Annotated in this window: 145 protein-coding genes, 2 rRNA genes, 8 pseudogenes, 3 CRISPR repeat arrays and 2 riboswitches (1 of these 160 cut by a window edge); of the genes and pseudogenes, 117 read left to right on the top strand and 38 right to left on the bottom strand. The window is 50.3% G+C overall.

The window, feature by feature from the left end; all coding sequences use genetic code 11:
- Both CWI35_RS08965 and rrf read left to right on the top strand, forming a co-directional pair.
- Positions 1–515 (top strand): 23S ribosomal RNA (locus tag CWI35_RS08965); it begins 2,415 nt to the left of the window's first position.
- A gap of 241 nt (positions 516–756) precedes the next feature.
- Positions 757–873: ribosomal RNA gene (gene rrf, locus CWI35_RS08960) — 5S ribosomal RNA — on the top strand.
- A 254-nt stretch (positions 874–1,127) separates the two neighbouring features.
- Here rrf and CWI35_RS08955 read toward each other — a convergent pair.
- Entirely contained in the window at positions 1,128–1,577 is a 450-nt protein-coding gene (locus CWI35_RS08955; protein WP_011229765.1) for an Hsp20/alpha crystallin family protein, read from the bottom strand.
- Between the two features lie 148 nt (positions 1,578–1,725).
- Positions 1,726–1,827, top strand: a riboswitch (purine riboswitch).
- A gap of 110 nt (positions 1,828–1,937) precedes the next feature.
- On the opposite strand from CWI35_RS08955, the gene purE reads away from it, so the two are divergent.
- The 12 genes from purE (at position 1,938) to purD (ending at position 14,798) form a co-directional block, all read left to right on the top strand.
- Positions 1,938–2,426 (top strand): 5-(carboxyamino)imidazole ribonucleotide mutase, encoded by a 489-nt coding sequence (purE, locus tag CWI35_RS08950; RefSeq protein ID WP_011229766.1) that lies wholly within the window; start codon positions 1,938–1,940, stop codon positions 2,424–2,426.
- Positions 2,419–3,567 (top strand): 5-(carboxyamino)imidazole ribonucleotide synthase, encoded by a 1,149-nt coding sequence (gene purK / locus CWI35_RS08945; protein ID WP_011229767.1) that lies wholly within the window; start codon positions 2,419–2,421, stop codon positions 3,565–3,567. Before purE ends, purK begins: the two co-directional genes overlap by 8 nt.
- The gene (purB, locus tag CWI35_RS08940; RefSeq protein ID WP_013144127.1) at positions 3,564–4,859 is read left to right on the top strand and encodes an adenylosuccinate lyase; all 1,296 of its coding nucleotides are present in this window, start codon (positions 3,564–3,566) and stop codon (positions 4,857–4,859) included. The genes purK and purB overlap by 4 nt, the downstream gene beginning before the upstream one ends.
- Before the next feature lie 60 nt (positions 4,860–4,919).
- Positions 4,920–5,663: a phosphoribosylaminoimidazolesuccinocarboxamide synthase gene (gene purC, locus CWI35_RS08935; protein WP_014194762.1), complete on the top strand. Its 744-nt coding sequence runs from the start codon at positions 4,920–4,922 to the stop codon at positions 5,661–5,663.
- Entirely contained in the window at positions 5,651–5,905 is a 255-nt protein-coding gene (gene purS / locus CWI35_RS08930; protein WP_014194763.1) for a phosphoribosylformylglycinamidine synthase subunit PurS, read from the top strand. The genes purC and purS overlap by 13 nt, the downstream gene beginning before the upstream one ends.
- Positions 5,902–6,588 carry a phosphoribosylformylglycinamidine synthase subunit PurQ gene (purQ, locus tag CWI35_RS08925; protein ID WP_014194764.1) on the top strand — a complete coding sequence of 229 codons (687 nt, stop codon included), beginning with the start codon at positions 5,902–5,904 and terminating at the stop codon, positions 6,586–6,588. The genes purS and purQ overlap by 4 nt, the downstream gene beginning before the upstream one ends.
- On the top strand, positions 6,572–8,800 hold the full coding sequence (purL, locus tag CWI35_RS08920) for a phosphoribosylformylglycinamidine synthase subunit PurL (RefSeq protein ID WP_119877671.1): 2,229 nt from the start codon (positions 6,572–6,574) through the stop codon (positions 8,798–8,800). The genes purQ and purL overlap by 17 nt, the downstream gene beginning before the upstream one ends.
- A complete protein-coding gene (purF, locus tag CWI35_RS08915) occupies positions 8,776–10,188 on the top strand; it encodes an amidophosphoribosyltransferase (RefSeq protein WP_011229773.1) in 1,413 nt (470 codons plus the stop codon). Before purL ends, purF begins: the two co-directional genes overlap by 25 nt.
- Positions 10,189–10,311: 123 nt before the next feature.
- On the top strand, positions 10,312–11,352 hold the full coding sequence (gene purM, locus CWI35_RS08910) for a phosphoribosylformylglycinamidine cyclo-ligase (RefSeq protein ID WP_021321602.1): 1,041 nt from the start codon (positions 10,312–10,314) through the stop codon (positions 11,350–11,352).
- Positions 11,349–11,981 (top strand): phosphoribosylglycinamide formyltransferase, encoded by a 633-nt coding sequence (gene purN, locus CWI35_RS08905; RefSeq protein ID WP_021321601.1) that lies wholly within the window; start codon positions 11,349–11,351, stop codon positions 11,979–11,981. The genes purM and purN overlap by 4 nt, the downstream gene beginning before the upstream one ends.
- Positions 11,944–13,482, top strand: a complete 1,539-nt coding sequence (gene purH / locus CWI35_RS08900) for a bifunctional phosphoribosylaminoimidazolecarboxamide formyltransferase/IMP cyclohydrolase (protein ID WP_119877670.1) — start codon at positions 11,944–11,946, stop codon at positions 13,480–13,482. Before purN ends, purH begins: the two co-directional genes overlap by 38 nt.
- A 23-nt stretch (positions 13,483–13,505) precedes the next feature.
- The gene (gene purD, locus CWI35_RS08895) at positions 13,506–14,798 is read left to right on the top strand and encodes a phosphoribosylamine--glycine ligase (protein ID WP_011229777.1); all 1,293 of its coding nucleotides are present in this window, start codon (positions 13,506–13,508) and stop codon (positions 14,796–14,798) included.
- Here purD and CWI35_RS18760 read toward each other — a convergent pair.
- The 3 genes from CWI35_RS18760 to CWI35_RS08890 form a co-directional block, all read right to left on the bottom strand.
- Positions 14,752–14,856 (bottom strand): EYxxD motif small membrane protein, encoded by a 105-nt coding sequence (locus CWI35_RS18760; protein ID WP_325048220.1) that lies wholly within the window; start codon positions 14,854–14,856, stop codon positions 14,752–14,754. The genes purD and CWI35_RS18760 overlap by 47 nt on opposite strands.
- A 90-nt stretch (positions 14,857–14,946) precedes the next feature.
- Positions 14,947–15,111 carry a hypothetical protein gene (locus CWI35_RS18270; RefSeq protein ID WP_011229778.1) on the bottom strand — a complete coding sequence of 55 codons (165 nt, stop codon included), beginning with the start codon at positions 15,109–15,111 and terminating at the stop codon, positions 14,947–14,949.
- Positions 15,108–15,353, bottom strand: coding sequence for a YgaP family membrane protein (locus tag CWI35_RS08890; protein ID WP_011229779.1), 246 nt, complete (start codon positions 15,351–15,353; stop codon positions 15,108–15,110). The genes CWI35_RS18270 and CWI35_RS08890 overlap by 4 nt, the downstream gene beginning before the upstream one ends.
- Before the next feature lie 95 nt (positions 15,354–15,448).
- Here CWI35_RS08890 and CWI35_RS08885 point away from each other — a divergent pair, with 95 nt between their 5' ends.
- The 8 genes from CWI35_RS08885 (at position 15,449) to CWI35_RS08850 (ending at position 25,681) form a co-directional block, all read left to right on the top strand.
- The gene (locus CWI35_RS08885) at positions 15,449–17,194 is read left to right on the top strand and encodes an adenine deaminase C-terminal domain-containing protein (protein WP_069303976.1); all 1,746 of its coding nucleotides are present in this window, start codon (positions 15,449–15,451) and stop codon (positions 17,192–17,194) included.
- A gap of 27 nt (positions 17,195–17,221) precedes the next feature.
- On the top strand, positions 17,222–18,241 hold the full coding sequence (locus tag CWI35_RS08880) for a DUF3048 domain-containing protein (protein WP_014194771.1): 1,020 nt from the start codon (positions 17,222–17,224) through the stop codon (positions 18,239–18,241).
- Between the two features lie 92 nt (positions 18,242–18,333).
- Positions 18,334–18,669, top strand: a complete 336-nt coding sequence (locus tag CWI35_RS08875) for a YerC/YecD family TrpR-related protein (protein ID WP_014194772.1) — start codon at positions 18,334–18,336, stop codon at positions 18,667–18,669.
- A 97-nt stretch (positions 18,670–18,766) separates the two neighbouring features.
- The gene (locus CWI35_RS08870; protein ID WP_014194773.1) at positions 18,767–19,486 is read left to right on the top strand and encodes a heptaprenylglyceryl phosphate synthase; all 720 of its coding nucleotides are present in this window, start codon (positions 18,767–18,769) and stop codon (positions 19,484–19,486) included.
- 28 nt (positions 19,487–19,514) lie between these two features.
- Complete coding sequence (gene pcrA, locus CWI35_RS08865; protein ID WP_011229784.1) at positions 19,515–21,689, top strand: DNA helicase PcrA; 2,175 nt, start codon at positions 19,515–19,517, stop codon at positions 21,687–21,689.
- A 20-nt stretch (positions 21,690–21,709) separates the two neighbouring features.
- Positions 21,710–23,722, top strand: a complete 2,013-nt coding sequence (ligA, locus tag CWI35_RS08860; RefSeq protein ID WP_014194775.1) for an NAD-dependent DNA ligase LigA — start codon at positions 21,710–21,712, stop codon at positions 23,720–23,722.
- The gene (locus tag CWI35_RS08855; protein WP_023633361.1) at positions 23,719–24,942 is read left to right on the top strand and encodes a CamS family sex pheromone protein; all 1,224 of its coding nucleotides are present in this window, start codon (positions 23,719–23,721) and stop codon (positions 24,940–24,942) included. The genes ligA and CWI35_RS08855 overlap by 4 nt, the downstream gene beginning before the upstream one ends.
- A gap of 175 nt (positions 24,943–25,117) precedes the next feature.
- The gene (locus CWI35_RS08850; protein ID WP_023633360.1) at positions 25,118–25,681 is read left to right on the top strand and encodes an LOG family protein; all 564 of its coding nucleotides are present in this window, start codon (positions 25,118–25,120) and stop codon (positions 25,679–25,681) included.
- 22 nt (positions 25,682–25,703) lie between these two features.
- On the opposite strand, the gene CWI35_RS08845 is transcribed toward CWI35_RS08850, so the two are convergent.
- The 3 genes from CWI35_RS08845 to CWI35_RS08835 form a co-directional block, all read right to left on the bottom strand.
- Positions 25,704–27,146: a flavin monoamine oxidase family protein gene (locus CWI35_RS08845; protein ID WP_020279425.1), complete on the bottom strand. Its 1,443-nt coding sequence runs from the start codon at positions 27,144–27,146 to the stop codon at positions 25,704–25,706.
- A 134-nt stretch (positions 27,147–27,280) separates the two neighbouring features.
- On the bottom strand, positions 27,281–28,054 hold the full coding sequence (locus tag CWI35_RS08840; protein WP_020279426.1) for a VOC family protein: 774 nt from the start codon (positions 28,052–28,054) through the stop codon (positions 27,281–27,283).
- A 29-nt stretch (positions 28,055–28,083) separates the two neighbouring features.
- Positions 28,084–28,590 carry a hypothetical protein gene (locus CWI35_RS08835; protein WP_011229789.1) on the bottom strand — a complete coding sequence of 169 codons (507 nt, stop codon included), beginning with the start codon at positions 28,588–28,590 and terminating at the stop codon, positions 28,084–28,086.
- A 271-nt stretch (positions 28,591–28,861) separates the two neighbouring features.
- Here CWI35_RS08835 and CWI35_RS08830 point away from each other — a divergent pair, with 271 nt between their 5' ends.
- The 12 genes from CWI35_RS08830 (at position 28,862) to ccmA (ending at position 40,800) form a co-directional block, all read left to right on the top strand.
- Entirely contained in the window at positions 28,862–30,229 is a 1,368-nt protein-coding gene (locus CWI35_RS08830; protein WP_015374689.1) for an ISLre2-like element ISGsp3 family transposase, read from the top strand.
- Positions 30,230–30,467: 238 nt separating this feature from the next.
- Entirely contained in the window at positions 30,468–30,758 is a 291-nt protein-coding gene (gene gatC / locus CWI35_RS08825) for an Asp-tRNA(Asn)/Glu-tRNA(Gln) amidotransferase subunit GatC (RefSeq protein ID WP_011229790.1), read from the top strand.
- 12 nt (positions 30,759–30,770) lie between these two features.
- Positions 30,771–32,228, top strand: coding sequence for an Asp-tRNA(Asn)/Glu-tRNA(Gln) amidotransferase subunit GatA (gene gatA / locus CWI35_RS08820; RefSeq protein WP_011229791.1), 1,458 nt, complete (start codon positions 30,771–30,773; stop codon positions 32,226–32,228).
- A 13-nt stretch (positions 32,229–32,241) separates the two neighbouring features.
- On the top strand, positions 32,242–33,672 hold the full coding sequence (gene gatB, locus CWI35_RS08815; RefSeq protein ID WP_011229792.1) for an Asp-tRNA(Asn)/Glu-tRNA(Gln) amidotransferase subunit GatB: 1,431 nt from the start codon (positions 32,242–32,244) through the stop codon (positions 33,670–33,672).
- 175 nt (positions 33,673–33,847) lie between these two features.
- Positions 33,848–35,152 (top strand): homocysteine synthase, encoded by a 1,305-nt coding sequence (locus CWI35_RS08810; RefSeq protein WP_023633356.1) that lies wholly within the window; start codon positions 33,848–33,850, stop codon positions 35,150–35,152.
- Positions 35,153–35,670: 518 nt separating this feature from the next.
- Positions 35,671–36,750, top strand: coding sequence for an ISL3 family transposase (locus CWI35_RS08800; RefSeq protein WP_011229794.1), 1,080 nt, complete (start codon positions 35,671–35,673; stop codon positions 36,748–36,750).
- A 213-nt stretch (positions 36,751–36,963) separates the two neighbouring features.
- Complete coding sequence (locus tag CWI35_RS08795; protein WP_011229795.1) at positions 36,964–37,134, top strand: gallidermin/nisin family lantibiotic; 171 nt, start codon at positions 36,964–36,966, stop codon at positions 37,132–37,134.
- A gap of 188 nt (positions 37,135–37,322) precedes the next feature.
- Positions 37,323–37,712: a hypothetical protein gene (locus CWI35_RS08790; protein WP_011229796.1), complete on the top strand. Its 390-nt coding sequence runs from the start codon at positions 37,323–37,325 to the stop codon at positions 37,710–37,712.
- Between the two features lie 117 nt (positions 37,713–37,829).
- Positions 37,830–38,711 (top strand): NADH dehydrogenase, encoded by an 882-nt coding sequence (locus CWI35_RS08785; protein ID WP_011229797.1) that lies wholly within the window; start codon positions 37,830–37,832, stop codon positions 38,709–38,711.
- Positions 38,695–39,435, top strand: a complete 741-nt coding sequence (locus tag CWI35_RS08780) for a hypothetical protein (RefSeq protein WP_014194784.1) — start codon at positions 38,695–38,697, stop codon at positions 39,433–39,435. Before CWI35_RS08785 ends, CWI35_RS08780 begins: the two co-directional genes overlap by 17 nt.
- Positions 39,432–40,133, top strand: coding sequence for a hypothetical protein (locus CWI35_RS08775; protein ID WP_011229799.1), 702 nt, complete (start codon positions 39,432–39,434; stop codon positions 40,131–40,133). Before CWI35_RS08780 ends, CWI35_RS08775 begins: the two co-directional genes overlap by 4 nt.
- Positions 40,134–40,146: 13 nt before the next feature.
- Positions 40,147–40,800: a heme ABC exporter ATP-binding protein CcmA gene (gene ccmA / locus CWI35_RS08770; RefSeq protein ID WP_011229800.1), complete on the top strand. Its 654-nt coding sequence runs from the start codon at positions 40,147–40,149 to the stop codon at positions 40,798–40,800.
- Between the two features lie 413 nt (positions 40,801–41,213).
- Here ccmA and CWI35_RS08765 read toward each other — a convergent pair whose 3' ends face one another.
- The gene (locus tag CWI35_RS08765) at positions 41,214–42,575 is read right to left on the bottom strand and encodes an IS4-like element ISGka3 family transposase (RefSeq protein ID WP_011229802.1); all 1,362 of its coding nucleotides are present in this window, start codon (positions 42,573–42,575) and stop codon (positions 41,214–41,216) included.
- A gap of 266 nt (positions 42,576–42,841) precedes the next feature.
- Between CWI35_RS08765 and CWI35_RS08755 the strand changes: the two genes are divergently transcribed.
- The 10 genes and pseudogenes from CWI35_RS08755 to CWI35_RS08700 all read left to right on the top strand — a co-directional run bounded on the left by CWI35_RS08755 (position 42,842) and on the right by CWI35_RS08700 (position 55,685).
- Positions 42,842–44,206: an ISLre2 family transposase gene (locus CWI35_RS08755; RefSeq protein ID WP_011229531.1), complete on the top strand. Its 1,365-nt coding sequence runs from the start codon at positions 42,842–42,844 to the stop codon at positions 44,204–44,206.
- A gap of 403 nt (positions 44,207–44,609) precedes the next feature.
- A complete protein-coding gene (locus tag CWI35_RS08750; protein ID WP_011229803.1) occupies positions 44,610–44,762 on the top strand; it encodes a gallidermin/nisin family lantibiotic in 153 nt (50 codons plus the stop codon).
- Positions 44,763–45,293: 531 nt separating this feature from the next.
- Positions 45,294–45,662, top strand: coding sequence for a helix-turn-helix domain-containing protein (locus tag CWI35_RS08745; RefSeq protein WP_011229806.1), 369 nt, complete (start codon positions 45,294–45,296; stop codon positions 45,660–45,662).
- 133 nt (positions 45,663–45,795) lie between these two features.
- Positions 45,796–46,167, top strand: a complete 372-nt coding sequence (locus CWI35_RS18580) for a winged helix-turn-helix domain-containing protein (RefSeq protein ID WP_223812567.1) — start codon at positions 45,796–45,798, stop codon at positions 46,165–46,167.
- Positions 46,050–46,436, top strand: a pseudogene (locus CWI35_RS18575) (IS630 family transposase); the annotation flags it as partial. The gene CWI35_RS18580 and the pseudogene CWI35_RS18575, both read left to right, overlap by 118 nt.
- A 392-nt stretch (positions 46,437–46,828) precedes the next feature.
- Positions 46,829–49,969, top strand: coding sequence for a lantibiotic dehydratase (locus CWI35_RS08725; RefSeq protein ID WP_014194788.1), 3,141 nt, complete (start codon positions 46,829–46,831; stop codon positions 49,967–49,969).
- 165 nt (positions 49,970–50,134) lie between these two features.
- Positions 50,135–51,964, top strand: coding sequence for an ABC transporter ATP-binding protein (locus CWI35_RS08720; RefSeq protein ID WP_063193647.1), 1,830 nt, complete (start codon positions 50,135–50,137; stop codon positions 51,962–51,964).
- Entirely contained in the window at positions 51,945–53,240 is a 1,296-nt protein-coding gene (locus tag CWI35_RS08715; protein WP_014194793.1) for a lanthionine synthetase C family protein, read from the top strand. Before CWI35_RS08720 ends, CWI35_RS08715 begins: the two co-directional genes overlap by 20 nt.
- A 341-nt stretch (positions 53,241–53,581) precedes the next feature.
- Positions 53,582–54,280 (top strand): response regulator transcription factor, encoded by a 699-nt coding sequence (locus tag CWI35_RS08705; protein WP_004888808.1) that lies wholly within the window; start codon positions 53,582–53,584, stop codon positions 54,278–54,280.
- Positions 54,267–55,685 carry a HAMP domain-containing sensor histidine kinase gene (locus CWI35_RS08700; RefSeq protein WP_014194795.1) on the top strand — a complete coding sequence of 473 codons (1,419 nt, stop codon included), beginning with the start codon at positions 54,267–54,269 and terminating at the stop codon, positions 55,683–55,685. Before CWI35_RS08705 ends, CWI35_RS08700 begins: the two co-directional genes overlap by 14 nt.
- Positions 55,686–55,778: 93 nt before the next feature.
- On the opposite strand, the gene CWI35_RS08695 is transcribed toward CWI35_RS08700, so the two are convergent.
- The 8 genes from CWI35_RS08695 to CWI35_RS08660 form a co-directional block, all read right to left on the bottom strand.
- Positions 55,779–56,213 (bottom strand): NisI/SpaI family lantibiotic immunity lipoprotein, encoded by a 435-nt coding sequence (locus tag CWI35_RS08695; RefSeq protein WP_025039376.1) that lies wholly within the window; start codon positions 56,211–56,213, stop codon positions 55,779–55,781.
- Positions 56,214–56,267: 54 nt separating this feature from the next.
- On the bottom strand, positions 56,268–57,056 hold the full coding sequence (locus CWI35_RS08690; protein WP_004888811.1) for a lantibiotic immunity ABC transporter MutG family permease subunit: 789 nt from the start codon (positions 57,054–57,056) through the stop codon (positions 56,268–56,270).
- Position 57,057: 1 nt separating this feature from the next.
- Complete coding sequence (locus CWI35_RS08685) at positions 57,058–57,804, bottom strand: lantibiotic immunity ABC transporter MutE/EpiE family permease subunit (RefSeq protein WP_008881432.1); 747 nt, start codon at positions 57,802–57,804, stop codon at positions 57,058–57,060.
- Positions 57,805–57,822: 18 nt separating this feature from the next.
- Entirely contained in the window at positions 57,823–58,512 is a 690-nt protein-coding gene (locus tag CWI35_RS08680; protein WP_008881431.1) for a lantibiotic protection ABC transporter ATP-binding protein, read from the bottom strand.
- Between the two features lie 602 nt (positions 58,513–59,114).
- Positions 59,115–59,744, bottom strand: coding sequence for an ABC transporter permease (locus CWI35_RS08675; RefSeq protein ID WP_011229818.1), 630 nt, complete (start codon positions 59,742–59,744; stop codon positions 59,115–59,117).
- Positions 59,745–59,998: 254 nt separating this feature from the next.
- Positions 59,999–61,126 (bottom strand): betaine/proline/choline family ABC transporter ATP-binding protein, encoded by a 1,128-nt coding sequence (locus CWI35_RS08670; protein ID WP_011229819.1) that lies wholly within the window; start codon positions 61,124–61,126, stop codon positions 59,999–60,001.
- A gap of 16 nt (positions 61,127–61,142) precedes the next feature.
- The gene (locus tag CWI35_RS08665) at positions 61,143–62,045 is read right to left on the bottom strand and encodes a glycine betaine ABC transporter substrate-binding protein (RefSeq protein ID WP_014194799.1); all 903 of its coding nucleotides are present in this window, start codon (positions 62,043–62,045) and stop codon (positions 61,143–61,145) included.
- Between the two features lie 474 nt (positions 62,046–62,519).
- Entirely contained in the window at positions 62,520–63,167 is a 648-nt protein-coding gene (locus CWI35_RS08660) for a coiled-coil protein (RefSeq protein WP_020279669.1), read from the bottom strand.
- A gap of 144 nt (positions 63,168–63,311) precedes the next feature.
- Between CWI35_RS08660 and CWI35_RS08655 the strand changes: the two genes are divergently transcribed.
- From CWI35_RS08655 to CWI35_RS18830, 30 genes and pseudogenes are all read left to right on the top strand, one after another.
- Positions 63,312–64,802: a TIGR02677 family protein gene (locus CWI35_RS08655; protein ID WP_119877668.1), complete on the top strand. Its 1,491-nt coding sequence runs from the start codon at positions 63,312–63,314 to the stop codon at positions 64,800–64,802.
- A 2-nt stretch (positions 64,803–64,804) separates the two neighbouring features.
- Complete coding sequence (locus CWI35_RS08650) at positions 64,805–66,001, top strand: TIGR02678 family protein (protein WP_062898334.1); 1,197 nt, start codon at positions 64,805–64,807, stop codon at positions 65,999–66,001.
- A complete protein-coding gene (locus tag CWI35_RS08645) occupies positions 65,961–70,082 on the top strand; it encodes a TIGR02680 family protein (RefSeq protein WP_119877667.1) in 4,122 nt (1,373 codons plus the stop codon). Before CWI35_RS08650 ends, CWI35_RS08645 begins: the two co-directional genes overlap by 41 nt.
- On the top strand, positions 70,079–71,299 hold the full coding sequence (locus CWI35_RS08640) for a TIGR02679 family protein (RefSeq protein WP_011229825.1): 1,221 nt from the start codon (positions 70,079–70,081) through the stop codon (positions 71,297–71,299). Before CWI35_RS08645 ends, CWI35_RS08640 begins: the two co-directional genes overlap by 4 nt.
- A gap of 142 nt (positions 71,300–71,441) precedes the next feature.
- Positions 71,442–72,368 carry an Rpn family recombination-promoting nuclease/putative transposase gene (locus CWI35_RS08635; RefSeq protein WP_119877666.1) on the top strand — a complete coding sequence of 309 codons (927 nt, stop codon included), beginning with the start codon at positions 71,442–71,444 and terminating at the stop codon, positions 72,366–72,368.
- A gap of 200 nt (positions 72,369–72,568) precedes the next feature.
- A CRISPR array of direct repeats spans positions 72,569–74,263; the repeat unit is 30 nt; unit sequence GTTTTTATCGTACCTATGAGGGATTGAAAC.
- Positions 74,264–74,265: 2 nt separating this feature from the next.
- Positions 74,266–74,337, top strand: coding sequence for a polymorphic toxin type 50 domain-containing protein (locus CWI35_RS18840; protein WP_119877665.1), 72 nt, complete (start codon positions 74,266–74,268; stop codon positions 74,335–74,337).
- The gene (locus CWI35_RS08625; protein WP_119877664.1) at positions 74,337–74,534 is read left to right on the top strand and encodes a hypothetical protein; all 198 of its coding nucleotides are present in this window, start codon (positions 74,337–74,339) and stop codon (positions 74,532–74,534) included. Before CWI35_RS18840 ends, CWI35_RS08625 begins: the two co-directional genes overlap by 1 nt.
- A gap of 73 nt (positions 74,535–74,607) precedes the next feature.
- Complete coding sequence (locus CWI35_RS18440; RefSeq protein ID WP_020279734.1) at positions 74,608–75,138, top strand: helix-turn-helix domain-containing protein; 531 nt, start codon at positions 74,608–74,610, stop codon at positions 75,136–75,138.
- Positions 75,135–75,674 carry an IS630 family transposase gene (locus tag CWI35_RS18435; protein ID WP_240432097.1) on the top strand — a complete coding sequence of 180 codons (540 nt, stop codon included), beginning with the start codon at positions 75,135–75,137 and terminating at the stop codon, positions 75,672–75,674. Before CWI35_RS18440 ends, CWI35_RS18435 begins: the two co-directional genes overlap by 4 nt.
- A gap of 109 nt (positions 75,675–75,783) precedes the next feature.
- Positions 75,784–77,742: a TIGR02556 family CRISPR-associated protein gene (locus CWI35_RS08615; RefSeq protein WP_240432164.1), complete on the top strand. Its 1,959-nt coding sequence runs from the start codon at positions 75,784–75,786 to the stop codon at positions 77,740–77,742.
- 4 nt (positions 77,743–77,746) lie between these two features.
- On the top strand, positions 77,747–78,706 hold the full coding sequence (cas7b, locus tag CWI35_RS08610) for a type I-B CRISPR-associated protein Cas7/Csh2 (protein ID WP_020279821.1): 960 nt from the start codon (positions 77,747–77,749) through the stop codon (positions 78,704–78,706).
- A 12-nt stretch (positions 78,707–78,718) separates the two neighbouring features.
- Complete coding sequence (cas5b, locus tag CWI35_RS08605; RefSeq protein WP_025039280.1) at positions 78,719–79,462, top strand: type I-B CRISPR-associated protein Cas5b; 744 nt, start codon at positions 78,719–78,721, stop codon at positions 79,460–79,462.
- A gap of 1 nt (position 79,463) precedes the next feature.
- On the top strand, positions 79,464–81,794 hold the full coding sequence (locus CWI35_RS08600) for a CRISPR-associated helicase/endonuclease Cas3 (RefSeq protein ID WP_025039281.1): 2,331 nt from the start codon (positions 79,464–79,466) through the stop codon (positions 81,792–81,794).
- Between the two features lie 9 nt (positions 81,795–81,803).
- Positions 81,804–82,313 carry a CRISPR-associated protein Cas4 gene (gene cas4 / locus CWI35_RS08595; protein WP_020279825.1) on the top strand — a complete coding sequence of 170 codons (510 nt, stop codon included), beginning with the start codon at positions 81,804–81,806 and terminating at the stop codon, positions 82,311–82,313.
- Positions 82,314–82,315: 2 nt separating this feature from the next.
- Positions 82,316–83,317, top strand: coding sequence for a type I-B CRISPR-associated endonuclease Cas1b (gene cas1b / locus CWI35_RS08590; protein ID WP_020279826.1), 1,002 nt, complete (start codon positions 82,316–82,318; stop codon positions 83,315–83,317).
- Between the two features lie 10 nt (positions 83,318–83,327).
- The gene (gene cas2 / locus CWI35_RS08585) at positions 83,328–83,591 is read left to right on the top strand and encodes a CRISPR-associated endonuclease Cas2 (RefSeq protein WP_013522869.1); all 264 of its coding nucleotides are present in this window, start codon (positions 83,328–83,330) and stop codon (positions 83,589–83,591) included.
- 40 nt (positions 83,592–83,631) lie between these two features.
- Complete coding sequence (gene cas6 / locus CWI35_RS08580) at positions 83,632–84,378, top strand: CRISPR-associated endoribonuclease Cas6 (protein ID WP_025039282.1); 747 nt, start codon at positions 83,632–83,634, stop codon at positions 84,376–84,378.
- 184 nt (positions 84,379–84,562) lie between these two features.
- Positions 84,563–86,112: direct repeats of the CRISPR family, unit length 30 nt; unit sequence GTTTTTATCGTACCTATGAGGGATTGAAAC.
- Between the two features lie 482 nt (positions 86,113–86,594).
- The gene (locus tag CWI35_RS08575) at positions 86,595–87,218 is read left to right on the top strand and encodes an IS607 family transposase (RefSeq protein ID WP_025039250.1); all 624 of its coding nucleotides are present in this window, start codon (positions 86,595–86,597) and stop codon (positions 87,216–87,218) included.
- A pseudogene (locus tag CWI35_RS08570) lies at positions 87,196–88,335 on the top strand (RNA-guided endonuclease InsQ/TnpB family protein). The gene CWI35_RS08575 and the pseudogene CWI35_RS08570 overlap by 23 nt, the downstream one beginning before the upstream one ends.
- A gap of 383 nt (positions 88,336–88,718) precedes the next feature.
- On the top strand, positions 88,719–89,918 hold the full coding sequence (locus CWI35_RS08565; RefSeq protein WP_025039251.1) for a putative CRISPR-associated protein: 1,200 nt from the start codon (positions 88,719–88,721) through the stop codon (positions 89,916–89,918).
- Positions 89,915–91,246, top strand: a complete 1,332-nt coding sequence (gene csx2 / locus CWI35_RS08560) for a TIGR02221 family CRISPR-associated protein (RefSeq protein WP_240432163.1) — start codon at positions 89,915–89,917, stop codon at positions 91,244–91,246. Before CWI35_RS08565 ends, csx2 begins: the two co-directional genes overlap by 4 nt.
- 10 nt (positions 91,247–91,256) lie before the next feature.
- On the top strand, positions 91,257–92,165 hold the full coding sequence (locus CWI35_RS08555) for an RAMP superfamily CRISPR-associated protein (protein ID WP_020279859.1): 909 nt from the start codon (positions 91,257–91,259) through the stop codon (positions 92,163–92,165).
- Positions 92,162–93,802 carry a type III-B CRISPR-associated protein Cas10/Cmr2 gene (gene cas10 / locus CWI35_RS08550; protein ID WP_119877663.1) on the top strand — a complete coding sequence of 547 codons (1,641 nt, stop codon included), beginning with the start codon at positions 92,162–92,164 and terminating at the stop codon, positions 93,800–93,802. Before CWI35_RS08555 ends, cas10 begins: the two co-directional genes overlap by 4 nt.
- A complete protein-coding gene (locus CWI35_RS08545) occupies positions 93,799–94,929 on the top strand; it encodes a type III-B CRISPR module-associated Cmr3 family protein (RefSeq protein WP_025039254.1) in 1,131 nt (376 codons plus the stop codon). The genes cas10 and CWI35_RS08545 overlap by 4 nt, the downstream gene beginning before the upstream one ends.
- Entirely contained in the window at positions 94,929–95,816 is an 888-nt protein-coding gene (gene cmr4 / locus CWI35_RS08540; RefSeq protein WP_025039255.1) for a type III-B CRISPR module RAMP protein Cmr4, read from the top strand. Before CWI35_RS08545 ends, cmr4 begins: the two co-directional genes overlap by 1 nt.
- Positions 95,817–95,830: 14 nt before the next feature.
- A complete protein-coding gene (gene cmr5 / locus CWI35_RS08535; protein ID WP_025039256.1) occupies positions 95,831–96,235 on the top strand; it encodes a type III-B CRISPR module-associated protein Cmr5 in 405 nt (134 codons plus the stop codon).
- A 12-nt stretch (positions 96,236–96,247) separates the two neighbouring features.
- Positions 96,248–97,390, top strand: coding sequence for a type III-B CRISPR module RAMP protein Cmr6 (cmr6, locus tag CWI35_RS08530; RefSeq protein ID WP_020279790.1), 1,143 nt, complete (start codon positions 96,248–96,250; stop codon positions 97,388–97,390).
- Between the two features lie 218 nt (positions 97,391–97,608).
- A pseudogene (locus CWI35_RS18835) lies at positions 97,609–97,746 on the top strand (IS701 family transposase); the annotation flags it as partial.
- Positions 97,747–97,955: 209 nt separating this feature from the next.
- Positions 97,956–98,840 carry an Rpn family recombination-promoting nuclease/putative transposase gene (locus CWI35_RS08525; RefSeq protein WP_020279792.1) on the top strand — a complete coding sequence of 295 codons (885 nt, stop codon included), beginning with the start codon at positions 97,956–97,958 and terminating at the stop codon, positions 98,838–98,840.
- 56 nt (positions 98,841–98,896) lie between these two features.
- Positions 98,897–98,956 (top strand): annotated as a pseudogene (locus CWI35_RS18830) (hypothetical protein); the annotation flags it as partial.
- A gap of 429 nt (positions 98,957–99,385) precedes the next feature.
- A CRISPR array of direct repeats spans positions 99,386–100,884; the repeat unit is 30 nt; unit sequence GTTTTTATCGTACCTATGAGGGATTGAAAC.
- A gap of 75 nt (positions 100,885–100,959) precedes the next feature.
- Here the strand turns inward: CWI35_RS18830 and CWI35_RS08510 are convergent.
- The gene (locus CWI35_RS08510; RefSeq protein ID WP_223812571.1) at positions 100,960–101,226 is read right to left on the bottom strand and encodes a hypothetical protein; all 267 of its coding nucleotides are present in this window, start codon (positions 101,224–101,226) and stop codon (positions 100,960–100,962) included.
- Positions 101,227–101,320: 94 nt separating this feature from the next.
- Between CWI35_RS08510 and CWI35_RS08505 the strand changes: the two genes are divergently transcribed.
- Complete coding sequence (locus CWI35_RS08505; protein ID WP_119877662.1) at positions 101,321–102,376, top strand: DmpA family aminopeptidase; 1,056 nt, start codon at positions 101,321–101,323, stop codon at positions 102,374–102,376.
- A gap of 82 nt (positions 102,377–102,458) precedes the next feature.
- Here the strand turns inward: CWI35_RS08505 and CWI35_RS08500 are convergent, their stop codons facing one another.
- From CWI35_RS08500 to CWI35_RS08490, 3 genes are all read right to left on the bottom strand, one after another.
- Entirely contained in the window at positions 102,459–103,691 is a 1,233-nt protein-coding gene (locus CWI35_RS08500) for an MFS transporter (RefSeq protein WP_014194810.1), read from the bottom strand.
- A 199-nt stretch (positions 103,692–103,890) separates the two neighbouring features.
- Entirely contained in the window at positions 103,891–104,544 is a 654-nt protein-coding gene (locus CWI35_RS08495) for a PspA/IM30 family protein (RefSeq protein ID WP_119877661.1), read from the bottom strand.
- Positions 104,504–105,028 carry a hypothetical protein gene (locus CWI35_RS08490; protein WP_119877660.1) on the bottom strand — a complete coding sequence of 175 codons (525 nt, stop codon included), beginning with the start codon at positions 105,026–105,028 and terminating at the stop codon, positions 104,504–104,506. Before CWI35_RS08490 ends, CWI35_RS08495 begins: the two co-directional genes overlap by 41 nt.
- Positions 105,029–105,227: 199 nt before the next feature.
- On the opposite strand from CWI35_RS08490, the gene CWI35_RS08485 reads away from it, so the two are divergent.
- On the top strand, positions 105,228–105,551 hold the full coding sequence (locus CWI35_RS08485) for a hypothetical protein (protein ID WP_011229832.1): 324 nt from the start codon (positions 105,228–105,230) through the stop codon (positions 105,549–105,551).
- Between the two features lie 384 nt (positions 105,552–105,935).
- On the opposite strand, the gene CWI35_RS08480 is transcribed toward CWI35_RS08485, so the two are convergent.
- From CWI35_RS08480 to CWI35_RS08470, 3 genes are all read right to left on the bottom strand, one after another.
- Positions 105,936–108,245 (bottom strand): YhgE/Pip domain-containing protein, encoded by a 2,310-nt coding sequence (locus tag CWI35_RS08480; RefSeq protein WP_119877659.1) that lies wholly within the window; start codon positions 108,243–108,245, stop codon positions 105,936–105,938.
- A 649-nt stretch (positions 108,246–108,894) separates the two neighbouring features.
- Positions 108,895–110,268, bottom strand: coding sequence for a sensor histidine kinase (locus CWI35_RS08475; protein ID WP_068895536.1), 1,374 nt, complete (start codon positions 110,266–110,268; stop codon positions 108,895–108,897).
- A complete protein-coding gene (locus CWI35_RS08470; RefSeq protein ID WP_119877658.1) occupies positions 110,249–110,920 on the bottom strand; it encodes a response regulator transcription factor in 672 nt (223 codons plus the stop codon). Before CWI35_RS08470 ends, CWI35_RS08475 begins: the two co-directional genes overlap by 20 nt.
- Before the next feature lie 173 nt (positions 110,921–111,093).
- On the opposite strand from CWI35_RS08470, the gene CWI35_RS08465 reads away from it, so the two are divergent.
- Together CWI35_RS08465 and CWI35_RS08460 are read left to right on the top strand one after the other, a co-directional pair.
- Entirely contained in the window at positions 111,094–112,299 is a 1,206-nt protein-coding gene (locus CWI35_RS08465) for a S1C family serine protease (protein ID WP_023633340.1), read from the top strand.
- Between the two features lie 71 nt (positions 112,300–112,370).
- Entirely contained in the window at positions 112,371–112,661 is a 291-nt protein-coding gene (locus CWI35_RS08460; RefSeq protein ID WP_119877657.1) for a zinc ribbon domain-containing protein, read from the top strand.
- A gap of 154 nt (positions 112,662–112,815) precedes the next feature.
- On the opposite strand, the gene CWI35_RS08455 is transcribed toward CWI35_RS08460, so the two are convergent.
- Entirely contained in the window at positions 112,816–114,063 is a 1,248-nt protein-coding gene (locus CWI35_RS08455) for an RNA-guided endonuclease InsQ/TnpB family protein (protein WP_119877656.1), read from the bottom strand.
- Between the two features lie 499 nt (positions 114,064–114,562).
- Between CWI35_RS08455 and CWI35_RS18570 the strand changes: the two genes are divergently transcribed.
- From CWI35_RS18570 to CWI35_RS08445, 3 genes are all read left to right on the top strand, one after another.
- Positions 114,563–115,309: a hypothetical protein gene (locus CWI35_RS18570; protein WP_240432162.1), complete on the top strand. Its 747-nt coding sequence runs from the start codon at positions 114,563–114,565 to the stop codon at positions 115,307–115,309.
- A 125-nt stretch (positions 115,310–115,434) separates the two neighbouring features.
- Complete coding sequence (locus tag CWI35_RS18565; RefSeq protein WP_223812544.1) at positions 115,435–115,950, top strand: hypothetical protein; 516 nt, start codon at positions 115,435–115,437, stop codon at positions 115,948–115,950.
- Positions 115,947–116,336, top strand: coding sequence for an Mpo1-like protein (locus CWI35_RS08445; RefSeq protein ID WP_011229842.1), 390 nt, complete (start codon positions 115,947–115,949; stop codon positions 116,334–116,336). The genes CWI35_RS18565 and CWI35_RS08445 overlap by 4 nt, the downstream gene beginning before the upstream one ends.
- Positions 116,337–116,472: 136 nt before the next feature.
- On the opposite strand, the gene CWI35_RS08440 is transcribed toward CWI35_RS08445, so the two are convergent.
- On the bottom strand, positions 116,473–117,339 hold the full coding sequence (locus CWI35_RS08440) for an Rpn family recombination-promoting nuclease/putative transposase (RefSeq protein WP_119877655.1): 867 nt from the start codon (positions 117,337–117,339) through the stop codon (positions 116,473–116,475).
- A gap of 213 nt (positions 117,340–117,552) precedes the next feature.
- Here CWI35_RS08440 and CWI35_RS08435 point away from each other — a divergent pair, with 213 nt between their 5' ends.
- The 19 genes and pseudogenes from CWI35_RS08435 (at position 117,553) to CWI35_RS08345 (ending at position 139,603) form a co-directional block, all read left to right on the top strand.
- Positions 117,553–118,092 carry an NfeD family membrane protein gene (locus tag CWI35_RS08435; protein WP_023633337.1) on the top strand — a complete coding sequence of 180 codons (540 nt, stop codon included), beginning with the start codon at positions 117,553–117,555 and terminating at the stop codon, positions 118,090–118,092.
- Positions 118,093–118,113: 21 nt separating this feature from the next.
- Positions 118,114–119,631: a flotillin lipid rafts scaffold protein FloT gene (locus CWI35_RS08430; protein ID WP_011229845.1), complete on the top strand. Its 1,518-nt coding sequence runs from the start codon at positions 118,114–118,116 to the stop codon at positions 119,629–119,631.
- A gap of 142 nt (positions 119,632–119,773) precedes the next feature.
- The gene (locus tag CWI35_RS08425; RefSeq protein ID WP_011229846.1) at positions 119,774–120,694 is read left to right on the top strand and encodes a diacylglycerol kinase; all 921 of its coding nucleotides are present in this window, start codon (positions 119,774–119,776) and stop codon (positions 120,692–120,694) included.
- A 77-nt stretch (positions 120,695–120,771) separates the two neighbouring features.
- The gene (gene rlmD / locus CWI35_RS08420; RefSeq protein ID WP_119877654.1) at positions 120,772–122,145 is read left to right on the top strand and encodes a 23S rRNA (uracil(1939)-C(5))-methyltransferase RlmD; all 1,374 of its coding nucleotides are present in this window, start codon (positions 120,772–120,774) and stop codon (positions 122,143–122,145) included.
- 337 nt (positions 122,146–122,482) lie between these two features.
- Positions 122,483–123,940, top strand: coding sequence for a type I restriction-modification system subunit M (locus tag CWI35_RS08415; protein WP_014194831.1), 1,458 nt, complete (start codon positions 122,483–122,485; stop codon positions 123,938–123,940).
- Positions 123,941–123,951: 11 nt separating this feature from the next.
- Positions 123,952–125,118, top strand: coding sequence for a restriction endonuclease subunit S (locus CWI35_RS08410; RefSeq protein WP_020279715.1), 1,167 nt, complete (start codon positions 123,952–123,954; stop codon positions 125,116–125,118).
- Positions 125,119–125,160: 42 nt separating this feature from the next.
- Positions 125,161–128,502 (top strand): DEAD/DEAH box helicase family protein, encoded by a 3,342-nt coding sequence (locus CWI35_RS08405; RefSeq protein ID WP_119878011.1) that lies wholly within the window; start codon positions 125,161–125,163, stop codon positions 128,500–128,502.
- 279 nt (positions 128,503–128,781) lie between these two features.
- Positions 128,782–129,375 (top strand): annotated as a pseudogene (locus CWI35_RS08395) (Rpn family recombination-promoting nuclease/putative transposase); the annotation flags it as partial.
- A 199-nt stretch (positions 129,376–129,574) separates the two neighbouring features.
- A pseudogene (locus CWI35_RS08390) lies at positions 129,575–130,272 on the top strand (IS66 family transposase).
- A 298-nt stretch (positions 130,273–130,570) separates the two neighbouring features.
- On the top strand, positions 130,571–131,134 hold the full coding sequence (locus CWI35_RS18560; RefSeq protein ID WP_011229674.1) for a DUF6431 domain-containing protein: 564 nt from the start codon (positions 130,571–130,573) through the stop codon (positions 131,132–131,134).
- Between the two features lie 142 nt (positions 131,135–131,276).
- Positions 131,277–131,582: pseudogene (locus CWI35_RS08380) on the top strand (helix-turn-helix domain-containing protein); the annotation flags it as partial.
- A gap of 74 nt (positions 131,583–131,656) precedes the next feature.
- A complete protein-coding gene (locus CWI35_RS08375; RefSeq protein ID WP_011229672.1) occupies positions 131,657–131,983 on the top strand; it encodes a transposase in 327 nt (108 codons plus the stop codon).
- Complete coding sequence (locus CWI35_RS08370) at positions 131,980–132,852, top strand: IS3 family transposase (protein ID WP_044743016.1); 873 nt, start codon at positions 131,980–131,982, stop codon at positions 132,850–132,852. The genes CWI35_RS08375 and CWI35_RS08370 overlap by 4 nt, the downstream gene beginning before the upstream one ends.
- 170 nt (positions 132,853–133,022) lie before the next feature.
- Positions 133,023–133,967 (top strand): annotated as a pseudogene (locus CWI35_RS08365) (DDE-type integrase/transposase/recombinase); the annotation flags it as partial.
- Positions 133,960–134,760 carry an ExeA family protein gene (locus tag CWI35_RS08360; RefSeq protein ID WP_011229854.1) on the top strand — a complete coding sequence of 267 codons (801 nt, stop codon included), beginning with the start codon at positions 133,960–133,962 and terminating at the stop codon, positions 134,758–134,760. The pseudogene CWI35_RS08365 and the gene CWI35_RS08360, both read left to right, overlap by 8 nt.
- Before the next feature lie 299 nt (positions 134,761–135,059).
- Positions 135,060–135,428 (top strand): ArsR/SmtB family transcription factor, encoded by a 369-nt coding sequence (locus CWI35_RS08355; protein WP_011229855.1) that lies wholly within the window; start codon positions 135,060–135,062, stop codon positions 135,426–135,428.
- Entirely contained in the window at positions 135,421–137,559 is a 2,139-nt protein-coding gene (locus CWI35_RS08350; protein ID WP_011229856.1) for a heavy metal translocating P-type ATPase, read from the top strand. The genes CWI35_RS08355 and CWI35_RS08350 overlap by 8 nt, the downstream gene beginning before the upstream one ends.
- 43 nt (positions 137,560–137,602) lie before the next feature.
- On the top strand, positions 137,603–137,767 hold the full coding sequence (locus tag CWI35_RS18265; RefSeq protein WP_014194840.1) for a hypothetical protein: 165 nt from the start codon (positions 137,603–137,605) through the stop codon (positions 137,765–137,767).
- Positions 137,768–138,133: 366 nt separating this feature from the next.
- Entirely contained in the window at positions 138,134–139,603 is a 1,470-nt protein-coding gene (locus tag CWI35_RS08345) for an alanine/glycine:cation symporter family protein (protein WP_014194841.1), read from the top strand.
- Between the two features lie 253 nt (positions 139,604–139,856).
- On the opposite strand, the gene CWI35_RS08335 is transcribed toward CWI35_RS08345, so the two are convergent.
- On the bottom strand, positions 139,857–140,732 hold the full coding sequence (locus tag CWI35_RS08335) for an SDR family oxidoreductase (protein ID WP_011229859.1): 876 nt from the start codon (positions 140,730–140,732) through the stop codon (positions 139,857–139,859).
- Positions 140,733–140,815: 83 nt separating this feature from the next.
- Positions 140,816–141,232: an Rrf2 family transcriptional regulator gene (locus CWI35_RS08330; RefSeq protein ID WP_011229860.1), complete on the bottom strand. Its 417-nt coding sequence runs from the start codon at positions 141,230–141,232 to the stop codon at positions 140,816–140,818.
- 235 nt (positions 141,233–141,467) lie between these two features.
- On the opposite strand from CWI35_RS08330, the gene rlmD (CWI35_RS08325) reads away from it, so the two are divergent.
- Positions 141,468–142,856 carry a 23S rRNA (uracil(1939)-C(5))-methyltransferase RlmD gene (rlmD, locus tag CWI35_RS08325; protein ID WP_011229861.1) on the top strand — a complete coding sequence of 463 codons (1,389 nt, stop codon included), beginning with the start codon at positions 141,468–141,470 and terminating at the stop codon, positions 142,854–142,856.
- Between the two features lie 172 nt (positions 142,857–143,028).
- On the opposite strand, the gene CWI35_RS08320 is transcribed toward rlmD (CWI35_RS08325), so the two are convergent.
- On the bottom strand, positions 143,029–143,793 hold the full coding sequence (locus tag CWI35_RS08320; protein ID WP_014194845.1) for a sporulation protein: 765 nt from the start codon (positions 143,791–143,793) through the stop codon (positions 143,029–143,031).
- Positions 143,794–144,022: 229 nt separating this feature from the next.
- Positions 144,023–145,204: a Gfo/Idh/MocA family protein gene (locus tag CWI35_RS08315; RefSeq protein ID WP_011229863.1), complete on the bottom strand. Its 1,182-nt coding sequence runs from the start codon at positions 145,202–145,204 to the stop codon at positions 144,023–144,025.
- Between the two features lie 290 nt (positions 145,205–145,494).
- Here CWI35_RS08315 and CWI35_RS08310 point away from each other — a divergent pair, with 290 nt between their 5' ends.
- From CWI35_RS08310 to CWI35_RS08235, 16 genes are all read left to right on the top strand, one after another.
- Entirely contained in the window at positions 145,495–146,538 is a 1,044-nt protein-coding gene (locus tag CWI35_RS08310) for a nucleotidyltransferase family protein (RefSeq protein ID WP_011229864.1), read from the top strand.
- Positions 146,535–147,722, top strand: a complete 1,188-nt coding sequence (locus tag CWI35_RS08305; RefSeq protein WP_011229865.1) for a glycosyltransferase family 4 protein — start codon at positions 146,535–146,537, stop codon at positions 147,720–147,722. The genes CWI35_RS08310 and CWI35_RS08305 overlap by 4 nt, the downstream gene beginning before the upstream one ends.
- Entirely contained in the window at positions 147,703–148,818 is a 1,116-nt protein-coding gene (locus tag CWI35_RS08300; protein WP_011229866.1) for a hypothetical protein, read from the top strand. Before CWI35_RS08305 ends, CWI35_RS08300 begins: the two co-directional genes overlap by 20 nt.
- A complete protein-coding gene (locus CWI35_RS08295; RefSeq protein WP_119877653.1) occupies positions 148,769–150,178 on the top strand; it encodes a phosphomannomutase/phosphoglucomutase in 1,410 nt (469 codons plus the stop codon). Before CWI35_RS08300 ends, CWI35_RS08295 begins: the two co-directional genes overlap by 50 nt.
- A gap of 215 nt (positions 150,179–150,393) precedes the next feature.
- Positions 150,394–152,046, top strand: a complete 1,653-nt coding sequence (locus CWI35_RS08290; RefSeq protein ID WP_119877652.1) for a helix-turn-helix domain-containing protein — start codon at positions 150,394–150,396, stop codon at positions 152,044–152,046.
- Between the two features lie 244 nt (positions 152,047–152,290).
- Positions 152,291–152,695: an ATP-binding protein gene (locus CWI35_RS08285; RefSeq protein ID WP_031212548.1), complete on the top strand. Its 405-nt coding sequence runs from the start codon at positions 152,291–152,293 to the stop codon at positions 152,693–152,695.
- 17 nt (positions 152,696–152,712) lie between these two features.
- A complete protein-coding gene (locus CWI35_RS08280) occupies positions 152,713–153,045 on the top strand; it encodes an STAS domain-containing protein (RefSeq protein ID WP_011229870.1) in 333 nt (110 codons plus the stop codon).
- A 6-nt stretch (positions 153,046–153,051) separates the two neighbouring features.
- Positions 153,052–154,578, top strand: a complete 1,527-nt coding sequence (locus tag CWI35_RS08275) for a PP2C family protein-serine/threonine phosphatase (protein ID WP_119877651.1) — start codon at positions 153,052–153,054, stop codon at positions 154,576–154,578.
- 285 nt (positions 154,579–154,863) lie between these two features.
- Complete coding sequence (locus CWI35_RS08270) at positions 154,864–155,277, top strand: RDD family protein (protein ID WP_011229872.1); 414 nt, start codon at positions 154,864–154,866, stop codon at positions 155,275–155,277.
- Positions 155,278–155,934: 657 nt separating this feature from the next.
- Positions 155,935–157,188, top strand: a complete 1,254-nt coding sequence (locus CWI35_RS08265; protein WP_119877650.1) for a methyl-accepting chemotaxis protein — start codon at positions 155,935–155,937, stop codon at positions 157,186–157,188.
- A 135-nt stretch (positions 157,189–157,323) separates the two neighbouring features.
- A riboswitch (TPP riboswitch) is annotated at positions 157,324–157,437 on the top strand.
- Between the two features lie 171 nt (positions 157,438–157,608).
- The gene (gene thiC / locus CWI35_RS08260) at positions 157,609–159,297 is read left to right on the top strand and encodes a phosphomethylpyrimidine synthase ThiC (protein ID WP_011229874.1); all 1,689 of its coding nucleotides are present in this window, start codon (positions 157,609–157,611) and stop codon (positions 159,295–159,297) included.
- 229 nt (positions 159,298–159,526) lie between these two features.
- The gene (locus tag CWI35_RS08255) at positions 159,527–160,645 is read left to right on the top strand and encodes an RNA-guided endonuclease InsQ/TnpB family protein (protein ID WP_011229875.1); all 1,119 of its coding nucleotides are present in this window, start codon (positions 159,527–159,529) and stop codon (positions 160,643–160,645) included.
- Positions 160,646–161,254: 609 nt separating this feature from the next.
- Positions 161,255–162,433, top strand: a complete 1,179-nt coding sequence (locus CWI35_RS08250; protein ID WP_119877649.1) for an aminotransferase class I/II-fold pyridoxal phosphate-dependent enzyme — start codon at positions 161,255–161,257, stop codon at positions 162,431–162,433.
- Positions 162,430–164,085, top strand: a complete 1,656-nt coding sequence (locus tag CWI35_RS08245) for a thiamine pyrophosphate-binding protein (RefSeq protein WP_011229877.1) — start codon at positions 162,430–162,432, stop codon at positions 164,083–164,085. The genes CWI35_RS08250 and CWI35_RS08245 overlap by 4 nt, the downstream gene beginning before the upstream one ends.
- A gap of 70 nt (positions 164,086–164,155) precedes the next feature.
- Positions 164,156–165,637: an aldehyde dehydrogenase family protein gene (locus CWI35_RS08240; RefSeq protein WP_068896326.1), complete on the top strand. Its 1,482-nt coding sequence runs from the start codon at positions 164,156–164,158 to the stop codon at positions 165,635–165,637.
- A 184-nt stretch (positions 165,638–165,821) separates the two neighbouring features.
- Positions 165,822–166,979: a saccharopine dehydrogenase family protein gene (locus CWI35_RS08235; RefSeq protein ID WP_011229879.1), complete on the top strand. Its 1,158-nt coding sequence runs from the start codon at positions 165,822–165,824 to the stop codon at positions 166,977–166,979.
- A gap of 112 nt (positions 166,980–167,091) precedes the next feature.
- On the opposite strand, the gene CWI35_RS08230 is transcribed toward CWI35_RS08235, so the two are convergent.
- The 9 genes from CWI35_RS08230 to CWI35_RS08190 are packed head-to-tail and all read right to left on the bottom strand — an operon-like array spanning position 167,092 to position 176,469.
- Positions 167,092–168,189: an MFS transporter gene (locus tag CWI35_RS08230; RefSeq protein ID WP_276121803.1), complete on the bottom strand. Its 1,098-nt coding sequence runs from the start codon at positions 168,187–168,189 to the stop codon at positions 167,092–167,094.
- 52 nt (positions 168,190–168,241) lie between these two features.
- Positions 168,242–168,718 (bottom strand): (2Fe-2S)-binding protein, encoded by a 477-nt coding sequence (locus CWI35_RS08225; RefSeq protein ID WP_011229881.1) that lies wholly within the window; start codon positions 168,716–168,718, stop codon positions 168,242–168,244.
- A 21-nt stretch (positions 168,719–168,739) separates the two neighbouring features.
- Entirely contained in the window at positions 168,740–169,582 is an 843-nt protein-coding gene (locus CWI35_RS08220) for an FAD binding domain-containing protein (protein WP_011229882.1), read from the bottom strand.
- Positions 169,569–171,896, bottom strand: a complete 2,328-nt coding sequence (locus CWI35_RS08215) for a xanthine dehydrogenase family protein molybdopterin-binding subunit (protein WP_119877647.1) — start codon at positions 171,894–171,896, stop codon at positions 169,569–169,571. Before CWI35_RS08215 ends, CWI35_RS08220 begins: the two co-directional genes overlap by 14 nt.
- On the bottom strand, positions 171,883–172,521 hold the full coding sequence (gene pucB / locus CWI35_RS08210; RefSeq protein ID WP_023633775.1) for a xanthine dehydrogenase accessory protein PucB: 639 nt from the start codon (positions 172,519–172,521) through the stop codon (positions 171,883–171,885). The genes CWI35_RS08215 and pucB overlap by 14 nt, the downstream gene beginning before the upstream one ends.
- Complete coding sequence (locus CWI35_RS08205; protein WP_014194860.1) at positions 172,518–173,546, bottom strand: XdhC family protein; 1,029 nt, start codon at positions 173,544–173,546, stop codon at positions 172,518–172,520. The genes pucB and CWI35_RS08205 overlap by 4 nt, the downstream gene beginning before the upstream one ends.
- Positions 173,547–173,548: 2 nt before the next feature.
- The gene (locus CWI35_RS08200) at positions 173,549–173,992 is read right to left on the bottom strand and encodes a hypothetical protein (protein WP_014194861.1); all 444 of its coding nucleotides are present in this window, start codon (positions 173,990–173,992) and stop codon (positions 173,549–173,551) included.
- Positions 173,985–176,240 carry a molybdopterin oxidoreductase family protein gene (locus tag CWI35_RS08195; RefSeq protein ID WP_023633774.1) on the bottom strand — a complete coding sequence of 752 codons (2,256 nt, stop codon included), beginning with the start codon at positions 176,238–176,240 and terminating at the stop codon, positions 173,985–173,987. The genes CWI35_RS08200 and CWI35_RS08195 overlap by 8 nt, the downstream gene beginning before the upstream one ends.
- Before the next feature lie 4 nt (positions 176,241–176,244).
- Positions 176,245–176,469, bottom strand: a complete 225-nt coding sequence (locus tag CWI35_RS08190; protein ID WP_014194863.1) for a hypothetical protein — start codon at positions 176,467–176,469, stop codon at positions 176,245–176,247.
- Between the last annotated feature and the right edge of the window lie 69 nt (positions 176,470–176,538).

Raw genomic sequence — 176,538 nt, 5'->3', positions numbered from 1 at the left:
TTAGTGATCCGGTGGTTCCGCATGGAAGGGCCATCGCTCAACGGATAAAAGCTACCCCGGGGATAACAGGCTGATCTCCCCCAAGAGTCCACATCGACGGGGAGGTTTGGCACCTCGATGTCGGCTCATCGCATCCTGGGGCTGTAGTCGGTCCCAAGGGTTGGGCTGTTCGCCCATTAAAGCGGTACGCGAGCTGGGTTCAGAACGTCGTGAGACAGTTCGGTCCCTATCCGTCGCGGGCGGAGGAAATTTGAGAGGAGCTGTCCTTAGTACGAGAGGACCGGGATGGACGCACCGCTGGTGTACCAGTTGTCCCGCCAGGGGCACCGCTGGGTAGCTATGTGCGGACGGGATAAGCGCTGAAAGCATCTAAGCGTGAAGCCCCCCTCAAGATGAGATTTCCCACCGCGCAAAGCGGGTAAGATCCCTCGAAGATGACGAGGTCGATAGGTCCGAGGTGGAAGCGTGGCGACACGTGGAGCTGACGGATACTAATCGATCGAGGGCTTAACCAAGAAAAGCGCAGGCGAGCGGGTCGCCGCGACGGGCAAATGTTCTTCGCCTGCAGGGATTTCCGATCCCGAAGGCGAAGGTTATTTGACCCCGAGCGGCGGCGAGCCGGAGCTGGACAGCGCGAAAAGCGCAGGCGAGCGGCTTCTTCCTGAGCACGGTTATCTAGTTTTGAGGGAATGAACTTCCTTCTTGACATTGTTTGTTTTTCAAGTATAATAAATGATGTCAAAATCCAACCGCTTGCCTAGTGGCTATGGCGGAGGGGAAACACCCGTTCCCATCCCGAACACGGAAGTTAAGCCCTCCAGCGCCGATGGTAGTTGGGGCCAGCGCCCCTGCAAGAGTAGGTCGCTGCTAGGCAGGCAAAAAAATGAGGGAGCTGAATGGTTCTCTCATTATTTTTGCCTAATGGGAAATGAGTCATTTTGAATGACGCCATTTTCAATCCTCTCCCCCAAAATGTAAAGCGTGATCATCGTTTCCTAGACCCCCTTTTTCATAAAAGCGATAGGAAACGGAAACTCGCGTAAGGGTGTCCTGTACGGCATGGACACCCTCTTTTTTTACTTTTTTTGGAAAGGCAGGTATCTTCTTTTTTTGCACTCGTGGGGAGATTATTCGCTTTTTTTGATGACAATTTTCTTTTTCGGCTCGTCAGGGATAAGTCGATGCAGGTGGATGAACAACAGGCCGTTATGGTATGTTGCTTCGATGCGGTCCTCTTTGACGGCGAACGGCAGTGGGATTGTTTTTTGGAATTGGCCTTGGAAAAGGCCTTCTTCTACTAGCTCAAACCCTTTGAAGTTTAGATTAATGGTTGCCTTCACTTCCAACGTTTTGTATGATACATACACTTCTGCATCTTCGATTTTTTCGAGCCCCGGGAGGCTGATGACAACGAGCAGCTCGTTGTCTTTTTTGTAAATGTTCATGCCGGATGATGGTTTGTTTGAGTTTGATGACGGCAGCAACGGCTGGATGCTTCCCCAAAAATCATTTTGGAAAAATTGCTGCCAATGTTTTGTCCAATCGGAAAACGGCATAAATGGATTTTCGTTGGTCATAACGTCTCCCTCCTCCGCTCCTTCATCATATGCCGTCTTCTTCGTTTGGTGATTCAAAAAACACGAACATTTGCTTTGGTGAAATACTAAATGTTCGATTTTTTCCTTGACACGCCGAAAAAAAACCTGCTACTATAAAGGTAACTTCATAGTGTATGAGAAGATCCCTCATATAATTTTGGGAATATGGCCCAAAAGTTTCTACCCAATCACCGTAAATGATTGGACTATGAGGGAAAGGATCGGTTTTGGCTTTTTTTCGATCAGCAACTGTCAAAGCCCAGAACGATGCTTTCCCTCGTTTATGAACGGGAACGCATGTTCTGGGTTTTGTTGTGCTAGCAAAAGGAGTGAAACGGTATGAGCCCGCTCGTTGGGGTGATCATGGGAAGCCATTCGGATTGGGAAACGATGAAACATGCTTGCGCTATTTTGGCGGAATTGGGTGTTCCGTTTGAGAAAAAAGTCGTATCGGCGCACCGGACGCCGGATGAGATGTTTCGGTATGCGGAGACAGCCGAGGAGCGCGGCATCCGCGTGATCATTGCCGGCGCTGGCGGAGCGGCTCACTTGCCGGGGATGATCGCGGCGAAAACGACGCTGCCGGTGATTGGGGTGCCCGTGCAGTCAAAAGCATTGAATGGACTTGATTCGTTATTGTCGATTGTGCAAATGCCAGGCGGGGTGCCGGTGGCGACGGTGGCGATCGGCAAGGCGGGGGCGACCAACGCCGGACTGCTCGCCGCATCGATTCTTGGACTGCTTGAGCCACGCTATATGGAGGCGCTCAAAGCGCGGCGGGAAGCGATTCGCAAACAAATCGTAGAAAGCAGTGATCAATTTGACTAAGCAACGGATCGTTCCTGGGCAGACGATCGGCATCATCGGCGGGGGGCAGCTCGGGCGGATGATGGCTTTGGCGGCGCGCGAGATGGGTTTTCGCATCGCCGTGCTCGACCCAACGCCTGACTCCCCGTGCGGGCAAGTGGCCGATGTGGAGATTACGGCGCCTTATCATGATTTGGACGCCATCGCTGAACTGGCCCGCGTGAGCGATGTCATTACGTACGAATTTGAAAATATCGATGCGCGAGCGCTTGAGTGGCTGGAGGCAAACGCCTATGTCCCGCAAGGAAGCCGACTGCTTGCGGTGACGCAAGACCGGGCGCTGGAGAAAGCGGCGATCGTTGATGCCAGCTTGCCGGTGGCGCCCTATGTCGAAGTGAATGGAGCGGAGGAACTTGAACAGGCCGTTCAGACGATCGGTTTCCCGTGCGTCTTGAAAACGCGGCGCGGCGGCTACGACGGCAAAGGACAATATGTGCTGCGCGGCGAAGGCGATCTAGCCAAAGCGGCTGATTTGCTTGGGCTTGGCCCATGCATTTTGGAAGGCTGGGTGCCGTTTGTGAAGGAAATGTCGGTCATTGTCGCCCGCAACCTCGATGGTGAGACGGCTGTTTTTCCAGTGGCGGAAAATATTCATATCGAGAACATTTTGCATCAAACGATTGTTCCGGCTCGAATTCCGGAAAGCGTGCAAGAGCGGGCCATTCGCTACGCGGAAGTGTTGGCCGCATCGTTTTCGCTCGTTGGGACGCTGGCGGTGGAAATGTTTTTGACTGCGGACGGGGATATTTATATTAATGAGCTGGCCCCTAGACCGCACAACTCCGGACATTATACAATCAATGCATGCGCGACGTCGCAGTTTGCCCAGCACATCCGCGCCGTCTGCAACTGGCCGCTCGGATCGACCGAATTGTTGAAGCCGGCGGTGATGGTCAATATTTTAGGCGAGCACGTCGAGCCGGTCATTCGGCATATCGGTGCGTTCGACGGGGGGACCTACGTCCATCTGTACGGCAAACACGAAGCGAAGCCGAAGCGGAAAATGGGGCATGTGACGGTGCTGGCAGACGATGTCGAGGCGGCGTTGGCGAGAATCGAATCGTGGCAAATTTGGCATGATCGGAGGCTGGAACGAGGATGATTGAACGTTACACAAGACCGGAAATGGGAGCGATTTGGACCGAGGAAAACCGCTTTAAGGCATGGCTTGAGGTGGAACTGCTCGCGTGCGAGGCGTGGGCCGAGCTTGGCGTCATCCCAAAAGAAGATGTCCGCCGCCTGCGTGAAAACGCGTCGTTTGACGTCAACCGCATTAAGGAAATCGAAGAAGAAACGCGCCACGATGTCGTCGCCTTCACCCGCGCCGTTTCTGAGACGCTTGGGGAAGAACGAAAATGGGTGCATTATGGTCTCACGTCGACCGATGTCGTCGATACGGCGCTCGGCTACTTGTTAAAGCAGGCGAACGCGATTTTGCGGCGTGATTTGGAAAACTTCATTCAAGTGCTGAAAGAGAAAGCGCGCGAACATAAATACACGGTCATGATGGGGCGCACGCACGGCGTTCATGCCGAACCGACGACGTTCGGGCTGAAGCTGGCGCTTTGGTATGCCGAGATGGTGCGAAATTTGGAGCGGTTTGAACAAGCTGCCAAGATGGTGGAAGTAGGGAAAATTTCCGGCGCAGTCGGCACGTACGCCAACGTGGATCCGTTTGTGGAGCAGTATGTGTGTGAAAAACTCGGCTTGACGCCGGCGCCGATTTCGACGCAGACGCTGCAGCGCGACCGCCACGCTTACTATATGGCGACATTGGCCTTAATTGCGACATCGATTGAAAAATTTGCCGTCGAGATTCGCGGCTTGCAAAAAAGCGAAGTCCGCGAAGTCGAAGAGTTTTTTGCCAAAGGACAAAAAGGCTCATCAGCGATGCCGCATAAGCGCAATCCGATCGGTTCGGAAAACATGACCGGCATGGCGCGCGTCATTCGCGGCTATATGGTGACAGCGTACGAAAACGTGCCGCTTTGGCATGAACGCGACATTTCCCATTCGTCGGCCGAGCGCATCATTTTGCCGGATGCGACGATTGCGTTGAATTATATGTTGAACCGATTCGCGAATATCGTGAAACATTTGCTTGTGTACCCGGAAAACATGAAAAAAAATATGGAGCGCACGTTCGGGCTCATTTATTCACAGCGAGTCTTGCTTGCTTTGATCGACAAGGGGATGACGCGCGAGGAGGCGTACGATTTGGTGCAGCCGAAAGCGATGGAAGCGTGGGAGAGACAAGTGCCGTTCCGCTCGCTTCTTGAAGCGGATGAGCGGATCATGAGCCGGCTGACGAAAGAGGAGCTCGATGATTGTTTTGATTATCGCCATCACTTGAAACATGTCGATACGATTTTTGCCCGCTTAGGGTTGGAGTGAGCGGCTGCCGGCTGGTCGAAGCCGGCCGGCTATACAAAAGATTTTCAATCTTCTGGACAAATGGAGGCGTTGATCGTGCCGACGAAACAACAGCTGTTATATGAAGGGAAAGCGAAAAAAATTTACGCGACTGACGAGCCAGATGTGCTTTGGGTCGAGTACAAAGACAGCGCAACGGCGTTTAACGGCGAAAAAAAGGCGACGATCGCCGGCAAAGGGCGGCTCAATAACGAGATTTCCAGCTTGTTGTTTTTGAAGCTGCGCGAAGCAGGCATTGCCAATCATTTTATTGAAAAGCTGTCGCCAACGGAACAATTGGTCCGGCGCGTGACGATCATCCCGCTTGAAGTCGTTGTCCGCAATGTGGTAGCGGGAAGTTTAGCCAAGCGGATCGGTCTAGAGGAAGGGACGCCGCTTGAGGCGCCGCTTGTTGAGTTTTATTACAAAAACGACGACCTTGGCGACCCGTTGTTGTTGGAAGATCATATCTTCATTTTAAAACTCGCCAGCCGCGAGGAAGTCGCCGCGCTGAAGCAGGCCGCGCTTGCGGTGAATGACGTGCTGCGCCTCCATTTTGCCGAGCGGAACGTGCGGTTGATTGATTTTAAGCTTGAGTTCGGCCGTACAGCAGACGGAGCCATCCTCTTGGCGGATGAGATTTCACCGGACACGTGCCGGTTATGGGACGCAAAGACGAACGAAAAGCTCGACAAAGACGTGTTCCGCCGCGACTTGGGCAGTTTGACGGACGCATACGAAGTCATTTTACAACGGTTAGGGGGAGAATCGGCATGTACAAAGTAAAAGTGTATGTCACGTTGCGAGAGAGTGTGTTGGATCCGCAAGGGACCGCTGTAAAAGGGGCGCTGCACAGCTTATCGTATACGGAAGTGAAAGATGTACGAATCGGGAAGTTTATGGAGCTCGTGATTGAAGAGAGCGACCGCGACATCAACGAGCTCGTTCGCGAGATGTGTGAAAAACTGCTTGCCAACCCGGTGATTGAAGACTACCGCTATGAAATCGAGGAGGCCGTCGCCCGATGAAGTTTGCCGTCGTTGTCTTTCCGGGATCGAATTGCGATGTCGATATGTATCATGCGATCGCCGATGAACTTGGCGAAGAGGTCGAATACGTTTGGCATGACGAGGACGATCTAGACCGTTTTGACGCCATTTTGCTTCCAGGCGGGTTTTCGTACGGCGATTACTTGCGTTCCGGAGCCATTGCCCGTTTCTCCAAGGTGATGGCTGCCGTAAAAAAAGCCGCCGAAGCGGGAAAACCGGTGCTTGGGGTGTGCAACGGGTTTCAAATTTTGCTCGAAGCCGGCTTGCTTCCTGGGGCGATGCGCCGCAATCAAGGGTTGAAATTCATCTGCCGGCCGGTCCAGCTGACGGTGGAAAATCATGAAACGATGTTTACGTCTGCCTACGAAAAAGGCGAAGTCATTACAATTCCAATCGCCCATGGTGAAGGGAATTATTATTGCGATGAACAGACGCTCGAGCGCCTTGTCGAGAACCGGCAAATCGTGTTCCGTTACCATGGAGAAAATCCGAACGGCAGCTTGGCGGATATTGCCGGCATCGTCAATGAACAGGGCAATGTGCTCGGCATGATGCCGCATCCGGAGCGGGCGGTCGACGCCTTGCTCGGCAGCGCGGACGGATTGAAACTATTCCGATCGATCGTCAACTATTGGAGGGAGACGCATGTCGTTACTGCTTGAGCCGAGCGCGGCGATGATCAAAGAACAAAAGTTGTACCGTGAGATGGGGTTAACAGATGAAGAGTTTGCGCGCATTGAAGCGATTTTGGGGAGACTGCCGAACTACACGGAAACCGGCATTTTTGCCGTCATGTGGTCGGAGCATTGCAGCTACAAAAACTCGAAGCCGGTGCTGAAAAAATTCCCGACTGATGGTCCGCACGTGCTGCAAGGGCCGGGTGAGGGTGCGGGCATTGTCGATATTGGCGACGGGCTGGCGGTGGCGTTTAAAATCGAAAGCCATAATCACCCGTCAGCGATCGAGCCGTACCAAGGAGCGGCGACCGGGGTCGGCGGCATCATCCGCGACGTCTTTTCAATGGGAGCGCGGCCGATTGCGCTGCTGAACTCGCTTCGATTTGGCGAATTGACGTCGCCGCGCGTCAAATATTTGTTCGAGCAGGTCGTCGCCGGCATTGCCGGGTACGGCAACTGCGTCGGCATCCCGACCGTCGGCGGCGAGGTGCAGTTCGACCCGGCGTATGAAGGCAACCCATTGGTCAACGCCATGTGCGTCGGGATCATCCGCCATGAGGACATTCAGCGCGGCGTGGCGACCGGGGTCGGCAACACGGTCATGTACGTCGGGGCGAAAACGGGCCGCGACGGCATCCACGGGGCGACGTTTGCTTCGGAAGAGTTGAGCGAACAGTCGGAAGCAAAGCGTCCCGCCGTGCAAGTCGGCGACCCGTTTATGGAAAAACTGCTGCTTGAGGCGTGTCTTGAAGCAGTCAAGTCCGATGCGTTAGTCGGCATTCAAGATATGGGGGCGGCAGGACTCACGAGTTCATCCGCCGAGATGGCAAGCAAAGGTGGATTTGGCATTGAAATGAATTTGGATCTCGTCCCGCAGCGTGAGGCAGGCATGACGCCGTACGAAATGATGCTGTCCGAATCGCAGGAACGGATGCTGCTTGTTGTCAAGCAAGGTTGTGAAGACGAAATCGCCGCGATTTTTGCCAAATACGGCCTCGAGGCCAAAGCAATCGGCAAAGTGACCGATGACAAAATGCTCCGCCTCTTGTTCCGAGGCGAGGTGGTGGCGGAAATTCCGGTGGACGCCTTGGCGAAAGACGCGCCGGTGTATCATAAACCGTCTGCCGAGCCGGCTTATTACCGCGAGTTTCAAGCGATGCCGCCGTATATTCCGCACATCGAAGACTACAATCAAACATTGCTCGGGCTGCTCGCCCAGCCGACGATTGCGAGCAAAGAATGGGTGTACGACCAGTACGACTATATGGTGCGGACGAATACGGTCGTCGCCCCGGGATCGGACGCGGCGGTCGTGCGCATCCGCGGCATGAACAAGGCGCTCGCGCTGACGACGGATTGCAACTCGCGCTACTTGTATTTGGATCCGGAAACGGGCGGGAAAATCGCGGTCGCCGAGGCGGCGCGCAATGTCATCTGCTCCGGAGCAAAGCCGCTCGCCATTACGGACTGCCTCAACTTTGGCAGCCCGGAAAAGCCGGAGATTTTCTGGCAGCTCGAAAAAGCGGTCGACGGGATGAGCGAAGCGTGCCGGGCGCTCGGGACGCCGGTGGTGAGCGGCAACGTCTCGCTGTACAATGAAACGAACGGCGAGGCCGTGTACCCAACCCCGGTCGTTGGCATGGTCGGTCTCATTGACGATCTTTCCCATATTACGACTCAGTCGTTTAAACAAGCGGGCGACCTCATTTACGTGATCGGCGAGGCGAAGCCGGAGTTTGGCGGCAGCGAGTTGCAAAAATGGCTGGAAGGCCGCATTTTTGGAAAAGCACCGGAGATTGACTTAGAGGTGGAAGCAAGCCGCCAGCGCCAGCTGCTTGCGGCGATCCGCGCGGGGGTGGTGGCGTCAGCGCATGATATTGCCGAAGGAGGATTAGCCGTTGCGCTTGCTGAGTGTGTCATGGGTGCCTCGGGGCTTGGCGCCAAGGTGACGATCGGCGGTGACCTCGTCAGTGAACTGTTCAGCGAAACGCAATCACGCTTTGTTGTCTCGGTGAAAAAAGAGCAAAAAGAGGCGTTTGAGCAACTGGTTGAAGCGAAACAAATCGGCGAAGTGACAGACGACGGCGCATTCGTGGTGAACGGGGAGCACGGTGAGACGCTCATTCACCTTTCCGTTGCCAAGATGCGAAACGTCTGGAAAGGGGCTATTCCATGCTTGCTGAAATCAAAGGATTGAACGAGGAGTGCGGCATTTTCGGCATTTGGGGGCATGAAGACGCCGCCCGGCTCACATACTACGGGCTTCACAGCCTGCAGCACCGTGGGCAGGAAGGGGCCGGCATCGTTGTCGCGCATAACGGGAGCTTATCCAGTCATAAAGGGCTGGGGCTGGTGACCGATGTGTTTCAAAGCGGTACGCTCGATGCGCTCAAAGGGGCGGCGGCCATCGGTCATGTCCGCTATTCGACGGCGGGCGGGGGCGGCTATGAAAACGTTCAGCCGCTCTTGTTCCGCTCGCAAACCGGCGCGATGGCGCTCGCCCATAACGGCAACTTGACAAACGCCATCGAGTTGAAGCTCGCGCTTGAAGGGCAAGGAAGTATTTTTCAGACGACATCGGATACGGAAGTGTTCGCCCATCTCATCCGCCGCAGCCAAGCGCCGACGTTTGTCGAGCAAATGAAAGAGGCGCTCAGTCAGATCGAAGGGGCGTTTGCGTTTTTGTTGCTGACGGAAAAGGCGCTCTATGCGGCGCTTGATCCGCACGGGTTTCGGCCGCTGTCGCTCGGCCGGCTCGGTTCGGCGTATGTCGTGGCGTCGGAAACGTGTGCGTTTGACGTCATCGGCGCCACATACGAGCGGGAAGTGGCGCCTGGGGAATTGCTCATCATCAGCCGCGAAGGGGTGCGTTCAGAACGGTTCGCTCCTAGGCAGCCGCGGTCGATTTGCAGCATGGAGTACATTTATTTCGCTCGTCCGGACAGCCATGTCGACGGCATCAATGTCCATAAGGCCCGAAAAAACTTAGGAAAGCGGCTGGCCTTGGAAGCGCCGGCAGAGGCCGACATCGTCACCGGCGTGCCGGACTCAAGCATCTCTGTTGCCATCGGCTACGCTGAGGCGAGCGGCATTCCATACGAATTGGGGTTGATTAAAAACCGATATGTCGGGCGGACGTTCATCCAGCCGTCGCAGGCGTTGCGCGAGCAAGGAGTGAAAATGAAGCTGTCGCCGGTGCGCGGGGTTGTGGCCGGCAAACGGGTTGTGATGGTGGATGATTCGATCGTGCGCGGGACGACGAGCCGGCGCATCGTCGCGATGCTCCGTGAAGCCGGGGCGGTTGAAGTGCACGTGCGCATCAGCGCGCCGCCGATCACCCATCCTTGCTTTTACGGCATTGATACGTCGTCAAAGGAAGAATTGATCGCGGCGAATCGCACTGTTGAAGAGATTCGGCGCTTGATTGGCGCTGATTCCCTCGCCTTTATCAGCCAGGAAGGGATGCTTGAGGCCATCGGGCGTCCGGACGTCTCGCCGCAGCGTGGGCAATGTTTGGCGTGTTTCACTGGCCAATATCCGACCCGCCTCGGTCAAGCGGCGCGGCCATGTCTGACGATGAAATGATGGAGGAAGTATAACCGGTGCAGCTGACGAATGTGGTGGCGCGTTTCCGCGAGAGAAACGCTGCGCAACAAGAGCGTCGCCTGGCGTCCTGAGCGTGATGGGCGGCGAAAAGGAGGAGTTGACGTGGCAAAGGCATACAAACAAGCAGGGGTCGACATCGAGGCTGGTTATCAGGCCGTCGCCCTCATGAAAGAGCACGTGCAAAAAACGATGCGTCCCGAAGTGCTGGGCGGGATCGGCGGGTTTGGCGGCTTGTTTGATCTATCCGCGCTTGGTTACCGCCAGCCGGTGCTCATCTCCGGCACGGACGGTGTCGGAACGAAGTTGAAACTAGCGTTTTTGCTTGACCGGCATGATACGATCGGCATCGACTGTGTCGCTATGTGTGTCAACGATATTATTGTCCAAGGGGCGGAGCCGCTCTTTTTCCTCGACTATATCGCTTGCGGCAAGGCGGTGCCGGAGAAAATCGCCGCCATCGTCAAAGGGGTGGCCGACGGCTGCGTCGAAGCCGGCTGCGCCTTGATCGGCGGGGAGACCGCGGAAATGCCAGGAATGTATGATGAAGATGAGTATGATTTGGCTGGGTTTGCGGTCGGCGTTGCGGAAAAAGAGCGACTCATAACCGGAGAGACGATCCAAGCGGGCGATGCGCTTGTCGGCCTGCCATCAAGCGGCCTTCACAGCAACGGCTATTCGCTTGTGCGCCGCATCGTGTTTGAACAAGCGAAATTGTCGCTTGATGAGATTTACGAGCCGCTTGATGTTCCACTCGGCGAGGAGTTATTGAAGCCGACGCGCATTTATGCGAAACTGTTGCGCTCCGTGCGCGAGCGGTTTACGATCAAAGGGATGGCGCATATTACCGGCGGCGGGTTGATCGAAAACATTCCGCGCATGCTGCCGCCAGGAATCGGCGCGCGCATTCAGCTCGGTTCATGGCCGATTTTGCCGATTTTTGACTTTTTGCGTGAAAAGGGCAGCCTTGAGGAAGAAGAAATGTTTTCCGTCTTTAATATGGGCATCGGCCTTGTGCTCGCTGTCAGTCCGGAAACGGCGGCTCCTCTTGTTGAGTGGCTTTCGGAACGAGGCGAACCGGCGTACATCATCGGCGAAGTGGCCGAAGGAGCGGGCGTGTCGTTTGCTGGAGGGGGCCGGGCATGAAGCGGCTGGCGGTGTTCGCTTCAGGAAGCGGCACGAACTTTCAAGCGATCGTGGACGCGGCCAAACGCGGCGATTTGCCGGCTCGTGTGGCGCTTTTGGTCTGCGACCGCCCTGGTGCGAAAGTCATTGAACGAGCGGCGCGCGAAAACGTGCCGGCGTTTGTGTTTTCCCCAAAAGACTACCCGTCCAAAGCGGCGTTTGAGAGCGAGATTTTGCGTGAGCTAAAGGGGCGCCAAATCGACTGGATTGCGTTGGCCGGCTATATGCGTTTGATCGGGCCGACGCTGCTTTCGGCTTATGAGGGGAAGATCGTCAACATCCATCCGTCGCTGTTGCCCGCGTTTCCGGGCAAAGATGCGATCGGCCAAGCGTATCGGGCTGGTGTATCGGAAACGGGCGTTACCGTTCATTACGTCGATGAGGGAATGGATACCGGGCCGGTCATCGCCCAGCGCGTTGTTCCGATCGTGCCGGGCGAGCCGATCGAGGCGCTTGAGGCGCGCATCCATCAAGTCGAACACGAGCTGTACCCGACGGTGTTGCGCATGCTGCTAGGGGAAAAGGAACAACAGGAAGAAAGGATCGAGAACGATGGCAGTGAAACGAGCATTGATCAGCGTGTCCAATAAGGAAGGCGTCATTCCGTTTGCGAAGCAGCTGGCTGAACTTGGCATTGATATCATTTCGACCGGTGGGACGAAACGGGCGCTTGAAGAGGCCGGCGTTCCGGTCATTTCGATCTCCGATGTCACCGGGTTTCCGGAAATTTTGGACGGGCGCGTCAAAACGCTGCATCCAGCCATCCATGGCGGCATTTTGGCGGTGCGCAGCGATGAGCGCCACCAAGCAGCGCTCGCAGAGCATGGCATTCGCCCGATCGATTTGGTCGTCGTCAACTTGTACCCGTTCCAGCAAACGATCGCCAAACCGGACGTGACGCTGGCCGAGGCGATTGAAAACATCGATATCGGCGGCCCGACGATGGTGCGGGCGGCGGCGAAAAACTATGCCGATGTCGCGATTGTCGTCGATCCAGCCGACTATCCGATGGTGATTGAAGAACTGAAAACGACCGGTTCGATCCAAGCAAAAACGCGGCAACAACTGGCGGCGAAAGCGTTCCGCCATACGGCGGCGTATGACGCGATGATTGCGGAGTATTTGACAAACCTCACCGGAGAGAACTATCCGGAAACGCTCACGGTCACGTATACGAAAAAACAATCATTGCGCTATGGCGAGAATCCGCATCAATCGGCAGCGTTTTATGCCAAGCCGCTCGGTGCGGCGTTCTCGATTGCCAACGCGGCACAGCTGCATGGCAAAGAGTTGTCGTACAACAACATTAACGACGCCAATGCGGCGATCAACCTCATTCGCGAATTTCAAGAGCCGGCTGTGGCCGCCATCAAACATATGAACCCGTGCGGCGTCGGGGTCGGTGCCACGCTTCTTGAGGCATTTACGAAAGCGTACGAGGCCGATCCGGTCTCGATTTTCGGCGGCATTATTGCGGTCAACCGTGAAGTGGACAAAGAAACAGCCGAACGGATGCACGACATCTTTTTGGAAATCGTCATCGCCCCATCGTTCAGCGACGAGGCGCTCGCCATTTTGACGAAAAAGAAAAACATCCGTCTGTTGGCGCTTGATTTTGCCGCGCCGGACGTTAAGGAAAAAACGCTCGTTTCCGTCAATGGCGGCTTGCTTGTGCAAGAGGCCGATAAGTATACGCTTGAAGACGCCGAATGGAACGTCGTCACGAAACGCGAGCCGACCGAGGCGGAGCGCGAACAGCTTCGATTTGCTTGGAAGGTTGTCAAACATGTGAAATCGAATGCGATTGTACTCGCCAAAAACGGGATGACAGTCGGCGTTGGCGCCGGGCAAATGAACCGGGTCGGCGCGGCCAAAATTGCGATCGAACAAGCCGGGGAACAGGCGGTTGGCGCCGTGTTGGCCTCCGATGCGTTCTTCCCGATGGACGATACGGTCGAGGCGGCGGCGAAAGCCGGCATTACCGCTATCATTCAGCCGGGCGGCTCGATTCGCGACGCGGATTCGATCCGCAAAGCGGATGAATACGGCATAGCCATGGTCTTCACCGGCGTGCGCCACTTTAAACATTAAGCGTGGCAAAGGAGAGGGAGACGATGAATGTACTGGTCATCGGACGAGGCGGGCGCGAGCACGCCATCGCCTGGAAAGCGGCGCAAAGCCCGCTTGTTGGCAAGCTGTATGTAGCGCCGGGAAACCCGGGCATCGCGGACGTGGCGGAACTGGTCCATATTGATGAGCTCGATATTGAGGCATTGGTGCAGTTTGCGAAACAACAGGCGATCGATTTGACGATCGTCGGGCCGGAAGCGCCGCTTGCTTCCGGCATTGTTGACCGTTTTATGGCCGAGGGGCTTCGCATTTTCGGCCCAAGCCAGAGGGCGGCGCTCATCGAAGGAAGCAAGGCGTTTGCCAAAGAGCTGATGAAGAAATACGGCATCCCAACGGCGGACCATGCGGCCTTTACGTCGTACGAAGAGGCGAAAGCTTATATTGAACAAAAAGGCGCGCCGATCGTCATTAAAGCGGACGGATTGGCCGCCGGAAAAGGCGTCACCGTCGCCCAAACGGTGGAAGAAGCGCTTGCCGCGGCGAAGGCAGCGCTTGTCGACGGACAATTCGGCACAGCCGGCAGTCAAGTTGTCATTGAGGAGTATTTAGAAGGGGAAGAATTTTCGTTTATGGCGTTCGTTAACGGCGAGAAGGTGTATCCGCTCGCCATCGCCCAAGACCATAAGCGGGCGTATGACGGAGACGAAGGACCGAACACCGGCGGCATGGGAGCCTACTCGCCGGTGCCGCAAATTTCGGATGAGATGATGGATGCCGCGCTAGAGGCCATTTTGCGGCCGGCGGCGAAAGCGTTGGCGGCGGAAGGACGGCCGTTTCTTGGCGTGCTGTACGCTGGATTGATGGCCACGGCAAATGGGCCGAAAGTGATCGAATTCAACGCCCGCTTCGGCGATCCGGAAGCGCAAGTCGTGCTGCCGCGTCTGAAGACCGATTTGGTGGAAGCGGTACTAGCGGTGATGGATGGAAAAGAGTTGGAGCTTGAATGGACGGACGAGGCGGTGCTTGGCGTCGTGCTGGCAGCTAAAGGTTACCCCGGGGCTTACGAGCGCGGGGCCGAAATCCGCGGGTTGGACCGAATTTCCCCTGATGCGTTGTTGTTCCATGCTGGCACCAAACGAGAAGGCGGCGCATGGTACACCAATGGCGGACGCGTTCTCCTGTTAGCGGCCAAAGGGGAGACGCTCGCAAAAGCGAAGGAAAAAGCGTACGAGCAGTTGGCGGCGATCGACTGCGACGGCTTATTTTACCGGCGCGACATCGGCCGGCGCGCTATCGAACGCGCCTCCGCCGCATATACACGTATGAAAGGGCGATAATGCCGCCGATTAACGCGGCCAATACGAACGACATATCGGTCATATACTCGAGCAGCATGGTGGTTCACTCCTTTGTAGTCGAAGGTGTCCCAAGTATGGGACACCTTTTTTGATGATGTTTGGCTAGTCCATAATGCCAAGCCGCAGATCATTTTGCTTTCTTCTCTTTCGTTGACAGTTGGCACTCTTCATTGGCCGTTTCGATACATAGCAACACGTATCGCTCACGATGCGAAAAATGTTGCCGAATGACGGTGGAATGGAAGACATCGGCAAAAGCGGTGCGCAACGTCGGACGGATGTCCTCCCTCATGTCGGATTGACGACCGCTTCCTTTTCCTCTTCAAACAGCTGCCGGCGCTGCATATTGTCAAACAGGGCGGTCATCGGACAAAAACGGGTGATCCCTTCTCCGACTTTCATCGCCCCAAGCAAAGCGGCCCACAAATAGGATGTGCACCATGGCCGCCGGGCGAGGCGGGCGGTGGCCCAGGCGATGACAGTCAGGCCAACCGTGATGCGAATGAATGCGTTCACAATGCCGATATTCGCCATCGGTCTGTCCCCTCCTTATATTTTTATTGTGAAAGTCGCTTTTGTGCGTTAAAATGGTTGTATGGAACGATTAGGAAACAAGGGACGGGGTGTCAATGGGCGAACAACGTTACCGATGGAAAGGCAGCGAACTGCGTGCACAAGCAGCGGTGATTGATGGCAAACAATCGCCGACGAAAGTATTGGTGAACGCCACATATTTGCATTCGTATTTTCGTGAATGGGTAAAAGGAAACATATGGATCCATGGCGACCGCATCGTGTATGCCGGGGAGCGTCTTCCCGATCGTGTCGACGAGGCGTGTGAGATCGTCGACTGCCGTGGGTACGTGCTCGTTCCCGGCTACATTGAGCCGCATGTTCATCCATTTCAATTATATAATCCCCATTCGTTTGCTCGTTATGCAGCGGCGCACGGAACAACAACGCTCATCAACGATAACTTGTTTTTGCTTTTGCAGCTCGATGATGAAGAGGCGCTTTTATTTTTACAAGAAATGAATGCGCTTCCAACGTCGATGTATTGGTGGTGCCGGTTTGATGGGCAAACGGAGCTCGAGCGCGAAGAGGAACAAGTGTCCAATGCTCGGATCAAGCGCTGGCTTGACCAAGAGGCGGTGCTTCAAGGCGGTGAGTTGACCTCATGGCCAAAAGTGGCGAGCGGCGATGACATCATCTTGTATTGGATGCAAGAAGCGCATCGGCGGCGCCGCAAAATTGAAGGGCATTTTCCGGGGGCGTCGGAAAAGACGCTTGTCAAAATGGCGCTCTTTGGCGCAGATGGCGATCATGAGGCAATGACGGGAAAGGAAGTGCGCATGCGCCTTTGGCACGGCTATACCGTCGCGCTTCGGCATTCCTCGATTCGCCCGGATTTGCCGGTGCTGCTTGAAGAGATGAAAGCGCTTGGCATCCGGCATTATGATAAATGCTTGTTGACGACGGATGGCTCGCCGCCGGCGTTTTATGAGAATGGGGTGATCGATTGGCTGATCCGCATCGCGATCGAGCATGGCGTGCCGGTGATCGATGCCTATGCGATGGCGACGATCAACGCTGCCCGCCACTACGGCATCGAGCATCTTCACGGCAGCATTGCCACCGGCCGCATCGCTCATATCAACTTTTTGCGCTCGGCTCACGATCCGACGCCGGCGCAAGTGCTCGCCAAAGGCGAATGGGTGAAGCGCGATGGAGAAGCGCCGCCTCTCTGGCCGGCGCCGGAATGGTCTCGGTTTGGCATTCGGCCGCTTTCGTTGTCATGGGAGCTTGAATGGGATGATTTGCAATTTTCGATGCCGATGGGGCTGCGCATGGAAAACGCCGTCATTTTAAAACCGTATTCCGTGTCGATCGATACGTCGCGCGACCGTTTAGGGCATGACCATGATGAGTGTTTTCTGGCCTTGTTTGACCGAAACGGCCGCTGGCGCGTCAATACGATGTTAAAAGGTTTTTCATCGGTGCTTGGCGGGCTGGCGAGTTCTTACTCGAACACCGGGGATTTGATTTTGATCGGCAAGCATAAGGAAGATATGATGCTCGCCTTCCGGCGGATGAAGGAGATCGGCGGCGGCATTGTGCTCGCTGAGGACGGAGAGATTTTGTTTGAGCTCTCGCTTCCTTTAGGCGGCATGATGTCCTCCTTGGAGGTGGATGAATTGATCAACGAAGAAAAAACGTTCGTCCGTTTGTTGCGCGAGCGTGGATATCCGTTCGAAGACCCGGTGTATTCGTTGCTCTTTTTGCAATCGACCCACCTGCCGTATGTGCGCGTCACCCAACGCGGCATTTATGATGTGATGCACAAAACGGTACTCTTTCCTTCGATAATGCGGTAAAATAAAAAAGAAAAGGTTGTGTGTCCATTGAAACATTGGCTGTTCGTCATCAGCTGCGCGGCATTGTTGTTAGGGGGCTGCACGACCAAAAGCGAGCCGAAGCAGGCTGAACCAGCCAAACCGGCTCCTCGGCAGGAGCAGCCGTCCAAGCCTCGGGCGGAGGAACAACAAACGTTCCCGCTGACGGGGCTGCCGGCGAAAGGGAACATCCATCAGCGGGTCGTCGGCGTGATGATCAACAACCACCCGAAGGCGCGGCCGCAATCGGGGCTTCGTGCGGCGGACATCGTGTATGAGGTGCTTGCCGAGGGCGATATCACCCGTTTATTGGCGTTGTACCAAAGCGAATTGCCGGAGCGGGTCGGACCGGTGCGAAGCGCGCGTGATTACTATATTGACTTGAGTGAAGGCTACCATGCACTGTATGTATGTCACGGCTGGAGTCCGGAGGCGAAAGCGCGTCTTGAGGGAGGCGGAATCGACTATTTGAACGGATTGTTTTACGACGGCACATTGTTTCAGCGCGTCCCGTTCCGCAAGGCGCCGCACAACTCATACATTTCATTCGCCAACATCGAAAAAGGAGCGAAACAAAACGGGTATGCTTGGACGGACCACGTTGCCCCGCTATCGTTTCGCACCGATGAGCCGAGCGGCCAAAAGGTCGAGACGGTTCACATCGCCTATTCGCATCGCGCCTATGCCCAGGTTGAATACCAATATGTTTCGGAACAAAAGGGGTATTACCGGTACAGCGGCGGCGAGCAAACGATCGATTATGATACGCATAAGCCGGTTGTCGTGCAAAACGTCATGATTATCGCTGCCCGGCATCGAGTCATCGATAGCCACGGACGGCGCGACATCGACCTCGCCTCTGGTGGCAAGGGGTACTTGCTGCAGGGCGGCGTCATGCAGCTGATCGAATGGAAAAACGTCGACGGCCGGCTGCTGCCGTACCATAACGGGGCTCCGATCGGATTCGTGCCGGGAAAAACGTGGATCAATATCGTGCCGGAACTGGCGATCGTCCAGTGGAAATCATAACCGCCTTGTCTGTTGCAAGGCAAAGGGGCGGTGGATTCGCAGATTGGTTGGCTACAACATTTTTCCCGCCAAAACGCAAGGAGGAAGCAACTATGCAAATTGACAAACTGCGCGGCAGAGAGTTGGATCAACTGTTTAAAGCGATTTTATCGCTGCGCGATTTAGAAGAGTGTTACCGTTTTTTTGATGATTTATGCACCGTGAATGAAATCCAGGCGCTCGCCCAGCGGCTCGAGGTCGCCCGCATGCTGCGCGAAGGATATACGTATCACAAAATCGAAACGGAAACCGGAGCGAGCACGGCGACGATTTCGCGCGTCAAGCGCTGCCTCAACTACGGCAATGATGCTTACGCCATGGCGCTCGATCGCATTAAAGAGGAGCAACAGCAAGAAGAGAAAGAAGCCGACGAAGCGGTCACAGACTGACGCGGCAAGGAGATTCCTTCCATTTGCAAAGGAACTCCTTTTCTTTTTGCGGATTTGTTATAATGGAACAATGGAGACGGAGTGGAGGGTTGCCGCTATGGAGGAGATTCGCGCTTGGCGCCATGTGTTTAAACTCGACCCGAATAAACCGATTGATGACGAGCGCCTTGAGCGCCTTTGCGAGTCGGGAACGGATGCCGTCATCGTCGGCGGAACCGACGGGGTGACCATCGACAACGTGCTTGATTTATTGGCTCGCATCCGCCGTTTTTCGGTGCCATGCGCGCTCGAAGTCACCGACGTCGAAGCGCTGACGCCGGGATTTGACGTATATTTGGTTCCGATCGTGTTAAACAGCCGGCAGGCGGAGTGGATCATCGGCCGTCATCACGAGGCGGTGAAACAATACGGTGATATGATGAACTGGGATGAGATTGCCGCAGAGGGCTATTGCATTTTAAATCCGGAATGCAAGGCCGCCAAGCTGACGAGAGCCGATACGGAGCTTGACGTCGACGATATTGTGGCCTATGCCCGTTTGGCTGAGCATTTGTACAAGCTGCCGATTTTTTACCTTGAGTATAGCGGAGTTTATGGAGATCCGTCTGTCGTGGAAAAAGTGAAACAAGCGCTTGATCAGACGCAGCTGTTTTACGGCGGCGGCATCACAACTCCTGAGCAGGCGGAGCATATGGCGCGCTATGCCGATACGGTGGTCGTCGGCAACGCGATTTACGACGCGTTCGAACAGGCGTTGGCGACGGTGGCGGCGGTGAAGCAGATGGCTGGTCAACGCAGCGGCGATGACGGAAAATAGAACATATGTTTTGTTGGTGGTGGACATGATGAATTTTTTATCGGAAAAGCTGCTTGCGCATTTAAACAAAGAGCAGCAAGAAGCCGTTAAAACGACAGAAGGCCCATTGCTCATCATGGCGGGAGCGGGCAGCGGAAAAACGCGCGTGCTGACGCACCGGATCGCCTATTTGATGGCGGAAAAACAGGTGGCGCCGTGGAATATTTTAGCCATTACGTTTACGAACAAAGCGGCGCGTGAAATGAAGGAGCGGGTGCAGGCGCTCTTAGGCGGGGCGGCGGAAGACGTGTGGATTTCGACGTTCCATTCGATGTGCGTCCGCATGTTGCGCCGCGACATTGACCGCATCGGCATCAATCGCAATTTTTCCATCCTTGACCCGACGGATCAGCTTTCGGTCATCAAAGCGATTTTGAAAGACAAAAATATCGATCCGAAAAAATTTGAGCCGCGGACGATTTTAGCGACGATCAGCGGGGCGAAAAACGATTTGCTCACGCCCGAGCAATTCGCAAAGCGGGCATCGACGTACTACGAAAAGATCGTCGGCGACGTGTATCAAGAGTATCAACAGCGCCTTCTCCGCAATCATTCACTCGATTTCGACGATTTGATCATGACGACGATCCACTTGTTTGACCGCGTGCCGGATGTGCTTCAATATTACCAGTATAAGTTCCAGTACATCCATATCGATGAGTACCAGGATACGAACCGCGCTCAATATACGCTGGTGAAAAAGCTCGCAGACCGGTTTCAAAATATTTGCGCCGTCGGCGATGCCGACCAGTCGATTTACCGGTGGCGCGGGGCGGACATTCGCAATATTTTATCGTTTGAGCGCGACTACCCGAACGCGAAAGTCATTTTGCTTGAACAAAACTACCGCTCGACGAAACGCATTTTGCAGGCGGCAAATGAAGTCATTGCGCATAACGTCAATCGAAAACCAAAGCGGTTGTGGACGGAAAACCCGGAAGGGAAGCCAATCGTCTATTATGAAGCGATGAACGAAGTGGACGAAGCGCAATTTGTCGCCCGCCGCATTCAAGAGGCGGTTGAGAGCGGGGAGCGCCGCTACCGCGATTTTGCCGTGCTTTATCGGACGAACGCCCAGTCGCGCGTCATCGAGGAAATGTTTTTAAAAGCGAACATTCCGTACCAAATCGTCGGCGGCTTAAAGTTCTATGACCGGAAAGAAATTAAAGACATTCTCGCTTACTTGCGCGTCATCGCCAACCCCGATGACGATTTGAGCTTGCTTCGCATCATCAACGTGCCAAAGCGTGGCATCGGCGCCTCTACGATCGACAAACTTGTCCGCTATGCGGCCGAGCATGAGCTGTCCTTGTTTGAAGCGCTCGGCGAGCTGGAGATGATCGGCTTCAGCGCGAAGACGGCCGGGGCGCTCGCCGCGTTTCGCGGACAGCTTGAGCAATGGACGCAGCTGCAAGAATACGTTCCGGTGACGGAACTTGTGGAGGAAGTGCTCGACCAATCGGGCTACCGCGAGATGCTCAAGGCGGAACGGACGATTGAAGCGCAAAGCCGGCTTGAGAACTTGGACGAGTTTTTGTCGGTGACGAAGCATTTCGAAAATGTAAGCGACGATAAATCGCTCGTCGCCTTTTTAACCGACTTGGCGCTCATTTCTGATTTGGACGAGCTGAATGGGACAGATCAGGCGGCCGAGGGCGATGCCGTCGTCTTCATGACGCTGCACGCCGCCAAAGGGCTTGAGTTTCCGGTCGTGTTTTTGATTGGCATGGAAGAAGGCATTTTTCCGCATCTTCGTTCACTGGAGAATGAGGATGAAATGGAAGAAGAGCGGCGGCTGGCGTATGTCGGCATCACTCGGGCCGAGGAAGAGCTCGTATTGACGAACGCGCAAATGCGGACGCTGTTTGGCAACATCCAAATGAACCGGCCGTCGCGCTTTTTAGATGAGATTCCCGCGCATTTGCTGGAGACGGTCTCGCGTGGGAAACCGTCTGTTTCCCGTTCAGCGTCCGCTCGCTTGCAGGCAGGCGGCGCCATCAGGGTGTGGAAAGTCGGAGACCGGGCGAACCATCGGAAATGGGGAATCGGTACGGTTGTCAGTGTCCGTGGCGAAGGTGACGACCAAGAACTCGATATCGCCTTCCCGAGCCCGATCGGCATTAAACGTCTGCTCGCTAAATTTGCGCCGATTGAGAAAGTATAGAAAGGAGAACGGGTGAACGTATGGACCGCCAACAAGCCGAACGGCGCGCGGCCGAGCTGCGCGAACTGCTGCACCGCTATGGCTACGAATATTATGTGCTCGACCGGCCGTCCGTCCCGGACGCCGAGTATGACCGGCTCATGCAAGAGTTGATGGCCATCGAGGAACAGTATCCGGAATTGAAAACGAGCGACTCGCCGACCCAGCGCATCGGCGGCCCTCCGCTTGAGGCGTTTCGCAAAGTGACGCATGTTGTTCCCATGATGAGTCTCGCGAACGCGTTTGACGAAGGGGATTTGCGCGATTTTGACCGCCGCGTCCGCCAAGAGGTCGGCGAAGCAGCGTACGTGTGCGAGTTGAAAATCGATGGTCTCGCTGTCTCCGTCCGCTATGAAGATGGTTATTTCGTCCAAGGGGCGACGCGCGGCGACGGAACGACCGGCGAGGACATTACGGAAAATTTGAGAACGATCCGTTCACTGCCGCTTCGGCTGAAGGAGCCGGTGTCGCTGGAGGCGCGCGGCGAGGCGTTCATGCCGAAAGCGTCGTTTTTGCGCTTGAATGAGGAGCGAAAAGCCCGAGGCGAGGAGCTGTTTGCCAACCCGCGCAACGCTGCGGCTGGCTCGCTCCGCCAGCTCGATCCGAAAGTGGCGGCGTCGCGCCAGCTCGATTTGTTCGTTTATGGTTTGGCCAATGCTGAAGAGCTTGGCATTGAGTCGCACAGCGAGGCGCTTGACTACTTACAGGCGCTTGGGTTTAAAGTGAATCCCGAGCGGCGGCGCTGCGCCAACATCGATGAGGTGATCGCCTTCGTCAACGAGTGGCACGAAAAACGGCCGCAGCTGCCGTACGAGATCGACGGCATCGTCATTAAAGTCGACTCGTTCGCCCAACAGCGGGAGCTTGGTGCGACGGCAAAAAGCCCGCGCTGGGCGATCGCCTACAAATTCCCAGCCGAGGAAGTGGTGACGACGCTCATCGGCATTGAGGTGAACGTCGGCCGCACGGGCGTCGTCACTCCGACAGCGATCTTAGAGCCGGTCCGCGTCGCCGGCACGACCGTGCAGCGCGCCACTCTTCATAATGAAGATTTTATACGGGAAAAAGACATTCGCATCGGCGATGCGGTCATCATTAAAAAAGCGGGCGACATCATCCCGGAAGTGGTCGGCGTCGTCGTCGACCGGCGCGACGGGGATGAAACGCCGTTTGTGATGCCGACGCATTGTCCGGAATGCGAAAGCGAGCTCGTCCGCCTAGATGGAGAAGTGGCGCTCCGTTGCTTAAACCCGAAATGCCCGGCCCAGCTGCGCGAACGGCTCATCCATTTTGCCTCAAGAGCAGCGATGAACATTGAAGGGTTGGGCGAAAAAGTCGTCACCCAACTGTTTAACGCTGGCCTCGTCCACGATGTCGCCGATTTGTACCGGCTGACGAAAGAACAGCTCATCGGTTTGGAACGGATGGGCGAAAAGTCAGCAACCAACTTGCTTGCAGCGATTGAGGCATCGAAGCAAAACTCGCTCGAGCGGTTGCTGTTCGGTCTTGGCATCCGCTACGTCGGAGCGAAAGCCGCCCAACTTTTGGCTGAGCATTTTGAAACGATGGAGCGGCTGGAAAAAGCGACGAAAGAGGAATTGATGGCCGTGCCGGAAATTGGCGAGAAAATGGCGGACTCGATCATCGCCTTCTTTTCCCAGCCAGAAGCGGCCGAGCTGCTCCATGAGCTGCGGCTTTACGGCGTCAACATGGCATACAAAGGGCTGAAGCGGGCGGCTGAAGCGCCTGCTGACTCCGCCTTCGCCGGCAAAACGGTCGTCTTGACCGGCAAACTCGCGTCGATGTCGCGCAATGAGGCAAAAGAAGAGATTGAACGGCTCGGCGGGCGCGTCACCGGCAGCGTCAGCCGCAGCACCGACATCGTCATCGCCGGTGAGGACGCCGGATCGAAGCTGGAGAAAGCCCAGCAGCTTGGCATTGAGATTTGGGACGAATCACGATTTTTGCAAGAGATCAGCAGGGGGAAACGATGAAACGAATCTCACCACTTCGCAGTTTGGTTGCCTGCCGTTGGACGAATCGGGCCCGAAAGCGGTTGGCCGCTGTCGGCCTCGCTTCGATTTGTTTGTTGTCTGCGTGTGCGCCGAAGTTTGACAAAGGTGAGGAAGTCGTGCAAGACAAAGGCAGCAAACAGCAAGAAGCCGTCATCCCGAAATACAACATTGCCGACTCGTATTACCGCGTCATCCTTCCGTTCAAACCGTCCGGGGCCCGTGGGGAGGTCGTCAATGATTTAAATACGCGCCTTGATGTCGACGAATTTGAGACGGGGCTCATGCGCTTGGCCACTGAGCAGTTTCCGTCGGATGAGTACTTGTTCCAAGAGGGGCAATATTTAGACAGCGAGACGGTTGGAAAATGGCTCGCTCGCAAGAAGACGACTCGCCAGCTGAAGGAAGAGAAAATGAAGCCGGAAGACAACATCGGCTTAAACCCACCGATCAGCGACACGGGAACAAACGAACAAAAAAACAAACAAAGCCCGATTTATTTGGCGAGCATTTTGGAACATGATTATTTGGTGAAGATCGACAACGACAAAGTGAAGCTCGGCGGCATCGCTATCGGCCTGGCGTTAAACTCCGTCCACTATTATTCGACCGAGCAAGGCTATCCGCGGGAGGTCAAAATCAAAGACGATGTCATCGAACGGGAAGGAAAGCGGATCGCCGCCGAGGTGCTGAAGCGGCTGCGGAGCATGAAAGGGCTTGGGAACGTGCCGATTACGATCGCCCTGTACAAACAAGCGCCCCGTTCATCTGTTGTTCCAGGCCACTTTTTCGCCGTCGCCCATGTCGATGAAGGAAGCAGCACCATCGATGATTGGGAGGCGGTGAACGAGGAATATTATTTATTCCCGTCTGATGAGGCGGAAGAAAACCACCGCGACGACTGGCTGAAATTCAATAATTTTAAATCAGACGTTGAGGACTTTTTCCCGAACTACACGGGCATCGTCGGCAGAGGGCTGTATGTCAACGACCAGCTTCAGAAGTTAACGATCAACATTACGATGCCGTTTTACGGCAAAGCGGAAGTGATCGGCTTTACCCAATACGTGACCGGCTTGGTGATGGAAAAATTCCCGGACTACATCACCGTCAACGTCTACATCGCCTCGGCCGGCCAGCCGGAAAGCCTCATCGTGCGCCAGGCGAAAGCAGACGAGCCGTTTGTGCATATTTATCAATGACAACGTGCCACATCCCCTCTGGACGAGCCAGAGGGGATGTGTTTTTTGCGATGTTGCGGTTCGAAAAGGCTGGTGTAAACGGATTCGGTGGCAGCCTGTCGGTGTGATTTGCCGGATGGGGGACAGACTGATAAAATAATGAAGACCTAGATGCGAGTAAAGGTGTGTCACGATCATGAAAGCCATCTGTGTGTTTTGCGGATCAAGTTATGGACAAAGCGTAAAATACAAGGAAGCGGCGAAAGAGCTCGGAACGTTTTTAGCCCGAAGCGGCATGACGCTCATTTATGGCGGCGGAAAACGCGGCTTGATGGGGGAAGTCGCGGAGGCGGCGCTTCGGCATCAAGGGCGCGTGGTTGGGGTCATTCCGCAATTTTTGAAGGACCGGGAAGTGGCGCATAATCGATTGAGCGAACTGTTGGTCGTCGATACGATGCATACGCGCAAAGCGAAAATGTATGAGTCGGCCGACGGGTTTATCGCCCTGCCAGGAGGGTACGGGACGTATGAAGAGCTGTTTGAAGTGCTCTCATGGTCGCGCGTCGGCCTCCACCAAAAACCGATCGGCCTGCTCAACGTGGACGGGTTTTTCGACCCCCTTCTTCATTTGCTTCGGCATACAGTCGAAAACGGATTTGCCGCGCCGGAAGATCTCGATCTGATTGTCAGTGCTGAGGATGTTTCGACGCTGTATGAGCGGATGAAGACGTTCCGCCATCATCGCTGTTCTGGAACATGAAGGAACGGGTTGCCGCTTCCTGCTAAGCTGGCAAATTGTTCACTTCATAAGCGGCTCGGATGCCGGATTCAATGGCGCCTTGAATCCATCCGTGGTGGGTGGAAGCGTGTTCCCCGGCAAAATGCACCCTTCCTTCGGGAGCGGCGATATACGGCGACAGCTCCGTCACTTGATTCGGCTTCATCATCGTGAAGGCGCCGCCGGAGTACGGATAGCGAACCCAGCTATGGCTTGTTCCGGTTTCAAATTCACGGTACACTTGTTCGCCATGGAGGACAGCTAAGTTTTTGAGCGTGTATTCAAGCCGCTCTTCATCGCTTAAGCTGTCCCACGGGATCGTGTCGTCTTCCCACGTATAGCTGGCCAATACGACGCCAGGCCCTGCCGTGCCGATGCCTTGGCTCGGATATTGAGTGTATCGAATCGGCAAGTCCGAGACCGTTTTGCCGCCGAACATCCCTTCTTTTTCCCAAAATCGTGTTTTAAATTGGATGCCGGTTTTCGTCGAGCCGACGTAATGCAGTTCGCGGATCGCTTTCCATTTATTTTCGGAAAACGAATGGCGTGGCTCCATTTCGATAAACTGCAAAATCGAAAACGGGATGGTGACGATCACGCGATCTGCGGTGATTTGAAACGGCTGGAGAATTTTTGTATGGGTGGCGTGGATGGTGACGCCGTTTTCGTGCTGGACGATTTTTTGCACTTTATGGCTAAAGAAAATCTCGTCCTTCAGCTGCGGCAAAAAAGCTTTGGGAAGCCGATCGTTGCCGCCGACAATTTCATAAAAGCGAATATTCGGCGTAAACAGCACCATCAGTTCGCGCAGCATCTCAAGAAACGAAAGTTCAGGGAATCCTTCTAACGAGAGAACGGCTTTGATCATATCGATGGCTCCCACGGACAACGGTAGACCGAATGGGTTGTAGCGCAAATAGGCGTCCAGCGAGTAGCGGTCGAGCTGTTCAATGACAATCGGCCAATGTTTTTCCGGATTTTGTTCGATGAATTGAATGACCGGACGAATCGCCATCTGCAATAATTGGGAAGCGGTTTTGCCTCGTTCATGCGGGGCGACCGGAAAGCCAAAGAGGTCGGGATGCCGCTCATATTCACCAAGGCGCGCTTTCACGCCGCGAAAATACAGAATGTCGCGCGGAGTGCTGTTGATAAACGGGTGAAGCGGCAAGTTGAATTTTTTGATGTATTCCAATGTCAATTGATGGGTGTGCGGGATGCGCATGGCGCCAGCTTCAAGATACTGGTCGTCGCGAAAGTTGGAGCGGAGCGTGTAGATTCGGCCGCCGACCCGCTCGGACGCTTCAAGAATCGTGATGCGATGGCCGGCTTGCTTCAGCAATGACGCTGCGACAAGTCCGGCCATTCCGGCGCCGATAATGACGATGTTTTGAGGGGTGGATGTTTTCGTCAACCCATTTCGGATGATCGCAATCATCGTTTCCATTGGGAGTTTCGGAAACACATAAGGATGTGCCACGTTTGAATCCCCCTTTGCCGTTTTCACCGCGCGAGGATGAAGGTGCGGTTATTCCATCTTATTCCGCGGCAAAGGGGAGTATGTGAGAATAGGAATGCCCGTCACGGCCTGGAAACGATATACGTCCCGCCATCGATTTCGATGCGGCGCTGCTCCTGCATGCCCACAAGCCGGCACAAAAAAGGGCGCGTTGACGGTCGATGGTCGGCTTCATAAAAACAAAGGGCGATGCCGCCGACGGCTAGTTCAGCGTACGCCCCTGCCTCATCGCGCCCAAAGCGAGGGACAGGAAGGCCAAACAGCCGCCGATACGCGTCGATGGCGCGGCGAAGGTCAAGCGTATAGACGCCGATGGACGACAAAGAAGAAGCCCCGATTCGATGGTGCATGAGCGGCGCCAGCTCGTTCATCCGCACGTCATCACCGTCGCCCCATTGGATGAAAAACGGATAGCGAAATGCACCGTCTGTGTCGTCTTCGATAAACAGCATCGACCATGTCAGCCGCTTGCCGTCATCGCGCTCGCGGCTGCCGGGGAGCGGACCGATTGGGGTAAACCCGTTTCGTTTGAGATGTGCCGCCACCGCTCCGATGTTGTTCGTGCGGAAGGCAAATTGGGAGAAGCCGTTTCCTTCTTGGCGGTCGGCGACAAGCTGGTCGATGAGCGGATTTCCGCATGTTTTCGCCGTCTGCTCATCGGCGATGCCGATCCACTCAATGTAGCGCAAATGCTCGAAGCAGCATAATGCGTTATACGTTCCCCATGACGGATGGCGGCCGCCGTGGATGGCTGTAAACCCCCATTGTTCAAACGCCGTTTTCGCTTGCTCCGGTCGTTCGGTTAAGTGGACGAGATGGTCAAACGCGACATTCATGGCGGCGACCTCCTCCTAGATGGAATCGATCAGCGGAACAACATTTCTTTCAGCTTGTAAATGATTCGTTCGTTGTCGACGGTGCGGTGGGCGATAAAATTCAAGTCCAGCTTGATGTCTTCGATTTGGGCAGCCAATTGTTCGTAACGGGAGTCCATTTTTTGTTCGAGGCGGTCCACCGTTTGTTTCAATGAGGCAAATTCCTGGTGAAGCTGGTGGACGTCAGCGGCGAGAGCTTCCAGTTTGGCGTCTGTTTCGTCTTGGCGGTGGAGAAGAGCGGCCACGATGCCGTTCAATTCCTTTTGCCCGGCGCGAAGCGAATCTTGTTCTTGACGCAGACGCTGTTGTTCCAAACGGATTTCCTGCTGCTCTTTTCGGATTTCTTGTTGTTCTTTTCGAATTTCTTCTTGTTCCTGGCGAATGGCGATTTGTTCCCGCTCGAGCCGCTCTTGGCCTTCCACGAGCTTTTGCAGCGTCCCGTCCATCGCGTTCAAGCGGTCAAGCACTTGGGCGAGCAAAGCGTCACTCATCGTCATTATTCCCCCTTTTTTGTCCGTTATGGCCATTATAGTACATATGTTCGTTTTCGTCAACGGGCAACTAGGCAAAAGAGGGCGTGTGAGTAAAATATTTGTGGGTGACATTCCGAAATGATCCCCGACGAGGGTTGCGAACTTTTGTTCGCGACGCTCGTCGGGGCCACCAAGCGAAGCGCGGTAGAAAAAAGCAAATGTCATGCAAAAAGGACTCTCTCCCTGCTATGATGGTGATTGTCAACATCAACCGAAAACAGGAGGGAGAGAGTCCATGAAACATCTTACCACAGAATGGCCTTTATTAAAAGAGCTGGAGGAACAATTAGTCAGAACTCTTCAAAAGGTGTTCGCTGTCTTGTTGGCGGCCCTTTTGGAGGAGATTGATCAACAACTGGCGGAAGCGCGGGACAAGCGCCGGTATCAGCTGAAAGACAAACGGCCGACTACGATCCAAACGCTGTTTGGAGAAGTGACGTTTCGACGGAACTACTACTATGACCGGCAAACGGGGAACTATACCTTCTTGCTGGATGCCGAATTAGGCTTTGATGGGGCCCGATCGATCAGTCCTTGCCTCGAGGAAACGGCGGTCGAGTTGGCCGTAGAGTGCTCTTCCTACCGCAAAGCGGCCCGTACGTTGGAGTCGATCGTGGGGTATGCGGTCATGAGCCACGAGGCGATTCGCCAACTGGTGCTGGAGGCCCCTGTCTCGCTGCACCGCCCTGTTTCCCAACGGCACGGCCGGGTGCTGTTTGTGGAGGCGGATGGACTGTTTATTTCCCGCCAGGGGAAAGGGAAACGGGCGAAAGAAGAGAAAATCCTGGCGGTTCACGAGGGATGGAAACGAAACGGTTCGCAGCTCGAGCTCGTGAACCGGCGCCACTACCTCCATGAAGGGGAGGGAGACGTGTGGGAACGGTTCGAAGAGTGGCTGATGAACGAATATGCCTATGATCCGTGCCGGGACCTGTTGATCATCAACGGCGACGCGGCGTCGTGGATCACGGCCTGCCGGGAGTATTTTGGGAAGCGGGCGTGCTTTCAGCTGGATCGATTTCATGTGGCGCGGGAGCTGCGTCAGTGTCTGTCCGGCCATCCGCGTTGGCGGGAGGTGCGGAAGAAGCTGGCGAAACAAGACGAAGAGGGGCTTCTCGTGGAGCTGAACAGCGCGGTCGGCACGTTGGAGGACGAAGCGAAAGAGAAGCAGATGGCTGCCATGATCCGCCGGATCGAGTCGATGCCGGGATGCATCCGGGACTATCGGGAGTGGCTGTCGGAGCAAGGGGTGGAGACGACCGGCATGCGTCCGATGGGCCACGCCGAGAGCGTGATGAGCCGGTTTGCGCATCGGGTGAAATCCCGCCGCAGCTGGAAAGACCAAGGGCTTCGGGCGTTTCTGAGGGCGATGGCGGCCCGAATCGACGGGATTTGGCGGAGAAATGGGCAGTTGGTGGAGGAAGAAGAGACCCGAACGGCGGCCTCGGCCTCAACAAAGTCCAAGCGGATCGAACAGGCCAAACGGAAGGCCGGACGGTTATGGGCAGATGTGGTGCGTCAGAATCTACCGTGTCTGCAGCGGTCATCCGGGACACCGATCCATCAAGCGTTGTCGGCGCTCCGGGATGGTGGTTGGGTGTAAAAAAATGGAATATCGTATCATCGCCTCAAGATGAGGGATGAGAGTCCGAAAGCGCTTACGATATTAATTCCTGAAAATGGTTCGCTAACTAGTGATTGACAACGCCCGTAGTGAACCGAAAAAATGTTCTCCACAAAGTCTTGACTGACTCAAAGAGGGCCAGACGGTTGCTTTATTTCCTAAACGTTTGGTATCATCATAGTATTGTGGAAGGTCGACCATGTCGGAGGTGAATACAATGTCGCGAATTTCGATTGAACAAGTGAAACATGTCGCCGATTTGGCGCGGTTGGCGATTACGGATGAAGAGGCCGAGATGTTTACGAAACAGCTCGATGCGATTATTACGTTTGCCGAGCAGCTGAATGAATTGGATACGGAGAACGTTCCGCCGACTTCGCACGTGCTTGATATGAGAAACGTGATGCGCGAGGATATTCCAGAACCGGGGCTGCCGCGCGAAGAAGTGTTGAAAAACGCGCCAGATCAGCAAGACGGCCAGTTCCGTGTGCCGGCCATTTTAGAGTAAGGAGGGGGATTTATGTCGCTTTTTGACCATTCCGTGTCAGAATTACATACGTTGCTGAAGAAAAAAGAAGTGTCGATTTCCGATTTAGTCGACGAATCGTACCGCCGCATCGATGAAGTGGAAGAGAAAGTGCAAGCGTTTTTAACATTAAATGAAGAACAGGCGCGGGCGAAAGCGAAAGAGTTGGATAACCAGCTCGCCAAAGGCGAAGAAACGAACCCGCTGTTCGGCTTGCCGATCGGTATTAAAGACAATATCGTCACAAAAGGGCTGCGTACGACATGCGCCAGCAAAATTTTGTACAACTTTGACCCGATTTACGACGCCACTGTCATGGAGCGGTTGAATGCCGCAGGGACGATCACGATCGGGAAGTTGAACATGGACGAGTTCGCCATGGGCTCGTCGACGGAAAACTCCGGGTTTCAGCTGACGCGCAACCCGTGGGACTTAGAGCGCGTTCCGGGCGGCTCAAGCGGCGGTTCGGCGGCGGCGGTGGCGGCCGGCGAAGTGCCGTTTGCGCTCGGCTCGGATACGGGCGGTTCGATCCGCCAGCCGGCAGCGTTTTGCGGGGTTGTTGGCTTGAAGCCGACGTACGGACGCGTCTCGCGCTTCGGGCTTGTTGCGTTTGCGTCGTCGCTGGACCAAATCGGCCCGATTACGCGCACGGTCGAAGACAACGCGTATGTATTGCAAGCGATCGCGGGCGTCGACCCGATGGATTCGACTTCAGCGAACATTCCAGTGCCGAACTATGTGGAGGCGTTAACGGGCGATATCAAAGGGTTGAAAATCGCTGTGCCGAAAGAATATTTAGGTGAAGGCGTCGATGAAGGCGTGCGCCAGTCAGTGCTTGCGGCGCTTGCCGTGCTTGAGAAGCTTGGCGCGGCGTGGGAAGAAGTGTCGCTGCCGCATTCAAAATACGCCTTGGCGACGTACTATTTGCTCGCTTCGTCCGAGGCATCAGCGAACTTGGCTCGCTTTGACGGCGTCCGCTACGGCTATCGGACGGACAACGCGAAAAACTTGATCGATATGTATAAACTGACGCGAAGCGAAGGGTTTGGGGCGGAGGTCAAGCGCCGCATTATGCTCGGGACGTTCGCGTTAAGCTCGGGCTATTACGATGCGTATTACAAAAAAGCGCAAAAAGTTCGGACGTTGATCAAGCGCGACTTCGAAAACGTATTTGAACGATATGACGTCATCATCGGCCCGACAACGCCGACGCCGGCGTTTAAAATCGGCGAGAAAACGAGTGATCCGCTGACGATGTACATGAACGACATTTTAACGATTCCAGTCAACCTTGCGGGTGTACCGGCGATTTCTGTGCCGTGCGGCTTTGTCGATGGCTTGCCGGTCGGCTTGCAAATTATCGGCAAGCACTTTGATGAAAGCACCGTCTACCGCGTCGCCCACGCTTTTGAACAAGCGACCGACTACCATAAGCAAAAACCGGTGTTGTAAGGGGGGTTAGGTGATGAACTTTGAAACGGTCATCGGACTTGAGGTGCACGTCGAGCTGAAAACGAAATCGAAAATTTTCTCCAGCAGCCCGAACGCGTTCGGCGCGCCCCCGAACACGCAAACGAACGTCATTGACTTAGGGTATCCAGGCGTGCTGCCGGTGTTGAACCGACAGGCGGTCGAGTTTGCGATGAAAGCGGCGATGGCGTTAAACTGCGAAATCGCGACCGAGACGAAATTCGACCGCAAAAACTACTTTTATCCGGACAACCCGAAAGCGTACCAAATTTCGCAATACGATCAGCCGCTTGGCCGAAATGGCTGGATTGAAATTGAAGTAAACGGAAAAAAGAAAAAAATCGGCATCACCCGCATCCATCTCGAAGAAGACGCCGGCAAGCTGACGCATACGGGCGACGGCTATTCGCTCGTGGATTTTAACCGTCAAGGGACGCCGCTCATTGAGATCGTCTCCGAGCCAGACATCCGCTCGCCGGAAGAAGCGTACGCCTACTTGGAAAAATTAAAAGCGATCATCCAATATACCGGCGTTTCCGACTGCAAAATGGAAGAAGGGTCGCTTCGCTGCGACGCCAATATTTCGCTTCGCCCGCTCGGTTCGGACAAGTTCGGCACAAAAACGGAATTGAAAAACCTCAACTCGTTCAACTTCGTCCGCATGGGGTTGGAATACGAAGCGAAGCGGCAGGAGAAAATTTTGCTTTCAGGCGGCGTCATCCGCCAAGAAACGCGGCGCTTTGACGAAGCGACGAAAACGACCGTCCTCATGCGCGTCAAAGAAGGATCGGAAGACTACCGCTACTTCCCGGAGCCGGACTTGGTCATGCTCTATATTGACGACGAATGGAAAGAGCGTGTCCGCGCCTCGATTCCGGAGCTGCCTGACGCCCGCCGGAAGCGGTATATCGAGGAGTGGGGCTTGCCGGAATACGACGCCAAAGTGCTGACGCTGACCAAAGAAATGGCGGATTTCTTCGAAGCAACGGTCGCAAACGGCGCCGATCCGAAACTGGCGTCGAACTGGCTCATGGTCGAAGTATCCGGGTACTTAAACGCCGAGCAAAAAGAGCTCCATGACATCGCCTTGACGCCGGAAAGCTTGGCTGGAATGATCAAACTCATCCAAAACGGCACGATTTCGTCGAAAATCGCCAAAAAAGTGTTCAAAGAACTCGTCGAACACGGCGGCGATCCAGAGAAAATCGTCAAAGAAAAAGGGCTCGTGCAAATTTCCGACGAAGGAGCGCTGCGCAAAATCGTGCTCGAAGTGCTCGACGCCAACCCGCAGTCGGTCGAAGACTATAAAAACGGTAAAGACCGCGCGCTTGGCTTCCTCGTCGGCCAAGTGATGAAAGCGACGAAAGGGCAAGCGAACCCGCCGCTTGTCAATAAGCTGTTAGTAGAGGAAATTGGAAAACGATAATGAAACAATAGGAGGCCTGCCCACCGGCAGGCTCTGTTTTCAATAAAAATTTTTGCACTATTAAAAAAATACAATTGACAAACGTTGTGATCGAATGATAGATTTTTTATAAGAAAAAACCAATTGATTTAGTAGGATATGAAATCTCGAAGGGTCAAAGAGGGGAGAGGAAACGATGAGCAATGAACAAACCTTCCGCCCGGAGACGCTCGCCATCCACGCCGGGCAAAAACCGGATGCGGAAACGGGCGCGCGGGCGGTGCCGATTTACCAAACAAGCTCATATGTGTTCCGCGACAGCGAGCACGCGGCCAATTTGTTTGGTTTGAAAGAGGAAGGTTTTATTTACACGCGCATTATGAACCCGACAAACGATGTCTTGGAAAAACGGATCGCGGCGCTTGAAGGCGGCATTGGAGCGCTTGCGCTGTCATCGGGGCAGGCGGCGGTGTTTTATTCGATCATCAACATCGCCTCGGCGGGCGATGAAATCGTCTCGTCGTCGTCCATTTACGGCGGAACGTACAACTTGTTCGCCCATACGCTGCGCAAGTTTGGCATTACGGTGAAGTTTGTCGATCCGTCCGATCCGGAAAACTTTGAGCGGGCGATCACCGACAAAACGAAAGCGTTGTTTGCGGAAACGATCGGCAACCCGAAAAACGATGTGCTCGACATCGAAGCGGTGGCCGACATCGCCCATCGCCACGCCATTCCGCTCATTGTCGACAACACGGTGGCCAGTCCATACTTATTGCGGCCGATTGAATTCGGCGCCGATATCGTCGTCCACTCAGCGACGAAGTTCATCGGCGGGCACGGCAATTCGATCGGCGGTGTGATTGTGGACAGCGGCAAGTTTGACTGGAAAGGGAGCGGCAAGTTTCCGGAGTTCACCGAGCCAGACCCAAGCTACCACGGTTTGGTGTATGTGGACGCCGTCGGCGAAGCGGCGTACATCACGAAAGCGCGCATCCAGCTCTTGCGCGACTTAGGGGCAGCGCTGTCGCCGTTTAATGCGTTTTTGCTTTTGCAAGGATTAGAGACGCTTCACTTGCGGATGCAGCGTCATAGCGAAAATGCGCTCGCTGTTGCTAAGTTTTTGGAAGAGGAAGAAGCCGTCGAATCCGTCAGCTATCCAGGGCTTCCAAGCCATCCGTCACATGAACTCGCGAAAAAGTATTTGCCAAACGGGCAAGGTGCGATCGTTACGTTTGAAATCAAAGGCGGCGTCGAAGCCGGGAAAAAATTGATCGACTCGGTGAAGCTGTTCTCGCATTTGGCCAACATCGGCGATTCGAAATCGCTCATCATCCACCCAGCCAGCACGACGCACGAGCAGCTGACCCCGGAAGAACAGCTGTCCGCCGGCGTCACCCCAGGCCTTGTGCGCCTGTCTGTCGGCACCGAAGCGATCGACGATATTTTGGACGACTTGCGCCAAGCCATTCGCCAAAGCCAGACGGTGGGGGTGAAGTAGAAGTAGCGAAGCGGATATAGGAAACATTTAGAAAATATAAAGAGTGTCCTAAGCGAAAAAACAGGGCGCTCTTTTTTGATTTGCGGAGCAAACCGTTCTTCTCCTTCCCATTGTTCACGGCTTTCACTTTTGCGCAATTCCGGCACGCAAAGCAGCATCCTGAGAGCTGGCTGGCAACGATCGTGCGGAGGCCAGCGAATACACGACGGGCAGCGGGCATCACCCCCGCTTCCTTGATAGAAACCGCATCGCCTTGGCCCGAGATCTTTCTTACGCGTATGATAGCATTTAAGTTGCATATAGTGATGCTAGTTGAACGCAGCGTTCCACTAGCATCACGGGTCAATGATTTTGTATAAGCATGGATAAAATCTTCTGTTCGAAATTTTTGGCTCTTCACCACAAGTTGTACTTGAGATTTTAAGATAGGTATGCATAGAGAAAATAGAGGGTACAAAAAATGCGAATTTTCCTGTATGGTAAAGGTGACCAAGCCAACCCATTGGAGGAAAATTCGCATGTACGCTCAGTTTATCAAAGAACTCATCGATTTACCAGATGTTTTGATTCAAAAGGTGCGAAAAGAAGAAGAACGTTGGATTTTCGAACTTTCTCCCACCGAACAATGCCCGTTATGTCCTGTCTGCTTGAAGCGTACGATCAAAATGACAGGCAAAAAGAAGCAATGGATGCATGGGTATGCTCAACGGATCGGCATCTTTTGGGTGGAACTCCCTGTGGAGCGTAGACGTTGTGGCACGTGTGGCATGACATTCAGCACTTCTTATCCCGGAATTTCCCCTCGAAGTGTAGCGACGGATGCGTTTCAGCAATGGGCAGCGCAATGTTGCATCGGAACCTCCATTCAGGCGGTGGCTCGAATGCTCCAGCTTCCTTACACGACCGTTGAACGTTGGTTTTATACCCATGCCCCTTCCTTCCTATCGAATGACATCCAACCAAAGGCAGTTTGTGTCGATGAGTTTGCGTTTCGAAAAGGACATGACTACGGAGTGGCGGTCATGGATGCCGAAACGGGAGAAGTGTATGCCATTGAAGCAGGAAAGAACGAGGAAGCCATTGGACGTGCGTTGGCTCATGTGTCTGATTCTGTTCAGTATGTCGTGAGCGATTTGGCTCCAGCGATGAAAAAAGCCATTCAAGGGATGTGTCCGGAAGCGAAGCATGTGGTCGATGATTTTCATGTGATTCAGTTGTTTACAGAAGCGTTGGATCGATGCCGCAAATCCTTAGGAAAAGAGGGCAAGAAACATGGGCATGTTCGGTATGTTTGCCGCTTCTTGACCCAGTGCCCCGAGAAACTCACCGAGGAGGAACGCCAAACGGTGCAGAAGTGGCAGAACGCTTGGATTCATCGATACTTGTTTTGTCCTTGTTCCGCTGTTCGTGCCATCGCAAAAGCACTTGTCAAACGAACAGATGAAATCATTTCATGCATATTGTCTCCTTATTCGAATGGGAAGATGGAGGGAACGAATAACAAGATCAAGCTGATGAAACGTCGGGGATACGGATACCGAAATATCCAGCGTTTTGCACTGCGGGTTCGGCTAGAAACAGCTAACATACTTTCATGACAGGTGCAAGTACATCTTTTGGTGATGAACCAAATATATACCGGCACATTAGAAAAACCTTAGAATTTCAATCTATTCTAAATGTGAAAAAGGAGTTTTTCAGCTTGCTCATTAACTGCTTGGTGAAAAAAGATGGAATCTATGATGTCTTTATACATCTTTCATCAAGTAGTTAATGATAGATATCAACATATGGAAAGGAGGGAATGAAGAATGGCAAAGTTGGATGATTTCGATTTGGACATTGTTGTCAAAAAACAGGACAACATTGTACAACCTAATATTACAAGTAAATCTCTTTGTACCCCGGGTTGCATCACAGGAATCTTGATGTGCTTAACGCAAAATTCTTGTGTATCTTGTAACTCTTGCATTCGATGCTAATAACTTATAATTATTAATTGGAATATGGAAGAGTTGGAAAATTCTAGGATGATTGATCACAAGACAGCTTTCCAAGGAAAATAAAAGGGATTTAGTGCTTGGATCCACCCTTGATCGACACTCGTCAAGGGAGAAAAGGAGGACGATCCTGCGTTTTCAAAATTTATTAGGGGAGAGGGGATCGAATCATGAAGGAAAAACTTAAAATGGTTACTACTTTGCTTGCTTTTATCTCATTCATTGTGGTAGGGGGAGTCAGCGCCGCATCTTATGTTACGTATGCTGGGGTTCTCCCTCGTTTTCAAGGCGATACGGAATTAGCAAGCGCCAATAAAGCGACAAACAGTAAAAGTAAAGTGGAAAATTCGGTTGTGGGCGCCGATTATAAAGCAAACATGTGGATTCAGCAAGGTTCCACGAAAGTGTCGCCAACCGCGCTGAATGTAACCGATAATGACACGCGTTATTTCACTGTCGACCAAAGTGCTGTTGGCAAAAAAGTTTCATTAATGGCGGAAAATGCATCCTTCACTTACGTTACAGTTGACATCGCAGGCAAATTTTATCCCGACAATTGATCGATTTATAGGTATGTTCAGTCAACTTGGACAAGAAAGAGGTTTTCTTGGTCGGGGCGGTCTTCTTCAATATCACAAAGAAGACCGTCCTTAACAGAAGAATTAGGAGATGATAGTATGTATATAGAATTGATCAAACTTTTGAAAAATAGGAACTTTTACATCAGCGCAGCCTGCCTGTTGCTGCTTGTCATCGGCGCCGTCGTGTTGGGGGTGAAAGATTATCGTGAAAATGTGCAGTTGCTTGAACGAATTTACCACGACAATCCAAATGTTTTCGCCTTGGCATCGCCTCACCTTGAATGGGTTGGTCTAGGAGGCTTCCGCTTTAACGTATTTTCATCTCTATATTACTTCCTTTTTCCATTATTGTTGTCGATTCCATTGGTGGATTCGATTGATCGTGAGCGAAAGAGCGGAAATGTTCATTATCAATTGACACGGATGGGAAGAAGCGCTTATTACTGGGGGAAATTTTTGTTTTCTTATATCAGCGCGTTTTTCTTGTTTCTCCTTCCTCTTCTTTTTGGCGTCGTGCTCGTCAACCTTTTGACCAACCATTGGGATTATTCGAGCTTTTCCCAGGCATATCGGCAATTGGTCAATGGCACGTTGCCGTTGCCGGACAATTCGTTTGAAGGGGAAAAGAAAAGCCTTTTTTCTCCTTTATTGGAGATCTCCCCTTATTGGTATGTTCTCGCGTATTATATCATTGGCGGATTGTTTGCCAGCGGCTACGTCTGCCTTGGGTTAGGATTTTCCTTGTTGTTGAAAAATCGGTATTTGATTACTTTGATGCCACAAATCATTTATATGGTTTGTTGGGCGGCGCTGACTATCACCAACCAATTGGCTTGGGATCCGTTTAATTTCTTAATCCCTTCACAACCAGTGGAAGGATTGTCCTATTGGAAAATCGTCATCGTGTTTGTCCTCCAATTGTTGATTGCGGTAGCGGTATTTTCATATGGAGTGAAGAAAAGTGAAGATGTTCTCTAGACAGAACGTTTTTTTTGTTTGGCAAGATTTGCTGTTGCATCGAACCGTCATCAAAATGATTTTGGGCGTCATGGCTTTGTTGATGGTGGCGGGCATCTTGCCGCTAGGAATGGTGGTGGTGGGGAAGTGGCACAGCCTCAAAGATTTTATCTTGCTTTATCGGTATGAATTTTTTCATCTCCCTGCTTTTTTGTTTCTTTTAGGTTCCGCGCTTCAAACCAATGCGTGGGTGGTGCTAAGAAGATACCGCACGCGGAGGCAAATCGGTCTTCATAAAGCGTTGCTGGTCGTCGTTCTGGCGGGGGGCGTGTCTCTTTGGGTTGCCGCAGTAGGCGGATTATGTACAATGTTTGTGAAATACGTCATCTATCCTAATATGCCAAACGCCCATGCGGCTTTTTTGTACGTGCCGCATAGTGGGGATAAAAGCTCGTTTCTCTATTTTCTTGTCATGTACTTTTTCGTCACCGCGATATACGGATTGTTGTTTGTCGCATTCATTGATTTTGGGGGGAACCGCTTTTTCGCCTTCGCTGCCGTCATCATACTGGCTGTATTGGATATGTTCACTGTGCACATGCTCCCTTATTTGTTTTACATAAGTGAACAGACGGCTCCCGTTTGGACAATCTTAGTTCTCATTGCGATGATGCTGGTGCTGGTCTATACCATTTGCCTTTCGTCAAGCCAAAAAAACTACTATGTTCAGGATGATCTTTTATGAAACCGATGCATTTGGAGTTTACCCTGATCAAAATGGATGTCAAAAGAATTGTCATCACCTGCCTCCTGTTCCCACTGTTGGGCACTTTGATGTCCAGCTGGTCAGAGGCGTTTTCTTCCCAATGCCTATCGGAGTTGTTCTCCCGCTTATTCGGAGCGGTGACGATCTCGAATTGGATGTATTGGCTGATGATTTGCTTCGGCTATGTGGTGTTGCTCCAAATCGTTTGGAAAAAGCGGGATAAATATTTTGAACATAAACTGTTCATTTTGTTGAGGGATACGACGTCGTACACGATGGCTAGGCTGCTGGCAGGTGTTCTATTTACATTGGTGTATGTCTTGTCGGTGTTTTTGATCGCTGGCGGCTTCGGTCTCTTTGTGTCGCATATGGCGTTTTCGTTTGACCGTTCGCTCGTGCTCATGTTCGTGGGCATCGCCGTGAATTTGTATTGGCACGCCAGCGTGTGGATGTTGTTGAACGTGTATGCAACCCATCACTTGGCGAATGTTGTCATTCTCGCTTTGTTTTTTGTGGGTGTCAAGATGCCAACGCCTTTTATTCCTTTGTACTACAGCATGGCGGATCTCGTGCGGAGCAGCTCGATGTTCTGGTCGGCGTTGATGGTGGAGCTCTTGTCGATCGTTGCGTTCGGGTATTGGACGATCAAGAGAGTGAAGAACGCGGATTATATGTAGGAGGTTTTCAATTATGAAGGCGATCGTCTTATCCAATGTTTCCAAAACGATAAAAGCAAGGGAAGTTTTGCGCAATATCAACTTAGAGTTGGAAAGAGGAAAGATTTATGGATTTGTCGGGCCGAACGGGTCGGGAAAAACGATGTTATTCCGAGTCATCAGCGGACTTGTGAAGCCGTCCAGCGGCACGGTGGCGGTATTTGGCCAGACGTTGCACCAAGATGTATCATTTCCGAGCGATATTTCTGTTTTGTTGGAAAAACCAGGTTTCCTTGAACAATACTCAGGATTCGATAATTTGCATTTTTTAGCCATGATTCAGAACAAAATCGGCGAACGTGAGGTAAAAGAGGCGATCGAGCGAGTGGGGTTGAATCCGCATGATAAAAGGCCGGTGAAAGCGTACTCTCTTGGAATGAGACAAAGACTGGCCATCGCACAATGCATCATGGAGAAACCGCAGCTGATGTTGCTCGATGAACCGATGAATGCTTTGGATGAAAAATCGGTGGACCAAGTGTACCAAATTATTCGGGAGGAAAACAAAAGAGGCTGCACCATTTTGTTGACGTCTCACAACAAGGTGGACATTCAGTCATTATGCCATGAAGTATATTCGATGAATGAAGGGGTGATTACGGGTATGACCCATATTACGGCAGAATGACTGTCATGTGTGTAATGTCGAAATTCGCGAGGGGGTGGCCATCTTGAACAACCAACTGTGCGAAGGTGCCGCTTCCGTGTTCATGGGACAATCAAAAGTGAACCAATAGCTTCCTGCATCTGAGGAGGATGCTGGGAGCTTCAGTGCAGCAGCTCTTCTTCGTTGCGCCACTCCCCCATCCTACTCTTGAACAGGAGAGCCGCCATGGAAATGCCAAGATGTTGTGTGTTTTGCTTGGGTCAACAACTCTTTGAGGCAATCCCCATAGCCATCAAGTGAAGCCTTGGAGCGAGTAGCTCCAAGGCTTCACTCTTCATCTTTGGAGGCTGTGACCGTGAGAATATATAAAGATAGGCATGCCAAATACACCTTCCCGATAGAAGGTTTTTTTCATGGTATGAGGCGGGAATTTCTTACGACACCGGCATGATGACCAAACTCTCGATAATGTCTAAAGCGCTCTTTTTTGTATAACGCCTTGATTTTTTTCCGTGTTGAGCGATGATGTCACACAGTTTTAAAAGAAGTTGGACAGCTAACGCCTCCGAACACCATAAGGCTTGAAATAAATCCATACCGAACTCCTTGATCATACTCATCGCCTTATATTCGCTCAATTCCTTTTTCTGTTTTCGATAGAGCCATTCCCGCATTTTAAACATGACAGTGGAGCTGATCAATAAGGCAATCAATGTTCCATACAGGTGGCACTGAAAGCGAGCCCCTTTCATCGGTTTGAATCGATGAATGTGAAACAGGGATTTCCATGTCTTAAATACCACCTCAATCTGCCAGCGAAGAGAATACAGCGTATGAATTTCGTGCAAAGAGGTATAAATCGCTGGAATATTGGTGATATATACATATATTGGGTGGGGGCGTCGCGTCACGTACGCGGCCCCTTTTTGTTTCGCCTTCTGTTTCCATTGTCCTTCCTTCTGTCGCTCCTGTTCTTCTGTCAGCCGATACACAATGAGCCGCGGTTGATGAACTTTCTTTCCACTGACATACGCATGTTCCAGTTCCATGGTTTCTCCCGGTTGCAGCACCGCAAGGAAATCCTCTGGTTCCCATTTTCGAAATCGGTCCCCTTCTTTTTGGTAAATCCCTACATTGTGTTTGAGCCGTGAAATATAAAAGGCCCCGGCGTCATGAATGGCTTGCAATCCCTCAAGCGAAAAATAGCCTAAGTCTTTCAAACAAAGGTCTCCCTCTTGGATGGTCGATAGAAGGGACGCTCCGTAGGCGGCGTCGTGATGACGGGCATCTTCGACGTCCACATGGAGAACCTTCCCTTCTAGCCATTCATATTCTAGCTGAATTTTCACCCCAGGCCCCGTACATCCCTCGTAAATCCCCTGGATTTCAGGAGGCAGTTGAAACGACGTGGAATCGAGAATGCGAATCCGGAGAAACAGCGAATGTCTTGGACATAAGCGACGGGCCTCCTGAGTCTGATGAATGAGCAGTTTTTCAAACACCGCTTTGAGGAAACTCACCGCTTTTTCATGAAACCGTTGATTGAGCCCTTCCGCACTCAGAGAGGTGTTTTGCTTGAGAGCTAGAGCACTGCAAAGCTGCACCAATGATTTTTGACCGCCTCCTTCCTGGAGAAATGTGCAAAGTGCCACGAAATCATGGGCGCGTAACTTCCCCTTTCGTTGAATAAATTGATGATCTCGGGCCATATGTTCAAGTTCTTCGCACGATAACACGCTTCTTAATCCGTCTAAAAAACAATGCCATTCTTCTTGGAGAGATAAGGACGTCTTCAAAAAAACCACCCTTTCTAAGACATTATGAGGTCTTCAAAAGGATGGTCCAATGAGGCATATATTTATTCCTGTTTTCTTGTGTGAGTAAAATATTTGTGGGTGACATTCCGAAATGATCCCCGACGAGGGTTGCGAACTTTTGTTCGCGACGCTCGTCGGGGCCACCAAGCGAAGCGCGGTAGAAAAAGCAAATGTCGTGAAAAAAGGACTCTCTCCCTGCTATGATGGTGATGACCAACATCCATAAAACAGGAGGGAGAGAGTCCATGAAACATCTTACCACAGAATGGCCTTTATTAAAAGAGCTGGAGGAGCAATTAGTAAGAACTCTTCAAAAGGTGTTCGCTGTCTTGTTGGCGGCCCTTTTGGAGGAGATTGATCAACAACTGGCGGAAGCGCGGGACAAGCGGCGGTATCAGCTGAAAGATAAACGGCCGACCACGATCCAAACGCTGTTTGGAGAAGTGACGTTTCGACGGAACTACTACTATGATCGGCAGGCGGGGGCGTATACCTTCTTGCTGGATGCCGAACTGGGCTTTGATGGAGCGCAGTCGATCAGCCCTTGCCTCGAGGAAACGGCGGTCGAGTTGGCCGTAGAGTGCTCTTCCTACCGCAAAGCGGCTCGCACACTCGAGTCGATCGTGGGGTATGCGGTCATGAGCCACGAGGCGATTCGCCAACTGGTGCTGGAGGCCTCTGTCTCGCTGCACCACCCTGTTTCCAAACGGCACGGCCGAGTGCTGTTTGTGGAGGCGGATGGGCTGTTCATTTCCCGCCAGGGGAAAGGGAAACGGGCGAAAGAAGAGAAAATCCTGGCGATTCACGAGGGATGGAAACGAAATGGTTCGCAGCTCGAGCTCGTGAACCGGCGCCACTACCTCCATGAAGGGGAGGGAGACGTGTGGGAACGGTTTGAAGAGTGGCTGATGAACGAATATGCCTATGATCCGTGCCGGGACCTTTTGATCATCAACGGCGACGCGGCATCCTGGATCACGGCCTGCCGGGAGTATTTTGGGAAGCGGGCGTGCTTTCAGCTGGATCGATTTCATGTGGCGCGGGAGCTGCGTCAGTGTCTGTCCGGCCATCCGCGTTGGCGGGAGGTGCGGAAGAAGCTGGCGAAACAAGACGAAGAAGGACTTTTGGTCGAGCTGAACAGCGCGGTCGGCACGTTGGAGGACGAAGGCAAAGAACAACAGCTGGCCGCCTTGATTCGCCGGATCGAGTCGATGCCGGGATGCATCCGGGACTACCGGGAGTGGCTGTCGGAGCAAGGGGTGGAGACGACCGGCATGCGTCCGATGGGCCACGCCGAGAGCGTGATGAGCCGGTTTGCGCATCGGGTGAAATCCCGCCGCAGCTGGAAAGACCAAGGGCTTCGGGCGTTTCTGAGGGCGATGGCGGCCCGAATCGACGGGATCGGGTGGAGAAAGGGACGGTGGGAGGAGCAAGAGCCCCAGTCGGCCGTCTCGGCCTCAACAAAGTCCAAGCGGATCGAACAGGCCAAACGGAAGGCAGGACGGTTGTGGGCGGATGTGATGCGACAAAACATCCCGTATCTTCAGCAGTCATCCGGGACGCCGATCCATCAAGCGTTGTCGGCGCTCCGGGATGGTGGTTGGGTGTAAAAAAATGGAATATCGTATCATCGCCTCAAGATAAGGGATGAGAGTCCGAAAGCGCTTACGATATTAATTCCTGAAAATGGTTCGCTAACTAGTGATTGACAACGCCCGTAGTGAACCGAAAAAATGTTCTCCACAAAGTCTTGACTGACTCTGTTTTCTTAACTTGATGGCTATGGAGGCAATCCCATATTATAATCACAATAAATTAAAGAAAATTATAAAAAATATATACCAATACATTAGAAAAATCTTAGAATTTCGATCTATTCTAAATGTGAAAAAGGAGCTTTTTAGCTTTACATTAACTGCTTGGTGAAAAAAGATGGAATCTATGATGTCTTTATACATCTTTCATCAAGTAGTTAATGATAAATATCAACATATGGAAAGGAGGGAATGAAGAATGGCGAAGTTGGATGATTTCGATTTGGACATTGTTGTCAAAAAACAGGACAACATTGTACAACCTAATATTACAAGTAAATCTCTTTTGTACCCCGGGTTGCATCACAGGCATCTTAATGTGCTTAACGCAAAATTCTTGTGTATCTTGTAACTCTTGCATTCGATGCTAATAACTTATAATTCTCAACATCCATATTGAACCATGGAAGAGTTGGAAAATTCCAAGAGAATTGATCACAAGACAACTTTCCAAAGAAAATAAAGGGGATTTAACGCTTGGATTCACCCTTGATCGACACTCGTCAAGGGAGAAAAGGAGTCAGTATAAGGGCAAGGGCGGGAAGAAGCCCTTGTCCATTATTCGCTTCGCCGAATTTGGCAGGTCTTTAGCTCAGCGAGCTTGGGAGGACAAAAAAGCTAAGCCGCTTCTTGTTGGAGAAACTCTTGCGTCAAAGGGACGGGGATTTGTCCGTCGGACCATCATATGCGGAAGATCGGCGAGTTTTAGGATGACGCCGGAACCCAGCCCTTGAGTGCGCTGTGCATGTGCAGGAAGTTGAAATACACCACAAGCTGAAAATGCTATATACATGCTCATTGAAAAGTTAACCTTCGCATAAGTGGTGCCCACTCCGGTTATACTGCTCCTAAGGAAAAGCATGGAAAAGGAGCGGAATCAGACATGAAACGGCTGAAAATCACCCATGATCACGGATGGACGCCTCGGAAACTCCGCAAGCAGGAACGGAAGATCAAAAACGCTCATCTCCGCCAACGTGTGATGGCAGTCCGCCTTGTCATGGAAGGCTATTTGGGCAGAGAGGTTGCTTCCATGGTCAATGTGTGCCGCCCAACCGTTTCCCATTATGTGTCGCTTTTTAACGAAGGCGGCCTTGAACTCCTGCTTCATCGGGATTTTGCCCCTGGTAGCCGTTTCTCACCGAAGAACAGCAGGAAGAGATCAAACACACCTCGTGTTGACCACGACACCTGTGGAGCTGGGCTGGGACATCGCTTCGGCGTGGAATACGAACATCCTTCAATCCTATAAGGCTGGTGAAAAACAAGTTTTTTGCTCAAACCAGCGGTATTTGATCAGCAAGGAGAACAGATCTGACAAAGTTTCTCTAATTGAAAAAGAGTTGGGATGAGTTGCCTTTTTCATTAATTCACCGGCCTTCTATGTGTACCACCATTACAGCATATCCATTTCCCGCGAAGCATTACGAAAGCTCTTGCATCGAAAAGGGCTTTCTTGGACCCGGACGACCTACACGTTGGCGAAAGGAGATCCGGACCGGCAAAAAAACTTCGAGAAACAAATGGACCTGATAAAAAAACTTAATGGATTCGGATTTCATCCTGTTGTACATCGAATGAAACGCATATCCGGTCGTATCATGTGTTGCGTACGACATTGTCAGAGGTTGGCCGTCAAAAGCAAGTGCCTACGTTCGGCCATCATGCTCACATATCGCTGTTTGGCGCGGTCAACGTCCACGATGGCGAAACGGTTCTTCATCAAGCAGGGGCAGCCAATGCCACAACGTTTTTAGATTTCCTGCGAGTTCTCAAAGAGCGTTACTCGGACCGACTCGTCGTCTTGGTGCTGGATAACGCTCGAATTCATCACACCAAAATGGTGAGAGAATTTTTGCGGGAAGAAGGATAGTGTTTTCACTTCATTTACTTTCCTCCGTATTCACCGCAACGGAACCCGATCGAACGCTTGTGGAAATGGCTGAAAGATACTGTCATTGCCAATGTGTTTCACAAAGATCGAAACGATATCGCCCAAGCCGTTTTTGCATGTTTCTCAATTTAAAAAATATCGCTGGAAAGCGGTATTTTCAGTTAAAACACCGGCTCTCTAGAATATCAAGTGAAGCTTGTGCTTAAGAACCCACTATATAAATGAAGAAATTGTAATAAATATCATAATTACTACTAGCAACCTAATAAGTGTTGAGGTGAGCGCAACATCATCAACTAAAGAATACGAATTCAGTCAATGTCAAAAAATCGAGAAACATTTTATCCGGCTGTAGGACAGTTAACATTCGGAAGAAATCACTCAAATCATGAATACAGGTCCCTCCATACCTACTTTGCAACGTGGTTCAGGACAAATTCAGCACTGTAATTGGGTGCAGATCTTGTAAAAAGAGTCACGCAATTTACGGAAGATTGAGAATCATTGAGTTGGAGGCTTGATTTATGAAAGATCTTATCTTTAAAAACATCGATACGTTTATGATTCGAACACCGGTTTTATCAGTAGACAACTATTTAAGATTTTTTGATCAAAAATTGACTGAGGGAGAAATGAAAGAGCGTCTGTTGGAAATTTGTCATAACCCTGTATTTAGAGAGAGTATCTTAGTAGCGAGTAAAAGTTTATATAATAAAATGATTGATTTTTGCAACGGCAAGGAAATAAAAAAATACGATTATTTTATCAAAGCCATTTATAAGTATTTGATAAGAATTAGCACGAGACCAACGCCATTTGGTCTTTTTGCAGGAGTAGACTTTGGTGAATACACGGATGAAAATACATCAATAAGATATGGAACGAATAAATATAAGAAATTTGCTAGGCCAGATTTAGAATGGCTGATGAAGATTGTAAAGAAATTGGAACAAGAACAATATGAGCAATTATGGTTCACGGTGAATGACAGTATATTTTTAAAAGGAGAACGGGCATATTTACTACATTCGACACGAAAAGACGATGACAAGCGAGTCAATGAAATCAGCGTCAGAGTCACCCTTCCTTTTAAAATCACGTGTGAATTAGCTCGTCACTTGATCCATTACCAAACATTAAAAAAAGAATTAATAAAACAATTTCCAAATACGAGTGAGGAAAAAATTGAACGTTTTCTCAAGCAACTAATAGAAAACGAATTTTTAATTTCCAATCTCCGCCCACCATTAACAGTAATGGATCAGCTTGATTATCTGATAAAGCGATTGAAAGAAAGCCATATAGAAGAGTGGAGTAACGAATTAATTGATATTCAACAAAAGATTCGCACATATACCATGACTCCGTTAGGAGAAGGGGAGCAAATATATAAAGAGTTACATAAAAAAATGAAAAAGTTAGCCGATACCAAAAATGTGTTACAAGTTGATATGAAGTTAAACTTACAAGAAAAGAAACTGAACAAGCAAGTGATAAAAGATGTAAATGAACTAATGCACATACTTCTACCTTTTTCGATGACCTATCAACAAACAGATTCTCCACTTTCGAGGTACAAGCAAGAATTTATCGAAAAATATGGGGTGGACAGAGAAGTTCCTTTACTAGAAATGCTTGATAATGATCTTGGTATAGGAGCACCTATGGATTATACAAACCCGAAAAACGCAAGACTCGCTGTAGGTGTACCCCATCAATTGATTGATGAGCAGTTAAGAGAATATTTTCTTCATAAATATATCGAGGCGGTTAAAGACAAAAAAAGTATAACAATAACAGAAGACGAGATAAAAGAATTGGGTCTAGATGATTATGATTACCAAAGCATCCCGGATTCATTAGACATTAACGTCATTATAAAATGTGACTCGGAACAAGATCTTGAGCACAATCATTTCAAATACTATATTGGTCCTAATTTAGGATCGACCCATGCGGGGAAAAGTTTTGGAAGGTTTTCTTATATGATGGAAGGGGAAGAGAAACTCTTCGAAACGTTAAATAAAGAAATGTTGAACTTGAATAATGATAGTGGCGAGTATGTAACTTGTGAGCTTGTTTATTTGCCAAATGAAACGAGACATGCCAATGTGACAAGAAATATTCATAACAGCGAATACGAACTTGCGTTGTTTACTAACAACAGCAAAGATGAATATCATCGATTGAGCTTAAATGATATTTTGATCGGCATAGAGAACGATATGTTTTATGCCAAAAGCAAAACACTAAATAAAAAGTTGATTATTACTATGAATAATATGTTGAATACCCAAAATGCCCCGAATGCGATTCGTTTTTTGTATGATATAAGCTTAGATGGCAAAAAAATTTGGTGTAATTTCCCTTGGGATACAATCTTTCAAGACTATGCTTACATACCGGCAATTGAATACAAAAATTTCGTCATAGCACCGCGAAAATGGGTGATCAATAAGATTATTAAAACAAACGACAAAATTAGTTTTACGGAATTTGAAAAACGCTTTAAAAAATTTTGTTCTGATTACGATGTGCCGAAATATGTTTATTTGACTTTTGCAGATAATCGGATTTTGTTGAATACAGAGGATGAAAATTGTTTAAGAATTCTTCATCACGAATTTAACAATAGATACGGAAACATTATTCTAAGTTCTTATGAAGAGGCTGATCTTCATTTAGTTAAAGATGATGCCGAAAAAGAGTATGTTTGTGAATTGGTCATTCCGCTAGTGAAAGTAAAACAAGAAAATCGTCAATGGTATGCCAAAGCGAAAAAATCAAATCATATCCCAAGTTTTTCAGATATAAGAGTCAAGTTGCCTTTTGAAAATTGGCTTTATTTAAAATTGTACGGGGTCCATTCTAGAGCGGATGATTTCATCGCCTTTTATCTTTCAGAATATTGTCGCGAAAAATTGGCTAAAGGAGAAATTGAAAAGTATTTCTTTATACGGTATGCCGACCCGGAGCAACATATAAGATTAAGGCTGAATGCCAGTGAAGAGAAACTTCTGCAGATTTATCCGGATATGAAACAATGGCTGCGAACGTTAATCGACAAAAGAGTGGTGAGTCGTTTTTCCATCGACTGCTATGAAAGAGAAATTGAGCGTTATGGTGGAACAGAATTGATCGATCTTGCAGAAAACTTATTTTTCTTCGATAGCATAGTAGTAGAGGACATATTAAAGTTAAAACGTTTGAAACATATTCAATTTAGCGATGAAGTGATCGGAATGGTTTCCATCATTCATTATATGGAACAGTTCGGCCTAAATTATGAAAGTCAATTGGATTTCTTGCAACAGCAAGTCAACAAACAAGACTATCGTGAAGATTTTCAAAAGAATCGATCTGTTTACATGAAAGTTTGTAATACGGATAATGATTGGCAAGGGTTAAGAGACACTGATGAGGGGATGTTATTATTAAACGTTTTGAACCAAAGAAACAGAAGCATAAAAGAGTATGCAAGCAAGATCCAGGACGGTCTCGAAGCTTCTTCTGAATTATCTATTTTAGACAGTGTGATTCATTTACACTGTAACAGGCTATTCGGCATTGATCGAGAATTTGAAAAGAAAATCCGTACATTAGTTGCCCATACGTTATATGCATTAAAGTATATTAAAGCTCATGGATTAGTGTTAAAAAATTAAAGATGTTATCCATTTGTCCAAGCATTGGGGAGACGATATATAATGGACCCACGACTTGGACTTTTTTCAACAAAAGCTCGACAAGCTCTCTTTTGTGTATTCAGGTGAAAAAACTTTTATGACGGGAAGAAGATCTCATTTTAGCATGCGGGGATTGAAAATGTTATGAATATAAAAGAGTATGATGATCACGTTACTATCAAAGATATTGTGAAATCAATAAGGATAGTTCCCAAGACGCTTGTTCTTATAAAGAACGTCGACAAACAAAGTTTTTTTATCATTATTTTCTTAAGCTTATTAATGGGAGGCGCACCGATTGTTACATTGCTCGGTTCGCAAAACTTGTTGAATGCAATCGGGTCCCAAAATATTCATATTATTATATCGGCATTGATCTTTTATATTTCTGCTGTTTTACTCAGCGAGATCATCAGCAGTTTCATGGAATATTACCAAAATAAGTTTCAAACTCTCATCAACTACAAACTTAATTTGCAAATCATGGACAAGTGTACAAGATTGTCTTTACAGCATTTTGAGGATGCCGAAGTTTATGATATGTTGCAAAGAGTACAGAATGAAACGCCGTATAAACCATTTGAAGTGTTTTTATCCATATTAGGTGCAATATCGGCGATTGTAACCTTTTTTTCATCGATGATGATTCTGATCCATTGGAAACCGTGGGTGTTGATTATATTAATCTTCATACCACTCGTTTTTTCTTTTTATTTTTTCAAGATTGGCCAAAGAGAGTTTAATGTTAGTTGGTTGCGTGCACCGGAAAAAAGGAAATCATGGTATTTGTCTTACCTAATGACAAGAGACAACACGTTCAAAGAAGTCAAAATATATAACTTGGCAGGCTATATTTTGAACAAATTTAAAGAAATCAACAAAACGTTCGTCGAGCAGGATATCCATCTTTTTAAAAGAAGAACGGTTTTTACATTTATTTTTGAGCTCGTTGAACAAATATGTATCAATACCGTACTTGTTATCATCATCATTTCGGCGTTGGCAGGTGAAATCCTTATAGGTCACGTCGTAGGGCTTATTCAGGCCTTGAACTTAATTTCTAGCAACTCTAAGAAAATATTGAATATCATCCATTCCCTGTATAAAAACAATTTATATATCAACCAACTGTTTGAATTTTTGGGGTTAGACGAAGAAGTATTGGACAAAGGAGATCGATTCGTATCAGGGATAGACAAAATCGAAAATATTAAGATAAGAAATTTAACGTTTCGTTATCCAACGAATCCAAAAGTAGTATTGAAAAATATTAACCTCGACATCAACAAAGGGGAAAGAATAGCCATCGTCGGTGCAAATGGATCAGGAAAAAGCACCCTTATAAAACTTTTATTGAAATTGTATGAACACGATGAGGATAGCATTTTTTATAATGGTGTGTCCATCAATGATTTGGATACGGAACAATTGAGAAAAAACATTGCCGTGTTGTTCCAAGATTTTGTGAAGTATGAATTGAAATTAAGGGAAAACGTGGGGTTTGGCGATATTACGCGCATTGATCGTGACGGAGAATTAAAACAAGCCATGGAGAGGGCGAGAGTAAATTTTATCGAGGATTTAGATACTCAGCTTGGTTTATGGTTTGTCGACGGTGTTCAGCTTTCGGGAGGACAGTGGCAAAAAGTAGCGATTGCTAGGGCGTTATTTCGGGATGCATCCGTATATATATTGGATGAACCTAGCTCGGCACTGGATCCCATTTCCGAGAAAGAAGTCATTGATATGTTTATCAATATGACAAAAGATAAAATTGGTATCTTTATCTCACATCGTCTATCAACAGCTAAGCTTGCCGATAAAATCGTAGTAATGAATGATGGTGAAATTGTCGGTATAGGTACGCATTGGGAATTGTTAGCTACGAATGAGTTATACAGAAGAATGTATGAATTGGAAGCTTTGAAAAACGAGGAGGAGTATGAGCATCTCAATGAAAGCGCTGGTTTGTAATCTTGCGAAAAAATTGTCGGATTATGAGAATATGAAGCGAATCGTCAATCACCCAAGTAATTATATTAAAATTGGAAACAAGACGATAAATCCGTTTAATGAGTTAAGTTTAAGCCATGGGTTACCAGCCTTATGTGCGCTGTACGGCGAATTGGGCGAACAATATCCGGATGAAGGTTGGGATTTATTAGGGCATCAATACATCAAAAAAATCGGTGAACAAATGAATCAACACGGCTTCCCTTCTTTATCCATGTTTACCGGATTGGCAGGGATCGGCCTTGCTGCAGTATGTTTATCCAAGGGAGGAAAAAGGTATCAAAACTTTATCTCAACGATTAATCAAGCCATCGAAGAAAGAATCGGAGAAATGATCGAGTATTTGAAACAGAAACCGTATCCGAATATGGACGATTACGATGCTATTTCGGGAGTAGCGGGTATAGCGAGCTACTGCCTATTATTTCCGCAAGAGATGAAAAAAAGTATTACGTTAATCTTAAAATACATTATAGATTTATCTCAAGATAAACAAATGGAGGATATCAACGTTCCTGGCTGGTATATTCCCCCAAAGAATGCTTTTTCAGACACTGAAAGGAGAAAATGGCCATCGGGTTTCTTTAACATTGGGTTGTCTCACGGTATACCTGCTTTACTCATTGTCTTGTGCAATGCTAAAAAACTGAATATTTACGTAGATGGGCAAGATGAATGCATTCAAAGAATAGCTGATTTTCTTATGAAGTTTCAAATTAAAGATGAAAATGGCTCTTATTGGGGGACTCATGTTTCTCTAGAGGAATACAAAAATGGCTCTGTCCTAAACAAAGATACAAGGGATGCCTGGTGTTATGGCACGCCTGGTGTTGCTTATTCGTTACTTATAGCAGGTAAAACTCTAAATAATCAATCATACATTGATTGTGCTGTCAGCGGAATGAAACTGGCAAGCAAACGGCTTTACAACATTTTTTCTCCTTCCTTCTGTCATGGTTTATCGGGAGTTGCGTATATATGCAACAGATTTTATGAAGAAACGAATATCAGCGATTTTAAGGAAGCCGCCTGCAAATTAGTCGATGATATAATAAAATTTTATAATGAGGAATTCCCTTTTGGCTTTAAAAATATTGAGGAGAGCGAAGGAAGCACGAAATATTATGATTATGTGGGACTAATCGATGGAACAGCGGGAATTTTATTGACGATATTAGCTATACAAAACTCGAAAAAAACGCCTTGGGATTGTGCATTTTTATTATCTGAAGTTTAAATGTTGTTTATATACAATGGAAAAGCCGACTGATCGATGGTTAGAGGCAAGCCGCAGAGGGGGCTCCATCATACCTTGGCGTACCGATCGGTCGAACAACTCCCTAAAAAGGGTGTTGTTCGATCAACCGGTCATCGATCAAATATGTTGGAAAAGGTTCATAGACAAGAGGTGTCTTTCACCCGGGCGTCACTCAAGACGTGCGCATTTTTTAGTAAAAAGCAACAAAGAGTAAAGCTTCACATTGCACCTATGAACAACGCAACGGTGTTATGAGATTACCCCATGATATGGGGATGGAATAGGTTAAAATGCGATTCAACTGTATGGGGGATCAAAAGATGAATAACAAGAAAATTTTGGTCGTTGATGATGATGAAGATATTTGCTGCACCATTAAACAATATTTGGAGCTTCATCATTATCAGGTAGAAACGGTCCACAGCGGTGTAGAAGCGTTGAAGATGATAAACGACGATTTTGATTTGATTGTGTTGGATATCATGATGGAAGGAATTGACGGAATGGAGCTGTGTACAATCATTCGTGATCGGGTTGATTACCCTATTGTATTTGTTAGTGCTAAAACGCTGGAGGAAGATAAGGTTCAAGCTCTGGCGATCGGTGGGGATGACTACATCACCAAGCCGTTCAGCTTAAAGGAGTTAAAGGCGAGAATTGATTCTCATTTAAGAAGGGAAGAACGGATTCGTTCAAACGAGAGATATCTTTTGAGTTCTAAAAATATTACGATTGATCTTTTGGCTAATGAAGTCTTTTGTAAAGGAAAGAAATTACCGTTAACAAAAAAAGAATATGAGATTGTGAAGTTGTTGATGCTCAATAAAAAGGTCGTTTTCTCCAAAGAAAGAATCTTTGAACGAGTATGGGGGATTGACTCCGACAGCCAGTTAGACACGGTTACAGAAAGCATCAAAAATATTCGAAAAAAAATCAAGGACGTCGATCCAGAAACCTCTTATATTCAAACATTATATGGGCTCGGCTATAAATGGGATGTGAGCAATGAAAAACGATAAAACAATCAAACGAGATTTTTACTTGTTGGTTGTGAAGGTAGTGTTGGCAACAGTGATCTCTTCGGCCGTTACCTATTTATGCGTAATCTATTTGATTATGACATTAACCACGAACGATGTGGTGAAACCGACCAATTATTTCGTGAAGGATTTGGATTTGATTGAAAAAAAGGTGAAAGAAAACGAAGAGGCGATTTTCAAGGGGAGATTAATTCCCATTCATCGTTACAGTGAAAAGATACAGGGAGAAGTTGTAGACATCAGCGGTAAGCATCTGTATGGTGATCGAGAAATTATAGACGATCAAGTAGATATTAGTCAATCGATCAACCGTGAGATTGTAAAAGGAAGCTATGTGTATCGGTTCATTCCCCTGAAGCATGATAACGCCATTCAGGCGGTATATGTGTTGAAAGCGCCTTTTGGGTTCATCATTAACAATCAAAATCGCTTGGAAGCCGTGTTGATTTATGCTGTGATGTTTATTTCTCCGTTGATCTTTTTTATTGTCTATTTGATTTTCTTTACATCTAGGCTGTACAAATCATTGTTTCATAATGTCAAATTGTTGCTCCAGGCTTCTGATCACATTGCAAGCGGGAATTTTGATTTTCAAGTCTCGGGGTTGAAAAGAAAAGAGTTTATCAAGATCCAGGATTCCTTTAATACCATGATCAGTGCACTGAAAGAAATGGTGGAACGTTTAGCAAAGACCGATGACGAACGAAAAATGATGGTATCATCGATCGCACATGATATCAGAACCCCGTTAACGGTCATCCAAGGACAAATTGATTTGATTCAAGATTTGAGAAAGTTGGACCACTTTGATGTCACTCCCCATTTAGAGATTATTCGCAAAAACTGTGGGAAGATGACCATGTTGACAGATAATTTGTCGTTGCTCTATAAAGTGGAGAATGACCACTTCTCATTGAATGGAAAAGAAGTGGATGTAAGGCAAATCCTTGAGGAGAAAAAACTAGAGATCTCAACAATGGTTTACCATCAAAAATCGATAAACATTTGCTTTGATGTGAATTTGCAAAAATCATCTTACATACTTGATGAAGCGATGTTAATGAGAGTGTTGGACAATATTTTATACAACAGCCTGAGGTTTACAAAAAGCGGAGAAATTAAGTTGGAAGTACATGATGAAAAAGAGGGGAATGAGTGTAAAATCTATTTTCGCTGTTCAGATACAGGAACGGGATTTAAAGAAAACGATACGTCTTTGTTGTTCCAGCCTTTTTACCAGGATAAGCAGTATAAAAATCATGTTGGATTAGGACTGTATATTGCTAAAAGAATTGTGAATCATCATGGCGGTGAAATTTGGGCCTACAACAATGAAAAAGGTGGAGCGACGGTTGAATTTTATATTAAGGAGCTATCTGATTAATCATCCAATCTTATGGGCTTTCCGCCGTTATCGAGAGTGGAGAATGCAGCTAGGGAGGAATTTCTCTTTCCCTAGCTGACAGTCTCTAAGCCTTTATTTTCTTTTAGCAATCAAAAATTGGTGGTTCACCGTAACAGCTACTTCTTCATCTGGGTTTACGCCTTTGATGCTGTATACCCAGCCAAAGTTCAAGTGAGTTCGTTTTTCATCCGTTTGATCGGGAATGACTTCGATCTTTCGCAGCTCTTTTTTACTCAAGATTTGATGATGCTCATTGATGGTAATCGTCTCCGCTACTTTCCCGATCGGTTTGTTCAATTGATTCCGATCGACTTTTGCTGCTTGAATCATGTACGTTCGGCCTTGATAGTGAATTTCTTGCAAATTTTCTTTGTTCAACTCGTATTTTGGTAATTTCCGATCGATCTCCATATTTTGTGTGGCTGTCTTTTTTAAGTTACTGACAAGTGAACAACCTGCTATAAAGAGGATTCCAATCAACATGAGGAGTAAGATAGAGTTTTTCATCGTTACTCTGAAACCTCCTTTTTTACCATCCCATTGAGAGGAAGCAGTGAACTTTCATTCATGTGGTTGATTTCCTTCCCAACGATGAAACCAGATCGAACCGATGATGGTGACGATGATGAAGCTTAGAAGGGCATAGGCTATTCCTTCCCATAATGATAGCGAAAAGGAACTTAATAACTGCGCCCCCAAGGTTTGCTTTACTTCGGGCATCATAAGAATCGGAAATTGTGAGAGACGAACAGCCCAAGCCCAAGGAATATAGCTCCATACGTGATCACCTAAGGAAGTTGCGCCAATCAGGGCAGAAATGAGAAATCCGCCGCTTCCTACTGCGATCGAGGCTCCCATTCCAAAGGCAAAGCTGATGAACAGATGCAAAGAAAAAAGGATGAGTGAGCCCACGATGGAGAGCATGGCTCCTTGCAAAAATAACTGATAATGAATGTGCGCCACTTTGAGTACGTATTTCATTCCAAAGAGCATGAGAATCGTCGCTAGCAAGATGTCCGCGCATGCAATAAAGATGAGCAGCGTGAGTTTGCCAACATACCATTGAACTTTGGATACAGGACCGGTCAAGATGTTCATGAAACTTCCTGCTTTTTCTTCTTGATAGGACATCAGCCCAGTCAGTAGGGAGATAATGATCGGTAAGGAAACGGCCATTACTTCAAAAAATCCTTGATAGATTTTCATCTGCCAAAACGTAGAGGTACGGTAGTGCGAAAAATACCATACCATAAAGAGAGAATAAATGATTGGCGTGATGATGACCATCATCCGAATCGCTGTGCGTTTTGTTTTTATCCATTCGGATGACAGAAGGCGAAGAAACGACATGTCAATACACTTCCTTTCGCGCAAACCAAACGGCGGTTAAAAAAGATAACAATAGAAACATGACAAGGGCGATCGCCAGGCCTATTGGAATGACAGAAGGATCCAATAGCGGACTCCCTTTTTCCAAAGGAACACCGTTCGGATGAACCCCGACGATCGGGCACATCATCCTCATTCCCCAGCTCCATGGGATGAACAGCCAATACGGTTGTGCGGCCATGACTACCCCTAAGGCGAGGCCAATGACACTGACAATGATCGAGACTACCATCCCGAACCGCTCGGCCACAAATAATCCGATCGGGATATAGGCTAAAGAGGTCAACCAAATGACCAAGCTGGCGAATACGGCGACCGTAGCTGATGAGAGGCTGTTGGGAAAAAGCCATTTCAATAAAACAAGTAAGATGATCAGCTCTATTGTTGAGAGCAACATGTAATAGGCGATGACGGTGATTTTGCTCCACCATAGACGCACGATGCTAATGTCGTGACAACGCAACACTTTATCGTTTCCTGACTTTTTCTCCCTTACCGTTGACAAGGAAGCGATCAAGGCTGTTCCAATCGGAACAAAAATCAATGGCCACCAATTAAATACGGCATATTCAAAATAATTGTGTGTGGAATTTATAGTTGGCATGGTGATGATGGCGTACAGGACAAAGAAAAGCGGAGCGATGAATACAAGTTTTTTCGCAAACGTCCGCTTATATTTTAAACGTTCTGACTCGAACATATTGAGCATGATTTCCATCCTCCTTCATTACTCGTTCACTACATCGACAAAGAGTTTTTCGAGATCTTGGCTTTCGTCTATTTTCCCTTCGTACCTGAGTTTTCCGTTTTGGATAATGCCAATATAATCGGCTAATTGCTTAACTTCGGACAAAATATGGCTCGATAGAATGACGGTGATCCCGTTTTCGGTAAACGATTGAATGAGTTTTCGCAAGTCCTGTATGCCTAATGGGTCCAAGCCGTTTGTTGGTTCGTCGAGAATGAGCAGCTTTGGATGGTTTAAAAGCGCTTTGGCAATTCCTAATCGCTGTTTCATTCCGAGGGAAAATTGAGATGCTTTCTTTTTCCCTGTATTTTCTAAGCCGACGATGTTCAAAACTTCTTGGATCCGCGACTCAGGCAAATGAAGCAATTTAGCGTGAACAAGCAAGTTTTCATGAGCCGTTAGATTGCCGTAAAGAGCAGGGGATTCGATCAGCACACCGATATCTTTTAAGTCTTTTCTGCTCCAAGGATGGCCGTTGATCATGATTTCCCCTTTCGTAGGACGCAAAAGCCCTGTCAGCATTTTTAAAAGGGTTGACTTTCCGGCTCCATTTGGTCCGAGCAATCCATAAACCGTCTGTTTCTTGACTTTAATGGATACATCATCTACGACGAGTTGTTTCCCAAACGCTTTGCTTACATGATGGGTCTCTAACATATACTCTCCCATGTTCATTCTCCTCCTATATATAGAAAATTGGGTGGTGATGTTGCTTTTAGCTGGCATTAGCGAAAGGAGCGATGGCGATATCCGTGCTGTGTTTCATATTAATGGCTCAATGTAATGTTTTTATAAGAAAATGAGCACATGGATGATGTTTTTTACAGATTGGGCTTCGTACCTTGGTTTATCGTTTGCTGTTGCCGTGATCAGCGTTCTTCATTGATCAGTGAATGAAAATGATTGGAAATATCGATGGATTTGAGCGGTTAAGCTGATGTCACATGTGGTGAGGAAACAGAATGGTCAAGGGGGATGTTGTAGTTCGTACATAGGGAGTGGGAGGCGGTTGACTAATGAACAAAACATATCATTTGTGGGGTGGGAATCACCCAACCCACAATGATTTTCAAATCTTATTTATGGCAGCAAAAACTGGACTGAACTTCCTCCGTTTTGTATCCTTACTCAAATAATCATTGACAAGCATTCATTTTGATTAATACGAACGTCAGGGGTTATATCTATATAAATATTCTCGCCCGCTCCGGGGCGAGTAAGCAGGGGAGAGTGGTGTTCAAATTCTTGTTGGGGTGGCGCCAAAGGGCTGATTACAGCCCCTTGGGCGTCACTTTCTTTTCCACTTTGCGCAGCAGCCAGTCAAACACAATCGCCAACATGGCGGCTGGGATGGCGCCGGCTAAAATTAAGTTTTTGTCGGCGATGCGCAGACCGCGGTCGATCAAGTCGCCAAGCCCGCCGGCGCCGATAAACGTCGCTAAGGCGGCGACGCCGATCGTCAGCACCGTCGCGGTGCGCACGCCGGCCATAATGACGGGAAGCGAGAGGGGAAGCTCGACCATCCATAAAATTTGCCGCGATGTCATCCCCATCCCTCGTCCGGCGTCAACGAGCGTCGGGTCAACGCCGAGAATGCCCGTGTACGTGTTACGCAAAATCGGCAATAGGGCATAAAGCGTCAAGGCGATAATCGCCGGCAGTTTGCCGATGCCGAAAATCGGCAGCATAAATCCAAGCAACGCCAAGCTCGGAATCGTTTGGATGATGGCGGCAATGCCGATAATCGGCTCGGCGAGTTTGCGATACCGCGTCAACACCACACCGAGCGGCACGGCTATGACGATCGCAATGCTCATAGCGATGGCGGATAAGAGCACATGTTCTTGAAAGGCGATCCAAATATCATTCTTTCGTTCGATAAACGTCTGCAATAATTCCATCGTATCCCTCCTTGGCGGAAAAGCGGCAGCGGGTGGCTGCCGCTTGGTCATGGGCTGAGACCGAAAACTTGAAAAGGTTTTGGTTCACTAGCGGAACGAATCCCATCGGCAAGCCCGCTTGGAGCGGCCTTGTCTTTTCAAAATGAGACGTGTGATTCAGGCGGGGCGACGGCCGCGGCAACGTTTCTGGCTAGATGACAAGAAACGGGGCGGCATCGTTTTTTCAAGCCCCCATTCGCCCGTCTTCGTTGGCATTAGGCATGTTGCTGGAACGTCCACTCCGCGAGTGCGCGCATCATGCTCGAGCGCGTGATCCCGCCGACGAGCCGGTCGCCGTCCAACACCGGAATGATGCGCACATCCGGGTCTTGGAACAGGGCGGCGACGTTGGTGACGTCCGCTTCTTTCGACAACGTCGTCACATCGTAGTCGGCGATGTCGGCGACTAATAAATGTTCTTCTTGGTAGCGCTGTTCGATTTGTTTTAAGGTGACGATGCCGAGAAAGACCTGCTTTTTATCGACGACGACCAAACTGTCGACCTTTTTCGCTTTCATCAATCGGAACGCTTCGGCCAAGCCGCGCCGCGGCGAGATCGTCGCGACGTCAGCCGACATTAAATCCTCCGCCGTCGGCACGGCCGTATGGCGGATCCGCAGCCGGTCTTCACCAATAAACTCGCGGACAAAGGAGTTCGCCGGCCGCCGAAGCATTTGGTCCGGCGTCGCAAACTGGACGATTTCCCCGTCTTTCATGAGCGCAATCCGATCGGCGATTTTAATGGCTTCATCCATATCATGGGTGACAAAGACGATCGTTTTGTGAATCTCCTCTTGCAAGCGGACGATGTCATCTTGCAGCTGTTCGCGGCTGATCGGGTCAAGAGCGCTGAACGGCTCATCCATCAAAATGATATCCGGTTCTGCGGCCAACGCGCGAACGACGCCGACGCGCTGCTGTTGCCCGCCGCTGAGCTCCGACGGATAGCGATGCTTGAATGTCGCTGGATCCAATCCGACGAGCTCAAGCAATTCGTCAACCCGTTTTTCATAGGCGTGTTTTTCCCACTTTTTTAGTTTCGGCACAAGTGCGATGTTTTCTGCGATCGTCATATGCGGAAACAGCCCGATTTGCTGGATGACGTAGCCGATGTTGCGCCGCAGCTCAACCGGGTCAAGCTGGGAAATGTCTTGCCCATCGATGTACACTTTGCCTGATGTCGGCTCGATCAAGCGGTTGATCATCCGCATTGTCGTCGTTTTCCCGCAGCCGCTCGGCCCGATGAGGGCGACAAGCTCGCCTTTGCGAATTTCAAGATTGATATTTTTTAAGGCGACAAAGCCGTCCTCATACTGTTTCGTGACGTTTTCAAATCGAATCATCCAAATTCCTCGCTTTCTAGTCGATCAGTCCTTCCGCTTTTAAGAAGTCAATCGCCACTTCACGCGGCCGTTTTCCTTCCAAGTTCACTTCGCCGTTTAGTTCCATCATTTTTTCATCGGTCAAAATGTTGGCCAACTTGTTCAGTTTTTCTTCGAGATCCGGGTTGGCATCCAACACTTCCTGGCGGATGATCGGCACGGCGTGGTACGGCGGGAAGTACTGTTTGTCATCTTTCAATACGACCAAATCATATTTTTTTATCCGGGCATCGGTCGTGTAGGCGGTGATGACGTCAATCTCTCCATTTTTCGCTGCTTCGTATTGCAAGTCTGGGTCGATCGTCACTTTTTTCTTGAACTGAAACCCGTACGTATCAACAAGCCCGTCATAGCCGTCGCTTCGCTCAAAAAACTCGGCGTCCGACCCGAAGGTGAGGGAGGACGAGTGTTTGGCCAAATCGGAGTACGTTTTTACCCCGAGCTTTTCCGCCAAGTCTCTGCGCATGGCCAAGGCGTAGGTGTTGTTAAACCCGAGTGGTTTGAGCCAAGCGATGTTGTATTTTTCCTTATATAATTTCTTTGTTTCGTTGTAAATTTGTTCGGGCGTCTTTTTAGGATCGTACGGCTGTTTTAAAATGTTCAAATACCCTGTCCCCGTGTACTCGACATACATGTCGACATCGCCATTTTCAATGGCCTGCTGGAGCATAAACGCGCCGCCTAGACTGTCCTTCACTTCCACGTCCAAATCGGTGTTGGCCTTCACATACTCCGCCAGTAAATGCGTCAAAATAACTTGCTCGGTAAACTTCTTCCCACTGATAACAATTTTTCCTTTCGCATCACTCGTTCCGCTGCAGGCCGCTAGTCCAAATACAAGCCCGACAGCGAGCAAAGTCATCATCCATTTTCGCAACACAATTCCTCCTTCTTTTTCAGCTGATATCATACAAATGAACGGGGATAAAAAAAGCAGCAAAAGGACGCAGAGGGAGGTGAAAAAGCGTCACAAACAAAGGATACCGTAATTTGGGTGCGGCTGGCAAATTTGGTATCGGCCGATATGTTTGCTTCTCGCTTGCTCTCGCGGCGATGAGCGTTCTCTCCTCCTTGATCCTGAAAAATGCTCGGGAATGCTTGCGAATCCTCCTAGATGCTCCGAATTCGAGATGTTTGCATAAGCCTCGTGTTCATCCATCGATGCGCCAGCCAGGCATGACCCGCGCCGTTCATCGAGAGTGCGGGGTGATGCTACCACTTGCCGCGAGAAGGCCGGCGCCTTGGCAAATGGTCAAGGTGAAGGCTAATCGATAAACACTCGAACAAAAAAGGCAGCTCACGGCTGCCTAGTGAAAAGGGAATAGGTGTTGAACATTTCTCTGAGGGGAACGTGTTACGCATGAACAAGGCGATGAAGGGCGCTTTCCGTTTTGAAGACGCGGGCGTTTAAAACAGAGAGTCCCGCTTCATGTTCGGCGAGGGCAGGCAGCACTTTGTCTTCAAGGATGGATGTGATACGGGTGAGGTCGCCTTTCATATGATGAAGGTCGTGCGCCATCGCCTCGTATTTGGCGGTCAGCACTTCTTGCCCATGGCGGAGCGCTTCAACGATCGCCTTCGTTTCGTTCGTGCGCTCATCAAGCAGGTCGATTCGCCGTGCAAGCGTGTTCGTCTGTTCGTTCAGTTGGGCGACTTGGTGTTCGACGGTGCCCATGCGTTCGTTCAGTTGGGCGACTTGGTGTTCGACGGTGCCCATGCGTTCGCTCAGTTGGGCGACTTGGTGTTCGAGGTTGCTTGTCCGCTCGTTCAGCTGAGTGAATTGTTGCTCAAGGGCGCTCGTCCGCTCATTGAGCTGGGCCATTTGCGCTTCGAGAGCGCCCGTTCGTTCATTAAGGTTGGCCGCCAGCACTTCAAGGGCACCCGTTCTTTCATTGAGATTGGCCACTTGTCCCTCCAAGGCGCCAACCCGCTGCTCGAGCGACTCGACCGCCGTGCGCGTCGCTTTCACTTCATGCAAAATTTCCCGCAGCAACGCTTCCATTCGTTTCACCTCCTTTTCCCCTCTATTTTACAAAAAACGCGCGCCGATGGCGAGAAAAAATAGGAAAACGGTTTTTGCTAGAAAAAGAGCGGAGAAAATCGTTACAATAAACATAGGAAAAAACCGAAGCAAAGGTGGACGGAGATGGACGCCACGTGGTTGAAGCCCATTGTCGAAACAAAATATTTATCGACGGAAAACGCGCACCGCTACCGGGCGATTTTGCGCTATTTCTACATTCAGCACGAGCGGATGCGGCAATATTTGTTTCCGGAAGAAGTGTACGCCTTTTTAAAGCAGCACGAGGAGTTTGCCGATTACACTGAGGAAGAGCTGCAGCAAGACCTCGACCAGCTCGTCAAATGGAACAACTTGATCGCCCGTCAAGAGACTTCTCACGTGCGGACGATTGAAGAGTTTAAGAAAAAGCGGTTCCGCTATCAATGCAGCCCGTACACGGTCGAAATCGAACGGATGATCCGCACGCTCGAGCAGCTTGGGGATTCATTTGGGGGGTCGCTCGAGAGAACGCGGTTTGACCGTTTGTATGCCTCTCTTTCTCGCATGGAAACGATCATCGCCTCTGATTTTCAAGAGCAGCCGGATGAAATGCATCAAGTATGGGAAGAGACGTTCGATTATTTCAAAAAAATCATCCAAAATTCCGCCGACTATATCGCTTATTTGCACGGTGAAAATTTGGAAGAGCGGATGACATCGGAGTCGTTTCTCGTTTATAAAGAGCAGTTTACTGCTTATTTGCGCGATTTTATCGTCGCCTTGCAAAAAACGTCGATGCAGATTGAGCAATTGCTTGAAGACTTGCCGGAAGACGGGGTTCGGCAGTTCATCGAGCATGTCGTCGACTATGAGAGGTCCATCCCTCGCTTTGCCGATGCGCTGCCGCCGCGCGCTGTCCAGATTGAAGAAAAATGGGAGACGTGGCGCAGCCTGTGCGAATGGTTTTTAGGCCGCGATGGGCGCGAGAGCGAGCTTTCGTTTTTGCAATACCAGACGAATGAGGCGATTCGCCGCCTGACGCGCGTCGTGCAACGGCTTGGCGAGCGGCATCACCATTTTCGCAGCCGCAAAGGCGACTACTTGCATTTGGCCCGTTGGTTTTCCCGCCTTGAATCGATTGAAGAGGCGCACTGCCTGTCAGCGGTCGTGTTCGGTTGCTTCCATACGAAACATCTCGTCGCCGATTTCGGGGCGACAGACAACATATACCGCGACGTATGGGACGAGCCGCCAGCCGAGTGGGTGACGAAACCGCGCGTCCGCCATTATGGGGAAAAGAAAAAGCCGCAGGCGATTGAAGACAAAGAACGGGAGAAAGAAGAAGCGCGTCTTCGCTATTTGGAAGAAAAAGCGCGCGAGGAAGCCGAGCTGAAGCAATTTGTGACCGACGGGAAAATCGTGCTTGCCGACCTTCCTGAGGTGACCCCATACGTACGGAAAACGCTGCTCGGCTGGATCGCCAAAGCGATGGGGCGCGAGGGGCAAGCAATGAAGACGGAAAACGGGTGGGTTGTCAACGTGGTGAACAAAGAGGGGACGATTTGCCTTCTCGCAGAAGATGGAGAACTCGTGATGCCGAACTACGAAATTCATGTGCTTTCGCGAGGTGAGTGAGGATGGAAACGGCGTTTGACGACAAGGCGAAAGAGGCGCTCGCCGCGCTGTTCGAACAATTTTGGATCATTCGCGACAAAGAGCCGGATTTGTATCAGCTCGTCCGTGAGCGCGAACATGTGTTGAAAAAGTATGTGGAAGAGAAGTTTGGCTATCGGCTCATCGTTCACCGCTATTTTGCCAAGCTCGAGAAAATTCCCGCCGAACCGGAGCCGTGGATGGGCATCGAGTCGTTTCAAGAGCCGCTTGACTATGCGTTGTTTTGCTGTTTGATGGCGTATTTGGAAGGAAAAGCAGTGGAAGAAAAGTTTTTGCTTTCTGACGTATGTGAAGAAATCCGCGCCATGTACCCGGGTGATCTACCGGTCGATTGGACGAACTATTCGCATCGGCGCGCGCTCATCCGCGTGTTGAAAACGGCGGAACAAATCGGACTCGTCCGCCGGATGGATGGGGAGATTGAGGCGTTCGCCCAGCATGTGGAGGAAGAGGCGTTGTACGAAGTGCCAGTGTTGGCTCGTTATTTTATGCGCACGTATCCGAAAGATTTGTTGCAATATGAATCGATCGACGAATTGCTCGCCGAGGAGTGGAAAGCATCACCGCAAGATTATCGGCGCCATCGCCTGTATCGAAAGCTGTTTTTATCCCCGGCGGTGCACCGGACGGAAGGGGACGAGCAAGACTTTTACTACTTGCGCAACTTCCGCCATCGGCTGCGGGATGATATCGAAGCGCATACGCCGTTTCGGTATGAATTGTACAAAAACGCCGCCATGTTGACGCTTCCCGAACGGCAGGCGCCGTACACCGTATTTCCTGATCAGAAAGGAACGTCGGAGGTCATCCTTCATTTTGCCGCCTTGGTGCGCGAGCGGCTTGGGGAATATCCGCCGGATGAATACGGCCGCATACGATTGACGCCTGAACAATTTTCCGCCTGGCTTGCCGATTGCCGGCGCCGCTACGGGGCTGGGTGGGGGAAAACGTACCGCGACATGTCGGCTGCCGAGCTTGTCCGCGTAGTGCTTGCGGCGCTCAACGAATGGCGCATGGCCGATGTGGAGCACGACACCGGAATGATCGTCCTTTATCCCCTCCTCGGGCGGATGTCGGGACGGTATCCGGATGATTTTGACGCGAAAGAGGGAGGAGAACATGGCGAATCCATGGGTGCTTCATCGTGCGGGGCTGATTAATTTTTGGTATTACGACGAGCAGTATTTTCATTTCGCTGACGGTAAGCTGCTCTTGCGGGGAAGCAACGGGGCGGGCAAGTCGGTGACGATGCAAAGCTTGATCCCGGTGCTTTTAGACGGCAAGAAGACGCCCGATCGCCTCGATCCGTTCGGTTCACGGGCGCGGCGCATGGAAGACTACTTGCTTGGGGAAAAAGATGTCGTCAATCGCGATGAGCGGACCGGGTATTTGTTTTTGGAATATAAACGGAAAGAATCCGACCAATACGTCACAACGGGCATCGGCCTGCGCGCGAAGCGGCAAAAAAGCCTCGATTTCTGGGGGTTTGTCCTCTTTGACAACCGCCGCATCGGCTATGACCTTCAGTTGTATAAACAAGAAAAAACAGGTGAAAAAATCCCGCTGACCAAGCGGGAGCTGGCCACAGCGCTCGGCGCGGGCGGGACGGTCGTCGAGACGCAAAAAGACTATATGGAGCTCGTCAATAAGCATGTGTTTCGCTTTGAATCGCTTGAGGCGTTTCAAGAATTGATCGAGCTGCTCATTCAACTGCGCAGCCCGAAGCTGTCCAAAGACTTTAAGCCGACCGTGATTTATGAAATTTTGGAAAGCTCGCTGCCTCCGTTGACCGACGACGAGCTCCGCCATTTATCGGACACGATCGAAAACATGGACCAGGCGAAGCAGCAGCTTGAGCAGCTCGAACGCGACGAGCGGGCGTTGAAGCGTCTTTGCGATCAATACCGCCTTTACAACGAATATATGATCGCCGAAAAGGCGACAGAATACGTAAAAGCGGTCAAGCAAGCTGAACAGCTCGCTGCTGCACAACACCGCCTTCACGATGAAGAAGAGCAGGCGCGAAAGACGCTTGATGAGCTTGATGAGTCCATCACCCGCCTCCGCCGTGAAGAAGACGTGCTGCGTTCACGTGAAATCGACTTGGCTGGCCACGAAGTGTTCCAGCAAGCGGAGAAGTATGAACAGTTGAAATCGGAGAGGGAGCGTCTGCAGGAGCGGTGGGAGCGGCACGAGCAGACGATCGCGGAAAAAGAACGGCTGGAACGCCAACATCGCCGCCGCCTCGATGAATCGGAAGCGCGGCTGGATGACCTTGAACGGAAACTTGAAGACGAGTTGGCGCAGCTGCGAGCGGATGCGGAAGAAGGAGCCTTTTCTTTGCATGAAACGAACGAAGACGATTTTCACCGCCATCGCCAAAAGCAACAAGAGTTTTCGTTTGCCGCTTGGAAACAGGAAGCTGACCGCCATATCGAGCAGCTCGAGGAGTTGGCGCGCCTTTGGCGCAGGCATGACGATGTGAAACGACGCTATGAAGAAGCGAGCACCGAAGCGGGCGAGCGGCGGCGGGAAATGGACGAATGGCGTCATCAGCAACAGAAATGGGAAGAGCTGCTCGAGCAGGAGAAAGAGCGGTTTGAACAAGCCGTGCTTGCCTGGGTCGAGCAAGGAGGAATCGACGTTTCCGAAACGGACATTCAGGCGTTTTTGCGACAAATGGGCGCCCTCTATGAGCTGTATTCGCTCGATGATCTGAAGCGCCCGTTCGTTCAAGCGTATTACGATGCCGTCGGTAAGAAAAAGGATGAGAAATGGCGGCTCGAACATGACATCCGTCTGTTGGAAGAGAAACGGGCAGAACGTGAGGCCGAACTGCGTCAATGGCGGGAACAACGCGACCCTGAACCCGAACGGGATGAACAAACGACAGCCGCCCGCTTGGCATTGGAACGGGAAGGGATTCCGTTTGTCCCGTTTTATGCCGCGGTCGAATTTGTCGACGATGTGCCTGACGATGTGCGCGAGCGGATCGAATCGGCGCTTTCGCACGCTGGGTTGCTTGACGCCCTCATTGCGGCCCGCGATGTCGACGTCGACTGCGACCGTGTGCTCATCCCGAAACCGGTTCATATGGTGCATACGTTGGCCGATTATTTGCGCCCAGATGCGGATGCCCCTGTGTCGGCGGAGCGGATTGACGAAGTGCTCCGAAGCATCGTGATCACCGATGCGGAACAAAAAGGCGGCATGACGATCGACGAAACAGGACGCTATTCGCTCGGCCTTGTCCGTGGCCATGCGCCGCGGAGAGCGCGGGCGATGTTCATCGGCCGTGCGGCGCGGGAGCGGTGGCGGCTTGAGAACATCGCGGCGCTGGAAGCCGAGATCGCCGCTGTGGGACAAGAGATCGACCGTCTACGTCGTGAGCATCAGGCGGTGGGAGCGGCCATCCAAGCGCTTGCCGACTGGTTTGTGTCCTTCCCATCGGACCGCGATGTGCGCACCGCGTTTGAGGAAGGGCAAGAAGCCCGCCGCCAAGCCGAAAGCAAAGAACGGGAATGGAAGCGGCAAGAAGAAAAAGCCGCCCTCCTCGCGCGCGAATGGAAACAAATCAAACAACAGCTCCATGACGAGTCGGCCGAGCTTGATTTGGCTTTTACCTTGGACGGCTGCGAACAAGCCCAGCTCGCCATGAAATCGTACGTCCGCCATTTGCACGAACTCGAAGTGCTTTACCGCGAAACGCGCCATACCGAGGCCATGATCGCCCAACAGCGCGAGCGGCTCGCGGCGCTGGAAACGGAGATCGACGAAGCGAAAGGCGAACGAAATCGGATTCGGGATGAAAAAGAGCGGATCTCCTTGGAGATCGTTGAGATGGAACGGACGCTCGCCCAAATGGGAGCGGATGACATTCGCGCGGAAATCGCCCGCATCCAAGAACGATTGGCGTTTTTGCGCCAAGAAATTCCGCGCCTTGTCAACGAACGGGCGCGCACGGAACAGCGCCTCATGCGCTTAGTCGAAGAGCGGGAAAAAGGAGCGCAGCGGGAAGAGTTCGCCTGCCAGCTGGCCGCCATGTGGGAGCGGTCGTTTGCCGATGAAGCGGCGCTTGGGCTCGTGGATCTTGATCGTTCACGTTCGCTTTTGGAGCAGGCCAGAGAAGCGAAACAACGGTATGAAACAGTGTTAAAAGAGACGCGTTCCTCGCTTTTGGCGCGGCTGAACACCGTCTTCTTCCAAGAGTCGTCCAACTTGACCGAATACCGGGCGACGTTCGAGCGGCTGGCGGAACAAAAGGAGTCCGAATGGATCGCCGCCGCCCCAGACGACGAGATGGCGATGAAAGCGGCCGATTGGCGGGAAAAACAAGAACGGCATGTCATTTATCTCGACTACAAAGGCCAGCGTGCCACGCCGTTTGCCGTGCTCGCCGAGGTGGAGCGCGACATCGCCTTGCAGCACGAGTATATGAAGGAGCAAGACCGCGAGCTGTATGAGGACGTCATTTTAAAATCAGTCGGCCGCATTTTGCGCAGCCGCATCCAGCGCGCCGAGCGGTGGGTGAGCGATATGAACAAACTGATGGGAGGTCTCGACACGTCATCAGGGCTCGTGCTGTCCATTCAATGGAAGCCGAAAACGGCGGAGACGGAAGCGGAGCTGGATACGAAAGAGTTGGTCCGTCTGTTGCGGATCGATTCGCGGCTGTTGAAAGAGGAAGATTTGCAGCGGGTGACGAACCATTTCCGCTCGAAAATCGCCCGCGCCCGCGAATTGCTTGAGGAGCGCGGCCAAGGCAACACACTCCATCAAATTATTAAAGAAGTGCTCGACTATCGGAAATGGTTTGCCTTCACCTTGTACTATGAAAAAACAAATGAGCCGAAACGCGAGCTGACGAACCACCGTTTTTACCAATTCAGCGGCGGGGAAAAGGCGATGGCGATGTACATTCCCCTTTTCGCCGCGGCGTATTCGCGCTACCAAGAAGCGGGCGATGACGCCCCGTACATCATCTCGCTCGACGAGGCGTTCGCCGGCGTTGACGAAAACAACATCCGCAATCTGTTCGGCCTTGTCGAACAGCTTGGCTTTAACTATATCATGAACTCGCAGGCGCTTTGGGGCGACTACGACACCGTGCCCGCTTTGTCCATTTGCGAACTCGTCCGCCCGCGCAATGCATCGTTTGTCACCGTTATTCATTACCGTTGGAACGGGCGTGTCAAACAGCTCATGGTTGATGACAAAGAATGGGAGATGATCAAAACGTGAGCACCGTCAAAGAAGCGGCCGCCTTTTTCCGCTCCGAACAGGGCTTTAAGCGGCTGTTTGTCGAAATGAAACGCAAGTACGAGTCGCTCGGCCGCGTCGGCGGCGCGGTTTCGTTGCAGTCGTTCTCCAAGGAAGAGCGGGAGTCGATCGCCGCCTTTTTCGGCAAAGACGTCTCCCGCGTCTTTCTCTCCGACTTTGAAAAACAGCTCGGACAGACAAGGTTTGCGGGTGTTGGACTCGTCGAACTGCTCGAACATTATTTCGGCGTCCCGCTTATGTCGAACAAAGAACGGCGCCAGGCAGAGGCGGAAGAGCGGGAGCGTTTTTTCGCGCGCCTTGCAGAGGAACATCATTGGTTCGCGGCCGTCCGCGGCCAACGCTTCGTCCAAACGGCGTACGAAGCCGACCGCGGCGGCCTTGAGGCCGCCGTCCGCCTTGTCGGCGCCGCCCTCTGCCGCCTCCCGCTCTCTTCATATATGCGCCTCCCGCTCTTTGCCCAGCAAGTGGCCAGCGACCCGCACGCGTTCGATTTGTCCACTCTTCCTGGGAGATTGTTGTTGTCCGCCTTGCAAGCGACGACACCAGGCCAGTGGGATGTGGCGTCCGTAGAGAGTGTCAATGAACTGTTGCAGTCCGTCGGCCTGCTCCGCGAAGATATTTTGAACTTTGTCACATGCGCCAACATCCTTGCTGAAACCGAGGGCGGCCCGCATCCCGTCTTCTCCGCCGCCTCGGAGACGAACACGGCGCTGAACATGCCGCTTAGGGACGTTTTGTCGCTTGTTGGCGCCCATCCCGCCCGCGGCAAGACGGTGTACATTGTGGAAAACGCCGGTGTTTTTTCGACGTTGCTTGACACCCGCGCCCCGCTTGTCAGCACGAACGGGCAAATGAATTTGGCGACGATGAAGCTGCTCGATTTGCTCGCGGCCTCTGGCGCCAAGCTGTATTATTCCGGCGACTTCGATCCGGAAGGATTGGCCATGGCAGAGCGGCTGCTTGAACGGTATGGACAGGCCGTCACGCTCTGGCGCTTTTCCTTGGACGATTATGCGGCCGCCAACCCAGTCGTTGAACTCACACCCGAGCGCCTCGCCAAACTCGCATCCGTCACATCGGAACCATTGCGGCCGGTGAAAGAAGCCATCGGGCGAAAGAAAAAAGCCGGGTATCAAGAGGCGATCATTGGGAGGTTGACAGGGGATATCAACGGGTAGTCCATTCACGAGCTAGAGGAAGGACAAGGGAAGGAGCCCAAAGCGATCGGGCCTCCTTCCTAAAAAGTTACATTCATGAGAAGGAATTGCGTCGCGTAGAGCGAATACATATCGTGAATTCCATGTCGCAAGGAGGGGAAACGTGGCCAAACAGCGAATCGATCACGACCGGTTGTTCAAAGAGCTGCTGTCGACGTTTTTCGAAGAGTTTTTGCTTCTTTTCTTTCCCAACGTGTACGAGCACATCGACGTTCGCCACCTTTCTTTCCTCACAGAAGAACTGTTTACCGACGTGACGGCCGGAGAGAAGCACCGCGTCGATTTGTTGGTGGAAACGAAGATGAAAGGGGAAGACGGGCTCGTCATCGTCCATGTCGAACACCAAAGCTACGCACAGCGGACCTTCCCCGAGCGAATGTTCCTCTACTTCAGCCGCTTGTTTCAAAAATACCGCCGCCGCATTCTTCCGATCGCCATCTTCAGCTATGATGAACACCACGATGAACCTTCCTCATTGGTCGTCCAGTTTCCGTTTTTGACGGTTCTCGATTTTCGTTACTTGACGGTGGAGCTGCGCAAACTGCCGTGGCGCGCGTACATCCGCCAGGACAACCCCGTCGCCGCTGCCTTGTTAAGCAAAATGGGGTATAATGAAGAGGAGAAAGTCGACGTGAAAAAGGAATTTTTGCGCATGCTTGTCCGTCTCGAACTGGATGAAGCGAAACAGCGGCTGTTGTTCGGTTTTTTTGAGACGTATTTGCGGCGATCCGAAGAGGAGGAAGCAAAACGGCGAAACGAGGTGAGCCAAATGGAAACGAAGGAAGCAAAGCGTGTGATGGAGCTCATCGTCTCATACGAACAGCGGGGGCTGGAAAAGGGAATCCAACAAGGAATCGAACAGGGGATAAAGCAAGGGATGAAGCAAGGGATGAAGCAAGGACGCCAAGAAGGGATCGAGGAAGGGAAGCTCGACGTGGTGAAGAGAATGCTGGCGAAAGGATACGATGTCGACACGATCCACGAACTGACCGGACTGCCGGTTGAGAAGATCGAACGGGTGAAGGGGTAAGCAGAGCAGACTCTTCGCCGTCGAGCCTCACATTGTCGTCGACCCCCAATCGTGCAAAAATCCCGGGGGATCGACGACAATGTTTTTTGCGCAAAAATCCTACAGCCATCACGGCTGAACCATATTGACAGAATTTTTGGAATGTGGTATTCTGGAAACAACCCAAAGGGAAAAAGCTTGATTTGATGCGCATGGTTTGGGTTTTTATCGTACCTATGAGGGATTGAAACCTCGATATTGTGCTTTGTTATGCCAGCACTTGCAAGGTTTTTATCGTACCTATGAGGGATTGAAACTCGACAAAAATCATCCGGGATACCCAGCAAATTCAGGTTTTTATCGTACCTATGAGGGATTGAAACTGGTTAGAGTATTATCGTTGAGAAGGAGCAATCAAGGTTTTTATCGTACCTATGAGGGATTGAAACAATGTATAAAACTGGCTAGTTGCGGCTGCTGTACCACGTTTTTATCGTACCTATGAGGGATTGAAACAGTAAATAAAGCATATAATGTAAGTAAGAAACAAAGTTTTTATCGTACCTATGAGGGATTGAAACAAGATATGAAACGCAAAGCGGCCGAAAAAGCAAAAGAGTTTTTATCGTACCTATGAGGGATTGAAACGGGAACATCCGCGGCAAGAAGGCGAAGATCGGCTGGTTTTTATCGTACCTATGAGGGATTGAAACCGCCAAGAACAGAGAGGATCAATTTATTTCGAGTGAGTTTTTATCGTACCTATGAGGGATTGAAACTAATGTCTTCACCTTGCATTGATCGGCTGATAAGTTCGCGTTTTTATCGTACCTATGAGGGATTGAAACTGTTTGTAGCGCGTCAATTAGATATTTTCCGTTTAAAGTTTTTATCGTACCTATGAGGGATTGAAACAATGTTGGGTACTGTTCGATAATTACAGTATTTTCTGTTTTTATCGTACCTATGAGGGATTGAAACTAATGTCTTCACCTTGCATTGATCGGCTGATAAGTTCGCGTTTTTATCGTACCTATGAGGGATTGAAACTGAAGGGGACGATGTTTTTGAGTTTACAGACGGTTTGTTTTTATCGTACCTATGAGGGATTGAAACTTCATGAGCGGTGAGGATACATCCATACTCATTCCAGGGTTTTTATCGTACCTATGAGGGATTGAAACAATCGGTCGGGAGCTGATCCCACGAATGAAAAAACCAGTTTTTATCGTACCTATGAGGGATTGAAACCCGTTCGGCTTCACGATGATTTGCGCAGGCTTCCTGGGTTTTTATCGTACCTATGAGGGATTGAAACTCAAGGAGCAGGCCGAAAAAACCGAGGAAGAGCTCGGTTTTTATCGTACCTATGAGGGATTGAAACAGCTTTCTTTCTGTCTCCACCATCTGTTGAGCGTACAGTTTTTATCGTACCTATGAGGGATTGAAACCACTGTGAATCTTCGGAAACACTTTTAGCTCCCGCTGTTTTTATCGTACCTATGAGGGATTGAAACTTCCATGATTCAAAATGCAGGCATCGGCTATATCTGTTTTTATCGTACCTATGAGGGATTGAAACCTCGTTGGGAGTAGGCTCTAATCCTCAAACACCTCATTCGTTTTTATCGTACCTATGAGGGATTGAAACTCCGAACGTGCAGCGATCGCAAACAAACTGAATGCCGGTTTTTATCGTACCTATGAGGGATTGAAACAACAATAAGGAGCGATGACTATGCCGTTGCCGAAACAGTTTTTATCGTACCTATGAGGGATTGAAACCACTCCAGCGCTCCTACGGGCTTTTCCCCGCTCCCGTTTTTATCGTACCTATGAGGGATTGAAACAGAAATAGAATGGGTGATTCCATGCCGCCCATAAAAGTTTTTATCGTACCTATGAGGGATTGAAACCAATTAGTTTCAGAATACACTACTCTAAAACCGGTACTCATATTGTTCCAACAATAAAGAAAGGTGAGGAATGATGAAGCTGTGGGAATATGTCGGTAAAAGGGTAAGAATTATATACAAAGACGGAGATGTGCTAGAGGGATTTGTCCGTGATTACTGCGATGGAGAGGATAGTGAGGATGGGATTGACAGCTTGGTAATTACAAACCAAGAGGCAAAAGAACTGGGGATTGTTTATGGGGTTCTATATACATGCTCATTGAAAAGTTAACCTTCGCATAAGCGGTGCCCACTCCGGTTATACTGCTCCTAATGAAAAACATGGAAAAGGAGCGGAATTCTGCATGAAACGTCTCAAAATCACCGACAACCATGGATGGACGCCCCGGAAACTCCGCAAGCAGGAACGGAAGATCAAAAACGCCCATCTCCGCCAACGTGTGATGGCCGTCCGCCTGGTCATGGAAGGCTATTTGGGCAAAGACGTGGCCTCCATGGTCAACGTGTGCCGACAAACTGTTTCCCATTATGTGTCGCTGTTCAACGAAGGCGGCCTTGAACTCCTGCTTCATCGGGATTTCGCCCCCGGGCGGGAGCCGTTTCTCACCGAAGAACAGCAGGAAAAGATCAAACAGCTTGTGTTGACCACTACTCCCGCGGAACTGGGCTGGGACGTCGCTTCGGCGTGGAACACCAAACTCCTGCAATCCTATGTCGCAAAGCAATTCGGTGTTTCCATTTCCCGCGAAGCGCTGCGAAAACTCCTGCACCGCAAAGGGCTGTCGTGGACACGACCGACGTACACACTGGCGAAAGGAAATCTGGATGAGCAAAAACAATTTGAAAAACAAATGGATCTGATAAAAAAAACTTGATCACCAAGGAGACAGAAGATGCTGTTCTTCTGTACATCGATGAAACCCATATCCGCTCTTACCATGTCTTGCGGTCCACATGGTCGGAAGTCGGCCGCCAAAAACAAGTGCCGACGTTTGGCCATCATGCCCACGTATCGCTGTTTGGCGCGGTCAACGTCCATGATGGTGAAACGGTGCTTCATCAAACGACCGCTGCCAATGCCGCGACGTTCTTGGATTTCTTGAGAATGCTCAAAGAGCGCTATTTAGACCGTCTCATGGTTTTGGTGTTGGATAACGCCCGCATTCACCATGCCAAAATGGTCAAGGAGTTTTTGCGGGAAGAAGGACAGTGTTTTCACTTTATTTACCTTCCTCCGTATTCTCCGCAACTGAACCCGATCGAACGCTTGTGGAAATGGCTGAAAGACACCGTGATCGCCAATGTGTTTCACAAAAATCGAAACGATATCGTCCAGGCCATTGCTCGGTTTGTCAACTACATCCACGAACGTCCGGAGGAAGTGCTGCAACGCTTAGGGTGTGCAGGATGAGAAGTTAACTCTTTATGTTGCATGTATATAGAAAACGAAATAAAATCTATTGAAATTATTGGTTAAAAGCGCTGAATCACATTTAGGTGGTTGAGTTTTTATCGTACCTATGAGGGATGAAACCTTGATAAACGTACATAAAATGCTTTCATATAGTTTTGTTTTTATCGTACCTATAAGGGATGAAACCTGCGCCAACGTCATAAAACGTTCGGCGTTTTTTTATGAGAGTTACATGTTTTGCGGTAGCATCGTAATTCTGAATTTTATAAAAACAGTCTCGATTTTTATACCATTTTTTTGTCTATATGGTATAATTAGATTAGTCCAAACGATGCGGAGGGGTGATAGATTGATCGAAGCAATCGCCCGAATCGGAAAGATGGTGCTCGAGAAGCAAGGAGAAGTGTCGGTCATTGATCAGCTGGTTGAGAATCCAGGTTATCCTTCTTGTGTGCTCATTTCATTGCGTGTGGATGGTGAGGGAAACGCTGTCTGGGAAGGATGCGAGGTTGAGGAATGCGGAAGTGATTATAAGAAATATTTGTTTCGTTCCGGATCAACGCGCGGAATCAATTATTCTCCGACAGCGAGAATTACGACGATCGAAAATACATATGATCAAAAAGTTCTCGGATGGTTTCGCAAAGTGAATCGGGTGATGGATGACCCGTTTCTCCGTTCTATCGAGCATGTGCTTGTGCAGCAACAAGAAGCGATTTTGCACGAAATGAAAGACAAGCTTTCGCTTTCTGGCGAACGTGCCATCGTCTCATTGAAAATCAATGGTGCTTATTTGTACGGTTGGACGCCATTTCAGGACGCTTTTTTGTATTTGGTGAATGAAAAAGATATGGAATTGGCAGCCCGCCATCAAGTGTGCGCGATTTGCGGAGAACGCAAGGAAACGGTGATTGGTAAGTTATCCGTCTTTCGTTTTTATACGTTGGACAAACCGGGGTTTATTACCGGGGGGTTCGATGAGGCAAAGGCATGGCGAAATTATCCTGTCTGTTTGTCCTGCAAATCCCATATTGAGGAAGGAAGAAAATTTATTGAATCGTATTTGCAGTATCGGTTTTATGGGTTTTCTTATTTGGCGATTCCCAAGCTGCTGATTCCTGCCGGTCGTGATGTATTGGATGAGCTGTTGGAGTATTTGGTGAATGGGAAAAAGGATATCCGCATCCATCAAGACCAAGCGGAATCGTTTATGACTACGGAAGAAGATTTGCTTGGAACGTTGCAGGATTATGACAATTCTCTTTCGCTGCAGTTGTTGTTTTTGCAGAGAATTCAAAGTGCGGAGCGGATTTTGTTGCTGATTGAGGATGTATTGCCGTCGCGAATCAGCGAACTGTTCCGAGCGAAAAAGGCGACGGAAACATTGTTGTACAGGGAAGGTAATCATCCCTTCCATTTTGGCTTTATTCGCACGTTTTTTCCTATCGGTGTCTATGATAAATATTTTTTGCAAGTGGTGGAATGCGTATTTCAAAAGAAAGCGTTGCCGCTTTCGTTTTTTGCTTCTTTTTTTATGGAGCAGTTGCGGGCTGATTTTCACGATTATGAAACCGGTGATGGGTTCTTTGCCGCTAAGACGCGTCAAGCCATTGCGGTCATGGTTTTCTTGGAGCAGGCTGGAGTATTGATAAGGAAAGGGGATCGGGTGGTGGAAGGAAAATTTGCCCGTTTGTTCGAAGCATATGGAGGACAACTGGATTCAAAGGAGAAACAAGCGGTTTTTCTGCTTGGGGCATTGACGCAAATGCTGCTGGACATCCAGCAGAAACAACGCGGCAGCAAGCCATTCTTGCAACAACTCATGGGGCTCAAAATGGATCAGCGGGCCATCAAAGGGCTGCTTCCGAAAGTGATTGGAAAGCTGGAAGAATATGAGTCTTACTACGGCGGGCATCGCCAGCTCGCTGAAGAAATTTCCCGTTTATTTTTGTCCTCTTCCCCAAGGTGGAAATTGTCGGTGGATGAACTGAATTTTTATTTTGCATGTGGGATGAACCTAACATCGCAAGTCAAAGAAATCATCTGGAGTAAGGAGGAACAGTAATATTATGGTGAAACAGCGTTCAGAACTGCTCTTTTTGTACGATGTGCAGTGGGCGAATCCGAATGGCGATCCGTTGGATGGCAATAAGCCGCGCATTGATGAGGAAACAGGGAAAAACATCGTCACCGATGTGCGCTTAAAACGGACGATTCGCGACTACTTGTATGAGTATCGCGGGCAAGAAATTTTCGTCCGTGAAATTGCGCAAGATGATGAGTATATTCAAGATGCGAAGGCAAGAGCGGAAGATTTTTTGGTTCGAGACGGGGGGAAATTAGAAAAATCAAAATTAACCTTAAGTGAAATGAAAAAAATCATCAATGATGAGGTGTTGCGTCAATGCATTGATGTAAGGCTGTTCGGCGTCACTTTGCCGATTGAAAAAAGCTCAAGGGAAAAAGGATCGATTACTCACACAGGGCCTGTCCAGTTTAAAATGGGGCAGTCGCTCCATCGTGTCAAGCTGGAATATATCAAAGGAACCGGCGCGTTTGCCTCGGGCGGGCAAATGACGCAGAAGACGTTTCGTGAAGAATATGTGCTTCCGTATTCTCTTATTGCGTTCTATGGGGTGGTCAATGAGACCGCGGCCCGTTCGACGAGACTGACAGAAGAAGATGTAGAGCTGCTGGTTGAAGCGATGTGGGAGGGGACGAAAAATTTAATTTCCCGCTCGAAAGTCGGCCATGTCCCAAGGCTGCTTTTGCGTGTCGTTTATCAAGAGCCTCACTTCCATATCGGCGAACTGGATCAATACATTTCCCTGCATACGGAAAAGGCGGAAGAGGAAATTCGCGATGTCCGAGATTATGTGCTGGATGTATCTCCGCTCATTAAGGTATTGGTTAGGGAAAAGGAAAAGATTGCGAAGATTGAGCTGCGGCAAGATGAAAGGCTTGTGTGCAGCGAACAGCTCGCTGACCGATTGCGTCAAGAAGGCATTGTTGTGGATATTCGATCATAAGGAATGAGCGCGATGAATGTGCTTGTATTTGATATTCGGGCCGATTTCGGGCATTTTCGCCAGCTGTACTCGACTTCTTCTCCGCTCACATATTCTTTCATTCCGCCGACCGCGCTTTTTGGGTTGCTCGGCGCGATCACAGGGGCGGGAAAAGAGGAAAACGAGTATTTGCGAGTGTTCAACCATGAGACGACCAATGTGGCCGTACGCCTCATGGGTCCAGTGCGGAAGACAAGAGTGGGCATCAACTATGTAAATACGAAAGGGAACATATGGGTGCCAAAACAGCGGCGTGAAGGAGCGCGGACGCAAATTCGTGTGGAGTTTTTGCGTTTTCCTCATTTCCGTTGTTATGTTTCGCTCAAGGACGAGGAACGGTTTTCGCAGCTTGTGGATCTTGTTCGCCAGCACAAAAGCGTATACACGCCATGCCTTGGTTTGAGCGAATGTTTGGCGAATGTCCAGTTTGTCGCGATGGAAGAGTTTCGCTTCGTCAAAGTGGATGGAGAGGATCACGTGCCGATTTGTTCGGTGATTCCTGGAAACGGGATGCGAGCGTTGAAAGTGGAGCCAGGCAAAGAGTATCGCAAAGAGCGGGTGGCTTGGAAGATGAATGCGGAACGGGTTGTTTCCCAGTACGAAGAGGTGGTGTTTGAGGCGGGAGGACAGCCCATTCTCGCCTCTGTCCCGCACTATTGGGAGAATGAACACGGGGAGCGGATCGTCTTTTTCTATTCCGATGGAAGGGGAGAGTAAGATGTATTCCCATCCTCACTATTTATTATCTGAACATTTGCGGGGGGTGGAGCAGCTTTCCTCCCTCTTTTTGTCTGAAAAGTCCATTCGCTTAGCCGATCCAGTGCTATTGGGTAAGATGAACCGTTGGATCGCACTTTTTCACGATCTTGGCAAGGGCCATGCCTTCTTCCAGCAATACATCCAATCGCCTGATGCGTTTCAAGGTCCGCCAGCGCTCAAAAGCCACGCTCTTTTATCGGCAGTCCTATTAGCGATGTTCCTTAAGGAGAAGGGGATTGACGAGTTTTGGCGGTTGTTGGCCTTTCTTGTCGTGAAGCGTCACCATGGGAACTTAGATGACTGGCTCGAAGAGTTGAAACGGATGGGGGAGGAGACGAAGGCGCTGCTTAGGCGTCAAGTTGAAGCCGTCGATTATGCAGCATTGGCGGAACAAATGGCGCTTGCTGGCTTAGGGAAAGAGGGGATCTGGACAAAAGAAACCTGGTCGGCATGGCTCGATGAATTTTTCACCGAGGCCCGGTCCTTGCGCCGTTTCATCATGTCATGGAACCGGGAAAACAAGTCCCTCGCTCCGTATGTACGAGTATTGTTTCTTTTTTCTTTGCTGATTGATGCGGACAAGTCGGAGGCAGGGATCGTCCAAAAGCAGTCATGGTCATTTTCCGCGCGCAAAGAGATCCCCGCGGATCTCATTTTGCGCTACAAACAGAGACAATCATGGGAAACAACAGCGCTCAATCAGCTAAGGGAGCGGGCGTTCCGTGAGGTGGATGAAACGCCGATCGACCTAAGCCAACACTTTTACCGACTCAATTTGCCGACAGGGATGGGGAAAACGCTGGCAAGCCTCCATTTTGCGTTGCGCTTGCGTGAAACCATTGAGCGGCAACAAGGGATCAAGCCGCGCATCATCTATACCTTGCCGTTTCTTAGCGTCATTGACCAAACGGCGAATGTACTTAAAGAGATATTTTCTTGCAATGGAGTCGGGGAAGATCACCAACTGTGGCTCGCGCACCATCACCTCGCTGACATTCGCTATACGACCAAGCAAGATGATGAACGATATGATGCGGATTATGAAGCTGCTAAGCTATTGATCGAAGGTTGGCATTCGGAATTGATCGTGACGACCTTTGTGCAATTATTTGAAACGATCTTTTCCAATCGCAATGCCTCGTTGCGCAAATTTCATCGGCTGGCCAATTCCATTATTTTGATTGATGAAGTGCAGGCCGTGCCTCATCGATATTGGCTGGCCATTCGTCAGTTGTTTGAGGCCATGGCGGAAGAACTTGGCTGTTATTTCCTGTTCAGTTCGGCCACGGATCCGAAATGGTTCCCTGAAGCGATTTCACTTGTGAATGAACAGGCCTATTTCCAGCCGCTTTCCCGTGTGGCACTGTATCCCGATATCGACAAACCGATGACGATCGAGGAGTTTGTCCGCCGCATTGAGTGGGACGAAGAGAAAACGTATTTGTTTATCTTGAATACGATTGAAAGCGCTAAAACCTTTTACAAGACGCTTTTAGACGAAGGCATCGATGAAGCGGAGGTTGCGTTTTTATCCACTCATATTCCACCTAAAGAGCGTCTGCGGAGGGTGAAGGCCGCGAAAAATGGCGAATATCGAATTGTCGTCAGCACTCAGCTGATTGAAGCGGGCGTCGATATTGATTTTGACGTGGTGTACCGCGACTTCGCGCCGCTTGATTCCATTCAACAGGCTGCCGGGCGGTGCAATCGCCACGGGCATCGAACCGGGGAAGTGCACGTTGTGCGCTTGACAGACAACAGGCGGTTATATGCAAGCTATATTTACGATGCCATTCGGTTGGATATTACCCAAACGTTGTTAAAAGGAAATAAGGAAGTGCATGAAGGGCAGTTTTTGCGGCTGATTACATCTTATTTTGAAACATTGGCAGCCCGGATGAGCAATGCGGAATCGGAGCGGTTGTTAAAAGGGATGATGACGCTGTATTTTGATGGCGAGGAAACGATTGACCGAATCCCTGTGTCTCATTTTCGTTTGATTGAAGGGGATGGAGAAAAAATGAATGTCTTTATTGAATTAGATGAAGAGGCTGTTGATGTATTTCGCGAATATGAGGCCATTTTGCGCCTGCATGACCGTTGGGAGCGCCGAAAACGGTTTGCGTCGTTAAAGAGCCGCTTTTCCCAATATGTGATTGCCATTCCTGCGAAAGTGGACCATCAGCCCCCGATTGTCCATGGCATTGGGTATGTAGGGAGAGACTCCCTGAACGATTTTTACGACGAGAAACTCGGTTATCGAACGAAAAGCGAAGGCTTGATCTGGTAGGTGAAGTCAATGGAATATGAAATGCCTGTCACCGGAACGGATATTTGGTATTATTACATTTGCCCGCGCGAAGTTTGGCTTATGAAACATCAAATTGCCCCCGATCAAGAGGATGAGGCGTTAGAACTTGGACGATTTCTTTCTGAAACATATTATCAACGGGATAAAAAGGAACTGTCGATCGGCCATATTGTCATTGACCGCATTCGTCAAGAAGAAGGAGAGCTGATCATTGGGGAAGTCAAAAAATCATCGAGCTATTCCCAAAGCGCCCGAATGCAGCTGCTATACTATTTGGATACGTTAAAGAGAGCGGGAATTGAGGCGAAAGGGGAACTGTTGTTTCCGAAAGAGCGGAAGAAAGAACGGATCGAATGGACGGAAAAAGCGCGGAGCGAGCTGGAACGCGCCGTGGCAGACATCCGCCGCATCGCGCGAATGCCCGTCCCACCGCCGCCAAAAAAGATCTCATTCTGCGGTAAATGCGCCTATCGTGAATATTGTTGGGCGGAGGAATAAGAATGAAAAAGACGTTGTATATTTTCCAAAATGGTGAACTGCGCCGTAAAGATAATAGTTTATACTTTGAAACGGAAGAGCGGAAACGGTACATTCCGGTTGAAAACACAAATGATATTTATATTTTCGGCGAAGTGGATGTGTCCAAGCGATTTTTGGAATTTGCGGCGCAAAAAGAGATCATCGTTCATTACTTTAACCATTACGGGTACTACGTTGGTTCTTTTTATCCGCGGGAACACTTGAATTCAGGTCATGTCGTGTTGAAGCAGGCAGAACATTATCTCGATCCTCGAAAACGGTTGGAACTTGCCCGTCTGTTTGTCCAAGGCTCCATCCGTCAAATGGAGCGGGTGCTAAAATATTACCGCCCTCGCCTTTCCGAACCAGAGGAATTGGAAAAGGCGCTGCAATCGATTGAACAAGAAGAGGCGAAGCTTGATCAGGCGGAAACGGTGGAGCAGTTAATGGCGGTAGAAGGTCATATTCGCGAGGTATACTATGCATCGTTTGATTCCATCATTCGCCATCCGGACTTTGTGTTCGAGAAACGGACAAAGCGTCCTCCGCATAACCGTTTAAATGCGCTGATCAGCTTCGGCAATTCGATTGTGTATACAATGTGCCTCAGTGAGATTTATAAGACATACCTAGACCCGCGCATCGGGTTTTTGCACAGTACGAACTTTCGCCGTTTCTCCTTGAACTTGGACATCGCGGAAATTTTCAAACCGATCATTGTAGATCGCTTGATCTTTGCATTAGTAAATAAGAAAATGCTGTCCAGTAAACATTTTGAGAAGTTGACAAACGGCATTATGCTGAATGAAGAAGGAAGAAAACTGTTCGTCAGTGAACTCGAGAAAAAAATGCAGACGACCGTCCAGCATCGCCATCTTGGCAAGTCTGTATCCTATCGCCGTCTGATTCGACTTGAACTGTATAAAATTCAAAAGCACATTCTTGGCGAAAAAACGTACGAGCCATATGCGGCTCGCTGGTAGGTGGGATCGTTTGTTCGTGATTCTTGTGTATGATTTCAATGAAAAGCGTGTAGCCAAGGCGTTGAAGATTGCCCGCAAATATCTCCACTGGGTGCAAAACTCTGTATTCGAAGGGGAAATTACGTCAGCCAATTACGAAAAGTTAAAGATGGAATTGCGCCAACTTATGGATCCCGATGAGGATTCAGTTATTTTTTACACGTTTCGCACCCAAAAGTATTCGAAAAGAGAAGAGATGGGATTGAAAAAGGGTGGGGACGAATTCATTTTATAAGAACAAAGGACGGCACTCAACAAGGAAGGCAGGATAACATATGAGATTGACAATCACGATGAGCGGGCGGCAAGGGCCTGTTTCCTTGCCGCTCCATTACCAGCATTTGTTGCAAGGGATGTTGTATCGTTCGTTAGAAAATGAGCAGTTAGCTGCATTTTTGCATGACAAAGGATTCCGTCACGGGAAACGGTCATTTAAACTCTTCACGTTTAGCCGTTTATTTGGAACGCACCAAGTGGATCGGGGAAAAAAAGCGATTCGGTTTTTGGATGATTTCCAATGGCATATCGACACCGTTCTCCCAGAGCTGACTCAGCAACTTGGACAGCGATTTTTGTTGCAGAGAGAGATTGAGCTTTACGGACAGCTGATCGAAGTGAAAAGTGTCAAAATGGAGAACATCGACATACGCGAAAACGAAATTGACATTGTCATGCTCTCTCCATTGACCGTATATAGCACATATGAAACGTTCGACGGAAGAAAGAAAACGCAATTTTTTGACCCCGATGATGAGGTGTTCCCCCACCTGATTGAATTGAATTTCCGTCATAAATATGAAGCGTACTACGGCGTTCCGCCGACGGAAAGACTGTTGATCGAGCCGGTTCACGTTCATCATCGTCATCGTGTGGTGACAATGTTCAAGAATATGTATATTACAGGGTGGCTTGGCTATTACCGCCTCTGTTCTTCACCAGAACAGCTGACATTTTTATATCATGTCGGCCTAGGCAGCCGAAATTCACAAGGATTCGGCATGTTTCGCCTTAAAAGCGAATAAACGGGTCAAGAGATTGTCGTCGACCTCCAATCGTGCTAAAACCCCGGGGGATCGACGACAATGGTTTTTAGCGCCTCAAGCCTACAGCCATCAAGGTTGAAAGCCGTTGACAGAATTTTTGAAACGTGGTATGCTGAAAACAGCTCCAAACCGAAAAGCTTGATGGAACAAGCATTTTTGGGGGGTTTTTATCGTACCTATGAGGGATTGAAACTCGTCGTACAAATACATCGTCGCAAACCTCACTTCGTTTTTATCGTACCTATGAGGGATTGAAACAATGAGTTCGATGAGTGGATCGAACGCGTGAATGAGTTTTTATCGTACCTATGAGGGATTGAAACGCACCGCATCGTCGTCGATCAATACGGCGGCGATGTCGTTTTTATCGTACCTATGAGGGATTGAAACCCATTTCATCCAGAACAGCAACCGCCTTTTCGCGAATGTTTTTATCGTACCTATGAGGGATTGAAACGGTGCTTCTACTTCGAAATCCGCAACCGAAGTCGCAGTTTTTATCGTACCTATGAGGGATTGAAACCAGAAGGTGAAGCGTCCAACGATCACCGTTTCAATCGTTTTTATCGTACCTATGAGGGATTGAAACCTCCTCGACGAGTGGCAGAAGCGCACCCTTTTGTAGTTTTTATCGTACCTATGAGGGATTGAAACTCAACAAACCAAAGACGTGGCTATGCTCCAAGAGCGTTTTTATCGTACCTATGAGGGATTGAAACCCGGAAGAGATCAAGGAGTTGGCGGATGACATCCTAGAGTTTTTATCGTACCTATGAGGGATTGAAACTAAAGCGTCTGGAAACCGTTTTTTCGGGCTTTTACCGGTTTTTATCGTACCTATGAGGGATTGAAACACAAGAATTTCCGATGGTTTGTTATGACTGTAACACGTTTTTATCGTACCTATGAGGGATTGAAACCATGATGCTATGATGCATGACATCGAAGCGAAAGTGTTTTTATCGTACCTATGAGGGATTGAAACAATGCGTTTGGTGATGTTGACGGCATCCCAAACCGTTTTTATCGTACCTATGAGGGATTGAAACAGACGGGGTGGCGTTTTATTATGCTCAAAATCGAGGGTTTTTATCGTACCTATGAGGGATTGAAACGGTCTCAATTTCAATAGGTTGTATAGCTCTTCTCGAGGTTTTTATCGTACCTATGAGGGATTGAAACTCAGTTCATCCAGGCTTACATTAAACGCCTGGCTGGTTTTTATCGTACCTATGAGGGATTGAAACTCGCCGGGGTGTTCACCGGCGACTGGAAAACGGCTTTTGGTTTTTATCGTACCTATGAGGGATTGAAACTCAAGAGGAATTGCCTAGACTGTTGGAACGACTGGTTTTTATCGTACCTATGAGGGATTGAAACCTCGGAATGGAAGGTATATTCCCGGTTATCACTTTTGTTTTTATCGTACCTATGAGGGATTGAAACATCTGGAAAAAATAAAACAGTTACAAAATGAAATCATCGTTTTTATCGTACCTATGAGGGATTGAAACCGGAAACAAGCGGAGGGACAGATTGGGAAGATAATGAGTTTTTATCGTACCTATGAGGGATTGAAACAGCCGCTCATAAAGAGTTTGCTTCGGATACTTGTCCGTTTTTATCGTACCTATGAGGGATTGAAACGAAACAGATCCCGATGTGTCGACGAACACGCATACGGTTTTTATCGTACTTATGAGGGATTGAAACTTTTCGCTTGCGGCGGTCAAGCCAATCTATGATGTTTTTATCGTATCCACAAGGAACTGAACCCTCTCCATCTTCGCGCGCAGGTGTGATGGGGGGCTCGTTGTTATCGCAGAGTTAGTTTAGACCACATCTCTCATGTGCTTCGTTTGCGGAGATGAAGCGTTGTGCGCAACGGATGGGCGCCTGCGGAACAGGCAGCACAGCATTCTAAGTTGGGCAAAGGCATTTCTAGTCTCACAGGTTGCCTTTCCAAGAGGCGGGAGAAAAAATAAGATGGCGGCGATTTATGTCGGCGGCATCTTTCGATCGAGGGAATCCCTTTTGAGCAGGGGATTCTTTTTTTGTGTTTCGTCCTCCGACGTTGTTTTGTGTCACTCCTTAAGAGGGGGGTGAAACAGTTAATAAATTTCTATAATTTTTTATAAAACTCTCTACAAAAATAATAAATTTTATGGTGTTATTTATGTAGGGAGTTGATTGTTGTGAAGTATTATAGTATTGGCGAATTTGCAAAACTTATCGGAAAAAGTCAGCAAACTTTGCGAAATTGGGATAAAAATAATGTTTTAAAGCCTGCTTATGTTGCACCGTCAGGATTTCGCTATTATTCAGAAGAACAGCTTCATCAAATACTTGGGATCAAAAAGGCAACTCCTCCTAAAAAAGTCGTTGGTTATTGTCGAGTATCGAGTCGGAAACAAAAAGATGAGTTGGAACGGCAAGTTGAAGCAGTACGCACGTATATGATTGCAAAAGGGTATTCGTTTGAAATCATCGAAGATATTGGAAGTGGAATCAACTACACGAAAAAGGGATTAAGCCGCCTAATCGACATGGTTTGTAATCATGAAGTGGAAAAAATTGTTGTTTTGTATAAAGACCGATTCGTTCGTTTTGGGTTTGAACTGATTGAACAAATCTGTCAACGTTATGGGACAGAAATTGAAATCATTGACCAAACAGAAAAAACAGAAGAACAAGAGCTGGTCGAGGATTTAGTCCAAATTATTACCGTTTTCAGTTGTAAACTTCAAGGGAAAAGAGCCAACCGAGTCAAGAAGATGATAAGGGAGTGGCTTGAGGATGATTCGGTCCATCAAAGTTAGGCTAGAGCCAAACAACAAGCAAAAGACCGCATTATTTGGCTCCGCTGGTGTGGCTCGTTGGGCATACAATTGGGCGCTTGAACAACAAGAAGCCAACTACAAAAAGGGCGGCACATTCATCAAGGATGGGGAGTTGCGAAAAAGGCTGACGGCTTTAAAACAAAACGATCCAAATTATCAATGGCTATATCAGTATTCCAACAACATCACCAAACAAGCCATTAAGGATGCTTGCGAGGCATACAAGAAGTTCTTTAAGGGGCAAGCAAGAAAGCCGAGGTTTAAAAGCAAAAAGAGAAGCAAACCGTCCTTCTATCACGACACAGCCAAAATCAAGTTTCGCGATACGCATGTATATCTCGAAAAAGTCGGCTGGGTGCGCCTATCCGAATGAGGAAAAATTCCAACGAATACAAAGTATAAAAACCCTCGGATCACGTTTGACGGTGTGCATTGGTATGTATCCGTAGGATATGATATCCAAAAGCCGCCTATCGCATTAAACAGCCATACGCTAGGAATTGATGTGGGAATACAAAATCTGGCCGTTTGTTCAGACGGTCGGGCATTCCAAAACATAAACAAAACGAAAGAAATCAAAAAACTAGAAAAGCGTTTGCGTCGGTTGCAACGCCAATGCTCAAGAAAGTATGAAATGAATAAAATTCAAGAGAAAGGTGGTGCAGTCCGTTACGTCAAAACACGCAACATTGCAAAACTCGAGAGACAGATGCAGAAGATGCGGATTCGATTGGAACATAAACGCGTGGACTACGAAAACAAAGTCGTCAACGAGTTGGTGAGAACCAAGCCTTCTCGTATGGTAATGGAAGATTTAAACATTCAGGGGATGATGAAAAACCGTCATCTATCCAAAGCCATTCAACAACAACGTTTGTACATGCTGAAACAAAAAATCAAACACAAATGTGAATGGCATGGGATCGAATGGGTGGAAGCCGACAGATGGCATCCATCATCGAAAACGTGCAGTTCATGCGGGGATGTAAAACAATCATTCAAGCTGTCAGAACGGGTATTTCGATGTGAGGCTTGTGGACTTGAAATGGACAGAGATTTAAATGCAAGCATCAATCTTTCGAGATATCCTGCATAGTGACGGGTACCGTGAGTTACACGGGAAGTGAAGCCTTCGGAGCGTCAACCAAACGAGAGTAGCTTCGGCGAAATCGGACGCGATGAACAAGGAAGCAAACGAAAACTTCTGCAAGTCTCTTGTAGAGTTTTGTAAGTTTTGCGTAACGGGAGCAGCGGAAAAACCAGCTGGAAGAGACGCTCTTTTACTTTCGAGGGGCCTTGTTATTTTCCATTCGCCTTCGCGGAGTTGGGTGGAAAATTCGTTTTTCACCCGTCTCTTCAGCGGTAAAATGTTTGGAATTGTTGAAAAATATCTCCCTCTATACTTGAAAAATAGGATATAATTGATATAAACATAGCTATATTTTCCCAAGATGAAAGAAATATGGAGGGGAAGGGCGGTTGTACCAGCATATTGTTGTAACGTGTGGTGTGTCGCTGTTGACAGGAAACAGGAACGTTTTCTCGATGAATCGGGATGAAATCATGGGGGAGATTCGTCCTTGGTTGAGCGCGGCCAACATCAATGAGGAAAAACAACGAAAAATTGACGAATGGATTCGTCATGCCAGGCAGTTTGCTCATGAGGCCGCCCGGGATCCCAACCGTGTGTCGGCGGAGTATTCGATGATTTATGAACTTCGTCGACAAGGGAAATTGGCGGAGAGGCCGACGGTTGTCCTCATTGCGACAGACACGGTGGGAGGACGGATTGTGGAAGCCGTGTTGACGAGATTGCTTGAGGAAGACTTTGCGGCAAATGTTCGCGTCATGTACGTGGATGTGGATGTGAATCATCCAAGACGGATGCAAGAGACATTGGGGGAATACATGTGGAAGGTGGCGGATGCTCTCTCCCACGGGGAACCGTCAACAACTTGTTTTGCGCCGATTGGCGGGTATAAAGTGATGACATCGTTGGGCTACATCGTCGGGGCGTTTCTGCACTACCCGACGGCTTATATGCATGAGGACGGCCAAGTGTTGCATGAGATTCCTCCTGTGCCCATACATATTGACGAGCAGTTTGTCCATGAGCATTTCGACTTGTTGCGGAAATGCCAGAAAGATATGGTCAGCGTGGATTCGCTTTCCTACCATGAAAAACAATGTGTTCTTCAGTATCCATTTTTGTTTCATCAAGAAGAGGAGTTGGTGTATTTAAGCGCGTTTGGGCAATTTTTGCTTGAGAATGAAAAATATAAACATTTGTTTGCGACAACGTACCTTGTATCGAAACAAGTCGCCGATCTACTTCGGCATAATCACCATCAGTCGTTGTTTGTGCACCAGCAGATGCGGGAGCTGGCGAAGAAGCTGAAGCATAAAGAGGGCGACGTTGCGGTGTTGCATCATGAAAAAGCCTTCAAAACGATCGATGGGCGCAAAGTGAAATATCACTTGTACAAAGGAGCCAGCAACGGGCAAACAGCGTTTCGCCTTGCCTACCGGTATGATGAGCGGGAAGATCGGCTGTACGCCAACTATTTATGGCTCGACCATAATCGTTATGAGCGGGAAGCGTCGAAAGGGAAAGGGATTTATGAAGATAATTCGCCGTTTGTCGATATGACGAGACGGTTGGTGGGAATGGAGAGATGAGCGTGGGAAGAAAAGTACTGTTGTCATTTCTCGGATTGAGCGATTATGAATATTGTTATTACACATACGAGGGCAACGTGTCTTCTTATACGCGTTTTATCCAGACAGCGGTGTATGAGTTGTTTCGCGGGGATGGGCCGATGGATGTGGTGGTGTTTGCGACGAAAGAGGCGCGGGAGCGGAATGGGCAAGACCGCTTGAAAGGGGAGGAGCGGCTGGAGGGCTTGACCACCGCTTTTCAGCGCATCGCCCCTGAGGCGAATGTGAAGCTCGTGGAAATGGAAAGCCGTCAGGATGAACAGGCCAATTGGCGGTTGTTTGACTGCATTCTGAATGAAATTCGGGAAGGGGATACGATTTATTTTGACATCACCCACAGTTTCCGTTCCATCCCGTTTGTCGCGCTCATCGTGTTGAACTACGCCCGCTTTGTGAAAAAAGCGGACATTGGCGCGATCGTTTACGGCTGGTTTGAAATGCTTGGGCGTCCAGCCGATGTCAAACAGCTGCCTCCAGAACGGCGGTTGGCGCCGATTGTCAATTTGACGGGCATGGCGGGGTTGCTCGATTGGACGAACGGGGTCGACCAATTTTTACGCACCGGAGATGCTTCCATCATTCGGGCGCTGACCAAGAAGGAAAACAGTGAAGTGTTCCGCAATCCGTCTTCGAGCCAAGAGATGCGGAAGGAGGTGGCGGGGTTAAACAAGTTGACGGAACAGCTCGATCAGACGGAGAAAGCGATCCGCACGTGCAGAAGCCTGCAAATCGATGAGGAAGTGCAGAAATTTCGCCAGCAGCTCGACCGTGTTCGTTCGTCGCCGACGGAAGCGATCAAACCGCTCGTTCCGTTGCTGGATGCCATGGAGAAAAAGTACGCGATGTTTGATGATGACCCGATTATGAACAGCTGGAAAGTTGTACGTTGGTGCCTGGATCACGGTCTTATTCAATCGGCGTTGACGATGTTGGAGGAAAACGGGGTGACGGCCATTTGCCGGGTGTTTGGGTTCGACCCGCGAAATGAGGGGATTCGGAGCGACGTTCATTCTGCCATTCAAATTTTGTTGCGCAATATTCCGAAGGACCAATGGCGTGTTCGTTCTATGGAGCGGGTCGAACAAATGGTCAACGCCTTGTCTCCTTATCGGAACGACTTGGAACCGTTTGGCTTGGTGAAGGAGCGGCGCAACGATATCAATCACGCTGGGGCGCGCCCGCAGCCGTTAAAAGCGGAAAAATTTTGGCCGGATGCCGAGACGACATTTAAGGAACTTTTTACATTCTTTGAGAAAATGTCGATGTTGGCAAAGTCGATGCAAACGTAAAGGAGAGCGGATGATGGAACGTTTGAAATGGAACGAAGCGTCTGCCATTGTTCAGTCGCCGTATCAGCTTGTTCTGTTGACGCCGGCCGCCATTCACGGGTTTGATCCGAAGGCAAAGGCGGAGTTTCGCATTCCGTCGCTGCGCGGGGTATGGCGGTACTGGTGGCGGACGTTGCAAAGCGAGACGAACCACCGCGATTTGCTTGCCAAAGAAGAAGAATGGTTTGGCGGCACGCGAGAGACGAAGCAGCAATCCCCCGTTCATTTATCCATGGCGGGCGTGATGGAAGGAACGAAACGGGAAAACATGTTGCCGCACCGCACATCTCCTGTGCCTGTCCCCGCCCTTCCTGCCGGTGGGGAGGTGACGGTGACGCTTTCGGTGCGGAAGCGGCATGAGCAGCTGCTTCCGGCGTATGAATGGCACTTTCAGTATATGCTTCACCTGGCGGGATTCGGGCAGCGGTCGCGCCGCGGGTTCGGAGCTGTGCAATGGACGGGGCATCAGTGGAATAACGTTGGGGAATACGCCAAAAGTTTGCGTACGGTGCTTGAGCACATCGGAGTGGCGGAGGCGTTTTCCTTTGCGGAGGACGGCTGCCTCGTGGCGCGCCGCGAGGACATTCGGACGCTGCACCCTGTGTTGTCCGCAGTGTGGATTGGGGAGGGGAAAGAAAGCGCCGCGGAAGTGACAAGGGCGTTTGGAAAAGCGTCGCATGAAGCGAACCGCTATGGAAATCTCGGTTTTGTGCAAGGAAGCAAAAAGCTTTCTTCGCCATTATGGTGCACGGTGAGAAAAATTGGGAATCGGTACCACCCGATTGTGACGGAAGTGAGAAGCGGCGGCTCGCGCTACAGCGAGCCGCGCTATGAGCGGGATCGAAACCGGTTTTTAGAGATCGTTGGGGTGAGGATATGACCAATCGCTATATCGTCATTTTTACGGTCGGGCCTGTGCAGTCGTTTATCGCTTCAGCCCGCAAAACGGAAGATTTTTGGAGCGGAAGTTATATTTTGTCCCACTTGGTGCGAGAGGCGATCAAACAGTTTTACCAATTGGACGCCAACTGTGAAGTCGTATACCCGCTCGTCACAAGGGAGGAGTTGCGGTCGCCATCTGCGCGGGATTTTCGCATTGCTTCGATCCCGAACCGCGTGACGGTGGTGATGAAGGGAACAGAAGAAAAGGTTGGCGGCTGGCTGCGCGAAGTGGAGGACAATGTTCGCCAAGTGTTTCTGGACTTCTGCTTTCAAGCCATTCGACGCGTGTTTCCACATCTCACTGCTGAAGAGTATGAATGGCTGGAGATGATGGTGGAACAACAAGTGCAGTCGTTTTTAGAAGTGTACTGGGTCGCTGAACCGTATGAGCCGTCCGCTTCGTTCCGGACCGTGCGTGAACGCGCCGAACGGCGGTTGGGGGCGCTGAAAAATGAGAAGCATTACATTCCTGTTTCCCAATCCGGCCTTGTTTGCTCCGTCTGCAAGGAAAGGGAGGCGTTGCGGCTTGCCGAGATGAAGGAAACGGATCATTACGGTGAGATCAAGCGGAAAACGCTCCACCTTTGGAAGCGGCGGGCGGCGGAATTTCAAGGAGCTGGGGGCGAAGAAGATGACCGCCGCGCGGGACGGATTCAAGACAATGAATTTTTATGCGGCATTTGTTTAGGAAAACGGGCCGCCCGCGATTATTTTTCCAAGTTGTTTGGCGCCTCGTTTTTGTCGTTTCCGTCTGTCCTCGAGATCGGAGCGGGCGATTATTACGCTGTGCTCATGATGGATGGGGACAACATGGGGAAATGGTTCTCCGGGGAGCGGAAAGAGGAGTATAGCGAAACGAGTAAAAAGTTGGCGCGATTTGCGAAAGAAGTCGTTCCTCAAATTGTCGAAGAACAATGCCACGGCAAGCTTGTTTATGCAGGAGGCGATGATGTTCTCGCCTTCTTGCCGACCGAGACGGTGCTGAAAGCGGCGGAGGAGCTCCGATTGGCGTTTGGCGATGAATGGAAAGGATTAGGTCATGGAGCGACCGCCTCGTTTGGCGTGGTCATCGCTCACAAAAAGTCGCCGCTCCATCTCGTTCTTAACGCTGTCAGAGCGTTGGAGAAAAAGGCGAAACAGTATTCCAACGACAAGACGGGGCAGCAAAAGGACGCCCTTGCTTTAGCGCTTCACACCCGCTCTGGTGAGATTTCGGAAGCGGTTCTCCCATGGATGATTGGGGGAGAGAAGGTTTCACAATTATTGGATCAATGGATTCATCTGTTGAAAACATCCCTGTCGCCGAACTTTATTTTTCATTTCGCTTCCGCGTTTGCCCCGCTGCTGCATGAGCGGCACTGTCCTAAATGGGAGAATGGCGACATGCTCGCGACAGAGCTTCGGCGTTTGCTTAAGCGGTCTGTAAAAGAGGGAAGCCATCTGAGCGTCCAAGAGATCGCCAATCACGCGCAAGTTCTTTTGTCTTTGCGTGAAGCGGTTCGCAGCGGCTATGACTTTTTGTATCTGTTAAAGATATTGACCTTTTTCAAACGGAGCGAGGGGAACGGGCAATGACAAAATTAGTCTTGACACCGGTAGACACGTTTTTCTTTAAAAACCATCATGCGACGCAAGCGGGGGAGGCGACGGTGATGGAGTCGATATTCCCTCCGCGCCCGAATACGATTTACGGCGCGCTGCGGGCGGCGTACATTTATGCGTACAGCACGTTTGACGACTTTGCGAGGGGCAGTGATGAACAGGTGAGGAGATGGATGGGCACCCCGACAGAGCGGGGGCAGTTCTGTCTCCATTATTGCACGCTGGCGAAAGAAGACGTCTTGTTCTTTCCCCTGCCCTTTGATTATCAAGTCATAGAGGAGGAAAAATCGCTCAAAGCGTATCCATTGCAGCTTGTCCGAGACCGGAAGCTTTCGTCATCTTCTTCAATGTGGCGACTTGCTTCTTCACGGCGTGACAAAACGAAAAGTCCACAGCACTATTACGTCCCGATGGAGGAATGGAAGCAGGCGCTTCTGGAGAATAAGCCAATCTCTTCCCTTTGTTCATTGTCATCGTTCATCGCTTGGGAAGATAAGGTGGGAATTCAACTCGACACGTCCAGCCGAACAGCCCAAAAGGGGCTTTTATACCGGGTGGCGAAAGGGCGTTTTGTAGACGGGGCGTCCCTTGTCGCTTTCGTCGGTGATGGACCGGATTTCTCTGATGTCAAGTGGGCTCGGATCGGCGGGGAAAACCGGCCGTGGTCTGTCCGCCAGCAGCCGGAAATGCTTCGTATATGGAATCCGGACGAGAAAAAGAGGATTGAACAAGACATCGAGCGGACGAGGCTGGCAAAGATTATCTTTTTGTCCCCTGCGATTTTCGCCAACGGCTCTCGTCCGATTGCGATGGACGGTGATCGGTGGACATGGCCGAACGGAGCGGTGGTGACATGGCTTGCCGCTTCCATCGGACGACCGGAGTTGTACGGAGGATGGGACATCGTCCGACATCGTCCAAAACCGCGAAAATGGATGGTTCCAGCGGGTTCTGTCATTTACGTGAAGATCGAGCGGGATGATGATTTGCCCCATGTCTTTTCTGCCCTTGACGGTGTTCATTTCACTGATGAAGGGGCAGAGGAAGGGTTTGGGTTTGCGGTGATCACGAGTGCAAAAGAAAGCGAGGAGGAGTTGTAATGTATTCGATCGTACGGCCTTTTCTTATGCATGCCATTACGTCTGTCCATGCGGGGAGTGGGAGCGAGATCGGGTTTGTCGACTTGCCTATCCAGCGGGAGAAGCATACAGGATTTCCAAAAATCGAAAGCTCCTCGCTCAAAGGCGCGCTTCGGTATCACATGACACAGTCGCTTCCTGAAGATAGGAAGAAGCTTGAACTGATTTTCGGCGCGGACAAAGGACAGGAAAGCGTCACACAAGCGAGCGCCATTGCTCTGAGTGATGCACGTGTTTTGCTGTTTCCGGTTAAATCGCTTCGCGGCGTATTTGCTTGGATTACGTGCCCGTTTGTGATTGAGCGGTGGAATCAAGAGATGAGCGTTCATCAGCAATCGATCGGGAAAGAAGTTCAACTTCTTCCGATGCCCGCACCGAACACGGTCAGTTCCGACCGGTTGATGGCGGTCAATGGACGCATTGTGTTGGAGGAGTATGCGTTTTCGGTCACCGTCTCTTCTGAAGCGAAACAGCTGGCGGAACAACTTGCCGCCCTCCTTGGGGAGCATTGCCGCCTGCGTCTTGTAGATCGACTCGTTGTTCTCTCCGATGACGATTTCACGGATTTCGTCAAATTGTCGACCGAAATTAACGCGCGCATTCGCATTTCACCGGAGACAGGGACCGTTGACAACGGTGCGCTCTGGTATGAGGAAAATGTTCCGCCAGAAACGGTTTTTTACAGTTTCCTCTACATTGGTGATGTACGGGGAGACGGAATAGACGGTCTTGCGAAGGCTGCGGATATTGAACGGTACTTTCTGAATGAAAACAAATTTCCATCCGTCTTTCAGCTTGGCGGGAACAGTACATTAGGTCGCGGAATGATGAGAACGATTTGGGTGTGAACGGAGGAGAAGCCATGGAAACAAACGTGAAGCGTGTGGGGATTGAGAACGGGAGAGCCGCATTTGCGTTTCAAGAAGTGAAACAGGCAAAAGAACGATTGAGAGGAAGCTTCGAAAACTATCGTTCTTACGTCAAAAAAATGCCGTCCTTAATTCAAGTCAACGGTCTCGGACAAGCATTGGCGTTTTGTTTTCAAAAAGGGAAGGAATACAAGGCGATTTATCAATCCCTCGCAAAATGGATGAGGGAACAGTTTCCGGATCAATTTTCATCGGCAAACCAAGAACTCGTCGAGGCTGTCGTCAACTTATCGAGCGCTGATTACCGGTTATGGACGATGGAAGCCATGGCGCTGTTAGATTGGATGCGCAAGTTTGCCGACGGGATGGCGAAAGACGATGCAAAGGCGGCAGAGTAAGGAGGGGAGGGCATGCTTTTTCATCCAAAGGACACCCTAGAAGTCGTGCAAAAGGCCAATAAATCGATCGGGCATTTGGCGTACCATCTCCATTATTTTATTGAGCATCGGTGGAATGACCGTAAAAAAGTGTGGGAACCTTCGAAACAGTTGAAATCCGCCCCGATTCTCCCAGAGCTGAAAGAGGTTGGCGAGCAGCTGCGGGCGCAGCGAGAACAGGCCATGGTGGAATGGGCGCAAACAGGGGGAGTCAAGAAGCTGAAAGCCCGCCTCTCTGGCCGAATTGTCCACGGACTGGGCGCGGGGCATGTTCGCGAGACGTCATTGACGATCCACCCCGTGTACGGTCTTCCTTACATTCCTGCCTCCAGTCTGAAAGGCCTTGTGCGCCATTGGTTTATCGAGGCGTATTGCGAAGGGGACGAGAAACGGCTCGGCGAGCATGAAGACGGACGCGCGATTTTTGGGACGCAAGGCAATAAAGGACAGGTGCAGTTTTACGACATCTTTCTCATCGATGGATTGCGGTTGGAAAAGGATGTGCTCGCTGTACATATGAAGGAGTATTATGAGGGAAAAAACGCTGCGACAGATAATCAAAAACCTGTTCCCGTTTCGTTTTGGACGGTCATGGCTGCAGAGGCAGACATTTATTTAACGGCCTATGGCTTTCGAGACGATGAAAAAACCGCCCGTTTGTTGGAGGCAGCATCGTTATACACAAAACAGGCGTTGATGGAATGGGGGATCGGTTCGAAAACATCGTCAGGCTACGGTCGATTTTCTGAAGTGGACGACGTGACGGAAACCGAATTCCTCCCAATGGTGCAAAAAGAGCGCGCCCGTCTTGAGCGTCGAAAAATCGAGCAGGAAATGGTGGAGCGAAAGAGACGCGAGGAAGAAGAACGAGCAAGGCTGGCTCTTCTCTCCCCCGAAGAACGGTTGGTGGCCGAAATTGAACGGCTCGCCGACAGCGAAGCGGATAAGCAGCGAAGCAAAGACGTGCTGTACCAGCAAGTCCTTGAGCAGCGAAACAAACAAGCCGCCCTTGCCTTGCAGGCGTATTGGCAACGCATCGGCGAATGGGGAAAAGGCATCAGCAAAAAACAAAAGCAAAAAATTGACAAGCTTCAACAGCTGCTAAATGACGAATGACACCATCCCAGTTGTCGTCGACCCCCATTGTGTCCAAATCCGGGGGATCGACGACAAGATTTCGAACTTCAATAGAACCTGTTTTCTTTTATGGATAGATCATTTCTCTAGATGAGCAAATGAACTGTAATAAATTTGCAACCAAACAAAAAAGGAGACATGAACCGGACTCCTTGGTTAGAATCAATGTGCCAACCATTCCTACAGGTTCATGTCTCATGAATGGATAAGCACGTTATCAAGGAGCTCACAAGTTTTTCATAACATTGGGGTTCACCTTTTCGGTTTTGAAGCATCACGTTCGTCTCGTCGCCGCCTTGATCACCAAGGGATTTTCCGGAACGTTGACCGTTCTCGATGATGCAATCAAAAACCAGCCTCATGCCGACTAAGGGGCCCCTTGTTTGCCTCTCTTAAAAATGCACATCTACTAATTTGAAGGCAGGATTCTGACACAATGTGCTGATGTACATCCTAGCTCTCCATTTTTTCTATCTTCCATGCAGGATTTTTGCCTCTTGCCCGCGAATCGATATGTTGAACATGTTCAAAGAGGGGTGATGGAATGGCCATTGACCATGACCGGCTGTTCAAAGAACTGATCCAAACGTTCTTCGAAGAGTTTCTCCTTCTCTTTTTCCCCGACATCCACGAGCATATCGATTTCCGCCATTTGTCCTTTTTGTCCGAAGAGCTGTTCACGGATGTGACCGCAGGAGAAAAGTACCGCGTCGATCTGTTGGTCGAGACGAAGCTGAAAGGAGAAGATGGGCTGATCATCGTTCATGTGGAGAATCAAAGCTACGTGCAGCCATCGTTTCCAGAGCGCATGTTTGTCTATTTCAGCCGTCTGTTTGAAAAATACCGCACCCGCATCGTTCCGATCGCCGTCTTCAGCCATGATGCCCTCCGCGAGGAGCCGTCCGTGTTTTCGATCGAGTTTCCCTTTGGCGAGGTGCTGCAGTTCCGCTTTTTCCCGGTGGAGTTGCGCAAGAAACATTGGCGGGACTACATCCGGCATGACAATCCGATCGCGGCTGCCCTCCTTGGCAAAATGGGGTATACTGAAAGTGAGAAAGTCGAGTTGAAAAAAGAGTTTTTGCGCATGTTGGTGCGATTGGAGCTGGATGAAGCGAGGCAGCGGCTGCTCTTGGGTTTTTTTGAAACGTATGTGAAGTTGTCGGAGGAGGAAGAGCAACAACTCCAAAGAGAGGTGAGGGCGATGGAAACGAAAGAAAAAGAGAACGTGTTGGAGCTGATCATTTCCTATGAGCAAAAGGGAAGGAAACAAGGGTTGGAAGAAGGCATCAAACAAGGAATGAAACAGGGAATGAAACAAGGAATGAAACAGCTGATTCGTAACATGGCACGCAAAGGAATGACGGTGGAAGACATTGCTCGGTTGGTGGATCTTTCAGAGGAAGATGTTCGGGGATTGCTTAGAGAGTAGGGAAATCAAACACAAGAGGTGGCCATCTAACGAGGGTATTTCGATGTGATGATTGTGGAATTGAACTTGACAGAGATCGAAACGACAGTATCAATCTTTCGAGATATCCTGCATAGCGACTGGTACCGTGAGTTGCACGGGAAGTGAAGCCTTCGGAGCGTCAATCAAACGAGAGCAGTTTCGGCGAAATCGGACAAGGATCAAGCAGGGAATGAAGCATGGGATTGAACAAGGACGCCAAAAAGGATCGAGGAAGGGAAACCCGACATCGCGAAGGAAATGTTGATGAAAGGGTAGGATATCGACACGATCCACGAACTGACCGGGCTGCCGGCGGAAAAGATCGAACAGCCGAAGAAGTCAACCCGCCTTTGCATTGTCGTCGACCTCCAATCATGCAAAAAACCCGGGGGATCGACGACAATGGTTTTTGACGCTCCAAGCCTACAGCCATCACGATTGAAAGTCATTGACAGAATTTTTGAAACGTGCTATGCTGAAAATAGCTCCAAACCGAAAAGCTTGATGGAACAAGCCTTTTTGGGGTTTTTATCGTACCTATGAGGGATTGAAACATCTCCAACTGTACTTTCCTTACTTGATCCGGCAACTTGTTTTTATCGTACCTATGAGGGATTGAAACCACAAGCAAACACATGGTTCAATGCGGTCGTGAACGTTTTTATCGTACCTATGAGGGATTGAAACGACCAAAGGCGTTTAATGCCGCAGAAACCGTATCTGGTTTTTATCGTACCTATGAGGGATTGAAACACTTGAAAATCGTGAAAGTGGATCCGGAGCGCAACTGTTTTTATCGTACCTATGAGGGATTGAAACTGGTTTTATCGAAGGTGAAGACTTTTGGACATTTTTGTCCGTTTTTATCGTACCTATGAGGGATTGAAACTCGAAACAGCGAAAGGCAAGACAGCACGGATCAAGGTTTTTATCGTACCTATGAGGGATTGAAACTTAGGCAGGTGAAACATCATGGTGACTGTCCAGCTTGAGTTTTTATCGTACCTATGAGGGATTGAAACATTCATAACTTATAATATAATTAGAAAGCAACAAAGGTTTTTATCGTACCTATGAGGGATTGAAACAAATCGGTGAGAAAGAAATCGGGCTAAAGGCTACGCGTTTTTATCGTACCTATGAGGGATTGAAACGCAAGTAACCGATCTATAACTGGCTCGACTTCTTCCGTTTTTATCGTACCTATGAGGGATTGAAACGAGTAGTTCGTTCGCGATTCCATATAAACGTCTTGCCCCGTTTTTATCGTACCTATGAGGGATTGAAACTGTGTCGTGGGGAAAAGAAGTACATTGAGCCGCGTTGTTTTTATCGTACCTATGAGGGATTGAAACAAATTTTTCAATATCCCCCTAATATAGCTCCATCTCCGGTTTTTATCGTACCTATGAGGGATTGAAACAAGATATTGCGATCAACGAGGCGGTCGAACTGGATAAGGTTTTTATCGTACCTATGAGGGATTGAAACACGGACGAGATGCCCGTAAACAAACCTGTTTTGGCTTTCAGTTTTTATCGTACCTATGAGGGATTGAAACTCTTGTCCGGCTTCGAAGCCGAAAACCAGCCAAGATTCGTTTTTATCGTACCTATGAGGGATTGAAACTCCTTTCAAATTTTGGTCAAAGACACAGACCAAATGTTTTTATCGTACCTATGAGGGATTGAAACGTGACAAACGGGCTTGCAAGTAAGAAACTAGCGATTGTTTTTATCGTACCTATGAGGGATTGAAACTCTCTAGAAATAGAGGTGAAGGAAATTGCAAAACGTGTTTTTATCGTACCTATGAGGGATTGAAACGCTCGAGATTTTCGATATGGTCAATCAAGTTCATGTTTTTATCGTACCTATGAGGGATTGAAACACCTTTAGCTCCTTCGCTGTGTCTCGGAAATTTGTCGTTTTTATCGTACCTATGAGGGATTGAAACCCGTTTGACCTTTATAATATTTTGGCTGTTATCAATGGTTTTTATCGTACCTACGAGGGATTGAAACCGGAGTCGGCCGCTTTCTCCACGCGTTTCCGCCCAGTTTTTGTCGCGCCTATAAGAGGCGAAACCCTCTTCAATGTCACGCCATCGTATGAACGTCTTCCGTTTGAAGAAACCGGATGGCTGCACTTCCCCGATCGACCGCTTCGTTTTGCTTCGGCTGCTCATTCTTGCGCCGCTTGCTTTGCAGGAAGCCGCTTTTTTGTTTCGCACATGGAGAACGTTTTGGCATCTGCTTTTTTTGTATGGCCCCATTGATCCACCAGGCATGGTTGTTCACCGCCTTTCTTTGCCGCTGCTGCATTTCCTCAGTCCGATGCGATATACTTGACATGGGAACAATCACGCTTCTTTCTCGTTCACCGTCGTGTCGGCGGACATGCTGCGTTGGCGTTGGACGGTTTGAAAGAAGGCGGAGAAAAGCGACAGGGGTGGGATGGATGCGCCGCAAGCTTCGCGATCTTGGTTTTTCCATCGGCACGCTTCCGACAGGGGAGCGCAATCAAGTCACCGATGTGCCTGGGGTGCGGGTCGGTCATGTGACGATTCGGGAAGATATGAATGAGCGGACAGTGATCCGCACTGGGGTGACGGCGGTGTTGCCGCATGGGGGCAACTGGTTTTTGGAGAAGGTGCCCGCGGCTTGTTTTGTTTTGAACGGTTTTGGGAAAACGGTCGGGTTGGTGCAGGTCGAGGAACTTGGGTTGATCGAGTCGCCGATTATGCTGACCAATACGTTCAGTGTCGGCGCTGTCTGGCAAGGGACGCTTGAGTATATGCTTGCGATGACGCCGGAGATCGGAGATACGACCGGGTCGGCCAACATTGTCGTCGGGGAATGCAATGACAGCTATTTGAATACGGCGCGGGCGCTTTCGGTGACGAAGGAGCATGCGAAACAGGCGATTGCCGAGGCGCGCGTCGATATGGAAGAAGGGGCGGTCGGCGCGGGGACGGGTATGATGTGCTTCGGCTGGAAAGGGGGCATTGGCAGCTCGTCGCGGATCGCGGGCGGGATGTATACGGTCGGAGCGCTTGTCGTGAGCAATTTCGGGCGGCGTGAAGAGCTGCGGTTTGTGCCGTATGTGCCGCCGTCGTTTGATGAACGGGATGTGCCGGCTGGTTCGATTATGATGATCGTCGCGACCGATGCGCCGCTTGATGCGCGGCAGTTGAAGCGGCTGGCGAAGCGGGCGGCGGTGGGGCTGGCGCGGACGGGAAGCCATGTCCATCACGGGAGCGGTGATATTGTCATCGCGTTTTCCAACGCCTATACGATTGCTCATTTTTCCGATTCTGTTCTTCAATCAGTCCCTCCGCTTGTCCGCGATGATGCGCCGCTCATGAACGAGTTGTTTCAGGCGGCTGTTGAGGCGACAGAGGAAGCGATTTGGAATTCATTGACGATGGCGGAAACGACGACTGGGCGGAACGGGCGCGTCGGGGAAGCGATTCCGTATTCGTTGCTTCGATGGATCAAATGGACGGAGAAATGAAACGATGAGAGGAAACGGCCCGAAAGGAATGGTTCTTCGGGCCGTTTCGTTTTTTCTGCCGCGCCTCTTGCCGCTGTGGTTGTCAGTACCGACTATGGAGACGATGCGTCCAAGCGGCGATCTTCTCTTTCATTTCCTCGCGCCATGCACGGTCATGCGTCGCATACCCGACCAATGCGCCGGTGGCGATCAACAAGAGACCAGATAAGACGAAAATGGAGGAAATGGAAAAGAACCCTGCGATCGCGCCTGCGGCGGTCGGGCCAGTCAAGTTGCCGAGGAAGCGGCTGCTTGCCGTGACGCCGAACACCCGCCCTTGAATGCGGCGCGGGCTTTGCGCGTTGATGAGCGCTTGAATAGACGGCCATACGCCGCCAACAACAAGCCCTTGCAAGAAGCGCCACACGTACAGCTCATAAATGTTGTCCGTCCATACTTGCGGCAAGGCGAACAAGCCGGACAGCACAAGCAGTATCGGTAATGTTTTCTCCTGCCCGATCCGGTCGCCGAGTTTCCCTAAGTACGGTGCGCCGATGATCGTCGCGATGCCGGTGATCGACGAGGCGAGGCCGGATAGAAAGGCGAGATTGCTAGAATGGCCGATGAGCGATTGGACAAAAATCGTCATCATCGAGTTGACGCCAAGAACCGCGATTTGCACGAGAAACGTGGCGATAAATAAGACGATGAGCGGCCGGTGTCTGAATACTTCTTTGAAGCTGGCCTTGTTTTCTTTTGTCTGCGGCACGACGGGATCTTTTTCGAGCCAAAAAATGACCGGCAAGAGCGTCAGTAAAATGCAAAGCCCGGTCACGAGAAACACCGGGCGGAAGCCGAACAGGTCGGATAAGGCGCCGCCGATGAGCGGCCCGATGATGTTGCCGGCGATGCTTCCCGTCTGCAGCGTCCCGAGCGCCTCGCCGCTATGGTCTCTCGGCACAACGCGGGCCAAGTATGAAAACGAGACAGTGATAAATCCAGAGAAAAAGCCGACAAGAAATCGGAGAGCAAGCAGCGCCATCGGTGAGGCGGCGAACGCCATGCATCCGGTGATCAAGCCCATGCCGATCCCCGCGCGGATGAGGTTGGCGCGCTGGCCGTACTTATCGGCGAATACCCCCCAAATCGGCGCCATGACAGCGGCTGATAGGAACGTGACGGAAAACACAAGTCCTGTCCAGATGCTCAAGGCGTGGTGCTCAGTGACGCCCATTTGCCATAAAAAGAGCGACAAAAAGGGAATGACCATCGTCATCCCGGCAGAAACCATGAAATTGCACAGCCAAAGAACGCGGACGCTTCGCTTCCAGTTCATAGGAGGTCATCTCCTGTATTATTTCGTTTCTCTAATGATTTTACCACGATGGAAAAACAAAGGAAACGATTTTGCTTCCGAACGGGGGAAAGCGAGAGTCAGGCCGTGCGACGGTGGGGAGCGGTGTCATTTCCCTGAACAAACACCATCCCCCTTGCCTGCCCGGCAAGGGGGTCATCTATGTCAAAGGGGGAGGGGATTAGGCGTTATTGGCTTGGGCTTCTTTCCACTTGGCTAACTCACGTTCGACTTCTTCATCAAATGGCACGGGGGACAACGCAGCATTCGTACCGAACCGGGCGGCGGCCGCTTCGGCTTCTAAGGCGATGACGCGCTCTTCCATGCGGGCGAAGCCGCGCAGCGCCTCATCGGCGGAAAACGAAGCGAGCGCCGTGTCGATTTGTTTCAACGCTTGAGCGGCGTTCACCCGCGCCGCGAGCTCGAGCTGCTTGGCGGCGAGTTCGTCGTACCGTTCGCGTAGTTGGTTCAAGCGATTGGCGACCTCAACTGTTTTCGCTTTGATGGCTTCGTATTGTTGTTTGTACGCCTCCAGCTTTTTCTCGTACAACAGTTTATCACGCAGCGCCAGTTTGGCGACCGATTCTTCGTTGCGCTCGAGCGCCAGTTTCGCTTGGCGGCTTCGTTTCTCAATGGTCGCTTCGGCTTGGGCGATGAGCGTCTCATAGCGCCGCTCGGCGACCCATTGTTGGGTGAGCGCTTGGCGGCCTTGTTCGAGTTTTTGCTCAAGCTGGCGCAAATATTGTTTCGTCATGGCAACGGGGTCTTCCCAGCGGTCAATTTGTTCATTCGCCTCAGCGAGAATAATCGTTTTGATCCGGCGAAAAATGCCCATGTTGTTTGGCCTCCTTTTGTATTGTTTTTTCCCATTCATCCAACCAATCGACGGGAACGGACGGCAGTGCTGGCGCCCATACTTCGGCAATTGCCGTTTTTCGCGCTTGACGGCGCCCTAAGGTGTACACGGCGGCCAGCGCCAGCAAGATCAGCACCCATTTCGGCAAGATCGCAGCAACGCCTAAAGCGACAAGCGCCCAACCGATCCAGCGCTTCGACCGCGCCGCGGCGAGCCATATCGCCCCCGCGCCCACGAGCAAAAACGGAATGAGCCACCACATGAACAAACCTGCCATCATCCAGCCTTCGCGCGATCCCATGCCGAACTCTCGATGGTGATGTCCGAATCCATCGTGCACGCCGGGAAATGGAACGCCCGGACGGCCGTGCGCCATCACTTCATGCGGCGTCAGAACATGAAACGCGCTCCATCCAACGAGAGCAGCGAGCGCGATGAATAGGAACGTTTTTGCCTTTTTCACATCGTCACCTCCTTTTTTCGGCAGTGGACTGGCTTACGGTTTGTATTGTAGAGGGGGAAGGAGAAAATTAGGTGAAAAGCGAACATTTTTTTGAAGGATTTTTGAGTATATCATGAATAGGGGATCCGCCGCGAGATGGACGATGATTTTGACGGGCATCTGTTTTTTCTGACATTGTGGGGACGAAGGAGGGGAAGACGTGGTTCGGTCGTATGGGCTTGATGTTGGCGGCGCTTTGTTTGTGTTCTTGTTTTCCTTTTTGTTTCCGACGTTTGATGTCGGATATTATGCGTACGGCTCGTTTCTCGGATTCGCCATCGGCTCGTTGATCGTCGGCTTGGCGAGAATTCGATGGAATCCGCATGCGCGGTTGGGTGGCGCTCTAATCGGTTTGTTCCTCATCATCGCGATCTCTGTCATCATCATCCGCCTGTTTCCCATCGAAATCCGAGATGTCGGAGACTTGGTCATGCCCTATGTCAATGCCATCGTGAATGCGTGTTTTTGTTGCAACTTGTTCTAGGGGCTGTATAATTTCACCGTATGTTTCTAAAATCTTTCCCGATTTTTTATCGACTAGGCTAAAGGATTTTTTATCTCGCTTTTCAGAATAACGTTTTGGCCAACACGACTAGCGATGGCAATCTTTTTTGACCATCGTTAGTCGTTCCGTATCATGTTAGACGTGGATGCGCTCATCCATGTCCATATCCGTCAAGTTCAGCGTTAAAAATCGCTCTATCCATACATAGTGTTTGTGCCATGGGATGAAGAAAAGAATATTTCTCATTTTAGGCATGGGACTGACTCAAAAGGAAATTCATTTGATATCAGAACGAAAAAATCCTCCCGATTTTCGTCGGGAGGGTGCGAAATGTGAGGTGAAAAATAAAGCTTCTGAAGCATATTATGCCTCAGAAGCTTGTTCGACGGCTGTTGCAAATCGCCGGCGATGTTGCATCGTAAAATACGCCATCGTTCCAACCATCATGGCGACGATAAACAGCAGCAACTTACCGATGTTTTCCCACATAAATGAGAAATCGCCGCTTGAGATGACCGCTTTGAATCCGAAAACAGAATAGGTCATTGGGAGCCATGCGTTAAAATGCTGCAACGAACGCGGAATGAGCTCGAGCGGGAACGTTCCGGCGCTTGTTGTTAATTGCAAAATTAATACGACAATCCCAATAAACCGTCCCGGATCCCCGAAGGTTGTGACGAGAAATTGAATGACAGATAAAAAGGCAATGCTTGTGACGACGCTAAACAAGATAAAGAAGGGAACGCTTTTCACTTGTAAGTCAAGTCCGTAAAGCAATACGCTATCGGCCAGAAGCGCTTGAAAAATCCCAACCCCAATGAGCACACCAAATTTTGCAAAAAACCAATGAAATGGCGAACGTGGAACCGCTGCTGGTTCGCGAAGCGGGAAGACAATCGAGAGTAAAAGCGCCCCAACAAACAAGCCTAACGACAAGAAATATGGTGTAAATCCTGTTCCGTAGTTTGGCACTTCATTCACTTTTTCATTTTTTACTTTCACCGGTTCTGCAAACATGTCGTATACGTCTTTATTTGCTTTTACGTCGCTTGCTTTTTTGGCCCCTTCTTTTAACTGATCCGCTAGTTCTTCCGAGCCGTCTGTCAGTCGATTCATCCCATTTTGCAAATGCCTTGTCCCACTCGTTAATTCATTCATTCCGCTTGCTAGTTGCTGCGAACCATCCGCCAATTGATGGGCGCCGTCTTGCAGCCGATCAGCTCCTTGAGCAAGCACTTGCAGACCAGAGGTCAGTGTTTGGCCGCCCTTCGCGAGTTTGTCAGCTCCTTGTTCCGCTTCTTTCATTTTTTCGTGCAACGTGTTCATGCCTGCAACAAGCTTTTCTTGGCCGTTCAAGAGTGCATTGGCGCCATTGACAAGCTGCTGTTGTCCAGAAAGCAGTTCGTCGACCCCGCGGTCGAGAGCAATATGCCCTTCATGCAGCTGTTTCGCCCCGCTGTTTAACGACGCTGCTCCTGATTGTAATGCTTTGGCTCCATCGTTTAACTGCGCAATGCCGTTTTCGACTTGTTTGCTTCCGAATGATAATTTCTCAACATTTTTCTTTAGCCGCTCATACACCGCCTTTTGTGTCGGATCGGGGGTTTGAGCAATGAGTGCATCAAGCTGCGCCGCTAACTGTTCAAGCCCGCCTGTTACTTGGGTCGCCCCTGTTTGAACCCGAGCCGCCCCTTGTTGCCATTGCGCAAGCGATGATGCTAGCTTTTCGGCTCCCCCGCTTAATTGTTCCGAACCTTGCAAAAGCTGCGGCATGCGGGCATCGAGTGTTTGCATTCCTTCATATACGCGTTTTGCACCGGAAGCAAGATTTGCGGTTCCCTCTTGCGCCTGTTTTGCTCCGTCAAGCAGCTGCCCTTGCCCGTCGACCATGTGTTTCATCCCGTTGTCAAGCATTTGAACCCCTGCTTGAACTTGCGTGGAACCATTGACTGCTTGATTCAATCCGTCAGTAAAGGCCATGGATTTTTCGGCAAGTGTCGCTAAATGATGATGCAAATCTTTGGATCCATCCTCCGCTTTTTTCATTCCATCATACAGTTTGTTTGTTCCATTTTTTGCCTCGCCGAGACCATCATGTAATTGTTTGGCTCCATCGCTCGCTTTTGTTAACCCGTCTGCTAATGTTTGAATGTTTTCAAACATATTTTCTGCGTACGTTTCCGTTAACGTTTTGGCTACTTCTGTTTTGATTTTTTCAACCGCTGTTCCGCCAATTTGGGCTGATAAAAAGTTAAATCCTTCATTGGGCTTGTAAATAAGTTGAAGTTTTTTCGGGTGATCGTCTTGCAACGTCGTCGCATTTTGTGAAAAATCTTCAGGGATTTGAATGAGCATATAGTACTTTTGTTCTTTTAATCCTTTTTCCCCTTCATGTTCGTTTACAAAATGCCAGTTAAACTGTTTTTTTTCTTTTAACTTTTCAACAAGATCATCGCCGAGATGAAACGCTTTCCCCTCAAACGTTGTCCCCTTGTCTTTGTTTACCACGGCGACAGGAAGTTCGTCCAAATGATCGTATGGATCCCAAAACGCCCATAAAAACATGCCGCTGTATAGAAGCGGAATAAATAAGACAGCTATAATCGGAATCAGTGTTTTCCGATTGGATGCAACTGCTTTCCATTCCTGCATCCATAATTGAAATGCACGCACATGCGGAACCTCCTTTTTAATAATATTGACCGATTTGTCCATTTAGTCATTTTTTTGTAAAAAAGAGAAGGATGGTCATGGAGACAATCCTTTTTACCGATATCAGCCGAACCGTTGGGCAATCTTTTGTTGAAACAATGGTTCGCGTTCCTTCCCCCAATCAACGTTTAAAGTCATGTGCCATTCACTCTGATGAGTTGTTGCATCAATCATTTGTTTCTTTTTATCTAACAGGGGCGTTCATCTTTTTGACCAAATGGACGTTTCGGTCATTTCGTTTTATATCTTATCATAAACAATACCTGCATGCAATAAGCAGAAATGATTCATTCATGTTTGAAGTGCGATAAAATATAAAGCCCATCGTTCATCTATAAAATTTCCGATTTTCCGTTTTCATCTTCCATACAAGCTGAGTGTGAAACGTGGCGAGTAGCCAGCTGAATGCAAAATCAATTTCATCATGTTCAAAAAGAAGGCGCGCCTTGCCGCCTATCAATGACAGCGCGCCGCAAGATCTAAAAGGCTGGTGATTTAGTACAAAATGCTGCTAGTTCCATCTATTTCTTAGAAAAACCTTGTGAAATCAGCCTTCTTTTTTGGCGAAATGCCGCTGATTTGCTCGTGACAGCCGTTTTTCACCGGCCTTCTAAGCAGGCAGACGGACAAGAAACTCCGACCCTTGCCCGAGTTGGCTTTGGACGTGGATCGTGCCGCCGTGAGCCTCGACGATCCATTTCGCGATCGACAGCCCAAGGCCGTGGCCGCCTTGTTGGCGCGAGCGCGTTTTGTCGACGCGGTAAAAGCGGTCGAAAATGCGGCCGATGTCTTCAGGCGGGATGCCGATGCCGGTGTCTTTGACAGAAAGGATGAACTGCTTCGGCTCGGTGCGGATCGATAGCGTCACGTCTCCGCCTTCCGGGGTGTATTTGATCGCGTTGTCAAGCAAAATGTACAGCAGCTGCGTCAATTTGTCCGGGTCGGCGGTGACAATCGCCTGTTCTGGGGCGTGAAAATGCATCGTGATCTGCTTTTTCGCCGCGAGTTCCGACACGAGCTGAAACGTGCGCTCGGCGTGCGGGCGAAAATCAAACGTCTGTTTCGAAAGCTCCAACGCGGCGTTCTTCGCATCGGCACGGGCGAGCGTCAACAAATCGTTCATCAGTTTCGTGATCCGCTTCAACTCTTCGCGCAGGCGGTCGAGCAGGCGGCGGGCGAAGTCGTTTTTCATCACATCCTCTTCCAACGCGAGCGCCTCCACGGACGAGAAGACGACGCTCAGCGGCGTCCGCAGTTCGTGGGAGGCGTCAGCGACGAACTGGCGCTGCCGCTCGTATGCTTCTTCAATCGGGATGAGCGCTCGCTTGGACATAAAGTAGCTGAGCGCCACCCCGACGGCGAGAAACAGAACGGCCAGGCCGATGAGCACAACGAGCAGCCAATGGAACACCCCGAAAAACGACGTGACGTCCATCCCGATATAAAGCATGCCGGCAAAATCCCCATGAATGATAAGCGGATAGGCAACAGCGAGCACCCGCCAGTCGCGGGCGGCGGCGCGGGCGAGGCCGGGCATATGCTCGGGCAGCGACACGGTCACATATACAGGGGTGCGCTCGCCTGTGTCCATGCGGGACAAGACGTTCAAAAAATACGGGCGCAGGCGCGGATGAATTTCATCCCCAGCAAGCAGATCGCCGTTTGGGCCGATTACGTAAAAGAAAAGTTGATCTTCACTAAGCAGGACGACGCTTTCGTCATGAAACAAGTCAAAATCGCTCTGCTTCAGTAAAAACTGCTCGATCGTATTCGCCTCTTGCTCGGCGAGGCGGGTGATGCGCCGCTCTTGATCGGACGTGGTGATCCAGTAAAACAGTGCAGCGGCGATTAGGATAAACAAGGCGAGAAACAAGGTGAAAATGCCGCTATAGAGCGCTGTCAGCCGCCAATGGGCGCGGCGGAACAAGTCGGCGCTTTCTAAGCGGCGCAGCCAGCCGCGCCATTCATTCCATCGATTTATCAATTTTATATCCCACCCCGCGCACCGTTTGAATGACATCGTCTTTCAACTTTTTGCGCAATAGTTTGATCGTTGCATCGATCGTTTTCATCGACACATCCGCATCCCACCCCCAGACGCGGTCCAAAATCGTCTCCCGCGGAACGACTTGGCCTTGGTTTTGCACGAGCAGGTCAAGGAGCTGAAATTCGCGCGGGGTGAGGGAAATTTCCTCATCGCCGCGGTGCAGCGTATGGCTTGTCCGGTTCAATGTGAAGCCGTGAAACGTCACTTTTTCCTCTTGGAGCGGGACGAACGTGCGCCGGGCGAGCGCTTTTAAGCGCGCGACGAGCTCATCGATTTCAAACGGCTTGACCAAATAGTCATCCGCCCCGGCTTCAAGCCCGGTGACGCGGTCTTGCACCGCGTCTTTCGCCGTCAGCATCAAAATCGCACCCGTATAGCCGTTTTGCCGCAGGCGGCTGCAAATGTCCACCCCATCGCCGTTTGGAAGCATCCAATCGAGCACGACGACGTCGTAAAACTCCGCCATCGCGTAATCGTATGCGTCTTCGCCCTCTTGAACCCAATCGATATGGTCGATTCCTTTCTTTTTTAATAAGTGCACAATCAACTCCCCTAAATGGAGATCATCTTCCGCAAGCAAAATTTTCATCGCCTTTCCTCCCGTTCCAGCTTCCTTGTTTTTATCATACCAAACATCCGTGAAAAAACGGTGAAAAAGCTGTGCGCTTGGCTTCGCTCGCTAATGGAAGGGAAGGAATTTCACCATTTTTTCACTTTCCATGGTTATGATGATAGGCGAAGAGGAAAAGGAGGAGATGACAAATGGACATGATGCCATTTGAACCAACACCCACTCCGCAGCCGAAACGCCGCGGCCGCTTCGTATCGTGGCTTGCCGCTTCCGTCGCTGGAGCGGTGATCGGCAGCGCGGCGACATGGTATGTAGCGCCGAAATGGATTTACGGGGAAACCCATTCCCAAACGGAAGCGGCGGAAACGACCGCAAAAAGCGAGGCGCTGCCATTGCAGCCGACGGCGAACGTCAAAACGAATATGATTGACGCCATTAACAAAGTGGCCGATGCGGTCGTCGGGGTCGTCAACATTCAGAAGCAAGTGGACTTTTTCTCTGATCAAGCACAAGATACTGAAGCGGGAACGGGTTCGGGCGTCATCTTTAAAAAAGAAGGCAATGTGGCCTACATTGTGACGAACAACCATGTCATTGAAGGAGCGAACAAAGTGGAGGTGGCGCTCCCGAACGGCAAAAAAGTGAAAGCCGACATCGTCGGCGCGGATGCACTCACTGACCTCGCCGTCTTGAAAATCCCAGCCAATGGCGTAACGAAAGTGGCGAGCTTCGGCGACTCGTCGAAGGTAAAAATCGGCGAACCCGTGGCGGCCATCGGCAACCCGCTTGGTCTTGATTTGTCGCGGACGGTGACGGAAGGCATCGTCAGCGGCAAACGGACGATGCCGGTGTCCACCTCAGCGGGCGACTGGGAGATTGACGTCATCCAGACGGATGCGGCAATCAACCCGGGCAACAGCGGTGGGGCGCTCATTAACAGCGCAGGTCAAGTGATCGGCATCAACAGCATGAAAATCGCGGAAACGGGCGTCGAAGGGCTCGGCTTTGCCATCCCGAGCGAAAACGTCAAGCCGATCGTCGAACAGCTCATGAAAGACGGCAAAATCAAACGCCCGTACCTTGGCGTCCAGCTCGTCGATGTGGCCGATTTGTCCGATGAAGTCCGCGCTGATGAACTGAAATTGCCGTCCAACGTGACATATGGTGCGGCCATCACGTCGGTCGAACCGTTCTCGCCGGCGGCCGATGCCGGGTTGAAGTCAAAAGACGTCATCGTCGCCATCAACGGCGACAAAATCGACAGCGTCAGCGCCTTGCGCAAATATTTGTATACGAAAACATCGGTGGGCGATCGCATCAAACTGACGATCTATCGCGATGGGTTTGAGACGACCGTATCGGTCACCTTAAAAGCGAGAGACAGCAGCCAATCGTAAGAAACAGCGCCTCTTTTCAGCCGAAGCGGCTGGAAAGAGGCGATTTTCATTTTCGTGTGGAGCGCTTGCTCATGATGCTGGAGTATAAAGCGAAAGGAGACGGCTATACGTTGATCCGTGTCGTCAGCACTTTGTATCGAGTCTGCTCATATTGCGAGAGCTGGCATGACGACGCGCAGCCGCTGCATGTCCGAGAGTGGGTGCGCCCGCAATGCAGGGCGCACCATGACCCGGATCATAACGCCGCTCGGAATGATGTTGAAGGAAGGGCTTCGTTTGCTGTCGTCACAAGGCAGCCGAACCATGGGACGCACGGGGGCGGCTTGGCTGGCAGCCTGTCGTGGGGCGGGTATTTCCAATAATTCCCCAACTCTAAGCGTGAGCGCAGATGGGAGAGTGTTCGTACCCTCTAATTTTTGTGAATATATGACTATTTTTCCATTAGTAGTGAACTACCCCCCACTTAATTTTCTAGCGAAAATTTGAAGTGGGGGCTTCCAAAGAAGTTTGACTGCTTCAAGCAATCCTTATTCTTTGAGGCGTGTCCACTTCGCCGCTAGAGCATAAGACACTCAGGTCTACAGCTTTACTTTTCTTTAAGATGTTTAATGCGCCATTGACATCAGCATTAATTAGTTTGCCAGACTTTGTTCGATACAAGCCGCGCTTAATACGTTTGCCGCTGAACTTATATTCTTTTGGATTGTCGGCATTATATTCAGGAATCTCATCGCCGTCAAAAAAGCTGGCTTGAGACGTATATGATTCTTCCTGTTTCAAGAATTCAATGCCGTAAAATTCACAAAGATATTCTAGTTTTTCTTTTATGTTACCGAGAGGAATATTGACAAAGTTTTGATTTGTCTTTTTTCCTAGATTAATATTGCGTTGCCATGTTTCCGCATAGCCAATGACAAGTTTGCCAATTTGATTTTCAATACAGTAGTTAATGATGTAACGGCAAGTCTTGTTGATATAATCATTCACTTTATTATTGCGATTCATAGCAAGCAAAGCCTGTTTACGAGTGGTGCCTTTGATTTTTTGCTTATCTTTCATGCTTTGAAGTCTGGCATTTTCTTTGTTAAACCATTGATTTATACTTTTTAATCTCCGCCCATCAATGATGAATGATCTGCCGTCTGATGTGACACAAGTGGCAAAATTGTTTAATCCTAAATCAATTGCCAGTGCTTTTTGGTCATTTAATTGTCTTTGATCTTCAGGCATTTCATATTTGTACTGAATCTCAAAGAACCTGGCATGATGCTTAGGAATGATTTCAATCTGCTTAATCTTTTTGTCCAGTAACACAGGCGGAATCGTTATCGTGATAGGCTTGTGAGTCTTTTTAAATAGGCGAGAATACGGTATCGTGAATTTGTTGCCGTCTATACGAATCTGGCCAATGATCAGTGAATGAAAGCCATCTTTTTTAAGATATTTTGGAATACTGATAGCCTTGTGGTCATATTTTCCTTGTTTGGCAAGACTGATCAAACCAAAGAAAGATTTAAAGGCTTCATTGACCTTTTTTAAAATTTGCTGTGCCATGTTGCTGTTTAACAGCTTATAGTTTTCGTTAGTTTTTGCAAGATGATAGTTTTTCTCATAATTAAGAAATTCCTTGTGTTCAAAATAGTATTGTCTGACATTGTACAATCCGACGTTGTACATGTTCTTGGCAATATGGCACAGTTCTCGAAGAGTCAAGTATTCTTCTTTGGTCAAACCATTTAGCTGTTGTTTGATACAAAAATACATTTTTTCACCTCCCATCTAACTATATTATACTATATTTTACTGAATCTATCCTATTTTCAGCAAAATATAGTTAAGGCGATTCATCTCCCACTTACTCCGCTTCGCTTCGTTGAAGTGGGAGTCTTCTCGCCTAATTAAGATAAATACTCTTTTTTTTGCATTTCCAATAGAATTTTAATTGTAAATATATTGATTTAACGTAGTTATTTGTATTTTATGAAAAAATCTGCCTTGCTCTCTCCACTTGTCGCTTTGAGCCTCATTTACACATCGGGACACATCGGGTGTTTCGTTGACGTATGCTGATTCGGGGGAGAAAGCAGATAAGGTAAAACTCCAGATGGAACAAGAAATGGACAAGAAACAGCTAGAAGAGCGTCAGGAAATCAGAAATTTAATCAATGAACCTGTTGATCAGGGGGAAAATCTCTCCATAAAGAAGGAAACGTGCTCCATTTCATAGAACATTACAACCATCAAGGCTGGAAGGGGATTCAATATGGGCCCAAGTGCACCGCTATGGATGTCAATGTTGTACTACCTCATGTGCACCGCGACGTTGCTCGCCGGTGTGGTGATGCTGGTGAAAGGAACGGTTCGCCGCTTGTATTCGCTCGCTGCGGTGCTTGCGGTGCCGCTCTTTTTTCTGAACAATTTTCACACGATCGCCAGGGTCGGTGTCGATCCGTTCGACTATTGGCAGCAATCCCTTATCGAAGGACAATGGTGGGCGTGGCTGTCGCTTGCGTTGTTCCTTTACATCGTATGGTACTGGGGATTGCTTGTCCAGCGCATAGGAGGTCAAAAGGAAGGGCAGGCTTGGTGGAAGCGGCAGAGATGGATATGGGTTGTGCTGGCGGCAGCTGCGCCTGTCATCGTATATTGGGTGCAGAACATTGACAATTCCGTTGTCTCCTCGGTGCGGACGTACGAACCGTCCAACGCTCATTTGCCGCACGGTCCGTCAGCGCGTATTTTCTTTTTGTATTCTCACCCGTTGGAGCGGGAGTCATATATCGTGGAGGCGGACGAACATCATGTGCGCAAAGTGGTGACGCTGAAAGCAGTTGGAATCTCTCACCTTTTGCCCGCTTCTTCAACAAAGGAACTGTTGTTGTGGTCCGATTATACAGGAAAGTATGTGTATCGACTAAATCCAGACACATGGACGGTTGTCGATCAAAAGCGGTCTCCAGCCCTCTTTCCTTTGCCTCATTGGAGGGAGAGTGGGATATTCGTTCGCTGAACCAAGATGTAAAAACCAATAAACTAGAAGTAAGAAAAGAGGGAAAATTGTTATTTTCTAAACGATTCCCTCCCTACGTTCTTCAAGTTTTGCACGTAGCGCCGTATTTCTATGTGTTCGCCGATGTGATTGAAAAGGAACAAGGCGTATTGTATGTGATCGATCAACGCGGTGAGGTCGTGAAAGAAATTCCGTTGCTCACTTCCTCCGCCCGATCGATGGCGGCTTTCCGCAACTACCTTGTCATCGCCACGAAACCTCGTCTCACAATCATTGATCCGCATTCATGGCGAGTGACATATTGGGACATGGGGCAAGAGGAAACACGATTCGATCAGCTCCAAGTGAAAGGAGACGCGCTGTGGGTGAGCTATGTCCAGAGGGAAAAGTCGGGGTGGATTGCTTTGAACGATCAGTTCAAGCTGATCGAAAAGCATGAACTGCCTTCTGTGTACTGGGAAGCACGGTTTCACGGCGATTATGTGTATATATTGTTCGAGCCGCAGGAGGGGAACAAGGCGGACAATGCAGGAGAAATGAACATCTTCCAGCTGCGTACGGCCCAACTTGCCGCCAAGTTTACTGTGCCGAAACAAAAGCACAACTTGCAGACATTTTACGTGATGGATGAAATACAATGATAGTGCAGGAGATGACGGCAAGGGGGGAGAGGGACATACAATTCCGAGACTATGAAGAATTTTGGCCGTTCTATTTGACCCAGCATCGCAAACGAGCGACGCGGCGCTGGCATTTTGTCGGAACGAGCTTTGTCTTTTTGTTCATCATCATCGCGGCTGTAACGGGAAACGCATGGTGGCTGCTTGGCGCGCCGATTGCCGCCTACACGCTCGCTTGGTTCAGCCACTTTTTCATCGAAGGAAACAAACCCGCCACCTTCGGCCATCCGCTTTGGTCGCTTCGAGCTGATTTTCACATGTACGGGCTGATGCTTGCGGGACGCTTGGGGCGTGAGCTTGAGCGGATTGGGCTTTCAGAGGATCGGGATGTCAGCCAAAATGGATAAGAATCACGTTGAGAGGCCTTTCTCCCGACTGATTTCTTCTATCAGTGATTGTCGTCGATCCTCAAGGCTTTTGAGGGATCGAAGGACGACGACAATCCGGGATGAAATATCAGGGAGAAAGGCCCTTGTCCCCGCATTACTTCTTCATTTGTTTAATCTTTTCAAGCGGCAGCCCGGTCAGTTCATGAATCGTGTCGGCATCATATCCTTTTGCCAACATTCGTTTCGCAACATCCATCTTTGCTTTTTCCATTCCTTTCTCCATTCCTTTCTCCATGCCTTTCTGCTCGTATGAAACGATGAGTTCCATGACTTTGGCAGCCTCCTTCTCCTCCATTGTATTCACCTCATTTCGCAGTCGGATTTCTTCTTCATCCGATAACCGCAAATATGTTTCGAAAAAGCCGAACAACAGACGCTGTTTCGCCTCATCGAGCTCGAGGCGGGTGAGCATGCGCAAAAATTCCTTTTTCACTTCCACCTTCTCATCTTCATTATACCCCATTTTGCTTAACAGGGCGGCGGCGACCGGGTTGTCATGGCGGATGTACTCGCGCCACGGGAGTTTGCGCAATTCGATGGCCAAAAAACGGAAATCGAGAACAGCCCAAAACGGAAACTCCACAGTGAAAGAGGAAGGTTCATTACGGATGGCGTCATAGCTGAAGATAGCGATCGGAAGAATACGGCGGCGGTGTTTTTGAAATAAACGGCTGAAATAAATGAACATTCGCTCCGAAAAAGCGGGTTGGATGTAGCTTTGGTGTTCGATGTGGACAATGATCAGTCCATCTTCCCCTTTTAGCTTTGTCTCGATCAATAGATCGACTCGATGTTTTTCCCCTGCAGTAACATCAGTCAACACTTCTTCTGATAAAAAGGAAAGATGGTTAAAGTCAACATGCTCGTATACGCGCGGGAAGAAGAGGAGAACGAATTCTTCAAAAAACATGCTTAACAACTCTTTAAACAGGCGATCATGGTCAATGCGCGTTTCTGACATGGTCTCCCTCCCTATTTATTTTTAGACTCCCATTATTTTATTCGATCCATGCAAGGCAAAATCCTGCCTGATCACAGCTTTTTCACAGAAGTTTTTTGTTCGAAGACAGGAAATAAGAGAAATGCTGTCGAATTTTGATGCTGATGGAAAAATGATGAAACCAACTGATGCTTCGGCCGTATGAATCATTGACGGGAAAGGAGGGGAGGGGGGATGTGGTTCGGTCATCCGCCTGAAGTCGTATACGGAGCGGTGTTGGTGGTCAGTGCGCTGCTGACGGTGTTGTATTTTTTCTTCAGCGACGTGCTTGACGGCCTGTTCGATGTAGCCGATCATCCGCTGTTCAGCCCGCAGCTCATTTTATCATTTTTCATCGTCGGCAGCGCGGTCGGGCTGTTGGCGGAAATGTATACGGATTGGGCATCAGGTTCTATCATTTGGCTTAGCATTGGGGTGGCGCTTGTTGCCGTGTTGCTTTTGCACTTTTTCGTTTTTTTGCCGCTCCGCTCGGCCGAGGCGTCGCTTGGGTATACGGACGCCGATTTGGAGGGGGCGCTTGCTAAAGTGATCGTCTCGGTGCCGCCTGACGGGTTGGGCGAAATTCTCATCTCCCGTAAAAGCGGCGCGGTGGCCAAAGCGGCGAAAAGCGCAAATAATGAGGCCATTCCGTCAGGGGAAGAGGTCATCATCGTACAAATGGAAAACGGCGTCGCTGTGGTGGCGAGGCACGATCCGTATCACCTTTCCATCTAAAACAAAGAAAGGGGACCTGTCATGGTTGCGCCATGGTTGATTGTCATTGGTGTCGTCGTCCTGCTTCTTGTCGGACTCATTGCCATTTTCATCGCCCGCTACCGCACGGTCGGGCCGGATGAGGCGCTTATTGTCACTGGCAGCTATTTAGGAAGCAAAAACGTCCACGTGGACGAATCGGGAAACAAAATTAAAATTGTCCGCGGCGGCGGCACGTTCGTCGTGCCGATTTTCCAGCAGGCCGAGCCGCTTAGTTTATTGTCGATCAAATTGGATGTACAAACGCCGGAAGTGTATACGGAACAAGGCGTGCCCGTGATGGCGGACGGGGTGGCGATCATCAAAGTCGGCAGCTCGATTGGCGAAATCGCGACCGCGGCCGAGCAGTTTTTAGGCAAAACGCGTCAAGACATGGAAAACGAAGCGCGTGAAGTGCTTGAAGGCCATCTTCGCTCCATTCTCGGGTCGATGACGGTTGAAGAAATTTATAAAAACCGCGACAAGTTTTCGCAAGAAGTGCAGCGTGTCGCCTCGCAAGATTTGGCGAAAATGGGGCTTGTCATCGTCTCGTTCACGATCAAAGACGTGCGCGACAAAAACGGTTACCTCGATGCGCTCGGGAAGCCGCGCATCGCCCAAGTGAAGCGCGATGCTGACATCGCCACGGCCGAGGCGGAAAAAGAGACGCGCATCAAGCGGGCTGAAGCAGACAAGGAAGCGCGCAAGGCGGAGCTCGAGCGGCTGACGGAAATCGCGGAGGCGGAGAAAATCAACCAGTTGAAGCTCGCTGAGTTCCGCCGCGAGCAAGACATCGCCAAAGCGCGCGCCGATCAGGCGTACCACCTCGAAGAAGCGAAGGCGAAGCAGGAAGTCATGGCGCAACAAATGCAAATTAAAATCATCGAGCGGCAAAAACAAATCGAGCTGGAAGAAAAAGAAATTTTGCGCCGCGAGCGCCAGTACGATTCGGAAGTGAAGAAAAAAGCCGACGCTGAACGCTATGCGATTGAACAAAAAGCGGCGGCGGAAAAGGCGAAGCAAATCGCCGAAGCCGATGCGCAAAAATACCGCGTCGAAACGCTGGCGAAAGCGGAAGCGGAGCGCATCCGTCTCGACGGGCTGGCGAAAGCCGAGGCCGAGAAAGCAAAAGGGGAGGCAGAAGCGGAAATTATCCGCCTGAAAGGTCTCGCCGAAGCGGAAGCGAAACAAAAAATCGCCGAAGCGTTTGAGCGCTACGGCCAAGCAGCTGTGCTCGACATGATCATCAAGATGCTTCCGGAATATGCAAAACAAGTGGCGAGCCCGCTTGCGAACATCGAGAAGCTGACGATCGTCGACACTGGCTCAGGGGCAGGAGGCGGCGCCAACCGTGTCACAGGCTATGCGACGAACTTAATGGCGAGCTTGCAGGAGACGTTAAAAGCTTCGACGGGCATCGATGTGAAGCAGCTGCTTGAGAATCTCACGACAAGCGGTGCATCATCGGCCGTCACGGCCAAGCCAACCGTTGCCGAAGAGGCGAATGCGAGCCAGTCATGAACATGGTGTGCGGCGCCCTTGATCGAACGAAGGGCGCTTTTTTCGTGGTCATACTTGCGACATTCTTCGGAGTTGCGTATTAAGCATTGTTTCGCTATGATGGGAACGAGTGGAATGGAAAAAAGGAAGTAGGTTGAGGATGATGAAACGAGCTCGAATCATTTATAACCCGACATCAGGGCGCGAGCTGTTTAGGCGCCATTTGCCCGATGTGCTCGTTCGGTTGGAAAAAGCGGGCTATGAAACGTCGTGCCACGCCACCGAGGGTCCGGGAGATGCGACGAAAGCGGCGCGTCAGGCCGTCGAGCGGGAATTTGATCTCGTTGTCGCCGCGGGCGGCGATGGAACGATCAATGAAGTTGTCAACGGCATCGCCGATCAGCCGTATCGGCCGAAACTGGGCGTCATTCCTGTCGGGACGACGAACGATTTCGCCCGCGCCATCGGCGTGCCGCGCTCGATCGAAGGGGCGTGCGAGGTGATCGCCACGGGCGAGCCCGTACCCATTGACATCGGCTGTGTGACGAACGAAGACAAAACACGCTATTTCATCAACATCGCCGGCGGCGGCCGCCTGACGGAGCTCACCTACGAAGTGCCAAGCAAGCTGAAAACGATGCTCGGCCAGCTGGCCTATTACTTAAAAGGGATCGAGATGCTTCCGTCCATCAAGGCGACCGAAGCGCAAATCGAGTACGACGGCAAACTGTTTGAAGGCGAGATTATGATGTTTTTGGTTTCGCTCACGAACTCGGTCGGCGGTTTTGAAAAACTGGCGCCCGATTCGTCGCTCAATGACGGTCTGTTCGATTTCATCATCGTCAAAAAAACGAACTTGGCCGAATTCATTCGCCTTGTCACGCTCGCCGCGCGCGGCGAGCATATCAACGACCCGCATATCATTTACACGAAAGCGAACCGGGTGAAGGTGCGGTCGCCGATGCAGCTAAACTTAGACGGCGAATTCGGGGGCATGCTTCCAGGGGAATTTGTCAATTTGTACCGCCATTTGGAAGTCATCATGCCGAAAGACAAGGCGGAACAAGTGAGAACAGGAAGATGAGCCTGTTCTTTTCTTATGCCTCTAAGCCAATAAGGGAACGCTAACGGTATAAACCGATCGACAGAAAGGAGACGGACATGACCAAGCAGCAAGCACCAGTCGCCAAAAATGAATATTATGACGTCGTATTCACGGATTTGACCCACGACGGTCTCGGAGTGGCGAAAGTCGACGGCTTTCCCTTGTTCGTGAAAAACGCGCTTCCCGGGGAGCGGGCGAACGTAAAAGTCGTCAAAGTGAAAAAAGGCTACGGGTACGGCCGGCTTATCGAGCTGTACGAACCGAGCCCCGACCGCATCGAGCCCCCGTGCCCTGTCTATCGTCAATGCGGCGGCTGCCAGCTGCAGCACCTGAGCTACGAAGGGCAGCTGAAGGCGAAAGAGAAGCAAGTGAAAGAAGTGCTCGCCCGCATCGGCAAGCTTGACGGCGTCACCGTCCATCCCGTCATCGGGATGAAGAACCCATGGCGCTACCGCAACAAGGCGCAAGTGCCGGTCGGCGAGCGCGAAGGGGGCTTGGTCGCGGGCTTTTACAAAGAACGGAGCCATGAGATTATCGATATGGATGCCTGTCTCATTCAACAAGAGAAAAACGATGACGTCGTCCAAGCGGTGAAACGGATCGTCGAGCGCTACGGCATCCCGTCATACGATGAACTCGCCCATCGCGGCGTGCTCCGCCATATTGTCGCCCGCTACGGCGCGGCAACAGGCGAGGTGATGGTCGTGCTTGTCACTCGCACGAACCATTTGCCGCATGAACAAGAGATCGTTCGCTCCATCGTCCGTGAAATCCCGGACGTGACATCGATCGTGCAAAACATCAACCCCGAGCGGACGAACGTCATTTTCGGCGCCAAAACGCGGGTGTTATGGGGAAGCGAGTTCATCACCGACCGCATCGGCGGCATTCAATTCGCCATCTCGGCCCGCTCGTTTTACCAAGTCAACCCCGAACAGACGAAAGTGCTGTATGACAAAGCGCTCGAATACGCGGAGCTGACCGGGCGGGAGACGGTGATCGACGCCTACTGCGGCATCGGCACGATCTCGCTCTTTTTGGCGCGTAAAGCGAAACACGTCTACGGCGTCGAAATCGTCCCCGAAGCGATCGAAGACGCCAAGCGCAACGCCAAACTCAACGGCATCCAAAACGTCACCTTCGAAGTCGGCGCCGCCGAAGACGTCATCCCGCGTTGGTATCAAGAAGGCATCCGCGCCGACTGCTTGGTCGTTGACCCGCCGCGCAAAGGCTGTGACGCCGCGCTGCTTGAGACGATCATCGCCATGAAACCGCCGCGCGTCGTCTACGTCTCGTGTAACCCGGCGACGCTCGCCCGCGACTTGCGCATCCTAGAAGACGGCGGCTACGAAACGATCGAAGTCCAGCCAGTGGACATGTTTCCGCACACGGCGCATGTGGAGTGTGTGGCGAAAATTCGGTTGAGATAAGACAACGGGCCGGTGGATCCGGCCTTGTTGTTTGCAGTCGAATTGGGCAAACGGCCATGACGACACGAATGACATGATAAAGATTTCATCCGCCTGCAAAACTGGGGGCTGGATGAGATCCATCCTATTGAGAATCCACACCACTTGCAAGTGTTCCTCGAACGGTTATGGTGAACGACTCCCGCTTCATGCAAAGCACAGTCGGAGTTTCTTTGCCCCAAATGTCACCCTCTGTCTTCCTGAGCGTCAACCGGCATAAAACATATTTTTCTTCCCCTTTTGTACCGAAAACCGTATATAATGGAGATTGGAAATCACAAGGAGGTACATAGAAGCCATGCTCACAGGCGAATTGCGCAATAAAGTCGATAAAATATGGGAAACGTTTTGGACAGGCGGGATTACCAATCCGCTGACGGTCATTGAACAGTTTACCTACTTATTGTTCATCAAAGGCTTGGATGAAGTCGAAACACAGCGCGAGCAGGAGGATGCGCTGCTCGGCATTGAATCGGAACGCATCTTTCCTCCCGATAAGCAACACTTGCGCTGGAGCAAATTCAAACATTTTGAAGCCGCCCATATGTACGATGTCGTGTCCAATGAAGTGTTTCCGTTCATCAAAAACTTGCACGGCAATCGGGAATCGGCCTATGCAAAATATATGGGCGACGCCATTTTCATGATCCCGACGCCGCAAATGCTCGTCAAAATCGTCGACGGTATTGACCGCATTCCGATGAAAGACCGCGATACGAAAGGCGATTTGTACGAGTATTTGTTATCGAAAATCGCCACCGCAGGCACGAACGGCCAATTCCGCACCCCGCGTCATATCATTCACATGATGGTCGAGCTGATGAAACCGACGCCGGAAGACATCATCGTCGACCCGGCGGCGGGGTCGGCGGGGTTTTTGGTGGCGGCGGGCGAATATTTGCGCAAGCACCGCAGCGATTTATTTTTAGTGCAAAGTTTAAAAGAGCATTTTAATAACCATATGTTCTACGGTTTTGACATGGACCGCACGATGCTGCGGATTGGCGCGATGAACATGATGCTCCATGGCATTGAAAATCCGAATATCGAATATCGCGACTCCTTGTCGGAACAAAACAAAGATAAGGACAAATACACCCTTGTCCTTGCCAATCCGCCGTTTAAAGGTTCATTAGATTATGATGCAGTTTCAAATGATTTGTTAAAAGTTGTAAAGACAAAGAAAACCGAACTTTTATTTTTGGCATTATTCTTGCGGATTTTAAAAACGGGCGGACGCTGTGCCTGCATCGTGCCAGATGGGGTATTGTTCGGCAGCTCGAAGGCGCATAAAGACATCCGCAAAGAAATTGTGGAAAATCATAAATTAGAAGCGATTATTTCGATGCCAAGCGGCGTTTTTAAACCGTACGCGGGCGTATCGACGGCGATTATGATTTTCACGAAAACGGGCCTCGGCGGAACGGATCAAGTATGGTTCTATGACATGAAAGCGGATGGCTATTCATTGGATGACAAGCGCACTCCGATTGAAGAAAACGACATTCCGGATATCATTGCGCGCTTCCATAACCGTGAAGCAGAGAAAGAACGGAAACGCACGGAGCAGTCGTTCTTTGTGCCGGTGGAAGAAATTCGTGAAAATGACTATGACCTTTCGATTAACAAATATAAAGAGATTGAGTATGAAGAGGTAGAGTATGAAGCACCGAGTGTGATACTTGAAAGAGTGGAAGCGTTGGAAAAAGAGATTATGCAGGGATTACAAGAGTTGAAAGAAATGATTAGAGGGTAGTGAATTTTGTTATGGCGTTTCATTATAAAAAGTTAGGAGAGTTAGTCACGATTATCGGTGGTGGAACACCTGATAGAAATAAACCACATTTTTGGAATGGAGATATAAATTGGATTTCAGTAAAAGATCTCGTAGGGGATACAATATCTTCATCACTAGAAACTATAACCACTGAAGGATTAGAAAAATCAAGTGCCAAGTTGATTCCAAAAGGAAATATTATATTACCTACAAGGATGGCGCTCGGTAAGGTTGCAATAAATCAGATTGATGTAGCAATTAATCAGGATCTAAAAGCGTTGATAATAAAAGATAATAGTCAGTTAGACCTTTACTATTTATTTTACTTTCTGAAGAGTAAATCTAATTTTATTGAATCTAAGGGAAAAGGTGCTACGGTTAAGGGCATTACAGTTAATCTAATTTCAAATTTAGAAGTTCCTATACTTCCTCTTACACTTCAAAAGAAAATTGCATCAGTTTTACGCAAAGCACAAGCATTAATTAATAAAAGAAAAGCCCAAATCGAAGCGTTAGATCAGTTAACGCAAAGTGTGTTTTTGGAGATGTTTGGGGATCCTGTTTCCAATAAAACATGGGAGAGACGACCGCTTAAAGATATTGCAGATGTAAGAGATGGAACACACGATTCGCCTAAGTATGTTCCAAACGGTTATCCTTTAGTAACTTCTAAAAATATTAAAAACGGGAAAATTGATTTAAGTAATGTAAACTACATCTCGGAAGAAGACTTTATAAATATTAATAAGAGGTCTAAAGTTGATATAGGAGATATTATTATGCCGATGATTGGCACAATCGGAAATCCAATTATCGTCGACGAACAGCCAAATTTTGCGATAAAGAATGTAGCATTAATAAAATTTAATAATCCTCTTTTGGTCAATATATACCTAAAATATTTACTGGATTCACATTATCTTGATTATATTCTCAATAAAAATAAACGTGGAGGAACACAAAAGTTCTTGTCTTTAACGGATATAAGAAATATGGAAATTCCGTTGCCGCCAAGAGATTTGCAAGACAAATTTTCTGAAATAGTAAAAAAAATTGATTCTCAGAAGTCAATTCTTCACAAAAGCTTGAGAGAGTTAGAAAAAAATTTCAACTCCCTCATGCAACGTGCGTTTAAGGGAGAATTGTTCAACGATTAGTAATGTAAAAGAAATTCGTGCTGGTCAAGGGAGGGGTGTTTGTTGTTGTCCAACTTTCATTTTTTAGTAGGGAAGCCTCATTATGAGAGCTTTACGAATGCGTGTTTAGAGGCGGAGAAAAGTTTGGTTGTGAGTCCAGCGACGTGCGCGATTTTGACGCGCCGTGCGCTGGAGCTTGCCGTTAAGTGGGTGTACAGCTTTGACAGCGCGTTGAAAGTTCCGTATCAAGATAATCTTTCCAGTTTGATTCATGACAACGTCTTTTTGTCCATTATTGATGAAGACTTGTTGCCGTTGTTGCGTTACATTGTCAAACTGGGAAATGTCGCGGTTCATACGAACTCGATGATTACGAGGGAAGAAGCGATTCTTTCCCTGCATAATCTTCATCAGTTTGTGTCTTGGATTGATTATTGTTATTCAGATGAATATACGGCTACGGATTTTGACGAATCATTGCTGCCAATCGGCGAGGAAAAGCGCGAGCGTCCGGAAGAGCTGAAAGATTTATACGAGCGGTTAAGCTCCAAAGACAAGCGTTTGGAAGAAATGATGAAAGAAAACGAACAGCTCCGCGCTCTTCTCACCGCCAAACGGGAAGAGAATACAAAAGAGTACCACTTCCAAGTCGATGAACTGAGCGAATGGGAAACAAGAAAGAAATACATCGATTTAGATTTGAAGCTGGCGGGTTGGGAATTTAAAAAGGACGTTGTTGTGGAATATCCTGTCGTTGGCATGCCGAATCAAGAAGGAGTCGGCTATGTCGATTACGTCCTGTTTGGCGACAACGGAAAGCCGCTGGCGGTGATCGAAGCGAAGCGGACAACCGATGATCCGAACAAAGGAAAGCAGCAAGCCAAACTATACGCCGACTGCATTGAGAAGATGCACGGCCAACGTCCGATCATTTTTTACACAAACGGGTTTGAAACGTATATGTGGGACGACCTTAACTATCCGGCGCGGAGAGTTTCCGGCTTTTACAATAAGGAAGAATTAAGCTTGCTTATTGATCGTCGGACGATGAAGAAGCCGCTAAAAAATGTGCAAATCAATGACAACATCGCGAATCGTTATTATCAAAAAGAAGCGGTTTTAGCCGTATGTGACGCGCTTGAGAACAAACGGCGCAAAGCGTTGCTTGTCATGGCGACGGGGAGCGGCAAAACCCGGACGGCGATTTCGATTGTCGATGTTCTCACTCGCCACAATTGGGTAAAAAATATTTTGTTTTTAGCGGACCGCAAAACGCTTGTAACGCAAGCCAAAAACAGCTTTAGCCATTTGTTGCCGAACTTGACACTTTGCAATTTGCTCGATAACAAAGACAATCCAGAGGAAAGTCGCATGGTGTTTTCGACGTACCCGACGATGATGAACGCGATTGACGAAGCGAAGCGGAAAGACGGCAGACGGCTTTTTACGGTCGGGCATTTTGATCTCATCATCATCGACGAGTCGCATCGGAGCATTTACAAGAAGTACCGAGCCATTTTCGACTATTTCGATGCCATATTGCTCGGGCTGACCGCCACGCCGAAAGATGACATTGACCGCAATACGTATGAAGTGTTTGATTTGGAAAACGGCGTGCCGACGTATGCGTACGAGTTGGACCAGGCGGTGCAAGACGGCTATTTAGTCGATTACCGCACCATTGAGACAAAGTTGAAATTTTTGGAAGATGGCATTCATTACGATGAGTTGTCGGATGAAGAAAAAGAGCGGTATGAAGAAACGTTTGATGATGAAGTAGGCGAGGATATTGACAGTACCGCGTTAAACGAATGGCTGTTCAACGATGATACGATTGATACGGTGCTGAGAGATTTAATGGAAAAAGGAATTCGCGTCGAAGGCGGGGACAAACTCGGCAAAACGATTATTTTTGCAAAAAACCATCGCCATGCGGAACGGATTGTGGAGCGCTTTGATCAATTGTTCCCTGAATACAAGGGCGGCTTTGCACGGGTCATTGATTACAGCGTGAACTACTACCAAACATTAATCGATGATTTTTCCGACCGCAACAAATGGCCGCAGATTGCTGTATCGGTTGATATGCTCGATACAGGAGTGGATATTCCGGAAGTCGTCAACCTTGTGTTCTTCAAGAAAGTACGCTCCAAATCAAAGTTTTGGCAAATGATTGGGCGTGGAACCCGTTTATGCAAAGACTTATTCGGAGTCGGACAAGATAAAACGCATTTCCTTATTTTTGACTATTGCGGCAACTTTGCGTTTTTCCGGGAAAATCCGAAAGGAATTGAAGGAAAAGCGGTGGAAAGTTTAACGGAGCGTCTATTTAATGCCAAAATCGAAATCATTAAAGAACTGCAGCATTTACAGTACCAAGAAGAAGAGTATATTGCCTATCGCAATGAATTGATTGACGAGGTGCTGGCGGAAATCAATAAGTTAAACGAAGAAAACTTCCGTGTACGCCAACATATTCAATACGTACACAAGTTTAAAAACCGAGCCAAGTGGGATTCCTTAACAGCGATGGATGTAAATGAAATTAAAGAACACATTTCGCCGCTGATTGTTCCGTTGAATGATGATGAATTGGCGAAACGTTTTGATTTGCTTATGTATACGATTGAGCTGGCGAAGCTGCAAACGAAAAATGCCACAAAGCCGATTCGGAGTGTGATTCGCACCGCAGAGGCGTTATCGAAGCTCGGTTCGATTCCTCAAGTGGTGGAACAAAAATATATCATCGAAAAGGTGCAGACGGAAGAGTTTTGGAGCGAAGCCGATATTTTCGAATTGGAAGCCGTTCGCGAAGCGTTGCGTGACTTAGTCAAATTCCTTGAAAAAGAAACGCAAAAAATTTACTATACGAACTTTAAAGACCAAGTTTTAGAAGTCAAAGAAAACGGCCCGATGTTTAATGTCAATGATCTGAAAAATTATCGGAAAAAGGTTGAACATTATCTGCACGAACACCGCGATCAGATGGCTATTTACAAGTTGCGAAATAATAAAAAGCTAACCGTCCAAGACTTAAAAACGTTGGAGCATATTCTTTGGAATGAGCTTGGCACACAGGAAGATTATAAAAGAGAATTCGGAGACACGCCGATTACAAAGCTTGTCCGTCAAATTGTCGGCCTTGACCCGCAGGCCGCCAACGAAGCGTTTTCCGAATTTTTATCAAGCGAGCGGTTGAACATCCAACAAAGCCGTTTTGTCAAATTGATCGTCGATTACTTTGTGAAAAACGGGGTTATGGACAAGCGGGTGCTGCAGGAAGAACCGTTTAAAACCGTCGGCAGCATTGTTGAACTCTTTCAAGACAACATGGACGACGCGCGGAAGATTATTCGCATTATCGATGAGATTAACAGAAATTCAGAAGATATTGTGGGGGCGTAGCAAAAGCGTTCTTTGTGGTATCTAGTTAGCCGTTGGGTGTTGTTGCTAACGTTTCAATATATTTTGTTTTTCTTTGGTGTTAAGGCATCTTTGAGAGTGAAGCATCTCAAAGGTGCCTTCTATTTCTTATACATATAGAACGAAACGAGTATAAATGTTGTGTAGATAGCCCATATTGAGTCGAAATGGTTCGGCAAATATCCATGTATTTGATAATCTAAAATTGAGCCACTTTTCAACGGTTCGATCACATAAAAAATGAGCCACCCGATTTCCAATTTTCATTACCTCCCTCCAACGATTATGATCGCCATCTTAAATTATCCCCTTTTCCCACATGAAACAGATCGCTTCCATACCGTTTTTCACATTCGTGAAGACGAAGAACAGTTTCTTTGGAGCCATCACCTTGAATTTCATGTACTCGACTTGTCACAATTTATGGTAAAATGGAAGAAATATCGGAGAGAAGTGAAACAGTCACCGGAATGGCCATGGCTAACGATGTTGTCGGCTGTCGATGGACGAACGAAAAAAATGGATGAAGAGATGTTTCGTGAATTGGAGGGAATAGCCATGACAGAACAAGACATTTTAGAAGCGCTAGAAGAATGGCAAAACTTAAGCGTCGACCCCGAAAACCGTTACGCATACGAAATGCGGCTGAAATGGCTCCTTGATCAACTCTCAAACATTCGCGGCAGTCGGGAAGAAGGAAGACAAGAAGGATTGAAAGAAGGATTAGAACAAGGTCGAGAAGAAGGGAAAAATGAAACGATTCGAAAAATGGTCGAAAAAGGAATGAGTATAACAGACGTTGCCCATATTCTCGACATGACAGAGGAGGAAGTACGGGAGCGGTTGGGAGATTAGCGAACGGTGTCGGGTGCTGTTCAACTATGTTGTGTCCCTCTTTGTCCCACGTCAATGATGTTGCACAGGTGATTGGAGAGCGATCAGAAAATCGATTCGCTGTTCAAATACGTCCTGAATTAAATCATCGAAAAAGTATTAAAATGAAAAACCGCCGTGTTGCCTTATTGGCAGCACTGCGGTTTTTCTCTTACTAGCGATGCTCATTAGCGAACGGTGCCAGGCACTGTTGTTCATGTCGCGTGCACATCGAAATAATACATACTTGGCTCCTCACGCTTCTCGTGGAAAAAAAGCGACCGATGATATCGGGATTCTTCCCCGATATGAAGGGACGATGATGCACGATGCGTTCGGTACGTATCCGAAATACACACATGCCACCCATGCCCTTTGTCATGCCCACCATTTGCGTGAGTTAAAAGGATTCATCGAACAAGGGCATACGTGGGCGATGCGCATGACCACGTTTCTGTTAGCCGCCAAGCAAGCCGTCAAAGCCCATCACGGTGCACTTTCCGAAGAAGAAGCGAGACGGTGGGAACGAGTGTATGATCGTATCCTAGCGAAAGCACAGCACCGATTGGAAACGATGACACCTCTTCCGAAAAAGCACTCGCTTTTGTTCGACGCCTTCAAAAACGAAAGGAAGAAGCGCTGCGTTTCTTACGTGAAGTACATGTTCCCTTTGATAACAACCAAGCCGAACGCGATCTTCGCATGGTTAAAGTCAAAGAGAACATTTCGGGTACGTTTCGCGAAGAAACATTCGCCCAGTCTTTTTGTATCACAAGAAGCATCGTTTCCACACTGACGAAACACGAAAAAAACGTGTGGGATTCGTTATGTCTTCTGTTGACAGGCGAAACGCTCGATCGTGTTCTTTCTACCACTTAGGGCATTTTCTATTACGGGGATGCCCTATTTGTGTTGCGCTTCTTTACATACTACTATCGGAGTGAATAGTTACAATAGAATTTTTTGATGTAGCTAATTAAATGAATCGCACGGTAAATATTGGGTTGATTTTTTTAAATTCCATTTGTAAATTATCACTTTATTTCCGCACAAAAAAGACTCTTTTTTGCACATTCCTTCGGAATATCCCTCTCCCCCTTTCCGAAAGAATGTGCTAAATTTTTTGTGAATTATTTCGGAATGGGACATGGGTGATTTCCAGAGGGGGGACGAGGACGTGATTCGGTTTCATGACTTTCAGGTCGATGTCCAGACATATGCCCAGCGGGGAAAACAAAACGACTTTCCCCTTCTTAAGCGGTGCCCTCATTGCCAGGCAAAACGCCCTCTTTATCGCCATGGGTACTACGAACGAAATGCCGTGACGTCGCATCAGTCTTATCGCATTTGGATCGCTCGGTATCGCTGCCCGGAGTGCAGGAGGACGGTGGCCGTGTTGCCTTCATTTCTTCTCCCTTATTTTCAGTATACGTTGCCCACCATATGGAGAGTGGTGAAAGAACGGTTGGGCCTGACTCCGAAACGGGGGATGGAGGAGGCTCCACTCCTTCCTACGGATGAAGGGGTTTTATTTTATGTCCGACGTTTATTCCGAAATTTGAACCACCTTCATTGGTTTTTTGCGGAGCGCTGGAGAAAAATTGGTCCTGCCATCGCCCAAGCGAGAGAACGAGCCCTATGGTGGATCCAGACGATGGAGGAGATCGGCCTCTTTTTCGTCATCCAAGAGATATGGGAGCACCGATCGACGCATCTTTTTGCACGTACATTCAGTTCCTGATTTTACTTATATCCCCTTATATGGAATCATTTATAGATTCCACAAACCTTTCCTCTCGACGGTCGGGGGAATGATCCGATAGGATAGAGACAGGATGGACCGATAAGGTCCTAGAATGGGATGAACGAAGGAGGAGATCGAAATGAATGAGTCGATGAGACAGGAGATCGCTTTATTTCGGTATGGATTGATCGCTCCATTGGTGAATGGACAAGTCGATCCAAAAACGTACTTGAAGGAAGTAGCGGAACGGATCCATCAAGTTCCCCACCATGGAGAGAAACGCATCGCCGCCAAAACGATCCTCGACTGGTGCACGCAGTACAAAAAAGGGGGCTTTGAGGCGCTGAAGCCGAAACGACGGTCGGACCGTGGCCATTCCCGGAGGCTGTCACCTGAAGAAGAGGATCACATTTTAGCCCTGAGAAAAAAACACCCCCACATGCCCTGATATTATCCCTCTAGTGTAGACAGTTGGGAAAATGCCCATACTGTCATTAAAAACACTGGAGGGATTTGTTTATGTTCGAGACCAAGCAAACACCGAAAGGGAAGACCACTTATTCCGTGGAGTTTAAATGGAGGGCTGTCCAGATGTACATCGAAGAAGGATGGGGATATAAGCGGATATGCCAAGAGTTAGGGATTCCCTGCACGAAAACGATCAGACTTTGGGTAAAACGTTACCATGAACATGGTCTAAAAGGGCTCGAAGAACGGCGCGGGACATCCAAGTCTCCATTCAAGGGAAGGCCTCGAAAAAAAGAGTGCAGTTTAGAGGAAGAGAATCGAAGACTGAAAGCAGAGAATGATTATTTAAAAAAGTTACGAGAGCTGGCAAGGAGGTGAAACCGAAAGAGCGGTTCTCGATCATTCAGGAGTTATCCAACACCTATCCGATTGCCTGGCTATGCCAACTGGCCGGTGTGTCAAGAAGTGGATACTATCGATGGGTGAACCGGCAGGGAATCGTCACAGAGAAGCAAAAGGAAAATGAACAAATCAAACAAATGATCCTCGAATGCCATCAAAAGGTCAATGGGATCTATGGATACTACCGCGTGAAGGCATGGATCAAACGAAATTATGGGAAGACCGTGAATCATAAGCGAGTGTACCGACTGATGAAAGAGTTGGGGGTTCAGGCCAAAATCCGTCGAAAAAAGCCGAAGTATAAAGCGGGAAAGGAGAATATCGTAGCGTCGAACGTGTTAAACCGTGATTTTGCGGCCACTGCAGCCAACCAAAAATGGGTGACGGATATTACCTATGTGCCATTTCAAGGAACCTATTTGTATCTGTCTGCTATTAAAGATTTGTACAACAATGAAATCATTGCGTATCGCATCAGTCGTTCGAATGACTTAAAATTGGTGATCGAAACGGTCAAGGATGCCATCAAAAAACGGGATGCGCGAGGAGTCCTTCTCCATAGCGATCAAGGCTCCCAGTACACATCCCGCCAGTACCATCAACTGCTGAAGGCTCATCATATCATTCCTAGTATGTCCAGAAGAGGAAACTGTTTAGACAATGCCTGCATGGAAAATTTTTTCGGGCATTTGAAATCGGAAATGGTGGACCTTCCCACCTTTGAAACGGAAGAGGAAATGATCGAGGCGATCGATCAGTACATGTATTTTTATAATTATGAACGGTGCCAGAAAAAACTAGACTACCTCAGCCCAGTGGAATACCGAATTGCCCAAGCAGCCTAGCAGACGAACGGCTGAGAATGTCTCCTTCTTCAGCTTGCCAACGATGAAGTGGAATGAAGGAGACGTTGTCAAGTGCTTTCCTTGACAACGTTTCCTCATTCCACTATCCTAACAAGCAGCTGAAGAAGGTGGGTATTTTTCACACTGTCTACTTGACAGGGATATGTTCACCCGTGACGGTGTTTTACCAACACCTTATCGAGCAGGGGGAAATCCAATCCATCTCTTATTTCACTATATACCGACTTTTAAAAAAATACAACCTCGTGGGGAAAGAAATTTTACCGATTCCTGAACGAAAACGATTCGCGTACGATCAGGTCAATGAGCTCTGGCAAGGTGATTTGTCCCATGGCCCGTTGATTCGCGTGAATGGCAAAACGCAAAAAACGTTTTTGATTGCCTATATCGATGACTGCTCGCGGGTCGTGCCGTACGCTCAGTTTTTCTCTTCCGAGAAATTTGACGGGTTGCGGATCGTAACCAAGGAAGCGCTGCTTCGATACGGAAAGCCGAAGCGAATTTACTCGGATAACGGCAAGATTTATCGGGCGGAACCCTTGCAGTACGCCTGCGCGGAGTTAGGGATCACCTTGATCCATACCCAGCCGTACGATCCGCAAAGCAAAGGGAAAATCGAACGATTTTTCCGCACCGTACAGACGCGGTTTTACCCGTTGCTCGAAATGAATTCACCGAAGTCGCTCGAAGAGCTAAACGAGCGATTTTGGAAGTGGTTGGAGGAAGATTACCATCGAAAACCGCATGCCTCGTTGAACGGGAAGACGCCACATGAAGTGTTTCAATCGCAAGTCCATTTGGTGTCGTTCGTCGAGGATTCGGATTGGCTCGACTCGATCTTTTTGAAACGCGAATACCGTAAAGTGAAGGCCGATGGTACGGTCACGTTGAACAAGCAGCTGTATGAAGTTCCGCCCCGGTTCATCGGACAATCGATCGAACTCCGTTATGATGAACAAGGCGTGTATGTGTACGAAGACGGTCAACGGGTCGCCGAAGCGGTCCTTGTTCGCTTCGAGGACAATGCCTATGTGAAACGCCATCGGTCACCGTTTGCGGCGGTTCCGGTAGAGGGAGGCGAAAACGATGTATAAAACGTTTTATTCCCTTTCCCGAGAGCCGTTTTCGAAGGAGACGAATCCACCAGAGGCTTATCAAGGGGCCTCGTATCAAGAGGCCCTCGCCGCTTTGGACTACGTGAAACGAACAAGAGGGATCGGGCTATTGATCGGTGAACCAGGGGCCGGCAAGACATTCGCCCTTCGGGCGTTTAAGGAATCCCTGAATCCGTCACTGTATCACGTCGTTTATTTTCCATTGTCAACGGGAAGCGTGATGGACTTTTATCGCGGCCTTGCCTTCGGGCTCGGGGAAGAGCCGAAATACCGCAAGGTCGACTTGTTTTATCAAATCCAACAAGGGATCGAGCGCTTGTATCATGAACAACGGGTAACGTCAGTGTTCATCCTCGATGAAATGCATTTAGCGAAGGATGCCTTTCTGCAGGATATCGCGATCCTGTTCAACTTTCACATGGACTCAACAAATCCGTTTGTCTTGATTTTGGCGGGGCTGCCCCATTTACAGGCAAAACTACGCTTGAATCAACACCGTCCGCTTCACCAACGAATCATCATGCGATACCAGATGGGGCCTCTTGATAAGGAAGAAGTGGTAGGATATATCGAACACCGCCTGAAACAGGCGGGGGCGAAACACCCGATTTTTACCCCAGCTGCCTTAGAAGCGATCGCCCTGCAGTCGCAGGGGTGGCCGCGGATCATCAACAACCTCGCCACCACTTGCCTGTTATACGGCGCTCAATTAAAAAAACATATGATTGACGAAGACATTGTGCGTATGGCAGCCGAAGAAATGGGGTACTGACACAGCAGGGGCTGATCGGCCCCTGTTATGTTTCATCCCGATCCATCCTCATTCTAGTTAATCATCCGAAATAATGTGCAAATGTTCGGAAATAATCTGCAAAACCTGGAATAATTCGCAAAGATTTTGCACATTATTTCCGAATCCGTCCGAAATAATTTGAAAAAGGGATTCTGAAATAATGTGCTAATTTACATCCATTCTTTTTTTGTTTTTCATTCAAATAAATACTTGAATAATAAAAGAAATGGGGTATAATATATTCAAACGGAAATTTGAATATGAAAGGGGGATAATGAATGAGTAAGAAAGATACATGTGAAATTTATTGTTATGACGAAGAAAAAGTCAATCGAATACAAGGGGAATTGCAAAAAGAAGATATATCCAGTGTTGTCCTGTTGTTTAAAGCACTGGCAGATGAAAATAGGGCAAAAATTGTCTATTCACTTTGCCAAGATAAAGAGTTATGTGTATGTGATATTGCCAATATCATTGGGGCTTCTGTTGCAACCACTTCCCATCATTTACGGACTCTTTATAAACAAGGGATTGTAAAGTATCGAAAAGAAGGAAAGCTAGCATTTTATTCGCTGGATGATGACCATATTAAGCAGTTAATCATGATTGCGTTAGTACATGAGAAAGAGGTGAAAGTCCGTGTCTGAACAACAAGCAAAATTATCTAAATCAGAAGCGAAAACCTACCGTGTTCAAGGATTTACTTGTGCAAACTGTGCGGCAAAGTTTGAAAATAATGTAAAATCATTGCCAGGTGTTCAAGATGCTAAAGTAAACTTTGGAGCATCTAAAATTACCGTTTGGGGTACAACAACCATCGAAGAATTAGAAAAAGCAGGAGCTTTTGAAAACTTAAAGGTTCGGGAAGATAAAGAAAAATCAGTCAAGCGTGAACCTTTTTGGAAGCAAAAAGAGAACATTAAAGTGTATATTTCCGCCGTTTTGCTTGTGATCAGTTGGTTTTTAGGGAAGCAATACGGAGAAGAGCATATCTTTGCGACAATTGGATATGCTGCAGCAATTTTAATCGGTGGATATTCGTTATTTATAAAAGGTTTCAAAAACCTAGTTCGATTGAATTTTGATATGAATACGCTGATGACAGTGGCGATTTTAGGAGCTGCAGCGATTGGTGAATGGGGAGAAGGTGCAACGGTTGTTATTCTATTCGCCATTAGCGAAGCCTTAGAGCGTTATTCCATGGATAAAGCTCGTCAATCCATTGAATCGTTGATGGATATTGCTCCAAAAGAAGCATTAATTCGTCGCGGAAATGAAGAAATGATGGTCCCTGTTGACGATATTCAAGTCGGAGATATTATGATCGTAAAGCCTGGTCAGAAATTAGCGATGGATGGAATCATCATCAAGGGTACATCTACATTAAATCAGGCTGCCATTACAGGGGAAAGTGTTCCCGTAGCGAAAACAGTTGGTGATGAAGTTTTTGCAGGAACATTGAATGAAGAAGGTTTATTGGAAGTAAAAGTGACAAAACGAGTGGAAGATACAACCCTTTCGAAAATCATCCATTTAGTGGAAGAAGCTCAAGCAGAACGAGCGCCTTCTCAAGCGTTTGTAGATCGTTTTGCCAAATACTATACACCAGCCATTATCATTTTTGCTCTTTTACTAGCCGTTATTCCGCCATTATTTATGGGTGCTGATTGGAGCGAATGGATTTATCGGGGTCTAGCTGTATTAGTGGTTGGTTGTCCGTGTGCGCTGGTCATTTCCACTCCTGTTGCGATTGTAACCGCCATTGGAAATGCAGCGAAAAACGGGGTGTTAATTAAAGGTGGCATCTATTTAGAAGAAGCAGGATCTCTAAAAGTCATCGCTTTTGATAAAACAGGAACATTAACAAAAGGTGTTCCTTCCGTCACCGATGTGGTCACTTATAATGGCGATGAAAATGAACTAATGACCATTACAGCAGCCATTGAAAAAGGCTCACAACATCCACTTGCTTCCGCCATTATAAGAAAAGCAGAAGAAGATGGATTGAATTTTAATGATTTATCTGTTGAAGAATTCCAATCCATTACAGGTAAAGGGGTCAAAGCCAAAGTAAATAACGCAATGTATTATGTCGGAAGTCCAGGTCTTTTTGAAGAACTTCTTCCAAATGGCATCCAATCAGAAATAAAAGAACAAATTACAACCCTTCAAACACAAGGGAAAACGGTCATGGCGTTAGGAACGGAAAAAGAAATTCTGGCGTTAATTGCCGTGGCAGACGAAATAAGAGAATCATCCAAAGAGGTTATTCGAAAACTTCATCAAGTCGGTATTGAAAAAACGGTAATGTTGACAGGGGATAACCAAAGAACAGCCGAAGCCATCGGAAAACAAGTCGGCGTTTCCGATATTAAAGCCGATTTACTTCCAGAAGATAAACTGAATTTCATCAAAGAGCTTCGTGACAAGCATCAAAGCGTGGCGATGGTTGGAGATGGTGTGAACGATGCACCAGCTCTTGCAGCTTCAACCGTTGGTGTGGCAATGGGTGGTGCTGGAACCGATACAGCCCTAGAAACAGCCGATATTGTCTTAATGTCTGATGATTTAAGCAAATTGCCATATACGATTAAATTGAGCCGCAAAGCTTTAGCGATTATTAAGCAAAACATTACTTTCTCTTTAGGGATTAAGGCATTGTCATTACTGTTAATTGTGCCTGGTTGGTTAACGCTATGGTTAGCGATATTTGCCGATATGGGAGCAACATTACTCGTAACATTAAACAGCATGCGATTGCTAAAAGTTAAAGAATAGGCTCTTCACCACAAGTGGCAGTGCATGATAAGGAGCGCTGAACGTGAGCATTTCGTCTCTCATTTTGCTTTTGTTGATCATGTCGATCGTGTTGTTCGTGTATGGCGTTGTCCAAAAGAGCAAAGCCGCCAAACGGATCGCCTTTGGTCTCTTCATAGCATCGGTCGGATTAGCGGGTTTTGTCGTGTTTCTCATCGGTTATATGTAACGGAAAGCCAAAGCCGAACACGCTGTTCTGTGTGTTCGGCTTTGCGTTTGCGGCGCTTCGGGAGGGAATCATTCGGAGAAGATGGGACTCGTGCTTAAAGGCCTCAAGGACTGGCATTAGGGGATCGTTCGAGGCGGATTTCTCTGTCTTGCCTCATCTATCATTTTTGGGCTTCAAAGTTATTTTTAAAAAAGCGAAGAAAGTCGTTCATTTTTCTACACGAGGACAAGCGCAGGAAATATAAAGAAAATGCAGAAAAGAATGATATATAAAAAAATTATTGAAGCAGAAGTGTGTAGTATTTATAATATTATTTGGTTATGTGTTATACAACAAAAGTAATCAGCTGGCATAGGAGGGATTGGATTGATTGAAAAGCTCGTGGAAACGGTGAACGGGTGGCTGTGGAGCCCTTTCTTAATTGCTTTTATTGTCTGTTGTGGTTTGTATTTTAGCATTCGCACCCGCTTCCTGCAAATCCGCCACGTGAAAGAGATGATCCGGCTTGTGACGACGGGGAAGGGCTCTGAGGCCGGGGTGTCTTCTTTCCAGGCGTTGACGATGTCGTTGTCCGGCCGCATTGGCGTTGGGAACGTCGCTGGGACGGCGACGGGGATTGCGTACGGGGGGCCGGGCGCGGTCTTTTGGATGTGGGTGATCACCTTTATCGGAGCGGCGACGGCGTATGTCGAGTCGACGCTGGCGCAAATTTATAAAGAGGAACAAGACGGACAATACCGCGGCGGTCCGGCGTTCTACATTGAAAAAGGCCTTGGCTGGAAATGGTTTGCGGTTGTGATTGCCGGGGCGATCATTCTCTCCATGGCGGTATTGATGCCGGGGATTCAAGCGAATTCGATCGCGGATGGGTTTTCGAATGCGTTTGGCATTCCGAAATTGGTGACGGGAATTTTCGTGATCGCTGTTCTTGGCTTTACGATTTTTGGAGGAGTGAAGCGGATCGCCAAAACGGCGGAAATTGTCGTTCCGTTTATGGCAGTTGGCTATTTGTTGGTCGCGATTGCCATTATTGCGGCCAATATTGAGAAAGTCCCGGATGTGTTTGGTTTGATTTTCAAAAGCGCGTTTGGCGCTGATCAAGTGTTTGGCGGCATTCTTGGTTCGGCGGTGATGTGGGGGGTCAAACGCGGCCTTTATGCGAATGAAGCGGGGCAAGGGACGGGCGCCCACCCGGCAGCGGCGGCGGAAGTGTCCCACCCGGCGAAGCAGGGGCTTGTGCAGGCGTTTTCGATCTATTTGGACGTGTTCTTGGTCGTGACGGCGACGGCACTGATGATTTTATTTACTAACCAGTATAATGTCATTAATGAAAAAACCAAGGAGCCGATTGTCGTCAACCTTGAAGGGGTAGAACCGGGCGCAGGGTATACGCAAGCGGCGGTGGACACCCTCTTCCCGGGGTTTGGCTCGGCCTTTATCGCGATCGCTCTGTTCTTCTTCGCCTTTACCACGATGTACGCCTATTACTATATTGCCGAGACGAACCTCGCCTATCTTGTGCGCGGTGAAAAGAGGGGAACGGCCTTCTTTGCCCTCAAAGTGATCTTTTTGGCCGCCACTTTCTATGGAACGGTCAAAACGGCGACAACGGCATGGGCGATGGGCGACATCGGGCTTGGCATCATGGTGTGGCTCAACTTGATCGCGATCTTGTTGTTGTTTAAACCGGCCTATATTGCGCTAAAAGATTATGAGGAGCAGCTGAAGCAAGGCAAGGATCCGGAATTCAATGCGTCAAAATACGGGATCAAGAACGCGACATTTTGGGAAAATGGGTATACGAGAGTGGACGAAAAGAAGGAACAAGCGTTATAAGCCATCATACGTTGTAGAGTTGGAGGTGTCCCGCTGCGTTCGGGACACCGTTTTTGTGCGTCCGGCATCCTGGGAATGGCCGCTTTGGAATCCTGTTAGGCAAAGCAGATATTGAAAAAAAGTTGGAAACAGGAGATGATGACGAAACGGTTGATGAGCTGACGGGGATGGCGGTCGGGAAGATGGAAAAGGGGAGAGGGGGAGGAAGTTTGTTTCGTAAAAAAACCGGCCGCAGGGCCGGTTTTTGTGGAAATTAATGGGTTGTTCCCTTTAGGTCACGAACAAGTTGGGCCAGCGCGTCGTGAATCGGCGTCACCGGTCTGCCGAGCAGTTTTTCAAAGTCGTTGCTTTCGATTTCTAAGGAGCCTTCGCGGATGCCGCGTTGAATGTCCACGAGAAACGACACGAGCGGATCGGGCAAACCAGCCTTTTTCATGATATCAGCATAGGCAGCATCGTTGACTTGTTGCACCGGCACGTCTTTGCCTAAGACGGCGCCGAGGGCGGCGGCGAGTTCTTCTTGGGTCATGAGGGGGCCGGAAAGTTCGTAAATTGTGTTTTCATGGCCATCTCCGGCGAGGACGGCAGCGGCGGCTTCGGCGTAGTCTTGGCGAAGGGCCCAGCCGACTTTGCCTGTCCCGGCTGATGTCACCCAAGGCGCCCCGGCGAGGACGGCTTGAACGGTTCCGATTTCGTTTTCCAAATACCAGTTGTTGCGCAAAAAGGAGTACGGAATGCCGGTGTTTGCGATGGCTTCTTCCGTCACCCGATGCACTTCGGCCAAGGCGAGCCGGCTTTCATTCGCATTCGCCAGGCTTGTGTACGCAATGAATCCGACTTGGGCGCGTTGGGCGGCGTTGACGGCATTTGTGTGCTGGCGGATTCTTGTTTCGTTGTCTCCGTCGGTGGAGATGATCAACAGCCGGTCAATCCCTTGAAAGGCTGTCTCCAACGTTTCGGGGCGGTCAAAATCGCCATGGCGAACGTCGACTCCGCGGGCCCGAAGATGTTCGGCTTTTTCCGGCTGGCGGACGCTGACGGCCAGCTGGTGAGCCGGCACGGATTTCAACAGCGTTTCGACGACTTTCGTTCCTAATTTTCCGGTTGCCCCGGTGACTAATATGTTCATACGCCTAGACCTCCTCATTTGTTTTGTTATAACCAGTTTGGTTACAACCGATGTATAAATAAAAGCCCTGTTAAGAGCTTTTATTATTGAAATTGAGCGATCAGCCGGCTGATCGTCGTTTGCGAAAGCCGCTCTTCCATGGCCGCCTGCGCCGCTTTCAGTTCGGCTTGCAGAACCGCCTCGATATTCCGCCCGACCGGGCACTGAATGTTCGGATGTTCATGGATGCGAAACAGTTGATCCGTTTCCACGACACCGACGGCCCGATACACGTCTAACAGCGTGATTTGGTCGGGAGGTTTGCGTAGCGAAGCGCCGCCGACTCCGGGGCGGACGTCAACCAACCCCGCTTTTTTTAACATGCCCATAATTCGACGGATGATGACAGGGTTTGTATTGACGCTCTGCGCGATGAAATCTCCGGTGCAATCGGCCGGGCTGGTCGCAAGCAAGCAAAGGATGTGCACGGCCATCGAAAATCGTGTGCTAATTTGTTTCACGTAAAACACCACCGTTGTAACCATTATAGTTATATCTTCAGGAAAAGTCAACTTTGGTGCTGGCCGTTTTGGATCAATCGTGCTTCCGGTCGGAAAGGGATAAATCCCCGCCAAAGGCCGCGCCGGAGAGAAGAGGGGTTGACGCCGTGACGGAAAGGTGCTTTGGATTCGCCCGCTGATCGTGTACAATACATAAAGGGTGACAACATCGTTCATCTCGGAAGGAGGAAAGCCATTGACAGACAGCGGAAAACAATCGTTCATTACGGACATTCATCAGTTGGATAAAAAAGGAGCGGGACAAGCGGTCGTTTGGCAGGAAGAAGAAGGGAGGAGAAAAAAGCTCAAACTCACTGTTCCGTCCACGCTTCCTGGTGAAAAGGTGCGGGTTTTGATCGATTGGCCGAAACGCCGGAGGGCCCATGCCCGAGTGGAAGAAGTGATCGAGCCGCATCCGGAACGGCTTGCGCCTTCGTGTCCGCACTTTGACCGCTGTGGCGGCTGTGTCTGGCAGCACTGGCGCTATGAAGGGCAGCTGCGCCATAAAACGGAGCATGTCAAGACGCTCTTGAAAGAGCACGGATTTGACCCTGGCGTTGTCCGCGATACGATTGGCATGGAACATCCGTGGCATTACCGCAATAAAATGGAGTTTACGTTTTCTCCGGAAGGGTTGCTTGGACTGCACGAGCGAGGGAACTTCCGGCAAGTCATTTCGTTGGAGACATGCCTCATTGCCGGCGAGAAGATCGTCAAAGCGGCCATGGAGGTGGCGCGTTGGGCGCGCGATCACCGGTTGCCTGGTTATCACAAAGATACCCACGAAGGGCTGCTTCGCCACCTCATGGTGCGCGAGTCGTTTGCGACAGGAGAGGTGATGGTGGCGCTCTTTGCGACCGAGGCGCCGGAAGGGGATCTGAAAGAAGCGGCGGCCGATTTGACGGAGCGGATCACCAAAATGCTCCCGCAAGTGAAAAGTTTGCTTTGGCTCGAGAATCGGGCGTGGGCGGACCGCACCCAAGCGGAACAAACCCATGTGTTGGCCGGACGTGATTTCATTTACGATGAATTGTGCGGCTTCCGCTACCGCCTTTGGTTTGATACGTTTTTTCAAACAAACCCAGTGCAGGCGGCCAAATTGGTTGAACTGGCGTTGGAGATGGGCAAACCGCAGCCTCATGAAAACATGATCGACCTCTTTTGCGGAGTCGGGACGTTTTCCCTGCCATTTGCGAAACGGGTCAAAGCGTTAGCTGGCATTGAAATTGTTGAAACGTCGATTGAGTCGGCGAAGCGAAATGCGAAGGACAACGGCATTGATAATACGTACTTTTTGGCTCGGGATGCAAGACGCGGGATTGATGAAGTGTTGGAACAGTTCGGGCGGCCGGAGCTGCTGCTTTTGGATCCTCCACGTTCGGGGGCGGGCGGGAAGGTGATGCGCAAAATCGGCCGGGCGCGGCCGGAGCGGGTTGTGTATGTCTCGTGCAATCCGGAGACGTTTGCGTCAGACATTACGGAGCTAGTCTCGTTCGGCTATACATTGAAAACCGTCCAGCCGGTGGACATGTTTCCGCATACGGCCCATGTCGAGTGCTGTGCGTTGCTTGTTCGGGGATCATGATGGAAGGAATCCCGTTTCTCGGATAGGGAGAAACGGGATTTATTGCTTTTGCCATCCTTTTTTGAAACAAATAGAAATCATTTACAGGGATAGATGTGCAACCTATGCCCCACCTACAAACTTCAGAAGCGGAAGGAAAAAGATGGCGGACGGCCCTTTTCGTTTTTTCCGTCTAACTGTACTTCTGGATCGCATCTGCCAGTAATTGCGGCAATGCCGGGATGTCGCCTGTGCCGTATGTGAACCGGACAAACGTCTCGTCCATATCGAGCGCCTCTGCGAACAACCCAGAAAGTCCACGTGCCTTGCGGTCGATTTCCAGCAAGACTTCTACGCTGTTTTCAGACAAAAAGAAGATCGCTTCCAATTCATCAAGACAGCCTTTGAACGGTCCACTTGCCGGCTTGAATTCAAACTCTTGGACAAACGGCAACCGCCGTTGCCAATAGCGCGGCGCTTGTTCGCACTGCACATGGTGGAGGCGGAATCCTAATTGGCGGGCTGCCTCGAGAAACGCGGCGACGAGCGGGTGCGGTTCGATGGCGAGATGGTCGCGGTCTTGCGGGTCGAGCGCCATTTTAATGTCAAGGCCGGTTTGCAGCCATACCCGCGAAGAGCCGAGCGTGACGGGCACGTCGTACGGCAAGGCGAATTGAAACGGGATCGTTTTCGTTTCGTTCGGCCCAATCGTCAGCGAGCCGCTTACTTTGTACCTTGCCAGCACCGCTTTTTCCTCGTGTTTCTTATCATCGATTTCTCGAAGGTAGGTCGTCACTAACGCTAAGTAAATTTCGTCGATATGCTGCTCGATGCTGCCGCCGCGAATGTCGACAATCCCTTCGACTGTTTCGCCTTGGACATATTGCGCTTTCGCTAATTTCGTATCAACAGTGGCTGCTCCGATGCCGATAGAACTTAACAGTTTTTTGAACAACAAGTTCTCCTCCTTGTCATCGATTTCAGTTGAGAATACGGAGCGCCTGGTGAAAAGGTTCCGTCCTTCTTAATTAAAAAGGTGGGAACGATACCGTCCCGCCAAGAGTCTGACGCCAAAGGGCGATGTTCAAGAAGCGAAACGCAATATATTGCTTTTTAACAATTATATACGGCAATCAAAAAAGGTGCCCCGATCTTTTTGGGACACCTTTCCTTTTTGTTTCGTTGTGTTAACGGATGCCGAGCGGATCGGTTTCTTCATCTGCAACGGTGCACGCTTCCGCCAAAGCGAGGTCGGCGGCGGCGTCTTCGGCGGTGACGAGGACGCGCCAGCTCGGGTTCTCGATCAAACGGCAAAAATCAAGAAAGCGCGTTTGGGCAATCGCTTCGTACCACCCGTGGCGGTCCGAGAGCACCACGGTGCGCTCGTACGGGATGCGCGGGGCGTCTGACCGTGGAACCGACGGCAACAGGCGGTTGGCCGCTTGCCTGACTTGTTCGATGGCGCGGGAGGACGGTTGTTTCGGAATGGCATCAAGCAAAGCGTCCATATGCGCTGCCTCATCGGTTGAGACGAGGCCGGAGACGGATAGCTGCGTCGGAATCCAGCCTTCAAGCACGATGCGCCCGCGTGCCGTATGAATGTCCCAGTGCGTCGATTCCGAAGCGGCGGGGTCCATCGTAAAGCCGTGGTAATAATGGACGGGGATGCGCCAGCCGTTGCTTTCATGAATCACCGTAGCGCCGACGCGCGGCCGTGTGCCGTCTGGTTCTCGCAACGCGAATCCGCGTGCGGAAGCCGCTTCGCCAAACCAGTCGCGTCCGACTTCAAAAAAGTGGACGCCGTGCTCGATCAGGATGCCGCCGCTTCGCCGCTCGTCCCAAAACCAATGGCCTTCCGCGACACGGTGAGCCGCGTTGTGAAGGCTTGCGTAGTCCACTGGGCCAAGAAACGCGCGGTGGATGAGTTGCTTGACGGCTTCTGCGAGCGGGTGGTAGCGAAGGACGAGATTGACCGCCAACGCCCGGTTTTGGCGGGCGGCGAGCTGGATGTTCGCCCGCAGCGCCTCGGCGGTGAGGCCGCCTGGCTTTTCAAGCAACACATGTTTGCCTTCCTCAAGCGCCCGCTTGGCAAGCGGGGCGTGCAAATGCGGCGGGGTGGTGAGAATGACGATGTCAACATGCGGGTCAACGATCAATTCTTCAGCTTCGCGGTATTCGCGCACGTCGCCCGCCTGTGCCTGACGGCGGCGATAGGCGTCGATGACGCGCTGGCGTTTTTCGTCCGTCCGCCCGGCGACAGCGGCGAGATGGAAGGAAGGAAGCGGGGCGAGCGCGCCGGCGAGAAATTCAGCGAATGCGCCGGCACCGGCAATGCCAACATGGTAACGGAAAGATGATGAAGAAATCATGGCGTATTCTCCTCCTCCCTCACATATATATAGCATTAACGATACTCATTATACCGCAAAGAAAAAGAAGAACGAGAAAATGAAAGTTTTGAAATTTGCAAGCATCAATCATTCCTCATCGACACCATCCGACAATTATTTCGCTTGCATAGAAGGAGGAATATTATGTATATTATTATTAGCAACCATCGCAGCCGAGTGCTAGCAATCTATGAACTACTTTCATTTTCTCGTTCATCCGTCAAAAAAGGTGTCTATTTTTGTGAAAAAAGATATGGAGGGATGACGAAATGAAAGCATTGTTGCTGGCAGGAGGATTAGGTACGCGTCTTCGTCCATTGACCGAAAACATCCCCAAACCGATGGCCCCGATTGCGAACCGGCCATGGCTTGAACACCTCATCGTTCATCTTCGCGACCAAGGAGTCAACGAATTTGTCATCGCCGCACATCATTGTTCAGAAGTGATCCGTCGCTATTTCGAAGATGGGAAGCGCTGGAACGTCAAGATTACATACGCGCTCGAACCGTTCCCGCTCGGAACGGCTGGGGCGATCAAAAACGCCGAGCGCTGGCTGAAGGAACGGTTTCTCGTGTTTAACGCCGACATTGTGCATTTGCCGCAATTGATCCCGCTGCTTGATTTCCATCGTCAACATGGCGGTTTGGCGACGATTGTCTTAACGGAAGTAGACGATCCTTCTTCCTATGGGGTGGTCGAACAAGACGATCGTGGGCAAATTTTACGCTTTGTCGAAAAGCCGCGCCGCGAAGAAGCGCCATCGAACCGCATCAATGCCGGCATGTATATTTTCGAGCCGGACGTGATGCGTTATATTCCGGCTGAGCGGGAAGTGTCGATCGAGCGTGAAACATTCCCGCTGCTGATCGAGAAGAATGTCGGTGTATATGGCATCGTCAGCACCGGATACTGGCGTGATATGGGGACGCCGGCCCGCTACCGCCAAGTGCATTGGGATGCGTTGAGCCGGGAGTTTCCGATTCCGCTCAAAGGACGTGAAATTCAACCGGGCGTGTTTGTTGGTGAAAACGTGGAGATTGGGTCTGGCGTCTTGTTTGTGCCGCCTGTGCTCATCGGCGACCACGTGAAAATCGGTCCGCAGGCTGTCATTGGCCCAAATGCGGTCATCGGCGACCGCTGCCAAATTGGCGCCCGCGTCCATTGCGCGCAGACAATCGTTTGGGACCGCTCTGTCATTCGTGACCGCAGCCGTTTGCAAAACAGCATTTTCGGCTATCGGACGGTGACGCCGGCGGGAGAAGTGTTCGAAGATTCGATTATTAATCAGTTCAAGGAGGCGGTGCAAGCATGATTCGAATTGCCTACGTCAGCACGTACCCGCCGCGGCGGTGCGGGCTGGCGACGTTTACGGAACATTTGCGACAAAGCATTGACGGCGTCCGGGGCCCGTCCGACGGCGACCGCGTCATCGTGTTGTACAACGAAAGCGACGGCGATGACGCCTATCGCCACAACCCGGCGTATTGGCCGCTTCCGGCGCAAAACCGCGCGGCGTATGCCGAGATGGCCAAACGGGTGAATGAAAGCGACATCGACGTCGTTTTATTGCAGCATGAGTTCGGCATTTTCGGCGGCGAGGCGGGCGAATACATTCTTGATTTCATCGCCGCGCTCAACAAGCCGCTCGTAACGACGTTCCATACGGTGTTTGCCGACCCGCCGTTGCCGTATCGCCCGATTCAAGAGAAAATCGCGGCGGCAAGCGATGCGATCATCGTCATGAACCGGCAGGCGATTCCGTATTTGGTCAAAGCGTTTGGCCTGCCGGAAGAAAAAATTGTCTACATTCCGCACGGTGCTCCAGGCCCAAGCAGCGAAAATCGCGATTCGCTTCGCCGACGCCTCGGATTCAGCGGCCGCAAAGTGATGTTGACGTTTGGGCTGCTCAGCCGCGGCAAAGGGATTGAATCGGTCTTGGCCGCATTGCCGGGCGTTGTGCGCAAGGTGCCGGAAGCGCTGTATGTCATTGCCGGACAGACGCACCCAGAAGTGAAAAAGAGGGAAGGAGAAGCATATCGCGAGGAGTTGAAATCGCTCATTCACCGTTTAGGGCTTGAGCTCCATGTCTACATGGAAGATCGGTATTTCAGCGAAGAGGAATTGATCGATTATTTGACGGCGTGCGATCTATACGTCACCCCGTACCCGGGCATGCAGCAAATCACAAGCGGCACGCTTGCCTATGCGGTCGGCGTCGGCCGTCCGGTCGTTTCGACGCCGTATGAGCATGCGCGCGATTTGTTGCAAGGTTGTGAAGAGCTGTTGTTGCCGTATGGCGATACGACCGCCTGGGAAGAGCGGCTCGGGCAGCTGTTGGCCGACGAGGCGGCGCTGAAGCGATGGGAGGAAAAGGTGCGCCAAATCGGGGCAAACACGCATTGGCCGCGCGTCGGCGAACAGCATGTCGCCTTGTTTGCGCGCATGTGCGACGCGAAACGTGGGGAGGTGAAGACCATTGGCACCGTCAGTCATTAAGTTCGACCATCTCGAGCGCATGACTGACGACACCGGATTGCTTGAGCATAGCCTTGGCCGCATCCCGCGCCGTCGCGAGGGTTATTCGACCGATGACAACGCCCGCGCCATCTGGGCGTGCCTGGAATGGATGGCGCTATGTGAAGACAAAGGAGAGAAAGAGCGGCTGCACCGTTTGCTTGACCGGTATTTGGCGTTTTTGCTTTGGGCGCAAAACGATGATGGCACGTTCCATAACAACTTTTTCTTCGATCGGACAAAAGAAGAGGAAACGCCGTCAGACGACTGCTTCGGGCGGTCGTTTTGGGCGACGGCGTTGGCTTACGTTCGCCTCAGCGATCCGGCGCGGCGCGAGGCGGCAGCAGATATGTTGCGGCGGGCCATGCCGGCGGCTTGGGAGCTTCGTTCGCTGCGCGGCGTCGCCTGGGGGGTGGCCACTTGCGGCGTCTTATTGACAGAAGGACGCCCGCTTGGCGTCGATCAAGAGGAAGTGGCAGCTTTGGCTGCACGGCTTGAGCAGCGGCTGCTTGCGGCGTATTGGGAGCATGCTGGCGACGATTGGTATTGGTATGAGCCGGAGTTGACGTACGCCAACGGGGTGCTGCCGTGGGCGCTTTGGACGGCATATCGGCGCGCGCCTCGGGATGAGGTGAAGGAAGTGGCGGAAAAAAGCCTTGCTTTCCTTATTGAAAAAATGAGCGGACCGGGAGGTGTCATCCGTCCGGTCGGCAACCGCGGCTGGTGCAGCCGCCGCTACCGCGCCGATTGGGATCAACAGCCGCTTGATGTGATGAAGCTCGCTTTGGCGGCGCGCGAAGCGTATTGGGCAACGGACGACGAGCGTTATCGCGGCGTCGTCCGCCGCTGCCTCGCTTGGTTTTACGGACAAAACGACGGCAACGCGCCGCTTGCCGACCCAAGCGACGGCAGTTGCTGCGACGGGCTTGGCCCGAACGGCCCGAACCCGAATCGGGGGGCGGAGTCAACATTGTCGTACTTGTTAACAGCAGCAATCGCTCAATCGATTTCGGTGGAGGTGGTTGTCGATGAATACGTCAACAACGAAACCGTTCGTATGGCCGGCACACGTGTTTAAAGAATACGACATCCGCGGACGAGCCGGAGAGGAGCTCGATGAGTCGTTCGCGTATTGGCTCGGACGGGCCTTTGCCGACATGATGCAAAAGGAAGGCGAGAAGAGGGCGGTTGTCGGTCATGACAATCGTCTATCATCGCCTGGCTTGCATCGGGCGCTCAAAGATGGGCTGCTCGATGGCGGCTGCGATGTCGTCGATATTGGGCTTTCGACGACGCCGATGTTTTACTACAGCTTATACTACACGAACATTTCATGCGGCATGATCATCACCGCCAGCCATAACCCAGGGGATGAGAACGGATTTAAAATCGCCATGGGAAAAACGACAATTTATGGCGAGCGCATCCAAGTGTTGCGGCGGGCGATGGAGCGGCTCAGCCAGGAACAGCCGCGGCCTGAAACAGCGCGCGGGCGCGAGGAAACGTTGGACCTTGCTCCGGCATATATCAAGATGTTGAAGGAGAAAATCCAACTCGGTCCGCGCAAGCTGAAGGTCGTCGTCGACTGTGGCAACGGCACCCCATCGATCATTGCGCCACAAGTGCTCAAAGAGTGGGGATGCGATGTCGTCCCGCTTTACTGTGAATCCGATCCAACGTTTCCGAACCATCATCCGGACCCGGTCGTGCCGGAGAACTTAACGGCCTTGATTGAGATGGTGCGCAAGGAGCAGGCTGATCTTGGCATCGCGTTTGACGGCGACGGTGATCGGATCGGGGTTGTGGATGAAACGGGTGCGATCCGTTGGGGCGACCAACTGATGGTGCTGTTCTGGCGCGAGATTCTTAAGCGCTATCCGGGAGCCGACGCGCCCGTTGAAGTGAAATGTTCGCAAGCGCTTGTTGAGGAAATTGAGCGGCTCGGCGGGAAACCGTTCTTCCATCGCACCGGCCATTCGCACGTCAAAGCGACGTTGCGCCGTCGTCCGGAGATCCCGTTTGCTGGTGAAATGTCTGGCCATTTGTTCTTCAATGATGAGTTTTACGGCTATGACGATGCACTGTACGCCGCTGGGCGCCTGCTTCGATTACTGTCGCACGATGAGCGCCCGCTGTCCGAGTGGTTTGCCGATGTGCCGCGGTACGCGGCGACGCCGGAGACGCGAGTTGCTTGTCCGGAAGAGAAAAAACCAGCTGCCATTGCTGCGGTGAAAAACCGGTTCGCTGGCCGCTATCCGGTTGTTGACGTCGATGGCGCCCGCATCCAGTTCCCGGAAGGCTGGGGGTTGGTGCGGCCGTCGAACACGCAGCCGATTCTCGTCTTACGCGCAGAAGCGAAGACGGAGGAAGCGCTGGCGGAGATTAAGCGGCAACTGGCTGATTGTCTCCATGCTCTTGAATTGTGCATCGATTGGTGATGTTCATTTCCAAGCTGCCCGAAATGCTTGGGCCTGTTCTTGATGGTGCGCTCTGTTTGGCGCAAAAACTCTTTTCCGGCGCGGCGCCCGCTATCTCGTGCGGGCCGCCGGCGCCGGTTTGTTTTTGCTGTCGCAGGGGGTTAAAGCTTGATTTCTTGCCAGTTATTTGTCCATAATAGATAGGGGTAAAAACGAGTTGTAGGAGAGTTGAAGGCGTGGTGATCCGTGAATCGTTGCAATATATTCAAGATGCATACGCGGCATTGACGGAGTTGAGCATGCTTATCGTCGATGATCACGGCGCTCCCGTGACGAAAGTATCGAATATGACCGAGCTGGCGGAGCTCGTTTTGTTTGCAGCTGAAAGGGAAGCGCCATCGTTTTTCTGCCCGCGAGAACTTGTTATTGACGGATGGCAGCGTCCATCGGTCGTACCGGTCGGGCGTTTTGGCATGAAAAGCATCGTCGCTCCCGTGTTTGTCGATGAGAAGGCGGAATATTGGATTTGGGCGGGCGTGTTTATCGAGGAAGAGACGAAATGGCTCATTTGCGAACAGCCGCTGGCAGCCGGCGGAAAGTGGGTGTCAGCCATCGAACGATCGGTGGCGCTGCCGGCGCGGGCAGTCGAAGCGAAGTTAAAAGATATAGAAAAGATGGCGGTCATATGCGGGGAATTAATCAGCGGCGAGCGCCGCAAGCAGCAATGCTGTGAATACGGAAAACGGCTCGAAGCAGTGGTTGCGGACAGCTCCGCCCTAGCGGACGTGGACAAGCTGCTTTTTGAGTTGCGGGCGTTCGATGAACGCGTCGATATGGCGTTGTATATCGCCAAGTGTCCGCAAGGATGGATGGTGGCGGCGGCAAGCGGGGAAAAGGCCGGAAAGCTGCGCGGCAAGATGATCGATGCGTTGTTTCCGCCGCTTTCGTCTTCGAAGCCGCCGCTTCGTTCGGTTTACGTTCAAGATGCCGCTTTGGATCCACGCTTTTCCTTTTTTGTCCGCCATGGCATCCGCCCGAAAGCGATGATTGCGTATCCGGCGATGTACGGGAAAACAATGGAAGGATGGGTCATGATCGGCAGCGAGGCGGCCTCTTCACTGCCAGCGGCGCTTCGTTCGGTCGGCTCCGCCCTCGTTCAACATTGGCTGCTTCTGGCTAAATGTACAGAGGCCGATATGAAAATGGACCGCCATTTGATGCGCCTTTCGATGTTGATGGAAATTGGACGGGCCATGCGTATGGTGCAGAACGAGGAAGAAATCATCCGGATGATGGCCGAATTCGCCGCGGAGCTCGCTTACGGCGATTTCGTCTGCGTGGTATGGTCTAGCGATGGCCAAACAGCCGTTGTCCACGAAGGAGCGATGGACGTAGAAATGGCCGTTCGTTATCGGGATGATGTCTGCCGTCGCTATGGCTGTCACGGCGAGAAGGCGAAAAGCGAGGTGCCGGCGTTGCTTGATGTCGAGGGCAAATCGGTGATGGAAGTGCCGTTTTTCGTCGGCGATGGCCGCTATGGCGTTCTCGCCGTTCATATAAAGAAAGGAAGGGAAGCGAAAGAGGCGGAAGTGTATATGACGGCGCTGGCCGCGATTGGTGCGATGATGATTAGCGGCAAGGCCCACGGTGGGAATGATGGGACGGTCAATATCGACATGCTGTCCGAGCAGTTGACAGCCCGGGAGATGGATGTATTGGAGCTGCTCATTCAAGGCTGCAGCAACCGCGAAATTTCAGAACGGTTGTTCATTAGCGTCCATACCGTGAAAAATCATATTACGAACATTTTTCAAAAAATTGGCGTCAATGACCGGTCGCAGTTGATCGCCCTTGTGTATCAACTAAACCACCGCCGGCAGCGCTGCTAAGGGGACATCATTGGACGATGGGTGCCATGATGTCTTTTTTTTTTGGATGTAGGAAATTGGAATGAACCCCATTTTGTATTATAATGAGTTGTAGTAAATAAGAACTATTTTTCGATAGATGGAACAATAAAGGAGAAAAATAGCATTCGAATCCGTTTTCCCCAGCGCTGGAACGTGGGATAGTGGAAAAGCTGCCATGTTGCTTTGGCCGGCGCATAAGCATAACAAGGATAGGGGAATGCCGATGAAGCCCAAGGCCATGATCCGAACGATGGCGATCGTGAAAACGGCGGACATTTTAAAAGCGATGGACATTACCGAGGAACTGGCGAAGAGAATGGGGTTTTTGCCGCGCGATTGCCTTTTTCTTCGGCTCGCGACAGAGGAAGCGTGCACGAATGCGTATGAATATTGTCAAAAAACGAGAAAACTGCCATTTAGGATATTTTGGAAAATTGATGCGAGACAGTTTATGATCATTGTCAAACAGCGAGGAGGATGCTTCTCCGTAGCCCAAACTGATGTCGTCAACACTGGGCCGCGCGGCAGGGGACTGCAGCTGATCACCCATATCGTCGACGATGTATACGTGAAGCAAGCGGGAAACAACGTCTTGTTTTGCATGTGCAAATGCAAAAAAAAAGAGTGACTATTGGAGGAAACAAGATGGAGACAAAACAAGGGGCAATTTGCACGCTGACATGGGCAGAAGATATTACCTTAAACAATGTCGAATCGTTCCGTCAAGCGCTGGAAAAGTTGCTGGACAAACAGGCGGATCAATTGATCGTCAACATGGAGGGGGTCAAATACATTAACAGCGCCGGACTCGGGGTCATCGCTGACAGCGTCATGGCGGCGAGAGCCCGACAAAAAGAGTTGGTCATTGCCGGAGTGGAAGGGTCGCTTGCAGAAATTTTCCATATCGTCAAATTTTCTTCGTTTATCAAACTATTTGCCACAGAGAAGGAAGCCATGGATTATTTCAGTGGAGAATGACGTTCTATGGTGGATGGGTTTTGGGAACATGTTCAACGTTATGACCACCTCGCGTGGCGAGAGTTGCTTCTCGGCTTGGAAAAAATGAATGTATTCGTTGGGCCGGGCGATTATGTGTATTGGCTCGCAGCGCCGGAACAAAGGCGGCTCTTGTTCATTTCGTCATCATGCGAGCAGCTGTACGGCCTGCCTCCGGACGACTTTTACCGCGATCAAGACATATGGGCAAAAGTGTCCTACCCGGATGACCGCGCCAAGGCGGAAAGAAAATGGTCGCTTCTTTCGGGGGCGGATGCGGGTGCCCAAACGTATCGCATCATCAATCAGCGGGATGGCTCCGTCCGCTGGGTGCTTGAACGGACGTTTCCTGTGCTTGGCCAATTCGGGGAAGTGAGGCTCGTCAGCGGAGTTGTCGCTGATCTGACAGAAGCAAAGCGAAACGAGAATGAACGGCAGCTCGCTGAACAAGTGTACAAAGCGATGGAACAGGCGATGCTCGTAACCGATGGCCAGTTTGTCGTTCAGTTTGTCAATCCGGCGTTCACAAAAATCACTGGCCATGGTGTAGAGATTGTCGGTCAGCCGCTGCATACGCTTTACGCGGGTTATTACGAGGCCTGGCTTTATGAGGTGATTCAAGCGGGAACTGGGGAAAGTGGAGAATGGAGGGGGTGGGTGCGCTGGCGGCGGAAAAACGGTTCGGTCTATGTCAGGCAGACGACGGTGCGGGCTGTGCCCGGCCATGATGGAGGAATCGCTTTTTACTTGTTTTTATTTGCCGGTCCAACTTATGAGAACCCATACATCGCAGCGATGAAAGATGACTTGCGGCTGGCCCGCGAGGTGCAAAAGCGCGTGTTGAGCAAGCCGTTGTCGGCCAAAGGAATCCAGATTGCCGGAACGTACATCCCATCGCGGGAGCTGGGGGGCGATATGTACGCCTGGTATCCGATCGACAAACAGCGGTACGGCATTTTTTTAATGGATGTGATGGGTCATGGGGCAGCGGCTTCACTCATTTGCATGTCGGTCCGCTCGCTCTTAAACGGCGTCATCCGCAAAGGGATCGTTCCGACGGAAGTGTTTCGCGAGTTGAACCGCCATATGCGCCAGTTGTACCATGAAAACGGGCGGATGACGTATTATTTCACCGCCGTGTATGTTCTTGTGGATGTCAAGGAACGGATGATTGAATATGCATCAGCCGGCCATCCGCCGGGGTTTTTGTTCCAACCGGACGGAACGGTGGCGGAGTTGGACCGCGGCTGCGCGCCGATCGGGCTGCTTCCGCGCCTTTTTGTCGACAGCGGCCGGTTGCGCTACGAGCCGGGGGCGACGCTTGTGTTGTATTCCGACGGGGCGATTGAAGGGGGGACGGGATCCGTTCGGCAAAAGATTGAAGCGTTCCGCGATGCGCTAACGCCGCATATTTTATTGGACGAGCAGGTGCTTTTGGACCATCTGCGCCGCCATTTTGCGCAAAAAGGGCCGCTTCCGGACGATTTTTCGGCGGTGGTGGCCAAGCTTGGCTAAACGAGGGGAAAAGCCGCCTATATCGGATGATCGATCCGCTTCACAAGCTGCTTTTTCTTTATGTATGAAACGGCACGGCAGCCAACTGTGTCTCGGTTGCAAAAATGGCCTTTTGGGCTATCTTTTTTACGAATCGTGAAAAGACGCATTCACTCCTGCCGCCCAATAATGGCGGCAAACACCAAACTATAGTATAGATTCCTTTCCACAATTCAGGTTAAAATAAAGACAATTACGCTGTTGATTGCGAATACAATATAGAAAAGGCAACAGGAGGGAAGACATATGGCGGTGACGAATCCGGCTGGATTTTGGAAGCGGCTGTTGGCTAACTTGTTGGATGCGATTGTCGTTGGCATTCCGATTTCGATCATCGGCTATTTCATCACTGGCAGTTGGGAAACGAACTGGTTTACGTCATTAGCGAACATCCTTTACGCATTAATCGTTCCGGCTGTTTGGTACGGATATACGGTCGGCAAGCGGATGCTTGGCATCCGGATTGCGAAAGTCAACGGCGGAAAAGTTGGGGTCGGCACGATGTTTTTGCGCTCGTTCGTTGGCGGACTCGTATACTTTATCACGTTTGGCATTGGTCTCATTATTAGTGCGATTATGGTAGCTGCAAGAGAAGACAAACGGTCGATTCACGATTTTATCGCTGGGACGTATGTGACAACGGAAAAACCGACGGTGTAAAGCAGAAAACAGCAGGGGGTGTCCCAAGAGGGTCGGGACGCCTTTTCTTATCTTTCGTGACGGATCATCAACGATCAAAAGAATGACGCTTTTGAGTGGGGCCTTGTTGTTTTTTAGAAGGCCGGTGAAAAAAGGCTGTCGCACGCCAATCAGCGGCATTTCTCCAAAAAATGAAAGTTGATTTCTCAATGTTTCTCAAATGAAAAAACGACCGGGATCAGCCGCGTTTTTCACTAAATCATCAGCCCTTTAGAGGGCTGGTGAAAAACGACCGATTTCGCCGAACCCGTTGCTTTCGGCTGAAAGAGAAGCGTTGATTTTACAGGACTTCTCAATTTGAGAAGAGATTCCGTTTTCCGCGGCTTTTCACTAAATCACCAGCCTTTTAGAAGGCTGGCGATTTAAGAGGGAATATTGCTCTTCAACACTGTTGTTCAAATTGAAAAGTCTTGCGGCGCCACAACTTAATTCCTTGCGATTTCTCCCAAACCGAGCGAATCCGTTGTTTTTCACCAGCCTTTTAGACTAGAAAATCTTTGCAAATCCACACATTCATGATTATGGCCAGGAAGGAAAATGAATGATCATTCACGAATCTATTTAAGCGGTGAAGATAAAGAAAAGACGATTGCATAATGGAAAAGGAGGAGAACGACTTTGTCTTTATCCAGTTATATTATCCGCACAATGTTCGTTGTCATTCCTGGCACAGCGGCGATCGGCATGGCCACATGCCTGGTCAACGGCATTCGCGGGGCGGCATTTTGGTGGACGCTTGTTGCTACGGTGCTGTTTGGCGCGATGCTCGGCTTCGTTTCGGCAACGCTCAACTATCGACGGTTTGTTGCCCCGATTGCCGTTATTAACGAACATTTAGGCAAGATGACAGGCGGAGATTTGACGGTGCGCATACCTCTTGATCGCGTCCAGCAGCTGCGGCCGATTGCGGCGTCGTTAAACGATATGGCAAACGCTTGGCAAAGTGTGATGGGGCAAGTCCAACATCATGCCGAAGAAGTAGCGCAATATTCTCAGCAGCTTGCCGCCGTCGCCGAACAGACGACGAAAGCGACAGAGCAAATTGCGACAACGATGGAAACGCTTGCGGCAAGTGCGGAGGAACAGGCCGATGCTGTCCGCACCACCGCCGCGTCCGTGCATGATATTTCCCAAACATTGAGCGACGTCGCTTGCCATACGAAAGATGTGGCGCACCGCGCCGAGAAAACGTCGGCGAAAGCAGAGGACGGCAAGCAGTCAATCGGACAAATGTCCGAGCAAATGCAGTTCATTTACGATCATGTGCAAACGCTCGGCCAGGTGGTGAAAGGGCTTGGGGAGCGCTCCAACGAGATTGGACAGATTACGGAAGCGATCACCGGCATTGCGTCGCAGACGAATTTGTTGGCGCTCAATGCGGCGATCGAAGCGGCGCGCGCCGGCGAGCAAGGGAAAGGGTTTGCGGTTGTCGCGGACGAAGTGAGGAAGCTCGCAGAACAATCAGCGCGCTCAGCGCAACAAATTTCCGAGCTGATCGGTTACATTCAAGAAGAAACGAAGCGGGCAGTTGCGTCTGCCGAACAGGTGATCGCCGAAGTGGCGAAAGGATTGAACGTTGCGGCGGCATGCGGCCAATCATTTGCCCATATCCGCGAGGAGGTCGGCCAAGTGAGCAAACAAATTGGACAAGTATCGTCCGCCATCGAGCAAATGACGGAGCATGCTCGTCAAGTGAACGACGCACTCCAACAGATGACCAATATTGTCGAACAGTCAGCGTCTGGTGCGGCCAACGTATCGGCAGCGACCCAGGAACAAATGGCTTCCGTCGAGGAAATCGCCTCTTCGTCGACATCGCTCGGTCAGATGGCGGACGAGATGCGGGCAATGCTGAAGAAATTTTCTGTGTGAGTGAGGAAAAGGACGCTTTCTTCGAGAAAGAGGGGCTTTCAAACGACGTGTGGGAGTCAACGTTTGGAATAAAATGGTTTGCATCTTTGCCAATTGCCTGATAAAATAAAAAAAGTCAGTCATCATTGTGATACGCTTATCTGCTAGGGGAGTCCGAGAGCCGGGCTGAGAAAAGAACGCGATGAAGTTCTTTGACCCTTTGAACCTGATCTGGGTCATGCCAGCGTAGGGAAGCAGGCAGCGGGAACAGATGGACGTGTCTTGTTCATTTGGCCTTTTGCCTTCGATCAGGTTCCGGTGTCGGAACCTGTTTTTATTTTGAATCGGCCGCCATCGCCTATTCTCGTGTTTGCCCCGCTTCAGACGGTGTGGCTTCAGATCTGATTTTTCATCATTTTATGTTGAAAGGGGAAGCCACGCATGGAAAACATCCGCTCGTTTATGTCGTTTCCGGAAAGCCGCAAAGTGTACATCGAAGGGTCGCGCCCGGATGTGCGCGTGCCGATGAGAGAAATTGCTTTATCGCCAACGAAAACGCCGCAAGGAATGGTGGAAAACAAACCGGTGCGTGTCTACGATACGACGGGCCCGTATACGGATCCCGATTTTGAACCGGACGTGGAGAAAGGCTTGCCTCCTCTTCGTCGCCGCTGGATTGTCGAGCGCGGCGATGTGGAGGAAATGGAGCGGTCTTCTGTTGCGATCCAACGTTCGCTTCCGTTTGTGCGCCGTCCATTGAGGGCAAAGCCCGGAAAAACAGTGACACAAATGCATTACGCCAAACGGGGGATCATTACGCCAGAAATGGAGTTTGTCGCGATTCGTGAACAAATCGATCCAGAAATTGTCCGCCAAGAAGTCGCCGCTGGTCGGGCCATTATTCCGGCCAATATTAACCATCCAGAGAGCGAACCGATGATCATCGGACGTCGTTTCCATGTGAAAATTAATGCCAATATCGGCAACTCGGCTGTTTCTTCATCGATTGAAGACGAAGTGGAAAAATTGCTTTGGGCAGTGCGTTGGGGCGCCGATACGGTCATGGATTTATCGACCGGCAAACACATTCATGAAACGCGCGAGTACATCATCCGCAATTCGCCGGTCCCCGTGGGAACGGTGCCGATTTATCAGGCGCTCGAAAAGGTAGGAGGGGTGCCGGAGAAGCTGACATGGGACGTGTACCGCGAGACGCTCATCGAGCAGGCTGAACAAGGAGTCGACTACATGACGATCCACGCCGGTGTGCGGCTTCATTACATTCCGCTCACCGCCAACCGGACGACCGGAATTGTCTCGCGCGGCGGCTCGATCATCGCCCAATGGTGTTTGGCCCACCATGAAGAAAACTTTTTGTATACGCATTTTGAAGAAATCTGCGAGATTTTGAAACAATACGATGTCGCGATCTCCCTTGGCGACGGCTTGCGCCCCGGCTCCATCGCCGATGCGAACGATGAGGCGCAGTTTGCGGAACTCAAGACGCTCGGCGAGCTGACGAAAATCGCCTGGAAGCATGATGTGCAGGTGATGATCGAAGGACCGGGGCACATTCCGATGCATAAAATTCGCGAAAATGTCGAGCGGGAACAGGAAATTTGTCATGGAGCGCCGTTTTATACGTTAGGGCCGCTTGTCACCGACATCGCGCCCGGGTATGACCATATTACGTCAGCGATTGGCGCCGCCATCATTGGCGCTTATGGAACGGCGATGCTTTGTTACGTAACGCCCAAAGAACATTTAGGGTTGCCGAATAAAGAGGACGTACGCGCCGGGGTCGTGGCCTATAAAATCGCCGCCCATGCGGCTGATCTGGCAAAAGGGCATCCAGCCGCTCAGCAGCGTGACGACGCGCTCTCGAAAGCGCGCTTTGAATTTCGTTGGAACGATCAGTTCAATTTATCCCTCGATCCGGAACGGGCCCGCGAGTATCATGATGAAACATTGCCGGCTGAGGCGGCGAAAACGGCCCATTTTTGCTCGATGTGCGGGCCGAAATTTTGTTCCATGAACATTTCACATGAACTGCAACGGAAAATCAAAGAGGAGGGGATGAAAGAAAAAGCGCAACAATTTATTCGGCAAGGGTCGTCGCTGTATCAATGACAAGAAGCGGGCTGCGATGCTCGGCATGGTGGAGAGGATACGGAAGTTCGATCAACGGAAAAAGCATGAGCTGGAAAACGCTCGGTGCTGATCGAAGCAGCGGAGGGGTGCGAACGTTCATCGTCTTTGGCGAGGAGACCCCCACTTCAACGACCAAAGGGAGTAAGTGGGGGAGGAATCGCTTTTTTTGTGTTTTTGTATCACTTTTAGTGAAAGAGAGGTGAGACAAATGGACATGACGTTAACAGCCAAAATAAAAATTTACCCAACAGCGGAACAAGCAGAAGTATTGAAAGCCACCCTTTCCGCTTATCGACAAGCGTGCAACGCTGTGTCTGTTGTGATTTTTGACACAAAAGTGCTTGCACAAGCCAAGTTACACGACATGACCTATCGTCTACTTCGATCAAACTACGCTTTGCGTTCGCAAATGGCGCAATCTGTGATTAAAACGGTGATCGCTAGATACCGCTCCCTAAAAAGCAATGGTCACGAATGGACATTGGTTCGCTTTAAAAAGCCTGAATATGATCTCGTTTGGAATCGAGATTACTCCATTGTTCAAGGGTTATTTTCTGTCAATACGCTAGAAGGACGAATCAAAGTGTCATTCGAACCAAAAGGCATGGAACCATATTTTGATGGCTCATGGACGTTTGGCACAGCCAAACTCGTCTACAAGCATAACAAATTCTTTTTGCACATCCCCATGACCAAAACAATTCCAACCGTAGATGAACACAACATTCGCCAAGTGGTCGGTGTCGATGTAGGGGTTAACTTTCTTGCAGTAGCTTATGATTCGCAAGGGAAAACTATCTTTTTTAACGGACGAAAAATCAAGCATATGCGTGCCAAGTACAAACGAATGCGAAAAACCCTCCAGCAAAAAGGGACGGCTTCTGCGCGTCGGAAGTTGAAAACAATCGGACAACGAGAAAACCGTTGGATGACGGATGTGAACCATGCTGTCACGAAGGCACTCGTTCGTCAATATGGGGAACGTACCCTTTTTGTATTAGAAGATTTAACAGGCATTCGTGAAAAAACAGAACGTGTACGTATCCATGACCGATATGAAACCGTATCGTGGGCTTTCTATCAGTTCCGTCAAATGTTAGAGTATAAGGCACGTTTGCATGGGTCAAAAGTGATTGTGGTTGCTCCGCATTACACCTCTTTGACATGTCCAAAGTGTGGTCATACGGAAAAAGCCAATCGAAAGAAACGTACACACACCTTTTGTTGTCGAACATGCGGATATACCTCAAACGATGACCGCATTGGTGCCATGAACCTTCAACGAAAAGGAATAGAGTACATCGTTGAAGGAACGACACAGGCATGACCTGCGTCGTTGGGCAGTTGTCAACCTGCCCCTGATGCAACCCCAAGTCAAGGAAGGAGGACCAAGTCCGCTCGCACTTCTGGGGAGTTGCAAGCCCCCACTTCAAGCGTTAGCGAAGTGGGGGTAGTTGACCGCCCCTCTTGTTTGTTGTGCAAATTGGTCCGGTTCCTTATTATTTTAAAAATATATAATTTTTAAAAAATATATTTACAAATCGTTTCGGATTGATTATGATAATGGCATAAGGTGCAAATTTCTAGTCATAGAATGATCATGCGGGGAAAACTGCGCAGTCTATCGCGGCGCCTTCGCCGGCGCTTCGCTTCCATAGACAGCGGCCAGTTGCGTCATCGAACCGTGGATGATGCCGGCCGCTTCTTTTTATGGCGAAAGGGCCGGGTTTCAGAAGGTTGATCGCGTTTTTCTAGCAGCTTAGTGAAAAAATAACCACTTCTCCTGCATCGACCGCTTTTCGAGAAAAAAGATTTTGATGATGTCTTGATGTGAGAAAGCCATTGGTATGATAGGCTGCTTCTTGAACGTGAGACGGGCATGAGGGTGATGGGCGTGCGCATAAACTGAAACGAAGGGCCATGAGGAGGGATGGGATTGAACACATTTTCCGATATTGTGCAGACGATGCCGCCATATTTGTTCTCCCGATTTCAGAAGAAAAAAGAAGAATTGCTAAAGCTCGGGGTCGATGTCATTGATTTAGGGATCGGCGCCCCCGATTTGCCGCCCCCTTCCTTTGTCATCGAAGCGTTGAAAGAAGCGCTCGATGCGCCAGAACACTATACGTATTCGCCGTATGGCGGCTGCAGGGAGTATCGGGAAGCGGTCGCGCGTTTTTATGAACGGGAATATGGCGTCAAGCTCGATCCGGAGACCGAGGTGTTGGCGTTAATCGGCTCGAAAGAAGGAATCGTCCATTTGCTGCAAGCCGTTCTCAATCCCGGCGAGCTCGCCTTAGTGCCTGATCCGGGCTATCCCGTCTATCGGACGGCCGTCCATTTTGCCCGCGGCCAGAGCCTATCGCTGCCGCTCGATGCGCAACATGGTTATATTCCTCGGTTTGATGCGCTTCCCTCGTCCGTTTATGACCAAGCGAAAATCATGTTTCTCAATTATCCGAGCAATCCGACGGCCGCCGCTGTCGATTTGGATGTATTTGCCGAAGCCGTTTCACTTGCCCGTCAGCACCAGATGTTCATTGCTCATGATGCGGCCTACTCGTTCGTGACGTTTGCCGGTTTTCAAGCGCCGAGCATTTTGCAGGTGGACGGGGCAAAGGAAGTGGCGGTGGAATTTGGATCGTTGTCCAAAAGCTATAACATGGCCGGCTGCCGCATCGGATACGTAGTCGGAAACCGGGACATGATTCGAGCGCTTTCGGTGATCAAGAGCAACACGGATACGTGCCAGTTTATTCCGATCCAGAAGGCGGCGATGGCCGCTTTGACGAACGGACGGACGTTTATTCGAGAAAATAGCCGCATTTATGAACAACGCATGAATATGATGGTCGAGAGACTTCGAGAACTGGGCATCGACGTGCAGCGGCCGAAAGCGACCTTTTTCTTGTGGATCCCGGTCTATGACGGATACTCGTCCGAACGATTTGCCGCCAAACTGCTGGAAGAAGCGGGAGTCATCGTAACACCGGGAACAGCGTTTGGATCCGCAGGGGAAGGATATGTCCGCGTATCGCTGTCAGCGCCGATGGAGCGTCTGCAGCAAGCCGTTGAACGATGGAAGCAAGTGGATTGGGAGGAATCGGCGCGATGAAGAGAACGATGCGTCACATCACGGTGGCTCAAGCCATCGTCGAATGTTTCAAACAGGAACAAATCCGTTATGTGTTTGGTGTGCCGGGGGAAAGTTATTTGCCCCTGCTTGATGCCATCTATGATGAGCCATCCATCGAGTTCATCTCCGCCCGCCATGAAGGGGGTGCTTCCTTTATGGCGGAAGGGTATGCGAAAGCGTCGCGGAAGTGCGGCGTCGTGCTGGCTACAAGGGCGGTTGGCGGGGCGAACTTAACGATCGGCGTCCATACCGCCAGGCAAGATTCCACTCCGATGGTCGTGTTTTTGGGGCAAGTGAACAGCCGCTTCCTAGGACGTGAAGGATTTCAGGAAGTCGATATGGAAGCGTTTTTTCGTCCGATCGCAAAATGGGTGGTCGAAATTCGCGAAGCCGAGCGGGTGCCAGAGCTGGTGCAACGGGCGTTTCGCACCGCGAAAACAGGGCGGCCCGGCCCCGTCGTCGTTTCACTGCCAGAAGATGTATTTTCCAAAACGATAACGGAAGCAGTGATGGCCGAGACCTATGTGCCGAAGCCGGCCCCAAGGCAAGAGGATATACGGAATATAAAGGAGCGGCTCGAGCGCGCCAAAAGGCCGCTCGTGATTGCCGGCGGCGGCGTCAAATGGTCGGGAGCCGAGCAGCTGCTGCGCTTATGGGCGGAAAAGTATGCACTTCCAGTCATGGCGGCGTTCCGGAGGCATGATGTGTTTCCCCACAACCATCCGTGCTATGTCGGCCACCTAGGCCTAGGGACGCCGAAAGAGGTCATGGAAACGGCTGAGCAGGCCGATGTGGTGATTGCGTTGGGGACGCGGCTGTCGGAAGTGACGACGCAAGATTACCGTTTGCTATCTCCAACGCAGACGCTGATTCATATCGATATTGACAGCGATGGGCTCGGAAAAGTGTATGCACCGGATATCGCGGTTTGGGCTGACTGTCGGGAAGCGCTGTCCCGTTTGCTCGATATCGCGGTGCAGCCGTCTTGGCAGGAATGGGCGGCTGAACGGAGGGAACGGTACGAACAAACGGCCGCGCTGCCGCTTGAAAAACGAACTCTCCATGAAGCGGTCATGGCGAGTTTAGGTCACCATTTGCCGAAAAATGCGGTCATTACGAACGATGCTGGGAATTTCGCCGGTTGGCTTCACGCCTTTTTCCCGTTTGGGGATGGGCACACGTACATCGGCCCGACGTCAGGAGCGATGGGATATGGCATGCCGGCTGCCATTGGCGCGAAACTGGCCTTTCCCGACCGGACCGTCGTTTCTTTATCCGGGGATGGCGGCTTTATGATGACGGTGCAGGAGTTGGAAACGGCCGCTCGATACGATATTCCGATCATTAGCATTGTGTTTAACAATCATATGTACGGCACCATCCGCATGCATCAAGAATTGCAGTTTCCGGGGCGGGTCATCGGCACCGATTTAGGCCGCGTGTCGTTTGCCCGGTTGGCAGAATGCTTGAACAGCTGCGGATTCCAAGTGCAGACGGAACAACAGTTCACGGAAGCGCTTCTGTTGGCGCTTGAAGCCAAGAAGCCGACGGTGATTGAAGTGTTGACCGATCCGAACCACATTTCGGTGGCGGCAACGATCCAAGACTTGCGGGCCAAGAGGAAGTCCTGACGATCATCGCTCGGCGTTCAATGTATAAATTATCTCAATAAATCATCTAGAAAAATGGGGGGAGTATACAGTGAAAATCCAAAACTATATCAATGGAGAATGGAAGGAGCCAAGCACCGGGCAATTTGCGCCGGTGATCAATCCGGCGACGGGGGAAACGATTGCCGAGGTGGCGATGTCCGGGCCAAACGATATCGATGAAGCGGTTCAGGCAGCCAAAGAAGCGCAAAAACAGTGGGCCCTCGTGCCGGCGCCGAAACGCGCGGAAATCTTGTATAAAGTTGGGATGCTGCTAAAGGAGCGGAAAGAACAGTTGGCCCGGCTGTTGACGATGGAAATGGGCAAAGTGATTGAGGAAGCGCGCGGCGAAGTGCAGGAAGGCATTGATATGGCGTTTTACATGGCGGGAGAAGGACGGCGGTTGTTCGGCGATACGACGCCGTCTGAACTGAAAGACAAATTCGCCATGAGCGTCCGCACGCCGGTTGGAGTGGTCGGCATCATCACTCCATGGAATTTTCCCATTGCCATCGCCACTTGGAAGTCGTTTCCGGCCATTGTTGCCGGCAATGCGGTCGTATGGAAGCCAGCGCCCGAGACACCGATCATGGCGCAGGAATTAGCTCGCATTTTTGAAGAAGCGGGCTTGCCGCCGGGAGTGTTTCATGTGGTCCACGGTGACGGGCCGACAGTCGGCAATGCGCTCGTCGAGCATCCTGATGTCAAGGTCATCTCATTTACCGGATCGAATGAAGTCGGGCGGATGATTGCGGAAAAATGCGGACGGCTGTTGAAAAAGGTGTCGCTTGAAATGGGAGGAAAAAACGCCGTCATTGTGATGGATGATGCGGATTTGACATTGGCGGTTGACGGCATCATCTGGAGTGCGTTCGGCACGTCGGGGCAGCGGTGCACGGCGTGCAGCCGGGTCATCGTCCATGAGCGGGTGAAACAGGAGCTTGAGCGGCGTCTGCTTGAAGCCGTGAAAACATTGAAAATCGGCAACGGGTTGGATGAAACGGTCAAAGTCGGACCCGTCATCCATGAAGAGGCGCTGCAAAAAATCGACCGCTACGTGCGCATTGGCGTAGAAGAAGGGGCGAAACTGCTTGTGGGTGGCTATATATTGCGCGAGGGCGACTATGCGCGCGGCTTTTATTACGCGCCGACGATTTTCACCGATGTCACGCCGAATATGCGCATCGCCCGCGAAGAAATTTTCGGCCCGGTTGTGTCGATCATTTCCGTCCGCAGTTTGGACGAAGCGATCGCCGTCAACAACAGCGTCGATTATGGGCTGTCAAGCGCCATTTTCACACGCGATGTCAACAATGTATTCCGAGCGATGCGCGATTTGGACACCGGCATCGTGTATGTCAACGCCGGCACAACGGGAGCGGAAATTCATTTGCCGTTTGGCGGCACGAAAGGGACGGGCAACGGCCACCGCGACTCCGGCGTCGCTGCGCTTGACGTATTCACCGAATGGCGGAGCATTTATGTCGATTTCAGCGGCAAGCTGCAGCGGGCGCAAATCGATACCGATGATTGAACCGGGCTGTCCGATACCGATGATTGAACCGGGCTGTCGCTTGCAACATGGCCGGCAAAAGAGAAGCGAAGATCAACGTGGAACATATATCGTGAATCGAAGCAGCGGCCGCGGCAAAGATGTGAAAAAAGCGGCTGTCATGTGAGCGTATGGCAAAGAATCGGTGACAGAGGGGGAAAGAACGATGAAAGTGCTCGTGCTTGGAGCGGGGCTGATGGGCAAAGAAGCAGCACGCGATTTAGTGCAAAGCCAAGATGTTGAGGCGGTGACGTTGGCGGATGTCGATTTGGCCAAGGCGGAGCAGACGGTGCGGCAGCTTCATTCCAAAAAGCTTGCCGCTGTGCGGGTGGATGCCAGCGACAAGCAGCAGCTGTCGGCTTTCATGAAAGGGCACGATGTGGTTGTCAACGCCTTGTTTTACCAGTTTAACGAAACGGTGGCGAAAACAGCTATTGCAGCTGGCGTCCATTCTGTCGATTTAGGCGGCCATATCGGCCATATCACCGACCGGGTGCTTGAGCTGCATGAACAAGCCCAAGCCGCTGGGGTGACCATCATCCCCGACCTTGGCGTCGCACCCGGAATGATCAACATTTTATCCGGCTATGGGGCGAGTCAACTCGATGAGGTGGAATCCATCTTGCTGTATGTTGGCGGCATCCCTGTCCGCCCCGAACCGCCGCTGGAGTACAACCATGTGTTTTCGCTCGAGGGGCTGCTTGACCATTACACCGATCCGGCCTTGATCATCCGCAACGGCCAAAAGCAGGAAGTGCCGTCCCTTTCGGAAGTCGAGCCGATTTATTTCGACCGGTTCGGGCCGCTTGAAGCGTTTCACACCTCAGGCGGGACGTCGACGCTCTCGCGCTCGTTTCCGAACTTGAAGCGGCTCGAGTACAAAACGATCCGCTACCGCGGCCATGCGGAAAAATGCAAGCTGCTTGTCGATTTGAATTTGACGCGCAACGATGTGGAAGTTGAGATCAATGGATGCAGAGTCAAGCCGCGCGATGTGCTGCTTTCCGTCCTGAAGCCGCTGCTCGATTTGAAAGGAAAAGATGATGTGGTGTTGCTTCGGGTCATCGTCGGCGGTAGAAAAGATGGAAAAGAAACGGTGCTGGAATACGAAACCGTCACGTTCAATGACCGCGAAAATAAGGTGACGGCGATGGCGCGTACGACGGCCTACACCATTTCCGCTGTCGCCCAGCTCATCGGCCGTGGGGTGATCACAAAGCGCGGCGTCTATCCGCCGGAGCAAATCGTTCCGGGGGATGTATATATGGACGAGATGAAAAAACGAGGAGTGGTGATTAACGAGAAGAAAACGGTTCGCTTATGAAAAAAGCATCATAGAGTGATGATAAGAGATGATGACAATGATCCGAATAAAAAACACGCCTGTTTCTCACCGAGAAACGGGCGTGTTTTCGTTTTGTCCGCAACGGTTGCTTTTATACAGTTTTCGTTGCCGATGGCTCCCGTTTGCGCCAGGCAAGGAAAAGGAATGCAACAAGCGACAGCGCCATGGCGATCATAAACGGCGCCTTTGCGGAAACGGCATGACCGATGACGCCAGATAGCACTGGAGCGATGGCCGCCCCCATCCAGCGAACGAAGTTGTACATGCCGGAAGTGACGCCGCGTTCATACGGCGATGTTTCCATCACATAGCCTGTAAACAAGGCGTTGTTTAAGCCGGATACAAGGCCCGACAAAATGATAAGGACGATCATGAACCATGTTTGTTCAGCGACCGCTAAAAGCAGCAATAAAACGGCAAACAGCAATAAGCTGTAAGGCAATATTTGTTTCGATTCGTATTTTGCTTCAAGCCGGTGGGCCAACGCTGCCGATCCGTAGGCGAGGCAAAGCCCCCAGCCGAAAAAGACAAGACCGATTTGAATCGCCGATAACTTCATGACCAGAGGCGAATAGGCCAAAACAACGAAAAAGCCGTAATAATAAAGCATCCCGCCGATCGCCCCTTTTAAAAACGGCGGAAAGGCGAGCAGATGCCGCATTTCCTGCCATCCGACTGCTTTTTTCGGTTTTCCTTTGTTTGGATCATACACAAAAAATGCGACAAGCAAAAAGGCGATAAAAATGAGTACGCTTGTGCCGATAAACGGGTAGCGCCATGAATGTTGGCCCAGCAGTCCACCGATGAGCGGACCGCCGGCCATGCCGAGGCCGATCGCCGCCTCATACAAGCCGACAGCGGTGCTTGCCTGCGGTGTCAAAGCGATTAACAGTGTCATAGCCGTTGCAAAAAAGGTGGCATTGCCAAGCCCCCAACCGGCGCGGAAGATCGACAGTTGTGGAATGTCGGCGGCGAAACCGCACAATAATGAGAAAATCGTGACAAGGCCAAGTCCGATCACCATCATTTGTTTATCACCAACGCGGCTGACGACAAGGCCAACGGGAATCATCATGACCGCCATCGTAAAAATATAGGCGGTAAACAACATTTCCACTTGCCAGTGGGTCGCGCCGATGCTTTCGGCGATGACCGGCAAAATCGGATCGACGACGAAAAAACGTCGCACAAAACAAAAAAAGATATCCCCGCTAGACTCGGGATATCCGGTTATGTGAAGGCTATATGTCCGCTTTTTTTGCTTCAAGCGCTTCTTTTACCGCTGCCTCGATCTCCTGATAGCTCGTGCAGCGGCAAATATTGGACTCCAGCCATTCTTGAATCGTCGCTTGATCCGCGCCCGGATGCCGCTCGATGAGTGCGTGGGCGTTCATAATGAATCCAGGAGTGCAATAGCCGCACTGAAAGGCGAAGTGGCGGACGAAGGCGTGCTGAATGGGGGCATCATCAAGCCCTTCGATCGTGGTGATTTCTTTGCCGACTGTCTCAATCGCGAGCATCATGCACGATTTGATTGGCGTGCCGTCGACTAAGACGGTGCAGGCGCCGCAGTCGCCGTTCAAACAGCCTGGCTTGGCCCCGGTCAGCCCCAGCCCATCGCGCAAAACAAACAGCAGCGTTTCGGCTTGGCGAGTGACGATCGATCTTCGTTCTCCATTAACGTGCAGCACAAGCTCCCGCTTTGTCGTTTCCTCCATGTCCGCATGCTCACCTCCTGTTTAGACGGTTTCTCCGTCTCCGAGCTCACGAAGCATATCTTCAAGCAGCTGGGCGGCCACGAACAGCCGGTAGTCTGCTGAGCCTTCAATATCGTGCAAAATCGGGCGCGGGAAGGCGTCAACCGCTGCTTGGATTCGTTCACCAACTGGGCGGTTCCGGTCGTTGAGGTGCGCCTCAACGTCAGCCGAGCGAAACGGAAACGGGCAGATGCCGCTTAGGGCAACGCGAACCGTCCCGTCTTTTTTCAGCGCTGCAATCGTCACAAGCGGGTAGCCGACTTCCCCTTGCTTGCGGCGCTTGCGGTGGAAATGGGGCAGGGTGGCGGTGGCACGGTCAACCTTGAACTGGACGACAAATTCACCGCGGCCAAGCTGCAGCTGTTGATGAAACAAGTCAAGGAAGCGGCATTGCCTGATGCCGTATGGTCCGGCGATGATGACATCCGCCTCGGCGACGAATAGCGGCAGTGCGGTCTCACGGTAAAAAATTTGTCCGCAGATGTTGCCGCCGAGCGTAATTTGGTTGCGCGCTGTCCGGTCGGCGACTTCTCGCGCCGCTTTTGTCAATAACGGGAACGGATTTGCTTCTTCGAGCTCGCCGAGGGAGAGCGCCGCTCCGAGCACGAGAGAACCATTGTCGACATCAAGCGACCGACATTCAGGGATCGATTTTATGTCAATGACGGCCGCGGTGCGGACAAGGTTCAACCGAGACAACGTGATGATTTCCGTGCCGCCGCCGTAGTAGAGCGGTCGTTTTCCATCCCGCTCGAGCGCCGCAAACAGCGCTGTCGCTTCGGCGATCGACTGCGGCCGGTAGTAGGCAAAGTCAAACGGAACCATAGGAGTCCCCTTTCTGTGTCCGCCAAATGAGTTCAGGCACAAGCGGCAGTTCGTTAAGCGGCACGCCGGCGGCGAGCGACAAAGCGTTGGCCAAGGCGGCGGGCATGCCGATCAAGCCATGTTCGCCGATGCCGCGAGCGCCGTATGGGGCATCGATTTGCGGCGTTTCGACAAACTCAACGATGTACTCTGGATGTTCGCCGAAGCGAATCGGCCGGTATGTGCGCAACTGTGGGTTTAACACGCGCTGTTCGTTGTCAAAAAGAAACCCTTCGCGGCTGGCAAAGCTTAGCCCCATGCTCATCGCCCCCATCGCTTGGCCAAGCGCTGCCTTTGGGTTGAGCACTTTGCCGGCATCAATGACCGCATACGCTTTGACAATGCGATACGTGTAGTCGCGGCGGTTGAACTCAATTTCCACTCCCTCGGCGCATACGCCCCATTCCGGTCCCGGTTTGCCGGCGCCGGTCTCCGGATCAAGCGGGGTCAAGTGGCGCAAAATGTAGTGGCCGCGCCCGATCACTTGCCCGCCGATGGCGTTGCCGTTCGGAAACTTGTAGCCATAGGCGATGTCTTTGATCAGAAGAAAGATGGCCGGGTCATCGCGCAAAAAGACGCGCCCGAATCCGACTTCCAAATCGTCCGGCGAGGCCCGCAAGACGCAGGCGGCGATGTCTTTTAACTGACGGATGGCGTCGTCGGCAGCGGCAAGCGCCGCACGTCCGGCCATAAACGTCCCGCGGCTGGCGACTGTTTTCCAATGTTCCGGCGTCGTTTGCGTATCAATATCCATTTTGACATGGACACAATCGACGTCCATCTTCAGCCGTTCAGCAACGATTTGCGCGAGCACCGTTTTCGTTCCGGTTCCGATTTCGACGACGCCGGAGATGACGTTGACGCTGCCGTCGGAGTTGAACGTTAAGATGACGCCCGAGCTAGCATCTGTGTCGATCGTCGATGTTTTCCAGCCGCTGCTGATTCCCTTTGCTCTTACCGTATAAGCGTCCACTTCGACGCGCTGCCACTCGTCCCAGCGCATCAGCTCGCGCAACCGGTCGAGGCAGGCTGATATGTTGCCGACGTTGCTTTTTGTGAGCCGCACTTGCGTCGGGGTCGTATGCCCCGGGCGGATGGCATTTTTGCGCCGCACGTCCCATGGGTCAAGTTGAAGCGTTCGTGCCAATTCATCGATGGCCCGCTCGACGGCAAATGCCTGTTCGCAATGGCCAAAACTGCGAAACGGCGTCGCGTACGGGCGATTCGTATAGACGCACAATGAATCACAAAAGACGTTTTCGACATGGTACGGGCCGGTGCAATCGACGGCTGCGGCGCGGCTGACATCGATCGCCTTGTCGGAATAAGCCCCGCCGTCAAATAGAAATAAGATTTCCATGGCCTTGAACAAGCCCTCTTTTGTCGCGCCGATTTTGACGGTTGCCTCCAAACCGATATGGACGGGCGAAGTGACCATGTCATGCTCGCGGCTGTTCCAGACGCTCACTTTTCGGCCGCCGACCGCTTTGGAGGCAAGGTAGGCAAGCAACTCAAGCTGGACGGGCGCTTTTCCTCCGTAGGCGCCGCCGACAAGCGGCGTATGGACGATGACTTTGCCGGTTTCTTCGCCAAAATACGTATGAAGCAACTTCTTGATCATAAACGGTGACTGTGAGGAGGCGGAAATATGGATCGTGCCGTCCGGCCAAATTTCTGCCGTGGCGCAGCGTGTTTCCATCGCGATATGATCGGAAGGGGCGAACGATACGCTTGTTTCGACGATGACGTCGCTTTCAGCAAACCCTTGTTCAATGTTGCCTTTTCGGATTTTTGTCCGGTGGGCGACGTTTGTCCCTGGCTCAGGATGAGTCGTTTTGTTTTTTTCATAGCGGTCGAGATGTTCATGCAATAATGGAGCGCCTTCTTTCAACGCTTCGCGCGGCGAGCCGACGGCTGGAAGCGGTTCGTAAACGACGCGGACGAGGCGGGCCGCTTGTTCGGCTTGCGCGAGCGTATCGGCTACGACGACGGCGACGACTTCGCCATAGTAGCGCACTTTGTCGACGGCGATCGGCGGACGATCGCGCATGTCTTCACCGGTGAGCGGAAGCCCTTCGCCGGTCACAACAGCATGGACGCCGTGGACGGCGAGCGCGCGGCGTGCATCCAGCGAGAGGATGCGCGCATGGGCGTATGGGCTTGTTACTAGAGCGGCATGAAGCATCCCCTGTTCTTTGAAATCGTTCGTATATTTCGCCCGGCCGGTCACTTTATCCCACGCTTCTTTGCGGATGATGCTTTTACCGATGGCCACGGTGGCGTCCCTCCTTTTCTTCTCGATCCATGACGGCACGCTTATAATCGTCTATCGTGTCAATGTCGATGCCGATCGTCTCATCGCCTTCATACAAGAGACCGCGCCAACGCGGATGGTGAAACAGTGTGCGCCCCCCGGCATCGCCCCTTAGAGCAAGCAAGGCAGGGAACGTTTGTTTCCCAAAAATGACTGGGGGCATCGGCGTGCCGAAGCGGGTGAAGGCGACGTAATCAGGACGGTGGCGGCGGTAAAGGTCGGTAAGCGCATTGATTACGTCCGCAGTGACAAATGGTTGGTCCGCCAACAATACGACAGCGGCGTCCGCCCCGCTAGCGAGCGATTCCCGCAAGCCGCAGGCAAGCGAATGCGCCTGCCCACGGCAATGGTCAGCGCAACGGGTGAAGCGGCAGTTTTCATGATTCCGAAGCTCGTCTGGAAGCCACGCGAGCGCATCGTCCGGAGGAACGACGACGATGACGGGCGAAAGGCGGGAACGAAGCGCCGCTTTAAGGCTGGCGGCCCCCAGCGTGCTTTCTCCCCAAGGCAAAGCGCGTTTATCCGTTCCCATCCGCCGGCTTTCTCCAGCCGCCAAATAAATGACAGCGATGGTTGGGCCATTCATGATACTCTCTCCGTTGATCGCCCGCGAAGGACGCTGATCAATTCGGCGGTGATGCTAACGGCGATCTCATACGGACCGCGTGCGCCGATGGAAAGCCCTGCCGGCGAACGGACAAATGGAGGCGTCGAGCCGGAAGGAAAGAGGCGGTCCGTGCGCCGCCGCGGACCGAGCACGCCCAGATAAGCGAGCGGCATGTCGGCTAACAAGGAAACGAGTTCGCGGTCGCGTTCAAACTGATGGGTCGTGATGACGACAAAGTCGCGCTCGTTTAGGCGAAGCCGCGGAACAGTTTCATGCGGAAAGCCCATGACGAAGGCGTCGGCGTCCGGAACATGGGATGGGTGGCAAAACGCTGGGCGCCAATCACTCACGGTAACGGAAAATCCCGCCGCTTTGGCCGCCGCGACGAGCGGCGGGGCGTCCGGACCGGCGCCGAAAATGACGAGGCGCGGCTTTGGCCAAAAATGTTGGATGTAAAACGCGCCGTCATCTGTTTCCTGCACCCCGTTCCGGCCGCGGAAAAACGGGGTGCCATGCAGCGCGTTGAGCCATTCCGGCCTCGGCGGTGAAACATAGCCGCCGAAGCGTTCCCCTGTTTCGCTTTGGAAAAACGGCGGTTCCTTAGGATGAGCGATGCTTCGCGCCATCAGCACATGTTCGCCGCGGTCAAGGCGCTGTTTCAACGTAAGCCAATCCGGTTTCGTCTCGTTTGTGACCGGCTCAAGCCAAACATGGATGACGCCGTCGCATCCGCTTCCTTGCCCCCACCCTCCGTCATCTTCTGTGCGCAAGTCAAACGATAGGGCCGCCGCCTGCCGGCTTGACAGCACTTCGATCGCATGCGCAGCCACCGCTTCTTCGAGGCATCCGCCGCTTAATAAGCCGGTTGTCTTTCCGTCTGCTCCGATCCACATCCATGTTCCTTCCTTTTGGTAGGCCGAGCCTTCCACGTCAATCGTGATGGCGAATACACCATCGTTCGGCGCGGCGGCCATGGCATTGAGCGCGGCATAGTAGCTTTCCATGCTTATCCTCCTTCCGCATGGCGCCAAAGGCGGCTAAGCTGTTGAAAACGCGGCGTGACGATCAATAAACTTTCATAATGGCCGTAAGCGGCAGCCACCGTCGGCACGAGCCGCATCAGCGCGTACGTGAGCGCTTGAAGCGGCACGCTCGGGTGGAACCGACCGACCGCTTTGAGCATCTCGTTCGTTTCTGCCATGGCTTCGGCCGTGCGAAACAGCACGCTTAGATGATATTTTGCTTCGTTTCGTTCAAGCGGTCCGCTAAGAAGGGTGGAGACGTGTTCGCTGAGTTCTTCGGCCAATGCGGCGAGCCGTTGAAAAAGCGGATAGGTATACCGATGTTCTTGCACGTATGGGCGCAGCTGTTGCTGGATCGTTTCATTGGCCGCTTGAATGTCGCTGAGCAGACCGCTTATCTCTTTTCGATTGTCCCATTGTTCATTCATCGCGATCCTGTTCTCTCCCTAACCATTTTTCGACTTTGCAAACGCCGTTTTTAAAATGCGGCTGTTTTGACACTTGATCCCACGTATCGAGTGTCAGCTCGTTTGCCGCTTCCTGCTCAAGCAGTGATCCGTAGTGAAACGGAAGAAACACCATGCCCGGCAGCACGGAGTCGGTGAGGCGAGCGCGAACGATCACTTCACCGCGGCGGCTTGAGACGCGCACCCAGTCGCCCATTTGGATCTGCAAGCGGGCGGCGTCGTCCGGATGAATTTCCGCATACCCTTCCGGAGCCGACAGCTGCAAAAGCGGAGCCCGCCCGGTTTTCGTCCGCGTATGCCAATGGAAGACGTTGCGCCCGGTATTCAGCCAAAACGGGTATTCCCGATCCGGCCATTCGAGCGGCGGCGACCAGTCGATCCCGTACAAAATGGCGCGTCCGTTGGCGCCGATGGCGGCGAACTCTTCGCGCGTCCGCGCCCGTCCTGTCCGCATGTCGCGACCGTATGACTCAGCCTCATCGACAGCCGTCGGAAACACGTTGTCGGTGTACAGCCGTTTTTTTCCTTCGGGATATTGTTCGTTGCACGGCCACTGAATGCCCCCAAGCCGTTCGATTTTTTCATAGGTCATGCCCGACATGTCGCACGGACGACCTTTTGAGACGAGGCGCCATTCGTTAAATGCCTCCTCGGGTGTGCGGTAGGTGATGAGCGGACGCCCGCTTCGGTCGCGAAACCCCATGCGCCGGGAAAATTCGATCAGCAGCTCCAAGTCGGACGGCAAGCCGAACGGCGGGTCGACCGCCTTGCGAAGCACGTTGACGCGCCGCTCCAAATTCGTCATCGTGCCTTCCTTTTCTCCCCATAAAGCGACCGGGAGAACGAGGTCGGCGAACTCGGCTGTTTCGTTGAAAAACGGATCTTGGACAACAAGGAACACCTGTTTGAGCAGTTCGATCACCCGCTTGCGGTTCGGCAGCGAAACGGCCGGATTGGTGGCGATCACCCAAAACATGCGGATGTGCCCTTCCTCGATCAGCCGAAGCATCTCCATGACATGCGTTTGCGGGCCGACCGGCAGCGTCTCGACATCGACATTCCATAAATCAGCGATTTCTTGCAAATGTTTCGGGTTTTCATCGTTCCGGTATCCGGGGTAAAAGCCGGCGCCGCCGACTTCGCGGTTGGACATCGAGCTCGGCTGCCCGGCGTGCTGAAACGGCCCCGACCCCGGCTTGCCGATTTTGCCCATGATTAAGTGCATCGAATTGACGAGCGAGGCGGCGGCCGTAGCGTCCATGCTTTGATAGACGCCTTGCAGCAGTACGGTGACGGTTGTTTTTGACGTGCCGATCCATTCGGCGCACGTTCGCAAATCGCGTTCTGGCACACCGGTAATTTGTTCCACCACTTCGGGCGTGTAGCGGGCGGCCGTTCGCTCGAGCTGCTCATACCCAACCGTATAGCGTTCGATGTAGCCGCGGTCGATCCAGCCGTTGGCGATGAGCAAATGAATCAGCCCGTTTAAGACGGCGACGTTCGTGCCGCTTTTCGGCCGGAGCGATAAGTCAGCCATTTTTTGGCTGATGTCAAGGCGCGGGTCGATTTCCACAATTTTGGTGCCGCGCTTCCGCCGGGCATCGAGTACCCGCTCCCAGAGGACGGTATTCGTCTCGTTTGAGTTCCGGCCGATAAATACGATGACTTCCGCAACATCCAAATCGTCAAGGCAGGCCGGAGGACCGTCGGCGCCGAAGCTTTGGATAAGCGACCATTCGGCTGTCGCCGTGCATAGCCTTGTATTGGCGTCAACGTGGTGGGTGCGCAAACCGGCGCGGGTGATTTTCGCGATCGTATAATATTCCTCTAAATACAGCTGCCCGCTATGGTAAACCGCGATGCTCTCCGGGCCATGAGCGGAAAGTAATTCTTTCGTTTTTTCCACCAGCAGCGAAAGGGCATCGTTCCAGCTTGCCGGTACGAGTGTTCCGCTCCGGTTGCGGATGAGCGGCCGGGTCAGCCGGTCAAGGCTGTTGTTCGCCCACCATTGGTTTTCTCCTTTCGGGCCGAGCCGACCGCGGTTGACTGGGTAGCGGACATTGCCTTTAATGCCGACGATGCGGTTGTCTTTGACCGCGATGTAGCAGCCGCAGCCGTTCGAGCAAATGCCGCAAGTGGAATACACCCACTTGTCAATTTCGCCTTGCGTATATACGCACATATCTTCGCGCGGCGTCTCCCAAGCCATAATGTCATCTCCTCACGAAGGATAAATGATCGGTGGTGATAATCGCTCGCAGCTGCTGGTACGATGGATACGAAGATGTGTAGCGGATGGAACGGTACGGCAAAAACGGGGGAGGTGCAGGCGTCGTTGCTGCGTAGATGGGAAGCTGTGACGACGGCACACCTGTTTCAGCGCGAAACGGCGGCGTGATGAGCTGCCAAAAGGCAAGCGGCGGCAGCGAATGCGGCATCGGTTCGCCCCCTTTCAAAAAAGGCTCTGCTATCATTATATTTCTGTAACAAATGCCCATGACTGAAAA

Source organism: [Bacillus] caldolyticus (genome assembly GCF_003595605.1).
GTDB classification, from domain to species: Bacteria; Bacillota; Bacilli; order Bacillales; family Anoxybacillaceae; genus Geobacillus; species Geobacillus thermoleovorans.
Note: the sequence above shows the minus strand (reverse complement) of the source record. Positions and strands in the feature narration are given on the sequence as shown.

Excerpts from the sequence above, each read along its gene's own strand:
- CWI35_RS08645 (WP_119877667.1), top strand. The coding sequence starts at position 65,961 with ATGGCGAATCCATGGGTGCTTCATCGTGCGGGGCTGATTAATTTTTGG.
- CWI35_RS08460 (WP_119877657.1), top strand. The coding sequence starts at position 112,371 with ATGATGCTGGAGTATAAAGCGAAAGGAGACGGCTATACGTTGATCCGT.
- purQ (WP_014194764.1), top strand. The coding sequence starts at position 5,902 with ATGAAGTTTGCCGTCGTTGTCTTTCCGGGATCGAATTGCGATGTCGAT.
- CWI35_RS08375 (WP_011229672.1), top strand. The coding sequence starts at position 131,657 with ATGTTCGAGACCAAGCAAACACCGAAAGGGAAGACCACTTATTCCGTG.
- CWI35_RS08315 (WP_011229863.1), bottom strand. The coding sequence starts at position 145,204 with ATGATTTCTTCATCATCTTTCCGTTACCATGTTGGCATTGCCGGTGCC.
- rlmD (WP_119877654.1), top strand. The coding sequence starts at position 120,772 with ATGACCAAGCAGCAAGCACCAGTCGCCAAAAATGAATATTATGACGTC.
- purN (WP_021321601.1), top strand. The coding sequence starts at position 11,349 with ATGAAGCGGCTGGCGGTGTTCGCTTCAGGAAGCGGCACGAACTTTCAA.
- cmr6 (WP_020279790.1), top strand. The coding sequence starts at position 96,248 with ATGCTTTTTCATCCAAAGGACACCCTAGAAGTCGTGCAAAAGGCCAAT.
- CWI35_RS08335 (WP_011229859.1), bottom strand. The coding sequence starts at position 140,732 with ATGAACATATTAGTCACCGGGGCAACCGGAAAATTAGGAACGAAAGTC.
- ligA (WP_014194775.1), top strand. The coding sequence starts at position 21,710 with ATGGACCGCCAACAAGCCGAACGGCGCGCGGCCGAGCTGCGCGAACTG.
- CWI35_RS08720 (WP_063193647.1), top strand. The coding sequence starts at position 50,135 with ATGAATATAAAAGAGTATGATGATCACGTTACTATCAAAGATATTGTG.
- CWI35_RS08305 (WP_011229865.1), top strand. The coding sequence starts at position 146,535 with ATGATTCGAATTGCCTACGTCAGCACGTACCCGCCGCGGCGGTGCGGG.
- CWI35_RS08500 (WP_014194810.1), bottom strand. The coding sequence starts at position 103,691 with ATGAACTGGAAGCGAAGCGTCCGCGTTCTTTGGCTGTGCAATTTCATG.
- CWI35_RS08855 (WP_023633361.1), top strand. The coding sequence starts at position 23,719 with ATGAAACGAATCTCACCACTTCGCAGTTTGGTTGCCTGCCGTTGGACG.
- CWI35_RS18570 (WP_240432162.1), top strand. The coding sequence starts at position 114,563 with ATGGGCCCAAGTGCACCGCTATGGATGTCAATGTTGTACTACCTCATG.
- cas4 (WP_020279825.1), top strand. The coding sequence starts at position 81,804 with ATGGAATATGAAATGCCTGTCACCGGAACGGATATTTGGTATTATTAC.
- CWI35_RS08355 (WP_011229855.1), top strand. The coding sequence starts at position 135,060 with ATGAGTAAGAAAGATACATGTGAAATTTATTGTTATGACGAAGAAAAA.
- CWI35_RS08600 (WP_025039281.1), top strand. The coding sequence starts at position 79,464 with ATGTATTCCCATCCTCACTATTTATTATCTGAACATTTGCGGGGGGTG.
- pcrA (WP_011229784.1), top strand. The coding sequence starts at position 19,515 with ATGAATTTTTTATCGGAAAAGCTGCTTGCGCATTTAAACAAAGAGCAG.
- CWI35_RS08750 (WP_011229803.1), top strand. The coding sequence starts at position 44,610 with ATGGCGAAGTTGGATGATTTCGATTTGGACATTGTTGTCAAAAAACAG.
- CWI35_RS08430 (WP_011229845.1), top strand. The coding sequence starts at position 118,114 with ATGGTTGCGCCATGGTTGATTGTCATTGGTGTCGTCGTCCTGCTTCTT.
- cmr4 (WP_025039255.1), top strand. The coding sequence starts at position 94,929 with ATGTATTCGATCGTACGGCCTTTTCTTATGCATGCCATTACGTCTGTC.
- CWI35_RS08810 (WP_023633356.1), top strand. The coding sequence starts at position 33,848 with ATGAGCAATGAACAAACCTTCCGCCCGGAGACGCTCGCCATCCACGCC.
- purD (WP_011229777.1), top strand. The coding sequence starts at position 13,506 with ATGAATGTACTGGTCATCGGACGAGGCGGGCGCGAGCACGCCATCGCC.
- thiC (WP_011229874.1), top strand. The coding sequence starts at position 157,609 with ATGGAAAACATCCGCTCGTTTATGTCGTTTCCGGAAAGCCGCAAAGTG.
- CWI35_RS08310 (WP_011229864.1), top strand. The coding sequence starts at position 145,495 with ATGAAAGCATTGTTGCTGGCAGGAGGATTAGGTACGCGTCTTCGTCCA.
- CWI35_RS08470 (WP_119877658.1), bottom strand. The coding sequence starts at position 110,920 with ATGAAAATTTTGCTTGCGGAAGATGATCTCCATTTAGGGGAGTTGATT.
- CWI35_RS18440 (WP_020279734.1), top strand. The coding sequence starts at position 74,608 with ATGAAACGTCTCAAAATCACCGACAACCATGGATGGACGCCCCGGAAA.
- CWI35_RS08830 (WP_015374689.1), top strand. The coding sequence starts at position 28,862 with ATGAAACATCTTACCACAGAATGGCCTTTATTAAAAGAGCTGGAGGAA.
- cas1b (WP_020279826.1), top strand. The coding sequence starts at position 82,316 with ATGAAAAAGACGTTGTATATTTTCCAAAATGGTGAACTGCGCCGTAAA.
- CWI35_RS08255 (WP_011229875.1), top strand. The coding sequence starts at position 159,527 with ATGGACATGACGTTAACAGCCAAAATAAAAATTTACCCAACAGCGGAA.
- CWI35_RS08555 (WP_020279859.1), top strand. The coding sequence starts at position 91,257 with ATGATGGAACGTTTGAAATGGAACGAAGCGTCTGCCATTGTTCAGTCG.
- CWI35_RS18760 (WP_325048220.1), bottom strand. The coding sequence starts at position 14,856 with ATGCTGCTCGAGTATATGACCGATATGTCGTTCGTATTGGCCGCGTTA.
- purE (WP_011229766.1), top strand. The coding sequence starts at position 1,938 with ATGAGCCCGCTCGTTGGGGTGATCATGGGAAGCCATTCGGATTGGGAA.
- CWI35_RS08785 (WP_011229797.1), top strand. The coding sequence starts at position 37,830 with ATGTATATAGAATTGATCAAACTTTTGAAAAATAGGAACTTTTACATC.
- CWI35_RS08245 (WP_011229877.1), top strand. The coding sequence starts at position 162,430 with ATGAAGAGAACGATGCGTCACATCACGGTGGCTCAAGCCATCGTCGAA.
- purF (WP_011229773.1), top strand. The coding sequence starts at position 8,776 with ATGCTTGCTGAAATCAAAGGATTGAACGAGGAGTGCGGCATTTTCGGC.
- CWI35_RS08440 (WP_119877655.1), bottom strand. The coding sequence starts at position 117,339 with ATGTCAGAAACGCGCATTGACCATGATCGCCTGTTTAAAGAGTTGTTA.
- gatC (WP_011229790.1), top strand. The coding sequence starts at position 30,468 with ATGTCGCGAATTTCGATTGAACAAGTGAAACATGTCGCCGATTTGGCG.
- CWI35_RS08295 (WP_119877653.1), top strand. The coding sequence starts at position 148,769 with ATGAATACGTCAACAACGAAACCGTTCGTATGGCCGGCACACGTGTTT.
- CWI35_RS08850 (WP_023633360.1), top strand. The coding sequence starts at position 25,118 with ATGAAAGCCATCTGTGTGTTTTGCGGATCAAGTTATGGACAAAGCGTA.
- CWI35_RS08870 (WP_014194773.1), top strand. The coding sequence starts at position 18,767 with ATGGAGGAGATTCGCGCTTGGCGCCATGTGTTTAAACTCGACCCGAAT.
- CWI35_RS08195 (WP_023633774.1), bottom strand. The coding sequence starts at position 176,240 with ATGGCTTGGGAGACGCCGCGCGAAGATATGTGCGTATATACGCAAGGC.
- CWI35_RS08435 (WP_023633337.1), top strand. The coding sequence starts at position 117,553 with ATGTGGTTCGGTCATCCGCCTGAAGTCGTATACGGAGCGGTGTTGGTG.
- CWI35_RS08660 (WP_020279669.1), bottom strand. The coding sequence starts at position 63,167 with ATGGAAGCGTTGCTGCGGGAAATTTTGCATGAAGTGAAAGCGACGCGC.
- cas5b (WP_025039280.1), top strand. The coding sequence starts at position 78,719 with ATGAATGTGCTTGTATTTGATATTCGGGCCGATTTCGGGCATTTTCGC.
- cas10 (WP_119877663.1), top strand. The coding sequence starts at position 92,162 with ATGACCAATCGCTATATCGTCATTTTTACGGTCGGGCCTGTGCAGTCG.
- CWI35_RS08220 (WP_011229882.1), bottom strand. The coding sequence starts at position 169,582 with ATGGTTCCGTTTGACTTTGCCTACTACCGGCCGCAGTCGATCGCCGAA.
- purB (WP_013144127.1), top strand. The coding sequence starts at position 3,564 with ATGATTGAACGTTACACAAGACCGGAAATGGGAGCGATTTGGACCGAG.
- CWI35_RS08410 (WP_020279715.1), top strand. The coding sequence starts at position 123,952 with ATGGCGTTTCATTATAAAAAGTTAGGAGAGTTAGTCACGATTATCGGT.
- CWI35_RS08845 (WP_020279425.1), bottom strand. The coding sequence starts at position 27,146 with ATGGAAACGATGATTGCGATCATCCGAAATGGGTTGACGAAAACATCC.
- CWI35_RS08200 (WP_014194861.1), bottom strand. The coding sequence starts at position 173,992 with ATGAATGAACAATGGGACAATCGAAAAGAGATAAGCGGTCTGCTCAGC.
- CWI35_RS08885 (WP_069303976.1), top strand. The coding sequence starts at position 15,449 with ATGGGCGAACAACGTTACCGATGGAAAGGCAGCGAACTGCGTGCACAA.
- CWI35_RS08285 (WP_031212548.1), top strand. The coding sequence starts at position 152,291 with ATGAAGCCCAAGGCCATGATCCGAACGATGGCGATCGTGAAAACGGCG.
- CWI35_RS08545 (WP_025039254.1), top strand. The coding sequence starts at position 93,799 with ATGACAAAATTAGTCTTGACACCGGTAGACACGTTTTTCTTTAAAAAC.
- cas6 (WP_025039282.1), top strand. The coding sequence starts at position 83,632 with ATGAGATTGACAATCACGATGAGCGGGCGGCAAGGGCCTGTTTCCTTG.
- CWI35_RS08670 (WP_011229819.1), bottom strand. The coding sequence starts at position 61,126 with ATGATTCGATTTGAAAACGTCACGAAACAGTATGAGGACGGCTTTGTC.
- CWI35_RS08225 (WP_011229881.1), bottom strand. The coding sequence starts at position 168,718 with ATGGAGGAAACGACAAAGCGGGAGCTTGTGCTGCACGTTAATGGAGAA.
- gatA (WP_011229791.1), top strand. The coding sequence starts at position 30,771 with ATGTCGCTTTTTGACCATTCCGTGTCAGAATTACATACGTTGCTGAAG.
- CWI35_RS08455 (WP_119877656.1), bottom strand. The coding sequence starts at position 114,063 with ATGTATTTTTGTATCAAACAACAGCTAAATGGTTTGACCAAAGAAGAA.
- CWI35_RS08705 (WP_004888808.1), top strand. The coding sequence starts at position 53,582 with ATGAATAACAAGAAAATTTTGGTCGTTGATGATGATGAAGATATTTGC.
- CWI35_RS08685 (WP_008881432.1), bottom strand. The coding sequence starts at position 57,804 with ATGCTCAATATGTTCGAGTCAGAACGTTTAAAATATAAGCGGACGTTT.
- CWI35_RS08675 (WP_011229818.1), bottom strand. The coding sequence starts at position 59,744 with ATGGAATTATTGCAGACGTTTATCGAACGAAAGAATGATATTTGGATC.
- CWI35_RS08775 (WP_011229799.1), top strand. The coding sequence starts at position 39,432 with ATGAAACCGATGCATTTGGAGTTTACCCTGATCAAAATGGATGTCAAA.
- cmr5 (WP_025039256.1), top strand. The coding sequence starts at position 95,831 with ATGGAAACAAACGTGAAGCGTGTGGGGATTGAGAACGGGAGAGCCGCA.
- CWI35_RS08425 (WP_011229846.1), top strand. The coding sequence starts at position 119,774 with ATGAAACGAGCTCGAATCATTTATAACCCGACATCAGGGCGCGAGCTG.
- CWI35_RS08525 (WP_020279792.1), top strand. The coding sequence starts at position 97,956 with ATGGCCATTGACCATGACCGGCTGTTCAAAGAACTGATCCAAACGTTC.
- CWI35_RS18270 (WP_011229778.1), bottom strand. The coding sequence starts at position 15,111 with ATGAGGGAGGACATCCGTCCGACGTTGCGCACCGCTTTTGCCGATGTC.
- CWI35_RS08205 (WP_014194860.1), bottom strand. The coding sequence starts at position 173,546 with ATGGAAAGCTACTATGCCGCGCTCAATGCCATGGCCGCCGCGCCGAAC.
- CWI35_RS08235 (WP_011229879.1), top strand. The coding sequence starts at position 165,822 with ATGAAAGTGCTCGTGCTTGGAGCGGGGCTGATGGGCAAAGAAGCAGCA.
- csx2 (WP_240432163.1), top strand. The coding sequence starts at position 89,915 with ATGAGCGTGGGAAGAAAAGTACTGTTGTCATTTCTCGGATTGAGCGAT.
- purL (WP_119877671.1), top strand. The coding sequence starts at position 6,572 with ATGTCGTTACTGCTTGAGCCGAGCGCGGCGATGATCAAAGAACAAAAG.
- CWI35_RS08745 (WP_011229806.1), top strand. The coding sequence starts at position 45,294 with ATGAAACGGCTGAAAATCACCCATGATCACGGATGGACGCCTCGGAAA.
- CWI35_RS08700 (WP_014194795.1), top strand. The coding sequence starts at position 54,267 with ATGAAAAACGATAAAACAATCAAACGAGATTTTTACTTGTTGGTTGTG.
- CWI35_RS08655 (WP_119877668.1), top strand. The coding sequence starts at position 63,312 with ATGGACGCCACGTGGTTGAAGCCCATTGTCGAAACAAAATATTTATCG.
- CWI35_RS08190 (WP_014194863.1), bottom strand. The coding sequence starts at position 176,469 with ATGCCGCATTCGCTGCCGCCGCTTGCCTTTTGGCAGCTCATCACGCCG.
- CWI35_RS08465 (WP_023633340.1), top strand. The coding sequence starts at position 111,094 with ATGGACATGATGCCATTTGAACCAACACCCACTCCGCAGCCGAAACGC.
- CWI35_RS08955 (WP_011229765.1), bottom strand. The coding sequence starts at position 1,577 with ATGACCAACGAAAATCCATTTATGCCGTTTTCCGATTGGACAAAACAT.
- CWI35_RS08725 (WP_014194788.1), top strand. The coding sequence starts at position 46,829 with ATGAAAGATCTTATCTTTAAAAACATCGATACGTTTATGATTCGAACA.
- CWI35_RS08695 (WP_025039376.1), bottom strand. The coding sequence starts at position 56,213 with ATGAAAAACTCTATCTTACTCCTCATGTTGATTGGAATCCTCTTTATA.
- CWI35_RS08445 (WP_011229842.1), top strand. The coding sequence starts at position 115,947 with ATGATAGTGCAGGAGATGACGGCAAGGGGGGAGAGGGACATACAATTC.
- purS (WP_014194763.1), top strand. The coding sequence starts at position 5,651 with ATGTACAAAGTAAAAGTGTATGTCACGTTGCGAGAGAGTGTGTTGGAT.
- CWI35_RS08680 (WP_008881431.1), bottom strand. The coding sequence starts at position 58,512 with ATGGGAGAGTATATGTTAGAGACCCATCATGTAAGCAAAGCGTTTGGG.
- CWI35_RS08270 (WP_011229872.1), top strand. The coding sequence starts at position 154,864 with ATGGCGGTGACGAATCCGGCTGGATTTTGGAAGCGGCTGTTGGCTAAC.
- CWI35_RS08275 (WP_119877651.1), top strand. The coding sequence starts at position 153,052 with ATGGTGGATGGGTTTTGGGAACATGTTCAACGTTATGACCACCTCGCG.
- CWI35_RS08495 (WP_119877661.1), bottom strand. The coding sequence starts at position 104,544 with ATGGGCATTTTTCGCCGGATCAAAACGATTATTCTCGCTGAGGCGAAT.
- pucB (WP_023633775.1), bottom strand. The coding sequence starts at position 172,521 with ATGAATGGCCCAACCATCGCTGTCATTTATTTGGCGGCTGGAGAAAGC.
- CWI35_RS08835 (WP_011229789.1), bottom strand. The coding sequence starts at position 28,590 with ATGACGATGAGTGACGCTTTGCTCGCCCAAGTGCTTGACCGCTTGAAC.
- CWI35_RS08840 (WP_020279426.1), bottom strand. The coding sequence starts at position 28,054 with ATGAATGTCGCGTTTGACCATCTCGTCCACTTAACCGAACGACCGGAG.
- CWI35_RS08415 (WP_014194831.1), top strand. The coding sequence starts at position 122,483 with ATGCTCACAGGCGAATTGCGCAATAAAGTCGATAAAATATGGGAAACG.
- CWI35_RS08795 (WP_011229795.1), top strand. The coding sequence starts at position 36,964 with ATGGCAAAGTTGGATGATTTCGATTTGGACATTGTTGTCAAAAAACAG.
- CWI35_RS08715 (WP_014194793.1), top strand. The coding sequence starts at position 51,945 with ATGAAAGCGCTGGTTTGTAATCTTGCGAAAAAATTGTCGGATTATGAG.
- CWI35_RS08875 (WP_014194772.1), top strand. The coding sequence starts at position 18,334 with ATGCAAATTGACAAACTGCGCGGCAGAGAGTTGGATCAACTGTTTAAA.
- CWI35_RS08505 (WP_119877662.1), top strand. The coding sequence starts at position 101,321 with ATGCGCCGCAAGCTTCGCGATCTTGGTTTTTCCATCGGCACGCTTCCG.
- purH (WP_119877670.1), top strand. The coding sequence starts at position 11,944 with ATGGCAGTGAAACGAGCATTGATCAGCGTGTCCAATAAGGAAGGCGTC.
- CWI35_RS08360 (WP_011229854.1), top strand. The coding sequence starts at position 133,960 with ATGTATAAAACGTTTTATTCCCTTTCCCGAGAGCCGTTTTCGAAGGAG.
- CWI35_RS08650 (WP_062898334.1), top strand. The coding sequence starts at position 64,805 with ATGGAAACGGCGTTTGACGACAAGGCGAAAGAGGCGCTCGCCGCGCTG.
- CWI35_RS08800 (WP_011229794.1), top strand. The coding sequence starts at position 35,671 with ATGTACGCTCAGTTTATCAAAGAACTCATCGATTTACCAGATGTTTTG.
- CWI35_RS08790 (WP_011229796.1), top strand. The coding sequence starts at position 37,323 with ATGAAGGAAAAACTTAAAATGGTTACTACTTTGCTTGCTTTTATCTCA.
- gatB (WP_011229792.1), top strand. The coding sequence starts at position 32,242 with ATGAACTTTGAAACGGTCATCGGACTTGAGGTGCACGTCGAGCTGAAA.
- CWI35_RS08755 (WP_011229531.1), top strand. The coding sequence starts at position 42,842 with ATGAAACATCTTACCACAGAATGGCCTTTATTAAAAGAGCTGGAGGAG.
- CWI35_RS08625 (WP_119877664.1), top strand. The coding sequence starts at position 74,337 with ATGAAGCTGTGGGAATATGTCGGTAAAAGGGTAAGAATTATATACAAA.
- CWI35_RS08280 (WP_011229870.1), top strand. The coding sequence starts at position 152,713 with ATGGAGACAAAACAAGGGGCAATTTGCACGCTGACATGGGCAGAAGAT.
- CWI35_RS08615 (WP_240432164.1), top strand. The coding sequence starts at position 75,784 with ATGAGGGATGAAACCTTGATAAACGTACATAAAATGCTTTCATATAGT.
- purC (WP_014194762.1), top strand. The coding sequence starts at position 4,920 with ATGGAGGCGTTGATCGTGCCGACGAAACAACAGCTGTTATATGAAGGG.
- ccmA (WP_011229800.1), top strand. The coding sequence starts at position 40,147 with ATGAAGGCGATCGTCTTATCCAATGTTTCCAAAACGATAAAAGCAAGG.
- CWI35_RS08690 (WP_004888811.1), bottom strand. The coding sequence starts at position 57,056 with ATGTCGTTTCTTCGCCTTCTGTCATCCGAATGGATAAAAACAAAACGC.
- cas7b (WP_020279821.1), top strand. The coding sequence starts at position 77,747 with ATGGTGAAACAGCGTTCAGAACTGCTCTTTTTGTACGATGTGCAGTGG.
- CWI35_RS08890 (WP_011229779.1), bottom strand. The coding sequence starts at position 15,353 with ATGGCGAATATCGGCATTGTGAACGCATTCATTCGCATCACGGTTGGC.